This is a genomic window from Streptomyces tatrensis (assembly GCF_049310065.1).
Classification (GTDB): Bacteria; Actinomycetota; Actinomycetes; order Streptomycetales; family Streptomycetaceae; genus Streptomyces.
Genome location: NZ_JBMDLB010000011.1, coordinates 514,691 through 742,277, shown reverse-complemented (window position 1 = coordinate 742,277; position 227,587 = coordinate 514,691). Strand labels below are relative to the sequence as shown.

At 73.5% G+C, this 227,587-nt stretch carries 190 protein-coding genes, 1 tRNA gene, 4 pseudogenes and 1 riboswitch (2 of these 196 cut by a window edge); of the genes and pseudogenes, 96 read left to right on the top strand and 99 right to left on the bottom strand.

What is annotated here, in order from left to right; genetic code table 11:
• Positions 1-178, top strand: the 3' end of a protein-coding gene (locus ACODT5_RS18955) for a tyrosinase family protein (RefSeq protein WP_422520490.1). The gene continues 686 nt to the left of window position 1, outside the view; only the last 178 of its 864 coding nucleotides appear in the window; its start codon lies off the left edge, out of view; it ends in the stop codon at positions 176-178.
• Positions 179-263: 85 nt separating this feature from the next.
• Here ACODT5_RS18955 and ACODT5_RS18950 read toward each other — a convergent pair whose 3' ends face one another.
• Both ACODT5_RS18950 and ACODT5_RS18945 read right to left on the bottom strand, forming a co-directional pair.
• Complete coding sequence (locus tag ACODT5_RS18950) at positions 264-545, bottom strand: chaplin (protein WP_327256710.1); 282 nt, start codon at positions 543-545, stop codon at positions 264-266.
• Between the two features lie 147 nt (positions 546-692).
• Positions 693-1,091 carry a hypothetical protein gene (locus ACODT5_RS18945; RefSeq protein WP_422520489.1) on the bottom strand — a complete coding sequence of 133 codons (399 nt, stop codon included), beginning with the start codon at positions 1,089-1,091 and terminating at the stop codon, positions 693-695.
• A gap of 152 nt (positions 1,092-1,243) precedes the next feature.
• On the opposite strand from ACODT5_RS18945, the gene ACODT5_RS18940 reads away from it, so the two are divergent.
• On the top strand, positions 1,244-2,767 hold the full coding sequence (locus ACODT5_RS18940) for a carboxylesterase/lipase family protein (protein ID WP_422520488.1): 1,524 nt from the start codon (positions 1,244-1,246) through the stop codon (positions 2,765-2,767).
• Here ACODT5_RS18940 and ACODT5_RS18935 read toward each other — a convergent pair.
• Positions 2,745-3,983 carry an alpha/beta hydrolase gene (locus ACODT5_RS18935; RefSeq protein WP_422520487.1) on the bottom strand — a complete coding sequence of 413 codons (1,239 nt, stop codon included), beginning with the start codon at positions 3,981-3,983 and terminating at the stop codon, positions 2,745-2,747. The two genes, ACODT5_RS18940 and ACODT5_RS18935, sit on opposite strands and share 23 nt — an antisense overlap.
• Before the next feature lie 230 nt (positions 3,984-4,213).
• Here ACODT5_RS18935 and ACODT5_RS18930 point away from each other — a divergent pair, with 230 nt between their 5' ends.
• Positions 4,214-5,242, top strand: a complete 1,029-nt coding sequence (locus ACODT5_RS18930) for a TolB family protein (RefSeq protein ID WP_422524963.1) — start codon at positions 4,214-4,216, stop codon at positions 5,240-5,242.
• Between the two features lie 51 nt (positions 5,243-5,293).
• Here the strand turns inward: ACODT5_RS18930 and ACODT5_RS18925 are convergent, their stop codons facing one another.
• Positions 5,294-5,980 carry a GNAT family N-acetyltransferase gene (locus tag ACODT5_RS18925; protein ID WP_422520486.1) on the bottom strand — a complete coding sequence of 229 codons (687 nt, stop codon included), beginning with the start codon at positions 5,978-5,980 and terminating at the stop codon, positions 5,294-5,296.
• Positions 5,981-6,120: 140 nt separating this feature from the next.
• On the opposite strand from ACODT5_RS18925, the gene ACODT5_RS18920 reads away from it, so the two are divergent.
• Positions 6,121-6,927, top strand: coding sequence for an alpha/beta fold hydrolase (locus ACODT5_RS18920; RefSeq protein ID WP_422520485.1), 807 nt, complete (start codon positions 6,121-6,123; stop codon positions 6,925-6,927).
• Between the two features lie 112 nt (positions 6,928-7,039).
• On the opposite strand, the gene ACODT5_RS18915 is transcribed toward ACODT5_RS18920, so the two are convergent.
• Positions 7,040-7,807, bottom strand: coding sequence for a GntR family transcriptional regulator (locus ACODT5_RS18915; RefSeq protein WP_422520484.1), 768 nt, complete (start codon positions 7,805-7,807; stop codon positions 7,040-7,042).
• Between the two features lie 208 nt (positions 7,808-8,015).
• Between ACODT5_RS18915 and ACODT5_RS18910 the strand changes: the two genes are divergently transcribed.
• From ACODT5_RS18910 to ACODT5_RS18895, 4 genes are all read left to right on the top strand, one after another.
• Entirely contained in the window at positions 8,016-9,269 is a 1,254-nt protein-coding gene (locus ACODT5_RS18910) for a PTS transporter subunit EIIC (protein ID WP_422520483.1), read from the top strand.
• Positions 9,270-9,405: 136 nt separating this feature from the next.
• Entirely contained in the window at positions 9,406-10,458 is a 1,053-nt protein-coding gene (locus ACODT5_RS18905) for an SIS domain-containing protein (RefSeq protein ID WP_422520482.1), read from the top strand.
• A gap of 122 nt (positions 10,459-10,580) precedes the next feature.
• Positions 10,581-11,153, top strand: a complete 573-nt coding sequence (locus ACODT5_RS18900; protein WP_422520481.1) for a hypothetical protein — start codon at positions 10,581-10,583, stop codon at positions 11,151-11,153.
• 1 nt (position 11,154) lies between these two features.
• Complete coding sequence (locus ACODT5_RS18895) at positions 11,155-11,847, top strand: (2Fe-2S)-binding protein (RefSeq protein ID WP_422520480.1); 693 nt, start codon at positions 11,155-11,157, stop codon at positions 11,845-11,847.
• Positions 11,848-11,933: 86 nt separating this feature from the next.
• Here ACODT5_RS18895 and ACODT5_RS18890 read toward each other — a convergent pair whose 3' ends face one another.
• Positions 11,934-13,742: a S8 family serine peptidase gene (locus tag ACODT5_RS18890; protein WP_422520479.1), complete on the bottom strand. Its 1,809-nt coding sequence runs from the start codon at positions 13,740-13,742 to the stop codon at positions 11,934-11,936.
• A gap of 228 nt (positions 13,743-13,970) precedes the next feature.
• Positions 13,971-15,323, bottom strand: a complete 1,353-nt coding sequence (locus ACODT5_RS18885) for a cation:dicarboxylate symporter family transporter (protein WP_422520478.1) — start codon at positions 15,321-15,323, stop codon at positions 13,971-13,973.
• A gap of 126 nt (positions 15,324-15,449) precedes the next feature.
• Between ACODT5_RS18885 and ACODT5_RS18880 the strand changes: the two genes are divergently transcribed.
• Together ACODT5_RS18880 and ACODT5_RS18875 are read left to right on the top strand one after the other, a co-directional pair.
• Positions 15,450-17,090: a sensor histidine kinase gene (locus ACODT5_RS18880; RefSeq protein ID WP_422520477.1), complete on the top strand. Its 1,641-nt coding sequence runs from the start codon at positions 15,450-15,452 to the stop codon at positions 17,088-17,090.
• Positions 17,087-17,809 carry a response regulator gene (locus ACODT5_RS18875; RefSeq protein ID WP_422520476.1) on the top strand — a complete coding sequence of 241 codons (723 nt, stop codon included), beginning with the start codon at positions 17,087-17,089 and terminating at the stop codon, positions 17,807-17,809. Before ACODT5_RS18880 ends, ACODT5_RS18875 begins: the two co-directional genes overlap by 4 nt.
• On the opposite strand, the gene melC2 is transcribed toward ACODT5_RS18875, so the two are convergent.
• The 5 genes from melC2 to ACODT5_RS18850 form a co-directional block, all read right to left on the bottom strand.
• Positions 17,749-18,612, bottom strand: a complete 864-nt coding sequence (gene melC2 / locus ACODT5_RS18870) for a tyrosinase MelC2 (RefSeq protein ID WP_422520475.1) — start codon at positions 18,610-18,612, stop codon at positions 17,749-17,751. The genes ACODT5_RS18875 and melC2 overlap by 61 nt on opposite strands.
• Positions 18,609-19,028: an apotyrosinase chaperone MelC1 gene (melC1, locus tag ACODT5_RS18865; RefSeq protein ID WP_422520474.1), complete on the bottom strand. Its 420-nt coding sequence runs from the start codon at positions 19,026-19,028 to the stop codon at positions 18,609-18,611. The genes melC2 and melC1 overlap by 4 nt, the downstream gene beginning before the upstream one ends.
• Positions 19,029-19,218: 190 nt before the next feature.
• On the bottom strand, positions 19,219-20,646 hold the full coding sequence (locus ACODT5_RS18860) for a sensor histidine kinase (protein ID WP_422520473.1): 1,428 nt from the start codon (positions 20,644-20,646) through the stop codon (positions 19,219-19,221).
• Between the two features lie 38 nt (positions 20,647-20,684).
• Positions 20,685-21,383 carry a response regulator transcription factor gene (locus ACODT5_RS18855; protein ID WP_422520472.1) on the bottom strand — a complete coding sequence of 233 codons (699 nt, stop codon included), beginning with the start codon at positions 21,381-21,383 and terminating at the stop codon, positions 20,685-20,687.
• A gap of 33 nt (positions 21,384-21,416) precedes the next feature.
• Positions 21,417-22,262: a PepSY domain-containing protein gene (locus ACODT5_RS18850; RefSeq protein ID WP_422520471.1), complete on the bottom strand. Its 846-nt coding sequence runs from the start codon at positions 22,260-22,262 to the stop codon at positions 21,417-21,419.
• A gap of 145 nt (positions 22,263-22,407) precedes the next feature.
• Here ACODT5_RS18850 and gad point away from each other — a divergent pair, with 145 nt between their 5' ends.
• Positions 22,408-23,799, top strand: coding sequence for a glutamate decarboxylase (gene gad, locus ACODT5_RS18845; RefSeq protein ID WP_422520470.1), 1,392 nt, complete (start codon positions 22,408-22,410; stop codon positions 23,797-23,799).
• Between the two features lie 131 nt (positions 23,800-23,930).
• On the opposite strand, the gene ACODT5_RS18840 is transcribed toward gad, so the two are convergent.
• The 4 genes from ACODT5_RS18840 to ACODT5_RS18825 all read right to left on the bottom strand — a co-directional run bounded on the left by ACODT5_RS18840 (position 23,931) and on the right by ACODT5_RS18825 (position 29,349).
• Positions 23,931-26,465: a DEAD/DEAH box helicase gene (locus tag ACODT5_RS18840; protein WP_422520469.1), complete on the bottom strand. Its 2,535-nt coding sequence runs from the start codon at positions 26,463-26,465 to the stop codon at positions 23,931-23,933.
• A 155-nt stretch (positions 26,466-26,620) separates the two neighbouring features.
• Entirely contained in the window at positions 26,621-28,294 is a 1,674-nt protein-coding gene (locus tag ACODT5_RS18835; protein WP_422520468.1) for a sigma-70 family RNA polymerase sigma factor, read from the bottom strand.
• A 76-nt stretch (positions 28,295-28,370) separates the two neighbouring features.
• The gene (locus ACODT5_RS18830; protein WP_422520467.1) at positions 28,371-28,841 is read right to left on the bottom strand and encodes a DUF4180 domain-containing protein; all 471 of its coding nucleotides are present in this window, start codon (positions 28,839-28,841) and stop codon (positions 28,371-28,373) included.
• Complete coding sequence (locus ACODT5_RS18825; protein ID WP_422520466.1) at positions 28,834-29,349, bottom strand: helix-turn-helix domain-containing protein; 516 nt, start codon at positions 29,347-29,349, stop codon at positions 28,834-28,836. Before ACODT5_RS18825 ends, ACODT5_RS18830 begins: the two co-directional genes overlap by 8 nt.
• Positions 29,350-29,647: 298 nt before the next feature.
• Here ACODT5_RS18825 and ACODT5_RS18820 point away from each other — a divergent pair, with 298 nt between their 5' ends.
• Positions 29,648-30,691: a S66 family peptidase gene (locus ACODT5_RS18820; protein ID WP_422520465.1), complete on the top strand. Its 1,044-nt coding sequence runs from the start codon at positions 29,648-29,650 to the stop codon at positions 30,689-30,691.
• A 92-nt stretch (positions 30,692-30,783) separates the two neighbouring features.
• Positions 30,784-32,946, top strand: coding sequence for a tetratricopeptide repeat protein (locus tag ACODT5_RS18815; protein ID WP_422520464.1), 2,163 nt, complete (start codon positions 30,784-30,786; stop codon positions 32,944-32,946).
• Between the two features lie 196 nt (positions 32,947-33,142).
• On the opposite strand, the gene ACODT5_RS18810 is transcribed toward ACODT5_RS18815, so the two are convergent.
• Complete coding sequence (locus ACODT5_RS18810) at positions 33,143-33,946, bottom strand: IclR family transcriptional regulator (RefSeq protein ID WP_422520463.1); 804 nt, start codon at positions 33,944-33,946, stop codon at positions 33,143-33,145.
• Positions 33,947-34,013: 67 nt separating this feature from the next.
• Between ACODT5_RS18810 and ACODT5_RS18805 the strand changes: the two genes are divergently transcribed.
• On the top strand, positions 34,014-34,679 hold the full coding sequence (locus tag ACODT5_RS18805) for a bifunctional 4-hydroxy-2-oxoglutarate aldolase/2-dehydro-3-deoxy-phosphogluconate aldolase (RefSeq protein WP_422520462.1): 666 nt from the start codon (positions 34,014-34,016) through the stop codon (positions 34,677-34,679).
• A complete protein-coding gene (locus ACODT5_RS18800; protein ID WP_422520461.1) occupies positions 34,676-35,701 on the top strand; it encodes a PfkB family carbohydrate kinase in 1,026 nt (341 codons plus the stop codon). Before ACODT5_RS18805 ends, ACODT5_RS18800 begins: the two co-directional genes overlap by 4 nt.
• A 51-nt stretch (positions 35,702-35,752) precedes the next feature.
• On the opposite strand, the gene ACODT5_RS18795 is transcribed toward ACODT5_RS18800, so the two are convergent.
• The 4 genes from ACODT5_RS18795 to ACODT5_RS18780 all read right to left on the bottom strand — a co-directional run bounded on the left by ACODT5_RS18795 (position 35,753) and on the right by ACODT5_RS18780 (position 40,543).
• Complete coding sequence (locus tag ACODT5_RS18795) at positions 35,753-36,637, bottom strand: aldo/keto reductase (RefSeq protein WP_422520460.1); 885 nt, start codon at positions 36,635-36,637, stop codon at positions 35,753-35,755.
• Positions 36,634-37,833, bottom strand: a complete 1,200-nt coding sequence (locus ACODT5_RS18790) for a serpin family protein (protein WP_422520459.1) — start codon at positions 37,831-37,833, stop codon at positions 36,634-36,636. The genes ACODT5_RS18795 and ACODT5_RS18790 overlap by 4 nt, the downstream gene beginning before the upstream one ends.
• Before the next feature lie 43 nt (positions 37,834-37,876).
• Complete coding sequence (locus ACODT5_RS18785; protein WP_422520458.1) at positions 37,877-39,130, bottom strand: serpin family protein; 1,254 nt, start codon at positions 39,128-39,130, stop codon at positions 37,877-37,879.
• An 81-nt stretch (positions 39,131-39,211) separates the two neighbouring features.
• Entirely contained in the window at positions 39,212-40,543 is a 1,332-nt protein-coding gene (locus ACODT5_RS18780) for a glycoside hydrolase family 18 protein (RefSeq protein WP_422520457.1), read from the bottom strand.
• Between the two features lie 392 nt (positions 40,544-40,935).
• Between ACODT5_RS18780 and ACODT5_RS18775 the strand changes: the two genes are divergently transcribed.
• Positions 40,936-41,008: transfer RNA gene (locus ACODT5_RS18775), tRNA-Trp, on the top strand.
• 364 nt (positions 41,009-41,372) lie between these two features.
• Here the strand turns inward: ACODT5_RS18775 and ACODT5_RS18770 are convergent.
• Positions 41,373-41,600, bottom strand: a complete 228-nt coding sequence (locus ACODT5_RS18770) for a hypothetical protein (RefSeq protein WP_422520456.1) — start codon at positions 41,598-41,600, stop codon at positions 41,373-41,375.
• Between the two features lie 344 nt (positions 41,601-41,944).
• Here ACODT5_RS18770 and ACODT5_RS18765 point away from each other — a divergent pair, with 344 nt between their 5' ends.
• Positions 41,945-42,223 (top strand): hypothetical protein, encoded by a 279-nt coding sequence (locus tag ACODT5_RS18765; RefSeq protein WP_422520455.1) that lies wholly within the window; start codon positions 41,945-41,947, stop codon positions 42,221-42,223.
• Positions 42,224-42,280: 57 nt separating this feature from the next.
• On the opposite strand, the gene ACODT5_RS18760 is transcribed toward ACODT5_RS18765, so the two are convergent.
• On the bottom strand, positions 42,281-42,499 hold the full coding sequence (locus ACODT5_RS18760) for a hypothetical protein (RefSeq protein WP_422520454.1): 219 nt from the start codon (positions 42,497-42,499) through the stop codon (positions 42,281-42,283).
• 107 nt (positions 42,500-42,606) lie between these two features.
• Here ACODT5_RS18760 and ACODT5_RS18755 point away from each other — a divergent pair, with 107 nt between their 5' ends.
• The 5 genes and pseudogenes from ACODT5_RS18755 (at position 42,607) to ACODT5_RS18735 (ending at position 47,739) form a co-directional block, all read left to right on the top strand.
• The gene (locus tag ACODT5_RS18755; RefSeq protein WP_422520453.1) at positions 42,607-43,527 is read left to right on the top strand and encodes an aldo/keto reductase; all 921 of its coding nucleotides are present in this window, start codon (positions 42,607-42,609) and stop codon (positions 43,525-43,527) included.
• Positions 43,528-43,628: 101 nt separating this feature from the next.
• The gene (locus tag ACODT5_RS18750) at positions 43,629-44,675 is read left to right on the top strand and encodes a helix-turn-helix domain-containing protein (protein WP_422520452.1); all 1,047 of its coding nucleotides are present in this window, start codon (positions 43,629-43,631) and stop codon (positions 44,673-44,675) included.
• Positions 44,676-44,688: 13 nt separating this feature from the next.
• Positions 44,689-44,825, top strand: a riboswitch (cobalamin riboswitch).
• Between the two features lie 37 nt (positions 44,826-44,862).
• On the top strand, positions 44,863-45,855 hold the full coding sequence (locus ACODT5_RS18745) for an ABC transporter substrate-binding protein (protein ID WP_422520451.1): 993 nt from the start codon (positions 44,863-44,865) through the stop codon (positions 45,853-45,855).
• Positions 45,852-46,906 (top strand): annotated as a pseudogene (locus tag ACODT5_RS18740) (FecCD family ABC transporter permease). The gene ACODT5_RS18745 and the pseudogene ACODT5_RS18740 overlap by 4 nt, the downstream one beginning before the upstream one ends.
• Positions 46,903-47,739, top strand: a complete 837-nt coding sequence (locus ACODT5_RS18735; protein WP_422520450.1) for an ABC transporter ATP-binding protein — start codon at positions 46,903-46,905, stop codon at positions 47,737-47,739. Before ACODT5_RS18740 ends, ACODT5_RS18735 begins: the two are co-directional and overlap by 4 nt.
• Positions 47,740-47,813: 74 nt before the next feature.
• Here the strand turns inward: ACODT5_RS18735 and ACODT5_RS18730 are convergent, their stop codons facing one another.
• The 6 genes from ACODT5_RS18730 to ACODT5_RS18705 all read right to left on the bottom strand — a co-directional run bounded on the left by ACODT5_RS18730 (position 47,814) and on the right by ACODT5_RS18705 (position 55,639).
• On the bottom strand, positions 47,814-48,203 hold the full coding sequence (locus ACODT5_RS18730; RefSeq protein WP_422520449.1) for a VOC family protein: 390 nt from the start codon (positions 48,201-48,203) through the stop codon (positions 47,814-47,816).
• A 128-nt stretch (positions 48,204-48,331) separates the two neighbouring features.
• Positions 48,332-49,948 (bottom strand): N,N-dimethylformamidase beta subunit family domain-containing protein, encoded by a 1,617-nt coding sequence (locus tag ACODT5_RS18725; protein ID WP_422524962.1) that lies wholly within the window; start codon positions 49,946-49,948, stop codon positions 48,332-48,334.
• A 94-nt stretch (positions 49,949-50,042) separates the two neighbouring features.
• A complete protein-coding gene (locus ACODT5_RS18720) occupies positions 50,043-52,436 on the bottom strand; it encodes a polysaccharide lyase 8 family protein (RefSeq protein WP_422520448.1) in 2,394 nt (797 codons plus the stop codon).
• Between the two features lie 82 nt (positions 52,437-52,518).
• Positions 52,519-53,364, bottom strand: a complete 846-nt coding sequence (locus ACODT5_RS18715; RefSeq protein ID WP_422520447.1) for a sugar phosphate isomerase/epimerase family protein — start codon at positions 53,362-53,364, stop codon at positions 52,519-52,521.
• Complete coding sequence (locus ACODT5_RS18710; protein WP_422520446.1) at positions 53,361-54,518, bottom strand: dihydrodipicolinate synthase family protein; 1,158 nt, start codon at positions 54,516-54,518, stop codon at positions 53,361-53,363. The genes ACODT5_RS18715 and ACODT5_RS18710 overlap by 4 nt, the downstream gene beginning before the upstream one ends.
• Complete coding sequence (locus ACODT5_RS18705; RefSeq protein ID WP_422524961.1) at positions 54,515-55,639, bottom strand: Gfo/Idh/MocA family protein; 1,125 nt, start codon at positions 55,637-55,639, stop codon at positions 54,515-54,517. Before ACODT5_RS18705 ends, ACODT5_RS18710 begins: the two co-directional genes overlap by 4 nt.
• Before the next feature lie 239 nt (positions 55,640-55,878).
• On the opposite strand from ACODT5_RS18705, the gene ACODT5_RS18700 reads away from it, so the two are divergent.
• Together ACODT5_RS18700 and ACODT5_RS18695 are read left to right on the top strand one after the other, a co-directional pair.
• Positions 55,879-56,976 carry a LacI family DNA-binding transcriptional regulator gene (locus ACODT5_RS18700; protein WP_422520445.1) on the top strand — a complete coding sequence of 366 codons (1,098 nt, stop codon included), beginning with the start codon at positions 55,879-55,881 and terminating at the stop codon, positions 56,974-56,976.
• On the top strand, positions 56,973-57,773 hold the full coding sequence (locus ACODT5_RS18695) for a sugar phosphate isomerase/epimerase family protein (protein WP_422520444.1): 801 nt from the start codon (positions 56,973-56,975) through the stop codon (positions 57,771-57,773). Before ACODT5_RS18700 ends, ACODT5_RS18695 begins: the two co-directional genes overlap by 4 nt.
• Here the strand turns inward: ACODT5_RS18695 and ACODT5_RS18690 are convergent.
• Together ACODT5_RS18690 and ACODT5_RS18685 are read right to left on the bottom strand one after the other, a co-directional pair.
• A complete protein-coding gene (locus tag ACODT5_RS18690) occupies positions 57,761-58,753 on the bottom strand; it encodes a hydroxyacid dehydrogenase (RefSeq protein WP_422524960.1) in 993 nt (330 codons plus the stop codon). The genes ACODT5_RS18695 and ACODT5_RS18690 overlap by 13 nt on opposite strands.
• Positions 58,754-59,099: 346 nt before the next feature.
• On the bottom strand, positions 59,100-60,230 hold the full coding sequence (locus ACODT5_RS18685; RefSeq protein ID WP_422520443.1) for a substrate-binding domain-containing protein: 1,131 nt from the start codon (positions 60,228-60,230) through the stop codon (positions 59,100-59,102).
• Between the two features lie 276 nt (positions 60,231-60,506).
• Here ACODT5_RS18685 and ACODT5_RS18680 point away from each other — a divergent pair, with 276 nt between their 5' ends.
• Positions 60,507-61,454, top strand: coding sequence for an aldo/keto reductase (locus ACODT5_RS18680; RefSeq protein WP_422520442.1), 948 nt, complete (start codon positions 60,507-60,509; stop codon positions 61,452-61,454).
• A 14-nt stretch (positions 61,455-61,468) separates the two neighbouring features.
• On the opposite strand, the gene ACODT5_RS18675 is transcribed toward ACODT5_RS18680, so the two are convergent.
• The 3 genes from ACODT5_RS18675 to ACODT5_RS18665 form a co-directional block, all read right to left on the bottom strand.
• Positions 61,469-62,356 carry a carbonic anhydrase gene (locus tag ACODT5_RS18675; protein WP_422520441.1) on the bottom strand — a complete coding sequence of 296 codons (888 nt, stop codon included), beginning with the start codon at positions 62,354-62,356 and terminating at the stop codon, positions 61,469-61,471.
• A 193-nt stretch (positions 62,357-62,549) separates the two neighbouring features.
• Complete coding sequence (locus tag ACODT5_RS18670; protein ID WP_422520440.1) at positions 62,550-63,482, bottom strand: ABC transporter permease; 933 nt, start codon at positions 63,480-63,482, stop codon at positions 62,550-62,552.
• The gene (locus tag ACODT5_RS18665) at positions 63,479-66,196 is read right to left on the bottom strand and encodes an alpha/beta fold hydrolase (RefSeq protein WP_422520439.1); all 2,718 of its coding nucleotides are present in this window, start codon (positions 66,194-66,196) and stop codon (positions 63,479-63,481) included. The genes ACODT5_RS18670 and ACODT5_RS18665 overlap by 4 nt, the downstream gene beginning before the upstream one ends.
• Before the next feature lie 358 nt (positions 66,197-66,554).
• Here ACODT5_RS18665 and ACODT5_RS18660 point away from each other — a divergent pair, with 358 nt between their 5' ends.
• From ACODT5_RS18660 to ACODT5_RS18640, 5 genes are all read left to right on the top strand, one after another.
• The gene (locus ACODT5_RS18660; protein ID WP_422520438.1) at positions 66,555-68,105 is read left to right on the top strand and encodes an ATP-dependent DNA ligase; all 1,551 of its coding nucleotides are present in this window, start codon (positions 66,555-66,557) and stop codon (positions 68,103-68,105) included.
• A gap of 61 nt (positions 68,106-68,166) precedes the next feature.
• Positions 68,167-68,862, top strand: coding sequence for a helix-turn-helix domain-containing protein (locus tag ACODT5_RS18655; protein WP_422520437.1), 696 nt, complete (start codon positions 68,167-68,169; stop codon positions 68,860-68,862).
• A 17-nt stretch (positions 68,863-68,879) separates the two neighbouring features.
• The gene (locus ACODT5_RS18650) at positions 68,880-69,035 is read left to right on the top strand and encodes a DUF6126 family protein (protein WP_422520436.1); all 156 of its coding nucleotides are present in this window, start codon (positions 68,880-68,882) and stop codon (positions 69,033-69,035) included.
• 64 nt (positions 69,036-69,099) lie between these two features.
• On the top strand, positions 69,100-70,182 hold the full coding sequence (locus ACODT5_RS18645) for an NAD(P)H-dependent amine dehydrogenase family protein (protein ID WP_422520435.1): 1,083 nt from the start codon (positions 69,100-69,102) through the stop codon (positions 70,180-70,182).
• On the top strand, positions 70,179-70,658 hold the full coding sequence (locus tag ACODT5_RS18640; protein ID WP_422520434.1) for a carboxymuconolactone decarboxylase family protein: 480 nt from the start codon (positions 70,179-70,181) through the stop codon (positions 70,656-70,658). The genes ACODT5_RS18645 and ACODT5_RS18640 overlap by 4 nt, the downstream gene beginning before the upstream one ends.
• 88 nt (positions 70,659-70,746) lie before the next feature.
• Here ACODT5_RS18640 and ACODT5_RS18635 read toward each other — a convergent pair whose 3' ends face one another.
• Both ACODT5_RS18635 and ACODT5_RS18630 read right to left on the bottom strand, forming a co-directional pair.
• Positions 70,747-72,402 (bottom strand): GMC oxidoreductase, encoded by a 1,656-nt coding sequence (locus ACODT5_RS18635; protein WP_422520433.1) that lies wholly within the window; start codon positions 72,400-72,402, stop codon positions 70,747-70,749.
• Between the two features lie 449 nt (positions 72,403-72,851).
• Positions 72,852-73,508, bottom strand: a complete 657-nt coding sequence (locus ACODT5_RS18630) for a DUF6629 family protein (protein ID WP_422520432.1) — start codon at positions 73,506-73,508, stop codon at positions 72,852-72,854.
• 137 nt (positions 73,509-73,645) lie between these two features.
• Here ACODT5_RS18630 and ACODT5_RS18625 point away from each other — a divergent pair, with 137 nt between their 5' ends.
• Positions 73,646-75,766, top strand: coding sequence for a glycosyl hydrolase family 28-related protein (locus tag ACODT5_RS18625; protein ID WP_422520431.1), 2,121 nt, complete (start codon positions 73,646-73,648; stop codon positions 75,764-75,766).
• Positions 75,767-75,793: 27 nt separating this feature from the next.
• Here the strand turns inward: ACODT5_RS18625 and ACODT5_RS18620 are convergent, their stop codons facing one another.
• On the bottom strand, positions 75,794-77,278 hold the full coding sequence (locus tag ACODT5_RS18620; protein WP_422520430.1) for an MFS transporter: 1,485 nt from the start codon (positions 77,276-77,278) through the stop codon (positions 75,794-75,796).
• Positions 77,279-77,453: 175 nt separating this feature from the next.
• Here ACODT5_RS18620 and ACODT5_RS18615 point away from each other — a divergent pair, with 175 nt between their 5' ends.
• Complete coding sequence (locus ACODT5_RS18615) at positions 77,454-81,038, top strand: S8 family serine peptidase (protein WP_422520429.1); 3,585 nt, start codon at positions 77,454-77,456, stop codon at positions 81,036-81,038.
• Positions 81,039-81,086: 48 nt separating this feature from the next.
• Here ACODT5_RS18615 and ACODT5_RS18610 read toward each other — a convergent pair whose 3' ends face one another.
• On the bottom strand, positions 81,087-82,814 hold the full coding sequence (locus ACODT5_RS18610) for a serine/threonine-protein kinase (RefSeq protein ID WP_422520428.1): 1,728 nt from the start codon (positions 82,812-82,814) through the stop codon (positions 81,087-81,089).
• Positions 82,815-83,080: 266 nt separating this feature from the next.
• On the opposite strand from ACODT5_RS18610, the gene ACODT5_RS18605 reads away from it, so the two are divergent.
• The 7 genes from ACODT5_RS18605 to ACODT5_RS18575 all read left to right on the top strand — a co-directional run bounded on the left by ACODT5_RS18605 (position 83,081) and on the right by ACODT5_RS18575 (position 89,815).
• Positions 83,081-84,244: an agmatine deiminase family protein gene (locus ACODT5_RS18605; RefSeq protein WP_422520427.1), complete on the top strand. Its 1,164-nt coding sequence runs from the start codon at positions 83,081-83,083 to the stop codon at positions 84,242-84,244.
• Positions 84,241-85,122: a DUF4436 family protein gene (locus ACODT5_RS18600; protein ID WP_422520426.1), complete on the top strand. Its 882-nt coding sequence runs from the start codon at positions 84,241-84,243 to the stop codon at positions 85,120-85,122. Before ACODT5_RS18605 ends, ACODT5_RS18600 begins: the two co-directional genes overlap by 4 nt.
• Before the next feature lie 200 nt (positions 85,123-85,322).
• Entirely contained in the window at positions 85,323-86,168 is an 846-nt protein-coding gene (locus tag ACODT5_RS18595) for a serine hydrolase domain-containing protein (RefSeq protein ID WP_422520425.1), read from the top strand.
• A gap of 40 nt (positions 86,169-86,208) precedes the next feature.
• The gene (locus ACODT5_RS18590; protein ID WP_422520424.1) at positions 86,209-86,784 is read left to right on the top strand and encodes a protein-tyrosine phosphatase family protein; all 576 of its coding nucleotides are present in this window, start codon (positions 86,209-86,211) and stop codon (positions 86,782-86,784) included.
• Between the two features lie 186 nt (positions 86,785-86,970).
• Positions 86,971-88,221 carry a cytochrome P450 gene (locus ACODT5_RS18585; RefSeq protein ID WP_422520423.1) on the top strand — a complete coding sequence of 417 codons (1,251 nt, stop codon included), beginning with the start codon at positions 86,971-86,973 and terminating at the stop codon, positions 88,219-88,221.
• Positions 88,222-88,376: 155 nt separating this feature from the next.
• Positions 88,377-89,534, top strand: coding sequence for a hypothetical protein (locus tag ACODT5_RS18580; protein ID WP_422520422.1), 1,158 nt, complete (start codon positions 88,377-88,379; stop codon positions 89,532-89,534).
• Entirely contained in the window at positions 89,531-89,815 is a 285-nt protein-coding gene (locus ACODT5_RS18575; RefSeq protein ID WP_422520421.1) for a hypothetical protein, read from the top strand. Before ACODT5_RS18580 ends, ACODT5_RS18575 begins: the two co-directional genes overlap by 4 nt.
• 86 nt (positions 89,816-89,901) lie before the next feature.
• Here ACODT5_RS18575 and ACODT5_RS18570 read toward each other — a convergent pair whose 3' ends face one another.
• On the bottom strand, positions 89,902-91,299 hold the full coding sequence (locus ACODT5_RS18570) for a GntT/GntP/DsdX family permease (protein WP_422520420.1): 1,398 nt from the start codon (positions 91,297-91,299) through the stop codon (positions 89,902-89,904).
• A 107-nt stretch (positions 91,300-91,406) separates the two neighbouring features.
• The gene (locus tag ACODT5_RS18565) at positions 91,407-91,922 is read right to left on the bottom strand and encodes a gluconokinase (protein WP_422520419.1); all 516 of its coding nucleotides are present in this window, start codon (positions 91,920-91,922) and stop codon (positions 91,407-91,409) included.
• A 143-nt stretch (positions 91,923-92,065) separates the two neighbouring features.
• Between ACODT5_RS18565 and ACODT5_RS18560 the strand changes: the two genes are divergently transcribed.
• The gene (locus ACODT5_RS18560; protein WP_422520418.1) at positions 92,066-92,803 is read left to right on the top strand and encodes a FadR/GntR family transcriptional regulator; all 738 of its coding nucleotides are present in this window, start codon (positions 92,066-92,068) and stop codon (positions 92,801-92,803) included.
• Positions 92,804-92,852: 49 nt separating this feature from the next.
• Here ACODT5_RS18560 and ACODT5_RS18555 read toward each other — a convergent pair whose 3' ends face one another.
• Together ACODT5_RS18555 and ACODT5_RS18550 are read right to left on the bottom strand one after the other, a co-directional pair.
• The gene (locus ACODT5_RS18555; protein WP_422520417.1) at positions 92,853-93,347 is read right to left on the bottom strand and encodes a hypothetical protein; all 495 of its coding nucleotides are present in this window, start codon (positions 93,345-93,347) and stop codon (positions 92,853-92,855) included.
• Between the two features lie 24 nt (positions 93,348-93,371).
• Positions 93,372-94,223 (bottom strand): helix-turn-helix transcriptional regulator, encoded by an 852-nt coding sequence (locus ACODT5_RS18550; protein WP_422520416.1) that lies wholly within the window; start codon positions 94,221-94,223, stop codon positions 93,372-93,374.
• Positions 94,224-94,360: 137 nt separating this feature from the next.
• On the opposite strand from ACODT5_RS18550, the gene ACODT5_RS18545 reads away from it, so the two are divergent.
• The 3 genes from ACODT5_RS18545 (at position 94,361) to ACODT5_RS18535 (ending at position 99,761) form a co-directional block, all read left to right on the top strand.
• On the top strand, positions 94,361-95,137 hold the full coding sequence (locus tag ACODT5_RS18545) for an NAD(P)H-dependent oxidoreductase (RefSeq protein WP_422520415.1): 777 nt from the start codon (positions 94,361-94,363) through the stop codon (positions 95,135-95,137).
• Positions 95,138-95,683: 546 nt separating this feature from the next.
• Positions 95,684-97,363 carry a collagen-like domain-containing protein gene (locus ACODT5_RS18540; RefSeq protein ID WP_422520414.1) on the top strand — a complete coding sequence of 560 codons (1,680 nt, stop codon included), beginning with the start codon at positions 95,684-95,686 and terminating at the stop codon, positions 97,361-97,363.
• 40 nt (positions 97,364-97,403) lie between these two features.
• A complete protein-coding gene (locus ACODT5_RS18535) occupies positions 97,404-99,761 on the top strand; it encodes an ATP-binding protein (protein WP_422520413.1) in 2,358 nt (785 codons plus the stop codon).
• Between the two features lie 28 nt (positions 99,762-99,789).
• On the opposite strand, the gene ACODT5_RS18530 is transcribed toward ACODT5_RS18535, so the two are convergent.
• The 4 genes from ACODT5_RS18530 to ACODT5_RS18515 form a co-directional block, all read right to left on the bottom strand.
• Positions 99,790-100,650: an NAD(P)-dependent oxidoreductase gene (locus ACODT5_RS18530; RefSeq protein ID WP_422520412.1), complete on the bottom strand. Its 861-nt coding sequence runs from the start codon at positions 100,648-100,650 to the stop codon at positions 99,790-99,792.
• Between the two features lie 192 nt (positions 100,651-100,842).
• On the bottom strand, positions 100,843-101,223 hold the full coding sequence (locus tag ACODT5_RS18525) for a VOC family protein (RefSeq protein WP_422520411.1): 381 nt from the start codon (positions 101,221-101,223) through the stop codon (positions 100,843-100,845).
• A 65-nt stretch (positions 101,224-101,288) separates the two neighbouring features.
• Positions 101,289-103,217: an ABC transporter ATP-binding protein gene (locus tag ACODT5_RS18520; protein WP_422520410.1), complete on the bottom strand. Its 1,929-nt coding sequence runs from the start codon at positions 103,215-103,217 to the stop codon at positions 101,289-101,291.
• A gap of 161 nt (positions 103,218-103,378) precedes the next feature.
• Positions 103,379-103,765 carry a VOC family protein gene (locus tag ACODT5_RS18515; protein ID WP_422520409.1) on the bottom strand — a complete coding sequence of 129 codons (387 nt, stop codon included), beginning with the start codon at positions 103,763-103,765 and terminating at the stop codon, positions 103,379-103,381.
• Between ACODT5_RS18515 and ACODT5_RS18510 the strand changes: the two are divergent.
• Positions 103,764-104,987: pseudogene (locus tag ACODT5_RS18510) on the top strand (AMP-binding protein); the annotation flags it as partial. The gene ACODT5_RS18515 and the pseudogene ACODT5_RS18510 overlap by 2 nt on opposite strands.
• 938 nt (positions 104,988-105,925) lie before the next feature.
• On the opposite strand, the gene ACODT5_RS18505 reads toward ACODT5_RS18510, so the two are convergent.
• Positions 105,926-108,037 carry a GNAT family N-acetyltransferase gene (locus ACODT5_RS18505; RefSeq protein WP_422520408.1) on the bottom strand — a complete coding sequence of 704 codons (2,112 nt, stop codon included), beginning with the start codon at positions 108,035-108,037 and terminating at the stop codon, positions 105,926-105,928.
• Positions 108,038-108,142: 105 nt separating this feature from the next.
• On the opposite strand from ACODT5_RS18505, the gene ACODT5_RS18500 reads away from it, so the two are divergent.
• On the top strand, positions 108,143-108,565 hold the full coding sequence (locus ACODT5_RS18500) for a DUF350 domain-containing protein (RefSeq protein ID WP_422520407.1): 423 nt from the start codon (positions 108,143-108,145) through the stop codon (positions 108,563-108,565).
• A gap of 77 nt (positions 108,566-108,642) precedes the next feature.
• Here the strand turns inward: ACODT5_RS18500 and ACODT5_RS18495 are convergent, their stop codons facing one another.
• The 7 genes from ACODT5_RS18495 to ACODT5_RS18465 all read right to left on the bottom strand — a co-directional run bounded on the left by ACODT5_RS18495 (position 108,643) and on the right by ACODT5_RS18465 (position 116,273).
• Positions 108,643-109,485, bottom strand: coding sequence for a hypothetical protein (locus ACODT5_RS18495; RefSeq protein ID WP_422520406.1), 843 nt, complete (start codon positions 109,483-109,485; stop codon positions 108,643-108,645).
• Positions 109,486-109,573: 88 nt separating this feature from the next.
• A complete protein-coding gene (locus tag ACODT5_RS18490; protein WP_422520405.1) occupies positions 109,574-110,914 on the bottom strand; it encodes an acyltransferase family protein in 1,341 nt (446 codons plus the stop codon).
• Positions 110,911-111,954 (bottom strand): alpha/beta hydrolase, encoded by a 1,044-nt coding sequence (locus ACODT5_RS18485; RefSeq protein WP_422520404.1) that lies wholly within the window; start codon positions 111,952-111,954, stop codon positions 110,911-110,913. The genes ACODT5_RS18490 and ACODT5_RS18485 overlap by 4 nt, the downstream gene beginning before the upstream one ends.
• 175 nt (positions 111,955-112,129) lie before the next feature.
• On the bottom strand, positions 112,130-112,813 hold the full coding sequence (locus ACODT5_RS18480; protein ID WP_243332099.1) for a response regulator: 684 nt from the start codon (positions 112,811-112,813) through the stop codon (positions 112,130-112,132).
• A complete protein-coding gene (locus tag ACODT5_RS18475) occupies positions 112,810-114,096 on the bottom strand; it encodes a sensor histidine kinase (RefSeq protein WP_422520403.1) in 1,287 nt (428 codons plus the stop codon). The genes ACODT5_RS18480 and ACODT5_RS18475 overlap by 4 nt, the downstream gene beginning before the upstream one ends.
• A 572-nt stretch (positions 114,097-114,668) precedes the next feature.
• Positions 114,669-115,199 (bottom strand): MerR family transcriptional regulator, encoded by a 531-nt coding sequence (locus ACODT5_RS18470; RefSeq protein WP_422520402.1) that lies wholly within the window; start codon positions 115,197-115,199, stop codon positions 114,669-114,671.
• A gap of 36 nt (positions 115,200-115,235) precedes the next feature.
• Positions 115,236-116,273: an MDR family NADP-dependent oxidoreductase gene (locus ACODT5_RS18465; protein ID WP_422520401.1), complete on the bottom strand. Its 1,038-nt coding sequence runs from the start codon at positions 116,271-116,273 to the stop codon at positions 115,236-115,238.
• A gap of 266 nt (positions 116,274-116,539) precedes the next feature.
• Between ACODT5_RS18465 and ACODT5_RS18460 the strand changes: the two genes are divergently transcribed.
• Positions 116,540-117,490 carry an AEC family transporter gene (locus ACODT5_RS18460; RefSeq protein WP_422520400.1) on the top strand — a complete coding sequence of 317 codons (951 nt, stop codon included), beginning with the start codon at positions 116,540-116,542 and terminating at the stop codon, positions 117,488-117,490.
• A 76-nt stretch (positions 117,491-117,566) separates the two neighbouring features.
• Positions 117,567-117,959 (top strand): hypothetical protein, encoded by a 393-nt coding sequence (locus ACODT5_RS18455; RefSeq protein WP_422520399.1) that lies wholly within the window; start codon positions 117,567-117,569, stop codon positions 117,957-117,959.
• On the opposite strand, the gene ACODT5_RS18450 is transcribed toward ACODT5_RS18455, so the two are convergent.
• The 4 genes from ACODT5_RS18450 to ACODT5_RS18435 form a co-directional block, all read right to left on the bottom strand.
• Entirely contained in the window at positions 117,913-118,851 is a 939-nt protein-coding gene (locus ACODT5_RS18450; RefSeq protein ID WP_422520398.1) for a S1 family serine peptidase, read from the bottom strand. The two genes, ACODT5_RS18455 and ACODT5_RS18450, sit on opposite strands and share 47 nt — an antisense overlap.
• 67 nt (positions 118,852-118,918) lie before the next feature.
• Entirely contained in the window at positions 118,919-120,547 is a 1,629-nt protein-coding gene (locus tag ACODT5_RS18445; RefSeq protein WP_422520397.1) for an FAD-binding oxidoreductase, read from the bottom strand.
• Positions 120,548-120,873: 326 nt separating this feature from the next.
• On the bottom strand, positions 120,874-121,530 hold the full coding sequence (locus ACODT5_RS18440; protein ID WP_422520396.1) for a class I SAM-dependent DNA methyltransferase: 657 nt from the start codon (positions 121,528-121,530) through the stop codon (positions 120,874-120,876).
• 57 nt (positions 121,531-121,587) lie between these two features.
• The gene (locus ACODT5_RS18435; RefSeq protein ID WP_422520395.1) at positions 121,588-123,243 is read right to left on the bottom strand and encodes an IucA/IucC family protein; all 1,656 of its coding nucleotides are present in this window, start codon (positions 123,241-123,243) and stop codon (positions 121,588-121,590) included.
• A gap of 119 nt (positions 123,244-123,362) precedes the next feature.
• Between ACODT5_RS18435 and ACODT5_RS18430 the strand changes: the two genes are divergently transcribed.
• The 3 genes from ACODT5_RS18430 to ACODT5_RS18420 all read left to right on the top strand — a co-directional run bounded on the left by ACODT5_RS18430 (position 123,363) and on the right by ACODT5_RS18420 (position 127,718).
• A complete protein-coding gene (locus ACODT5_RS18430) occupies positions 123,363-125,039 on the top strand; it encodes an IucA/IucC family protein (protein ID WP_422520394.1) in 1,677 nt (558 codons plus the stop codon).
• A gap of 124 nt (positions 125,040-125,163) precedes the next feature.
• On the top strand, positions 125,164-126,015 hold the full coding sequence (locus ACODT5_RS18425) for a winged helix-turn-helix domain-containing protein (protein ID WP_422520393.1): 852 nt from the start codon (positions 125,164-125,166) through the stop codon (positions 126,013-126,015).
• A gap of 470 nt (positions 126,016-126,485) precedes the next feature.
• Positions 126,486-127,718 (top strand): M12 family metallo-peptidase, encoded by a 1,233-nt coding sequence (locus tag ACODT5_RS18420; protein WP_422520392.1) that lies wholly within the window; start codon positions 126,486-126,488, stop codon positions 127,716-127,718.
• Between the two features lie 63 nt (positions 127,719-127,781).
• Here the strand turns inward: ACODT5_RS18420 and ACODT5_RS18415 are convergent, their stop codons facing one another.
• A complete protein-coding gene (locus ACODT5_RS18415; RefSeq protein ID WP_422520391.1) occupies positions 127,782-128,627 on the bottom strand; it encodes a GntR family transcriptional regulator in 846 nt (281 codons plus the stop codon).
• A gap of 292 nt (positions 128,628-128,919) precedes the next feature.
• Between ACODT5_RS18415 and ACODT5_RS18410 the strand changes: the two genes are divergently transcribed.
• Together ACODT5_RS18410 and ACODT5_RS18405 are read left to right on the top strand one after the other, a co-directional pair.
• The gene (locus ACODT5_RS18410) at positions 128,920-130,518 is read left to right on the top strand and encodes a beta-N-acetylhexosaminidase (RefSeq protein ID WP_422524959.1); all 1,599 of its coding nucleotides are present in this window, start codon (positions 128,920-128,922) and stop codon (positions 130,516-130,518) included.
• A complete protein-coding gene (locus tag ACODT5_RS18405) occupies positions 130,515-131,993 on the top strand; it encodes a cellulose binding domain-containing protein (RefSeq protein WP_422520390.1) in 1,479 nt (492 codons plus the stop codon). Before ACODT5_RS18410 ends, ACODT5_RS18405 begins: the two co-directional genes overlap by 4 nt.
• A 67-nt stretch (positions 131,994-132,060) precedes the next feature.
• On the opposite strand, the gene ACODT5_RS18400 is transcribed toward ACODT5_RS18405, so the two are convergent.
• Positions 132,061-133,623, bottom strand: a complete 1,563-nt coding sequence (locus ACODT5_RS18400) for a S8 family peptidase (protein ID WP_422520389.1) — start codon at positions 133,621-133,623, stop codon at positions 132,061-132,063.
• A 221-nt stretch (positions 133,624-133,844) separates the two neighbouring features.
• Here ACODT5_RS18400 and malX point away from each other — a divergent pair, with 221 nt between their 5' ends.
• From malX to ACODT5_RS18375, 5 genes are all read left to right on the top strand, one after another.
• Positions 133,845-135,440 carry a maltose/glucose-specific PTS transporter subunit IIBC gene (gene malX, locus ACODT5_RS18395; protein ID WP_422520388.1) on the top strand — a complete coding sequence of 532 codons (1,596 nt, stop codon included), beginning with the start codon at positions 133,845-133,847 and terminating at the stop codon, positions 135,438-135,440.
• A 4-nt stretch (positions 135,441-135,444) separates the two neighbouring features.
• Positions 135,445-136,686, top strand: coding sequence for a MalY/PatB family protein (locus ACODT5_RS18390; protein WP_422520387.1), 1,242 nt, complete (start codon positions 135,445-135,447; stop codon positions 136,684-136,686).
• 371 nt (positions 136,687-137,057) lie between these two features.
• Positions 137,058-137,957 carry a SigB/SigF/SigG family RNA polymerase sigma factor gene (locus tag ACODT5_RS18385; RefSeq protein WP_422520386.1) on the top strand — a complete coding sequence of 300 codons (900 nt, stop codon included), beginning with the start codon at positions 137,058-137,060 and terminating at the stop codon, positions 137,955-137,957.
• 181 nt (positions 137,958-138,138) lie between these two features.
• Complete coding sequence (locus tag ACODT5_RS18380; protein ID WP_422520385.1) at positions 138,139-139,212, top strand: quaternary amine ABC transporter ATP-binding protein; 1,074 nt, start codon at positions 138,139-138,141, stop codon at positions 139,210-139,212.
• Complete coding sequence (locus tag ACODT5_RS18375; protein WP_422520384.1) at positions 139,212-141,017, top strand: ABC transporter permease/substrate binding protein; 1,806 nt, start codon at positions 139,212-139,214, stop codon at positions 141,015-141,017. The genes ACODT5_RS18380 and ACODT5_RS18375 overlap by 1 nt, the downstream gene beginning before the upstream one ends.
• A 401-nt stretch (positions 141,018-141,418) precedes the next feature.
• Here the strand turns inward: ACODT5_RS18375 and ACODT5_RS18370 are convergent, their stop codons facing one another.
• Positions 141,419-143,806: an MMPL family transporter gene (locus ACODT5_RS18370; protein WP_422520383.1), complete on the bottom strand. Its 2,388-nt coding sequence runs from the start codon at positions 143,804-143,806 to the stop codon at positions 141,419-141,421.
• Between the two features lie 208 nt (positions 143,807-144,014).
• Between ACODT5_RS18370 and ACODT5_RS18365 the strand changes: the two genes are divergently transcribed.
• From ACODT5_RS18365 to ACODT5_RS18355, 3 genes and pseudogenes are all read left to right on the top strand, one after another.
• Positions 144,015-145,238 (top strand): sensor histidine kinase, encoded by a 1,224-nt coding sequence (locus tag ACODT5_RS18365; protein WP_422520382.1) that lies wholly within the window; start codon positions 144,015-144,017, stop codon positions 145,236-145,238.
• Positions 145,235-145,899, top strand: a pseudogene (locus ACODT5_RS18360) (response regulator). The gene ACODT5_RS18365 and the pseudogene ACODT5_RS18360 overlap by 4 nt, the downstream one beginning before the upstream one ends.
• Positions 145,900-146,051: 152 nt before the next feature.
• Positions 146,052-146,360, top strand: a complete 309-nt coding sequence (locus ACODT5_RS18355) for a hypothetical protein (RefSeq protein WP_422520381.1) — start codon at positions 146,052-146,054, stop codon at positions 146,358-146,360.
• 164 nt (positions 146,361-146,524) lie between these two features.
• Here the strand turns inward: ACODT5_RS18355 and ACODT5_RS18350 are convergent, their stop codons facing one another.
• Both ACODT5_RS18350 and ACODT5_RS18345 read right to left on the bottom strand, forming a co-directional pair.
• On the bottom strand, positions 146,525-147,688 hold the full coding sequence (locus tag ACODT5_RS18350) for an RNA-guided endonuclease InsQ/TnpB family protein (RefSeq protein WP_422524958.1): 1,164 nt from the start codon (positions 147,686-147,688) through the stop codon (positions 146,525-146,527).
• 157 nt (positions 147,689-147,845) lie between these two features.
• Entirely contained in the window at positions 147,846-149,177 is a 1,332-nt protein-coding gene (locus ACODT5_RS18345) for a chloride channel protein (RefSeq protein WP_422520380.1), read from the bottom strand.
• Between the two features lie 247 nt (positions 149,178-149,424).
• Between ACODT5_RS18345 and ACODT5_RS18340 the strand changes: the two genes are divergently transcribed.
• From ACODT5_RS18340 to ACODT5_RS18325, 4 genes are all read left to right on the top strand, one after another.
• Positions 149,425-152,625 (top strand): TIM-barrel domain-containing protein, encoded by a 3,201-nt coding sequence (locus ACODT5_RS18340; protein ID WP_422520379.1) that lies wholly within the window; start codon positions 149,425-149,427, stop codon positions 152,623-152,625.
• Between the two features lie 186 nt (positions 152,626-152,811).
• Positions 152,812-153,723 (top strand): aminoglycoside phosphotransferase family protein, encoded by a 912-nt coding sequence (locus ACODT5_RS18335; RefSeq protein WP_422520378.1) that lies wholly within the window; start codon positions 152,812-152,814, stop codon positions 153,721-153,723.
• A gap of 108 nt (positions 153,724-153,831) precedes the next feature.
• Positions 153,832-154,233: a YunG family protein gene (locus tag ACODT5_RS18330; protein ID WP_422520377.1), complete on the top strand. Its 402-nt coding sequence runs from the start codon at positions 153,832-153,834 to the stop codon at positions 154,231-154,233.
• 140 nt (positions 154,234-154,373) lie between these two features.
• A complete protein-coding gene (locus ACODT5_RS18325) occupies positions 154,374-155,288 on the top strand; it encodes a LysR family transcriptional regulator (protein WP_422520376.1) in 915 nt (304 codons plus the stop codon).
• Between the two features lie 24 nt (positions 155,289-155,312).
• Here the strand turns inward: ACODT5_RS18325 and ACODT5_RS18320 are convergent.
• Positions 155,313-156,542: pseudogene (locus ACODT5_RS18320) on the bottom strand (MFS transporter); the annotation flags it as partial.
• Between the two features lie 38 nt (positions 156,543-156,580).
• On the bottom strand, positions 156,581-157,186 hold the full coding sequence (locus ACODT5_RS18315; protein ID WP_422520375.1) for a TetR/AcrR family transcriptional regulator: 606 nt from the start codon (positions 157,184-157,186) through the stop codon (positions 156,581-156,583).
• A gap of 113 nt (positions 157,187-157,299) precedes the next feature.
• On the opposite strand from ACODT5_RS18315, the gene ACODT5_RS18310 reads away from it, so the two are divergent.
• Positions 157,300-157,560, top strand: a complete 261-nt coding sequence (locus ACODT5_RS18310; protein ID WP_422520374.1) for a DUF6158 family protein — start codon at positions 157,300-157,302, stop codon at positions 157,558-157,560.
• A gap of 30 nt (positions 157,561-157,590) precedes the next feature.
• Here ACODT5_RS18310 and ACODT5_RS18305 read toward each other — a convergent pair whose 3' ends face one another.
• Positions 157,591-157,761: a DUF6126 family protein gene (locus tag ACODT5_RS18305; RefSeq protein WP_385374550.1), complete on the bottom strand. Its 171-nt coding sequence runs from the start codon at positions 157,759-157,761 to the stop codon at positions 157,591-157,593.
• 34 nt (positions 157,762-157,795) lie between these two features.
• On the bottom strand, positions 157,796-158,200 hold the full coding sequence (locus ACODT5_RS18300; RefSeq protein WP_422520373.1) for a hypothetical protein: 405 nt from the start codon (positions 158,198-158,200) through the stop codon (positions 157,796-157,798).
• Positions 158,201-158,297: 97 nt separating this feature from the next.
• On the opposite strand from ACODT5_RS18300, the gene ACODT5_RS18295 reads away from it, so the two are divergent.
• Together ACODT5_RS18295 and ACODT5_RS18290 are read left to right on the top strand one after the other, a co-directional pair.
• Entirely contained in the window at positions 158,298-158,858 is a 561-nt protein-coding gene (locus tag ACODT5_RS18295; RefSeq protein WP_422520372.1) for a TetR/AcrR family transcriptional regulator, read from the top strand.
• Positions 158,859-158,908: 50 nt separating this feature from the next.
• On the top strand, positions 158,909-160,432 hold the full coding sequence (locus ACODT5_RS18290) for an MFS transporter (protein ID WP_422520371.1): 1,524 nt from the start codon (positions 158,909-158,911) through the stop codon (positions 160,430-160,432).
• A gap of 25 nt (positions 160,433-160,457) precedes the next feature.
• Here the strand turns inward: ACODT5_RS18290 and ACODT5_RS18285 are convergent, their stop codons facing one another.
• The 3 genes from ACODT5_RS18285 to ACODT5_RS18275 are packed head-to-tail and all read right to left on the bottom strand — an operon-like array spanning position 160,458 to position 164,013.
• Positions 160,458-161,612 (bottom strand): serine hydrolase domain-containing protein, encoded by a 1,155-nt coding sequence (locus ACODT5_RS18285; protein ID WP_422520370.1) that lies wholly within the window; start codon positions 161,610-161,612, stop codon positions 160,458-160,460.
• Positions 161,609-163,501: a carboxylesterase/lipase family protein gene (locus tag ACODT5_RS18280; protein WP_422520369.1), complete on the bottom strand. Its 1,893-nt coding sequence runs from the start codon at positions 163,499-163,501 to the stop codon at positions 161,609-161,611. The genes ACODT5_RS18285 and ACODT5_RS18280 overlap by 4 nt, the downstream gene beginning before the upstream one ends.
• Positions 163,501-164,013, bottom strand: coding sequence for a mycothiol transferase (locus ACODT5_RS18275; protein WP_422520368.1), 513 nt, complete (start codon positions 164,011-164,013; stop codon positions 163,501-163,503). The genes ACODT5_RS18280 and ACODT5_RS18275 overlap by 1 nt, the downstream gene beginning before the upstream one ends.
• Before the next feature lie 184 nt (positions 164,014-164,197).
• Between ACODT5_RS18275 and ACODT5_RS18270 the strand changes: the two genes are divergently transcribed.
• The gene (locus ACODT5_RS18270; protein WP_422520367.1) at positions 164,198-165,280 is read left to right on the top strand and encodes a hypothetical protein; all 1,083 of its coding nucleotides are present in this window, start codon (positions 164,198-164,200) and stop codon (positions 165,278-165,280) included.
• 78 nt (positions 165,281-165,358) lie between these two features.
• Positions 165,359-166,402: a PHP domain-containing protein gene (locus tag ACODT5_RS18265; protein WP_422520366.1), complete on the top strand. Its 1,044-nt coding sequence runs from the start codon at positions 165,359-165,361 to the stop codon at positions 166,400-166,402.
• 47 nt (positions 166,403-166,449) lie between these two features.
• Here ACODT5_RS18265 and ACODT5_RS18260 read toward each other — a convergent pair whose 3' ends face one another.
• Complete coding sequence (locus ACODT5_RS18260) at positions 166,450-167,265, bottom strand: VOC family protein (protein WP_422524957.1); 816 nt, start codon at positions 167,263-167,265, stop codon at positions 166,450-166,452.
• A 215-nt stretch (positions 167,266-167,480) separates the two neighbouring features.
• Between ACODT5_RS18260 and ACODT5_RS18255 the strand changes: the two genes are divergently transcribed.
• From ACODT5_RS18255 to ACODT5_RS18240, 4 genes are all read left to right on the top strand, one after another.
• Positions 167,481-168,557: a GNAT family N-acetyltransferase gene (locus tag ACODT5_RS18255; protein ID WP_422520365.1), complete on the top strand. Its 1,077-nt coding sequence runs from the start codon at positions 167,481-167,483 to the stop codon at positions 168,555-168,557.
• Between the two features lie 37 nt (positions 168,558-168,594).
• Positions 168,595-169,566, top strand: a complete 972-nt coding sequence (locus ACODT5_RS18250; RefSeq protein ID WP_422520364.1) for an isopenicillin N synthase family dioxygenase — start codon at positions 168,595-168,597, stop codon at positions 169,564-169,566.
• A 71-nt stretch (positions 169,567-169,637) separates the two neighbouring features.
• Complete coding sequence (locus ACODT5_RS18245; RefSeq protein ID WP_327256827.1) at positions 169,638-170,171, top strand: GNAT family N-acetyltransferase; 534 nt, start codon at positions 169,638-169,640, stop codon at positions 170,169-170,171.
• Between the two features lie 192 nt (positions 170,172-170,363).
• Positions 170,364-171,521, top strand: coding sequence for a YncE family protein (locus tag ACODT5_RS18240; protein ID WP_422520363.1), 1,158 nt, complete (start codon positions 170,364-170,366; stop codon positions 171,519-171,521).
• Between the two features lie 66 nt (positions 171,522-171,587).
• Here ACODT5_RS18240 and ACODT5_RS18235 read toward each other — a convergent pair whose 3' ends face one another.
• Entirely contained in the window at positions 171,588-172,337 is a 750-nt protein-coding gene (locus tag ACODT5_RS18235) for an HNH endonuclease family protein (RefSeq protein ID WP_422520362.1), read from the bottom strand.
• A 109-nt stretch (positions 172,338-172,446) separates the two neighbouring features.
• On the bottom strand, positions 172,447-172,983 hold the full coding sequence (locus tag ACODT5_RS18230) for an HAD domain-containing protein (RefSeq protein WP_422520361.1): 537 nt from the start codon (positions 172,981-172,983) through the stop codon (positions 172,447-172,449).
• A 239-nt stretch (positions 172,984-173,222) separates the two neighbouring features.
• Here ACODT5_RS18230 and ACODT5_RS18225 point away from each other — a divergent pair, with 239 nt between their 5' ends.
• From ACODT5_RS18225 to ACODT5_RS18215, 3 genes are all read left to right on the top strand, one after another.
• Positions 173,223-174,584, top strand: a complete 1,362-nt coding sequence (locus tag ACODT5_RS18225) for an FAD-dependent oxidoreductase (protein WP_422520360.1) — start codon at positions 173,223-173,225, stop codon at positions 174,582-174,584.
• A gap of 150 nt (positions 174,585-174,734) precedes the next feature.
• Positions 174,735-175,526, top strand: a complete 792-nt coding sequence (locus ACODT5_RS18220) for a molybdopterin-dependent oxidoreductase (RefSeq protein WP_422520359.1) — start codon at positions 174,735-174,737, stop codon at positions 175,524-175,526.
• The gene (locus ACODT5_RS18215) at positions 175,510-176,253 is read left to right on the top strand and encodes a cytochrome b/b6 domain-containing protein (RefSeq protein WP_422520358.1); all 744 of its coding nucleotides are present in this window, start codon (positions 175,510-175,512) and stop codon (positions 176,251-176,253) included. Before ACODT5_RS18220 ends, ACODT5_RS18215 begins: the two co-directional genes overlap by 17 nt.
• On the opposite strand, the gene ACODT5_RS18210 is transcribed toward ACODT5_RS18215, so the two are convergent.
• A complete protein-coding gene (locus tag ACODT5_RS18210) occupies positions 176,216-176,689 on the bottom strand; it encodes a MarR family winged helix-turn-helix transcriptional regulator (protein WP_422520357.1) in 474 nt (157 codons plus the stop codon). The genes ACODT5_RS18215 and ACODT5_RS18210 overlap by 38 nt on opposite strands.
• Positions 176,690-176,816: 127 nt before the next feature.
• Between ACODT5_RS18210 and ACODT5_RS18205 the strand changes: the two genes are divergently transcribed.
• Entirely contained in the window at positions 176,817-177,227 is a 411-nt protein-coding gene (locus ACODT5_RS18205; protein WP_250741571.1) for an organic hydroperoxide resistance protein, read from the top strand.
• Between the two features lie 61 nt (positions 177,228-177,288).
• Here ACODT5_RS18205 and alc read toward each other — a convergent pair whose 3' ends face one another.
• Positions 177,289-178,425, bottom strand: a complete 1,137-nt coding sequence (gene alc / locus ACODT5_RS18200; protein ID WP_422520356.1) for an allantoicase — start codon at positions 178,423-178,425, stop codon at positions 177,289-177,291.
• A gap of 259 nt (positions 178,426-178,684) precedes the next feature.
• Here alc and ACODT5_RS18195 point away from each other — a divergent pair, with 259 nt between their 5' ends.
• Both ACODT5_RS18195 and ACODT5_RS18190 read left to right on the top strand, forming a co-directional pair.
• Positions 178,685-179,764, top strand: coding sequence for a hypothetical protein (locus tag ACODT5_RS18195; RefSeq protein WP_422520355.1), 1,080 nt, complete (start codon positions 178,685-178,687; stop codon positions 179,762-179,764).
• Between the two features lie 50 nt (positions 179,765-179,814).
• A complete protein-coding gene (locus ACODT5_RS18190) occupies positions 179,815-181,554 on the top strand; it encodes an Ig-like domain-containing protein (protein WP_422520354.1) in 1,740 nt (579 codons plus the stop codon).
• A gap of 82 nt (positions 181,555-181,636) precedes the next feature.
• Here the strand turns inward: ACODT5_RS18190 and ACODT5_RS18185 are convergent, their stop codons facing one another.
• Entirely contained in the window at positions 181,637-182,401 is a 765-nt protein-coding gene (locus ACODT5_RS18185; protein WP_422520353.1) for a dienelactone hydrolase family protein, read from the bottom strand.
• A gap of 113 nt (positions 182,402-182,514) precedes the next feature.
• On the opposite strand from ACODT5_RS18185, the gene ACODT5_RS18180 reads away from it, so the two are divergent.
• Entirely contained in the window at positions 182,515-183,708 is a 1,194-nt protein-coding gene (locus tag ACODT5_RS18180) for a cytochrome P450 family protein (protein ID WP_422520352.1), read from the top strand.
• Positions 183,709-183,726: 18 nt separating this feature from the next.
• Here the strand turns inward: ACODT5_RS18180 and ACODT5_RS18175 are convergent, their stop codons facing one another.
• Complete coding sequence (locus ACODT5_RS18175; protein ID WP_422520351.1) at positions 183,727-184,311, bottom strand: YdeI/OmpD-associated family protein; 585 nt, start codon at positions 184,309-184,311, stop codon at positions 183,727-183,729.
• Positions 184,312-184,429: 118 nt separating this feature from the next.
• Here ACODT5_RS18175 and ACODT5_RS18170 point away from each other — a divergent pair, with 118 nt between their 5' ends.
• Complete coding sequence (locus tag ACODT5_RS18170; RefSeq protein WP_383940913.1) at positions 184,430-184,780, top strand: hypothetical protein; 351 nt, start codon at positions 184,430-184,432, stop codon at positions 184,778-184,780.
• Between the two features lie 52 nt (positions 184,781-184,832).
• On the opposite strand, the gene ACODT5_RS18165 is transcribed toward ACODT5_RS18170, so the two are convergent.
• The 6 genes from ACODT5_RS18165 to ACODT5_RS18140 form a co-directional block, all read right to left on the bottom strand.
• Entirely contained in the window at positions 184,833-185,018 is a 186-nt protein-coding gene (locus ACODT5_RS18165; RefSeq protein ID WP_385374486.1) for a DUF6381 family protein, read from the bottom strand.
• A 185-nt stretch (positions 185,019-185,203) separates the two neighbouring features.
• Positions 185,204-186,004, bottom strand: a complete 801-nt coding sequence (locus ACODT5_RS18160) for an NPP1 family protein (protein ID WP_422520350.1) — start codon at positions 186,002-186,004, stop codon at positions 185,204-185,206.
• Positions 186,005-186,120: 116 nt separating this feature from the next.
• Positions 186,121-187,368 (bottom strand): serine hydrolase domain-containing protein, encoded by a 1,248-nt coding sequence (locus tag ACODT5_RS18155; protein ID WP_479685672.1) that lies wholly within the window; start codon positions 187,366-187,368, stop codon positions 186,121-186,123.
• A gap of 168 nt (positions 187,369-187,536) precedes the next feature.
• Positions 187,537-188,385, bottom strand: coding sequence for a C40 family peptidase (locus tag ACODT5_RS18150; RefSeq protein ID WP_422520349.1), 849 nt, complete (start codon positions 188,383-188,385; stop codon positions 187,537-187,539).
• 230 nt (positions 188,386-188,615) lie between these two features.
• Complete coding sequence (locus ACODT5_RS18145; RefSeq protein ID WP_422520348.1) at positions 188,616-192,809, bottom strand: nSTAND1 domain-containing NTPase; 4,194 nt, start codon at positions 192,807-192,809, stop codon at positions 188,616-188,618.
• A gap of 214 nt (positions 192,810-193,023) precedes the next feature.
• Positions 193,024-193,395, bottom strand: coding sequence for a hypothetical protein (locus ACODT5_RS18140; RefSeq protein WP_422520347.1), 372 nt, complete (start codon positions 193,393-193,395; stop codon positions 193,024-193,026).
• A 271-nt stretch (positions 193,396-193,666) separates the two neighbouring features.
• On the opposite strand from ACODT5_RS18140, the gene ACODT5_RS18135 reads away from it, so the two are divergent.
• Positions 193,667-194,830 carry an AI-2E family transporter gene (locus ACODT5_RS18135; RefSeq protein WP_422520346.1) on the top strand — a complete coding sequence of 388 codons (1,164 nt, stop codon included), beginning with the start codon at positions 193,667-193,669 and terminating at the stop codon, positions 194,828-194,830.
• A 137-nt stretch (positions 194,831-194,967) separates the two neighbouring features.
• Here ACODT5_RS18135 and ACODT5_RS18130 read toward each other — a convergent pair whose 3' ends face one another.
• Positions 194,968-195,591 carry a helix-turn-helix domain-containing protein gene (locus ACODT5_RS18130; RefSeq protein ID WP_422520345.1) on the bottom strand — a complete coding sequence of 208 codons (624 nt, stop codon included), beginning with the start codon at positions 195,589-195,591 and terminating at the stop codon, positions 194,968-194,970.
• A 146-nt stretch (positions 195,592-195,737) separates the two neighbouring features.
• Here ACODT5_RS18130 and ACODT5_RS18125 point away from each other — a divergent pair, with 146 nt between their 5' ends.
• The 4 genes from ACODT5_RS18125 (at position 195,738) to ACODT5_RS18110 (ending at position 199,547) form a co-directional block, all read left to right on the top strand.
• On the top strand, positions 195,738-196,868 hold the full coding sequence (locus ACODT5_RS18125; protein WP_422520344.1) for an aryl-sulfate sulfotransferase: 1,131 nt from the start codon (positions 195,738-195,740) through the stop codon (positions 196,866-196,868).
• The gene (locus ACODT5_RS18120) at positions 196,865-198,247 is read left to right on the top strand and encodes a uracil-xanthine permease family protein (RefSeq protein ID WP_422520343.1); all 1,383 of its coding nucleotides are present in this window, start codon (positions 196,865-196,867) and stop codon (positions 198,245-198,247) included. The genes ACODT5_RS18125 and ACODT5_RS18120 overlap by 4 nt, the downstream gene beginning before the upstream one ends.
• 76 nt (positions 198,248-198,323) lie before the next feature.
• Positions 198,324-199,205 carry a hypothetical protein gene (locus ACODT5_RS18115; RefSeq protein WP_422520342.1) on the top strand — a complete coding sequence of 294 codons (882 nt, stop codon included), beginning with the start codon at positions 198,324-198,326 and terminating at the stop codon, positions 199,203-199,205.
• Positions 199,206-199,295: 90 nt separating this feature from the next.
• Positions 199,296-199,547, top strand: a complete 252-nt coding sequence (locus tag ACODT5_RS18110) for a hypothetical protein (RefSeq protein ID WP_422520341.1) — start codon at positions 199,296-199,298, stop codon at positions 199,545-199,547.
• A gap of 97 nt (positions 199,548-199,644) precedes the next feature.
• Here ACODT5_RS18110 and ACODT5_RS18105 read toward each other — a convergent pair whose 3' ends face one another.
• Positions 199,645-200,265 (bottom strand): L-threonylcarbamoyladenylate synthase, encoded by a 621-nt coding sequence (locus ACODT5_RS18105; protein ID WP_422520340.1) that lies wholly within the window; start codon positions 200,263-200,265, stop codon positions 199,645-199,647.
• Between the two features lie 400 nt (positions 200,266-200,665).
• Between ACODT5_RS18105 and ACODT5_RS18100 the strand changes: the two genes are divergently transcribed.
• Positions 200,666-203,137, top strand: a complete 2,472-nt coding sequence (locus tag ACODT5_RS18100; protein WP_422520339.1) for a YfhO family protein — start codon at positions 200,666-200,668, stop codon at positions 203,135-203,137.
• A 382-nt stretch (positions 203,138-203,519) separates the two neighbouring features.
• Here ACODT5_RS18100 and ACODT5_RS18095 read toward each other — a convergent pair whose 3' ends face one another.
• Complete coding sequence (locus ACODT5_RS18095) at positions 203,520-204,845, bottom strand: cytochrome P450 (RefSeq protein WP_422520338.1); 1,326 nt, start codon at positions 204,843-204,845, stop codon at positions 203,520-203,522.
• A 391-nt stretch (positions 204,846-205,236) separates the two neighbouring features.
• Between ACODT5_RS18095 and ACODT5_RS18090 the strand changes: the two genes are divergently transcribed.
• A complete protein-coding gene (locus ACODT5_RS18090; protein ID WP_422520337.1) occupies positions 205,237-206,961 on the top strand; it encodes a chloride channel protein in 1,725 nt (574 codons plus the stop codon).
• 38 nt (positions 206,962-206,999) lie between these two features.
• On the opposite strand, the gene ACODT5_RS18085 is transcribed toward ACODT5_RS18090, so the two are convergent.
• The 4 genes from ACODT5_RS18085 to ACODT5_RS18070 form a co-directional block, all read right to left on the bottom strand.
• Positions 207,000-207,842 (bottom strand): hypothetical protein, encoded by an 843-nt coding sequence (locus ACODT5_RS18085; RefSeq protein WP_422520336.1) that lies wholly within the window; start codon positions 207,840-207,842, stop codon positions 207,000-207,002.
• 95 nt (positions 207,843-207,937) lie between these two features.
• Entirely contained in the window at positions 207,938-208,552 is a 615-nt protein-coding gene (locus ACODT5_RS18080) for an NIPSNAP family protein (protein WP_422520335.1), read from the bottom strand.
• Between the two features lie 70 nt (positions 208,553-208,622).
• A complete protein-coding gene (locus ACODT5_RS18075; RefSeq protein ID WP_422520334.1) occupies positions 208,623-209,315 on the bottom strand; it encodes a peptidoglycan recognition protein family protein in 693 nt (230 codons plus the stop codon).
• 95 nt (positions 209,316-209,410) lie between these two features.
• Positions 209,411-210,412 carry a hypothetical protein gene (locus ACODT5_RS18070; RefSeq protein WP_422520333.1) on the bottom strand — a complete coding sequence of 334 codons (1,002 nt, stop codon included), beginning with the start codon at positions 210,410-210,412 and terminating at the stop codon, positions 209,411-209,413.
• Between the two features lie 319 nt (positions 210,413-210,731).
• Between ACODT5_RS18070 and ACODT5_RS18065 the strand changes: the two genes are divergently transcribed.
• On the top strand, positions 210,732-212,072 hold the full coding sequence (locus ACODT5_RS18065; protein WP_422520332.1) for a D-alanyl-D-alanine carboxypeptidase family protein: 1,341 nt from the start codon (positions 210,732-210,734) through the stop codon (positions 212,070-212,072).
• A gap of 22 nt (positions 212,073-212,094) precedes the next feature.
• Here the strand turns inward: ACODT5_RS18065 and ACODT5_RS18060 are convergent, their stop codons facing one another.
• From ACODT5_RS18060 to ACODT5_RS18025, 8 genes are all read right to left on the bottom strand, one after another.
• Entirely contained in the window at positions 212,095-213,174 is a 1,080-nt protein-coding gene (locus tag ACODT5_RS18060) for a sensor histidine kinase (protein ID WP_422520331.1), read from the bottom strand.
• Positions 213,175-213,184: 10 nt separating this feature from the next.
• Entirely contained in the window at positions 213,185-213,892 is a 708-nt protein-coding gene (locus ACODT5_RS18055) for a response regulator transcription factor (RefSeq protein WP_422520330.1), read from the bottom strand.
• 63 nt (positions 213,893-213,955) lie between these two features.
• Entirely contained in the window at positions 213,956-214,672 is a 717-nt protein-coding gene (locus ACODT5_RS18050) for a VanZ family protein (protein ID WP_422520329.1), read from the bottom strand.
• Positions 214,673-214,778: 106 nt separating this feature from the next.
• Positions 214,779-215,558 carry a class I SAM-dependent methyltransferase gene (locus tag ACODT5_RS18045; RefSeq protein ID WP_422520328.1) on the bottom strand — a complete coding sequence of 260 codons (780 nt, stop codon included), beginning with the start codon at positions 215,556-215,558 and terminating at the stop codon, positions 214,779-214,781.
• Positions 215,559-215,597: 39 nt separating this feature from the next.
• A complete protein-coding gene (locus tag ACODT5_RS18040; protein WP_422520327.1) occupies positions 215,598-216,530 on the bottom strand; it encodes an ADP-ribosylglycohydrolase family protein in 933 nt (310 codons plus the stop codon).
• 130 nt (positions 216,531-216,660) lie between these two features.
• The gene (locus ACODT5_RS18035) at positions 216,661-217,080 is read right to left on the bottom strand and encodes an MmpS family transport accessory protein (RefSeq protein WP_422520326.1); all 420 of its coding nucleotides are present in this window, start codon (positions 217,078-217,080) and stop codon (positions 216,661-216,663) included.
• Between the two features lie 117 nt (positions 217,081-217,197).
• Positions 217,198-217,938: an LmeA family phospholipid-binding protein gene (locus tag ACODT5_RS18030; protein ID WP_422520325.1), complete on the bottom strand. Its 741-nt coding sequence runs from the start codon at positions 217,936-217,938 to the stop codon at positions 217,198-217,200.
• Positions 217,935-218,609, bottom strand: coding sequence for a TetR/AcrR family transcriptional regulator (locus ACODT5_RS18025; protein ID WP_422520324.1), 675 nt, complete (start codon positions 218,607-218,609; stop codon positions 217,935-217,937). Before ACODT5_RS18025 ends, ACODT5_RS18030 begins: the two co-directional genes overlap by 4 nt.
• A gap of 114 nt (positions 218,610-218,723) precedes the next feature.
• On the opposite strand from ACODT5_RS18025, the gene ACODT5_RS18020 reads away from it, so the two are divergent.
• Entirely contained in the window at positions 218,724-221,021 is a 2,298-nt protein-coding gene (locus tag ACODT5_RS18020; protein ID WP_422520323.1) for an MMPL family transporter, read from the top strand.
• A 7-nt stretch (positions 221,022-221,028) separates the two neighbouring features.
• The gene (locus tag ACODT5_RS18015) at positions 221,029-221,778 is read left to right on the top strand and encodes a ribonuclease H family protein (protein ID WP_422520322.1); all 750 of its coding nucleotides are present in this window, start codon (positions 221,029-221,031) and stop codon (positions 221,776-221,778) included.
• Between the two features lie 31 nt (positions 221,779-221,809).
• Here ACODT5_RS18015 and ACODT5_RS18010 read toward each other — a convergent pair whose 3' ends face one another.
• Entirely contained in the window at positions 221,810-222,631 is an 822-nt protein-coding gene (locus ACODT5_RS18010; protein WP_422520321.1) for an SCO4651 family lipoprotein, read from the bottom strand.
• Positions 222,632-222,868: 237 nt separating this feature from the next.
• Between ACODT5_RS18010 and ACODT5_RS18005 the strand changes: the two genes are divergently transcribed.
• The 5 genes from ACODT5_RS18005 to ACODT5_RS17985 all read left to right on the top strand — a co-directional run.
• Complete coding sequence (locus tag ACODT5_RS18005; protein ID WP_422520320.1) at positions 222,869-223,987, top strand: substrate-binding domain-containing protein; 1,119 nt, start codon at positions 222,869-222,871, stop codon at positions 223,985-223,987.
• A 115-nt stretch (positions 223,988-224,102) separates the two neighbouring features.
• Positions 224,103-225,413 carry an ABC transporter substrate-binding protein gene (locus ACODT5_RS18000; RefSeq protein WP_422520319.1) on the top strand — a complete coding sequence of 437 codons (1,311 nt, stop codon included), beginning with the start codon at positions 224,103-224,105 and terminating at the stop codon, positions 225,411-225,413.
• A gap of 123 nt (positions 225,414-225,536) precedes the next feature.
• On the top strand, positions 225,537-226,466 hold the full coding sequence (locus tag ACODT5_RS17995; RefSeq protein ID WP_422520318.1) for a carbohydrate ABC transporter permease: 930 nt from the start codon (positions 225,537-225,539) through the stop codon (positions 226,464-226,466).
• Positions 226,463-227,422: a carbohydrate ABC transporter permease gene (locus tag ACODT5_RS17990; protein ID WP_422520317.1), complete on the top strand. Its 960-nt coding sequence runs from the start codon at positions 226,463-226,465 to the stop codon at positions 227,420-227,422. Before ACODT5_RS17995 ends, ACODT5_RS17990 begins: the two co-directional genes overlap by 4 nt.
• A gap of 77 nt (positions 227,423-227,499) precedes the next feature.
• Positions 227,500-227,587 carry the 5' portion of a hydroxyacid dehydrogenase gene (locus ACODT5_RS17985; RefSeq protein ID WP_422524955.1) on the top strand. Its footprint extends 890 nt past the window's final position, so the window shows 88 of its 978 coding nt (coding positions 1-88); it begins with the start codon at positions 227,500-227,502; the stop codon falls past the right edge of the window.

Here is a 227,587-nt window from a genome sequence, read left to right as displayed (position 1 = left end):
CCTGCTCTGGGACCGCTGGCAGCAGCGCCACCCGGCCTCCGGCTACCTGCCCGCCGCCCCGCTCGCGCTCGGCGACCTCCAGCGCGGCCGGGTGATCGCCCTCGACGAGCCCATGCCGCCGTGGGACGTCACCCCGCGCGAGATGCTCGGCCACCAGGGGCTCTACCGCTACGAGTGAGCCCCGGCGGGGAGCGGGTCGCGGCCCGACGGCACGAGGAAGGGCCCCCGCCGGACGGCGGGGGCCCTTCGGGTCACCAGGCGATTCAGCCGCCGTAGTTGCCCTCGGTGTGGTGGTCGCCGCCGCCCGAGGCGTTGATGCAGGTGTTGCCGAACGCCGGGTTCAGCAGGCCGATCACGTTGACGGTGTTGCCGCAGACGTTGACCGGGACGTGCACCGGAACCTGGAGCAGGTTGCCCGACAGGACACCGGGGGAGCCGACCGCCGCACCGTGCGCTCCGGCATCGGCAGCAGCCAGACCCGCACCGGCGGCAAGGGCGCTACCGGCGGCAGCGGTGATGACGAATGCCTTCGCGATACGCGACATCAAGATCTCCTAGAGAGGAATGGGGGTGCCGCAGGAAACAAATGCTGCGGCGTTTGACATGGCATACAACGCGGAGAGCGCCCAAGGGTCACGGTCGCTGAGCCGCCGGTGATCTCGGACCGCCCGGGAACCACGAGGACGGGGGAGCTACGAGCCGGCCGAGAAGCGGGCGGAGGAGAAGTACCGGGCGACCGGCTTGACCGCGCCCGGCGCCAGCACCTCCACCGGGGTGCCCACGCAGCCCGGCTCCCGGTACAGGGCCACCGAGCTCGTGGTCTTGTTCGTCACGGCCCGCCCGCCGCCGCCCAGAGCGGCCACGCAGCCCTTGGGGGAGTCGATGCCGTGCGGGCGGTCGTCCGTGCCGAGGTACTGGAAGGCGGGCCCGACGGCCGTCGGGGTCCCGAGGGCTGCGGTGGGGCCGTCGGCCGCGTACGCGCTGCCGCCGGCCGCCGCTCCGGCCGTGGCCGTGGCCGCCAGCAGCAGGACGGGGACCGATCCGGCCCGGACGAGGCTCCGAATGGTGTGGGGGAGAGACAGGGATCGCATGCCCCGCCCAACCCGGCGCGCCCCCGGCGGGGTCACGCCTTGTCACCCCGCGCATGCCTGTGCGACGGTGCGACCGGCGCTGAGCCCGACCCCCTCGGGAGCCCCGGCACCAGGAGCCCCGACCCCAAGAGCCCCGACCCCAGGAGGACGTGATGGCCGCATCGGCGAGCGGGACCCCGGACCGGGCCCGTCCCCGGGTCCGGACCACCCACGGCGAGGTCGAGGGCAGGACCGGGCCGGGCGGCATCGTCGTCTTCCGGGGCATTCCCTACGCCGCCCCGCCCGTCGGGCCCCTCCGGTTCGCCGCGCCCGAGCCCCCCGAAGCCTGGGACGGCGTCCGCGACGCGGGAGCGTACGGGCCCACCGCGCCCAAGGTGCCCTACCCCGAGGCGTTCGCCGCGCTGCTGCCGGACCCCGACGTCCCCGGGGACGACTGCCTGAACCTCAACGTGTGGACCCCGGAACCGGCGCCCTCGGCCCGGCTGCCCGTCATGGTGTGGATCCACGGCGGCGCCCTCACCCGCGGCTCCTCGGCCGTGCCCGTCTACGAGGGCTCCGCCTTCGCCCGCGACGGGGTGGTGCTCGTCTCCGTCAACTACCGCCTGGGCGTCCTCGGCTACGGCCTCTTCCCCGACGCCCCCGCCAACCGCGGGCTGCTCGACCAGATCGCCGCCCTGGCCTGGGTACGGGAGAACATCGCGGCCTTCGGCGGAGACCCCGCCCGGGTCACCGTCTTCGGCGAATCCGCCGGAGCCATCAGCATCGGCGCCCTCCTCGCCGCGCCCCGCGCCGCCGGCCTCTTCCACCAGGCCGTCCTGCAGAGCGGCGCCCCCGAGGCGCTGCCGCGGGACAAGGTGCGCGCCATGGTCCGGCGGATGGCCGCGCTGCTCAAGGTGCCCGCCACCGCCGAGGCCTTCACCCGGACGGCCCTGCCCGATCTGCTCGCCGCCCAGGCGGCCGTACTGCGCCGCTCCTCACCCCTGCTCGGCGGGCCCGCCTTCGGCCTGGTCGCGGACCCCGAGACGCTGCCGCCCGATCCGCTCGAAGCGGCGGCCGCGCGGGGCGACGTACCGCTGCTGCTGGGCTGGACCGCCGAGGAGTACCGGCTCTGGCTGGCCCCGACCGGCACGATGCGGCTGCTGGACCGGCTGGGGCCGCTGTCCGTGGCCCTGGGCCGGATCCGCTCGGGCAAGGACCGGGCCGCCGTACGGGCGCTGCGCGCGGAGCGGCCCGGCGCGGGACCGGCCGACCTCCTCGGGCACCTGCTCACCGACCGGCTGCTGCGCGATCCGCTGCGCGCGCTGGCGGGCGCGGCCGGGCGGAGCGCGCCGAGCTTCGTGTACGAGTTCGCGTGGCCGTCCGGGGTCGCGGGGCTCGGGTCCTGCCACGCCCTGGAGCTGGGCTTCGTCTTCGACACCCTGGACGTCCCCGAGGCGTCCTGGCTGGCCGGGCCGGACGCCCCGCAGGAACTGGCCGGGGAGATGCACGGGGCCTGGGTGCGCTTCGCCGTCGACGGGGACCCGGGCTGGGCGCCCTGGAAGGGCGACGGCCCGCCGAAGCTGTTCGGCGGGCCGGTGCGCGGGGAGCCGGTGCGCGGGGAGCCGGCGAGTGCGGCGCCGGGGCGCGCGGCGCCGGTGCGCGTGGCCGCGGAGGCTACTCGACCGGTCCTTCCATGACCTTGCTGATGAACTGGATCGGGCCCTCGCCCATGTTGGGCACGTAGGTCTTGGCGTTGTGCTGGCCGCCCTGGATGATCCTCAGGTTGGTGTGGATCGGCCCCTTGCCGTAGTCGGCGATGAACTTCTGCACGTTCGGCAGGGTGCTCTTGTTGCTCTCGTTCGTGCCGACCTGGAAGGCCAGGTAGACGTCCGGGCCGCCCTTCTTGGCGATCAGCGCCTTGGCGAGCAGCTGGGGGTTGTTCTCCGCCTTCTCCTTGTCGTGGCCCTTCCACAGGGAGGAGTCGGGGACGATGTCGGGGCCGGAGCAGATCGCGGCCTTGAACTTCTCCGGGTGCTTCAGCACGGCCTTCAGGCTGGCGAAGCCGCCGGTGGACGAGCCCATGTAGGCCCAGCCGTCCCGGGACTTGACCGTGCGGAAGTTCTGCCGCATCAGGTCCGGGACGTCATCGGTGAGCCAGGTGCCCATCTTGGGCTGGCCCGGGATGTCGGAGCCGTCCCAGTAGACGCCCTTGTCGTCCGGGCCCGGGTTCAGCACCGGCATGGCCAGGATGAAGGGCTTGCTCTTCCCCTCGGAGTACCACTTGCTGATGCTGGTCTGGAGGCCCAGGTCGGTGCCCATCCAGTAGTTGTTCGGATAACCGGCGCCGCCGGGCAGCGCGATCATGACCGGGAAGCCGCTCTTGGCGAACTTCGGGTCGTTGTACTCCTTGGGCGCCCACACCCAGACCTTGCCCTTGAAGCCGGACTTCTTGCCGGTGATCGTGGTGACGGCGACGTGCGTGCCGTCGGGCAGGGTCATCGAGTTCTTGAAGTCGGCCGCCGGGCCGGTGGGCATCGACATCTTCGAGTTCGGCGGCGGCGTGGGAACCGCTGCCCCACCGGTGTCGCCCCCGGCGGAGCCGGACGGCGGCAGCTGCCCGAAGGAGACCGAGTCGCCCTTGTCGGTGAAGGGCGGTATCTCGTAGTGGCTCATCACGAGCGAGGCGACGGCCGCGAGCGCGAGGACGGAGGCACCCGCGATCACCCACCGCCGGACCCGGGACGGCCGACGCGGCTCGCCGGGGGGCGGCGGAAGCGGCTGGCCGTACTGCTGCCCGTACTGCTGGCCGTACTGGTGCCCGTACTGCTGGTCGTACGGCTCGCCGTATGGCTGCTGCTGGTAGGGCCCTTCCGAGCGGTACGGCTGCTGCTGTCCGTCGGGTGCGTGCGACATGTGCGGTTGCTCTCCGGCTGGTGCTGCCCCGTGGGGGCGGGGTGGGACTGCTTTCGATCGAAAGATGCGCGTACGTGCCCGGAGGTTCCCGATTTTTACCTCTCTTGGGGTTCCGGCCTGTTCGCCGGACATCCGTGACCATCCCTGGCTTCCGCACATGCCGGTCGGTACGGTACCTCCGCGCCGCCCAGCCCCCTGTCCCCTGCCCGGAGGTAACGCCCGTGTTCGGTATGCCCCTCCAGCGCCGGATCCTGATCCTGGTCTCCGGCGTCGTCCTGCTCGCCGCCATCGGTGCGCTCGCCGTCGTACGGGCCTCCTCGCACGCCGAGCAGAGGAACCGGGTCCGGGCCGGCGGGCCGCCGATCACCCCCGGCCCGGTGTCCCTCGCCGCAGGTGAGGGCGGCCGGCGGATCGTGTTCCGGAACATGGCCTGGGGCCCGCACCGCGACGAGCTCGCCACCGCGCCGGCCGGCGCGCCCGAAGGTCCGCGTACCGCCTCCGGGGTCAGCTGCCTGCGCTTCCACGCGGCGGCCGGTACCGGGGTCTGCCTCCAGGCCGACAAGGCCGGGGTGCAGGACGGCTACAAGGCGGTGGTCCTCGACGCCCGGCTGAAGGAGGTCGCCTCCCGCCCGCTGGCCGGCATCCCGACCCGGGCCCGGGTCTCGCCCGGCGGCCACCTCGTCGCCTGGACGGTCTTCGTCGGCGGGGACTCGTACGCCGGTACGAACTTCTCGACCCGGACCTCCCTGCTGGACCTGCGCAGCGGGACGTACGCCGCCTCGCTGGAGGACTTCACCATCCACAAGGACGGCAGGACGTACCGCACCGCGGACGTCAACTTCTGGGGGGTCACCTTCGCCGCCGACGAGCGGACCTTCTACGCGACGCTCGGCACCGCCGGCCGGACCCACCTGGTCCGCGGCGACCTCGCGGCGCGCACGGTGACCACACTGCGCGAGAACCTGGAATGCCCGTCGCTGTCGCCCGACGGGACCCGGCTGGTGTTCAAGAAGAGGGTGCCGGGCCTGCCGGCGGACGCGCCGTGGCGGCTGTACGTCCTGGACCTCGCCACCCTGGCCGAGGTCCCGCTCGCCGAGCAGCGCAGCGTCGACGACCAGGTGGTGTGGACCGACGACCGGACCGTCGTCTACTCGCTCCCCGGGGACTTCGGCGCCGACCTGTACTCCCTGCCCGCCGACGGCGGCGGGACCCCGGCCCGGCTGATGACCTCGGCCCTCGCCCCCGCCTTCCTCGGCTGACACCGGGAAGAGGGGGCGGGGCAGGGCGTCCGGGACTTCGGAGAAGGACCGTTACGCCGGGATGAGCGTCTTGCGGCGCCGTTTGCGCTGCGCCGCGGCCGACATCCGCAGCTCGATCACCGACCGCACGGTCGGCCACTCCTCGTCGAGGATCGAGTAGAAGGCCGTACTGCGCACGGCTCCGTCCAGGCCCCGCGAATGGGCCCGGCGGACCCCCTCGCTGGTGAAGCCGAGCCGCTCCATCGCGGCGCGCGAGCGTCCGTTGCGGGCGTCCGCGCGCAGCGAGATCCGCCGGACGCCCCAGGTCTCGAAGGCGTGGCGGAGCATGAGCAGCTTCGCCTCGGTGTTGATGCCGGTGCCCTGGGCCGCCGGGGACAGCCAGGTATTGCCGATCTCGGCGGCATCGGGGATCGCCGTCGCCGGATCGCCGAACGGGACGCCCGGCACGGCGGGCCACACCAGGGGCCCCTGCCAGTAGTCGAGTTCCAGGAACCGGGTCGAACCGACCACCCGACCGTCGGTGGCTCTGACCACCGCGAACGGGAGCGATCGACCCGCCGCCTGATCGGCGAGGGCACGGTCGATGTACTCGTGTGACGCCTGCAGCCCGTGCGGTACGGGGGTGAAGGCGTAAGTCGTACGATCCTCGGCCCCGGCCAGGGCCAAGGCCTCGGTGTGGTGGGGGGCGAGGGGCTCAAGCCGCACGGAGCGGCCGGCGAGGAGTACGGGTACGGGCACGGAGCCTTCGGTCCTTCTAGGCGGTGGGGTGGTTGCACAGTCTGCGTCCCTGACGTCGCCCCCCGTGCAAAACACGAGTGAAAGGCAACGGGCTGTCAGGTGAACGCGAGTGGCTCAATGTAGCTCCTTAGACTCCTTTCATGAACCCCCAAATTGGCAATGGCGTGACACTCTTTTTTGAGGACTTGGGTCCCCGCCACGGAGCCCCCGTAATCCTGATCCACGGACATCCGCATCGCCACTCGATGTGGGCTCCCCAGGTGGCGGCGCTGACCACGGCCGGTTACCGAGTGATCACCCCTGACCTGCGGGGATACGGGAAAAGTCCGGTGCTGCCGGGCAAAACGCTGCTCGCGGACTTCGCCGATGATCTGGTTGATCTGCTCGACCGTCTGGGCGTCGAACAGGCGGTCGTCGGCGGTGTGTCCATGGGCGGCCAGATCGCCATGGAGATGCGACTCGGCCACCCGGGCCGGGTGCGGGCCCTCGTTCTCTCCGACACCTCCTCTCCGCCGGAAACGCAGGAGGGCAAAACCTTCCGCCGGAACCTTGCCGAACGGCTCCTCGCGGAGGGAATGAAGCCCTATGCCGACGAGGTCATCGACAAGATGCTCGCGCCGTACAACGTGACCGGGATGCCGGAGGCGGCGGCCGAGGTCACCCGGATGATGTGCGCGACCGCCCCCGAGGGCGCGGCGGCCGCCCTGCGCGGGCGCGCCGAACGGCCCGACTACGCCCCGGTGCTCGCGGCGCTGCCGGCCGAGGTGCCCTGCCTGATCGTGGTCGGCCGGGACGACGTCTACACCCCGGTCGCCGAGGCCGAGTCCCTGCACGCGCTGGTCCCGCACTCGGTGCTCGCCGTGGTGGAGCGGGCCGGGCACCTGCCGGGCGTGGAACAGCCGGAGGCCTTCAACCGGGCGCTGCTGGAGTTCCTCGAGGGAATCTGACCGGCGTCGCGCGCGGCCACCTGGCCCCGGACGGGCGTACGACCACCCCGGCCGGGGCTTTCGGCTGTCCGGAGGGTGACGAACGGGGCTACCGGGCGCCGGACGCCCGGTGTCAGTCTGTCTGCAGGGTGGTGCGCAGCCGGTAGCGGTCCCCGCTGTACTCCACCGTGGACAGCAGCAGCGGCCGCTGGTCCTTGGTGTACACCGTCTGGTCGAGTACGAGCACCGGCGCGCCCTCGGCGATGCCCAGGTGCCCGGCGAGCTCCCCGTCGGCGTTGCGCGCCTCGATGGTCGCCTCGGCACGGTCGGGTTCCACGCCCCAGCGGCGCAGTTCCTCGAAGAGGGAGGTCTCGCGGAAGTCCGTACGGGCGAGGTCGGGCGCGAGGTCGGAGACGACCAGGGTGCGGTCGACGGCGATCCGCACGTCGTTGAGCAGCCGGACCCGCTCCAGGCGCAGCAGCGGGGTGCCGGCGGGCACGTCGAGGCGGTCGGCGTCGTCCAGGGACGCGGTGACGGTGTCGTGGCGCAGGACCACCGAGCTGGCACGCATGTGCTTGCGCCGCGCGGTGGCGGTGAAGGACTCCAGGTCCTTGGGCCACTCGCGGGCGGGCGTGGGCGCCACCGGTGCCGCGACGAACCAGCCGCGCCCGTGGGACGCGGTGACCAGGCCCTGATCGACGAGGTGGGCGAGTGCGCGGCGCAGGGTGACGCGGGAGACGTCCAGCCGGGTGCACAGCTCGCGCTCGGGCGGCAGCTTGCTGCCCTCGGACAGTCCGCGACGGGCGATCTCCTCGCGGATCCGGTCCGCGGCCTGGGTCCACAGGGGATCGGCCGCACGGGCGGTCGAGGCGGTGGCGGCGATGGCAGCGTCGTCGGTCATGGATCACACCATACCACTTGCTACCACTTTGCCTCGGCTGCCGATCGCGGGGTGGGGGGAGTCGTCGCGAGCCCGTCGGGACTCTGCCGGGACTTAGGGCCCGACCTTGATATTTCCTTAAAGACCACAAGAGACCACTGTTGACCAATCCAAAACCACTGGTTACCTTCGAGTCGTCCCCACCACCCCGCTCGACGAGGAGCACCAGATGAGTACGGCCACCGCCGCGGTCACACCGGCCGCCGGAAAGAAGCCGGGCCGGATCATGCCGGTCATGCAGCGCATCGGCCGCAGCCTGATGCTGCCCGTGGCCACGCTGCCGGCGGCCGCCCTGCTGACCCGCCTCGGCGGCGCCGACCTGCTGGGCCGCGAGAACTTCCCGATGATCATCCAGAAGCTCGCGATGGTCCTGGCCGCCGCCGGAACCACGGTCTTCGAGAACCTGCCGCTGCTCTTCGCGGTCGGCGTGGCCGTCGGCTTCGCCAAGAAGTCCGACGGCTCCACCGGCCTGGCCGCCGTGGTCGGCTACCTCGTCTTCAAGGCCGTACTGGCCAGCAAGGCCTTCCCGGAAGGCGCGGACGGCGAGCGGCTGGACGCCAAGGTGCTCGGCGGCATCGTCATGGGCCTCGTCGTGGCACTGCTCTACCAGCGCTACAGCCGCAAGAAGCTGCCCGACTGGCTGGGCTTCTTCGGCGGCCGCCGGCTCGTGCCGATCCTGAGCGCCTTCGCCGGCGTCGGCATGGGCGTGGTATTCGGAGTGGTCTGGCCGACCGTCGGCAACTGGTTCTTCCACTTCGGCGAGTGGCTCGTCGGCACCGGCGCCTGGGGCGCGGGCCTCTTCGGCGTCGTCGTCCGGGCCCTCATCCCGATCGGGATGCACCACTTCTTCTCGTTCTTCCCCTGGTTCGAGGCGGGCTCCTTCGTCAACCCGGCCACCGGCGACCTGGTCCACGGCGACATCTTCCGCTTCCAGGCCGGCGACCCGACCGCGGGTCAGTTCATGACCGGCGGCTTCCCGATCTACATGTTCGCCCTGCCGGCCGCCGCCATGGCCATCGCCCACACCGCGCGCCCCGAGAACCGGGCCATGGTCAAGGGCATGATGATCTCCGTCGCGCTGACCTCCTTCGTCACCGGCGTGACCGAGCCCATCGAGTTCGCCTTCATGTTCGTGGCCCCGCTCCTCTACGCGATCCACGCCTTCCTCTTCGGCGTCTCGATGGCCGTCTGCTACGCCCTCGGCATCCGCGACGGCTTCGGCTTCTCCTCCGGCGCCATCGACTACATCGTGAACTTCGGCATCGCGACCAAGCCCTGGCTGCTCATCCCGATCGGCCTGGCCTTCGCCGCCATCTACTACGTGCTCTTCCGCTGGGCGATCGTGAAGTTCGACCTCCCGACCCCGGGCCGTGAACGCGACGAGGACGGCAACCCGCTCTCCAAGGCCGACGCCTCCGTCTGAGCCCGAGCGGGTAACCCCGCCCGGCCCGGCCTCACCCGGCCCCGTTCCGGCCGACCACCCCGCACGATCGCCCGCCCCCGCCCGCCCGAAACGGCGGGGGCGGGCGACCCCCAGACTTCTCTAAGGACCCCCCACCATGTCCGGATCCCGCATCACGTTCCTCGAAGGCCAGACCGACCAGGGCGCAGCCCTCGCCCGGATCGCCGACCGTGTCCGCACCCAGCTCGCCTCCCCGGAGCTCGCCGGGCTGCGCGCCGCCGAGCGCCCCCTGTTCACCGGCATCGGAGCCTCGTACGCCGCCCTCGCCGTCCCCGTACAGCAGCTCCGCGAGGCCGGGATCGTCACCCAGCGCGTGCTGTCCAGCGAGATCGAGAACGGCACCGACGGCTTCGACACCGACTGCCTGATCGCCGTCTCCCAGGGCGGCCGCAGCTCCGAGACCATCGCCGCCTTCGAGTGCGCGGCCCCCGGCATCACGAAGACCGCGCTGCTCAACGTGGTCCCCTCGCCGCTCGGCGACCTCGCCGACCTCACCGTGGACCTCGGCAACGAGCCCGACTCGTACGCCTCGACCATCGGCTACACCGGCACCATCGTGGCCCTCGACCTGATCGCCGGTGCCGTCGCGGGCCGCGACGGCGACCCGTGGGGCGAGATCGCCGAGCAGACCACTGCGATCCACACGCAGGCCACTGAGATCGTGGCGGGCCTGCGGGAGCGCGGCGCCCGCTGCATCGCCTCCGACGGCGTGGCGGCCGGGGCCTCCCGGGCCTCCGCCGAGGAGGGCTCGCTGCTGCTGCGCGAGGTCGTGCGGATGACCGCGGCGCACTCGGCGACCCGCAACTACCTGCACGGCGAGATGGAGTCGGCGGGCAACACCCTCCACCTCGTCTACGGCGACGGCCGCGAGATCGAGCTGGCCCGCTCGCTGGCGGGCGCGGGCCACCTCACGCTGCTCATGACCACGGCCGAGGTGGAGCCGGCGGACAGCCTGTCGGTCGTCCGCCTGCCCGAGGTCGCGGACGCGGTCCGGGTGGTCCTGGAGACGGTGGTCCTGCAGGAGCTGGTCGCCCAGCTCAGCGCCGAGCGGGACGTCCCGATCGAGTCCTTCGTCTTCGCCAACGACGACACCAAGCAGGGCGGCCTCGACATGTCCGACTTCGAGGTCGCGGCCTTCACCCAGGCCTGAGCCCCGGCCCCGGCCCGGACCCAGCCCCACCCCCATCCCCACGGCCCGCGGATCCTCCGGATCCTCCGGATCCTCCGGATCCCGCGGGCCGTGGGGTTCGGCGTACCTGAGATCATCCGGGGATGGACTTCGTGACGGAACTGACCCGCTTCGCGGCCACCGGCCGCCTCGGCGACTTCCATGTGGGCGCGCACCTCTACGACCTGGTGGCGGCGAAGGGCGAGCCCGAATGGTCGGACCGGGTGGACGAGGAGAGTCCCTGGCCGCACTGGTACTGCTACGGCGACCTCCAGATCGTCTTCTGCGAATGCCGGCTGCTGGAGCGGATGTACGTCCCCGCATGGCATGCGGAGCTGGAGGTGCAGGGGACCGGCCGGGACGCGGCGTACACCGTGCGCACCAGGGTCACCGAGCCGGAGCTCACCGCCGCGTTCACCCGGGCCGGTCTGGTGTGGCAAACGCTGACGTACGCGAACCTGCCGGACCAGCGGACCCTGGTCACCGAGCCCACGCCCGGGGCCATGACCGGTTTCCTCTTCGCCCCGCCAGCCGGGGACGACGACGGGCGCCCGGAGGGGCCGCAGGCGGCGAAGGGGGCGGACTGGGTGCTCTACAAGGCCTCGACGGCCGTCCTGTGCGACCACGCCTGCCCGGATCCCGCCGGCTTCCGCCCCGACGACGGCTACGGGGCCTGAGGTGGAGGGCGTACTGCGCCAGTTGGGCTCCGTCGGCCCCTTCTTCACCGTGGCGTACGGGAAGGAGCCGCCCGGCCCCGGCTTCCGGCCGCTCGACGAGCTGTACGGGGAGCAGCTCGGGGCCTACGTGGGCGAGGTCGGCCGGCGGATCGGGAGCGGGCCAGGGCGGGTGGCGGCTTCGACCGCGCAGTTCGGGATCGCCTCGCGGCTCTGGTCGCTCGGGCTCGGCTGCGCCGTGCTCTCCGGACGGGTCCCGGACCTCGGACCCGGCGGCCTGTGGTGGCGGCTGCCCGGCGCGGGCTCGCTGGAGCTGTGGCTGCCCGAGCCCGCCGAACTCCCCGCCGAACTCCCCGGGGAAACCCAGGCGCGGGCCCTCGCGGACACCGTGCTCGGCAACCTCGCGGTGCTCGACACCGCGCTGCGCGAGCGCTTCGGCGTCTCGCCGCGGGTGCTGCGCGGCAACGCGGCCTCCGGGCTGGTCGGGGCCGTCCGGGTGCTCACGGACCGGGTGCCGGGGGAGGCGGCGGCGCTGCTGGCCGCGGAGCTCCTGGCCGACGGCGGGCCGCTCGGCGGGACCGGCACCTATGTCCACGAACCCGGCCTCGGGGTTGCCTTCGTGCGCCGCAGCTGCTGCCTGTACTACAAGGTGCCGGGCGGCGGGCTCTGCGGGGACTGCGTCCTGCGGACCAGGTGAACGGCGAGGGGCCACCGGGGAGCGGTCGTGCCGCTCCCCGGTGGCCCCCCTGGTGCCACTGATCGGAAGGCCGGAGGGCCCGGGGATCAGAAGGTCAGGTTCCAGGCGTCGATCTTGCCCGTGTCCTGGCTGGCGTTGTCGTTCACGCGCAGCGTCCAGACGCCGTTGGCCACCTCGGAGGAGGCGTTGACGGTGAAGGTCTGGACGATGTTGTCCGCGCTGCCGCCGGTCCGGTTGTGCAGGACGTAGACCGAACCGTCCGGGGCCACGAGGTCGACCTTGAGGTCACCGATGTAGGTGTGCTTGATGTCCACGCCCACCTTGAGGGTGGTCGGCGCGTTGCCGGTCACCCCGCTCACGGTGATGGCGCTGTTCACGGTCGTGTTGTCCGGGACGGTGACATCGGTGAGGTTCTCGAAGTACTTGCCGGTGGGCGGCGGGGTCGAGCCGCCGACCGCCTTCAGCGCGTCGACCTGGCCCTCGCCGAAGAACCCGTTGTTGGCCGTGGTCCCCTTGCAGCGGCTGTCCGACGGGCAGGCGACGTCGTTGGCCTGGGTGCCCAGCGCGGTGCGGATCTGCGCCGGGGTGAAGGTCGGGTTGGCGCTGGCGATGAGCGCCGCGACGCCCGCGACGTGCGGGGAGGCCATCGACGTACCGCTCATGGAGCTGTAGCCGCCGCCCGGCACGGTGGAGTAGACGCTGCTGCCCGGCGCCGCGACGTCGATGACGCCCTGGCCGAAGTTGGAGAACGAGGCCTTGGTGGTTCCGGTGCCGTTGGCCGCGACCGTGACCACGCCCGGGAGCTCGGTCGGGATGTCGAGGCAGGCGTTGGTGATGGTCCGGGTGGTCGGCGTCGAGTCGTTGGGGCTCGCCGAGTCCGTGGTCTTGTTGGCGAGGTCGTAGTTCTCGTTGCCCGCCGCGGCGACCTGGAGCGAGCCCTTGCTCTCCGCGTACTCCTGGGCGCGCTTGACGCCCTCGATGATCGCGGCCTGGTCGACGTTGTCCGGGCAGTTGAACTGCCACGGGTCCGTGTAATAGCTGTTGTTGGTGACCTTGAACCCGTGGTCGCCGGACCACACGAAGGCGCAGATGGTGTTCTCCGCGAAGAACAGCGAGGTGCCCGGCTCGGCCACGCGGACCGAGGAGATCTTCACGCCCGGGGCCACGCCGATGACGCCCTTGCCGTTCTTGGCGGCTGCCACGGAGCCGGCCACGTGCGTGCCGTGGGTGCCCACGTCACGCCAGGCACCGACCCGGGTGTCCGGCTTGCCGTAGGCGCAGGAGGCGGAGTCGGCGGCGTTGAAGTTCGGCGCCAGGTCCTGGTGCTGGTCGTCGACGCCGGTGTCCAGGATGCCGACCTTGACGGAGGCGGAGCCGGTGTTCACGGCCCAGGCCTGGTCGGCCTTGATCTGGGTCATGTCGGCGCGTGCGGGCTCGCCCGCGGGAGTCGTCGACTGGGACGGGTTCGCGGGCAGCGCCGGGTTGTAGGCGTCGGCCGGTACGTCCGAGGTGCGCGTCGCGCCGACCTTCTGGACCCCGCTGACCCCGCGCAGGGTGGCGGCGAAGGTCGAGGAGGTCGAGTGGGCGACGATCACGCCGATCTGGTCGTAGTACGAGAAGACCGTGCCGCCGTTCGCCGTGACGGCGGAACGGACCGCGGAGCTGTCACCGGCGGCGGTGATCACTACGTAGGCACGGGTGCCGGCAGCCCAGGTCGCACTCTGGGAAGTCGGCGCCGGGGCCTGGGCCTTGGCGGGTGCGGAGGCCTCGGGAATGCCGGCCGGGGAGACGGGCGCCGTGCCGGCGAGCGCGGTCGGTGCTCCGAGGGCCAGGGCGCCCAGGGCGGCCGCCAGTACGAGGGTGCGTCGAGGTCGGCTGGATATGTGGGGTATCAATGCGTCCTCCGAAGACGGTCCTGCGGTGCGGGTGGCACCTACCGGTCCGTACGAAACGAGTGGTGGACGCAAGATGTCAGAAGCGTGCCCCGATATGGAAGTACCTTTTGCAGCTAGACGGTTCAACTGATCTTGGCTGGAAATCGACTCTCGCCCGAGGTGTTGGGGCCGGCCGGGCTGGGCACCGTGGGGGCGAGCCCTGCCCGGCCGGTTCGCGGGGCGTTCCCGTCAGACGGGTACGCCGTCCTTGGCGCCGCCCGGCTGTGCGGGTACGGCCGCTTCCTGGTCGTGCCCGTCGTCGGTGAGCGTGCTCTCGTCGAACGGCAGTCGTCCCGCGAGGACTTCGGTCGCCCGGACCCGGTCGAACTCCTTGGTCCAGGTGCCGATCAGTACGGTGGCGATCGCGTTGCCCGCGAAGTTCGTCAGGGCCCTCGCCTCGCTCATGAACCGGTCGATGCCCACGATCAGGCCGACGCCGTCGACGAGTTCCGGCCGGTGCGACTGGAGTCCTCCGGCCAGCGTGGCCAGACCCGCGCCCGTCACCCCGGCCGCACCCTTCGAAGCGATGATCATGAACAGCAGCAGGGAGACCTGCTCGCCCAGCGCCAGGGGCGTGCCCATCGCCTCCGCGACGAAGAGCGAGGACATCGTCAGATAGATCGCGGTCCCGTCCAGGTTGAACGAATAGCCCGTCGGCACCGTGATGCCCACCACCGGCCGCGAGACGCCCACGTGTTCCATCTTCGCGATCAGCCGGGGCAGCGCCGACTCCGAGGAGGAGGTGGACAGGATCAGCAGGAACTCCCGGCCCAGGTAGCGCAGCAGGGCGAAGACGCTGATCCCCGTACACAGCCGCAACAGCGTGCCCAGGACCACGAAGACGAAGAGGAGGCAGGTGGTGTAGAAGCCGATCATGATGACCGCGAGGGACTTCAGCGCGTCCATTCCGGTCGCCCCGACCACCGCCGCGATCGCGCCGAACGCACCCACCGGCGCCGCCCACATGATCATCGCGAGCACCCGGAAGACCAGCTTCTGCACGTGCCCGATCCCGCGCAGCACCGGTTCGCCCGCCGCGCCCATGGCCTGGAGCGCGAACCCGCAGAGCAGCGCCACCAGCAGCGTCTGCAGCACCTCGCCCCCGGTGAAGGCCGACACCAGCGTGGTCGGGATGATCCCCAGCAGGAACTCGGGCGTGCTCTCGCCGCCGCCCGCCTTGGCCTGGGCCTCGCCGGCGCTCCGGGCCGCCTCGGTCAGGTGCAGCCCGCTGCCCGGCTCCAGCAGGTTGCCCACGAGCAGCCCGATGGCCAGCGCCACCGTGGACATCACCATGAAGTAGCCGAGTGCCAGTCCGCCGACCGCGCCGACCTTGGCGGCCTTGCGCACCGAACCGATGCCCAGCACGATCGTGCAGAAGATGACCGGCGAGATCATCATCTTGATGAGGTTGACGAACCCGGTGCCCAGCGGCTTGAGCTCCACGGCGGTGCCGGGGGCGGCGAACCCGACGGCGATGCCGAGCAGCACCGCGCCGATCACCGCGATGTACAGATAATGCGTCTTGTCGCGCCTGGCGGCCACGATGCCTCCTGGTAGTGCCCTTCGCCTCCCTGATGGCGAAGGCGTCCGGAGAGACCATGGCCCGCCGCTGTGACACCGGTCACCCTTGCGTTCATAGAGTTCACGCCCCGGTGCACACTGATCGCCATGTTCCGCTTCCCCCGGCCGCCGCGCAGCCTCGCAGGTCAGCTCTTCGCCATGCAGGTGGTGCTGGTCGCCGTGGTCGTCGCCGGTTGCACCGTCTTCGCGTACGCGGCCGCCCGGGACCAGGCGGAGGAAGCCGCCCGGCGCCAGACCGGGGCGGTGGCCCGTGCGGTCGCCGCCTCCCCGTCGGTGCGGGACGCGGCGCAGCAGGCCCTGCGGGAAACCGGGCGCGGGGCCGGTGACCCCGGCGGACCCACCGCGGCCCTGCAGCCCTACGCGGAGCGGGTCCGGGTCGAGGCGGGCGTGGACTTCGTGACGATCATGGCTCCGGACGGGCGGCGCTGGACCCACCCCGACCCGATGCGCATCGGCGAACCCTTCCTCGGCAACACCGCCCCCGCGCTGCGGGGCGAGACCTTCAGCGAGACCTACACCGGCACCCTCGGCCCCTCCATCCGCGTGGTCACCCCGATCACCGGCGACGGCCGGGTCATCGGCATGGTCTCCGCCGGCATCACCGTCCGCGCGGTCAGCGCCCGCCTGGCCGAGCGGCTCTCCGCCGTCGCCTGGGTGGCCGGCGGGGCCCTCGCCCTCGGCGGGGCGGGCACCTACGTCATCAACGCCCGGCTGCGCCGCCACACCCACGGGATGAACGCGGCCGAGCTGAGCCGGATGTACGACTACCACCAGGCGGCCCTGCACGGGGTCCGCGAAGGCCTGCTGATGCTCGACGGCCGGCGCAGGATCACCCTCGTCAACGACGCGGGCCGCGAACTCCTCGGCCTGCGCGGGAAGATCAAGGGGACCGCGGTCGCCGACCTCGGGCTGCCCGCCCCGCTCACCGGGGCACTGCTCTCCGACCGGCCCCGGGTGGACGAGGTCCACCTGACCGTGGACCGGGTGCTCGTGCTCAACAGCGCGCCCGTCGCCGGCGGCGGCCGCCGGGGCACCGTCGTCACCTTGCGCGACCACACCGAACTGCTCTCGCTGACCGGGGAACTGGACCAGGAGCGCGGATTCACCCGGGCACTGCGGGCGCAGGCCCACGAGGCGGCCAACCGGCTGCACACCGTGGTCTCGCTCATCGAACTCGGCCGCAGCCCGGAGGCGGTGGACTTCGCCACCGCCGAACTGTCCCTGGCCCAGGCCCTGACCGACGAGGTGATCGCCGCCGTCGGCGAGCCCGTGCTCGTCGCCCTGCTGCTCGGCAAGGCCGCCCAGGCCCACGAACGGGGGGTCGAGCTGGTCGTCACCCCGGACAGCGAAGCCATCGGCTCCGGGTCCGGCGGCCCGCCCGCCCGGGACCTCGTCACCGTCCTCGGGAACCTCGTCGACAACGCCGTCGACGCCCTCACCGGCGTACCCGGCGGCCGGATCTCCGTCACCGTCCGCCCCGACGGCCCGGCCGGCCCCCACGGGCAGGGCCTGCTGCTCAGCGTCGCCGACAACGGCCCCGGACTTCCCGAGGGGGCGGACGTGTTCCGGCGCGGCTGGTCGGGCAAGGGTGAGGGGCGGGGTCTGGGCCTCGCGCTGGTGCGGCAGGTGGCGCACCGGCACGGCGGCAGCGCGGACGCGGACCAACTGCCGGACGGTGGCGCGCGGTTCACCGTACGGCTGCCGGCGCGCAGGGAGGTGGACGCATGAGCACACCCGAGGTGCGGGTCCTCGTCGTCGAGGACGACCCGGTGGCCGCCGACGCGCACGCGCTGTACGTCGGGCGGGTGCCCGGCTTCACCGCCGTCGCGGCGGTCCACTCGCTCGCCGAGGCCACCCGCGTCCTGGAACGGACCCGGATCGACTTGCTGCTGCTCGACCTGACCCTGCCCGACGGCCACGGGCTGCGCTTCGCGCGCGGCCTGCGGGCCGCGGGCCACCCCGCCGACGTGATCGTGGTGACCTCGGCACGGGACCTGGGGGTCGTCCGCGAGAGCGTTTCGCTCGGGGTGGTGCAGTACGTACTGAAGCCCTTCGCCTTCCCCACCCTGCGCGAACGGCTCCTGCGCTACGCGGAGTTCCGCGACACCGCGGCGGGCGAGGCGGCCGGCCAGGACGACGTGGACCGCGCGATGGCGGCCCTGCGCTCACCCCGGCCGGCCGAACTCCCCAAGGGGATCGGCGGCCCGACCCTGGACCGGGTCGCCGCGCTGCTGCGGGCTGCCCCCGAGGGGCTGACCGCGGGCGGGACGGCCGAGGCGGCCGGAATCTCCCGGATCACCGCCCGCCGGTACCTGGAGCACCTGGTGGACACCGGCCGCGCGGACCGCACCCCCCGGTACGGCCAGGTCGGCCGCCCCGAACTGCACTACCGCTGGCTGGCGGCGGCCCCGGCCGGGGCGGGGACCGGCTCGGTGTCGAACGTGTAGAACTTCCGGTGGTCCAGCATGTCGGCCGGGGTCACGTCGTTCCACGGCCGCATGGTGTCGTTCAGGTCCACGACGTTCGGGGTGCCGGCGGCGGGCAGGTACGGCGACTGCGGGTGCAGCGCCTGCCAGTCGGCCCACAGCTTGTCGATGAAGGCGTGGTGCATCCAGAACACCGGGTCGTTGGGGGAGACCCCGGTGGCCATCTGGCCGCCCACCCACACGTGCACCCGGTTGTGCAGGTTGGCCCCGCGCCAGCCCTCGAGGTGGTTGCGGAAACCGCCGGAGGAGCTGTTCCAGGGAGCCGCGTCGTAGACCGGCATCGCGAGGACGGAGTCCACCTCGGCCCTGGTGGGCAGCTGGGCCACGCCGGTGCCGAGCGCGCGCCGCAGGTAGGAGCGGCCGTCCACCCGTACGGCTATCTCCCACTTGCCCGTCGCGAACGCGAAGGGTCCGTCGAGGACCTGCCCGTCGCGCGCCCGCCCGGTGCCGCCGAGGAAGTCGGCGGCCCAGAGGGAGGAGCGGGCGGTCCGGTCGGCCGTCCAGTCCCAGTACGGAAGGGCCACCGCCGGATCGACCGCTTGTAGTGCCGCCTCGAACTCCAGCAGAAACCGGCGGTGCCAGGGCAGGAAGGAGGGGGAGCGGTGGCCCACCCGGTCGCCCGAGTCGGTGTCGCCCATGATGAAGCCGTTGTGCGTGGTGACGAAGCGGTCGTAGCGGCCGGTCCGCTTCAGCTCGAGGAGCGCCGCGACGAACGCCCGCTTCTCCTCGGGGGTGAGCGAGGCCTGGTTCTTGCGGATGGTCATCGCATGCCGCCCATCGGGACGAGGGAGGCGCCCTGGAGTTCGCGCACGGCGGCGCGGGCGAGCGGGAGCGGGCCGGAGAAGGTCTCGTAGTGGTTGACGACGCTGATCCAACTGCCGTCGGCGTTGCGCATCACGTGCAGTTCGCGGCCGTCTATGAGGACGGTCGGCTGGCCGGGGGACTGGTGGCCGCCGTGGTGGCCGCCGTGGTGGCCGCCGTGGTCGTCCCCGCCGCCCGAGGCGGGGAGTATCCGTATGCGGCGGCCCTGGTAGACCTCGTCGACGGTGCCCGCGGGGGTGGCGGGTGCGGCGGGACGGGATCGGGTGACGGCCGCATGCGCGGTGGCGCCGGCGAGGCCGATGGCGGTGAGTGCGCCGGCAGTGGTGCCTAAGGCCTGTCGGCGGGTGATCTTGTTCATGGCCCGAAGAGGTATCAGGGCGCGGAGAACAGGGGGCCGCTATCCGGACATGCGCGGATAAGTTGCCGGTCGAACCAGTTGGATGATCTTCCCGTCCGGACTGGCTCCAGCGGCCCGGACGGGAAGACCTGTGTGAAAAAGCTTAACTGACGGGAAATCCTGCGGCGCTGCGGGGTGGGTATGGGAGGGATCACACCGCAGAGTCGGCCGGAAGCCGCAGCTGGAACCGCCCTCCGGGGCCCGGTCCGGCGCTCAGCGTGCCGCCGTGCGCCGAGGCGATGTCCCGCGCGATGGCCAGCCCGAGCCCGGTCCCGCCCGCGTCCCGGCTGCGCGAGGCGTCGAGCCGGGTGAAGCGGGTGAAGATCCGCTCCCGGTCGGCCTCGGGGACCCCGGCGCCGTCGTCGCGGACCTCCAGGAGGACCCCGGCGGGTCCGCCGGACTCGCCGGGCCTGCAGGGCCTGCCGGACTCGCTGGACCTGCCGGACCCGCCGGGCTCGGCGGTGACGGTCACCGTGACGGCCTCGCGGGCGTGCCGCTGGGCGTTGTCCAGGAGGTTGTCCAGCACCCGGGCCAACTGCCCCCGGTTGCCGCGGACCTGGGCCGGTCCGGCCGTCTCCGCCGACACCGACACCGACACCGGCACCCGCCCTTCGGGGCGCCGGGCCGCGGTGTCCCGTACGAGCTCGCGGAGATCGAGGGGGGTCCGCTCGGGCGACTGGCCCGCGTCGAGGCGGGCCAGCACCAGCAGGTCGTCCGCGAGCTGCTGTACCCGGATCACGTCGTCCAGCAGCTCTCCGCCGTGCAGGAGCCGCGGATGGGCGATCCCCACCTCCACGTGGGCGCGCAGCGCGGCGATGGGATTGCGCAGCTCGTGCGAGGCGTCGGCGACGAACCGGCGCTGACGGTCCATGGACTCCTCCAGCCGGTCCAGGGTGGAGTTCACCGTCCGGGAGAGCCGGGCGACCTCGTCGCGCGAGGCCGGGACCGGCACCCGGCGGCCCAGGTCCCGCTCGGTGATCTCCGCGACCTCGGTGCGGATCGCCTCCACCGGACGCAGTGCCCGGCCGGTGGAGCGCCAGGTGACGGCGGCCACGAGGAGGAGCAGCAGCGGGATGCCGGGGACCATGGAGCGCAGGATCAGGTCCTGGGTGTACCGGGCGGTCTCCAGGCTGGTGCCGGCGTACACGGTGGCTCCCGCCCCGTCGGCGGTCGCCGCCCGGACGGCGACGAGCCGGAAGGGGTGGGGCCGGGGATCGGGGCGCAGTGCCAGGTCCAGGCTGCGCGCGGCCGAGTCGCGGCCGTCGGCGGGCTCGAGGGAGGCCACGGGGCCGCGTCCGGCCAGGTTGTGGCTCGCGGCGAGGATCCGGCCGTCGTCGGTGACCACTTGGAGCAGGCTGTCCTCGCCCTCGGGTACGGCGAGGCGGTCGATGAGCCGCCCCGATCCGGTCACCCCGGCGACGGCCTCGGCACGGGTCAGCGCGGTGCGCTCGGCGGAGCCGACCAGTCCGTGGCGGATCACGCCCAGCAGGCCCGCGCAGGCGGCGAGCAGTGCGACGGTGACGATGGCGACGGCGCCGAGGGTGGTCCTGACGCGGACCGGGCCGAGCGGGAGCCGCACCCCGGGGAGCCGGGGCCGCGATCGCGGCGGGAGGCGCTTCACGGGGTCGCGGCGGGCTGCGGAACGAGCCGGTAGCCGATCCCGCGGGCGGTGTGCAGCAGCGGTTGGGCGGTGTCCCCGAAGGGGCCCTGGAGCTTGCGGCGCAACGCGCTCACGTGCACCTCCACCACGTTCGGATCGCTGTCGGCCGGCAGGTCCCAGACCTCCTCCAGCAGCGCGCCCTTGGAGACGGCGACCCCCGGCCGCCGCGCGAGCACCGCGAGGAGGTCGAATTCCTTGGCGGTGAGCGGGATCTCGGCCCCGGCCCGCGTGCACCGCTTGCTCCCGGGCTCCAGTACGAGGTCGCCCGCCTCCACGACGGCCGGCCGGGCGGCGCCCCCGCGGCGCAGCAGGGCGCGCAGGCGGGCCTGGAGCACCAGATAGGAAAAGGGCTTCGTGAGGTAGTCGTCGGCGCCGGTGTCGAGGCCCTCGGCCTCGTCGTACTCGCTGTCCCTGGCGGTCAGCATCAGGATCGGGGTCCAGAGCCCGGCGGCCCGTACGGTCCGGCACACCCGGTGTCCGTCGAGGCCCGGCAGCATCACGTCGAGGACGATCGCGTCGTAGGCGTCGGTGAGGGCGAGCCGCAGGCCCTCGTGCCCGTCGTGGGCCACGTCGACCCGGAGCCCCTCGGCCTCGAATCCGCGGCGCAGGACGGAGGTCAGGGAGACCTCGTCCTCGACGATCAATATGCTGCTCATTGTCCGGATCCTACCCATTGGTGGTGGATGCTCTCAGCGGCGGGCGTGCTGCGACCAGTCGTAGTGGTCCTGACCGAGGTTGCCGGAGCGGTCGCGGATCTCCTGCTCGGAGGCCCTGCCGTCACGGCTGTTGCTGTCGCCGGCGCTGCCGTCCTCGCGGTCCCCTTCCTCCTGTTCCTCCTGGTGGCGGGTCACCTCGCCCGTCTTCGCGTCGACGTCGATCTCGTGCCGGACCGGGCCGTCGCTGACCTCGATCCGCCACAGCGGCCCGGCCTCGGTGCCCTGGATGGACAGCTCGGAGACGAAGCCCGCGCCCGCCTTCGCCACGGCGCTGCGGACTGCGTCCTCGCGGTCCACGCTCGCGGCGGCCGGCTTGGCGAGCGGGATCTCCAGGTGCTGGCGGGCGCGTTCGGGCATCCGGTCGGCCCGGTTGGCCAGCAGCGCGCCGGTGGCCGCGTCCACCGTGAGGTTGTGCACGCGCGGCCCGGCGGTCACGGCGTCGATCTCCCAGACCTGGGTGCCGTCCTCGGTCTCCAGCTCCACGTCCGTGATCCGGCCGCCGGGCACCGACTTCTCGGCGGTCGCCATGGCCTGGATGCGGGAGGTCTTCGGGCCGCCCTGTTCCGCCGGGGCCCGCTCCGGGGCCGCCGCGGGGGACTCGGAGTCGGTGTGGGAGCCGGTGGAGGAGCCGGCGGCCGCGGCCGGGGCCGCGTTGCCGGCGGCGCGGGCCTTGTCCACGCCGGGGTCGGAGCCCGAGCCGCCGCACGCGGTGAGCGAGAGGGTGAGGGTGAGCGCCCCGGCCGCGAGGGTGGCGGCCGGCAGGCGGCGCCGGCGGGCGGAGGCCGGGGTCTTCGCGGTGGCGGTCGTGCGGACGTTCATGGGGCCCTCCCGAGCGGCTGTCTCACTGCCTGTGTCACCGGCTGGCGACGACTCCACTCTCGGGGCCCCTCCTGAACCCTCCCTGAAGCATCCTGAAGTCGACTTCAGGATGATCTGTCCGGTTCTATCCCGTTATAGTCCCGATATGGCTCTCCATGAGACGAAGGACCTGCGTGCCCGCGACGCCGAGACGGACGTGTTCGCGTCCACCCTCAGCGGCGAGATCCTCCCCAAGTACCGGATGCCCGAAGACCACTCGCCCTCCGAGGTGGTCTACCAGCTCCTCCACAACGAGCTGCTCCTCGACGGCAACGCCGCCCAGAACCTGGCCACCTTCTGCACCACCTGGTCGGACGACGGGGTCCACCGGCTGATGAACGAGTGCCTCGACAAGAACATGATCGACAAGGACGAGTACCCGCAGACGGCCGAGATCGAGGCCCGCTGCGTCAACATCCTGGCCGACCTGTGGAACGCCCCCGCCGGCTCCACCGGCACCGGCTGCTCCACCACCGGCTCCAGCGAGGCCGCCATGCTCGGCGGCCTCGCCCTCAAGTGGCGCTGGCGCGAGCGCCGCCGCGCCGCCGGACTGCCCACCGACAGGCCGAACCTGGTGTGCGGGCCGGTGCAGGTCTGCTGGGAGAAGTTCGCCCGCTACTTCGACGTCGAGCTCCGCCAGCTCCCCCTGCTGCCCGGAGCCACCGGCCTGCGCCCCGAACAGCTCGCCGCGAACGTCGACGAGAACACCATCGGCGTCGTCGCCATCCTCGGCGTCACCTACACCTGCGTCTACGAGCCCGTCGCCGAGATCTCCGCCGAACTCGACCGGATCCAGACCGAGCACGGCTGGGACGTGCCGATCCACGTGGACGCCGCCAGCGGCGGCTTCGTGGCCCCCTTCCTCCACCCCGACGTGGTCTGGGACTTCCGGCTGCCGCGCGTGGCCTCCGTCAACACCTCCGGGCACAAGTACGGCCTCGCCCCGCTGGGCGTCGGCTGGATCGTCTGGCGCACGGCCGATCTGCTCCCGGCCGACCTCGTCTTCTCCGTGGACTACCTCGGCGGGGACATGCCCACCTTCGCCCTCAACTTCTCCCGGCCGGGCGGCGAGATCATCGCCCAGTACTACCTGTTCCTGCGCCTGGGCCGGGGCGGCTACCGCCGGGTCCAGCAGGCCTGCGCCGACACCGCCCAGTACCTGGCCCGCGAGATCGAGACCATCGGCCCCTTCACCCTCCTCTACGACGGCCAGGGCGCACTGCCCGCCGTCTCCTACCGGCTCACCGACCCGGAGGGCGCGGGATTCACCCTCTACGACCTCTCCGACCGGCTCCGGATGCGCGGCTGGCAGGTGCCCTCGTACCCGCTGCCCGCCGAGCGCGACGACACGGTCATCCAACGGGTCCTGATCCGGCACGGGGTGACCCGGGACCAGATCGCGCTGCTCGTCTCCGACCTGCGCCTCGCCGTGGAACACCTCGTCGCGCACCCGCAGCCCGTGCCCGCGGCCCCGCCCCGGTCCGGCTTCCACCACTGACACCCGCAGGGAAGGGCCCGGCCTGGCGCCCGCCGAGAAGGGCCCGGCCCCCTGGCACCCGCCGGGAGGGGCCCGGCCCCCTGGCACGGGAGGGGCCCGGCCCCCCGGCACCCGCCGGGAGGGCCCGGCCCTCAGGGCGCCGGCCAGCGCATCCCCAGCTCCGTCAGCGCGGCCGTCCGCTCCGGGGTGAGGGTCGCGGCGCGGGAGCGCTGGTTGGCGATCCAGGAGCCGAGGCGCAGGTCCCGGTCGCCGACCCGCTCCACGTGCGTACGGGGCACCCGCAGGTGCCGCTCGCGGTCGTGGAAGCGCCGGGCCGCCTCCAAGTGCGCCGCCCACGCGTCCGCGTGGGCGACCCGGGGCCTCGGCCGGTCCGCGCCCTCGGCCGGGGTCACCCCGAGGGTGTGCTCCAGCAGCCAGCGCTGGGCCCAGGCGAGGCGCTCCCAGGAGGTGCGCTGGCCGCGCAGCCACACCCCGAGGTCCTCGCCCTGGACGACGGCCTCCCCGGGACGCGCCGGGAGCCGGCCGCCCGCGTCCAGGTGGACCCGGGTCAGGTGGAAGCACCGCTGCCAGGAGATGTCCCAGGCCGGACACCAGGACGCGTCGATGGCCTCCAGGGCCTCCCGGCGCTCCTCGGACAGGGCTCCGGGGCCCTCCCGGCGGGCCGCCGCGCGTTGGTTCTTGACCCAGACCCCGACCGGGGCGCCGCGCCAGGTGGCGTCCACCGGAGGCAGCAGGTGGCCGTTCTCGGCGGCCCAGCCGCTCGCCGCGGCGAGTCCCTCCTCGAAGGCCACGTCGAAGTGGCTCCACACCATGCCCAGTTCGTCGAGCTGCTCCACCCGCCGCCGGCCGAGCGCCCCGCGGCGGTACGTGCGCCGGGCATCGGCGATCCACTGGCCGAGCGGGAACCGGGCCAGCCCCGGCGGCCACGGGGCCCCGGGACCGGGGGCCTCGCCGTCCGCCGCGCCCGCCTCCTGGGCGCCACCGGCCGAGGGCACCTTGAACGCGAACGGCACCTTGAGGTCCCCGGCGATCCCGGCGTAGATCCGGGCGGCCTCCACCCCGCGCCGCCAGTGCTCGTGCTCCGGGTGCAGGACGCGCAGCCGGACGAAGGCCGCCAGCAGCGCCGGGTCGCGGGGCGTGGAGAAGCTCAGCAGGGCCTGCGCGCCTCCCCGCAGCCCGGAGCCGCCCACGGACTCCGCGCCGCCCGCGCCCGGTGCCCCGCGCCGGCTCGGGGCCTGGGGCTGCGCCAGGGACTCGACGAGCCGGGTGTCGTGGGCCCGTAGCGCCTCCAGCAGCCGCGCGAGGTCCCCGTACGCCCGTGAGGTCAGCATCGTCTCGGGGGACTCGCCGGGCCCCAGCAGCACCGGCACCACGAGGGAGGCGACCTTGCCCTCCCCGGGCCGGATGCGCAGCGCCCGGCCGACGGCCTGCACCAGGTCGGGCATGGAACCCCGTACGTCGGCCCAGAAGACCGAGTCGCACTCCTTGGTGTCCACGCCCTCGCCCAGCACCCGGACGCTGCCCAGGAAGGCCTTGTCCGCGACCCGGTCGTCCGCGAAGGCGCCCAGTACCCGCCGTCGGTGCGCCACCGTGTGCTGTCCGCACAGCCAGTCCGCCCAGACCGTACGGGGGTACACCGGCCGGGGGGCCCAGCTCGTGGCGCGCAGCCGGGCGGCGACCGCGGGCAGCCCGGCCGCGAAGGCCTCGGCCTCCTTGGTCAGGTGGTGGAAGACGAGGGTGCGCCGGAACCCCTGCCGCACGGCGGCCGTCACCAGCGCCGTCTGGAGCGCCGCGAGCCGCACCCCGCGCACGGCGTCGGAGCGTCCGTCCGGCCCGAGGAGCACGGCCGCCTGGAACTCCGGATCGCTGACGTCCACGCAGACCACCCGGTAGGGCGCGCAGATGCCCCGGTCGACGGCCTCCGAGAGGGTGAGGGTGTAGCAGCGCGCGCCGAACGGGCCGTCCGGATCGTCCTCCATGGAGGCCACCAGGTCGCCCCGGCCGCGTCCGCCTTCCGGCAGCCGGCGGGGGCCTTCAGTGCCTTCGGCGGGCTCGGAATCCTCGGCGGATCCGGAATCCTCGGCGGACTGCCAGACCCGGGGCGTGGCCGTCATGTAGAGCCGGCGGACCGAGGGGATCCGCAGGTTGTCGTGCACCACCGCCCAGGGCTTGCCGATCCGCCCCGAGGTCCGGTGCGCCTCGTCGACCACGATCAGGTCCCAGCCGGGCAGCCCCTCGCGGTGCGCGCGTTCGATGGTGCCGAGACCCAGCGAGGCGTACGTGGCGTAGACCGTGACCCGGTCGACGGGCGGGCCCGCCCAGTCGGCCAGTTCGGCCGGGTCGGTGGTGGTGGGCATCCCCGCGTCCTCGCCGCGCAGCGAGCAGACGGCGAAGGCGCGGCCGGTCCGGCCGCCCTCCCGCCAGGCCGTCGCGGTCTGCACGAGCAGGTCCAGGGAGGGCACCAGGACCAGGACCCGGCCGGCCCGCAGTTCCGCGGCCGTGTGCACGGCGACCAGCGACTTGCCGGAGCCCGTTGCCATGATCACCTGCGTACGGAGCCCGGTCCGTGGGACCCTGCGCCCGGCGGGCAGTTCCAGCGCCCGCACGGCGGCGTCGACGGCCTCGCGCTGGTGCGGACGGAGTTTCTGCCTGCTGATGCGCCCCACCTCCACCGTGATCTGCCGGTTTGCTTCCAGCCCCTATCTTGCCCCCATTTTGAATCAATGAGGGGAGATCGTACCGATGGGCGCGGCGGAGCGGGCGGGGGCAGGGGGCCGGGGAGGATACGGGCGGACCGGGCTCGGGGGCCGGGCCTCGGGGGTCACATCCGGGCACCGAAGTTCTGCGTCCACCACGGGCCGCCGGCGCCCTGGTGGATGCCCACGCCGATGTCCTTGAAGGAGCAGTTGAGGATGTTCTCGCGGTGGCCCTGGCTCTTCATCCAGGAATCCATGACGGAAGCCGCCGTCCGCTGTCCCTTCGCGATGTTCTCCCCGTAGGTGGACCAGCGGTACCCGGCGGCCGTGGTCCGCTTGCCCGGGTCCGCGCCGTCCGGGTTGGTGTGCGAGAAGAAGTCCCGCCGCGCCATGTCGTCGGAGTGGCCCTGGGCGGCCGTACGCAGCTGCGCGTCGTCCCTGAGTGGCCCGCAGCCGGCCTTCGCGCGCTCGGAGTTGACCAGGGCTATCACCTGGGCGGCGGTGCTCCCGCCCGGCGGGGCGGGAGCGGGGCTCTTCGGAGGGGTGGACTTCGGGCTCGGCTTCGGGGTGGGCGTGGGGGTCGGCGTCGGGCTCGGCGTCGGGCTGGGGCTCGGCGAGGCGTTCGGCGAGGCGGACACCGAGGGGCTCGGGGTGGGGGAGGCCGGCTCCGGGGGCAGTGCGCTCTGCGACTCCGGGGCCACGAGCGCCGCCGCGGGCGCCTCGGGGGAGGCCGTGCCGGGCCGGGTGCCGAGGTAGGTCAGCCCGCCTCCCACGACACAGGCGGCGAGCACCGCGCCACCGATCATCCGGCGCCGGCCGCGGGTGCGCCGCTGCTTGCGGAGCGAGGCACGGCCGTCCCCGGGGCCGCCCACCGCGGCGAACTGCGCCAGGCCGTCGCCGCCGTCGACGGGGCCGGCGCCCGGGGTGGGGGAGCCGCCCGGAGTGGGGGAGCCGCCGACGGCGTGCGCCGAAGCGGTGGTGGACAGGCCCGCGGCGGTGAAGCCGGAGGCCGTGGCCGCCCGTACGCCCGCGAGCAGCGCCGCCGAGACCGGCACCAGCGCCAGCCCGGCCAGGAGCCCTTCGGCCGGGAGCAGGCCGTTCCACAGGCCGCCGCACCGCAGGCACGCGCGGGCGTGCCGGGCTATTCGCTTGCGCCACAGCGCCGAGGGCAGACCGTCCCAGCTCGCCACCACCGCCCGCAGGTCCTCGCAGGGCGGCTGGGCATCCAGCGCCCGCTCCACCACCCGGGCCGCCTCCAGCTGCGCCTTCATCCGCTGGACCCGTACCGCCGTGTGCTGCGCGGACAGCTCGAGCGCGTTCGCCATCTCGGTGCGCGTCAGCTCCCCGGCGCACTCCAGCCACCACAGGGACAGCAGTGCCCGGTCGTCGGGCTCCAGCCAGCGCGTGGCACGGGCCGTCTCGCGGCGCTGGCCCTCCAGCTGGAGCCGTACGACGGTCAGGTCCGCGAAGTCGGCGCCGGGATCGGCGAGCTCCCAGGCGGCTTCCAGGCCGCTCTCGCCGGGGGCGCTCCGACGGGCCTGCCAGTGGGCGCGCACCCGGTTCATGGCGATCGCGACCAGCCAGGACCGGAAGCTGTGGTCGTCGCGCAGGCCGCCCAGCCCGTCGAGCGCCCGCAGCATCGTGTCCTGGACGACGTCGTCCACGTCGACGGACCCGTTCAGGGCCCGCCCGACGATGTTGTAGACCAGCGGCAGATAGGCGCTGACCAGGTCGTCCTGTGCGCGGGGATCGCCCGCGCGGGCCGCGGCGACCAGCGCTGCCGTGTGCGATGTGCTCATAGAAAAGTCCCTGTCCGTACCGGCGCTCGATGATGCCCAATACCTGGGAGACCGTCGAGGGGGACTTTGATAACGCTTATCCGCCGAACGGTTTCGCGGATGCGGAATCCGGAGTACCCGGCCCCGCTCCCCGACCTGGTTCGGGCCCGGCTTCCGGCCCCGTTTCCGGCCCCGTTTCCCCGGCCGGGGCGAGCCGGGCGGCCAGGGCGCCGAGATCGGGCAGGAACCAGATGTGGCGGCCCTCGTTCGATTCCCGTACGAGATCGCGCAGGGCCGAACTCGCCCCCAGGTGGTGCGCAAGGTCACCCACGACCACCAGGCGGACCCGGTAGTTCACGAACTTCTGCATGATCGCCCCGGCGAGCCCGCTGCGCAGGTCGAAGAAGCCGGCGTCCAGGCGCTCGACCGGGACGGCGACGATGTCGGTCCGGTAGAAGGCGCCGCCGATCAGCTGGTCGAGCGCGTCCTGCTCGGTGGCGACGGGCGGACCGTCGGCGCCGCAGACCAGGACCGGTACGCCGTGGTGTTCCTGGATGAGGTCAGCCACGGTGCACCGCTCCCGCGTCGTGGTCGGGGTCGTGGTCCAGGTCGTTCCCCATGCCGTTGCCCGGGCCGAGCACCCCGTCGATCAACTGCAGCAGATCGGCGGTGGTGGCGGCGTCGCCGAGGATCACGATCTTCATGCGGGCCCGCTCCTTGTCGTAGACCGTCTGGACGCGCAGCGCGGCCGGGGTGGCCCGCGGGGACTGGGCGCTCGCCGTGACGAGGTTCGCGAGCCGGCTCGCCGCGTCGGGGCCGATCGCGTCGACCTGCACGATGCTCGACACCTCCAGGTGCCGCCGCGGTGTCTCCCCGGCGGCGGAGGGATCCCCGGCGGCCGGGGCGGGACGGCTGGTCAGGGCCTCGAAGTCGGCCCGGCTGATCCGGTACTGCTTGCCGATGCGGACGGCTTTCAGCCGGCCTTCGCGCACGTAGTTCCGGACGGTGCGCACGTGCAGCCCGAGCAGTTCGGCGACCTCGCCGACCGAGTACAGCTCGCGTCCTTCGTCACTCATGCTTCCGGATCCTACCCTAAGAGGGGTGAATACGTTCTGATAGAGAATGTTAGGGAAGATTCGATGCCGCGAGGTCGGCAGCCGAGGAGGAGTTCGGCTGCGGCCGTCTCCCGGCCCGCCGCCCCGATGCCCTCGCAACCCGGAGCCTGGTGACCCGGGCTCGCTCAGGGCGACCCGGCGGGGATCAACTCGGCTGTCGCACCCGCGACTCGATCACCCCGCCGCATCCGCCGAGAGGGTGCGGGGGGCCCACGGAAACCGCTTCGACTGCGGCCGGGTCCGCTCCTAGGATCATCGGATGACGGATCCTCGCTACCCCGCCAAGCCCCGCCCCGGAGACCGCGTCGCGGTGCTCTCCCCTTCGGCCGGTCTGCCCGCGCTCTTCCCGCAGCCCTACGAGTTGGGGCTGCGCCGGCTCCGGGAGGAGTTCGGGCTGGTGCCGGTGGAGTACCCGACCACCCGGAAGATGGGCGCGACGCCGCAGGAGCGGGCCGCCGACCTCCACGCCGCCTTCGCCGATCCCGAGATCAAGGCCGTGATCGCCAGCATCGGCGGCGACGACCAGATCACGCTGCTCCCGCACCTCGACGCCGATCTCCTGCGCGCCCACCCCAAGCCGTTCTTCGGCTACAGCGACAACACCAACCTCCTCCTGCACCTCAGGAACCTGGGGCTGGTCGCCTATCACGGGAGCTCGGTGATGGTCGAGCTCGGACGGCCCGGCGCCATGCACCCGCTGACGGCCGAGTCCCTGCGGGCGGCACTGTTCACCTCCGGCGAGTACGAGCTGACCGCCGCCGGCGCCAGCGGGGACGTCAACGGCCCCTGGGACGACCCCCGCACCTTCGACGGCGAACCGGAACTCGACCCGGCCAAGGGCTGGACCTGGCACAACGCCGACCGCGTGGTCGAAGGCAACAGCTGGGGCGGCAACCTGGAGATCATCTCCTGGCTCCTGATGGCCGACCGTGCCGTGCGGCCCGTGGAGGAGTACGCCGGCGGGGTGCTCTTCCTGGAGACCTCGGAGGACATGCCGCGCTCCCAGGACGTCTACTGGATCCTGCGCAACATGGGTGAGCGCGGACTGCTGCGGCAGTTCCCCGCCCTCCTGATGGGCCGGGCGAAGAGCTGGTCCTTCGAGAAGCGCTTCGACGCCGAGGAGCGGGAGCGCTACCGCCACGAGCAGCGCGAGGCCGTCCTGCGGGCCCTCGGCGAGTACGCCCCCGACACCATGGCCGTCTTCGACGTGGATCTCGGACACACCGACCCGCAGATCGTGATCCCCGTCGGGGGCCGCATCCGGGTGGACGGGCCCGCCCGCCGCCTCCACGTCACGTACTGACGGCGAACATCCCTTACCCGTAGCTCCGTTGGGGTTCCCACGGCCGGGTACGGGGTGACAATGGGGCTCCCACGGGACGTGTTGGGGGCGGCATGTCGACGTTGCTCTTCAGGGGATCCGGCCGGGCACGGGGCTGGGCCGGATACCTCGGTTCGGTAGGGCTCGGAGCGGGTGCGGTGGCGCTGGCGGCGGTGTGGACCTCGGGGCCCTGGGCCGCCGGGATCGGCGCGGCCGTCACCACGCTGTCCGGACTGGCCGCCGAGCTGATGCGGCCTTCCGGGGAGGGCGCCGACCCCCGGGCCGCCGGGGAGCTCCTGCGTACCGCCGGGGGCCGGATCCCGCTGCTGCGCCAGGTGGACCGCCCCGAACTGGCCGGAGCCCACCCGGCCGAGGCCCCGGCCGCCCCGCCCGCGTACATCCGGCGCGACGCCGAACCGGGGCTGCGGGCCGCCCTGGAGCGGAGCCGCTTCGTCCTCGTGGTGGGGGAGTCCACGGCGGGCAAGACCCGGCTCGCCTACGAGGTGGCCCGCACCCGCTACCCCCGGCACGCCTTCGTCCGCCCGCTGTCCCGCGCCGCGCTGCCCGAAGCGGTACGGATCGCCGGGCGGCGGCGCCGCGCCGTGCTCTGGCTGGACGACCTGGAGGACCACCTCGGCGCGGGCGGCCTCGGCGCCGCACAACTGGCCTCCCTGCGCACGACGGTGGTCATCGCGACGATGCGGGTCGAGGAGTACCGGCGCTACGACGCCCGTGAGGAGAGCCGGCTCACCGGCTCCGACCGGGACGCCTGGCGGGCCCAGCGCGACCTGCTCCACCAGGCGGCCGTCATCAGGCTGCCCCGGCACTGGTCCAGGGCGGAGCGCGGCCGGGCCGCCGCCCACCAGGGCGATCCGCGCATCGGGGCCGCGCTGCGCGCGGGCGAGCGGTTCGGGGTGGCCGAGGTGCTGGCGGCCGGTCCTGAGCTCCTGGCGGCCTGGGAGAACGCCTGGGCCCCGGGCGCCAATCCGCGCGGCGCCGCCGTGGTCGCCGCGGCGGTGGACTGCCGCCGGGCCGGACTGCGCCGCCCGGTGAGCCGCGCCTGGCTGCGCGAGCTGCACGCCCCCTACCTGGCGGCCCGCGGCGGCGGGGACCTCCAGCCCGAGCCGTTCGCGGAGGCGATGGACTGGGCCTGCGCCGCCGCCTACGCCACGAGCGGGCTGCTCATCGGCAACTTCGGGGCCGGATTCACCGCGTTCGACTACCTGTTGAACGCTCCGGGCAACGGTCCCGTGCCCGACCACCTGTGGCGCGGACTGCTGCCCCTGGTGGAGCCCGCCGACGCCTACGACATGGGGCTCGTCGCCCATCAGGAGGGGCGCCTCGCGCGGGCCGTCGAAGCCCTGGGCCTCGCCTCCCGCGGCGGGGTCCCCGGCGCCGAACTGCCGCTGGCCATCGCCATCGGGGACTCCGGGAAACCGCGCCGGGCCGCCGCCGATCTCGCCGGGATCGCCCGCAGGCGCGCCGGCCGGCTCGGGCCGAGGCACCCCGACACCCTGGCGGCGCGGCATCAACTGGCCTTCTTCGTAGGGGAGGCCGGGAACCATCTGGCCGCCGCGGCCCAGTTCGCGGAGCTGCTCGCGGACGTGGCGCAGGTGCTGGGGCCCGATCACCCGGACGCTCTGGCGGCCCGCCACCAGCTGGCCTACTTCACCGGAGAGGGCGGTGATCCCCGCGCGGCGGCAGGTCAGTTGGAGGCGCTGCTGACCGACCGCTTACGGGTCCACGGCGCCGGCCATCCGCAGGTACTGGCGACCCGGCGCAGCCTGATCTGGTTCCGCCCGTGCGAACCGGCTCATGCGGAGGCGGAGTTCCGCAGGCTGCTGGCCGAGGCCGAAGCCGCCGAGGGGATCGGGCCCGACGATCCGCACACGCTCGCCATCCGGGGAAGCCTGGCCGCGCTGGCGGCCCGCGCCGGGCGCACCGCCGAGGCGGCCGGGGCCTGGGCGGAACTCACCGCCGACCGGACCCGGGTGCTCGGCGAGGACCACCCCCACGTGTTCTACTCCCGCCTGGAATGGGCCCGCGCCCTGCTCGCCCAGGGGCGGGCCCCCGAGGCGGCCGCGGTGCTGACCGGCGCCCTGGCGCGGGCCGAGTCCGTGCTGGAACCGGGCCACCGCCACCTGCGAGCGGCCCGGGAACTGCTGGCCCGGTCCGCGGGCCGGGATCCCGCCGCCGACCGGCCCGAGGACGCACGGCGCGCGCACCGCCCCGACTGACCTGCTCGCGCCCCCTAGGGCCTGTCGTCAAACTCCCGTCTGCCTCGCGACGTCTGGCACGCGCTCTCGCCGCACCGGGCGCAAGCCAAGTACGTCCAGTACGCGGGCTTCCGCCCGGCACGCCGAGACCACGCACCAGACGCCGCGCGGCCGCCCTCCGGGCGACGACGGGACTTTGACGACAGGCCCTGGTGGGCTACAGCAGCGGGGCCAGTGCCCGGGTGGCCGCGAGCAGGGCGGGCGCGTAGGCCTCGATCTCCGTGCGGGAGACCAGGAAGGTCACGGTCGTGATGCTGACGCCGCCGATCGGGCGGCCCTCGGTGTCGAGGATCGCGGCGCCGACGCAGCGGATCGTCGCCTCGTTCTCCTCGTCGTCCACGGCGAACCCCCGCGCCCGTACGGCCTCCAGCTCCGCTTCCAGGGCCTGTGGCGTCGTGAGCGTGTTCGGCGTGCGGCGCGGCAGACCGGCCGCGGCGACCAGCTCGCGGGCCTCGTCCCCGGGCAGCCCGGCCAGGATGCTCTTGCCGATCGCCGTCGTGTGCAGCGGCATCCGCATGCCGACCCGCGAGGCGGTCCGGAAGGGCTGCGTGCTCTCCAGCTTCCGGATGTAGGTGATGGTCTCCCCGCTGTGCAGGGCGAGATGGACCGCCTGCCCGGTGGCCTCCTGCAGCTCCCGCAGGATCTGCTCGATGCCGGCCGGCTCCCCGCTGCCGACCAGGGCGGACAGCGTGCGCAGCCGCGGGCCGACGCCGTAGCGGCTCTCGCCCTCGGAGCGTACGAAGCCCTGCTCGATCAGCGAGGCCAGGATGCGGAAGGTGCTCGACTTCGGCACGGCCGCCGCGGCCATGACGTCGGTGAGCCGGTGCGGGCCGCCGGGCGCGGCCACGGCCTCCAGGATCCGCATCGACTTCTCCAGCGCCGTACCCGCGGCGGAGGTCCGGCCGCCGCGGGCAGCGCTTTCGGCCTCCGCGCTCGGGGTCCTGCTGCCGTCCGTGGACAAGGGATCTCCAGAGGTGGGTATGGTCTGCACCAGAAGTGTTCCGGTACACGATACTAAGTTCCATTACATGGAACAAATGGAGGACCCTTTGTCCTGTCACCCGTATGCGGCCATCACCGCGCAGCGCCTGCTGCCGGTCCTGCGCAACGCCGACGCGGACGAGGCCGTCCGCCACACCGCCGCCCTGCTCGCCGCCGGCTGCCGGGCCGTCGAACTCACCACCTCCACCCCCGGCTGGGCCGGGGCGGTGGCCCGCACCGCCCCGCTCACCGACGCGCGGGGGCGGCCCGCCCTCATCGGAGTCGGCACGGTCACCACCGCCCGGGCCGCACGCACCGCACTCGACGCGGGCGCCGCCTTCCTCATCTCCCCGTACCCGGCCCCCGAGGTCCGCGAGGTCGCCCGGGAGCGCGGGGCAGCCTTCATCGAAGGCGGCTTCACCCCCGGCGAGATCGCCTCCGCCGTCCGGTCCGGCGGCGCGGCGAAGGTGTTCCCCGCCCACGTGGGCGGCCTGCGCTTCATCCGCTCCCTCAAGGCCGTCCTCCCCGACGCCCTGATCATCCCGACCGGCGGGATCGAGCCCGGCGAGGTCCGCGACTGGCTCGCCGCCGGGGCCGCCGCCGTCGGGATAGGCAGCGGCCTGCCGGCCGACCCGGGCGAACTGGCCGCCCTCTTCGCCGACCTCGCCCGGCCCTGCTGCGGCGACTGCGCGGGCCCGGAGCGGCGTCCGTGACCGGGGCCGGGAACACGGGCCGGAGCGCGCCCGCCTCCCAGGGGTACGACGTCCTCGTCCTCGGTGAGGTCCTCGTCGAGATCCACGCCGGGACCGCCCTGCGGGACGCCGCCGACGGCACCCCCGCCCGCGTCTCCTTCTCCGGGGACGCGCTGAACGCGGCGGCCGCCGCCGTCGCCGCCGGAGCCCGCACCGCCCTCCTCGCCGTCGTCGGCGAGGACGAGCTGAGCGTCCCGCTGCTGGCCCGCGCCGCGGAACTCGGCGTGGACGTCTCCCACGTACGCCGCTCCCCGCGCCCGAACGGCGCCTACCTGCTCTGCGCCGACACCGAGGGCGACCGCGAGTTCGTGTACTGGCGCACCGGCAGCGCCGGCTCCACCCTCTCGGTGGAACACGTCGAGTCCTGGCGGGAGTTGCTGACCGACTCCAAGGCCCTCATCACCAGCGGCATCGCCGGCGCCCTGTCGCCGAGCAGCCGCGAAGCCGTCCTGCTCGCCGCCCGCACCGTGCACGAAGCCGGCGGGCACCTCTCCTACGACCCCAACTTCCGCTCCCGGCTGACCAGTCGGGGTGAGGCACGGACACTCCTGGCCCGCATCGCCCCGCTGACCGGGTTGCTGAAGACCTCCTGCCCGGCCGACGCGCTGGCCCTGGTCGACACCCACGACCCGGCAGAGGCCGCCGCCCGCTACCGCGCCCTGGGCGCCCGCAGCGTCGCGGTCACCGCGGGCGCCGACCGGCTGCTGCTGGACGACGGCACGGCAGCGGCGTACCTCCCCGTCCCCGTCAACCCGGACCCGGTCGACGCGACCGGCGCCGGGGACTGCTTCACCGGCACCGCCACCGCCCGGCTCGCACTGGGCGACAGCCTCGCGGACTCCGTGGCGTACGCGGCGGCGGCCGCCTCCCTCTCCGTGTCCGGCCGCGGCGGCACCGGACGCATCCCCGACTTCACCGAGACGACGGCCCTGGCGGCCGCCCACCGCGAAGACATCCACAGGACCGGGCGGGCGACGGCATGAGCGTGGTGGACGGTGAGGGCGCTTCCGCCTCGGCGGGGGCGCCCGGTGCTGCTACGCGGCCTCGAGCAGGGCCGTCTCCTCGGGCGGCAGCCGCAGCGCGCCGGCGGCGACGTTCTCGGCCAGGTGTTCCGGGTTGCCGGTGCCGGGGATGGCCAGGACGTGCGCGCCCCGGCTCAGGGTCCACGCCAGGCGGAGCTGGGCCGGGGACACCCCGTGGGCCCGCGCGAGATCGCGTACCGCCGGGCCCTCCTCGGTGACCCCTCCGGCCTCCTTGCCCGCGCCCGCGATCGCGAAGAAGGGGACGAAGGCGATGCCCTGCTCGCCGCACGCGTCGAGGAAGGCGTGCTCCTCGGCCGGCGAACCGATCCCGTAGGCGTTCTGCACGCAGACCACGGGCGCGATGGCCCGCGCCTCGGCGAGGTGGTCCGGCCGTACGTTGGACACGCCCAGGTGCCGGATCAGTCCGGCGGTGCGCAGTTCGGAGAGGGCACCGAAGTGCTCGGCGATCGAACCGGTCTCCGCCTGGCGCGGGACGCGCAGGTTGACCACGTCCAGGTGGTCGCGGCCGAGCTGGCGCAGGTTCTCCTCGACCTGCCCGCGCAGCTGCGCGGGCGTGGCCCACCACCAGTCGCCGGCGGCGTCGCGGCCCGGCCCGACCTTGGTGGTGATGACCAGCTCGTCGGCGTACGGGGCGAGGGCCCGGTTGATGAGCTCGTTCGCCGAGCGGGTCGGAGAGAAGTAGAAGGCGGCCGTGTCGATGTGGTTGACCCCCAGGTCGACGGCCCGCCTCAGCACGCCGGTCACCCGGTCCCGGTCGCTGGGGGAGCCGTCGGCGAGGTGGGTGAGCCGCATCGCGCCGAAGCCGATGCGGCGGACCGGGAGGTCGCCGAGGAGCCAGGTGCCGGAGTCGGCCGCGTTGATCTTGTCGGAAGTCATCGGGTGAGGGTATCCGGGTCGGTGACCCACCCCGCGAACAGCACGAGACCGGACTCCCGGTCGACGGCGAGGAAGCCGAAGGGCCGGTCCACCTCGAACTCGGCCTGCCGCACCCGGTGCGACCGGGTCCTCGCGGCCCCGCGGAACATCCCTACGGCGGTGACGGCCGCCGCCTCGAAGCCCTCCGCGTGGAAGCGGGCCACGGCCGACTGGCGGGCCGAGCCGACGGCCAGCGGGACGGAGGAGATGCCGGGGAAGTGGCCGGGGCGGGCGGCCGCGGAGGTGAGCCCGAACAGCTCGGAGTGGAGCAGCAGGTCGTGCTCGGCGCGGAGCTCGAAGGCCACCGTCCCGATCCGGGCCACGGGGTCGGGGCTGGTCGAATCCACCGTGCGCAGCGACAGCCCGGGTCCCGCGGCGCCGTCGGGAAGTTCCCTCGCGGTCGAGGAGGCCAGCGCGCCCGTGACCTCGGAGATCCCGGTGGTCAGCACCTCGCCCGGCGCGGCCCCGGGCTCGCCGAGCACCAGGTGCACGTCCACGCCGTGGGCGCCGGGCGCGCCGGGTACGCGGAGCAGGGTGACCGGGCCGGAGGATCCCCGGGCCACCCGGATCCGCTCGGGGAAGGCGTGGGTGACGGACAGCCCGCGCAGCCGGCGCCCGCTCCACGGGCCGTGGGACGGCTGAACCGGCCGCTCGGAGAAGGGCTTCTCCCAGGTCAGGTTCAGCGCGAGCGCGGAGGCGAGGACCAGGTCGACGTGCGGGCCCGCCTCCACCGGCATCTGCTCGACCAGGCCGCCCGTGCGCTCGGCGGCCCAGGCGTCCAGGGCCTTGCGGTCGGTGTCCTCGTCTCCCGTCAGCGTGGACCGGGTCCCGGCCGGGAGCCGGGCCGACCACGCCGCCTCCAGCGGGAGGTCCCGCCGCGCCCACACACCGGTGGCCGCGCGCAGGCCCCGTACGCCGTCCAGGGCGGCCAACAGCTCGCGGGCGGCCTCTGCCGCCGTCTCGGCGGGTATGCCGAGTGCCTGCTCCAGTTCGGTGCGGGCCGGGTCGTCGGCGCCGTCCGCGAGGAGGGCCAGCAGCGGCCAGAGCCCGGCGGCCGTGAACACCGTGCCTTCGGCCGCGTCCGCGGGCTGCGCCGGCCAACGCGCCGCCCACCGTGCCGTCAGGCGGTTGACCGCCTCCACCGTCGAGTTGTCCATGGAACGGAGCCTACGGGCCGGGTCCGGGCGGAGCGGGACCGGCTCAACCCCGTTCCTCGGCATCCAGCTTCGCCCAGGCCTCGGCTTCCTCCGCCGCGTGGCTCTTCTGCTGGTACGGGAGGGGCTCCGCCACCCAGCCCGCCGCGAGCACCAGGCGGGAGGTCCGGTGGACGGCGAGGAAGCCGAAGGGGCGGTGGAAGGCGACTTGGGCCCGGCGGACGCGGTACTTCAGGCTGGGTATGCCGCCCCCGGGGCGGAGGGCCATCGCGGTCACGGCCGCCGCCTCGAAGCCCTCCGCGTGGAAGCGCGCCACGGCCGACTGCCGGGCCGAACCGACGGCCAGCGGCTCGCTGCTGATGCCCGGGAAGTGCCCCGTCCGCGTGTCCGAGGCGCTCACCAGCCCGAACAGCCCGGCGGCGGCGAGGAGATCATGCTCCGCCTGCACCTCAAAGGCCACCGTCCGGATGTTCAGCCAGGGTTGGTGGTCGGCGGAGGGCACCTGGTCGATGTGCAGGCCGGGCCCCGGGTTCCCTTCGGGGAGCATGCTCGCGCCCGTGGACGGGATCGCCCGGGTGGCTGCCGCGATACCGGCCTGGAGGGTCCGGCCCGGCGCGGCTTGCGGCTCGCCCAGCACGAGGTGGACGTCCACGCCGCCCTCGCCCACCACCTCCAGCAGGGTCACCGGCCCCGTCGCAGCATGCGCCACGCTGACCCGGTCGAGGACAGCCGTACTGCGGCTGAGACCCTGCACGGCCCCCATGGCCCCTTCGGCCCAGGGGCCTTCGTCGATCCAGGTCCGCCTGGGCATGAAGGGCCGGACCCACCGCAGGCGCAGTGCCAGCGCCGAGGCGAGCACGAGGAGGGAGTCGCGGTCGGTCTGGACCGGCATCTTCTCGATGAGGCCCCCGGTGCGGTCGGCGGCCCAGGCGTCCAAGGCTTTGCGGTCGGTGTGCTCGTCGCCGGTCAGGACCGACCGGGTCCCGGCGGGGAGGCGGGCCGACCATGCCTCCTCCAAGGGGAGGTTCCGCCCGGTCCACAGGCCGGTGGCCGCGCGCAGGTCCCGTACGCCGTCCAGGGCGGTCAGCAGCTCGCGGGCGGCGCTTGCCGCCGTGTCGGCGGGTATGCCGAGCGCCTGCTCCAGTTCGGTGCGGGCCGGGCCGTCGGCGCCGTCCGCGAGGAGGGCCAGCAGCGGCGAGACCCCGGCGGCCGTGAACACCGTGCCCGTGCCGTCCGCCGCCGCGTGTCCGGCCCAGCGGGAGGTGAGCGCGTTGACCGCCCGTACCGTCTTCGTCTTCATGCGGGGGAGCGTAAGGGTTGGGGCGCCGCCGGGCCGCGTCGTTTTTCCACGGCCCGGCGGCGCTGTTCGGGGGTGGGGCCGTCAGTGGCCGCGCAGGCCCTCGTCGACCGCGGTCATCAGCTCACCGTCGGCGGTGTCCGCGTCCAGCGACCAGAACATCGCACCGCCGAGGCCCTCTTCGCGGATGTACCGGGTCTTGGTGCGCAGCACCTGCGGGTCGTCGTACGTCCACAGGGTGGTGCCGTCGAAGAGCCAGGCGCTGCCGTTGCGGCGGTCCCGGTGGAGCTTGTAAGTGCCGGACGCGGCAAGCTGCTTGAGCTCCTTGTAGTCCGCGTACCCGTTCGCCCAGGCGGCCGGCGCGGGGCCCGTCGCGGGCTGCCCCATGCCGTCCCCGCCGCCGCTGACGCCGGTCCAGCCCTGCCCGTAGAACGGCATGCCCATCACGAGCTTGTGCGCGGGTGCGCCGCGCCGCTCCCAGGCGTCCACGGTGCCGTCGACGCTGAAGTCGTTCCTCGCGTACAGCGCGGACTGCTGGGCGGTGGTCGCCTCGCCGGAGACGTGGAAGTCGTAGCCCTGGAGGGTCACGAAGTCGAGGTCGCGCATGATCCGGCGGACGTCGAAGCCCGCGTCGATCTTGGCGGGGGCGGTCGGGACGAAGGCGGACAGCTCGTACTTCGACTTCCGCTTCTGGCTGCGGGCGTAGTCGTCGAGCTGGGTGCGGAACTCGCTCACCAGCGCGGTGAAGTTCTTCTTGTCCTCGGGGCGGTAGGTGGTGTCGGCGTCGCCCGAGGAGCCGGGCCACTCCCAGTCGAGGTCGATCCCGTCGAAGAGGCCGGCGGCCGAACCGGCGCCACCGCGGCTGCCGTCCTGCGGGAGGTTGCCCTTGATGTAGAGGTCGATGCAGGAGGACACGAGGGCCTTGCGCGAGGCCGGCGTGAGCGCGGCGTCCGAGAAGTGCGTGGACCAGCTCCAACCGCCCAGGGAGATGAGGACCTTGAGGTTCGGGTGCTTGGCCTTGAGCTCGCGGAGCTGGTTGAAGTTGCCGGCGAGCGGCTGCACCCAGTCGTCGGCGACGCCGTCCACCGAGTTCTCGGCGTCCAGCGGACGGACGTAGTCGGCCCAGGCATCGGCCTCACCGGGGACGTTGCCGGTGAAGCACTTGCCTTCCGCGCTGATGTTGCCGAAGGCGTAGTTGATGTGCGTGAGCTTGCTCGCGCTGCCGTTCTTCTCCAGGTCCTGGACCTGGAAGTCCCGTCCGTAGACACCCCATTGGGTGAAGTAGCCGACCTTCTTGTACGAGCGGCCGTGCCCGGAGTCGCCGTGGCCGGCGCCGTCGTGGGCGGGGGCGAAGGCGGTCAGCAGGGAGAGGGAGCAGGCGGCGACGGCCAGCCTGCCGAGCGTGCTGCGGCGCATGGGCTTCCTTTGCGGATGCGGTGAGTGGTGCCGGGGCGCGTGCGCTGTGCATGCGGAAACTATTGGTCTGGACCACAGCGGGTCAAGGGGGCGGGGTGAAACGTGGTGGGCGAACACGGGCGGGAACGGCGAGCTGGGCGTCCATGACGGTGAACATCCCCGCAGGGGGCAACTGTCCACGGCGCGATACCAGTTGTCTCGGACTGTGGACATCGATTGGATGGTCTGGGGCGGGTCACCCCTCTGTCGGCATCGCCCTGACCAGCGAAGACGGTCCGCTCGGCGGCCGGCTCGGATGCGCCGGCGCGCGGACCCGGGACGAAATTCCTCGTGTTTGATCACCGAATTGAGTGGATCTTCGGCGTGCGCCGTGACATGGTTGGTCTCGCCGAAGGGGTGTAGCTCAGTTGGTAGAGCACCGGTCTCCAAAACCGGTTGTCGTAGGTTCGAGCCCTGCCACCCCTGCGTTGCCTATGAGGTACGTTCCAGTCAAAGGCCCAGGTCAGAGCAATCTGACCTGGGCCTTTCTGTGTCTGGGTGTGCTCTGGCTGTTGGGTGCTGCACTCTCTCTACGGGCGCGAACAGTCTGACTGCAGTGCCCAACCCCCAAGAAACCCCATCCGATCTTGCTGTCGATGCAGGTCAGGGTCATGCGACGGCCCCCTTCGGCGTCGCGGAGGGGGCCACCTTGCCGCTGAATGCCCGGCGCTCCCCGACCACGCTGGTGGTGGGGCCCGCGTCGGCGCACTGCGCTAATCCAACTTCGCTCGGGCCCCGACCCCACCACCATGGACTAGGCCGAACCGCTCCTGCCCCACATGGATCAGCCTTACCGGGCCACGAGCTTCGCGCCACGCGGATCGACACTCGCTCTCAGCTCGCCGTCTGGATCGTCCCTGATGGCGATCTGGTAGCGGTTCGCCCAGTACATGGCACCCGTGATCTCACTCATCGCCTTGCCCACCTCGGCGCTGAAGAGCGTCAGCCGAACCTGGGTGGCCTCCCGGCGGACCATCCTCATCTTTTCCGTCGCACGTTCGTCCAGGAAGTCGTCCACGGCCTTCATGAAGTCCGTCGCCGCCTGGAGCCGCTGAGAGGTGAACGCCGCCCGTCACGCCGTCGCCGTGGCCGCCCGCGCCACCCGGGACGGGACTATGATCGCCACGACAGCCGCGATCGGCGCTGCCCCCATCGCCGCCACCGGCACCCACTGCGACGGCCCGAGATGGATCACACGCCCATTTACACCCGGATACAAACAAGCCCGCACCGCGGTGGCGGCACGGGCGAACATTCGCATGGCATCTTATCGTGGCCCAACCATTCTCGAGAGAGCCGCCGTTGAGTGGTGACGCACTGAGGGTGGCACCTGCCGCCGATCTTCGGGTGCACACTGACGGCATGCCGAGACAACTCGAGAGCGACGCAGTACTGGTGATCGACGGGACCGAACGGGCCGTCTACGCCCGGGTCTCCATCTTCGACGACGGCGCTCAGGCGAAGACGTGGTTCGGCTCAATCCGCTCCGGCGAACCCGGGCTCGAGCGGGAGCTGCTGAACGCACGCGCGGCAATCCTGCGCATGCCGGACGGTAAGGAGGGATCCATCAGGGCCAGCGACGGGCCGAGTAGCAGCCGGGGCGAGGTCGCCTTCACGGGTAGTGGGCAGCCGCCCACCTGACCCCGGGCACAGTGAAACCCTCACCCGCAAGGGGTGGGGGCAGGTGCTGGCGCAGGGCTACTCGCCGGCGGGCGCGCGCTCGACAGAGTCGATGATCCCGGTGGCGCCTTCCGCGAAGCTGGCGTTGACTGCGGCCTCCAGCACCTCGAAGGCCGGACCGTAGGCGTGGCCCTGCCCGTCTACGCTCGCGATCCGGCAGGGCTGGCAACTCGTACCGGGCGTGCGCCGGGTATGGCTGCACACGTCGTCGGCGGACCACTCGAATGCGCTGCCCAACTACCATCGCCGTGGGTTTCAGACCTTCAAGACCGAAGAGGATCCGTTGGATTCGGGCATGTCTTAATCAATGGCGGGCCGGCCGGGCGCGCGGACATGATCGCGCCATGACCTCACAGACGATCACAGCGGCGGCATCCGGCACGTGGACGCTCGGCGACCTCACGGTCAACCGGATCGGCTTCGGCACGATGCGCCTGACCCAGCACGGTGAGGCATTCGCGGCCGAGGCCGTTCCACGGGACCGCGACCAGGCGATCGGCGTACTGCGCCGCGCGGTCGAACTGGGTGTGAACCACGTCGACACCGCCGCGTTCTACTTCTCCTCGCTGCGCTCGGCCAATGAGCTGATCAACCGGGCGCTGGCCCCCTACCCGGACGAACTCGTCATCACCACCAAGGTCGGACCGGGCCGCGGTCCCTCGGGCCAGTGGCTGCCGCACGCCACCCCCGAGCAGTTGCGCGGCCAGGTCGAGGAGAACCTGCGCCAGCTCGGCCGCGACCACCTGGACGTGGTGAACCTGCGCATCGTCGGCAGCGATTCGATCGCCGAGCGCTTCGGCGCGCTGGCCGACCTGCGTACGGCCGGACTCATCCGGCACCTGGGCCTGTCCAACGTACGTACCCACCACCTCGCCGAGGCGCAGGCCATCGCGCCGGTGGTCTGCGTCCAGAACATGTACGGCATCGGCGCGACCCCCGAGCAGCAGGAGCTGCTGGAGATCTGTGGCGAGCAGGGCATCGCCTTCGTGCCGTTCTACTCGATCGCCGGTACCGGACGCACCGCCGGAGTGACCGCGGACGAGGCCACCGACCACAGCGCTGCGGTCCACTCGGTCGCCCGCTCCCACGGTGTCAGCACGGCCCAGATCCGGCTGGCCTGGACCCTGCACCAGGGCTCCCACGTCCTGGCCATCCCCGGCACCGGCGACCTCGGCCACCTCGCCGAGAACGTCGCCGCCGGCCGTCTGCGCCTGTCCGAGAGCGACCTCGCGATCCTGGGCGCCGCCCAGGACGGGACGGCATGAGCCTGTGGCCGGATGGCCGGATGGCCGGATGGCCGGCCGGCCGGACGCGGGCGGCCGGTGACCGGTCTGTGGCACCGGCCCCCACGGCCTAGCCTGGGGGAATGACCGCCAACGCCGGCCGCGAGCCCCAGTCCGACCTGCGGGACTTCCTGCGTTCCCGCCGTGCCCGGATCGGTCCCGAGGAGGTGGGCGTCGCCGCTCACCCGGGGAGGCGGCGCGTGCCCGGGCTGCGGCGCGAGGAGGTCGCGCAGCTCGCGGGGGTCAGCGTGGACTACTACACCCGGCTGGAACAGGGCCGCACCCTGCACGCATCCGCCGAGGTGCTCGACGCCGTGGCCCGCGCGTTGCGGCTCGACGCCACCGAGCGGTCCCACCTCTTCGACCTGGCCCGTCCGCAGCGGGCCCCCGGGCCCGGGCGGCGCGCCGCCGACCCGGCGGCGGCCGGTGCCCCCGGCACCGCGGAAACCACCGGCCCGCAGCGGGTCCGGGCGGGCCTCTACCAGGTGCTGGACGCCCTGGAGGTCGGCACCCCGGCGATGATCATGGGGCGCCGGCTCGACGTCCTGGCCGCGAACCGGCTCGCGGAGTCCCTGTACGCCGACTTCGGCGCGCCCGAGGCAGACCTCCCCGAGGCGGACCTCCCCGAGGCAGACCTGCCCGATTCGGACGCGGTGGAGCCGGGCGCCGCGGAGCCGGGCACAGTAGCGTTGGGCACACCGGGCCGACGCGGCCGCAATCTGGCCCGGTTCCTCTTCCTCGACCCCGCCGCCCGCACGCTCTTCGCCGACTGGGAGAGCGCCGCGCGCGGAGCCGTCGCCGCGCTGCGGTTCTACGCCGGCAGGCACCCGTACGATCCGGAGCTGAGCCCCCTCGTCGATGAACTAGCGTCGTTCGACCGGGACTTCCGGCGCTGGTGGGCCGGGCACGACGTGCTCGAGCACACCCACGGCACCAAGCGCTTCCGGCATCCCGACATCGGCGAACTGGCCCTGGAGTACGAGTCCCTCACCTTCCCGGACGACCCCGACCAGACCCTCTACCTCTACACGGCAGAGCCGGGATCCCCCTCCGACGAGGCGCTGCGGACCCTCGCCTCCCGGGCGGCGCGGACGGCGCGGCCGGCCGGCGCGGTGCGCCCGAGGCGCTGACGCCCCGCCCTTCTGGCACACTGGGCCGGGTTATCCAGGGCGGTGCAGGACAGGAAACCGGTGCGAATCCGGTGCGGTCCCGCCACTGTGACCGGCCACCCCCTCGCGGGGACCCGGGAGTCAGACACTGACGCACCGCCTCATTCGGTTCGACCAGGGGACGCGGATCCCCCGGAGAGGCTTCACCATGTCTTCGTACCCCCGTGCGCTGCTGCGCGCGCTCCTGCCCCTCCCCCTCCTGATACCGCTGGCCGCGTGCGGGGGATCACCCGCGGCGCAGGACGCGAAGGCGGCGGCGGGCGCCGCGCCCGGTTTCCCGTACACGGTCACCAACTGCGGTGTCACCAGCACCTATCAGGCACCGCCGCAGCGTGCGGTCGCCATGAACCAGCACGCCACCGAGATCCTCCTGGCCCTCGGGCTGGAGGGGAAGACCGTCGGGACGGCCTACCTGGACGACGCCGTACTGCCCGCCTACCGGCCCGCGTACGACAAGATCAAGGTGCTGGCGAAGGAGTACCCCTCCAAGGAGATCCTTCTCGGCGCCAACCCCGACTTCGTGTACGGCGGTTACTCCAGCGCCTTCGACAAGCCGCAGGGCCGTGACCGCGAGGCACTCGCGAAGTCCGGCATCAACTCCCGCCTCAGCGTGGAGTACTGCACCGACGGCAAGGTCGGCCTCGACCAGCTCAGGACCGAAATCGCCGAGGTGGCACGGACCTTCGGCGTGCCCGAGCGCGGCGAGCGGCTCCTCGCCGACGAACAGCGCCGCATCGAAGCCGTCAGCGCACGCGTGAAGGACAAGGCCAAGCCCGCCGTCTTCGTCTACGACTCGGGCGAGGCCTCCGCCTTCACCTCGGGCGGCAAGGGCATCGGCAACGAGATCGTCGCGCTGGCGGGCGGCACGAACGTGTTCGCCGACCTCGACGACACCTTCGGCGACGTGTCGTGGGAGAAGGTCATCGAGCGGGGGCCCGAGGTCGTCCTCATCTACGACTACGGCGGCACCACCGTCGAAGCCAAGAAGCAGCGCCTGTTGAAGGATCCGGCGCTGGCGCAGGTACCCGCGATCAAGAACCAGCGGTTCGTCGTGCTGCCGCTGTCCTCCGCCGTGCTCGGCGTCCGCGTCGCCGACGCCGTCGAATCGCTGGGCGGCCAGCTCCACCCCGACGCCGCGTGAGTCTCCGCGTCGCCCGCGCGTTCACCCGTACGCCGGCCGTACTGGCCCTGCTGGCCGCCGCGCTGGCCGCGTCGGCCCTGGCGGGGCTGGCCCTGGGACCGGTGCGGATCCCCCCGGGCCAGGTGCTCGACATCGTGCTCGCCGGGCCGGGACCCGGCGGGGGAGCAGGCGCCTTCGGGGCGATCGTGTGGGACGTCCGGATGCCGCGCGTCCTGCTCGGGGCCGTCGTCGGTGCGGGACTCGCCGTCGCGGGAACCGTGCTCCAGGCCCTCGTGCGCAATCCGCTCGCCGACCCGTTCCTGCTCGGGGCCTCCTCGGGGGCCTCGGCCGGAGCCGTGCTGGTGATCGTCTTCGGCGCCGGATTCCTCGGCTTCGCGGGCGGCGCCGCCGTACCGCTCGCCGCGTTCGCCGGGTCGATGGGCGCGCTCGTCGCCGTCTACGCGATGGCCCGGCGCGGCGGCGCCATGACCACCGGCCGGCTGATCCTCGCCGGAGTCGCCGTCCAGTACGTGCTGTCCGCCCTGACCAGCCTGATCCTGGTGCTCGCCGCCCATCCCGACCAGATCCGCAGCGTGCTGTTCTGGACCCTCGGCGGACTCGGCGGGGCCCGCTGGGGCGAACTGGCCCTGCCCGCCGGGGCCCTGCTCCTGGGCACCGGGCTGCTCGTCGCCCTGGCCCGGCCGCTCGACCTGCTGCTCGCGGGGGAGGAGGGCGCCCAGACGCTCGGCCTGGACACGAGCCGGTTCCGGGCCGCCGTGTTCGTCCTGACCTCGCTCGTCATCGGCGTACTGGTGGCCTACAGCGGGGCGATCGGCTTCGTCGGGCTGATGGTGCCGCACGCCGCCCGGATGGTCGTCGGCGCCGGGCACCGGGCGCTGCTGCCCGTGGCCGCGCTGGGCGGGGCGGTGTTCCTGACCCGGCCGACCTGATCGCCCGTACCGCCGCCGCGCCGGAGGAGATTCCGGTGGGCGTGGTCACGGCGCTCGTCGGAGGGCCGTTCTTCCTGTGGATGCTGCGCAGGTCCACCCGTACCGAAGGGGTCGTGGGATGACGGCGCGACGACAGACGGGTCCGGTGGCCGACCTGGTGGCGGGGCCGGCGGAACTCGCCGTAGAGGCCGTGCGTTACGAGATCGACGGGCAGCCGCTGCTGCACGGGATCGACCTCACCGCCCGCCCCGGCGAGACGGTCGGAGTCGTCGGCCCCAACGGCAGCGGCAAGACGACACTGCTGCGCTGCGTCTACGGCACCCTGCGCCCCACGGGCGGGCGCGTGCTGCTGGACGGCGTGGACGCGGCCTCGCTGGGCGTCAAGGACCGCGCGCGGCGGGTGGCGGTGGTGCCCCAGGACGCGGTCGGCACCTTCGGGCTGACCGTGCGCGAGGTGGTGGCCATGGGGCGCAGCCCGCACAAACGGTTCTGGGAGCAGGACGGACCCGACGACGTACGCCGCGTCGTGCGGGCCCTGGACACCGTCGGCGCGGGCGCCCTCGCGGACCGCCGCTTCGACGGGCTCTCGGGCGGCGAGCGACAGCGCGCCCTGGTGGCCCGCGCCCTCGTCCAGGACCCGGGCCTGCTCGCCCTGGACGAACCGACCAACCACCTGGACATCCGCTACCAACTGGAGATCCTCGGACTGGTCCGCGCCCTGCCCGCCACCGCCCTGCTGGTCCTGCACGACCTCAACCTGGCGGCGGCGTACTGCGACCGCCTCTACGTCCTGGCGGGCGGCCGCGTGGCCGCCTCGGGCACCCCGGCCGAGGTCCTGACGGAGTCCCTGCTGGCGGAGGTCTACGGGGTCCGCACCCGCGTCGGCCCCCACCCGACGACGGGCGCGCCGAACATCGTCTACCTTCCGGAGGACGGGAACCGGGCGGGGTACTGAGACGGACGTGACGGCGGGCGACATGCACGGGATCCGGCGGCGGGCGCGCGCGAGCCCCCGCCGCCGGGCCGGTCCTACTCCTTGAAGCCGCCGTACGGGACCGTGATCAGTTCCATGCCGTGGCCCGAGGGGTCCGCGAAGTAGACACCGCGGCCGCCGTCGTTGTGGTTGATCTCTCCGGGGCGCTGCCCGTGCGGATCGGCGAAGTAGGTGATCTTCGCCCGCTTGATCTTCTCGAAGGCCTCGTCGAACTCGGCCTCGGAGACGAGGAACGCGTAGTGCTGTGCGGTGATGGACTCGGCGGGGATGGTCGCGAAGTCCAGGGTGACGCCATTGGCGACCTCGATGGGGATGAAGGGGCCCCAGGGGGCTCCGACTTCCAGACCGAGGAAGTACGCCAGGAACTCGGCCGACTCCCGGCGGTCACGGCAGTGGACGATCGTGTGGTTGAGCTGAACGGTCATGAGTGGATGCCTCCGAAAGGCACGTCCCGGCACCTCCATGCCTCACCCAGCCGGTGACCGACACGCGATGCCGCGACATGATCCTAAACACCCCTTACGGGTGGAGTCCAGTGCGTTCGGGGTGGGGACTAACCCCCGTACACCGCCTTGACGTTGTCCTGCGCCGGATGCGTCCGTCCCGCCGGTCCGGCCGCGAAGGCGTGGAGCAGGTTCTCCGTCACCCGGGTGGTCAGGGCGCCCGCGCGTGCGTCCAGGCCGTGGTTGGCTCCGCTGCGGCCGTCGCCCTTCGCGTCGAGGGCCTCCACCCAGCGCATCGTCCCCGTCGCGAAGACGGCGGCGCCGCTCGGCGTCGTGTAGTACGCCGTGTCCTGGTGGCTCGGGCGGCCCTCGCAGACCACGGGGGAGTGCGCCAGGATCTCGATCGGGCGCGGGGTCGTGAAACCGGTGTCGACCTTGTCGTACTCCACGCCGACCAGGTGCGGGAAGCTGTCGCCCGCCTTCGCTCCGGTGCCCTCGAAGAGCCAGTGGCCCGGGTGCGTCACCACGTACGGGGCGTCCACCGGGTAGCCGTCGTAGATCACGCCGAGCAGCGTGCTCTCCGGGTCGGCGGCGGGCGGGGACCGGAAGTCGACCGTGGCCGGGTGGCCGCGCTTGAAGCCGGGATCCTGCTCGTAGGAGGACTTGTAGCAGACCACCGTACGGTCCGGTCCGAGCTCGGATGCCTCCAGCCGGATCCGGCGGTAGCAGCAGTTCGCTCCCAGGATCGCGATGTTGGTGCCCGCGTCCCGGGCCGCCGTGACGTGCGCGCGCTGCTCGGGCGACCAGTACTCGTCGTGTCCGAGGGAGAGGACCGCCGAGGCGCCCTCCAGCAGCCGCTTCTCCCGGGCCACGTCGGTGGTCGTCGCATAGGCCAGGGGGATGCCGAGCCGCTCGGCGAGCGCGAGCAGCGGAGCCTCGTACACGAGGAAGAGGCCCGCGCCGTCGTCGTACTCGTAGGGCCGGTCGAAGGTCACGGCGAGCGAGCGCGAGGCGTATCCGCCACTGGGGCCGTCGTAACTGCCGTAGCCGCCCCAGCGGTTGTACGCCTGCCAGGTCGCCACCGCGTTGACCACGACGGTACGTCCCGACGCGCCGGCGGACCGCACCGTGACGGGGACGAACCGCTGGCCCTCGCCGCCCTGCGCGTCGAGGCGCAGCAGGTAGCAGCCCTCGGGCCAGTCCTTGGTCTCGACGGTGGTGCTACGGGCCCACCGGGTGCGCACGGTACGGGTCGCGGTGTCCACCGTGCGGTCGGGCTGGCGCACCCCGGGCAGGGCCTCGGAGCGCCAGACCAGACGGGCCCGGGCGCCGCCGTACCAGCCCATGCGGTAGGCGGAGACGGTGAACCGGGGCGCGGTGGTGGAGACGTGCAGGCCGAAGGACTCGCCGGGCAGGACGCTGACCCGGTCGGCGAAGCCCTCGATGGCGCGGGCCGGGCCTGCCTTGGCGACCTGCCAGTCGGCGTTCCCCGGGCGGGCGTTCTCGGCCCGGACGTCGAAGCCGCGCGGCCCCTCCTGCTTCTCCGGGGGACCGGACGGATCCCGGCTCTCGCCGGGCCCCGCCCCGTCCGCCTCCGTGGCGTCCCCGTTCGCGCAGCCGGCCACAGCCCCCAGCCCGGCGGCGGTGGCGGCCGCCCCCGTCGCCAGGGCGAGGAACCGCCGCCTGCCCGCGCCTTCGCCGTCCCCGGATATGTGCTCCTGATCCATACGGGTCACGCTATGTCACCCTGTGGGCTTCGTTTTTATCGCCCCGCGGGGTGTCCGGAGATCGTCCGGAGACGGTCGGGGCAACCTCCGGAGATCACCCCAGCTTCACCTTCACCACCTGGCTCGCTCCCTCCCGGGCCGTGAGGCTGCCGAAGCCGAGCTGGAGGGTGCTCCCGGTGCTCGCCGAGACCAGGCTCGCCGGCTGGGACAGCACCTGGGCGACGGGCCGGTTCCACACCAGGGTCAGTCCCGACAGGGTGCGGGTCGGGTCCGAGACGCAGACCACGGCCGTGCCGTCGCCGGACTCCCGCACCGTCACCGAACACGGCGCGCTCGCCTGCAGGGCGCCGATCGTCGCGGGCTGCCAGAAGTTGACCCCGGTGAAGCCGAGCGAGCCCACCGTCACCCCCTGGGCGGTCGGGTTGTTGGCGAGCACCGTGAGCCAGCCGGTGGCGGCGGACCGAGCCGAGGTCTGGGCTGCCGAGGCTCCCGGCATCAGCTGGTAGACGTAACTGCCCGCGGCCGGGTCCGTCCCGTGGTCGTACCAGAGGGTCAGATAGCGCCGGGTCAGGACCGTGGTGGAAGCACTCCGGTTGATATCGCTCCACCGGCCGCTGCGGGCCTCGCGCAGCGCCCGGAAGGTGCCCGAACCCGACATCACATAGCCGCCGAAGCCCGCCAGGTGGGCCCAGCCGGGCCCGGGGAAGGAGGCGGTCCAGCCCAGCGTGGCCGGCTGGACCGTGCCGCCCACGGTCAGGGCGTGGGTGCCGGTCGCGCCCAGGTTCCGGTTGTCGATGACCGTGTCGACCGCGGCGCCGTCCGTGGAGCTGATCCCGGCGCCCAGACAGACCACCGTGTCGTCGAGGAAGAACCAGGACTTGCGGGCCGTGAGGGTGCTGCCCAGTCCCTTCAGGTGCTGGCCCACCGAGGCGAACTCCCCGTCGGTCGTGCCGCCCACCCAGGTGACGTCCGGCCGGGAAGCGCCCCAGTCGCCCCCGGCTCCGTCGGCCAGCGCCTTGCGGGAGGCGGTGGTGCCGGGCAGCCGGTACGGATTGACCGTGGGCCAGAACGCGTCCGAATACTGGCCGTTGCCCGAGGTGGAGCCCCACCAGGAGAGCATGCCGCTGCCCGTGTGCCAGCCGCGCAGGTTCTCGCCGTTGCCCGTCTCGTAGTGCGTGATCCGCTTCGAGGCCATGGACAGGGACGCCGCCCAGGCCGGTCTGCGGTGCGTGGCCCGGTCCATCGAGGAGAACAGCCGGTGCGCCACGGGCTCGGGCAAGGCCGTGACCGCGGCGTCCGCCGAGACCTCGGAGAGCCGGGCCAGGGCCGACAGGCTCTGGGTGGCGTCCGCCAGCGGCGGGCTGTAGTAGTCCCGCGCCGTCCAACCCTTCACCAGGCCGCGCCAGCGCGTCCGCTCGGCGGCGGACGCCCCCTCGGCGAGGAGCAGGATCGCGGCGAGGACGGAGTGCCCGCGGGTGTGGTCGTCCAGCTGCGCCTGGAGGGGATCGGCGACCTGGACCCCCCGGCTGGGGGCCCGCCCCGAGACGGCGTCCATCATCAGCCCGTTGTAGAGGAACGGCGCCCACGCGTGCTCCACCGCGTCGAAGACGATCTGCGCGCCGGGGGCGGTCACCTCCCACGCCGTGCCCTTCAACAGCCCGAACAGCATGCCCAGTCCGCCGAGCATGACCGAGCCGTACGAGCCGGTGTAAGCGACATAGGTGTGCTGGATGAAGGAGCCGTCCCGGTAGAGCCCGTCGCCGGAGGTCACGTACGGGAACACCGGCGTGAGCGCGTCCCGGGCCAGGGCGATCTTCGCGTCGTCGCCACCGACCACGCCGCGCAGCGCGAGGACCCGGCACAGGTCCACCCGGTTCGCCCCGGTGCTGGTCCCGCTGTACGAGCCGACCGAGGAATCCGGTACGAAGTGGTCCACGGCGGCGCAGTAGCCGGCGAGCTGCGCCGCCGACAAGTGGCCGTACATCAGGACGACGGTGTCGAGCAGCGCCTGGGGCGCGCCGATCTGCCAGCACCACCAGTTTCCGTACCGCGCCTGGCCGGCGTTGTAGACCTGGGTGTGGAGGTGGTCCAGCCCGGTCAGCACCGCCGTGCGCAGCGCGGCGTCGCCGGTGAGCCCCGTCCCCGGTCTGACGTAGGCCTCCGCCATGCCGCGCAGCCGGTAGTAGCTCTGCGCCATCCACTCGGGGTCGTTGGTGAAGACCTGGTCGGGCCAGAGCGAACCGGTCGCCGGGGCCATCGAGGAGCGCCACTGGCCGGCCTGTGCGCCCAGCGCGGTCAGCCGGGTGCGGAAGGGCTCCACCGTGGGGGAGGACACGGTCCCCAGGACGAGGCCCTGCCACACCGCGCGCATGGCGGCGTGCACCGAGGTCACCGTCCCGGCGGTCGCCGGGAAGACGGGCGTGCCGAGCAGGACCACGCTGCCACCGACCGCCGTGAGGAAGGCACGGCGGCTCCACACATCTGTCATCACAGTCTCCTTTGACTGAAACGCTGCTTCGCCTGAAACGCTGCGGCCCCCGTGTACTTCGGCTCATGCACCCCCCTTCACCTCACGCGACGTGCTCGCGGTAGCGGTCGATCACCTCCCGCAGCACCTCTTCGCCGTCGCGGGCCCACAGCCCGGGGTGGAAGATCTCCACCTCGACCGGCCCCAGGTACCCCGCGGAGTCGGTCAGCTCCCGGAAGGCCCGCAGGTCGATCGAGCCGTCGCCCAGCTGTCCGCGCCCCAGCAGTACGCCCTCGGGGAGCGGTGTCACCCAGTCGGCGACCTGGACGGACACGATCCGCCCGGCCTCGCCCGCCCGCCGCACCTCGGAAGGCAGCCGCTCGTCCCACCACAGGTGATAGGAGTCGACGACCACCCCCACCCGTGACGCCGGGAACTCCTCGGCGATCTCCAGGGCCTGACCGAGGGTGGAGACCACACAGCGGTCCGCCGCGTACATCGGGTGCAGCGGCTCGATCCCCAGGCGCACCCCGTGGCCCGCGGCGTACGGGACCAGGTCGCCCAGGATGTCGACGATCCGCCGCCGGGCTCCCGCCAGATCCCGGTCCCCGTCCGGCAGGCCGCCCGAGACCAGGACCAGGGTGTCGGCGCCCAGCTCGGCGGCCTCCTCCACGGCACGGCGGTTGTCCTCGAGGGCGCTCGCACGCCCCACCGGATCGGCGGCGGTGAAGAAGCCGCCCCGGCACAGCGAGCTGACCCGGAGGCCGGCATCGGCGACCAGCTTCGCGGCCTCCCGCACCCCGAAGCGCTGTACGGGATCGCGCCACAGACCGACCGCACCGACCCCGGCGGCGGTGCATCCGGCCACCAGCTCGGGGAGCGACCACTGGCGGATGGTCTCCTGGTTCAGGCTGAACCGGGCCGGCGCCGGCGCCGTTGCCGGGCTCATGACGCCACCCCGTGCAGCGCGAGCAGCTGTCGCATCCGGGCCTCGGCGAGCTCCGGGTCCGGGAACAGGCCCAGATTGTCCGCCAGTTCGTACGCGGTGGCCAGATGGGGGAGCGAGCGCGCCGAGTGCAGTCCGCCCACCATCGCGAAGTGCTCCTGGTGCCCCGCCAGCCAGGCCAGCAGCACGACACCCGTCTTGTAGTAGCGGGTGGGCGGTGCGAACAGGTGCCGGGACAGCGCCACCGTTGGATCCAGCAGCTCCCGGAATCCGGCCGTGTCGTCCTGGTCGAGGGCGAGCGCCGCCCGCGCGGCGATCGGGGCGATCGGATCGAAGATGCCCAGAAGGGCGTCGCTGGCCAGCTCGCCGTCACCGGCGATCAGCTCCGGATAGTGGTAGTCGTCGCCCGTGTAGCAGCGCACGCCCGCGGGCAGCCGCCGCCGGATGTCCACCTCGCGCCCCGCGTCGAGCAGCGAGACCTTGATGCCGTCGACCTTCTCCGGATACTCGGAAATGATCTTCAGGAAGACGTCCGTGGCCCCGTCTAGGTCCGAGTGCCCCCAGTACCCCTCCAGGGCCGGGTCGAACATCGGCCCCAGCCAGTGCAGGACCACCGGCCGGGAGCTCTGCCGCAGCAGCCTCCCGTACACCTCCGAAAAGTCCTCCGGGCCGCGCGCCGTCGAGGCCAGGGCGCGCGAGGCCATCAGCACGGCCGTCGCCCCGCACTCCTCGACCAGCGCGAGCTGCTCCTCGTACGCCGCGGTGACGGCGGCCAGGGAGTGCACGGTGTCCGGAGCCAGCTGGTCGGTGCCCGCCCCGCAGACGATCCGGCCGCCCACCGACCGGGCTTCGGCGGTCGAACGGCGGATCAGCTCCGCCGCGCCCGGCCAGTCCAGGCCCATCCCGCGCTGCGCGGTGTCCATGGCCTCCGCGACCCCGAGGCCCTGCGCCCACAGCGTGTGCCGGAAGGCCAGCGTGCTCTCCCAGTCGATGACCGGGCCGGATTCGGCCGAGGCGGCGAGGGGGTCGGCCACCACGTGCGCGGCCGAGTAGAAGGTGCGGCTGCGGGCCGGGTCGCAGGCGAGCGGCGCCAGCGGAGCGGTGACCGGCGCGTGGAGGCGCAGCCCGCCGTCCGCCGAGGGGAGCCGGATGCTCACAGCGCCACCTCCGGGACCACGAGCCGCCGGCCCTCCGCCGAGGAACGCAGTCCGAGGTCGGCGAGCTGTACCCCGCGGGCGCCGGCCAACAGGTCCCACTGCCAGGGCTCGTCCCGGACGACATGGCGCAGGAACAGCTCCCACTGGGCCTTGAAGCCGTTGTCGGCGGGGTTGTTGTCCGGGACCTCCTGCCACTGGTCGCGGAACGTCTCCGTCAGGGGCAGGTCCGGATTCCACACCGGCTTCGGCGTCGTCGCACGGTGCTGGATCCGGCAGCCGCGCAGCCCGGCGACCGCCGAGCCGTGCGTCCCGTCGACCTGGAACTCCACGAGCTCGTCGCGGTTGACCCGCACCGCCCAGGAGGAGTTGATCTGGGCGACGGCGCCACCCTCCAGCTCGAAAATCCCGTACGCCGCGTCGTCAGCGGTGGCCTCGTAGGGCTTGCCGTCCTCGTCCCAGCGGCGGCCGATGTGGGTGCGCGTCAGCGCCTGCACCGTGCGGACCCGGCCGAACAGCTCGTGCAGCAGGTACTCCCAGTGCGGGAACATGTCGGCGACGATGCCTCCGCCGTCCTGGGAGCGGTAGTTCCACGACGGGCGCTGGGCGGACTGCCAGTCGCCCTCGAAGACCCAGTATCCGAACTCCCCGCGCACGGACAGGATCTCGCCGAAGAACCCGCCGTCGATGAGCCGCTTGAGCTTCAGCAGGCCCGGCAGGAACAGCTTGTCCTGCACCACCCCGTGCTTGACCCCGGCCGCGTCGGCCAGGCGTGCGATCTCCAGCGAGGACTCGAAGGTGAGGGCGGTGGGCTTCTCGCAGTACACGTGCTTGCCGGCCGCCACGGCCTGCCGGACGGCCGCCTCGCGGGCACTGGTGACCTGGGCGTCGAAGTAGATCTCCACCTCGGGATCGGCCAGCACCGCCGCCAGGTCCGTGCTCACGTGCTCCAGGCCGTGGCGCTCCGCGATGGCCCGCAGGGCCTCCTCGCGGCGCCCGACCAGTACCGGCTCCGGCCACAGCACCGTGCCGTCGCCGAGGTCGAGCCCGCCCTGCTCGCGCAGTGCGAGCAGGGAGCGGACCAGGTGCTGGCGGTAACCCATCCGCCCGGTGACGCCGTTCATGGCGATCTTGATCGTCCTGCGCTGCACGATGTCCCCTCCTTCGTCTTGTTGCGTGTTCCTTGTGTCGAGCTGTCGAGAAAGCTGTATAGAAAGCGCTTTCTCTCCGATCAGGCTAGGGCCGCGCACTGTCGCGATGCAAGACTCTTCCGGGTGATAGAAAGCGCTTTCTTCTTCGGCGAGTATGGAGATCCACACACCGGGTGAGACGATGACCCGGGACGGATCGGAAGGAGGGGAAGATGGCGGTCACACTCGCCGAAGTGGCGGCGCACGCGGGCGTATCGCCCGCCACGGTCTCGCGCGTACTGAACGGCGGATACCCGGTGGCGGGCGGCACCAGGACCCGCGTGGAGCGAGCGGTCGAGGACCTCGGCTACATCGCGAACGGCCCCGCGCGGGCCCTCGCCGCCGCGACCTCGGACCTGATCGGCGTCCTCGTGCACGACGTCGCGGACAGCTTCTTCGGGATCCTCGCCGGATCCCTGCAGAGCGCCCTCGCCCCCGGCGGACAGGGCGGCGCGCGCCGGCTCGCCGTCGTCTGCAACACCGAGGGGTCCCCGGCCGCCGAGCTGGACTACCTCGCCCTGCTGGAGGGCCAGCGGGCCGGCGGAGTCGTCCTGACCGGCGGCGCCGTCGAGGAGCCGGAGCACACCCGGGCGCTCGCAGCCCGCCTCGCCCGCATCGCGGCCACCGGCGCCCCGGTGGTGCTGTGCGGGCGGCCCCCGCTGCCGATGCCCGCAGGGCTCCCCGTCGCCACGGTCATGTTCGACGACCGGGGCGGCGCCTTCCGGCTCACCGAGCACCTGCTGACGCTCGGCCACCGGCACATCGCCTACGTGGCGGGCCCGCCCGGACTGAGCACGACCCGGGAGCGCCTCGCCGGACACCAGGACGCCCTGCGCGACCACGACCCCGCACTGCCCGCGCACTGCGCCGGCCTCACCGTGCACGCGGGGTTCGAGCGCTCCGCCGGATACGACGCCACCCGCGAGCTGCTCCGCCGCGGAGCGCCCTTCACCGCCGTGGCCGCCGCCAACGACACCGTCGCCACCGGGGTCGCCGCGGCCCTGCGCGAAGCCGGCCTGCGGATACCCGAGGACGTCTCCGTCGCCGGCTTCGACGACCTGCCCGTCTGCGTCGACACCGCCCCCGCCCTCACCACCGTCCGGGTACCGCTGCGCGAGGCCGGGGTGCTCGCGGCCCAGCTCGTCACGGGCCGCAGAGCACTGCCCCCCGGCGGCATCACCACGCTGCCCGCCGAGCTGACGGTGCGCGGCTCCACCGCGCCTCCGCCCGCCGCCGGACCCTCCGCCGCCACCCAAGGGGGCCGACCGTGAGGTACGCCTTCTCCACCCTCGGCCTGCCCGGCTCCCCGCTGGAGCGCAGCGCGGACCTCGCCGCCGAGCACGGCTACGAGGGCCTCGAGCTGCGCGCCCACCCCGAGGAACCCGTGCACCCCGGCAGTCCCGCCGGCGACCGTGCGGCCGGACTGCGCACCCTGACCTCCGCGGGCGTCGCCGTCCTCGGAGTCGCCGGCTACGCCAGGGTGGCCGCGCCCGGCCCCGACGAGCCGGTCCTCGCCGAGATCCAGGCCTTGGTCCGGCTCGCCGTCGACCTCGAGGCGCCCTACGTCCGGGTCTTCCCCGGCGGCGGTGAACTGCCCCCGGCCGAAGCCGACGGGCACGCGGTCCGCAGGCTCCTGGCCGCGGCGCCCTTCGCCGAGCGGCACGGGGTGCGGATCCTGCTGGAGACCCACGACTCGCACCGCACCGCGACCGCCACGGCCCGGGTCCTCGACCGGGTCGCGCATCCGGGCGCGGGCGCGCTGTGGGACGTACTGCACACCTGGCTCGGGGGCGAGTCCCCGGCCGAGTCGAACCGGGCCCTCGCCGGGCACCTGGGCTACACACAGGTCAAGGACGTGGCGTCCGCGCAGGAGCTGACCCCGATCGGGCTCGGCGGGGGAGCGCTGCCCCTCGCCGAGGCGGTGGCCCTCCTGCCGCCGCGGGGCTGGCTCTGCTGGGAGTACGAGAAGCGCTGGTATCCCGGAGCCGGCGAACTGCCGGAGCGGCTCGGGCCGGGCCGGGAGCACCTGGAGCGGCTGGTCCGCGCGGCGGACGGTCAGGCCGAGTAGCCGAGCCGGTCCCGGTCGACGGCGTGGCGGAAGCCGAGGCCCGCGGCGTAGCGCTCCAGTTCCTCGACGGCCGAGGCCGCCAGCCGGTCCAGCTCCCCGCCGAGGGAGCCGGCCACGTGCGGGGTGAGCAGCACGTTGGGCAGGTCGTACAGCGGGGAGTCGGCGGGCAGCACCTCCGGCTCGGTGTGGTCGAGCACGGCGTGCAGACGCCCCGATACCAGCTCCTCGGTCAGCGCCGCGGTGTCGACGAGCGAGCCGCGCGCGGTGTTCACGAGGGTGGCCCCGTCCGGCATCAGGGCCAGCCGGGAGGCGTCCAGCAGCCGCCGGGTCTCGGGCAGTTCGGGAGCGTGCAGGCTCACCACGTCGCTGCGGGAGAGCAGTTCGTCCAGGGTGACGGCCTCGCCGCCGAGGGCGGCGAGCTCGGCCGGATCGGCGTACGGATCGTGCACGAGCACCCGCAGGTCGAAGGGGCGCAGCAGCTCCAGTACGCGGCGGCCGATGAGGGAGGCGCCGACCAGGCCGACGGTACGGCGGTAGTTGCCGACGGCGGGAAAGTGCCGCAGCGGGTCGACGTGGCCGCGGGCGGCCCGGTAGGCGTGCGCGGAGTCCAGTACCCGCTTGTTGGCGAACAGGATGGCGGCGAGCGTGTACTCCGCGACCGGCAGCGCGTTCACGGCCGCGGAGCTGGAGACCAGCAGACCCCGCTCCCAACAGGCCGGGGTCACATGGTTTTTGACGCTGCCGGCGGCATGCACGACCGCGCGGAGCTCGGGCATCAGCTCCAGCGCCCGCGCGTCCAGCGGAGGGCAGCCCCACCCGGTGAACAGGACCTCGGCCACGGCCAGCCGCTGCCGCAGGGCCTCCTGCGAGAAGGCGGCGCCGAAGTCGGTGACGAGCAGCCCGGGGTCCACATCGGCGACCCGGAGCAGCTCCGGAAGGATCCGGTCACCGAGGACGGCGGCCCGGGTCCCGGAGCTCATGGCGAGCACGGTGACCGGTCGGCGGGGCGCGGTGAGCGGGGAGGAGTCGGGGGCGGGGTGGGTCACTTGACGGCTCCAGCGGTGAGATCCGAAGTCCCGATGGTCACAAACCCCGGCCGCGGCGCCGGGACGACACGACGCCGGGAACGACACGGCGCCGGGAACGGTGCGTGGGCGGGAGCGAGTCGATCCCCATGGGGCGGATGGGCCCCGGGGCCGCCACTCCCCAAAGAGGCGGCCCCGGAGCTGTTCGCAAGCGTCATCCTTGTGCGGACGATCATGTCGTCAAGAGCGAATCCGCAATTCAATCGAAACGCACATGTGAAGCGGGCGCTCGGGGCTCGGGCTACGGCCGGACGGTCAGCCGGGGAAGCAGATCCAGATGCTGACGCGGCCCCTCCCGCCCCGCCCCGCGGTCCTCCAGCCGGTCCAGCAGCATTCCGGCCGCCCGCGCCCCCACCTCGCGCTTGGCCGGCGCCACCGCCGTCAGGGGGACGTCGGCCAGTTCGGCCACCTCGTCGTCGTACGTGATCACCGCCAGGTCCTCCGGTACCCGCACCCCGCGCGCCTGGAGCCGCGGGATCAGCATGATCGCGTCCGTATCGCTGTGGATCAGGGCGGCGGTCACGCCCCCCTCGGCCACCGCCGCGCACAAGTAGTCCAGGGTCCGCGCGAAGGCCTCCGCCTCCGCGAGCGGCGCATCCCCGGCCGCAGGCCACGCCGGTGCCGGTCCCAGCCCGAGCGTGGCCACGGCCGCGGCGAAGCCGGTCCGCAGCCGCCCCGACGTGGGGGTTTCCCGGCTGGCCAGCGCGATCCGCTTGTGCCCCAGTTCCGCCAGGTGCCGCACGGCCCGTGCCGCGCCGTCCGCATGGTCGGAGGCCACCCGGTCCAGGGAGGCGGCCGGGTGCCCCGGCGGGGCCCACCGTTCCACCAGGACGGTCGGCACGGGCAGTTCGGCCGTCCACGCCCCTTCGCCGGGCCCGGGTGTTCCGGCCTCCCAGTTCGGGGTCAGCAGCAGGCCGTCGGCCCCCGTGGACAGCAGCCGGGCCGCCTGGGTGCGGTCCTCGCCCGGCAGGTACCGGGTCAGCCCCACGGTGAGCCGTGCGCCCCGCGCCTCGACCACCTCGCGGGCCCCCCGCACGACGTCGGCGTAGTAGTACTCGGTGGTCGGCACGACCATCCCGATCACCAGCCCGCCGCCGCCCCGGACCGGGCCCGTGCCCGTGTCCGGGGCCGTGCCCGACCCCGCCTCCGAGCCCGCAGCGCCGGGCTCCGCGCCCGCCGGATCGGACTCCAGCCGACTGATCACCCCGTGCGTCCGCTGGATCTCGCCCCGCTCCGCCATCGCCTCGACGTCCCGCCGCAGGGTCACCGGGGAGATCCCCAGTTCCTTGGCGAGGTCCGCGACACGGGCGCTGCCCCGGGCCCGGACGAGAGCGAGCACCCGGGCCTGGCGCTGGTCGACATGTGGTCTCAAGGATCCCCCTGCGGTCTGCGTGGTCCGTGGTGTGTCCGCGTGCGCGTGGAGCTCGATTGCACCACAGAAAACCGAAACGATCGATTCGATCGAATCCGGTCAACCGGTCATCGGCGGTGTGGACCGCGCGTACGTCTTCGCCGACGGCGTGCCCCCGGCACCCTGGACCGCGACGCCCCCGACGAGGGGCTGGCCTGCCCGCCCCAGGGCGTCGGCGCCGACCTAGACTGCCGTTCGGACGATCATGTGCCGGACGAGTGCGGAGGAACGAAAACCATGCGCCATCTCCCCCTGGGCAGTTCAGGTCTTCAGGTGTCGGCGATCGGGCTCGGCTGCAACAACTTCGGCGGCCGCCTCGACGCCCGGGCCACCCGCGCCGTCGTCGACGCCGCCCTCGACGCGGGCATCACCCTCCTCGACACCGCCGACATCTACGGGGGCGCCGGAGGCTCCGAAACCCACCTCGGCGAGGCCCTCAAGGGCCGCCGGGACCAGGTCGTCCTCGCCACCAAGTTCGGCTACGACGGCGTGGACATGGGCTACGGACCCGCCGCCGGCTCCCGCGCCGGCCGCGCCTACATCCGGCGCGCCGTCGAAGCGTCCCTGACCCGCCTGCAGGCCGACCACATCGACCTCTACCAACTCCACAGCCCCGACCCGGCCGTTCCCGTGGCGGAGACCCTCGCCGCGCTCACCGAACTCGTCGCCGAAGGCAAGATCCGCTACATCGGCCACTCCAACTTCAGCGGCTGGCAGCTCGCCGAAGCCGCCCACGTGGCCCGCGAGACCGGCGCGGCACCCTTCGTATCGGCCCAGAACGAATGGTCGCTGCTCCAGCGGTCGGCGGAGCGCGAGCTCGTCCCGGCCGCTCTCCACTACGGGGTCGGCGTGCTGCCGTACTTCCCGCTGGCGAACGGGCTGCTGACCGGCAAGATCCGCCGGGGCGCCCCCGTCCCCGCGGGCTCCCGCCTCGAAGGGCGCGACTCCTACCTCACCGACGAGCGCCTCGACACCGTGGAAGCCCTGGCGGCGCTCGCCGACAAGCACGGGCGCACCGTCCTGGAACTCGCCATCGGCTGGCTCTCCGCCCAGCCCGGCTGCGCCTCCGTCATCGCGGGCGCCACCTCCGCCGAACAGGTACGGGCCAACGCGGCCGTCGCCGACCAGCCGCTCGACGCCGAACTCCTGGCGGAGGTCGACGCCGTCGCGGGGGCCGTCGGCTGATCCGGTCGCGGCCCTCAGGAGGCGTCGGGCGACGGACTGACGGAAGCGGACTCCGACGGTGAGGCAGAGGCAGAGGCAGAGGCAGAGGCAGAAGCGGATGCCGACGCCGACGCCGACGGGCTAGGCGAAGCGCTCCCGGAGGCACTGGCCGACGGGCTGGCGGAAGCGCTGCCCGCCGGCGCCCCCGTCAGCACCTCCACCTGACCGGTGTCCAGCGAGTAGTAGGCGCCGACCACGGCCAGCGAGCCCTTCTCCACCAGGGGCGCCAGATCCGCGTTGGCCCGCAGCTCGTCGGCCGTCACCTTGATCTGATTGCGGATCATCGTGTCGACCGGGTCGGAGCCGGGGTCCTTGACCGTCAGCTCGTACGCCGGCACCAGCGCCTTCTCGATCGCCCGCAGGTTGCCGGGCAGCGGCTTGCCGTCCCGCAGCGCCTTGTACGAGGCGTCGATGGCCCCGCAGCGCTGGTGCCCGAGAACCATGATCAGCGGGGTACCCGCCGTCATCGGCCCGAACTCCACCGATCCGGTCACCACAGGGCCGACCGCCTGCCCGCCGGTGCGCAGCACGAACAGGTCGCCGAGCCCGGTGTCGAAGAGCAGCTCCGGCGGCACCCGGGAGTCGATGCACGCCAGGATCACGCCGTACGGATCCTGCGCCTGCGCCACCAGTTCACGGCGGTCCGGGTCCCGGTCGGGGTGGTTCAGACTGCCGCTCACCCAGCGCTTGTTGCCCTCCACCAGACGGCTGTACGCGCCCTCGGGGGTGCTGGGCCGAGGCTCCGGCGCGGCCGTCGTCCGCTTCGGGGCGCTCTTCGCCGCGCACCCCGTGAGCAGGGCCGCGGCGGCCGTGAGGCCGCCCGTCAGCACGAACCTGCGAGGCGGAAGTCCTGCTCTGTCCATCGGTCGTACCCCTCGGTGCCGTTCGGACGCGTCCGTACGTCCTGACCGAGGCGATTCTTGGGGGGTACGGGCCGCCGCGGCGGCAGGCACACGCGGGTCCGCCCGGGTTGGCCCCCGACGGCCGAACGGGGCCGTGCGTCGTCGCACGGCCCCGCAGGCCTTATCCCGGATCCCCGGCTTCGGCCACCGAGCCTCAGGACACGATGTCCTTGCGGGCGAACCCGCGGAACGCGAGCGCGAACAGCACGACCGCGTACGACACCGACACCACCGTGCCCTTGATCATTCCGCCCCACTCCAGCTGCGGCTGCAAGGCGTCGGCCCATGCGAACTGCCAGTGCGCCGGCAGGAACTCCCGCCAGGACCCCAGCGCCGTCACCGCGTCCAGCACGTTGCCGACGATCGTCAGTCCGACCGCCCCGCCCACCGCGCCCAGCGGTGCGTCCGTCCGCGTCGACAGCCAGAACGCCAGTCCGGCCGTGACCAGCTGCGACACGAACACGAACGCCACGGCGATCGCGAGCCGCCCGAGCGTGTCACCGGCCGGCAGCGAGCCGCCCGCGGGGAGCTCCAGCGGCCCCCACCCGTAGGCCGCCGTACCCGCGGCGAGCGCCACGAGCGGCAGCAGGACCATCGCGGCCAGGCTGAACCCGAGCGCCACCACGAGCTTGCTCCACAGCAGCCGGGCCCGGGGCACGGGCGAGGCCAGCAGGTAGCGCAGCGAGGACCAGCTGGCCTCCGAGGCCACCGTGTCCCCGCAGAACAGCGCCACCGGCACCACCAGCAGGAACCCCGCCGACACGAACAGGCAGGTGGCCGCGAAGTTCGCGCCCGAGGCCGTCGCCGTGTCGATGAGGGTGATCCGGCCGTCGTCGCCGCCGCGGCTGCCCGGGCCGCCGCCGACCGCGAAGGCGATCATCAGGATGAACGGCAGGGCGGCCAGGATCCCGCCCATCACCAGCGTCCGGCGCCGCCGCCACTGCCGCAGCGCCTCCACGCGCAGCGGCAGCGTCCGGTTCGCCCGGTAGCCGTGGGCGACCTCGCGGCCGATGCCGTCCGGCGTCACGTCGCCGTTCGAGGTCGGGTCCGCGTTCGGCTTGGCACTCGCATCCGTCACGGTGTTCATGCCGCGCCTCCGATCAGGGTGAGGAACGCGTCTTCCAGCCGCCGGTGCGGTCCCACTCCCGACACCGGCACCTCCAGCCGTACGAGTTCGGCGATCAGCTCGGCGGCGCTCGCGCCGTCCAGCCGTACGAGCAGACCGTCCTCGGCGCTCGCCACGGACTCCACTCCCTCCAGTGCGGCGATCTTCCCGACGACCGCCTCGTCCACCGGCTCGGCCAGCGACACCAGCAGGACGTCCCCGCCGCCGGTGATCTCGGCGACCTCGCCCGCCTGGACGAGCCGGCCGCGGTCCATGACCACCAGGTGCGTGCAGGACTGCTCGACCTCCGACAGCAGGTGGCTGGAGACGATGACCGTCCGCCCGCCGGCCGCGTACCGGATCATCACGTCGCGCATCTCGCGGATCTGCGGCGGGTCCAGACCGTTGGTCGGTTCGTCGAGGATCAGCAGGTCCGGCATGCCGAGCATGGCCTGGGCGATCGCGAGGCGCTGGCGCATGCCCTGCGAGTACGTGCGCACCGCCCGCTCCAGCGCGTCGCCGAGCCCGGCGATCTCCAGGGCCTCCTCCATGTGGGAGTCCCCGGCGGGGCGGCCCGTGGCCTGCCAGTACAGCTCCAGGTTGGCGCGCCCGGTCAGGTGCGGCAGGAAGCCGGCCCCCTCCACGAACGCCCCGACCCGCGACAGCACGGGCGCGCCGGCCCGTACCTGGTGCCCGAAGACCCGGATCTCCCCGGCATCCGGACTGATCAGGCCCATGAGCATCCGCAGGGTCGTGGTCTTGCCCGCACCGTTGGGCCCGAGCAGGCCGAGCACCTGGCCCTTCTCCACCCGGAAGGACAGGTCCCGTACGGCATAGCGGTCCTGCGCCTTGGCATAGCGCTTGGTCAGCCCCGTGATCTCCAGTGGTACGTCGGCCAGCGCGGGGTCGGGCTGCGGTGCGCCCGCCCGGATCCCGCCCGGCCCCCGGCCGGTCCTCCGGATCCCCACGAGCCCCGCGGCCAGCAGTGCGGCCCCGAGCGGCATCCACCAGGTCCAGGCGGGCAGACCGGAGGACGCCGTGCGCACCCCGCCCGCGACGGGCACGGCCAGCGGGCCCTGCGCCGAGACGGTGTAGGAGGCCGGCGCGGCCGGGGAGGCGTAGCCGAGGTCGGTGGCGGCGACGACGAGCCGCAGCCGGTGCCCGGCCTCGACCGCGTGGTCGATCGCGGGGAGCCGCAGCTCGACGGTCTTGTCCTGCTGCGCGCCCTCCACCCGTACCGGGGCCACCAGCTGACTGGGCAGTACCTGCTGGCGCCCGTCGGGGCTGACGTCGTACACCTTGCCGAACAGGACGGCCGAACCGTCCGCAGCTGTAGACCTCACCTTTAGGGTGATGGTCGGGGTCCCGGTGATCCGGGTCTCCCCGGTCAGCGGCTCCGAGTCGAACCGGGCGTTCTGCCCGGGGAAGTCCAGCGAGAGGCCGCCTCCGAGGGCGGCGAGCTGCCCGCCGATGCCCGGCAGCGCGGACAGCGCGGGCGGCGCCCCGCCCGCCGGGTTGGCGAAGGTCTGCTCCCGGCCGGCCAGGGCGAACTCGCGCGGCCCGGACAGCAGCCCGGGATAGGTGGAGCCGCTCGCTCCGCGCAGCGTGACCTGTCCGTCGGTGGAGTCGATGCCGCCGGAGCGCGAGACGCGGAAGGCGGGGCCGGTGTCCACGGACGCGTCGTCCTTGAGGTAGCGGTCGAACCAGGTCTTCACCCGGTCCTCGACGCGGTCCGCCTCGCGCATGCCGCCGTCGTGACCGCCGGCCGCCCAGTCCACGGAGACGGGCGCGCCGTTGGCGGCGATCGCCCGGGCCATGGCATCGGCCTGGTCCAGCGGGAAGAGGGAGTCGTCCTGGCCCTGCGTGATCAGCGTCGGCACCTTGATGGCGCCGCCGACCGCCGAGGGGCTGCGCCGCTCCAGCAGCGCGCGGGCCTCCGGGTCGGGTTTGCCGGCCACCGCGACCCGTTCGTACATGGCGCACAGTTCCGGCTGGAAGCGTCCGCAGCCGGGCGCGGCCGGGGCCGCCTGCGGGGCGGCGCCCTGGGCGGAGGCGCCCGGCTGCAGCCCGCCCGCGGAGCCGGTGGTGAAGAAGAGGCCCGCCCACAGCTTCTTGAAGACGCCGCCGGGGAACAGGGAGTCCGCGAGGTTCCAGTAGGTGATCGAGGGGGCGATGGCGTCCACGCGCGGGTCGTTCCCGGCCGCGAGCAGCGAGATCGCGCCGCCGTAGGAGCCGCCCGCGACTCCGACGCGCGGATCTCCGGCCGCGTCGAGGCGCACCCCGGGCCGGGCGGCGATCCAGTCGATCAGCCGGGAGACGTCCTTGACCTCGTACTCGGGGTCGTTCAGCCCGATCTTTCCGCCGGAGCGGCCGAAGCCGCGGGCCGACCAGGTGAGCACGGCGTAGCCGTCGCGGGCGAGGCGCTCGGCCTGCGGCCGCACGTCCTCCTTGCTTCCGCCGAAACCGTGGGCGAGGAGCACGGCGGGCCGGCTGCGCCCGCCGTCGTCTCCGGCCGTGAAGTACGAGATGTCGATCCCGGCGCCGGGCATGTCGAGGACCTTGTCCTCGCGGCGCACGGACGGGGCGTCGCCGGCCGCGGCGGCGGCCGTGAGGGTGCCCGCCCCCGCGACGACGGCTAGCGCGGCGGCGCCCGCGAGCAGGCGGCTTCGGCGGCGCCGGGGCAGTCGGAGCTTCATACGGGAACCCTAAGCGCCAGTCCGCCCGTGGCCGCGCTCCCGCAGACTGAACTCCAGCCGTTCTCAAGGACTACGCCCACCGGTCGGCATACCGCGCCTGCGGTACGCGGGGCGCGGTGGGTGGTGCGCGGGGGGTGGTGTGCGGCGGGCCGGGCCCGGGCCGGGGGCCCGGAGTCGGAGAGCCCGGCGGGGCCGGCCGGGGGGCGGTTGTTTCCCCACCACACCCCGCCCCTTCCCGGCTGTGCAGCGTTCTGCGGCTCCGCCGCGTGGGGCTCCGCCCCGGACCCAGCGCCTCAAACGCCGGCGAGGCTGGATGCGCCGGGCTGCGCGGGTGGGCGTCCGGCGGGAGGATGGCCGCATGCTGCTCGCCGAGGTCGCGCGCGTGTCCCGGGAGGTCGCCGAAACCTCCGCCCGGTCGGGGAAGACGGCCCTGCTCGCGGAGCTGTTCGCCGCCGCGCCCGCGGGGGAAGCGGCCCTGGTCGTCTCCTACCTGGCCGGGCGGCTCCCGCAGGGCCGCCCGGGGATCGGCTGGCGCGCGCTCGCCGGGGAGACCGAACCGGCCGCCGAGCCGACCCTGACCGTGACCGCCGTAGACGAGGCCGTGACCCGGTTCGCCGCCGTGGCCGGGGCCGGCGCCCAGGCCGAGCGCCGCCGGATCCTGGACGGTCTGCTCGGCGCCGCCACCGCGGCCGAACAGCGGTTCCTGCGCAGCCTGCTCGGCGGGGAAGTGCGCCAGGGCGCGCTCGACGCCGTGGCCCTGGAGGGGGTGGCCGCCGCGGCCGGGGTGCCCGCGGCCGACCTGCGCCGGGCCGCCATGCTCGACGGGTCCCTGCCCCGGGTGGCGGCGGCCGTGCTCGCCGACGGGGCGCAGGCCCTGCGCGGGGTCGCCCTGCGCGTGGGGCAGCCCGTACAGCCGATGCTGGCGAACACCGCCAAGTCGGTGGCCGAGGCGCTGGCCGCGCTCGGGCCGTGCGCCGTGGAGGAGAAGCTCGACGGGATCCGGGTGCAGGTCCACCGCGAGGGGGACGAGGTACGGGTGTACACGCGCTCCCTCGACGAGATCACCGACCGGCTGCCGGAGGTGGCCGAGCTGGCGCGGTCCTTTCCGGGAGACCGGTTCATCCTCGACGGGGAGGTCATCGGACGGTCCCCGGCGGACGGGCGGCCGGTGCCGTTCCAGGAGGTGGCGAGCCGGGTCGGCTCCCGCACCGACGTCGGGGCCGCCCGGCGCACCCTCCCGGTCGTCCCCTACTTCTTCGACGTGCTGGCGGCGGGCGACCGCGTGCTCCTCGACCTGCCGGTGCGCGAACGGTACGCGGAGCTCACCGCCCTGGTGCCGCAGGAGTGGCGGGTCGGCCGGCTCGTGGTCGAGGACCCGGCGGGGCAGGCGGCCGAGGCGGAGGAGTTCTGGACGCGGACCCTGGGCCGGGGGCACGAGGGCGTGATGGTCAAGGCCCTCGACTCCACCTACGCGGCCGGCCGGCGCGGCAAACACTGGCTCAAGGTGAAACCGGTGCACACCCTGGACCTGGTGGTGCTCGCCGTGGAGCGGGGCCACGGCCGGCGCACCGGCCTCCTGTCCAATCTGCACCTGGGCGCCCGGACCGCCGACGGCGGCTACGCGATGCTCGGCAAGACCTTCAAGGGACTCACCGACGAGATGCTGCGCTGGCAGACCGAGCGCCTCGGCGAACTTGCGGTCGAGGACGACGGCCACACGGTCAGGGTGCGCCCCGAGCTGGTGGTGGAGATCGCCTACGACGGCCTGCAGCGCTCCCCGCGCTACCCGGCCGGGGTCGCCCTGCGCTTCGCGCGCGTCCTGCGGCACCGCCCCGACAAGCGGGCGCAGGACGCGGACACGGTGGAGACGGTGCTCGGCGGCCCGCCCGGTCCGGGCGACGCCGCATGAGGGTTTTGCCTCAGAGGCAACGCGGATTGCCAGAGAGGTAAGGATCTGGCTCAATCGGGGCATGACAACCGGTCCTGCCCCCGGCCCCGGCGAAGCGGTCGACCCGGAACCCGGCGCCGACGGCGCCCCCGGCGACACCGCCCCCGAAGCCGAGCTGCCCACCGTGGCCCCGCAGCTGCGCGATCTGCGCCGCCGGGCCGGGCTCACCCTGGAAGCCGCCGCCGCCCGGGCCCGGCTCTCGCCGGCGCACCTGTCGCGACTGGAGACCGGCCGCCGCCAGCCCTCGCTGCCGCTGCTGCTCGGGCTCGCCCGTACGTACGGCACGACCGTCTCGGAGCTGCTCGGGGAGACCCCGGCCGTCGCCGATCCCATCGTACGGGCCGGCGGCCCCGGCGCCCGCGAGGCGGACGGCTGGACCTACTGGCAGGCCGGCGGCTCCGGCCGCGGGATGCAGGCGCTGCGCGTGCACGTCCCTCACGGCCGCAGCCAGGGCGAGCTGGTCCGCGTACATCCCGGGGAGGAGTGGCTGTACGTACTGCAGGGGCGGCTGCGGCTGCACCTGGGGGAGACCGAGTACGTGCTGGAGCCCGGGGACAGCGCCCACTTCGACTCGCTCACCGCGCACCGGATCGCAGCGGCCTCGGCCGCCGGGGCGGAGCTGTTGTTCGTCCACACCCTGCTGCAGAGCAGCCTCGCCGGCCTGTGCCTCGGCGGCGGCACCGGCACCGGCTCCGGCACGACCACACACCACCGCTAGGCGAGGAGCCGTACGCCATGTCCGACACGCAGGGCACGCAGGGCACGCAGCAGGCACAGCAGTCGAAGTTCCCGCGCGGTCTCATCATCCGACTCATCGCCTACTTGTTTGTAGGCCATTTGTTCGCATTCTTCGTGTACTTGCTCTTTGTCCTCGGTGCGCAAAACCAGTGACAGCGGGCCGGAATTTCCGTACACGGCTCTAGGAACCTACAGGTCCTGAAGCTACCCTCCGCGCATGATTTCCACGGTTGTCTGGGGTACCGGCAACGTCGGCCGTTTGGCCATCCGTGCCGTAGAGGCCCATCCGGCGCTGAAGTTGGCCGCCGTCATCGTCCACAATCCAGAAAAGGTCGGCCGCGACGCCGGTGAGCTCGGCGAACTCGACTACGAGACGGGCGTCGTGGCCACCGACGACATCGAGGCGGTCCTCGCGGCCCGTCCGCAGGCGGTCGTCTACGCGGCGTCCGGCGACATCCGCCCCGACGACGCGCTCGCCGACATCACCCGGGCGATCCGCTCCGGGGCCGTCGTCGTGAGCCCCGCCCTCTATCCGCTCTACGACTACCGCAGCGCACCACCGGAGTTCCTCGATCCGGTGACCGCCGCGGTCGCGGAGGGCGGCGGTTCGCTCTTCGCCTCCGGCGTCGACCCCGGCTGGGGCAACGACGTGCTCCCGCTGCTGCTCAGTGGGCTCGGCACCCGCATCGACGTCATCCGCTGCCAGGAGATCTTCGACTACTCCACCTACGACCAGCCGGACTCCGTCCGCTACCTCATCGGCATGGGCCAGCCCATGGACTACGAGCCGATGATGCTCATGCCGTCCATCCCGACCATGGTCTGGGGCGGCCAGATACGGATGATGGCCCGGGCGCTGGGCGTCGAACTCGACGACATCCGCGAGACCGTGGAGCGCCGCGCCCTCGACACCACCGTCACCACGCGCACGATGGGGGAGTTCGGGGGAGGCACCCAGGGCGCCATCCGCTTCGAGGTGCAGGGGATCGTCGAGGGCGAACCCCGCATCGTCATCGAGCACGTCACCCGCATCCACGCCTCCTGCGCCCCCGACTGGCCGACCCCGCCCGACGGAGGCGACGGCGCCCACCGGGTGATCATCGAGGGCCGTCCGCACATCGAGGTCACCATCGAGGCCACCGACGAGGGCGAGAACCGCTCCGCCGGCGGCAACGCCACCGCCGTCGGACGCCTCGTAGGAGCCATCGACTGGCTGGTGGAAGCCGAACCGGGGCTCTACGACGCCCTGGACGTCCCCCTGCGCCCCGCCGTCGGCAAACTCGGAAGGAAACTGTCATGAGGATCGACGTACCCGAAGGCCAGCACCCCATCGCGTACGTGTGGGGCGATCTGGTACCCGGCATCGGGATGGCAGCCGCCAACTTCTCGCTGTCGGTCTATGCCCACACCACCCTGGGGCTGCGGGAGTTCGAAGCGGCACGGCTGCGCGTCGCGCAGATCAACGGCTGCATCTTCTGCCTGGACTGGCGCACCGACCGGGACGGGGAGAAGGTCGAGGACGAGTTCCCCGAGGCCGTCACCGACTGGCGCACCACGCGGGCCTTCGACGAGCGCACCCGGCTCGCGGCGGAGTACGCGGAGCGGTACTGCCTGGACCACCACGGCCTGGACGAGGAGTTCTGGGAGCGGATGACGGCCCGCTACAGCCAGGTGGAGATCGTGGAACTGACGATGAGCATCGGCTCCTGGCTGGCCTTCGGCCGGCTCAACCACGTGCTCGGCCTCGACAGCGTCTGCGTGCTGCCGGGCCACTGAGCACGGAGCACGGAGCGCGTGCCGCGGGCACACGGGTCCGGGGCCGTCGGAGAATCCGACGGCCCCGGACTTCGCGTGCTCCGCCGCCCTACAGGTCGGTGGCGATGATCTTCTCGATGTTGCGCTCCGCGAGCGCCGTGATGGTGACGAACGGGTTGACGCTGGTGTTGCCGGGGATCAGCGCGCCGTCGATGACGTACAGGCCGGTGTAGCCGTGCAGACGGCCGTAGTTGTCGGTGGCCTTGTCCAGGACCGCGCCGCCGAGCGGGTGGTAGGTGAGGTGGTCGCCCCAGATCTTGTTGGTGCCGAAGAGGTCGGTCCGGTAGATCGTCCCCTCCTTCGAGTTGATCTTGTCGAAGATGGTCTTCGCCATGGCGATGGACGGCGCCTTCCACGCCGTCTGCCAGTTCAGCTGGACCCCGCCGGTGGAGGGGTTGTACGTGAACTCCGCGCGGTTCGGGTTCTTCGTGATCGACAGGTAGAACGAGGCGTACGTCTCGATGCCGGTCGGCAGCGGCGCCACCTCGGCGAACGCGCCGCCCGCGTCCCAGTTGTCGATGCCGCCGCAGGGGATGGAGGCCTGCACCTTGCCGGTGGCGTCCCACATGTGGTTCGCCCGGCCGCACATGACGTTGCCGTTGTCGCCCCAGCCCTTGCCGACCTCGTTGTTCAGGTTGGGCAGGGCGCCCGTCGCCTTGAGCCGGACGAGCAGCTTGCTGGTGCCGACGCTGCCGGCCGCGAAGAACACCTTGTCCGCGACGACGGTCTTCGTGCCGACGGTGTCACCCGTGGTGTTGATCTGGTCGATGACGACCGTGTACCCGCCGCCGGAGGCCGGGGAGACCGAAGTCACCTTGTGCAGGGGCGAGATGGTGACCTTGCCGGTGGCCTTCGCCTGGGCGATGTAGGTCTGCTGGAGGGACTTCTTGCCGGCGTTGTTGCCGTAGAGGATCTCGCCCGCGACGGCGGACTTGGGGACGGTCCCGGCCGCCTCCTGCTCCATGTAGTCCCAGTCGTACACGTCGGGGACGAAGACGAAGGGGAACCCGGCGCGCTGGGCGTGCTTGCGGCCGACGCGGGAGAACTGGTAGCAGTCGACGCTCTCGAACCAGGCCGGGTCGATCATGCTGACGCAGAGGCCCGCGTTGGCGCGCGGGTAGTAGGTGTCGTACATCTCGTCCGCGTTCACGGTCGGCAGGACGGCGCCGAAGTTCGCGCGCTTCGGGGTGACCGCCATGCCGCCGTTGACCAGCGAACCGCCACCGACGCCGCGGCCCTGGTAGACGATGATCCCGCCCATCTCCTCGGCGTCCAGGATGCCGGTGTAGCGCGGGACCGCCTTGTCGATGGGGAAGCCCAGGAAGTTGCTCAGCGGCGCCTTGGTCTTGGTGCGGAGCCAGTAGGCGCGGTAGTCCGGGGTGGTCGTGTTGCAGAAGATCTTGCCGTCCGAGCCGGGGGTGTCCCAGGCCATGCCCATTTCGATCATGTGGACGTCGACGCCGGCCTGGGCGAGCCGCAGGGCGGCGACGGAACCGCCATACCCGGTACCGATCACGAGGGCCGGTACGTGCGCTCCGTTGTCGATGGGGCCGGCGGCGGCCGCGCCGGCCGTGGCGGCCTGGGCCTGAGACGGGGCGATCTGACCGGCAAGGGCCATTGCGCCCAGGATGGAACCCGTTCTACCGAGAAATCCTCGACGCGAGACGCCGTTCTGGTTGGTTTTGTGCAGGCCTTTGTCGCTCATGTGAGCTTCCTCACTCTAGGCGGAATGAGAACGAGTTCTACTGCCGAGTGCTTGCGAAGTCACTAGATACGTCAAGGCATCTTTCGCCGGAGGCGGCCGTGGGGCGTGCCGATTCGGGTCCTGCGGAAGGGAGTTGAAGGTCCCATCGGACGCTGGGAACGACGACCCGCTGTGGATGGCCGGTGCTCCCGGAGTGACGGAAGCGCCCCGTGGCGGGCGCCCTCGGGCGGGGCGCGTCCGGTCGAATCCACCACGTCAGAAGTCGAACGCGTTACGGGAGGCCTCGCCGCCCCGGGGTGGCGGGGATCTCGGCCTACCCAGCCACTCCGCCGTGGCTGCATCCGGCGGGCGCCGAGGCCGAAAAGCGACAAACCGCAAGGTGGGCCCGTGGGCGGCGCCCGAATCTTTTTACCTTCGCCGGGTGATCCTGTTCGGCGTCCGGGCCGGTGTTACAGGTTCGGCGCACCCCGCCGGGCGTCCTCGCGTACAGAAGGGGAACGCGCGCGGTCGCCGGTCCAGACCAGGATCAGCGTCGAGGCGGCCGCGGCGAAGGCGCACCAGGTCGAAGCGAACTCCAGCCTCCACAGCGCGGCGCAGGCGAGGGCCCCGGCCGTCATGAGGAGGCCGAGCAGGTGCAGCCGGCGGTCCCCCGACAGGAGCAGGGCGCCGAGGGTGGCGAAGAGATAGCCCGCCAGGGCCAGGGGCATCCAGGGGACGTCCACCCCGTATCCGAGGGTGTGGCCGCGGACCTCGGCGCTCACCGGACGGGTCGCCAGGCAGTACGAGAGGTACGCGCCGGTGGCGAGTCCGGCGGCGGCCGGCCAGTGCAGCCGGTGCCTGAGCTCGGGTGGGGCGGCGAGCAGCACCCCGAGCGGCACCCACACGGGCAGCAGCGGCAGGGCGATCACCGCCCAGGCGGTGGTGGCCGGCCCGCAGCCGCCGCCGGATTTCCAGACGGCGGCTTCGATCAGCTGGTGCGCTCCCAGGATCAGCGGGAGCGCGGCGACGGGAAGGTCGCGGGCGCGCCGGGTCCGCACCAGGCAGGCGATCCCGACGGCGGTGATGACCGTGCCCGCCGTCAGATCGGCCGTCGCGCTCCAGCACATGAGGCCCTCCCGATCTCACGGTAGGCCGAGGTGTGAGTGTCTGCCACACCACGGATCGATGGAAGAATCCGACAAGATGCAGAAGGATCCTGCACGACTCTTGCTGTGTTTGCGCGTGTGGTCCTACTGTCCGGGCCATGCCCCCAAGAAGAGCCGCAAGCCCCGCCGCAAGAGCGCCCGAAGCCGTGGCCGAAGCCGTCGCCGAAGTCGTAGCCGATGCCGAAGTCGTGGTCGCAGTCGCAGTCGCAGGCGGCGTCGCCAGGAGAAGAGCCGCCCCCACGCGGGCCGCCGCCTTCCTGGCGGCGCTCACCGTGTCCGCCCTCGGCCTCGGCGCCCTGGGCGCGGGCCCGGCCGCGGCCCGCCCCGCCGCCTCGGACCCCGCGGCGCCCACGGCCGTCACCCGGGCCGCCCTCGACCCCGCACTGGCCGAGGGCCGCGGCGCCCGGGTGGACTTCGCCGAGCAGGAGGCGGAGAACGCCGTCACCACCGGCACGCTCATCGGCCCCGACCGCACCGCTTACTCGCTGCCCGCCGAAGCCTCCGGCCGCAAGGCGGTCCGGCTGGTGCCGGGCCAGTACGTGGAGTTCACCCTGCCCGCGGCGGCCGACGCGATCACCGTGCGCTACAGCCTCCCCGACGCCCCGGCCGGCGGCGGCATCACCGCCCCGCTCGACGTCACCGTGAACGGCAAGAACCGCCGCTCCATGACGCTGACCTCGCAGTACTCCTGGCTGTACAACCAGTACCCCTTCAGCAACGACCCGCAGGCCGACCTCCTGCACCCCGACTGGTGGATCACCGAGTGCGCCTGCGTCCCGGCGGCCACCACCCCGGCCCCGGTCATCGCCAAGCCGTTCCGCCCCACCCACATGTACGACGAGCAGCGCCTGCTCCTGGGCCGCACCTACCGGGCGGGCGACACGATCAGGCTCACGGTCCCGGCCGGGAGCCCCGCCGCCTGGACGGTCATCGACCTGCTCGACTCGCAGCGCGTCGGCGCCCCGCACGTGGAGGCGGCCGCCGCCAACGCCCTTCTCTTCGGCGCCGACCCGACGGGCCGCAGGGACTCCGCGGACGCCATCGACCGGGCCATCGCCTTCGCCAAGCGCCACCGGCTCCCGGTCTACCTGCCGCCGGGCACCTATCAGGTCAACCGTCACATCATCGTGGACGGGGTCACCATCACCGGCGCCGGCAGCTGGTACACCACCGTCAAGGGCAAGGGCGTCGGCTTCTACGGCAAGGAGGCCGCCGACGGCGGCAGCCGGGGTGTCCACCTCTCCCGCTTCGCCATCGAGGGCGACGTCCGCGAACGCGTGGACACCGACCAGGTCAACGGGGTCGGCGGCGCGATGAGCGACTCCACCATCGACTCCCTCCACATCCACCACACCAAGGTCGGCCTCTGGTTCGACGGCCCGATGAGCAACGTGAAGGTCACCCGCAACGTCATCACCGACCAGATCGCCGACGGCCTGAACTTCCACACCGGGGTCACCGACTCCCTCGTCCAGGACAACTTCGTCCGCAACACGGGCGACGACGGCCTCGCGATGTGGGCCGAGAAGACCACGAACGCCCGCAACACCTTCGACCACAACACGGTGCAGAGCCCCACCCTGGCCAACGGCATCGCGATCTACGGCGGGGCCGACACCACCGTCTCCGCCAACCTCGTGGCCGACCCGGTCCGCGAGGGCAGCGCCCTGCACGTCGGCTCCCGCTTCGGCGCCGAACCCTTCACCGGCAGCCTGCGCGTCGAAGGCAACACCACCGTCCGCTCCGGTACCTACGAACTGAACTGGAACATCGGGCTCGGCGCGATCTGGTTCTACGCCCTGGACCGCAACATCGACCAGGCCGACATCCAGGTCACCGGCAACTCCTTCCTCGACAACACCTACAACGCGATCATGCTGGTCAGCGACTGGCCGGTGAAGGACAAGGTCCGCATCGAGAACGTCCACTTCAAGGACATCCGGGTCGACGGCACCGGCACCTCGGTGGTCAGCGCCCGGGTGGCCGGCTCGGCGAGCTTCGAGAACGTCGACGCACGCGGCGTCGGGGCCGTCGGCGTCAACAACTGCGGCTCCTTCAACTTCCCCGCCACCGGCTCGGAGTTCAGCCTCGCCGACCGCGGCGGCAACGACGGCGGCGGCACGACCGGCCCGTGGTTCGCCGGCTGGGAACTGCCCAACACCATCACCTGCGACGACCGCCCGCCGGTCGTCGCCCCGCCGGCGCCGAGCCCCTGGTGAGCGCCCGGCCCGGTGACCTCTGAGAGGCTACCGCTCCGCCGCTCCCGGGGGTTCGAGCGGCGGAGCGGTCACCGCGCAGTTGGTACGGCACTGCGGGTGACAGGCCCCGGGCGCGGGGGAGCGTACGGTCGCCCAGGCCACGGCGGCTCCGACCGCCAGGATCCCCGCGCACCAGAGCATCGCCCGCCCGAAGGCCGCGTCGAAGGCGCCGGGCGAGAGGTACGCGTCCGGCCCCATCCCGGCCAGCAGCGGCAGCGCGGCCACCGCGAGGAGCCCGGCGGCGCGCGCGGCGGCGTTGTTGATGCCGCTGGCCAGGCCCGCCCGGCCGGGGTCCACGGAGGACAGGACGGTCGCCGTCAGCGGAGCCACCAGGGCCGCCATGCCCAGGCCCATCACGAGCAGCGCCGGCAGCACGTCCCGTACGTACGGGGCCCCCGGACCCACCCGCAGCATCAGCAGCATCCCCGCCGCGCACAGCAGCGGACCCACGGTCAGCGGGATCCGCGGGCCGATCCGCTCCCCGAGCTGCGCGGAGCGGGCCGACAGCAGCAGCATCAGGGCCGTGGTGGGCAGCAGGGCGGCCCCGGCGCCGAGGGCGGAGTAACCGGACACCACCTGGAGCTGGAGCACCACGAGGAAGAAGAAGCCGCCGAAGGCCGCGTACACGCACAGGGTGACCAGGTTGACGGCGGTGAACAGGCGCGAGGAGAAGATGTCCGGGGGCACCATCGGGTCGGCCCGCCGCCGCTCGACCACCACGAAGACCCCGGCCAGCAGCACGCCGCCCACGGCGGCGCCCACCACGAGCGCGGCGCCCGACCGGGCCTCGATGAGCGCGTAGGTCAACAGTGCGAGCGAGGCCGCGCCGAGGACGGCCCCGGCCACGTCGAACCGCCCGTGCGCCACCGGATCCCGCGATTCCGGTACGTGCCGCAGTGCGACCGGGACGCAGAGCGCGGCCACCGGCACGTTCAGCAGGAACACCCAGCGCCAGCCCGGCCCGTCCACCAGCCAGCCGCCCAGGAACGGCCCCACGGCGGCGCCCACCCCGCCGAACCCCGACCACAGGCCCACCGCGCGCGCCCGGTCGTCGGGATGGATCGAACCCTGGATCAGCGCGAGGGAACCGGGCGTCAGCAGCGCCCCGCCGATGCCCTGCAGGGCGCGGGCGGCGATGAGCACCCCGGCGTTCGGCGCGATCCCGCACAGCAGGGAGCCGACCGCGAACCACACCACCCCGAGCACGAAGATCCGGCGCCGCCCGAACCGGTCCCCGAGGGCCCCGCCGACCAGGATCAGGCCCGCGAGGGTCAGCAGGTAGGCGTTGACCGTCCACTGGAGCACCGCCAGATCGGCGCCGAGATCCCGCCCGATGGCGGGCAGGGCCACATTGACCACGGTGGAGTCGAGCAGCGCCATGGCGGAGCCGAGCACGGTGGTCAGTACGATCCACCGGCCCTGCGCGGTACCGAGCCGCACGCCGGGGGAGGGCGACGGGACGGGATCGGTCATTCCCCCAGGCTGGCCCGCGCGGCCCGGAACGGCCACCCGGCCGGTGGCGGCCCGCCTGGCGCTACGGCTCAATAGGCACCCTTGTACGGGTCATGACATCTCCCGCACCATGGCCCGCGCACGTCACGCACACCCTTTCCGCACGACCTGCACACGGCGTACGAGGAGACCACACGTGGCACGAAGCGACACCCGACGAACCCCCCGCTCGCGATTACGACCCCTGCGCACCGGGCTCGCCGCCCTCACCGCGGCCCTGCTCCTGCCGCTCGGCGCGGGCGTGGCCGCGGCCGCCCCCGATCCGGCCCCCACCCCGGGCGCGGCCGAGCGCAAGATCGAGCCGGGTCTCCGGGCCCAGCTCGACGGTTCCGCCAAGGCGGTCTTCTGGGTCTACCTCGACAGCGCGGCCGACCTCACCGCCGCGCGCGATCAGCAGACCCGCACCGCGAAAGCGGAAACGGTTCTGCGCCTGAAGAAGGACCACGCCGCGCGCAGCCAAGTCGAAGTGATCAAGGCCCTGGACGGCGTGAAGGCCGAGTACACCTCGTACTGGATCGTCAACGCGCTGCGCGTCGTCGGCACCGAGAAGCTCGCCGGCGCCCTGGCCCAGCGCCCCGAGGTGTCCCGGATCGACGCGGACGACCAGGTCGCCCTCCCCGAGCCCGCGGAAGGCACCCGGGAGAAGACGGCGGCCGACGCCGTCGAGTGGAACATCGACCGGATCAAGGCACCGCAGGTCTGGGACCAGCTCGGCGTGCGCGGCGAGGGCATCGTCGTCGCCAACATCGACAGCGGCGTCGACCACACCCACCCGGCCGTGGCGGGCCAGTACCGCGGCCGGGCCGCGGACGGGTCCTACGACCACAACTACAACTGGTTCGACCCGGCGGGCGTCTGCGCCACGGCCGCCCCCTGCGACAACAACGACCACGGCACCCACACCATGGGCACGATGGTCGGCGACGACGGCGGCGCCAACAAGATCGGCGTCGCCCCGGGAGCCAAGTGGATCGCGGCCAAGGGCTGCGAGAGCAACTCCTGCTCCGAGGCCTCGCTCCTCGCCGCGGGCCAGTGGATCGTCGCCCCGACGGATCTGAACGGCCAGAACCCGCGCCCCGACCTGGCCCCGCACGTCGTCAACAACTCCTGGGGCGGCCCCGGCGGCGACACCTGGTACCAGGAGATCGTCGACACCTGGCGGGCCGCCGGCATCTTCCCGGCCTTCTCCAACGGCAACTCCGGACCCGGCTGCGCCACCAGCGGGTCGCCCGGCGACTACCAGAGCTCCTACAGCTCCGGTGCCTTCGACATCAACGGCGCCATCGCCTCCTTCTCCTCGCGCGGCGCCGGCCCCGGCGGGATCGTCAAGCCGAACATCGCGGCCCCCGGCGTGAACGTGCGCTCCTCCGTGCCCGGCGGCGCGTACGAGTCCTTCTCCGGCACCTCCATGGCCTCCCCGCACACCGCGGCGGCCGTGGCCTTGCTCTGGTCGGCCGCGCCCGCCCTCGAAGGCGACATCGCGCAGACCGAGGCACTGCTGGACGGCACCGCCCTGGACACCGACAGCGCCCAGTGCGGCGGCACCGCCGCCGACAACAACGTCTTCGGCGAGGGCAAGCTCGACGCGCTCGCCGCCGTCACCTCCGCGCCGCGCGGAGCCCTCGGCGCGCTCGCCGGCACCGTCCGCTCCGGCGGGCAGCCCGTCGCCGGGGTGAAGGTCGCCGCCGACGGCCCCATCGACCGTACGACGACCACCGCGGCCGACGGCACGTACCGCTTCGCCACCCTGTCCGTGGGCTCGTACGCGCTCACCGCCTCGAAGTTCGGCTACGGGCAGCAGGGCGCGACCGTGGCGGTGACCGAGGACGCCACCGCCACCGGCGACATCGACCTCGTCCAGGCGGCCTCCGGGAAGCTCACCGGCACCGTGGCCTCGGTCGCGGGCCCGGTCGCCGGCGCCGCGGTGACCGTCGCGGACACCCCGGTGACCGCGACCACCGACGCCCAGGGCCGCTTCGAGGCCACCCTGCCGCACGGCACCTACACCGTGAACGCCACCCACTCCTCCCGCTGCCTCACCGCCGGCGCGGCCGCGGTCACCGTCGCCGGGGACACCAGCGTCGCGGTGAACCTGCCCGAACGCACCGACGGCTACGGCTACGCCTGCGCCGCCTCGACCGGCAGCCCGTACCAGCCGGGCGACCGGCGGCTCGCGCTGACCGGCGACAACACCACCGAGCGCGTCGACCTGCCCTTCCCGCTGCCGCTGTACGGCAAGACGTACGGGCAGGCCTGGATCGGCACCAACGGCACCGTCAGCCTCGGCGGCAACAACACCGGTGACGTCAACGGGGACATCCCGAGCACGGCCACGCCCAACGCGGCGCTGTACCCCTTCTGGGACGACCTGGTCGTCGGCGCCGCCGGCAGCGGCTCCGGAGTCTTCACGTCGGTCACCGGCACCGCGCCGCACCGCAGGTACGTCATCGAGTGGCGCGAGGTGTCCCACTGGTCGGCGCAGTCCGAGAAGTTCTCCTTCTCGGCGGCCATCGGCGAGGACGGCACCGTCCGGTACTCCTACCAGGGGACCGGCGGCAGCGGCATCAAGGGCGGCTCCACCGCCACGGTCGGCGTGGAGAACGCCACCGGCACCGACGCCTACCGGTACTCCTTCAACACGCCCGTGATCACGGACGGCCTGTCCGTCTCCTTCCGCACCACCAAGAGCGGCGTGGTGGCGGGCCGGGTGCTCGACGCGAACGACGGCAACGGGATCGCCGGAGCCACCGTGACCGTCGGCACGGGCGCCGCCGCGGTCTCCGCCACCACGGCGGCGGACGGCGGGTACGTGGTCCAGAGCCCGTCGGGAGCGCGGGAACTCGCGCTGACCGCCGCCCAGTACGAGCCGGCGGCCGCCACCGTGGACGTCAAGGCGGCCGACGTCACCCAGGTGACCCGGTCCCTGCGCACCGGCAGGGTGACCCCGGCGAAGCCGGCGGTGGAGATCGTCCTGCCGCCCGGCCAGAAGCGGACGCGGACCCTCGACCTCACCAACCCCGGTCTCGGCACGGCCTTCACGGCCACCGAGGACGCGGCCTGGCTGACGGCGACCCCGGCCTCGGGGGACCTCCCGACGGGCGGGAAGGCCCCGCTCACCCTGTCCGTGGACACCACGGGCCTGACCCCCGGCACCGTCCTCACGGCCGACCTGAAGATCACCTCGGCCAGCGGCCGGACCCCGGTGCTCACCGTCCCCGTCACGCTCGTCGTCCCGCGCTACCAGGTCGCCCTGGACGCCGGCGCCACGGGCGCGAGCACGGACTCGCTGGGCGACGGCTGGTCCCCGGACCGCAAGTACACGACGGGCTCGTACGGTTACCAGGGCAACGGCTCGGCCCAGTCCACCAGCCGCACGATCGCGGGCACGGCCGACCAGAAGCTCTTCCGCAACGCCCGTGAGGGCATGTACGAATACCGCTTCGACGCCGTCCCCAACGGCACCTACACCGTGGAACTGGGCTTCGCGGAGCTCTCCTCCACGAAGCCGAACAAGCGCGTCTTCGACGTCCTGGCGGAGGGCACGCAGGTACTGCCCTCCCTGGACATCTCCCTGGAGGCGGGCACGTACACGGCCCTGACCCGCACCTACACGGTCACGGTCACCGACGGCACCCTGAACGTCCGCTTCGTCACCCACACCGGCTTCGGCAAACCCCTGCTGAACTCCCTGCGCGTGACGGACCGCCCGGACAAGAGCTGACCCGGGCGGCAGCGCGAACGGGCGGGGCGTCTGCGGGCGCCCCGCCCTTCAGTTCCGGCGGTACTGGTCCACCAGGATCGTCGTGGAGTCGTCGTCCGGGGCCTCGACCAGCCTCACGATCGCGATCTCGGTCCGGTCAGGGCTGCGCACGCAGAACGGCCGGGCCTGCGCGAGCGCGGCGAAGGGCAGCACGGCGGCCGGCCGGGTCTCGATGCCGTGCAGGCAGGCGGCCACCGTCAGCTCCCCGGAGTCGGACACGAAGGAGTCCGACTCCTCGGAGGGGACCAGGGACCGGCCGTCGCGCGCCAGGTACCAGGCGGCCGTCTCCGCGGGCACCACCTTCCCGGCCTGCAGGTCGAACTCGTAAGCGGAGTCGGGGGCGGTGAGCTCGGCCTTCGTATAGCCGGGCACGTACGCGGCGGCCGGGTCGGCCGGGGTGGGACCGGGCGCGCTACTGGCTCTGGGGGATGCGGATGCGGATGCGGATGCCGTGGGGCCGGTGGCGGGGTTGCCGCCGGTGCTCGGGGCCTCGCCCGTGGGGACGTCCAGGTAGTACACGGCTCCGGCGACGGCCAGCAGAGTGCCGGTCACCATGAGGGTCGGCAGGAGCGGGAACCGCCGCCCGCGGTCCGGCCCGCGGCCCGGCCTGCGGCGGCCCTGCCCGGGGACGGGGACGGGGGCCGGTGCCGGGACGAGGGCCGGCGCCGGTGCGTCGGGCCAGGCTCCGGAACCCGTACCCAGTCCGGGGAACGCCGGTCCCGGGGCGCCCGGTCCGGGACCGGCCGGGGCGACGCCCGCCGGGCCCGGAAGTGCCGTGGCCGTCCGAGTGGCCTGGAACGGCGCCGGGGCGGGCGGCCGAGCGGTGTCGCCTCCGCCCCCGAACTCCTCCCGGACCGGTCTGGGCAACCAGCCGTCGGTGAACTCCGGCCGCCCGCACACCAGGGGGTGCGCCCGCACGGAGGCGATCACGTCGGCCGGCTGAGGACGGTCCTCGGGCTGCTTCGCGAGGCACCACGAGACGAGGTCGTACAGCTCGTGCGGCACCCTGCGGAGGTCGGGATGCTCGTGGACGACCCGGTACAGGGCGCTGGACTCCGGCCCGTCCCCGAAGGGCGCGGTCCCGCCCGCCACGTACGCGGCCAGCGTCCCGAGCGCGAAGACGTCGGTCGCCGGCGTCGAGGTACGGCCGAGCGCCTGCTCGGGCGCCATGAACGCCGCGGTGCCGATCCGCAGACCCGTACCGGTGAGCGCGGCGGCGTCCGCCGCGCGCGCGATCCCGAAGTCGATCACCCGGGGGCCGTCCGCCGCGAGCAGCACGTTGGCCGGCTTCAGGTCGCGGTGGACCACGCCCGCCCCGTGGATGGCCTGGAGCGCCTCGGCTATGCCCGCGAGGAGCAGCAGGACCGTGTGGACCGGCAGCGGCCCGTGGCGCCGTACGACCTCGTGCAGCGAGGGACCGGGCACGTACGCGGTGGCGAGCCACGGCGTGGGGTCCTCGACCCCGGAGTCGATCACCTGGGCGGTGAACAGGCCGTGGATCCGGCGGGCGCTGGCCACCTCCTGGGCGAACCGCCGGCGGAACTCGGGATCGGCGGCGAGCTCCCTGCGGACGGCCTTGAGGGCGATGGGGCGGCCGCCGGGCGTGTGGGCCAGGTAGACCACGCCCATGCCGCCGGAGCCGAGCCGGGCGTGCAGGCGGTAGCCGCCGATCTCCTGGGGATCGTCCGCGGACAGTGCCGTACGGGCCGGCTGTGGGCCGGAGTGCTGTTCGGACATGCGGTGGCTCTTTCAACGATGCGGGGCGAGATGCCCCGCGATGCGGCAGGGGCCTGCACGCATCGTGCCATGAATTGACTGAATTTTCAGTCAGTGCCAGAGTGGGCGACACGTGCCCGCACCACCCGCCCCGCGTCACGGCCCTTCGCGGACGGAGGGCGCACCCTTGTCTCAGGGGCCCGGGACCGTAGGCCCGTGCCGTACCTCCCGCGCCCGTCCTGGCCGGACACAGTCGTCCCGCCAGTCCTCGATCGGAGTTCCCCCCCGTGTCCCACCTGCCGCCCACGCGCCGGACCGCCCTCCGTACCTTCGCCGGGCTCGGCGCCCTCGCCTTCGGGGCCGCCGCCTGCGGCCCCTCGCAGAGCGCCCCGCGCTCCAACGCCGCCCCCGGCACCGCCCAGCCCTCCCCGGCCGGCCCCGAGCGCCGGCTCGGCGCCGAATGGGAGAGCCACACCCGCACCTTCATGGCCTGGCCCGCGCTGGACGCGGTCTGGATGGAAGACCTGCGCTACGTGCGCGAGGACATCGCGCGGATCGCCCGGGCCGTCGGGGAGTACGAGGCCGTCGTCATGATGGCCCGGCCCGAGCAGGTGGCCGTGGCGCAGCGGGCCTGCGGCTCCGAGGTGGAGGTGATCCCGCTGGCCGTGGACGACCTGTGGGCCCGTGACACCGTCCCCGTCTTCGTCGAGGAGGAGGGCAAGGTCATCGGCGTCGACTTCAACTTCAACGGCTGGGGCAACAAGCAGGAGCACAAGAACGACGGCCAGGTCGGACGCCTGCTGCTCCAGAAGTACGGGATCCCCCGGGTGAAGGCCCCGCTGGTGGCCGAGGGCGGCTCCTTCGAGGCCGACGGCGAGGGCACCCTGCTGATCACCGAGAGCTCGATCGTCAACGACAACCGCAACCGCGGCAAGAGCCGGGACACCATCGAGGCCGAGCTCAAGCAGACCCTGGGCGTCGAGACGGTGGTCTGGCTGGCCGGCGTACGCGGCGAGGACATCACCGACGCCCACGTGGACAGCCTCGTACGGTTCGCCGCGCCCGGTGTCGTCCTGCTGGACCGCGCCCACCCGAACACCCCGAAGGACTCCTGGTCCCGCTCCGCCGACCAGGCGAAGTCGGTCCTCTCGAAGGCGACGGACGCCCGGGGCCGGAAGTTCGAGATCATCGACCTGCCGCAGCCCGACCTGGACAAGATCACGGGGGAGGGAGACGACTTCGTGTCGACCTACGCCAACTTCTACATCGCCAACGACTCCGTGTTCATGCCGAAGTTCGGGGACCGCCAGGCCGACGACCGGGCCCGCGGCATCCTGCAGGAGCACTTCCCCAAGCGGGACATCGTCCCCGTCGCGATCGACACGATCGCCTCGGGCGGCGGCGGCATCCACTGCTCGACCCACGACCAGCCCGGCAAGCCCGCCGCGTGAGCGCATTGCGGCGTCGCCCGTCCGGGCGGCGCTTCCCGCTGCTGCCGGCGCTGCTCCTGCTCGCGATCGTGGCGGCGGTCGGCGTGGGGGCCTGGCTCCAGTTCGGCGAACGCCAGGCCCAGGACACCGTCCACACCGCGGGCCGGGCCGACGCCGACCGGGTGGACATCGAGGCGACGATCCAGCGGGTCGACGCCGCCGGGCGCGAACTGGTGCTTCGGGTCATGGTCACGCCCAAGGGGGCACTGGCCGAGGCCGGCGGGGTCGCACCTGTCGGCGACCTCACCCTCCAGACGTCGGCGGCCACCCGCGACGACCTGACCTTCAAGGCCCACCAGCGCATCGCCGGCCGGGACGTGGCGGTGGCCCTGACGGGCGGCTCCATCACGGACTACCCGTTCGACGGCTACGAGGCGGACATCGGATTCGCGGCCGTGGTGGGCCAGGAGGAGGTCCCGGTGCGGGTCCTGTTCTCCAACAACGACGTGCTCTTCTCGTCCACCGTGGAGGACTCGACGGCGAGTGACGGCGAGGCCGTCCTCGACGTCGGGCTGGCCCGTTCCAACAGCGTGCTCGTGTTCGCGGTGTTCATGATGATCGCGATGTGGGCGCTCGCCGTGTCCGTCCTGATCGGCGGGTGGTACCTCGTCACCCGCCGCAAGGGCCTCACCTGGCCCGCCCTCGGCTGGATGGCCGCCACGCTGTTCGCCCTGGCGGCCTTCCGCGGCACCGCTCCGGGCACACCGCCGATCGGCTGCCTCCTCGACTACCTCGCCTTCCTGTGGGCGGAGATCCTCATCGCGTTCTGCCTGATCACCGTCGTGGTCATGGGGATCAGAGCCGAGTCCCGCGCGGAGCCCGCGGCGGACGGGGCCTGAAGCGGAGTCGGGCCCGCTGCCGGCGGGGCCGGGCGCCGTACGGGCCGTACGGGCCATACGGGTCGTACGGGCTGTGCGGGCCTAGTCCCAGCGCCCCGGCCGGCGGAACCGGACGGGGCGCGGGGCATTCGGGTGGCCCGCCGCGACCGGACCGCGCGACGCGCGGGGCGGGTGCCGCGGGCGCCGTACCGTGGCTGACCATGACGCTCCAGAGCGACCGGGACGACCGGGACGACCGGGACGACCGGGCCGACGAGACCGGGCCCGCCGACCGGTGCGGGCCGTGCGAGCCGGTCACGGACCCCGATCCGGCCCGGCGCACCGCCCGGATCGAGGCGCTCGTACGGGACGCGGACCCCGGGGCCGGCTGGGCCGTCGGTGGCGCGGACGGTCCGGACGCGGTGGTGGAGGCCGGGGCCGGTGTCCGGGAGGGGCCCGCAGCCGGAGCCGTCGCCGGAGGGTCGGCCGTCGCCGCCGATGTCGGCGGGCTGGTGGGCGTGCTGGCCGTCTGGCCCGTCATCGGGATGCTCGTGGACGCGGGGGAGCTGGCCCTGCACACCCCGCTCACCGCCTACGGGGCGGGCGACGGCCTGCCCGCCGGAACCACCGCGCACCACCTGCTCACCCACGGCTCCGGGGTCTCGCCCGCCCTCTTCGGGCTCGCCGAGCGGCTGTGCGGCAGCCCCCTCGCCGGGTTCGCCGCCGAACGGGTCTGGGGCCCGCTCGGCATGACCCGGACGGTCTTCACCGCCGACGGGACCCTGCGTGCGCCCGTCGCCGACCTCGGGCGCTTCCTGAGCCACCTCCTCGCCCCAGCGGGCGGCCCCGTCAGCCGGGCCTGGACGGCGCAGTCGCTCCGCATCCGCACCGGCGAACTGCTACCCGCCCGAGGCCTCCTCTGGCACCCCGCCGCGTACGGATCCTGGTCCCACGGCGAAGGACCGGCCCTGTGGATCTCCCCGCGCGGGCGGCGCTGGGCCGTACTCCTCCCCAGCACCCCGTCGGCCCCGCTCCGTACGGCCTTCCGTGCGGCCGCCTTCACCTGAACTCCTTTACGTGGCACGGTGGTTGTATATTCCGAGTCCGATGAAGAAGACCCGCCAGAAGGACCGTGACGTGCCCGGTCCACAGAGTCCCTGGGACGAGATCGCCCCCGGTCTGTGGATGGGCGGCCACTACTGGACCGACCCCGCCGGAGAACTGCGGCCGGTCGTCGTCGGAGCCGAGTTCGACCTCGTCATCAGCCTCTTCACCCGCCCGGGCCACGGCCCCGATCCGCGCGTGGAACACCTGGTCGACGAGATGCCGGACGCCCCGCTCACGGGCGCGCAGCTGCGTACCGTCCTCAGGCTCGCCCGCGCCGCCCGCACGGCCCTCGATTCCGGACGGCGGATCCTGGTGCGCTGCCATTCCGGTTACAACCGTTCCGGCCTGGTCGTCGCCCAGTGCCTCGTCGACGGCGGCCTCGCGCCGGCCGCCGCCATCGGCCTGGTCCGCCTCGGACGTTCCCCCTGGGCGCTGCACAACGAGACCTTCACGGACTACCTCGCCGCCGGTCCGGAGGTCGCCGCACTGCTCGTCGACCTCGAACCCGGCCCCGGTCCCGGCCCCGGTCCCGGTCCCGATCCTTGTCTCGAACCGGGATCCCCGCCCCGCCCGTAGCCCGCCCGCGGCCCTCCGTACCCCCGTCGTGGTCCTCGGGGCGCGGAGCCGGGACGGTCGACGTACGGTGAGCGCGAGATCACCGAACGTCGAGTCCAGGCTGCGCGGAGGTACACGGATGCGTACGGCCCACGAGACCGCCCGCGGTGCGCACACGCCACCGGCCCCGGCCGCGGAGGCCCCCGCATGACGGGCAGGGCGGGGCGCGGCGAGAGCGCCCGGTTCGCCGCCGCCCATACGCTGCCCGCCCTGGTACGGGGCTTCGTGAGCGCCCGGCCCCGTGCGGTGCGCGGGCACGCGGGGCCCGGCCGGCCGCGCTGGTCCGCCACCACCCTGCGGGCCCTGCGCGAGCGGCACGGCGGAGCGCCCGTGCTCGTACGGGGACTGACCGGCACCGTCCTGCTCATCCTCGATCCGCAGGACATCCGGCAGTTCTACGCCGAACCCGTCGGCTCCCCCGGCCGGCCCGCCGCAGCGGCGGACGGCAGCTGCGCCCACGCCGGGTTCCACGCCGGGCGGCGGGCGGTCGACGACTCCGTGCTCGCCGCGGGACTGGCGGTGCACCCCTCCTGCGGGGCGTTCCTCTCGGTCCTCGCCGACGAGGCCCGGCGCCTGACGGCCGGGGGCTCCCTCGAACTCGCCCGCGTCCGGCACTCCGTGGCCCGCGCGGCCCGGCGCATCGTCCTCGGCGACGCGGCCGCCGAGGACGCGGAACTCGGCCGCAGGCTCGGGCGTTCCCCCGACAGGGCCGCCGCGCGGATCGCCGCGTACGCCGACCTCGCGGAGCCGCACACCCTCATCGGGCGGGCCCGCCGCCACGCGGACCCCCTCGGGCCGGACCGGCCACGGGCGGACCCGGTCGGGCAGGTCCGCCAGTGGCTGGCCGCCTTCGACCTCGTCCCCGGCGTCCTGCTGCGCACCCTGCTGCTCCTGGGCGCGCACCCGGCCGAGCAGGACGCCGTCGCCGCCGAGGCCCGCGCCGCCGGATCGGCCCGGGGCTCGGCCCAGGGCGCGCTGCCCCGGCTGCGTGCCTGCGTCCGGGAGTCGCTGCGGCTGTACCCGGCCGTCCCCGACCTGATACGGATCACCCGGGCCGAGACCGAATGGCGCGGCGTACGGCATCCCGCCGGGACCTGTGTGGTGCTGCCCGTGCTGTTCCACCAGCGCGACCCCGAACACGTGCCCGCCGCGCACGTCTTCGTACCGGGCCGGTGGGCTTCCCGCGAAGCGGACCGGGACGTCCGGATGGCCCCGTTCAGCCATGCCGGCGGCCGCTGCCCCGGCGAACAGCTGGGTCTGCTGGTCACCGCGGCGCTCTGCGCGGAGGTGCTGCGCGGACACCGGGTCCGGCCCGTTCGGCCCGTGCTCGACCCCCTCGGCCCGCTCCCCGCGGCCCTGGACCCGCAGGGCATCCGCCTGCGCCTGACCCGCCGCTGAACCGGCACCGGCCTCGCCCGCACCCCGGAGGCCCCGCGGCATAAGGCCACCCGGCCATCCGGCCGTCCCGCCATGCGGCGGCCGGCTGGCCTGCCGACCGATCTGTTCGTCCCGCCCCGTCCTGCCCGACGCTCATCCGACCCGACGAGGAATCCATGTCCGACGCCGCGACCCCCGGGACCTCCGCGACTTCCGCGCCCACAGACCCGGACGCCGATCAACTGGCCGCCCTGTGCCGGGAACTGGCCGAGGCGGCCGACGCCGTCGGCGAAGCCTCCCGCTACGCCTCCCGGCTGGCCCTCGGCTCCCGGCTGCCGGTCACCGCGCTGAGTCTCGGCAGCCGCCGCCGCGCGGCCTGGCGTACGCTGCTGCGCGCCCTCACCGACCCCGACGGACTCGGCTGGGCCGCCCGGGGCCGGGGCGTGGCGCGGGCCGGGTGGCTCGCCGGGGTCTTCACCGGCCGGGAGAGCCTCGCCGTCAGCCTCGCGGTGTGCGGCCTCAAGGGCCGGATCCGGGCCGAGGCCGCCCGTAACCCGGCGAGGTTCGCGGACCCGGCCGCCGCGGAGGTGTTCCTTGCGGTGGAGGAGGGCCGGCAGGGGGACGCCGTCCGGGCGTTCCGCGAACTCGTGCGCCGACGCGGCGAGGGTCCCGCCTTCGCCCTGCTGAACCCCTCCTTCGCCGACCTCCTGGCCTGGAACGCGCTGACCGACGACAACCCGTTCAACGACCACGCCGGCTGGCAGGTCGCCACCGGCAGGGCCGTCGCCGCCGAGCCGCTCCTCGGGATCGGCGCCGCCCTGCGGGCCTTCTTCGACCGGGGCCCCGCCTGCTCCGAACCGGGCAACCGCCTCCTCGCCGAGCTGGACACCACCGGCACCCCGGCCGGTTACCGGGGAAATGCCGACCGGATCGGCCCGGCCGCGGGCGCGGTGCTGCTCCAGCAGGTCGTCGGGCAGGACGGGGTCGAGCGGTGCGTGCTCCAACTCGCCGGTCCGCCAACGCGGTCCGGCCGCGCCGACGGCCCGTACGAGGAGCCGGCCGCGCACGTCCGGGACGTGGCCGCGACCGTACGCCGCCTCGTGCCCTCCGGGACCGAACTGGCCCTGCTCGGCCACGGTCCGGGCGCCCGGACGGCCGGACGGCTCGCCGCGAGCCGGGAGTTCACCACCGTCTACCGGGTCACCTGGGTGGGTTCCGGCCCCGAGCCGGGTCCGGCGGCGGCCCTCGCGGGCTTCGGGGGCCGGGTCACCGGAAGCCACCTCGTGCGGCTGCCGGGACACCCCGACGTCTACGTCCCGGGGCGGACCCAGTGACGGACACCGCCGGGCCCGCACCCCGGGCCGAGACCCGTCCGGCCCCGGCCGAGGGACTGCGCGCGCACTCGGCCGCCCTGCGCTCGCACGCCGAACGGCTCCGCGCCGCGGCCGGAGACCTGCGCTGGCAGGGCCCGGGGGGCGAGGCCTTCCGCGCCGAGGTGGCCTCCCTGGCCGACCGCTGCGCCACCGCGGCGGGCGGCTTCGAACTGGCGGCGGCCCAACTGGCCCGCCCCGGGTCCCGGGAGGGGACGCGGGGCAGGCACCGGCGCACCGGCTGAGCGGCGGACCGGAGGCCGGCCGGCCGGAGGCCGGCGGGGCAGCGGGTGGCAGGGCAGTGGGCGGCAGGGGAGCGGGCGGCAGGGGTTCAGAGGACCAGTGACAGCAGCAGGACGAAGCCCAGGCCGACCACCGAGATGATGGTCTCCATCACCGACCAGGTCTTGAGGGTCTGGCCGACCGTCATGCCGAAGTACTCCTTCACGAGCCAGAACCCGGCGTCGTTGACGTGGCTGAAGAACAGCGACCCCGCTCCGATGGCGAGGACCAGCAGGGCGGTCTCCGTGGCCGGCATGCCCGCCGCGAGCGGGGCCACCAGTCCGGCCGCGGAGATGGTGGCGACCGTCGCCGAGCCCGTGGCCAGGCGGATGGCCACGGCGATGAGCCAGGCCAGCAGGAGGGTCGGTATCGCCCAGTCCTCGGACATGTCCATGATCATCTGGCCGACGCCCACGTCGATCAGCGTCGTCTTGAAACCGCCGCCCGCACCCACGATCAGCAGGATGCCCGCGATCGGGGCCAGCGACTTCTCCACCGTCACGGACAGCCGCGCCTTGGTGAAGCCGGCCGCCCGGCCGAGGGTGAACATGCCCACCAGCACCGCCGCGAGCAGCGCGATCAGGGGTGAGCCGGCCACGTCGGTGACCCGCTGGACCGCGTTGGCCGGGTCGTTGACCACGATGTCGACCAGGGCCTTCATCAGCATCAGGACCACCGGCAGCAGCACGGTGAAGACCGTCGCCCCGAAGCGGGGGCGGTGTTCCAGCTCGGCCGAGGGCCGCTGCGGGATCATGTGCTCGGGCGCCGGGACGTCCACCCACCGGGCCGCGTACCGGGAGAACACCGGGCCCGCGATGACGACGGTGGGGATGGCGACGAGCACGCCGAGCGCGAGGGTGAGACCCAGGTTGGCGTCGAGCGCGTCGATGGCGACCAGCGGACCGGGGTGCGGCGGTATCAGCCCGTGCATCACGGACAGCCCGGCCAGCGCGGGGATGCCGATCCGCATGAGCGAGTAGTTGCCCCGTTTGGCCACCAGCAGGACCACCGGGATCAGCAGCACGATGCCGACCTCGAAGAAGAGCGGGAGCCCGATCACCGAGGCGATCAGCACCATCGCCCACGGCATGGCCCGGCCCTTGGCGCGCGCCAGGATGGTGTCCACGATCTCGTCCGCGCCGCCCGAGTCGGCGAGCAGCTTCCCGAGGATGGCGCCGAGCGCGATGAGTACGCCGACCCCCGCGACGGTCGAGCCGAGCCCGGCGGTGAAGCTGGAGATGGTCTTGGCCAGGGGAGCGCCGGCGAACACCCCGAGGGCGAGCGAGCCGAGCGTCAGCGCCAGGAACGCGTGCAGCTTGAGGCGGGTGATGAGCAGGACGATGACGGCGATGCCCCCGAGGACGGCTATCCCCAACTGGGTGTTGCCGGCCGAGGTGATCGGCTCGGTTGCGGCCGCTGCGAGAGTCTCGACGCTGAGACTGGTCACGGTGACGGTTCCTTCGTTCTGGTTCCAGGGCAGGCCGGAGCAGGGCGGGGTGGGGTGGGGCGGGACGCGGTGGGAGAAGTGAGGAATGAGGAGCGGGGCCCGGGCGGTTACGCGACCGGTGCCGGGAGGCGGCGCAGGGCGGACAGTGCCCGCGCGGTGATCTCCTCCGGTTCTCCGGACACGTCGACGAGGACGCCGAGTTCGTCCGGCTGGAGCGGCTCCAGCGCGGCGAACTGCGAATCCAGCAGCGTGGTGGGCATGAAGTGCCCCTTGCGCGCGGCCATGCGCTCCTCGATCAGCGGCCGGTCGCCGGTGAGGTGGACGAAGACGGTGTCCGGCGCGACGGCCCGCAGCCGGTCGCGGTAGACCCGCTTGAGGGAGGAGGCGGAGACGACTCCGCCGCCGATCCCGGCCCGGTTGCGCATCCACTCGCCGATCGAGTCCAGCCAGGGCCGGCGGTCCGCGTCGTCCAGGGGGATGCCGGCGGACATCTTGGCGACGTTGGCCGCCGGGTGGAAGGCGTCGCCCTCGGCGTAGGGGAGGGCGAGCGCGTCGGCGAGCAGCCGGCCCACGGTCGTCTTTCCCGTCCCGGCCACGCCCATCACCACAATGACGCGCGTCATCGCGCACCTCGTTTCGCTGTCCTCGTCGACATCGGCCTGGAGGGCCTGGGACCACTGAAGCCCATTACGTAGTACTTATTCAAGGTGTCACCGCTAAAACATCACATCTTTTGTCCATTCGGTGGTCACCGTACGCTTACGCCATGACCACTGAAGGGCCGGGCGGACCGGGCGGGGCAAGCGGGCCGGGCGGCCAAGGGCTCCACTCCCACGTACTGGACACGATCGGCCTGGCGATCACGGCGGGGGAGCACCCGCCCGGCAGCGTGCTGCGCACCGACGAGATCGCCGAACGCTTCGACGCCTCCCGGACCGTGGTCCGCGAGGTGGTCCGCGTACTGGAGTCGATGCAGCTGGTCGAATCCCGCCGCCGGGTCGGCGTCACCGTCCGCCCCACCGAGGAGTGGAACGTCTACGACCCGCGCGTCATCCGCTGGCGCCTCGCCGGCGCGGACCGCCCCCGCCAGCTGCGCTCCCTCACCGTGCTGCGCTCGGCCATCGAACCGGTCGCGGCCGGACTCGCGGCGCTGCGGGCCACCCCGGAGCAGTGCGCCGAGCTCACCGAGGCGGCCCTGGGCATGGTCCGCACCTCACGCGGCCACCAGCTCGACGGGTACCTCCACCACGACATCGCCTTCCACCGGACCGTGCTCAACGCCTCCGGCAACGAGATGTTCGCGCGGCTCGGCGATGTCGTCGCCGAGGTCCTGACCGGGCGCACCCAGCACGCGGTCATGTTCCACGACCCCGACCCGGCCGCCGTCACCCTGCACGTGCGGGTGGCCGAGGCCGTACGGGAAGGCGACGCGGCCGCCGCGGAGGCGCTGACGCGGCAGATCGCGGTGGGCGCACTGGAGGAACTGGACGTACTGGCGCCCTAGGCAGTCCTGCTCGGCCCCCGCCGAGGGGGCTCGCCCGCCGTGTGGACCATCACATGAAGCCGAAGAACCGGGTCCACCAAGTGGGCCGCGCCGCGAAGAAGTCGAGCGCGCTGGGGCCCTCGTAGTCGCTCTCCAGCAACTCCTCGGGAACGCTCACGTAGCCGAGTTCGGCCAGGGCCCGCTCCACGGTGGCGAGGTCGGCGGGGTCCAGTGCGCCCTCCTCCCGGGCATCGTCCGTGCCGAAGAAGGCCCCCGGATTGTCGGCGCAGACCTCGGCGAGGGAGCCGAACTTGCTCACGCAGACCACGATCCTCGTCCCACAGACCGTCGCCTCCGCGGGCACGCGGACGCGCCCGTACTCGCTGGAGTCCTGGGTATCCCGCTCGGATTCGCACGGGGTCCCGAAGTCCGCTTCGAGCCTGCGCACCAGCCCGCCGAACGCGAGGCCGGTCGCGGCGCGGTCGTAGTGCAGCGGTCGTTCCAGCCGTTCGGGGTCGTCGAGTTCCCGCAGGAGGGCGAGCAGCTCCGTGTCGGTCATCGGCATCCGTCCATGCTGTCGCCAGTGCGGTCAGTCGCGTGTGCGGGCGGGCGCCGGGGGGCGGGTGGCGTCGGTGCTGGGTGCGCCCAGGCCCGCCAGGAGTCGGAGTCCGTCCTCGGTGGGGCTGCCGGGGGCCGCGGACAGGATCAGCAGCTCCATGCCCGATTCGCCCGGCAGCGCGAAGTTCTCCTGGTGCAGTTCGAGCAGTCCGACCAGCGGGTGGCGGAACGCCTTGCGGCCGTGGGTGCGGGCGCGCACGTCCGCGCGGGCCCACAGGCGGCGGAACCGCTCGCTGCCCATCGCCAGTTCGCCTATCAGCGAGGCCAGTTTGGGGTCCTCGGGGTACTGGCCGGCGGCCAGGCGCAGGTGCCCGACCACGTCGAGCGTGCACTGCTCCCAGTCCGCGTAGAGGCCGCGCTCGGCCTCCTCCAGGAAGATGTGCCGGGCGGTGTTCAGCCCCGGCATCGGCCGGCCGAAGAGGAGCTCGGCGAGGCGGTTCCCGGCGAGGGCGTCCAGCCGGTGGTCCATGATCAGCGCGGGTGCGCCGGCGACGAGGTCGAGGACGCGCAGCACCTCCGGACGGATCCGCCCGCCCGGAGCCTTCGCACGGCGGCGGCGCTGCCGGGACAGCCGGTAGAGGTGCTCGCGCTCGGTCTCGTCGAGGCCGAGGACCCGGGCGAGCGCGTCGAGGACCTGCTCGGAGGGCTGGGTCGCACGGCCCTGCTCCAGGCGCACGTAGTAGTCGACGCTCACACCGGACAGGTGCGCGACCTCTTCGCGGCGCAGCCCTTCGACCCGGCGGCGGCTGTCGGTGGGGATGCCGACGGCGGCCGGGTCGACCCGTGCCCGCCGGGTCCGCAGGAAGCCCGCAAGATCGTCCATGGGCCCAGTATGGCCGCGCCGGCGCCCGCGAAGGTGGCCCTGCCGGTACCAGGAAGTCCGGTCCGACGGAAGACGCGCCCCTGAACACCGGGCGCCGCGGGGCCCAGGATCGGGGCATCCGATCCTGAGGAGTACCCGTGAAGACGCTGATCGTCTACGCCCACCCCGAACCGAAGTCGCTCAACGGCTCGCTGAAGGACCTGGCGGTCTCCACCTTGGAGGGTGCCGGGCACGAGGTACGGGTGAGCGATCTGTACGCGATGAACTGGAAGGCGGCCGTGGACGCCGAGGACTACGGCCCTCACGCGTCGAGCCCGCTGAAGGTCACCCTGGACTCGGGCCGGGCCTTCGGGGCCGGGGCGCTCACCCCGGACGTGCGCGCCGAGCAGGAGAAGCTGCTGTGGGCCGACACGATCGTCTTCCAGTTCCCGCTGTGGTGGTACACGATGCCCGCGATCCTCAAGGGCTGGGTGGACCGGGTGTTCAGTTACCGCTTCGCGTACGGAGTCGGTGAACACAGCGCCACCAAGTACGGGGAGCGCTTCGGCGAAGGCACCCTCGCGGGCCGCAGGGCCCTGCTGTCGGTGACCGTCGGCGGGCCGGAGTCGCATTACGCCGACCGCGGGATCAACGGCCCCATCGACGACCTGCTGTTCCCGATCCACCACGGGATCCTCTACTACCCGGGCATCGAGGCGCTGCCGCCGTTCGTGCTGTACGGCGCCGACCGGATGACCGGCGCGGACTACGCGGACGTGGCCAAGGCGTGGGTGGAGCGGCTGCTCACCCTGGAGTCGACCGAGCCCATCGCCTTCCGGCGGCAGAACTTCGGCGACTACGAGATCCCCTCACTGCGCCTGAAGGAGGGTCTGGAGCCCGCGGGCCGTGCGGGGTTCGGGCTGCACGTTCGCTGACTGCTGCCGCTTGCCGCTGGCCGCGGATTGGACTGGCCGGGGTGGCCGGGGGCCCGGTTCTGCCGGGTAGGCCGGGTAGGCCGGGTAGGCCGGACAGGCCGGACAGGCCGGTGGGGCCGTCGGGCCCGTGGGGCCGGTGGGGACGTGGGCCCGTGAGGCCCGCGGGAACGTTGGGCCGTCGGGCTCGTCGGGGCGTCAGGCCGTGGGGCCGTCGGGCTCGTCGGGCTCGTCGGGCTCGTCGGGACGTGGGGGCGTCGTGCCCGTGGGGACGTCGGGACGTGGGGCCGGTGGGCTCGTCGGGGCGTCAGGCCGTGGGGCCGGTGGGGTGGTCGGGTCGGTCCGTCGGGCCGGCCTGCCGGGCAGCCGGGGCGGCGGCGCGGGTGCCCCCGCCGTCCGGCGTACCGGTACCGCGTGTCGTTGGACCAACTCGTTGACGCTGCGGCGGCATGAGCGTTTTTGATCTTCGTCGGACCCCTCTCCGGGAGATGCTCCCCCTCGCTTCGGCCGGAGCAGACGACCATTTCCGTGCGGCGAAGGGGTACTCGCATGTCTTCCACAGCAAGAACCGGACGAAGGGCACGGCTGGCCGGCGGCCTCGTACTGCCGGTGGCCGTGGCACTGGGCGGATTCACGGTCCCGGCGGTGGCCTCCGGCGGTGGTGCGGGTGCCTCCGGCGGTGGTGCGGTGTCGGCCGTCGAGGGTGGTGCGCCGGCTTCGGGCAGTGACGCGGGGGCGGAGTCCGGGCGGGGCGTGGTGCCGGAGTCCGGGCGAGGTGCGGCGCCGAAGTCCGGGAGGGGCACTGTGCACGAGTCCGGGAGGGGCGTGGTGCCGGAGTCCGGGCGGGGCGTGGTGCCGGAGTCCGAGAAGGGCACGGTGCCGGACTCCAGCAGGGGGGCCGTGCCGGAGTCCGGGAGGGGTGTCGTGGCGGGGTCCGGGAGGGCCCCCCTGCTGGAGTCCGGGAGGGGCGCCGTGTACGAGTCCGGGAGGGGTGTGGCGTACGAGCCCGGTGGGGGCGGGGTGTCGGAGCCCCTGACGGGTGTGGTGGGCGTGCCGGACTTCGGGGGGCGTCCGGCTGAAGACGTTGGTATGGCTGTGGGGGAGCTCGCCGGTGGGGGCGGCTCCCGCGAACGGACCGCCCTGCAACCGGCGTACGCGCCCCCGGGGGCCGGCGCTCCGCAGCCGCTGCGGGACGTCCGCGCGGCGGAGCCGGGCAGCGGCGGGTCCGCGGTCAACTGTGCGCGGCCGCGCGCCGAGGCGGTACCGGCGAACGGGCACGCGTGCCCCGGGGCCCAGGGCCCCAAGGGGCCGAAGGGGCCGGCCGGCCCGCCGGGCGCGAAGGGTGAGAAGGGCGAGAAGGGCGGCGTCGGTCCCAAGGGCGACGCGGGCCCGCCGGGTCCCAGGGGTGAGGCGGGGAAGGGAAGCGCCGGGCCGAAGGGGGATGCCGGGCCTCCGGGGCTCAAGGGGGAGCCGGGCGAGAAGGGGAGCGCCGGGCCCAAGGGTGATGCCGGGCCGCCCGGGGCCAAGGGAGAGACGGGGGAGAAGGGGGAGAAGGGGATCGTCGGGCCCAAGGGGGACCGGGGTGCCGTGGGGCGCAAGGGGGACCCGGGGCCCAAGGGGGACCTCGGGCGGACCGGAGACATCGGGGCGGCCGGGCCGCAGGGGCAGCAGGGGCCCGCGGGTCCGGCCGGGCCGGCGGGCGGACAGGGGCTGCCCGGGCTTCCCGGCACCGCGGGCCCGCAGGGCTTCGCGGGGCCGCCCGGGCGGCAGGGCGCCCCGGGCCCGACCGGTGCCACCGGGGCGCTCGGTCCGCTGGGCCCGGTGGGGCCGCAGGGGGTGCCCGGCCCGACGGGCCCCTGCGCCTCGGTGGACAACCAGATGCCCAACAACTCCGAGGAGTTCGCGCTCGTCCTCAAGGACGGCAAGACCTACCTCGGCCGCCGCACCCGCGATATGGCGGGCCAGTGGGGCGACTTCGACTGGACCGACCTCACCGTCGCACCGGTCACCGGATACCCCGCCGATGTCTGCACGGTTGCCCTGGCCATCCAGGGCAACGACGTGAAGATCAAGGCCATCACCAAGACGGGGACGCTCTACCACACCCACTGCGGGACCAACGGGCGCGCCGTCACCTGCGACGCACCCTGGGCGCCCGTGCATCCGCAGCCCGGAGCGGTGACACCCCGCGCCGCCGGCACCCCGCCCCGGGACCCCGTCCGGGAGTGACCGGGCCTACGGCACCCGCCCCGTACGCCACACTGGGCGGGTGCTGGGACATGGCGACGGGTACGAGGCCGGGGACGCCGCCTCCTTCGTGGGGCGGACCACGGAACTGGCCCTGCTCGAACGGGCTTTGCGTGAGCGGCGGCTGATCACCCTGACCGGACCGGGCGGCGTCGGCAAGACCCGCCTGGCCCGCCGCGCGGCTGACCTCGCAGGGGCCGCGGGGGTGGGCGAGGGCGCCGGCATGCCGGCGCCCGGTGGCCCGGCCGGGACGGCCGGTCCGACGGACGGCACCCGTCCGGTGGACGGCAGGGGCCTGGTGGACGGTACCCGTCCGGTGGACGGCAGAGGCCTGGCGGACGCCACCTATCTGACGGACGCCAGGAGCCCGGTGGACGCCACCCGTCCGACGGACGCCACCCCTCCGGCGGGCGCCACCCCTCCGGCGGGCGCCGTCGGATCCGTGAGTGCCGTCGGCCCGGCGGCGGGTCCCTTTCCCGACGGGGTCCACTGGGCCGACCTCTCCCCGCTGCCCGACGAGCGGCTGCTCGTGGCCACCGTGGCCGACGCGCTGGACCTCGCCGACCACACCGCCCGGACCCCGGCCGCAGCGGTGCGGCAATGGATCGGCGGGCGCCGGCTGCTCCTCGTACTGGACTGCTGCGAGCACCTGGTGTCGGCCGTACGGGGCCTCGTACGGGAGCTGCTCGACGCGACCCCGCACCTCGTCCTGCTGCTCACCAGCAGGCAGCCGCTCGGACTCGCGGACGAACACGTCCTGGACATCGGCCCGTTGCCGCACGCCGTGGACCCGTTCGGAGCCGAAGAGGCCCTCGCCCTGTTCACCCGGCGGGCCGCCACGGCCGCCCCCGGGCAGGCGCCGCCCTGGACCGAGGCCCGGCTCGCCGCCGCCCGCTCCGTGTGCGCCCGCCTCGAAGGGGTGCCCCTCGCGCTGGAGCTGGCCGCCGCGCAGTTGACCGATCACACCATCGAGGAGCTGGCCGAGCGCCTCGCCCGCAGGATCGGCCCCCTGTCCGCACCCGCACCCGCACCCGCGCCCGCCCACGGCCGGCCGCCGCGCCACCGCGCGCTGCGCACCGCCATCGGCTGGAGCCACGAGTGGTGCGCACCGCGCGAACGGCTGTTGTGGCTACGGCTGTCCGTCTTCCGCGGCTCCTTCGACCTGGCGGCCGCACGCGCCGTCTGCTCCGCACGCCCGCTCACCGAGTCGGACGTCCCGCCGCTGCTCGACGCGCTGGTCGCCAAGTCCGTCGTACGCCGGGGCGCGGACGGCTCGTACCGGATGCTGGACACGATCCGGGAGTACGGGGCCATGTGGCGCGACGAGGCCGGGGAGCGCGGGGCGCTGCGGGAGGCGCACGCCGCGTACTTCACCGAGCTCGTGCGCACCGCCGAGCGGGACTGGCTCGGCCCCGCCCAGCGGATCGGGTACCGGAGGGTCGAGGCGGTGCACGGAGACCTGTGCGCGGCACTCGACCACCACCTGGCCACCGCCCCCGAGCGGGCCCTGGACCTGGCCGCCCGGGCCGGCTTCTACTGGGCCTGCTGCGGCCACCTGCACGCCGCCCGCGGCTACCTGGAGCGGGCGCTGTCCGCCGCGCGGCCCGAGGAGGTGCCCCCGCGGATCCGGGTGCGCGCCCTGTGGGCCCTCGGGGTGACCCTGCTGCTCCAGGGCGAACAGGAGCAGGCCCACCGGATCGCCGTCGGCTGCGAGGCCCTGGCCGCGGGGCTCGACGGGGACCCCGGACCGGCGCTGGACGCCGCGTACCTGCTGGGCCTGAGCCACCTGCTGGCCGGGCGCCCGCTGGCCGCACGGATCGTCTCCGACAACGCCCTGGAGGCCTTCCCCGGCACGCCCTTCGACTCGGGGCCCCGGATCCGCTGCCACCTCGTACGGGTCTTCGCGCTCACCGGAACGGGCCTGTTCACCGACGCCCGGGAAGAGGCGGAACTGCTGCGCGCCGGCTGCGTGGAGCGGGGCGAACACTGGACCAGGGCCTACGCCGACTACCAACTGGCCCTGATCTGCCTCTTCGAGGGCCGCCCCGCCGAGTCCGCCGTACACGCCCGCGCCATGCTGGAGAGCAAGCGGGAGCTGGGCGACAGCTTCGGCACGGCCCTGGGCCTCGACCTGCTCGCGGCGGCCCGCGCGGCGACCGGAGACGGGGCCGGCGCGGCCCGCGCGTACGGCACGGGCCACGCCTACTGGCAGGCCGTCGGCCACCCGCAGCGCGGCACACCCGAACTGGCCTCGGTACGCGCGGAGTTCGAGCGTACGGCGCGCGGAGCCCTCGGCGACCAGGCGTACGAGGCGGCCTTCCGCGAGGGCCTGCGGCACGGCCACACCCTGCGCACCCGCCCGCACCCGTACGAGGGTTGAGCCGCGCCCACCGCGGCGCGGCCGGCCCTCAGGGCTGGTCGGGGAAGCCCGCGAAGTAGCCGGCCGCCATGTCCTCGGCGCCGTGTCCCAGGGCGTCGGCACGGTGGAAACGGGCCCGCGCGGCGACGGCCAGGTCCACCGACACCCCGGCCGACTCCGCGGCCTCGGCGATCAGACCGGTGTCCTTCTCGGCGCCGCGCACCGTGAAGCTCGGCGTGAAGTCCCGGTCCAGCACGGCCCGCATCTTGGTCTGGAGGTACGGGCTGTCCATCGGCCCGCCGGTCACGACCCGCGCGAACAGCTCCGGGTCCACACCCAGCCCCTCGGCCAGCGCCAGGGCCTCGCCGACCGCGGCCGTCACGGTGATCGCGTACCCGACGGTGGCCAGCTTCAGCCGGGTCGCGGCCCCCGGCTCCTCCCCGACCCGCAGCACCTCGCTCCCGACGGCGGCGAAGACCGGGTCCAGCCGTGGGTCGGCCGGGCCGCCGACCAGCACCACCAGGGTCCCGTCCTCGGCGGGCTGGCGGGTGCCCTGCACCGGGGCGTCCACGAAGACCAGCCCGTGTTCCCCCGCGAAGGCGGCCAGTTCCCCGAGGGAGGCCAGGCCCACCGTGCCCATCTGCGCCCACACCTGACCGGCGCTCAGCCCCTCCACGGCGGCGGCCATGGCCCGGGCCACCGCCGCACCGTCGGCCAGCATGGTGATCACCACGTCCGCCCCGGCCACCGCCTCGGCCGGGCTGTCGGCGACCACCGCACCGTCGGCGGCCAGCGCGGCCGCCTTCTCCCGGGTCCGGTTCCAGACCCGGACCTCCTGCCCGGACCGCAGCAGATTCCGTGCCATTCCCGTCCCCATGATTCCGGTCCCCAGCAGCGCGACGGTGCTCATGGCGTTACTCCCTCTCCGACGATCCCTCAGGTGTCCCCCGGGGCCAGTCTCCACCGGTCCGGGAGCGGATCCCGCCCACCGGGCTCCAAGTGGCCACCGGAGGAGTCGTCGAGAGGCCGCGCTTCTTGGGCCTGTCGTCACACTCCCGTCTGCCTCGCCCTTCGGGCGACGACGGGAGTGTGACGACAGGCCCTAGCCCGCCGAGCCCGTGCGCGGGGTGGTCTGCTGGACCGCCCAGCCGTTGCCGTCGGGGTCGGAGAAGTAGACGAAGGAGCCCCAGGGCATGTCCTCGATCTCCGTCACCTCGATGCCCCGGCCCTTGAGATCGGCGAAGGCCTCCTCGATGTCCGCGACCACGACCTGCATGTTGTCCAGCGAACCCGGTGTCATCCGGGTCAGTCCCTTGCCGATGGCGATCGAACAGGCCGAGCCCGGCGGGGTCAGCTGGACGAAGCGGATCTCGTCGCTGACCGTGATGTCGTGGTCGGCGTGGAACCCGATGCGTTCGTAGAAGGCCTTGGCCCGGTCGATGTCGGTGACCGGTACGGCGACCAGTTCCAGTTTGATGTCCATCCGCTGCTCCTGACTCCGGTGTCCCAGTGCTTCCGGGGGGCCGGTCCCGGCCGCCCCGTTGGCCATCATCCGCCGGAGACCGCCGCGGCGCCGCCCGGAACGGCGTTCACCGCCGGCGTGTCCCCGCCCGGGCCGGCCGTCGCGAACTGGGTGCGGTACAGCTCCTCGTACCGGCCGCCCACCGCCAGCAGCTCGGCGTGGGTGCCGCGTTCCACGATCCGGCCGTCCTCCACCACGAGGATCAGGTCGGCCGCCTGCACCGTCGACAGCCGGTGCGCGATCACCACGGCCGTCCGGCCCGCCAGGGCCTCCGCCAGGGCCTCCTGGACCGCGGCCTCCGAGGTGGAGTCCAGATGGGCCGTGGCCTCGTCCAGGATCACCACCCGCTGCCCGGCCAGCAGCAGCCGGGCGATGGTCAGCCGCTGGCGCTCCCCGCCCGAGAGCCGGTAGCCGCGCTCGCCGACGACCGTGTCCAGGCCGTCCGGGAGCGAGGCCACGAGCCCGTCCAGGCGGGAGCGGCGCAGGGCCGCCCAGATCTCGTCCTCGCCCGCCTCCGGGCGGGCCAGCAGCAGGTTGGCCCGTACCGACTCGTGGAAGAGGTGGCCGTCCTGCGTGACCATGCCCAGCGTCTCGCGGATCGAGTCCGCCGTGAGGTCCCGTACGTCGATCCCGCCGATGCGGACCGCGCCCGCGTCGGTGTCGTACAGCCGGGGCAGCAACTGCGCGATGGTCGACTTCCCGGCGCCGGAGGATCCGACCAGGGCGATCATCTGCCCGGGCTCGGCACGGAAGGACACCTCGTGCAGCACCTCGGTGCCGCCCCGCGCGTCGAGGGTCGCGACCTCCTCCAGGGAGGCGAGGGACACCTTGTCGGGGGAGGGGTAGCCGAAGGAGACCTTGTCGAACTCCACCGCCACCGGCCCCTCCGGCACCCGGCGGGCGTCCGGCTTCTGGGAGATCAGCGGCTTCAGGTCGAGGATCTCGAAGACCCGCTCGAAGCTGACCATCGCGCTCATCACCTCGACCCGCGCCCCGGCGAGCGCGGTCAGCGGCGCGTACAGCCGGGTCAGGAGGAGGGCCAGGGCCACCACCGAGCCCGCGTCCAGGGTGCCGGCGAGCGCGTAGTGGCCGCCGAGACCGTACACGAGCGCCAGGGCCAGAGCGGAGACCAGGGTGAGGGCGGTGATGAAGGCCGACTGGGCCATCGCCGTGCGGATCCCGATGTCACGCACCCGGGCGGCGCGCGCCGCGAACTCGGCGGACTCCTCGTCGGGCCGCCCGAACAGCTTGACGAGGGTGGCGCCCGGCGCGGAGAAGCGCTCGGTCATCTGCGTGCCCATCGAGGCGTTGAGCGCGGACGCCTCCCGCTGCATGGCCGCCATCCGCACGCCCATCCGGCGGGCGGGCAGCACGAACACCGGCAGGAGCACGAGGGCCAGCAGCGTGATCTGCCAGGAGATGCCCAGCATCACGGTCAGGGTCAGCAGCAGCGTCACGGTATTGGACACCACCCCTGACAGGGTGTTGCTGAAGGCCCGCTGCGCGCCGATCACGTCGTTGTTGAGCCGGCTGACCAGCGCCCCGGTGCGGGTCCGGGTGAAGAACGCCACCGGCATCCGCTGCACGTGGTCGAAGACCGCCGTCCGCAGATCCAGGATGAGTCCCTCGCCGAGGGTGGACGACAGCCGGCGCAGGACCAGCCCCAGTCCCGCCTCCGCGACCGCGATCAGCGCGATCAGCAGGGCGAGGCGGGTGACCGTACCGCCCTCCCGGCCCTCGACGATCGTGGTGACCACGCGGCTCGCGAGCACCGGGGTGGCCACCGCGAGCAGCGCGGTCACCACACTGAGCAGCAGGAAGAAGGTCAGCCCGCGCCGGTGCGGGCGGGCGAAGGCGGCGATCCGGCGCAGGCCGGCCCGCGAGAGCGGGCGCCGGTCCTGCTGGGCGTTGATCGCGCTGTGGAGCGAGGTCCAGGCGGTGACTTCCATATCCATGGACCGAACGGTAGGACCTCGACCAAACTTGAGGTCAAGGGGAAGATGGCCCCGGGATGACCAGGAACCCTGTTCGACAGGCCGATCGGGAGGTCAACCGAGAGATCAGCCGAGAGGCCAGTCGAGCAGTCGAGAGGTCAGCCGAGAGGCCAGCCGAGAGGTCAGTCGAGGCAGAAGATGTTCTCCTCGGGGTCGGTCATCACGATGATCCCCTCGTTCTCCTCATCGGACTCCAGGCGGTACAGCCGCTTCGCGCCCAGCTCCTCCAGCCTGGCGGCCTCCACCTCCAGCGAGGCCATCCGCTCGTCCCCCTTCAGGCCGGGCGCCGAGCGCACGTCCAGGTGCAGACGGTTCTTCGCCGCCGTCCTGCCCTCCGGGACCCTCTGGAAGTAGAGCCGAGGCCCCTTGCCGTCCGGATCCGAGATGGCCGCCCAGTCGGCGGAGCCGTCCTTCGGCGACTGGACGCGATAGCCCAGAGCCTGCGCCCAGAACTCCGCCTGTGCGCCCGGATCGGCACAGTCGTACGCCACCTGGATTTCCTTGGCCATGCTGCCTCCGAGCACTCGAAATCTGTTCATCGGTGCCCGGCCGGTGCAGGCCGGGTACCAGCGCAGGAGAATAGTGGATCAACCCTCGCTCGTACGAGGGAATTCCGGGGACCTCGTGCCTGTCGGTGCCCGGTGCCAGAATCGGTCCATGACGCAGGGATCAGAGTCCTTCACGCACTCCGGCCGGCGCGCCGACGACACCGTTCTCTCCCGCTTCGAACGCTGGGTGCGCGACACCCCGGGGGCCCAGGCCCTCGCCGCGGGCACCGGCAGTCTCACCTACGGACAACTCGACGTACGAGCCAACCAGTTGGCCCACCACCTGATCAGCTCCGGACTCCCCGAGCGGGCCCTCGTGGCCGTGGGCTCCACCCCTCGGGCCGAGCTCCTCGTCCTCCTCCTCGGCATCCTCAAGGCCGGCGCCGCCTACACCGTCATCGACGTGGAGAACCCGCGCACCGGACAGCGCCAGCTCGCCGCCGCCCGGCCCTCCGTCCTGCTCGCCGACTCCGCGGACCAGGCCCGCCTCGACGACGGCGGCGAACTGCGGGTGATCCGCCCCGGCTCGCTGCAGGAGGCCGCCGCGGGCGGGCTGCCCACCGACCCGCCGGACCGGACCCTCCGGGGGGACACGGCCGCCGTGCTCTTCACCGGCGGCGCGGACCGCAGGGCCGTCCCCCTCTCCCACGACAGGCTCCTCGCCGCCCACGAGGGGTGGGCCCGGGTGGTGGGACCCGTCCCCGAGGACCGGCACCTGATCACCGCCGCCCCCGGCCTCACCGGCTTCGCCGCCGGATGGACGCGCGCCCTGTGCGAGGGCGGCGCACTCGTCCTGCCCGAAGGCCCGCGCTGGACACCCGAGTCGCTGCGCCGCGCCGTCGACGCCGAGCGGGTCACCGTCCTGCACACCGACCCGGGCACCGCCACCCAACTCCTCGTGCGCGACCGGGAGGCGTCCCTGTCACGGACCCTGCACCGACCCGACGAGGGGCTCCGGTCGCTGCGCATGGTCACGGTCACCGGCGACCGCCTCTACCTCGACGAGCAGGCCGCCCTGCTCGCCCGGCTGCGGCCCGGGGCCCGACTCCTCAACGTCTACGGTCCCACCGAAGCCGCGGGCGTCGGCGCCCGCTTCGAACTCCCGCAGCTCGCCGGCCCCTTGGACGGCGCCGAGGAGCTCTCGCTGATCGGAGCCGCCTTCCCCGGCTGCGAACTCGACGTGCGCGAGGGGCAGATCCACCTCACGGTGCCCGGCGGCGGCGAACCGGTCCCGACCGGCGACCTCGGAGTGCTGCGCCCCGACGGCCTGCTGGAGTTCCGGGGCCGGATCCGCGACCGGCTCACCGCGGACGGCAAAGCCCTCGACCCGCACCCCGTCGAGTCCGCCATCCGCAGCCACGAAGCGGTCGGCGCAGCACTCCTGGCCGAGGTCGAGGGCGCGGGTACGGGCGTGAACGCGCGGCCGATGCTCGTCGCCTTCCTCGCCCCGGCCGCGGAGAACGACGCCTGGCCCCCGGGCTCCGACCTCCCCGACGGCGGGGAACTCCGCCGCCACCTGGCGGGCAGGCTGCCGGGGAGCGTGATGCCGAGCGCCGTGGTGCGGCTGCCCAGGATCCCCCGGGACAGGGCCGGCCGCGAACAGCGGGCCGCGCTCCCGATGCCGCCGGGACGGGGAGAGGATGAGGGCGGTGGCGGGAGCAGTGGCGGCGGGAGCAAGTACGGCGGCGCTTACACGCGCGGGTTCGAGGGGTCCGACATCGCCGGATGGGCCGGCGTCATCTTCTTCATCGCGGTCGGGCTGACCCTGGTGGCGGGCTTCACCATGATCCTGACCCTGATCCTCTGGCCCGGCTCCACGGACCTCTCCGGCGTCCCGAACCCGTACGCGACGCTCTTCTTCGTCCTCTACCTGTTCGAGTGCTGGGCGTTCGCGGCCGGTGTGTGGTTCCTGTTCGCCGGCCGGTCCCGGATGCGCCGCCACGGGCGGCGCGGCCCCCGGATCACCGCGGCCGCCCATCTGGCGATCGTCTACCTGCTGGCGGCGTGGTGGCCGCAGGACAACTTCTACCGGCTCGCGGCCAAGCAGGACTGGCCCCAACAGGCCGCGCTCGTCTACGCCTTCAACATCCCGCTGATGATCGCCGCCGGGATCGTGGCGGTCTATGCCTCCCGTCCGCCGCTCAGTGCCTTCGACGTGGAACCGGACCCGGCGTCGGATTCGGTGTCGGATTCGGTGTCGGTCTCGGGACCGGCGTCGGTTCCGGCGCAGGCACCGGTCCGGGACGGGGCCCGGACCGCCGATCCGGCCGGCTGAGGTCCGGGCGGCCCGGCCCCGTCCACCTGCTCGAACTGCGCGAACATCGACCCGGCGGACAGCGCCTCCGCCCGCACCAGGCGTTCGGCCGCGTCCAGCAGCTCCCTGCCGGTCGCGGCCACCAGGGCGCCCATCCAGGGCGCCGCTTCGAAGGCGCCCGTGGGGATCGCGGGGAGGAACACCGCACCGATATCGGCGCAGCGGCGGGACAGCCGCTCGCACAGCTCGTCGAAGGCCGCCTCCGGCAGGCGGGCGCCCAGCTCCACCCGGTCGGCGATCCGTACGAAGTGCCCCGCGCCCCGCAGTTCGTCGAGCCGGGCCGCCACCACGAAGGCGACGGACGGGCCGGTCAGGCGCAGGTTCGCCTCGGTCGGGGCGAGGCGTCCCGCGCCGTCGGCGACGAAGTCCACGTCGAACCAGCCCCGGTAGCCCGCGGCCGACAGCTCCCGGCCCACCGCGCGGCCGAAGGCGAGCAGCGGTTCCTCCGCCCACCCGGGGAGCACCCCCGGACCCACCGTCGCCCCGCGGTACCCGCCGTCCGCCACGTCCATCACCGCCCCGCCGACCTCGTGCACGCGGCCCCGGGCGTCCACGAACCCGTCGTACGTGAGGTCGCGCGGCTCGGCCGGATCCGCCGGACCGCGTACGTACTCCTCCACCAGCAGCGGTCCGCGCGGCAGCGCCCGTACCACCGCCCGGGCGCCGCCCGCCGAGCGGACCCGCTCGGGGGTCATCACCGTGGTGCCCGAACCTCCGACGCCGTGCTCCGATTTGAGAACGGTGCTCTCGCCCGCCCTGGTCCGGGACGCCAGCAGCCGGACCGCCGCCCGCCGGGTGTCCGCCCGCCACTGCGCGGGCAGGGTGATCGCGGGGTGCCCGCCCTCGGCGAGGATCCGGCCGAACAGCCCGTGCGCCGCCGACTTCGACTCGTACCGCAGCTCGTCCGGACGCCAGGGCCGCCGCGCCAGCCGGGCGAAGGGGGCGGTCAGGCCCCACGGCACGAGGGGCGCCCCGGCCCCGGGTCCGAGATCGGGCCCGACGCCGGCCCCGACGCCGGCCCCGACGCCGGCCCCGACGCCGGCCCCGACGCCGGCCCCGGCCCCGGCCCCGGCCCCGGCCCCGGTCAGCCGTGCGGCCAGCGCCGGCCGGGACCGTACGGCGTCCGACAGGCCCGGATCCCGCTCCGCGAGCCCGTCGTACACCTCCACCCCGGCGGGGCAGTCCAGTTGGCGCCCGAGCAGGGAGATCCAGCCCGGCGGCACCGGGCGCGGCAGCACCAGCGCGGCCGGCCGCGGGCTGTAGAAGGCGGCCAGACAGGCGTAGTGGTGGGCGGCCCGCTGTTCCCGGTCGAGGGAGGCGTCCGCGAACTGCGCGTTGTACTCGGCGACATTGCCCACGTGCACGGCCGCCGCGCCGCCCGTCCAGGCCCGGGCCCAGTCGGCCAGGGGCACGGGCGCCACCTCGAACCGCTCCAGCCCGCCGGGAGCCTCCGGCCCCGCCCCAGGCCCCGTGCCCGGCCCCGGTTCCGGCCCCGAGGCCACCGCGCCCATCGCCCGGTAGAACCCGGTGGCGTGCGGATCGGCGTCGATCAGCAGCCGGCGGAAGCCGAGCCCGGCGGCGCGCCGCAGCACGTCCCGGTACAGCAGGCGGCCCACGCCCCCGCCGATGGCGGCCGGTTCGACGAAGAGCAGCCCGAGCCGCCCGTGGGGCGGCTCCCCGTCCAGGGAGGCGAGCCCGAGCACGGCGCGCGGGCCGCCGCCGGACCGGGCCCCGGCGGCCCCGGCCGCGCCCTCGGCGACCACGATCCGCCGCCGCACCTCGTCCCCGGCCCCGATCCGCAACTCCGGAGCGCACGCCGCCAGGAACTCCGCGCCGTACCCCCAGTGCGCCTTGGAGCGCATGACCAGCCCCGTCAGCGCATCGGCCTCGCCGGGCCGCGCCGCCCTGAGCTCTGCCATTTCCTGACCTCCCCATGGTCGGGTGCGGTGCCGTGCGATAGATTCGGCCACCGCGACGACAGGCACGCGACGTACTTCCTACCCCACCCCGGAGACGGCTTCCCAATGAGCGACATCATCAACGGACTTGGCCGCACCACCGCATTCGGCGGCGTCGGCCTGGTGCTGCTCATCCTCGGCATCGTCCTGGTGGACGTGCTGACCCCCGGCAAGCTGCCGAAGCAGATCTGGGAAGAGCGCAACCGGAACGCCTCCGTGATGCTCTCCTCGGCGCTGCTCGGCATCGGCGGCATCGTCTTCACCTCGATCTGGACCACGTACGACGACTTCGGCAAGGGCCTGCTGTCCACGGCGGCGTTCGGCATCCTCGGCCTGATCCTGATGGCCGTGGCCTTCCTGCTGCTGGACCTGGTGACCCCGGGCAAGCTCGGCGCCATCGTGGTCGACCCCGAGCCGCACCCCGCGGTGTGGGTGACGGCCTCCTGCAACCTCGCGGTCGCCGCGATCGTCGCAGCCTCCATCGCCTGACGGCTCGCGCACGCATACGCGCCACGTACGAGAGCGCCGCTCCCCGAAGGGAGCGGCGCTCTCGTTTCGTAGGACGGTCAGTCGCGGTCGGCCGAGACGATGCGCAGGACGTCCTGGGCGAGCTGCTGCGGGTGAGCGGTCTCCAGGGTCGAACTCAGGCTCTCCCAGCGGTCGAAGACCTTGGAGCCGTCCGGCTGCTCGATGCCGTCCGATTCCTTGTGGAGCGACCATTCCGAGTCGCCCCGGCCGAAGTGGTACGCGTCGCCGTTGGCGAGGAGCGTGACATTGCAGCCGCACCCGAACCCGCCGTCGTCGTCCGGGTCGTACGCGCCGTCCTCGTGCAAAGTGGCCAGTGTCACCGTCCCGTCGTGCTGGTCGGCGAGCAGGGCCGCCACGGCCACCACGGTCTCGTGCGCGTCGGCGGGCAGCGGGGCCGAGCCCGGGGCGGCGTGCAGGGCGCGCACGGTGGTCGAGGCGTGCCGGGCGACCAGATCCTGGACCGTGTCGGACACCGACCGCAGCGTCTTCAACGCGTCGCTCAGGTCGGCCGACTGCCCGGCACCGGCCGGGACGTCGAGTTCGGCCTCACCCCGCTCGACGATCCGTTCCACGGCGCGCTCGAGTTCCCGGAGCGCCCCGGCGCCGTGCCGGAGCTGAACGAACAGGGCCGAGGCGACCGACGCGGCGTCCTGCGGTGTGTAGAGGGACCACGGTTTCGACAGGGTCTGAACCGTGGCCCCGGCAGCCCCGGCCGCAGCACAGGCCATCTCCAGCGAGCCCTCGGGATCGCACGTGCCGAACTCGACCGCGGTAAGCACGTCCGAGAGGAGGTTGTTCGGTCCCTCGGCAGCCTGCTCGTACAGGTCGTCCCAAGGAGTTGCGTCATCGAAGCGGGCCGCCGCGGCCTGGTTGAGGAGCATGTCGCGGATCCTTCCAGACCCGACACCCCGGACGGGCCCGCGCTGCTCGGCATCCCCCGTTCGGGTGGCAAAGGGGGCCGGCCGTCCCCTACGCGAGCCCCAGTGCGAACACCGCGAACCCGGCCGCCAGCAGGCCCACCGCGGTCCGGCGGATCGCCGTGGCCCGCGTCCAGGGCTGCTCGAACCGGCGCGCGTACCGGGCGATGCCCACCAGCAGCAACGCGAACACCGGCATCCATGCCAGCCGCGCCACGATCCACCCCACGCTGTCCGGCGCCGTCGTCAGCCCGGCCAGCCCGCCCGCGAACGACCCCGGTACGGCGGCCGCCAGCATCGCCGTCTGGTGCCAGCACAGGATCGTCATCGCGCACAGGTTGATCACGACCACCGGCGCCCACAGCGCCGGCCGGGCCAGCAGCCGCGCCAGCCGGTCCCGCAGCAGGATCGCCGCCCCCGACTGGGCCGCGGCCAGGGCCACCACCAGCAGCGACGGCGGATGGGAGTTGGTCCGGGCCTCGCCCGGCACCCCGACCATCGACGCCGGGTAGTGGAAGACCATCAGCAGGGCCGCGAACAGCAGGCCCCCGCCCGCCAGCAGCAGCCACCCTCCGCGGCGCCCGATCCGGCCCTCGCCCCAGTCCACGCCGAGCTGGTACGCGAACAGCCAGCCCGGCAGGATGTTCACCAGCGCCACCCACCCGGGCACCGAGTCCGCGAAGGGCCCGTAGCGCAGGAAGTCCACGACGGCGACCGAGGCGAGCAGCGGGGCCGCCGCCCAGCCGCCGAGCCGGTGCGCGGCGCGCACGCAGTACGGGGTCAGCGCGGTGACCACCACGTACACCCCGACGAACCACAGCGGCTGGATCACCAGCTTCGCCCCGGTCCGCAGGGTGGCCTCGGGCACCCCGGCCGCGTACAGCAGGGGCACGGCCAGCGCCCACACCGCCGTGACCCCGAGTACCGGCCGCCCCAGCCGGGCGATCCGGCCCTTCAGCCAGGCCCCGGCCGAGCCGGTGTGCCGCCGGAAGGAGAGCGCCGAGGCATAGCCGCCGACGAGGAAGAAGACCCCGAGCATCTGCAGCACCCAACTGGCCGGGGCCAGGCCGCCGAAGGCGGAGAGGGGACTGGCGTTGTGCAGGGCCCCGTCGGGGTCGAGGGTGAACCCGCCGAGCAGCCAGTGCCCGGTCGGTACGGCCAGCAGCGCCAGCGCCCGCAGTCCGTCGATCGCCCGGTCCCGGTGGGCCGGGGTCTTCGCGTCGATCCGGCCGGCGGCCGCCCGCGCCTTGGCGAGGACGCCCGGGGCGCCCACGGGGATACCCGCCGGGGTACTCGCAGGGGTGCTCCCCAGCTTGCTCGCCGACGTGCTGTCCGACGTGCTGTCCATCGTGCTTGCCGGCCGGCTCGCCGGCCTCGTCTCCAGCATGCTCATCGTGCCGCTCCCGTCGCGATCGTGGCGAAGGCCTTCAGGGACCCGGTGCCGGGGGTGAAGTAGCCGGTGTGGCCCGCCACGTCGGCGGCCGGGACCGGGCGGGCGCCGAAGGCCGCCGAGGTGGGATCGGCGCCGTGGCCGAGCCCGGCGAACTCCACGTTCGGCACGTCGGCGATCCAGTCGGAGGGTCCGCGCGCCGCCCACACGCGGGCTCCGGTGTGCAGGTCGGCGACGCTGTCGGCGCGCATCCCGGGGGAGCCGAAGGCGACGATGTCGGTGGCGTCCGTGTGCCGGGCCGCCAGCCCGCAGACCACCGAGCCGTAGCTGTGGCAGAAGAGCACCGGGTCGGGTGCGCCGACCGCTTCGAGCCCGTCGGTGAACCGGGCGAGACGGACCGCGCCCGCCTGCGCCAGCCGCCCCCGGGCCGTGTCCAGCCCCACCCCGACGGGCGTGGTGTAGCCGGTCCAGGCGATGACGGCGACGCTCTCGCCGGCCGCGGACCGCAGGGCGCGGGCCATGCCCGCCGGGCCGGTGTGGGCGGCCCGCGGGCGGTCGTGGGTGGTGGCGTCGTTGTCGGAGCCCGGCACGATCACCGACACGTGCGCGGTCCGCTCCAGGTCCCCGAACACCTCGGCGACGGTGCCCCGTCCGCGCGGGTCGAAGGCCAGGATCTGCCGGCCGGGGGCGGCCAGCGGGGCGAAGCGGGCCTCGCCCGTCGCGAGCACGGCCAGCCGGTTGGCCTCGTACCTGAGAGGGAGCGGAGCCCCGTCCAGATTTCCCACCACCAGCGGGTGGGAGCGTACGAGGCCCTGCGCCCGGGTGTCGTCCAGCCCGGCGAAGAACCGCGCGACCTGCGACGGCGTCGCCCGCGCCGGGTCCGGCAGCGGCCGCCCGGACACCGTGTCGGCCCACCAGGCGGCGGTGCCCGGCAGCGGCCCGGTGACCGCCGTCTGCGCGTCGGCGGAGGCCCATCCCGCGGTTCCCGCGACGACGGCTCCCGCCAGCGCGGCGGCGACCAGTGTCCTTGCGAAGCGGCGCATGCCCCTTCTCCTCTCCTCGTGACGAGGAGGAAGGTAAGAAGAAGGTGTCGCACCGGGCGTCGCACCGTGGTGCCAAACCGGATGTCATACCCGGGTAGGGGGTGGAGGAGAAGGTCCTCCCCGGCGGCCCGGCGACCGGGGCCGGGCCGGGCCGGCCCCGGCAGTTCAGTTCAGTTCAGGCCGTCGAGTCGCCCGGCCGCACCAGCCCCGCCTCGTAGGCGAAGATCACGGCCTGGGCCCGGTCCCGCAGGTCCAGCTTGCCCAGCACCCGGCCGATGTGCGTCTTGACCGTCTGCTCGGCGACCACCAGATGACCGGCGATCTCCTGGTTCGACAGCCCGCGCGCGATCAGCTCCAGCACCTCGGTCTCCCGCGGGGTCAGCCCGTTCAGCCGCAGGGCCGGATCGCGGCGCGGTACGGGCCGGCGCTCGACGAAGTCCGCGATCAGCCGCCGGGTCACCGACGGAGCCAGCAGCGCCTCGCCCGAGGCGACCACCCGGACCGCCGCGATCAGGTCCGCCGGCGGGGCGTCCTTCAGCAGGAAGCCGGAGGCCCCCGCGCGCAGGGCCTCGTACACGTAGTCGTCGATGTCGAAGGTGGTCAGCATCAGCACCTTCGGCCGGTGCACCACCCCCGGCGGGGGATCGAGGAGCTCGCGGGCGGCGCTGAGCCCGTCCATCTCCGGCATCCGGACGTCCATCAGCACCACGTCGGGGTGGACGGTGCGGGAGACCTGGATCCCCTGGCGTCCGTCGGGCGCCTCACCCACCACGTCGATGTCGGCCTGCGCCGACAACAGCGCGGCGAAACCCGCCCGCACCATGGCCTGGTCGTCGACGATGATCACGCGGATGGTCAACTTGGTTCCTCGGGAGCGGTGTTGATGGGCATGCGGGCGGCGACCCGGAAGCCGCCGTCGGGCAGCGGACCGGTGTCCAGCGTCCCGCCCGTCAACCGTACGCGCTCCCGCATCCCCACCAGCCCGTGCCCGGTGCCCGAAGTCTCCACCGCCACCACCGCGTCCCGGGCCGGGCCGTTGACCACCAGCACGAGGAGCTCCTCCTCGTCGAAGGTCACCGAGACCCGCGTCGAGGCACCCGGCGCGTGCCGCACCACATTGGCCAGCGCCTCCTGGACGATCCGGTACGCCGACAGGTCCACGGCGGGCGGCGCCGCCCCGGCCGCGCCCGCGGCCAGCGCCAACTCCACCGGCTGCCCGGCCCGTACGGTCGCCTCCACCAGCTGCTGCAACCGCGCGAGCCCCGGCTGCGGGGTCCGGTCGGCGCCGTTCGCCTCGTCCCCGCGCAGCACCGTCAGCAGCCGCCGCATCTCGCCCAGCGATTCCCGCGCGCTCGACGCGATCGCCGCGAACTCCTCGCGCACCGGCTCCGCCATGCCGGGCAGGCGGTACGGCGCCGAATCCGCCTGCACGGTGATCACCGACATGTGGTGGGCCACGACGTCGTGCAACTCCCTTGCGATCCGGGCCCGTTCCTCCAGCAAGGTGCGCCGGGACCGCTCGGCCTCGCTGATGCTCTCCTGCTCGGCGATCTTCTGGCGCGCGTCGCCGAGCCCGCGCAGCGCTCCCGTCAGCGCGAGCACCACCCCGGCCAGGACGAACAGCAGGGCGACCGTGTTGGTCGACCCGTCCGGGCGGAAGCCCCACAGCACCGCCCCCGCCACCCCGGTCACGAGCCACACCCCGACCAGGGTCCGGATGGACTCGCGCAGTCCCAGGCAGGCCATCAGCACCAGATAGCCGATGATCACCATCGGGGTCCAGGGCCAGGCGTGCCCGGCCACCCGGTCGGCCTGGGTCAGCACGGCGGCCCCGATCACGTCCGCGAGCAGCACCATCCCCCACGCGGGCAGCGGCCGGGTCACGGCGAGCAGCAACGGCAGGGTCTGGGCCACGCCCAGAGCCCCGGCCCACCCGCCGCCCGCCTCGTAGTCGTTGGTCAGCACCACGATCGTCACCGGCAGCAGCGTCAGCACGCACACGGCGGCCACGGCGTACGGCAGCATCCGCTGCCAGGCCCTGGGCGCCTGCGCGAGCAGCGGCTCGGCGGCCCGCGCGGGGGTACGCAGCGCCACCGCGAACTGCCCTGGCCGGGCGCGGGAGCCCTCCGGGCCCACCGGCACGGACGGGGCCGGCGTGCCGGGCCGGGACCCGGAGGCGGACCCCTGCGGCGATCCGGTCCGTGACGCGGAGGGGGATCCGGACGCGGACCCGTACGGCGTGCCGGGCCGGGCGCCGGAGGCGGACCCGGTCGCGGATCCGTGCGGCGGTCCGGCCGGGGACCGGGATCCTGGCCGGGATCCGGGCCGGGCTCGGAAGAGGGATCGGAATCGGGATCGGGCGCGCTCGCTCATGATCGGCCCAGCGTATGCGTCCGAGCCCCGCCGGGACCCCGGACGACTCTCCCCGACCTGCCCCGACAGCCAGGGGCGGACACGGCCTCGGGCTCGGGCGCCGCCCCTTTTGCCCCGGCCCTGGCCCTGGCTCGGGCTAGGGCCCTGGCTCCGACCCCGACCCCGACCCCGACTCCGGCCCTGGCCCTGGCTCCGGCCCCGCCTTGGTTCCGACTCTGGCCCCCGCCCGACCGCGAACCCGCCCCGGCCCTGGCGTCGGCTCGGGACCCGGCCGCGGCTCCGGTTCCGGTTCCGGCACTCGGGCCCCGGGGCCGGCTTCGGCTCGGGCTCTGGTTCCCGTTTCAGATCCGGCTACGGCTCCGGCCTTGGTCCCGGCTCGGGACCCGCCCTGTCTCGGACTCCGACCTCGACTTGGACTGCGGCCCTGGCTCCGGGGTCCGCTCCGGCTCCGGCTCCGGCCCCCGCCCCGACCGGGAGCCCGCCCCCGTGGCCGGGCCCGGCTTCAGATCCGGTTCCGCGGCGTCGGCGAGGCCCGCACGGTGGGCCAGGGACTTGCGGAGGCGGGTGAGGCGGTCGATCTCCGCGTCGAGCACGGCGAGGCGGTGCCCGACGACCCCGCCGCCGGAGCCGCAGTTCGGCGGTGGATCCGCCGCGAGCAGGTGGAGGCGGTCGGCCACGCCGCGCAGGTCCTCGACGGTGAACCCGTGGGCCAGGAGGTCGCGGATGATCCGGATCCGGGCCACGTCCCCCGGCCCGTACTCCCGCTGGCCGGAGGGGCTGCGGCCCTGCGGGGCGAGGAGTCCGCGCTGTTCGTAGAACCGCAGTGCCCGGGGTGTGGTCCCCGCTGCCGCCGCCGCGTCACCGATCCGCATTCCGCGCCCACCCCCGTCATCCCCGAACTGCCCGCGCTAACGCGGCAATTCCACCACCACGGCGCCGAAGTGCCGGCCCTGCGTCAACTCCCGCAACGCCTCCGGGGCGCGATCGATGCCCGGGATCCGCACGTGCGGGAAGCGGATCTCCCCGGAGCGCAGCCAGGCACCGAAGCGGCCGGTCCACTCCTCCTCCACGTCCGGATGCTCCGTACCGAGGTACCCGCGCACCGAGACACCCCTGACGACCAGGCGGAACGAGTCGACCTCCACCGGGGCGCCGCCCCCGGACCGGCCCGGCGCCAACTGGCCCGAGAGCGCGCCGACCAGCGCGAAGCGGGCGCCCTGCCGGGCGGCTCCGAGGGCGGCGGACAGCTGCTCGCCGCCCACCGTGTCCACGAGTACGTCGATCCCCTCGGGCGCCGCCCCGGCGAGCTGCTCCGCGAAGGGGGGCCGCCCGGCACCCCGCAGCAGGACCGCGTCGTAGCCCAGCTCCGCCACCAGACGCTCGGCCTTCTCCGGGGAGCCGGTGGTGCCGATCACCCGGCCCGCGCCCAGCAGCCGCGCCGTCTGGCCGGCCAGGGTCCCGACCGCGCCGGCCGCTCCGGTGACCAGGACGGTGTCCCCGGCCCGGACCCCGGCGAGCCGGGTCAGCGCGCCGTACGGCGCCGAGCCCTGGGCGAGGTACGCCACCGGGTCGGGCAGGGTGTCGTCCAGCGGAGTGCAGTCGGCGGCGTCCACCAGGGCGTACTCCCGCCAGCCGAGCAGGTGCGAGACGAGCGTGCCCGGCCGCAGCGGGCTGCCGGCCGGGGCGGCCACCACCTCGCCGACGGCCGGTCCGAACAGCGTGTCACCGGGGTGCAGCGGGGGCAGCGGCAGCCCCTCGACCGCCCCGCCGATCAGGGTGAGCAGCCCGGGGAACACCAGGAAGTGGCGGTTGCGGACGAGCACCCGGCCCGGCCCCGGCTCCGGCACCGGTGCCTCGACGACGGCGAAGGCCGCCCGTTCGGGCAGTCCTGCGGCGCGGGCGGCGAGCCGGATCTCGCGTGCGGTACGGGGCAGTTCGGTGACCATCGGGGCTCCTGGGAACGGCGCGGCCGGCGACGGCGCGGACGGCCGCCGCCGGTCCGGGGCGGGTGGGTGCGCCGACGCTAAACCCTGACCCGCACGTCAGGGTCAAGCCCGCCCCCGCCCCGCCCCCGCCCCACCCCCGGCCACCGCAGCCGCTCGGCATAGACTGCGCCCCGGCCTGGACGATCACTGAACGGCCATCACCGAGCGGTCAGCACCGAACGGTCAGCACCGAACGGCGATCACCGAACGGCGGGGAGCGGGTACGCATGGGCGGGGCGGCGGCGCTGGAGAAACTGATCCCGGTGGCGCTGGCCTTCGGCGTCGGGGTGTTCCTCGCACGCCGCAAGGTGGTTCCCGCCGAGGCCTCCAAGGCCTTCGCCGACTACGCCTTCCTCTTCGCGGTCCCGTGCTACCTGTTCGGCAACATCTACGCCGCGGACCTCTCCGCCCTCTTCGACTGGCGGGCCATCGGCGGCTACGCGGCGGCCGCCGCCCTCGCGGTCGCGGCCGTCGCAGCCGCCTCGGCGGCCGCCGGACTGTGCGACCCCCGGGACGTGGCGCTGCGCGTGATGGCCGGGGTCCAGGTGAACACCGCCTACTTCGCCGTCCCCGTCTTCATCACCTTCTTCGGCACGGCGGCGCCGATCTTCCCGGTGCTGCTCTTCCAGGTCTGCGTGCTGTCGCTCGTCGTCATCGCCATCATGGAACTGGGCCGCACCGGCCCCGGCTCGGGCGGCGGCCCCGGCCGGCGCCTCGGCCGCGCCGTCAGCGCCTCCCTCGTCACCCCGCTGGTCCTCGCCTGCAACGCGGGGATCCTGCTCAACCTGCTCTCCGTGCACGTCCCGGAAGTGGTCCTCGACGGCGCCGCCTTCGTCGGAGACAGCGCCTCCCCGGTGGCCCTCTTCGCCCTCGGACTGCACCTCGGCGGCATCGGTCTCGACGTCCGGGGCACCACGGCCGAGGAGCTGGCGCTCATCGGCTTCAAGTGCGTGGCCTTCCCGCTGCTGGCGTGGGCGGTGTGCGGGGCGCTGTTCGGGGTCCGGGGCGAGTGGCTCACGTACCTCGTGCTGATCGCCGCGATGCCGACGCCCCAGAACCTGTTCATCTTCGCCCAGCGCTACGACGTGGGAGTGGACCTCTCCGCTGCCGTCGTGATCAAGAGTTCCCTGGTCTCCCTCCTGCTGCTGCCGCTCTGGCTGCAGGCGGTGTCCGCGTGACCTGGGCCGTCCCGCCGTGACCCGGGCCGTCTCGCCGGCCTTCGTTCCCCGGGCGGGTTCCGCTCGTTGAGCGGGTATGGAGCTCCCGACGATCGCGGCGCCCGGCGTCGGTGAACAGGCCGACGCCGTGGCCGATGCCGCCTGCCACCTCTACGACATCCTCGCGCCCTGGGGGCGGACCGCCCCCGGAGGGTGGAGCCGGGGCGCCGCCGAGGACGCCGCCGAGGCCATCGAGACGGCCGCGCACGCCCTCGCGTACGCCCATCCGCGCGCCGAGGTCATTCTCGGCCCCGTGCACTCCGCCCTCGCGGACCTGCGCCGGCAGCTCGGCCTCGCGCCCGCCGAACCGCTGAGCGCGGAGGGGCTGCCGGCGACCCCGCGTACGGTGGGCAACCCGCGCCGCACCCGCCGGGCGCGGGTGCTCACGCCACCGGCGCCCCGGCGAGAGCCTTCTCGTACAACTTCCTGATGTCGGCGCCGAAGTAGGAGCTGTAGGAGGTGTCGGCGGTGTCCCCGCCGGTCTTCCAGCCGCCGATCACCCCGACCACGCTGCCGGTCTCGGTCCGCTGGTCGAAGCCGATCAGGAACGGGCCGCCGCTGGTGCCGCCCGGGTAGCCGGTGCAGTTGATGCGCAGGAACGAGCCGGGGATCTTCGCATCGGTGCTGGTGAACTTGGTCGTCCGGTTCACGCACAGCCGGGGCCGGGCCGCGGAGGCCGGATAGCCGATCAGCGAGACCTTCTTGTGCGCGTACGCGGCGCCGGTGACCAGGCGGTTGCCGCCCACCACGTCCTCCACGGGGAAGCCGTCGGCGTCCGGGCCGACCTGGGCGAAGGCCACGTCGAGGGCGGCGCCCTTGTCCACGCCGAGCTTGCGGTAGCGCGGGTCGATCCAGACCTTGGAGCGGCCGGCCTTGTCGCGCAGGACCGGGAACATCCCGTACGGCTGGGGGTTCTGGGCCGTGTACTGCGGTACGAAGGCCACCTGCCGGGCGTCCGTCCCGAGCAGGCAGTGCGCCGCGCTGAGCACCAGGTCGCGGCCGGGGGAGGCGACCACGCTCGCGGTGCAGAAGTACGCGCCGCCGCCCTTCATGACGAACATCCGGCCGACGACCGGGATGCCGTCGAAGTTCCGGCCGGTCCCGTCCACCGCCGCCTGGGCGCCGCCGCGGCTGACGGGGACCGCGGACGCCATCCGGTCGGGCGTCCAGAACGACTCCGCCTCCCGGGCCGACCACCGGTCGGTGCCGGGTGCCCGGGCCGGGGCCTGCGCCGGGGCGGTGCCGGCCTCGGCCTCGGGCAGGGGTCCGGCGGGAAGCAGCAGGGCGGCCGTGGCCGCCGCCACCGTCAACGTACGTCGCATGTCCGTCTCCTTCTTCGGGGAATGGGAGGGAGGGCACGGGCCTGTCGCGGGACAGGGCCCGGGCCGTCTAGACGGCTTGGGGGAAGCGCAGCAGCCGGTCCGGGTCGTAGCGGCGCCGGACCTCTTCGAGGCGGGCCAGGTTCGGTCCGTAGTAGGCCTCGCGCCAGCCGGTCAGCTTCGGATCGGCGTAGTTCTGGTACGCGGCTCCGCCCGCCCAGGGCCGCAGGTCCTGCCAGAGCCCGTCGAGCCAGCCCTGGTGGCGGCCGATGTCGGCGGCCGTGGCCGGGCCGGGCCAGTAGACGAGGTACTGGGCGAGGAACCCGGCCGAGCGGTGCGCGAAGGCGGTGTCCCGCACCGGGACCCGGTTGAGGGCTCCGCCGCAGACCCCGTCGAACTGCACCACGCCGGACCCGCCGCGCGGCACGCTCCCGGCGTAGCGCCGCAGGCCGGCCAGTACCGCCGAGGCGGCCGGTTCGGTCAGCCCGTCCGGGGCCCAGAAGTCGGACCGGGCGGCGTAGGAGTCGCGGCCGAGCCGGCCCAGGGGGTCGTGTCCCGGCAGGGTGCCCGGCAGCCGGCACGCGGCGGGGCTCCGGTCCGGGCAGCCGGCCATCGCCCGGACGGTGTCCGCGTAGCCGCGCACGACCGTCCACGAATCCCGGGGCGGTCCGCCGACCAGGTCGGACAGCCGGGTCAGCTGCCGCTCCAGCTCCGCGCGCCCGCCGTCCAGGCAGAGCACCCGCAGGGCCGGGGCGCCCACCGGGCCGCCGTCGACGGTGAACTCGACCTGGCTCCAGAACGGATCGGGCAGCGCCTCCAGCCAGCGCTGCCAGCCGCGCAGCACCGCGGGGGAGTCGGCGGCGGACCAGCGCAGTTCCGCGAAGGCGCAGTCGGAGACCGGGTGGGTGCGGAAGCGGAAGCCGGTGACCACGCCGAAGTTGCCGCCCCCACCGCCGCGCAGGGCCCAGAACAGGTCGGGCTCGTGGTCGGCGCCGACCTCGCGGACCGTCCCGTCGGGGGTCACGAGGGTCACCCCCGTGAGCCGGTCGCAGGTGGCGCCCCAGGCGCGGGAGGAGAGGCCCAGCCCGCCGCCGAGGGTGAGACCGGCGATGCCGACGGAGGGGCACAGCCCCGTCGGGATGGCCAGGCCCCGCGCGGCGAGGACGGAGTTCACCTCCCCGAGCCGGGCGCCCGCACCGATCCGGACGCCGCTCCCGGACTCCACGGCCACCTCCGCCATGACGCCCGTGTCGATGACGAGTCCGGCCTCGCGGGTGGACCAGCCCGCGTAGCCGTGGCCGCCGCCGCGCGGCACCACGGGGACGGCCGAGCGCCGGGCGAAGTCCAGGCAGGCGGCCACGTCCCCCGGGTGCGCGGGGTAGGCCACCGCGCCCGGCCGGACCGTGTCGTAGCGGGGCTGGAACAGCTGCCGGGCCTCGTCGTAGTCTGCGTCGCCCGCCGTCACCACCCGGCCGTCGAGGGCCCGGGCCAGCGCCCCGTAGTCCGGGTCCGCGGGGCGGGGCGCGGTACGGGGCGCAGTGCCGGCCGCCGTACGGGGAGCCGTACCGCCCGTGGTGCGAGGCGCGGTACCGGCCGGCGTACGAGGCGCAGTGCCGGCCGTCGCAGGGGCCGTCGCGCCGATCGAGGCGAGGACGCCCGTGGCGGCTCCCGCGAGGACCTGGCGGCGGTGGAGGGTCATCCCTCCTTCCTGCCACCGCCCTGCCCGTTCGGGGCGAAGGCGGGCCCACGGGGGCGGGCTTGCCCCCCGAACGGCCCACGCCGGGGCACTCGGCGGCGGCGCGGGCCGGGTCCCTGCCGGGCCCCGGCCGCGCTGCGCCCGGTTTCCCGGCATGTGCTGCGCCCGGGCAGCCGTCCGGGTCGCGCGCAGGGTCACCGTCCCGGCCCGGCCAGGGTCACGAACCGGGTCACCGTCCCGGCCCGGCCGGCGTCACGAGCCGGGCCAGTGTCCGGACTCGCCGGGGCGAGCCGGGCCGCCGTCCGGCGCGGCCGGGCCGCCGGTCGTGGTCAGCTCGCGCGGCGGGCCAGGAGGAAGCCCTGCGGGGACTTCTCCGTGGCGTCCGGCTCCCGGATCAGGCGGGCGGTCTCGGTCAGGCCCGCCCCGGCCAGCAGTTCGCCGATCAGGTCGGGCGGGGTCCAGTACACGTCGAGGTCGACCGGATGCCCGTACGCGTGGTCCAGCCGGAGCTGCCGGTCGCCCGCCTTGAACGCGATCAGCAGGTACCCGCCCGGGGCCAGCACCCGGGCGAACTCGGCGAACAGCGCGGGCAGCCCGGCGGGCGGGGTGTGGACGGTGGAGTACCAGGCCAGCACCCCGCCGAGGACCCCGTCCGCGATGTCCAGCGCGGCCATCGAGCCGACCTCGAACCGCAGCCCCGGATACGTCCGGCGGGCCACCGCCACCATCGCGGGGGACAGGTCGACCCCGAAGGCCCGTACGCCCAGCCCGTCGAGGTGGGCCGTCACCCGGCCCGGTCCGCAGCCCAGGTCCGCGACCGCCCGGCCGGGGCCGGGCCCCTCCCCGCGCACGCACTCCGCGAAGGCGGCCAGCATGGCCCGGTCCAGCGGTTTGCCCTCCAGCTTTCCGGTCAGCAGCGCGGCGTAGTCGGCGGCGACGGTGTCGTAGGACGACCGGACGGAGTTCAAGCGCGAAGTCGATGCCATGCCCCCGGACAGTAGCCCGCCGGAGCCCCGAACTAGGCCGTCTCTTTCGGATCTTGCCTAGCCCCCGGTCAGCGGATTGTCCAGCTCGGCCCACTGATCGCCCGGCACGCCCGGGCTCAGCCGCATCAGGGTCAGCGCCTTGGTCGGCAGCGGCCCCGTCAGCAGCGCCCTGGTGTCGGCGGTGGAGGGCAGGCCGGGCGCGGCCGCCGCCAGGTCCGCCGCGAGCGCGGGAGCCGAACCGGCCGTGGAGCCGAGCGCCCCCGCCACCAGCGATCCGAAGAGCTTGCGGCGCAGCAGGGTCACGTCGTCGGTGATGAGCCTCCCCGACAGCGGTGGCGCCGGCAGGCCGTGGCGGGCGAGACGGGCCGGGCTGATCCGGATGTCGGCGAGGTCGCGGTACACGAGCCGCAGCGGTGCGCCGTCGGCGGCCAGTACGACCAGCAGGTTCTGGCCGTGGGCCTCCAGCGCCACCCCGAGGTCCAGGACCCGCAGGCACACCGACAGCGCGAGGCGCGCGAAACCGGCCCGCCAGGCGTCCGAGCGCGCGTACGGGGTCAGCGCCAGGGCGGCCACGGGCAGGACGCGCTCGCCCGCGCCCCGGTCCGCGTACGCCTCGGGCGCCTCGCGGAGCACGGCGGCCAGGTCCGGGGTGCCGGCGGTGACGGCGCCCAGGGTGCGGGTGATGTGCAGGCGGCCGTCGAGCCGTTCGGACAGGCTCTGCGCGAAGGCGGAGACCGCGGCGGCCGTCTCGATGGAGTAGACGGAGATGTCCCGCACGGAGGAGGTGAGGCGGGTGCTGAGCGCGGTCTTGACGTGCGGGCCGCCGTCCGCTTGGGACAGGGTGCGCAGGGCCATCAACGGGTGCGCGGCGGGCCCGGGCCGCAGCTCGTGTCCGTGTCCGTGTTCATGGCCGTACGCGTCCGCCTTCCCTCCCCCCTGTTTCACCACGTGCTCGGACTGCCAGGGGTGGACCGGTACGAGGATCCGCCCGGCCTCCCGCCACCGGTCCGGCCACTCGCCGGTCACCCGGCACTCGGCGTCCCGTACGACGGCCAGCCCGAGGGTGACCACCGGCCGGTGCTCGGGTCCGTACGCGAGCTGCTCGGCCACCGTGAAACCGGGGCGGGAGCGGCAGTTGGGGTGGTACGGATGGCCGTCCACCACCCGCTGCTCCCACTCCCAGGCGGCGAGGTCCGCGGTATCGGGGCCGGTCGGCTGGCCGGCGCGGGACAGGGCGAGGGAGGCCGTGCTCTCGTCGAGCTCGGCGGCGAACTCCTCCCCGTACGGCAGCCCGAGCGCCGTCACCAGCGGGGCGGCCCGCCGGTAGGGGCGGCCGTCGAGCAGCAGCTCGGTCACGGGCGGTGCGGACGCGCGGGCCGCCGAGAAGGTCGTCGCGTACGGGTCGGGGAGCGGGCCCTCCAGCCGGGAGCCGGAGGCGAGCCGGAGCGCGAGCGAGCCGGAACCCCGCTCCCGGTGGGTGATCCACGGCAGCGGCTCGAAGGCGAACGCCCGCCACAGCCGGGTCAGTACGGCGGCGCGCGCGCCGGGGAGCGCGGCGCCGTACGCGGACCCGAGGCGGCCGGGGCGCGTGCCGGCCGGTCCGGCGGTTCCGGCGGGTGCGGCCGGTCCCGCCTCTCCGGCGTGTCCGGTTTCGGACAGGCGGGCCAGTTCGGCGGCGACGGCCTCTTCGGCCGCGGTGGCGGGGAGGTGCATGCTGGGATCCAGGGCCCCGGTCCTCTCGGATGACGTGATGATCACTTCATCATCGCGGATACTGAAGATCACGGCCGGTGGTACGCCCCCGCGCACCTCCGGCGCTCTGGACGTACCGAATGGAATCCGTGGACCTCAACGCCACCGACAGCGCCGCCGCCGACACCTATGCGGCCACCCCGCTCCTGAACTGCCTCCTGCGGGAGGCCGCCGAACCGGTCCCGCTCGCCGGGGCCGCCGGGACAGGGGGGTCATCTGGTACGGGGAGGGCCGCAGGTTCCGGGGAGGACGGCTGGTGCGCGTACCGGCTGTCGGGCAGCGGGCGGTTGCTGAGGGTGCGTGCGGGGCGCAGGCCCGAGCGGCCCGAGCTGGGGACCGGGGCCGGGTGGCATCCGCTCGCCCATACCGAGCTGGTCAAACTCGTCTCCGACGAACTGCGCCAGTACACCGGGGTGTCCAACGACGAGCTCCCGGTCGAGATCGCCGACAGCCGCGAGACCATCGCCGCGCTGCTGGCCGCCCGCGCCGCCACGCCGCCGCCGGCGGATCCGTACGTCCGGTCCGAGCAGTCGCTGGTCATGGGGCACCCCCACCACCCGGCCCCCAAGGCCCGGGGCGGCGGGCCGGCCAACGGCTGGCTGCCGTACGCCCCCGAGGCGTACGCCCGTTTCCCGCTGGCCTTCCTCGGGGTGCGGGAGGACCAGGTGGCCGAGGAGGGCGGGCCGGCCGCGGCCGCCGCGGTCGATTCGCTCGCGGAGGCGCTGGGCGGGCCGCGAGCGCCGGCCGGCTACCGGCTGCTGCCCGCCCACCCCTGGCAGCTCGACCTGGTCGCGGGCAGGCCCGCCGTCCGCGAGGCCCTCGCGGACGGGAGGCTGCTCGCGCTGGGAACCGGGCGGGTGCCGGTCTGGCCGACCGCCTCGATCCGGACCCTGTACGTCCCCGGCGCCGGCCGTGGCGCAGATGCCTCGGACGCGGCAGACGCCTCGGACGCCGCAGGCGCCGGGGCCGCCGCCGGCGATCTGTTCATGAAGTTCAGCCTCGACGTGCGGATCACCAACGACGTGCGCCGGCTGTGGCGGCACGACCTGCTGAAGCTGCGCCGTACGGACGCGGCGGTCGAGGCGGGCTTCGCGGAACTGCGCCGGTCCGGGTCGGGCGCCGCCTGGCTGTCGGACCGGGGGTACCGGACGGCCTCCTTCGCCTTCGAGGAGCTCGCCGTCCTGGTCCGCGACGGCCTGGCGGCGCACGCGGAGCCCGGCGTCACGCCCCTGCTGGCGGCCGCGCTCGCGGAGGGGTACCCGGGCAGCCCGCTGGCGGCGACCGCCGACCCGGCCGGGTGGTGGCGGGCGTACCTGCGCCAGGTCGTGCCGCCCGTGCTGCACCTCTTCGCCCGGCACGGCGTGGTCCTGGAAGCGCACCTGCAGAACACCCTGGTCGCCGTCGACGCCCGGGGCGTGCCCGCGCAGGCCCTCTTCCGGGACGCGGAGGGCGTGAAGCTCCTCCCGGACCTGGACCGGGAGGCCGCCTGGCAGCGCCTCGTGTACTGCCTGGTGGTCAACCACCTGACCGAGGTGTCGGGCGCGCTCGCGCAGAGCCACCCGCAGACGGCCGGGGAGCTGTGGCCCGCCGCCCGTGCGGAGTTCCGGCGCTTCGGCGCCGCCCACGACCTTCCCGAGATCGCCGCCCTGCTGGCCGCCCCGAGTCTCCCGGCCAAGACCAACCTGCTGCTGCGCTGGACCCGCGCCGACGGCGCCGACTCTCGCTACCTGCCGCTTCCCAATCCGCTCCGGCCCTGAGGGAGCGTGCGGTTCCGGCCAAGAGGGTCCGGATACCGGATCCCCCCTCACTGACAGGTATAGACCAATGCTACGTTGGTCGAGCAGACCGCGCAGTCCTTGACCTCCCGTCAGAGGAGAAGCCATGCCCTCCCCTTCGCGGGGCGGCGGCCCGGCCGCCATGCCCAAGTACCAGCGGATCGCCGCAGCGTTGCGGCGCGAGCTCGACCTCACCGCACTCACTCCCGGCGCCCGGCTGCCCTCCGAGCGCAGCCTCGCCGCACGCTACGAGGTCAACCGGCAGACCATCCGGGCCGCCCTCCAGCACCTGAGGGAGGACGGCCTCGTCGTCACCGGCCGCCGCGGCACCCGCCCGGCGTTCCCGGTCCCCGCGGGGCGGCCCCCGGCGGCGTCCCCGGCCGGCCACCCGGCCCCGGTTCCGGCCCCGGTTCCGGATCCGACCCCGCCCCAGGCCCTCGCGCAGGCCCCGGCGGCCGGGGCTGCGCCCACGCCGACGCCGGCGCCCGTCGGGGATCCCGCCCAGGCCTGGCTCACCCTCGTCACCCTGGCTCCGGCGCTCGCCGAGCAGCTCGGCATGCGCGGCGGTGAGCAGACCCTGGTCCACCACCACCGCGAGAGCGGCCCGACCGGCCAGACCCGGCGGCACGCGGTGACGTACCTCTGCCCCCGCACCGTCGTCCGGACCCCCGAACTGGCCCGCTACCGGGACCGCCTGGTGGCGGGCGTCCGGGACGAGGACCTGGGTCCCCTGCACCACTGGCTGGAAGGGGCCGCGCGGGCCGGCCGGGTCGCCGAGACCATCACCATGACCCGGACCAACTCGCCGCAGGCCGCGACCCCGGGCGGGCTCTCCGTACGCCGCACCCTGCACGACGCCGCCGGCCGGCTGCTCGCCGTCACCGATCTCGCCTTTCCCAGCTGGGACCGGCTGACCTTCGACCGGTCCCCGGCCGCCATCGGCTTCCGGGTGACGTAGGCCGTCCCGGCCCGGGCCGTACCGGACCCGGCAGGGTGAGGCGGGGCGGGGTGGCCGGGTGACGCGGTCGCGGGAGCGGGTGTCGGCGTGGACCGGGCCGGTGTGGACGTGCGTTCGTACGCACATGATCATCTCCCGTACCGGCCTGGCCACCGGGCTGCTCGCCGCGCTCTCCGCCACCGCCCTCGGCCTGCCGTCCGCCCTGGCCGCCGCGCCCGCGCAACCGGCGGCCGAGCCCCCGCCGCCCGGCCACGTCCTGCGCAGCCGCACCATCGACCTCGACCTGGCCGACTACCGCTGGCTGTGCACGGACCAGCCCTTCGGGACCCCGCGCAGACACACCTTCAGGCCGTTCTCCGACACCTCCCTCGAGGTGGTGGAGTCCGGCGTCGAGCGGGACCCGGCGGGGAGCGCCGTCAAGTGGAGCGGCGAGGTCGTCAAGGTCGACGGGCACCCGGTCGGATCCGGGGGTGCACCGCCGGGTGGTGCTGTCGACCACCGGAGTCTGCGACCCCGGGGCCGCACCGGACACCGTGGGCGTGGACGCACTCTTCGACCTGGGCGAGAGGGCGTACCGCATCGCGCAGCCCCGCAACGAACCGGGCCGGCTGCTGATCACCGAGGAGGACCCCGACCTCCACGTCAAGCCCCCGCAGGACGACGCGGACCCGCAGTACGAGAACCCCGACCCCGCGGTCATCGCGGAGGCGCGCCGGCAGCTGATGACCCGCGCCGCGTCCGCCGCGCCGGTCGTCATCGACATGGTGGTCGGCTACACCCCGCGCGCCGAATGGGGCATGGGCGGGGAGGAGGCGATGCTCGCGCGGATCGCCTTCGCCGAGACGAGCATCAACCACGCCTTCGCCGACAGCAACATCAAGGCGAGCGTGGACATCGTGGCCACCTACAAGGCCAACTACTACGCCCCGGCGGACCAGGAGACCGCGCCGGTCGTCCACGGCCTGCTCTCCAACCCCAGGGAGCCCCGCCTGGGCGCCCCGGCCGCCGCCCTGCGCGAGAAGTACGGCGCCGACCTGGTCTCCCTGATGATCGAGGTCCCGAACGGCACGAGCAGCGGGCAGGGCAACCTCCCGCAGCCGCCGAGCGAGAAGACCGACGACCAGGCGTACTCGGTGGTCGACTACCGGACCGTGGCGCTCTGGTACAACTTCGGCCACGAGGTGGGTCACAACCTCGGCCTGTGGCACGACCGCACCACGCTGGACGAGCAGGCGGGCGGCGCCGACTACCGCCCCTACCTGACGACCCCCTACAGCACCGGCTACATCACGCCCGACCGCCGCTTCCACACGCTGATGGCGTACTCCTCGGCCTGCGGCGGACCCTGCACGGCCGTCAACCAGTACTCGAACACCGAGAACACCTGGGACGGCCAGCCCCTCGGCGACGCCTACAACAACAACGCGGCCGTCGCCCGGATCACCACCCCGGTCATCGCCGGCTACCGCGCCCCCGCCGAACTCCGCCTGCGCTACGCCCTGACCCTGGGCGAGGGGCTGCGCCCCGACACCTGGGGCCCGTACCGGCCGGGGACCTCGATCAAGGTGACCGCCACCCCGCCGCGGGGCTACCGGATCGCCGCGTGGGAGCTGGACGGGCAGCGGTACGCGATCACCGCGAACCAGGTCAACGTCACGATGGACGGGGCCCACGACCTCAAGGCGGTCTTCGTCCGCGTCTGACCGGGCCGTTCGGGCCGTTCGGGGCGTTGGGGGTGTTCGGGCCGGTCGGTGCGTTCGGTGCGGTCACGTGCTGGTGTGGACGTCCCCGGTGGTGGTGGAGGTGATGACCGCCCGGCGGCCGAGGTCGCCCGGCGGGATCCCCGGGTGGTGGCCGCCCGGCCGGCCGGCTCCCGGGGACACCCCGAGGGCGAGGCGCGAGACGATCCGGTAGCGGTCGCCCCGGTACACGGAGTGCACGTACTCCACGGGCCGGCCGGTGGAGTCGGTGGTGAGCCGCTCGATGAGCAGGGCGGGGGAGAGCAGCGGGACGTCCAGCAGCCCCGCCTCCCCCTCGTTCACCACCGTCGGCTCGATGGACTGCTGCGCCTCGTGCACGTACACGCCGTGGTGGTCGCGCAGGTGCTCGTAGAGGTCCCCGGCCTCCAGCTCCGCCGGGGTCAGGGCCGGTACCAGATCGGCCGGGATGTGCAGGTGCTCGATGGCCATCGGGGCCCCGTCCACCAGGCGCAGCCGGGCGATGTAGAGCAGGCTCGCACCGGGGGAGATGCGCAGGCGGCGGCCGATCCGGGCGCCCGCCTGAACGGTGGAGTACTCCAGGATCCGGCTGGACCAGTGGCCGGACGCCTGCCGCATCGCGAAGGCCGCCTCGTCGGCGGCCAGTTCCTGGGTGATCTTGGCGGGGGCGACGAACATCCCGCGCCCGTGCTCGCGCACGAGCAGTCCCGTGGCCACGAGCTCGTCCACGGCCGCGCGCAGGGTGGGACGGGAGACCTCCAGGGTGGCGCACAGGGTGCGTTCGGAGGGGATCGCGTCGCCGGGCCGCCGGATGTCTATGAGCCCCAGCAGGTGCTCGCGGACCCGTTCGCGCTTGAGTACGGATCCTGACGGGTCGGTTGCGTCCTTCGTCATGGCCCGCCCCCATTTCTCTCTGCTCACCTGTCCAACTGGTCATGTGCATCTAACCACTCGGGGAGGTGGGTGGGCGAGGGGTCCGTCGAAATCATTCGAGCCGTACGGGGTTGACGGCGCACTCGGGCCGTGTCACCTTCTAGCCACTCAGCTAACCAATTGGTCAGTTGGTCAACTCCCCGTCTCGCCCCGGTGAGTTGACGGAACAGCCAGGTGAGGAATCCCCGAGACCGTGACCGACGCCCTGACCGACGCCGTGACCGACCCCGCGACCGCCTCCGCGACCGATGCCGTGGCCGGTGCGGCCGCCGCTTCCCTCCGCCCCGACCTCGCGCTCGTCCCGCGCCCCGACTCGGTCACCGCCCTGCCCGGCCGCTTCACCCTGGACCACCGCACCGGACTGCGCGCCGGACCCGGCGCCGAGGCGGCGGCCGACCTGCTGCGCGAACTGCTCGCCCCCGCCACCGGGTTGCCGCTGGCCCCGGACCCCGACGGGCGGATCGCCTTCCTCCTGACCCCCGGGGACACGGCCCCCGGCGAGGAGCCCCTCGGCCCCGAGGGGTACGCCCTCACCGTCCGCCCCGACTCCGTCCTGCTGCGCGCCGCCCTCCCCGAGGGGCTGCTCCGCGGGGTGCAGACCCTGCGCCAGCTGCTGCCGCCCGAGGCGCTGGCCGCCGGGGCACCGGCCGCCGGGGGCGCGCAGCCCCGTACGCCCGCCGCCGGCTGGTGGATGCCCTGCGTACGGATCACCGACCGGCCGCGGTTCGCCTGGCGGGGAGCCCTGCTGGACGTGGCCCGCCACTTCCAGCCCGTGGCCTACGTACGCCGCTTCGTGGACCTGCTCGCCCTGCACAAGCTCAACGTCCTGCACCTCCACCTCACCGACGACCAGGGCTGGCGGATGCCGGTCGAGGCCTACCCCCGGCTCACCGAGATCGGCGGCCGGCGCGCCGGGACCGCGGGCGACGGGATCCCGCACGAGGGCGCCTACACCCGCGCGGAGCTCGCCGGGCTCGTCGCCTACGCGGCCCGGCGCGGGGTGAGCGTCGTACCCGAGATCGAGATGCCCGGCCACGCCCGCGCCGCCCTCGCCGCCTACCCCGAACTCGGCAACCGGCCCGGCGTCCGGCTGGACACCTGGACCCGCTGGGGGGTCTGCGAGAACGCCTTCGGGGTCCACGACGCCGTGCTCGACTTCTGCCGGGGCGTGCTCGACGAGGTCGCGGACGTGTTCCCCGGGCCCTACGTCCACCTCGGCGGGGACGAATGCCCCCGGGTGGAATGGGAACGCTCCCCGGCCGCCCGCGCCCGGGTCGCCGCCGAAGGCCTGCCCGGCCCCGGCGCGCTCCACGGCTGGTTCCTCGGCGAGGTCGCGGCGCACCTGGCCCGGCTCGGCCGCCGCCCGCTCGGCTGGACCGGGACCGGCACCGAACTGCCCGCCTCCTTCACGGCCCTGGCCTGGCTCGACGCGGAGCACGGGCGGGCCGCCGCCCTGCGCGGCCACGACGTGATCATGACCCCCTACCGCTCCACCTACCTCGACTACCCGCAGTCCGCCGACCCCGGCGAACCGCGCGGCCAGGACGGCGGCGTGCTCGACCTGCGCGGCGTCTACGACAACGACCCCGCCCCCGCGCACTGGGAGCCCGAGGCCGCGCGCCGGGTCCTCGGCACCCAGGCGCAGCTGTGGACCGAGTACGCGCGCACCCCGGCCGAGCTCGAGTACCTGGCCTTCCCGCGGCTGTGCGCCCTGGCCGACACCGCCTGGTCGGCGCACCGCGACTGGCCGGACTTCCTGCGCCGCCAAGGCCACCACCAGACCCGGCTCGCCGCCCTCGGCGTGCGCGGCCGATCCCTTCCCTCCCCCCACCCCGAGAGGAACGCAGCATGAGCACCCCGACCCGTGCCCCGAGCCACACCCCGAGCCGCAGCCCCCTCCGCAAGCGCCGTACGGCCCTGGCCCTGGCCATCGCCCTGACCGCCGGCCTCGGCTCGGCCGCCCTGACGGCCCTGCCCGCCAACGCCGCGGCCGACTCCGTCAAGGTCCAGTACCGCACCAGCGCGACCGGGGCCACCGCCGACCAGGCGGAGCCCTGGTTCAAGGTGGTCAACAACGGCTCCGCCGCCGTCGCCCTGAGCCAGGTCAGCTTCCGCTACTACTTCAAGGCGGACGGCGCCGGCACCCAGTACCGGTACGCCTGTTCCTGGGCCGTCAAGGGCTGCGCCAACATCACCGGCACCTTCCACACCATGGCCGCCCCGACGGCCACCGCCGACCGCTACCTGGAGATCACCTTCACAGCGGGCGCCGGCAGCCTCGCCCCGGGCGCCGACACCGGCGACATGCAGCTGCGCTTCCACCGCGCCGACTGGCAGACGCTGCGCCAGTCCGACGACTACTCCTTCGACGCGTCCCGCACCGCCTACGGCGACTGGGACAAGGTGACCGCCAAGCTGGGCACCGGCACCGTGTGGGGCACCGCACCCGGAGGCAACGTCCCCGACCCGACGCCGACTCCGACCGACCCGACCCCTACCCCGACCGACCCGGGACCGGCCGGAGCCACGCTCTTCGACGACTTCAACTACGCCTCCCACACCGACCCGGCGATCGCCGCGCACGGTTGGAGCGTGCGCTCCAACGCGGGCGGCCCCGGCGTCCCGGGTGCCACCTGGGCCCCCGAGAACGTCACCTTCGGGCTGGAGGCGGGCAACTCCATCATGAACCTGGAGACCTCCACGGCCGGCACCGGCGCGAGCACCAAGCACACCGAGATCCTCACCCAGGCCATGAAGTTCAAGAACGGCACCTACGCCGCCCGCGTCAAGTTCAGCGACGCCCCGAGGTCCGGCCCCGACGGTGACCGCCTCGTGCAGACCTTCTTCCCCATCAACGACCTCAAGGCCCCGATGGCCGACGACTACTCGGAGTACGACTTCGAGTACCTCCCCAACGGCGGCTGGGGCGAGCCGGCCAACATCCTGTACACGACGTCCTGGGAGACGTACCAGGCCGACCCGTGGGTGGCCGTCAACCAGCACACCGAGTCGAGGCAGAGCTACGCCGGCTGGCACGACCTGGTGCTGACCATCGACAACTCCACGATCAAGTACTACGTCGACGGGCAGCTCTTCGGCACGCACGATGCCAAGTACCTGCCCGAGCGCGGCATGTCGATCAACTTCAACCAGTGGCTGATCGACCTCAACGGCCAGACCAGCACCACCCCGCGCTCGTACGACCAGAGTGTCGACTACGTCCTGCACGTCAAGGACCAGGTCCTCACCCCGGCCCAGGTCGCGGCCAAGGTCGGCGGCTACCGCACCGCGGGCACGGCCTTCGTGGACGAGGTCCCGGGCGGCTGACCCGCGGCCGGACGAGGGTGGTGCGCTCCGGTGACCGCTGCCCCGGGGCGCACCACCCGTCGGCCGTTCAGAACCGCAGCGCCCACGCGTTCAGGTATCCGGTGTGCCCGGCGAAGGCGTCGAACACGCGCAGTCGCCACACCCCGGCGGCCGTCTCCGAGGAGGCGTCGACCGTGTACAGCCCGACGAGGTCGCTCTCGCCCCAGTCGGTGTACTCGTCCTTGATCGGGTACACCGACCCGTCGGGTGCGATCAGGTCGATCCGCAGGGTTCCGGAGTCCGGGTGCTTGACGTACACCTCCACGTCGAGCTTGGAGGGCGCGCGGCCCGTCACCTCGCTGACCGTGATCGGGGACCTGATGGTCTTCAGGTCCCCGACCGCGTAGTTCTTGGTGTTGGAGAAGCGTTTGCCGAGCACCCGGTTCGGCGCGCTGCCCATGTAGAGGGAGCGGTCCGGGGAACCCGTACCGCGGTTGAGTACCGCCCCGGTGGTGGCCTTGGTCTTCAGGTAACTCGCCACCTGCGCCGGCGTGGCGGTGCGGTTGAGGGAGAGGTAGACCGCCGCCGCGCCCGCCACGTGCGGGGCCGCCATCGAGGTGCCCGACATCACGGTGCTCCAGTCGTCACTCCAGTAGGCCGCCGAGGTGATGGAGTCGCCGGGGGCGAACAGGTCCACCAGCGAACCGAAGTTGGAGTACCCGGAACGCGCATCGTGGGTGGTCACCGCCCCGACCGTCAGCGCCTGGGAGACCCGGGCCGGTGAATGCGTGGAGGCGTCCTTGGACTGGTTGCCGGCGGCCACCGCGTAGGTGATGCCGGAGGCGATGGAGCCCCGGACGGCCGCGTCCAGCACGGCGTCGGGGTCCCCGCCCAGGCTCATGTTCGCGACGGCCGGCTTCACGGCCTTGCGGGTGACCCAGTCGATTCCGGCGACCACCTGCTCCGTCGTGCCCTCGCCGTTCCAGTCGAGGACCCGGACGGCCACCACCTTCGCCTTCTTGGCCACTCCGAAGGTGGTGCCCGCGACCGTCCCGGCCACGTGCGTGCCGTGCCCGTGCAGGTCATCGGCCACGTAGTCGTCGTCGATCGCGTCGTAGCCGTACCGGGCACGCCCGCCGAAGTCCTGGTGGCCGATGTTGACCCCGGTGTCGATGACGTACGCGGTCACGCCGGTGCCGGCCGAAGTGGGGTAGGTGAAGGAGTCGTTCAGCGGCAGCCTGCGCTGGCCGATCCGGTCCAGGCCCCAGGACGGCGGGTCGGGCTGGACGGTGTCCAGACGCAGCTTCCGGTTCTGCGCGACCGTGGTCACGGCCGGATCGGCCGCGAGCCGCCGGGCCTGGCGCTCCGTCATCCGGACGGAGAAGCCGTTGACCGCCGAGTCGTACGTCCGGTCGACCGTGCCGCCGAACCGTTCGACCACGGCCCGGCCCCGGTCCGTACGGGAACCCGCGCGCGCCGGGTCCAGCATGACGAGGTAGCTGTCGCCGACGGCTCCGGGAGCTCCGGCGTACAGGACCACCCCCTCCGGCGGGGCCGCGGCCGAGGCCCCGGTGTCCACCCCGAGCGCGAGCGCCGAGGCGAGTGCGAGCGCGGCTCCGTACCGCCGCAATAAGCGTGATCGCTTGATCATGAAATCGGACCCCCCTGAGTCGTCCGCTCAGAGTGCTGCCTTCACAAGCTCCGCACAAGAGCCCCGCGCGGGGCCGGTGCTGGGCCCGCAGGGGCCCCCGCGGGCCCCGCGCGGGAGGAATCAGGCCTTAGGGATTGGGGTCCTTGTCCTCTTAGCGCCACCCGTTTACAGAACGGAATCTTTATGTGCGACCCCCTCCGAATCCGGACGAAAGATCCACCATGAAGAAGACGAAGGCAGCGCTCTGGGAATTCCTCCAGGGCCTGGGCAAGACCTTCATGCTGCCCGTGGCGCTCCTCGCCTTCTGCGGCATCATGCTCGGCGTCGGCTCCTCGCTCTCCAGCCCGGCCGTGCTGCAGAACCTCTCCTTCCTGGACAACGAACCCCTCCAGCTGGCCTTCACCTGGATGTCCAACACCGGACTGGTGGCCTTCAAGTTCCTGCCCGTCCTCTTCGCGATGGCGATTCCGCTGGGCCTGGCACGTGAGGACAAGGGCGTCGCCGCCTTCTCCGGTTTCGTCGGCTTCGCCTCCATGAACCTCGCCGTCAACTTCTTCCTCACCACCCGCGGCGTGGACTTCGAGGACAAGGGCGAGATCGCGCACTACGGCATCGCCGACGTGCTCGGCGTGAAGTCCATCGACACCGGCCTGCTCGGCGCGGTCGCCGTCGGTGTGATCGTGGCCCTGCTGCACAAGCGCTACCGCACCAAGCAGATGCCCGACGCACTCGCCTTCTTCGGCGGCCTGCGCTTCGTCCCGATCGTCTCCGCCCTGGCCATGAGCATCGTCGGACTCCTCGTCCCGCTCGTCTGGCCCACCCTCGGCAGCTGGATCGCCTCCGTCGGCACGGGCATCGCGCACGCCGGGGTCTTCGGCCCCTTCTTCTTCGGCATGGGCGAGGTACTGCTCCGCCCGATCGGCCTGCACCACATCCTGGTCGCCCTCTTCCGCTTCACCGACGCCGGCGGCGCCGGGGTCGTCTGCGGGGAGAACGTCAGCGGCGCCCTGAACCTCTTCTACGCGCAGCTGTCCTGCCCCACCCCCTCCGGCGCCGCGCACACCGCGACCCAGTTCCTGTCCCAGGGCAAGATGGCCGCGTACCTCGGTGGTCTGCCGGGCGCCGCGCTGGCCATGTACCACTGCGCGAAGCGGACGATGCGCCCGGAGATCAAGGCGCTGCTCATCTCCGGTGTCGTGGCCTGTGTGGTGGGCGGGGTCACCGAGCCCCTCGAATTCCTCTTCCTCTTCATCGCCCCGTGGCTGTACCTGATCCACGCGGTCCTGGTGGGCCTCGGCTTCCTGGTCTCCGCCGTCCTCGGCGTGTACATCGGCAACACCGACGGCAACATCATCGACCTGCTGGTCTTCGGAGTCCTCCAGGGCACGACCACCAAGTGGTACCTGGTCCCGGTGATCGCAGCGATCTGGTTCGCCGTCTACTACTTCCTCTTCCGCTGGGCGATCACCAAGTTCGACCTGAAGACCCCCGGACGCGACGACGAGCCCACCGGACCCGCCGCGGCGGACGACGCCGTCGACGCCGACGCCCCCAAGGCGGAGCTGGTCGCAGGCAAGTACGACCCGGTCGCCATCCTCGAAGCCCTCGGCGGCCCGGCCAACATCCACGCCCTCGACAACTGCATCACCCGCCTGAGGATGACCGTCGGGGACGCCGCCCTGCTGGACGACGCCCGGCTGAAGAAGCTCGGAGCCATCGCCGTGGTCCGGCTCGACGACCACAACGTGCAGGTCATCATCGGCCCCCAGGTCCAGTCCGTGAAGGACGCCATCGCCAAGCTCACCCCGGTCGGCTGAACCCATGACCCCCACCCATGACGCCGGCACCTACGACTTCGACGCGCCGGTCGACCGGCACGGCACCTGGTGCACCCAGTGGGACTACGTCGAGGACCGCTTCGGCGCCGCCGGCCTGCTCCCCTTCACGATCTCCGACATGGACTTCGAGTCCGCCCCCGAGGTCCTCGCCGCCCTGCGCGGCCGCCTGGAGCACGGGGTCCTCGGCTACTCCCGCTGGCGCCACGAGGACTTCCTCTCCGCCGTCCGGCACTGGTACGCCACCCGCTACGACACCCCCGTCGAGCAGGACCGCATCGCCTACGCCCCCGCCGTGCTCTACCAGGTCGGCCGGATCCTGGACCTCTGGTCCGCACCCGGCGACGGGGTCGTGGTCCACACCCCGGCCTACGACGCCTTCCCCCGCCTCCTCGCCGCCCGCGACCGGGACGTGCGCGGGGTCCCCCTCCACGACTGGGACGCCCTGGAACGGGAGTTGGCCCGCACCGACAGCACCGTGCTGCTGCTCTGCTCCCCGCACAATCCGACGGGCCACGTGTGGAGCGGGGCCGAGCTGGAGCGGATGGCGGAGCTGTGCGAGCGGCACGGGGTCGCGGTGATCAGCGACGAGATCCACTCCGACCTCGCACACACCCCGCACCGCCCCTGGGCGCTGCACGGCCGCCCCGGCAGCCGCTGGGCCATCGTGACCTCCGCCTCGAAGTCCTTCAACATCCCGGCACTGACAGGCAGTTACGGCATCTTCGGTGACACGGAGTCCTGCGAGCGCTACCTCACCCTCCTCAAGGACGCCGACGGACTGTCCTCCCCGGCCGTCCTCTCCGTCGCGGGACACATCGCCGCCTACCGCGAGGGAGGGCCCTGGCTCGACGCGCTCAACACCTACGTCCGGGACAACCTGCGCATGGTCGGCGACCGCCTGGCCGAGGCCTTTCCCGGGCTCGACTGGCATCCGCCGAAGGCCGGCTACCTCGCCTGGATCGATCTCCGGCCCCTCGGAGTTCCCGACGAGGCGCTCCAACGTGAGCTGATTCATACCGAGAAGGTGGCGATCATGCCCGGAACCGCCTACGGGCCCGAAGGCGCGGGCTTCGTGCGCCTCAACGTGGGCTGCCCGCGCTCCAAGGCCGAGGCCGGCGTCGAGGCCCTGATCCGGGCGCTCCGCACCACCTCGGGAGCCGCCTCCGCAGCGGCCTCGGGGGCCTGCGCCGCCAAGGCCACCGGGCCCGCCGCCGAAGGGAATTGACCGGACGGCCGAGGGAACAACGGCCGGACGGCCGATGTGCGACCGGAACGGAGCCCTGCCGTAAATGCGGCCGGGCTCCGGCCGGTTGATCTAGGAGGAAGGGAACTGGGGAACGGATCCGGAACCGGCTAGGGTGTATGCCCATCAAGGTCATGCGCCGCAAGCCGACCAGCCCAAGGAGCGACCCCGTGCCGATGCCCACCCCGTTCTCCCATACCGCCGGCCCCCTTCCCGGCCCCCGGACCGGCTCCCTTCCCGGTGCCGTTCCCGGCCCCCGCACCGGCCCCTGCGCCGGCCGGCCAGTCGGCCCCGGCACCGGTCCCGGTGCCGGCAGAGCCCCGAGCCCCGGCGACGGCAGAGAGTCCGCCACCGTGCTGCCACCCCGGATCGCGGAGCCCCGCGAGGTGGCCCCGGCGGACGCGCGCGAGCTGACGCGGCTCTTCTTCCGCCGGCTCCACGAGCTGGACGAGGGCACCCCCGAGTACCGGTACGTCCGCGAGACCCTCATCGAGATGAACATCTCGCTCGTTCGGTTCGCCATGCGCCCCTTCCGCGGCCGTGGCGAAGGAGGCGATCTCGAGGACCTCCTCCAGGTCGGCACCATAGGCCTGATCAAGGCCATCGACCGGTTCGACCCGGCCCGCGAAGTGGAGTTGGCCTCCCTCGCCATGCCGTACATCACCGGCGAGATCAAGCGGCACTTCCGCGACACCAGTTGGGCCGTACGCGTCCCGCGCCGGCTCCAGGAACTGCGCATCGACCTGGCCAAGGCGAAGGAGGAGCTGACCGCGCTCCTCGACCGGCCGCCGACGGTCGCCGACCTCGCCGCACACCTCTCGCTCACCGACGAAGAGGTCATCGAGGGACTCGTCGCCGCCAACGGCCACACCAGCGGCTCCCTCGACGCCCCGGGCTCCGAACACGCCGACGGCCGCACCGAGGGCCACAGCCTCGCGGAGACCATGGGGGCCGAGGAGCCCGCGCTGGAGCGCGTCGAGGACATCCAGACCCTGGCGCCGCTGCTGGAACGCCTCAGCGACCGCGAGCGCCGCATGCTGGCGATGCGCTTCGGCGAGGAGCTCACCCAGGCCCAGATCGGCGCCGCCCTCGGCATCTCGCAGATGCAGGTCTCGCGGCTCCTGACCCGGGTGCTCGCCCATCTGCGGGCCTCGATGCTCACCGACCCGGAGCTGTCGGCAGCCGGGTCCCCGCAGCAAGCGGAATCCGGTTGCGAGGGCGCAGCCGCGTACAAGGACGGCGACGCAGCGTAAGTGACATGACTCACTTAACCGTTTGCAGAGGTTAAGCAGGGGCATGAGCGCTGCTGGAGCGGACCCGTCCGCCGGCCGACAGCGGCCGGGCACGGGTGACGGGCGGATCCCGTCGCGCTCCACGGCTCGCCGGCCGTACGCACGCCGGTGGGCCGTTTCCGGTACGACCCTTGGGGTGTATGTGTCCACGCTCATAGCCGAGCACGTGTACAAGGTGTTCGGTAAAGGACCCGACAACGGCGCGGCCGTCGCGAAGGCGGTCCGCGCACTCGAAAGCGGCGCGACCGACCGCGACGAGCTGCGCGCCGAGGGAACGACGGCGGCGGTGATCGACGCCTCGTTCCGCGTCGAGCCCGGCCAGATCTTCGTCGTGATGGGTCTTTCGGGCTCGGGCAAGTCCACCTTGCTGCGCATGCTCAACGGCCTGCTGGAGCCCACCGCGGGCCGGATCCTCTTCGACGGGGAAGACCTCACCGCGCTCTCGCCGGCCGAGATGCGCCGCGTGCGCTCCACCAAGATCAGCATGGTCTTCCAGCACTTCGCCCTGTTCCCGCACCGCGACGTGCTGGAGAACGCCGGCTACGGCCTGGAGGTCCAGGGCGTCCCCCGGGCCGAGCGCGACCGGAGGGCCGCCGAAGCGCTGGCCCTCTGCGGGCTCGGCGGCTGGGAGAAGTCCTGGCCCGACGAGCTGTCCGGCGGCATGCAGCAGCGCGTCGGCCTGGCCCGCGCCCTGGCCACCGACGCCGACCTGCTGCTGATGGACGAGTCCTTCAGCGCGCTCGACCCGCTGATCCGCCGCGACATGCAGGACCAGTTGCTCGAACTCCAGAAGAGCCTGGGCAAGACCATCGTGTTCATCACCCACGACCTCAACGAGGCCATGCGGCTCGGCGACTCCATCGCCGTCATGCGCGACGGCCGCATCGTCCAGCAGGGCACGGCCGAGGACATCCTCACCCGCCCCGCCGACGACTACGTCGCCTCGTTCATCCAGGACGTGGACCGCTCGCGGGTGCTGACGGCCGACGCCGTCATGACCGGAGCCGCCGGTGGCCGGCCCGACTGCGGCTGCCCCACCGTCTCCGCCGGGACCCCGCTCGCCGACGTGTGCGCCGTCAGCGCCCGCGTCCCGCACCCCGTCGCGGTCACCGCCGAGGACGGCACCGTCGTCGGCTCCGTCCCGCAGGGCCGCCTCGTCGCCTTCATCGGCGACGAGCGACGCGGCGCGCTGGACTGCGTGGAGGTGGCTGCCTGATGCCCCGCCTCAATCTCGGATCCTGGGTCGACAGCGGTGTCGACTTCCTCCAGAGCCACCTGTCCTGGCTGTTCGACGCCATCGCCGCGCTCGTCACCGGGCTCTACGACGGCATCGAAGCCGTCCTGTCCGCGCCGAACCCCCTGCTGCTGGCCGGCGTCCTCGCCGTCGCCGCCTGGTGGCTGCGCGGTCTGCTCGCCGCCCTGCTGGCCTTCGCCGGCTTCGCCCTGGTCGACTCCGTCGCCCTGTGGCCCGAGGCCATGTCCACGCTCGCGCTGGTCCTGGTCGCCACCCTGGTCACGCTCGTCTTCGCGATCCCGCTGGGCATCTGGGCCTCGCGCTCCGACAAGGTCAGCGCCACCCTGAAGCCCGTCCTGGACTTCATGCAGACCATGCCGGCGATGGTCTACCTCATCCCCGGCATCATCTTCTTCGGGGTGGGCGTGGTGCCCGGCATCATCGCCACCATCATCTTCTCGCTGGCGCCCGGCGTGCGGATGACCGAGCTCGGCATCCGCCAGGTCGACGCCGAACTCGTCGAAGCCGCAGAGGCCTTCGGCACCACCCCGCGCAACACCCTCGTACGGGTCCAGCTCCCGCTGGCACTGCCCACCATCATGGCGGGCATCAACCAGGTGATCATGCTCGGCCTGTCCATGGTGGTCATCGCCGGCATGGTCGGCGGCGGCGGCCTCGGCGGCGCCGTCTACCGGGCCATCGGCAGCGTGGACATCGGGCTCGGCTTCGAGGCCGGCATCTCCATCGTCATCCTCGCCATGTACCTGGACCGGATGACCGGGGCGCTCGGCCGTCAGGTCTCCCCGCTCGGCCGGCGCGCCCTCGCCAAGGCCCGCTCCGCCGCCACCGGCACCGCCAAGGTGTGGAGCCACCGCCCGCAGCCCGTCTTCGCCGTGGCCTCGGCCGTGGTGCTGTCCCTGGTCGCAGGCGGCCTCGGAATCTTCGGAGACTCCGGGAAGTCCCAGGTCAACGCCGTCGGCGGGGCCGGGGTCGCGAACATCGGCAAGGGCCGCAAGCTCAGCATCGGCTACATCCCGTGGGACGAGGGCATCGCCTCGACCTTCCTCTGGAAGGAGCTCCTGGAGCGCCGCGGGTATCAGGTCGAGGCCAAGCAGCTGGAACTCGGCGCGCTCTTCACCGGGCTGGCCGGGGGGCAGGTCGACTTCCAGACCGACGCCTGGCTCCCGTCGACGCAGGCCGAGTACTGGAAGAAGTACGGGAACAAGCTCGACGACCTCGGCTCCTGGTACGGACCCACCTCGATCGAGCTGGCCGTTCCCTCCTACATGAAGGACGTCAAGACCCTCGCCGACCTGAAGGGCAAGGCGGGGGAGTTCAAGGGCCGGATCATCGGCATCGAGCCCAGCGCCGGCGCGATGGGCCTCCTCAAGGACAAGGTGCTGCCCCAGTACGGGCTCGACGGCGAGTACAAGGTCGTCGACGGATCGACCCCGGGCATGCTCGCCGAGCTCAAGCGGGCCTACGAGAAGAAGGAGCCCGTCGCGGTCGTCCTCTGGTCCCCGCACTGGGCGTACGCCTCCTACGAGCTGACGAAGCTCGCGGACCCGCAGGGCGCCTGGGGCAAGGGCGACGGCATCCACAACGTCGCCCGCAAGGACTTCGCGGCCGACGAGCCGAAGGTCGCCCAGTGGCTGAAGTCCTTCAAGCTGACGGAGGCCCAGCTCACCGGCCTGGAGGCCAAGATCCAGGAATCGGGCAAGGGCAAGGAACAGCAGGCCGTCCGCGCCTGGCTGGCCGAGCACCCCGAGGTCGACAAGCTGGCCTGAGCGAGCTAGGCCGTCTCTTTCGGATCTTGCCGGGCCCGCGCCGCCCGGCACCGCACCTCGCCGCACTGCCGCGGCTCCCGAGTACGTCCAGTACGCGGGAGCCCCGGCAGCGCGCCGAGGCACGGCACCGGACGACGCGGACCTGACCGGCAAGATCCGAAAGAGACGGCCTAGTGCTGTGACCGGAAAGGTTCACCGGGTCACGGCGCCCGGCACGGCACCTCGCCGCGTTGTCGGACCACAGAAGTACGTCCAGTACCAGCCGCGGTCCTCCGCCTTGCGATGCACCGCACCGGACACCGCGACCCGGCAAACCTTTCCGGCCGCAGCACTAGGGGGCCGGTGCGGCACAGACCCTACGGGGCTGCGCGCACCGGCCCCCTAGCCGTGCGGCCGGTGGTTCAGCCGGCCGTGGCCGGCTCGGGCGCCGGCTCCGGCACGGGCTCCGGCGCCGGCTCCCGGGCGTCGCGGCCGGGCCCGACCGGCCACCACAGGGACCGGCCCAGCATCGAGGCCAGCGCCGGCACCAGCACGATCGACAGCACGAACGCGGAGAGCAGGATCCCGAGGCCCGTGGCGAAGCCGATCTGCCGGGTCGCGGAGCCCGGACTCGCGGCCAGGCTCCCGAAGGAGAACGCCAGCACCAGGCCCGCGGTCGCGATGGCGGGCGCCGTGTGGCGGACCGCCCGGGCCACGGCCGCACGGGCCGCACCCGGCCGGTCCATCTCCTCCCTGATCCGGTCCGCGATCAGGATGTTGTAGTCGGTGCCCAGCGCGACCACGAACAGGAACAGCACCAGCGGCAGCGAGAAGTCCACGCCCGGACGGTCCCCGACGTGCTGGAACACCAGCGTCGAGGCACCCAGGGTGGCCGCGAAGCCCAGCCCCACCGCGATCATCAGGACCAGCGGCGCGAGCAGGCTGCGCAGCAGCAGGAACAGGATCAGCGCGATCAGCGCCGCCGCCACCGGGAAGACCACCTTCAGGTCCTTGTCCACGGCGGACGCGATGTCGGAGAAGACCGCCGCCGTACCGCCGACATGCGCCTCGGTACCGTCCGGCCGGTGCGCGGCCACCGCTTCCCGGACGGGACCGGAGACCAGGTCGCGGGCCTCCTGTCCGTGCGCGTCGGCGGTCGGGAACAGGTCGATGCGGGCCGCCCGGCGGTCCTCGCTCAGCACCGTCGGTGCCACCTGGCCCACCCCGCCGACCGAAGCGAGCGCGCGGGAGAGTCCGCCGAGGCGCTCGGCCGTCAGCGTGCCCCCGTCCGAGGCGGTCACGAACACGCCGGCCGGATCCGACACCCCGGCGGGCAGTGCGCGGGCGATCTCGGCCGCCGTGGCCGCCGAAGCCGTGCGCTCCCCGCCCGCGCCGCTCTGCCCGTAGTCCACCCGCATCCCGATCATCCCCGCGGCCAGCGCCCCCAGCAGGGCCACCAAAGCGAGCACCAGGGGCAGCGGCCGCCGCGCCACCAGGCCGCCCGTCCGCGCGGCCACGCCCTCGCGGGGCTCCCGCTCCAGCGCCCTAGGGCCTGTCGTCACACTCCCGTCGTCGCCCGAAGGGCGGCCTTGCGGCGTCTGGTGCGTGCTCTCGGCGTGCCGGGCGGAAGCCCGCGTACTGGACGTACTTGGCTTTCGCCCGGTGCGGCGAGAGCGCGTGCCAGGCGTCGCGAGGCAGACGGGAGTGTGGCGACAGGCCCTAGAGGGCCAGAACATCCTGCGGCCGGTGACCGCGAGGACGGCCGGCATCAGGGTCAGGCTGCCGAGCAGCATCACCAGTACGGACACGGCGATGGCCGGGCCCAGCACCCGGAACTGGCCGAAGGTGGCCACCGCGAGGGTGGAGAACGCGGCGACGATGGTCAGCGCCGCACAGGTGATCGCCGTACCGACCCGGCCGGCGACCTCGGCCGCCGCGGCCCGGCCCGACTGCTCCGGGTGCTTGCGCAGGTGCTCGCGGAAGCGGAAGAGCAGGAAGAGGAAGTAGTCGATGCCGATGCCCACCAGCACCACACTGATCAACTGGGGTGTGGACGCGTCGAGTTCTATGCCGGTCAGCAGCGCGGCGCCGACCACCACCCCGGCAGCCGCTCCACCGATGATGCTGACGGCGATCAGCGGCAGCAAGGCCGCCAGAACACTGCGGAACACCAGCACGTGCAGCAGTACGATCACCGCGACCATCACGGCGCCCACGATCTTCGACCGGGTCTCCTCCGCGTCGGCGGTGTCCACGGTGTCCGCGAGCCCGGCGGTGAAACCGGTCCGCAGGCCGGCCTCCGCGAACTCCGCCCGGGTGTGCTCCCGGAACGCCCGGTACAGGTCCTGCATTCCGGGATCCATGGGATGGCCGGTCAGCTCGACCGACAGCAGCCGGAAGCTCCGGTCCGGGGCCGTCATCGCCGGGCTGATCCGGGGCAGCTGGGACCGGTCCTGCACCAGGAAGGGCGGGACGTCCTCGGGCCGCGGCATGAGGATCCGCTGCCGGGTCAGCTTCTCCGCCCCGGCGTCGATCCGCCGCTCGTCGGCGGCGCTCAGCGGCGCACCGTCGGCGCGGGCCACCAGCACGGTCAGGGGGTTGGCATCGGGATCGGCCCCGAAGTGCTCTTCGGCGACCTTCAGCGCGGCCGCCGAATCGTAGGAGGCCGGAAGGAACGCGCCGGTGCTCGTCTGCGTGGCGCGGAAGACCAGGGCCTGGCCGAGGATCGTCAGGGCGATGCCCAGTACCGCCCAGAGGGCTATGACCTTCCACGGACTTCGGGTGGCGAAGGCGGTCAGGGCGCGGATCAAGGGAGTCCTCCGTAACGGGTGCGGCGGCCGGGAGTCCCCGGCCTGCTCACCAGCTCATCACCGGCCGCCTCACGAAACGTCAGGTCCCGGGAGGAGCTCGCGCCCGGGACCAGGGCCGGGTGCGGGCCCCCGACCAGGACTCAGGTCCTGGTCCGCACTCCTCCTGGGGGCCCGCGGTCGGCGGGCCGCGCGATGGGAGGATCGGAGTATGCCGATGATCAAAACGGGCGCCCGGATCCCGAGCGGGATCCGGGCCCTGAACTGGACCCGCAACGACGCGCTCGTGGCCATCGCCGCCGTTGTCGTCGACATGGTCGGCTATGCGTTCGGTGCGGCCGAGGGCGGCCGGCCCCTCACCGTGTCCGCCCTCGTCCTGGTGGTCCTGACCGCGCCCTGCCTACTGGCCCGGCGGGTCAGGCCGGTCGCCGTGCTCTGCGCCGTCCTCGCCCTCGGCGCGGCACTGAACCTGATCACCTCACAGGGCCCGCACTTCTCCGCGGGCGCGACCGTCGCGCTCTACTCCGTGGCCCGCGTGCGCGGCCCGGCGGTCACGGCGGCGGCCGCCCTGGCGGCCGTGCCGCTGACGGTGCTGGGCAGCGGCTACGGCGGGACGTCCGGGCTCATGGGCCTGCTCGGCAACACGGTCGCCGTCCTGCTCGTCGTCGCCGCCGCGCTGCTGACGCGCCGCTGGCATCAGGAGACCGAGGCCAAGCGCATCCTGCTGGCCGAGCGGGCGGTGGCCGAGGAGCGCCGCCGCATCGCCCGCGAACTGCACGACATCGTGGCGCACCACATCACCACCATGCAGCTGATGGCCGGCGGGGCGCGGGCCAACCTCGCGCACGACCCGGAGACGGCCCGCGAGGCCCTGGTCACCCTGGAGGGTTCCGGGCGGATGGCGCTGCGCGAGATGAGGCAGCTGCTCGACGTGCTCCGGGCGGGGGAGGAGCCGGAGCGCACCCCGCCGGCCCCGCAGCCCGGCACCGGCGACCTGGACCGGATCGTCTCCGAAGCCAGGCTCGGCGGCCTGGAGACCGGGTTCACCGTGGACGGGCCGGTCCGCCCGCTGCCGCCGGCCCTCGGCCTGACGGTGTTCCGCATCGTGCAGGAGTCGCTGACCAACACCCGCAAGCACGCCGGGCGGCAGGCCCGGGCCGACGTACGGCTGACGTACCGTCCGGACGAGGTGACGGTGGAGGTCAGCGACGACGGGGCGGGGAACCGGCACGGGGCGGGGAACCGGCCGGCGCCTTCGCGGGCGGCTCCGGTTTCCGGCTACGGTCTGATCGGAATGCGAGAACGGGTCGCCCTGCAGGGCGGCTCCCTGGAGGCGGCCGTCCTCGACGGCGGCGGATTCCGGGTGGCGGCGCGCCTGCCGGCGCCGTACGGTCCGGACGCGCCCGGGGGAGAGGGAGAGGAAGAACGCGGATGATCCGTGTGCTCATTGCGGACGACCAGCCGCTCGTCCGGCGCGGCCTGGCCCTGATCCTGGCCCCCGAGCCGGAGTTCGAGGTCGTCGGCGAGGCCGGGGACGGGGCCGAGGCGGTCGCCCTCGCGGAGCGGCTGCGACCCGACGTGGTCGTCATGGACATCCGGATGCCGGTCCTGGACGGGGTCGAGGCCACCGCGAAGCTGTCCGGGCTGCTGCCGGAGAGCCGGGTCCTGGCGCTGAGCACCTTCGACATGGACGAGTACGTGGTCGCCGCCCTGCGCGCCGGAGCGTACGGGTTCCTGCCCAAGGACGTCTCCCCGGAGGAGCTGACCGCGGCGATCCGCACCGTCCACACCGGTGAGGCCGCGGTGGCGCCGCGCCTGCTGACCCGGTTGATCTCCACGTACGGGTCCCCGTGCGGCCCGCCCGGCAGATCGCCGGAGTCCCGGCCGGACTCACACCGCGGGAGCGGGAGATCTGGCGGCTGCTCGCCACCGGACTCGACAACGCGGAGATCTCCGCGGAGCTGGACATCAGCGTTTCCACGGTCAAGAACCACATCACCGGCATCTTCGGCAAGCTGGGCGTCCGCGACCGGGCCCAGGCGGTCATCGCCGCGTACGAATCGGGCCTGGTGGAGGTCGCCGAGGGGCCGCGCTGAGCGCCAAGTCCGCGGGGAGGGGCGCCGGGAGCCCGGGCGCACACCTCTGACCTGCCGGAACATCGCCGGAACACTGGAGGATTCACCCGTGCGCAAAGGGGCACGTCCATGGCACAGTGCGATCAGTCCAACCGCACGACCAGGGAGTCTCCATGAGCGACCCGCACTCCACGCAGCTCGCGGCCGCCCCCGGGTACCGGCCGCAGCCGCACCCGTTGAGCCCGCTGAGCCCGGCGGGCGCGTCGGGCCCGATGGGCCGGCCGGGTCCGCTGCCGTGCTGCCCGGTGTGCGACGAAGTCCCGGAACGCATCTCCTGGCGTCAGCGTCCGGGGCAGCCGGTGGTCCTGGTCTTCGATCCCTGCGGGCACCGGCACGGCTCGCCGGCGGCGCCGGTGCTGGCCGTGAGCCCGCTGGCCGTGAGCCCGCTGCCCGTCACGGGCTGGGGACGGGCCCTCGCATGAGCTTGCTGACCCACTGGATGAGCTCTCTCTTGGAGATGCCCGGCCTCCAGCTTGGGTGTGAGAGGTCGCTCCCGCTCCATTGACATCCTCCGCCTCATGAATTGGGCGGAATCCCGTCCGAGTCACAGTGCGACCCGGTGGGTGGTTGACGCTTCGTTGCCCGCCTATTGGCGAGGGCTCAGCAGTCCTGACACCACATGACCTGCGGCGTGGTCGATGTTACGGCTTGCGTTGGTGTCCGCATTGCACTCGAACCCGCAGTCGGGGTTCTTGCACACGAAGCGGGCCTGGGTCTCCCGGCTGCCCTGGGTGATGAACCCGCACGCGGAACACCTGCGGGAGGTGTTGGGGGCTGGGACCTTGACCACTAGGCCGCCGTGCTGGGCGGTCTTGTACTCCAGCATGGTCACGGTGCGGCCCCACGCTTCCCCGGCTATCGCCCGGTTCAGCCCGGTCTTCTGACGGACGTTCCTGCCAGGGTTTTCCACGGTTCCCTTGGCGGACTTGACCATGTTGGTGACGGCCAGGTCTTCCACCCCGGCACGGGAAAACTCCCGGGCAAAGCCGGTGGTGGTCTTGTGCTGCCAGTCGATCGCCCTGCGCTTGGCTGTTGCGCGGAGCTGTGCGATCTGGTCGTACGTACGGTTCAGGCGCTTGCTGTTCTTCTCGCCGGCCTTTCGGGTGCGGCGCTTGCGGTCTTTGGACTTTTCCAGACGGCGCAGCCGTGTCGCCTCACCCTTGGTGAGCCAGGGGTCGTGGTAGCGGAACGTGCCGTCGGAGAGAGCCAGGGGCCGAGTGATACCCCGGTCGATACCCACGCTCGGCCCGGTGTGGGGCTGCGGTTCGGGCACTTCGGCCTGGACACGGAATACGACATGCCAGCCGTTCGCCTCATGGACCAATCGGGCCCCGGTGATTCGGTTGGCCGTATTCGAGTGCTTACCAACAGGGAGGTCCTTGGTCCAGCGGAACAGGACGTGACCGATCTTCGGCGCCCACATGCGGCCCCACCGCCGATTCAGCCGGACGACCTGAAGATCACGGCCCTGCGGGATGTCGATGGCCATGCGGGAGCGGAACCGGCCCTTGAACGCCGGTGCCTGAGCACGGCCGTCCCAGCAGTTCGTCCAGGCTTGGAAGTACGTCTTGAGTACCGCCTGCGCGGCCTGCGCAGGGAGCGCACCGAGCCAGGGGAGTTCTTTGCGTCCCTGACGGATCGCGGCGTCAGCGGCGGTGAGGTTGCGACGCTCCTTGGGGAGCATCGTCCACCAGTCGTGAATGAGGTTCCACATGGTGCGGGCCGCGTGCGCCTGGCCCTCGGCAGCCAGGGTCTGGACGGGGGTGAGGTGAAGCCGGGCCTTGTGGCCACGCTGACGCCTCAACTTCCCTCCCCACCCAGCCCGTTACTTTCTGTCGCTACGATACTGCACTTAGTGGCTGCCCTCGGTGGTTCCCTGGTCCTCGACCACCGGTCTGTCGCGTGGTTCAGTCGGCGGGGGCGGGCTGGAGGTGGGCCGGGTCCGCGGGGCGCTGGTGGTCGATGAGGGCCGAGGCCAGCAGGGCGGTCACCGCCGAGAGCACCAGCAGCGGCATCAGGGTGGGCGCCTCCTTGCCCAGCAGGGCGGCGGCCAGGACCACGCCGGTCACCGGGAGCCGGGTGCTGGCCACCCCGGCCGCGCAGATGCCGGCTGCCAGGGCCGGGCCCATGCCGAATCCGGGAAGGCCGCCGCAGGCGACGCCGATCGCCGCCCCGATCATGATGGACGGGAAGATGGGGCCACCTCGGAGGCTGCCCAGGGCGATGCTCCAGCCGATCAGTTTGAAGACCGAGAGGGCGATCAGCGCGCCCACCGCCCAGGACGAGGGCTCGGCGGCCAGCATGCCGACGGTGTTCTGGCCGGACAGCGCCACTTCCTCGGGGGAGCGTCCGGTGATCAGCGCGTAGCCGGTGACGCAGACGCCGACGGCCACCGCGCACAGGACGATCCGCTGCGCGGAGGTGCCCGTCCAGGCGTGCACGCGCAGGCCCCCGGACTTGCCCAGGGCGACGACGACGCCGATCAGGGCGGCCATGGGGATGCCCCACAGGAAGTCGCCCGCGTCCGGCAGGCCGGCGGCGGGTTCCTGGGGGAGGGTCAGCGCGCCGATGCCGAGGCCGGTCCAGTGCCCGAAGCCGGTGAAGACCAGGGCCCCGACCCCGCTGGCGACCAGGGCGGGCAGGATCAGTACGAGAATCCGGGCGCCCCCGGCCACGAGGGCGGCCCCCTCCAGCACCATCACCACCGGGATCAGCGGACTGCCGAAGATGGTGCTGATGGCGGCGGTGGATCCGGCCATGCCGAGCACCGTGGCCAGCTCGGGCTCGGCGGCGCGCTTGGCGGCGCGGATGCTGAGCAGGGCGAGGCCGCTGCCCATCGCCATCAGGGGTGCCTCGGGTCCCAGCATCACGCCGAGGGGCAGGCAGGCCAGCGCGGCCAGGATCACGCTCAGGGTCTCGCGGGGCATGGTCGGCGGACCGCCGAAGCCGTAGGCGGGGACGTGCCCGCCCGCGCCCGCCATCCGCGTGATGATCGGCGCGGCCAGGAGCCCGGCGAGGGCGAGCGTCGGCAGGCCCCACCACCACGGGGCGCGGGTGTAGCCGAGCAGGTCGGGCGCGGTGTGCCACACCCAGTGCTGGAGTTCGTGTTCGAGGCTGACGAAACCGAAGGCGAACAGCGAGACCGGGATGCCGATGAGTGCCGAGAGGACGAGCAAACGCAGGGTCCCGGGGGCGAGGAGGAGCTGACGGAGCGATGCGGGCTGTTGCGCCTGTGCCATGAGTGCCGGGCCCTCCAGAGACGTCCGTGGTTCGTACCAGGGTCGGGGTGGCGGGCGGGGCGCGCAGGGCGGGTGGGCCATACGGGTGAGGGGTCAAGGGGATCGGCATCCGCGTGGACGTGCTCAAAGATGCTCGTTGACCAGCCATTCCGAGCATCTTCCTTCAAATGAGGCGTCCGGGCCGCTATGTTGCCCGGTGCATGCCAAAAGGTGTGTCCGCAGTCCGGACCGCACGAGGAGCCGCCCCATGAGACTCATCAGCATCCGCAGAAGCCCACGGCGGCGGCGCGCCCCGGCGGCCGCGCTGCTCGCCGCGGTCCTCGCCGTGGCCGGTCTGGCCACCGCAGGCCCCATCTCCTCGCCGGCCTCGGCGGCCGCCGCCGCGCCGGCCCCGGCCACCGCGGGCAACGCCACCGGCGTCACCCAGTCCGGCAGCACCTTCACCATCGCAACCTCCGGCGGGGCCAAGGCCCGGGTGGTCGTCGCCCGCGCCGACATCTTCCGGCTCTGGCTCTCACCCGACGGCACCTTCACCAACGATCCGGCCGGCACCGACCTCGCCCCCACCACCGACTTCGGCCCCGTGAGCGCCGCCTGGACCGACGCGGGCACGTACTACAAGATCACCACCGGCTCCCTGTCCATCCGGGTCAACAAGACCCCGCTGCAGTTCTCCGTCTACCGGGCCGACAACTCCACCCTCGTCTGGCAGGAGACGCAGCCCACCTCCTGGACCAGCAGCCAGACCACCCAGTACCTCGCACGCGGAGCGGACGAGCAGTTCTACGGAACGGGCCTGCGCCTGGGCGAATGGGCGCTGCGCGGCAAGACCGTCCCGATCGCGGTCGACAACAAGTGGCGCGAGAACAACAACGCCAGCCCCGCGCCCTTCTACGTGTCGACCAACCACTACGGCGTGATGCGCAACACCTGGGCCCCGGGCTCGTACGGTTTCAACGCCCCCACCACGCTCGCCCACGACGAGAAGCGCTTCGACGCCTGGTACTTCACCGGCGATTCCCTCAAGACCGTCCTGGACGCCTACACCGACGTCAGCGGCAAACCCTTCATGGCTCCGGCGTGGGGCTTCGAACTCGGCAACGCCGACTGCTTCAACGCCTCCAACCCGACCTACCAGGGCGACCACGACCGGCTCCGCCACCAGACCACCCCGGACGTCGTCGGCTATGCCACGGACGCCCGCGCCGCCGACATGCCCTCGGGCTGGTTCCTGCCCAACGACGGCTACGGCTGCGGCTACACCACGCCCCTGAAGTCCACCGTGGACGCGCTGAAGGCCAAGGGCTTCCAGACCGGACTGTGGACCTCGACGGGCCTCGGCAACATCAACGAGGAAGTGGGCGTGGCCGGTTCGCGGGGCGTGAAGACCGACGTCGCCTGGATCGGCGGCGGTTACAAGACCGCCTTCGCGGGCGTCCAGCAGGCCGTCGACGGCATCGAGAAGAACTCCGACGCCCGGCGCTACGTCTGGACCGTCGACGGCTGGGCCGGCACCCAGCGCAACGCCGTCGTCTGGACCGGTGACACCAACGGCACCTGGGACGACATGCGCTGGCACGTCCCCGCCATCACCGGCGCGGGCCTCTCCGGCCTCAACTACGCCACCGGCGACGTCGACGGCATCTTCGCCGGCAGCCCCAAGACGTACGCCCGCGACCTCCAGTGGAAGGCCTTCACCCCGGCCTTCATGACCATGTCCGGATGGGGCGCGACCGGCCCGACCGCCGGCTACCAGGACAAGCAGCCCTGGCGGTTCGCGGAGCCGTACCTCTCGATCAACCGCAAATACCTCCAGCTGAAGATGCGGCTGATGCCGTACCTCTACACGATGAGCCGCACCGCGCACGAGACCGGCGTCCCCAGCACCCGCGCGATGGTCCTGGAGTACCCCGAGGACCCGGTGGCGCGCGGCAACCTGACCAGCGGCCAGTTCATGGCCGGCGACTCCTTCCTCGTCGCGCCCGTCGTCTCCGACACCTCCGTGCGCGACGGCATCTACCTCCCGGCCGGCACGTGGACGGACTACTGGACCGGCAAGACCTACGCCGGCCCCGGCTGGCTCAACGGCTACCAGGCGCCCCTCGACACCCTGCCCCTCTTCGTCAAGGGCGGCGCCATCGTCCCGATGTGGCCGCAGATGAACTACACGGGGGAGAAGCCCGTCTCCACCCTCACCTACGACATCCACCCGCGCGGCGCCACCTCCTTCAGCCTGTACGAGGACGACGGAATCACCCGCGCCCACCAGAGCGGAGCCTTCGCCCGCCAGCAGGTCGACGTCACCGCCCCCGCCTCGGGCTCCGGCACGGTCAACGTGTCCGTCTCCGCCCCGGTCGGCAGCTACACCGGCAAACCGGCCTCGCGCGGCTACGAGTTCACCCTCCACGTGGCCACCGCTCCCACGGCGCTCACCGTGGACGGCGCCGCCCTCACCCGGCTGACCAGCAAGGCCGCCTACGACGCGGCGGCGACCGGCTGGTTCTTCGACTCCGCCGACCGCGGCGGCATCCTGTGGACCAAGACGGGCACGAAGTCGGGCGCGTTCAGCGTCTCGGCCACCGGCACCTCCGTCCCGGCCGCCGACCCCATCCCGGTCACCTCCAACCCCGTTCCGCAGACGGCCTGGACCCTGGTCTCCGCCGACAGTCAGGAGACCAGCGGCGAGAACGGCGCCGCCCGCAACGCCTTCGACGGCAACACCGGGACGATCTGGCACACGGCCTGGTCCGGTTCCGCCGCCGCGCCGCTCCCGCACGAGATCCAGATCGACCTCGGCGCCCGCTACACGGCCGACGGCCTCGGCTACCTGCCCCGCCAGGACGGCGGGGTCAACGGCCGGATCGGCGCCTACGAGGTGTACGTCTCGGACACCACCACCAACTGGGGTTCCCCCGTGGCCACCGGCACCTTCGCCGACACGGCGGCCCTCAAGCCGGTCCCCCTGTCCGCCAAAGCGGGCCGCTACCTCCGCCTCAGGGCACTGACCGAGGCGGGCGGCCGGGGCCCCTGGACCAGCGCCGCCGAGATCACCCTCACCGGCCGCCCGACCCCGCTGCCCGCGGCCGCCACCCTGGTCAACGGGGCATCGGCCACCTGCATCGACCTCCCGGGCAGCGCCACCACCCCCGGCACCCAGCCCACCCTCTACAGCTGCCACGGCGGCCCCAACCAGCGCTGGACCCTCCAGGGCGACGGCCGGCTGACCGGCCTCGGCGGAGTCTGCCTGGACGCCGCCACCGCCAACGCCGTCGCGATCCAGACCTGCAACGGCAGCTCGGGCCAGAGCTGGCAGACCGGCCCGGACGGCAGCCTGCGCAACTCCGGCCAGTGCCTGACCCCGGCCGGCTCCGCCACGGCCAACGGCACCAGACTCACCCGGGTCGCGTGCGCGACGACCGCCGCCCAGCGCTGGACCTTCACTCCGTGATCCGGTGATCCGGTAATCCGTGAACCCGTGGACGTGTGCCCCCGAGAGGTTCCCGGCGTCCCGATGAGAGCCGCCTGACACCCCCCACCGAGCCCGGTCCGGCACCCAGCCGGGCCGGGCTCCGGCCTTCCGGGGCACGGAGGTTACCGTAGGGGCGCGATCCTCGGACCCTTCAGAAAGGTGCTCATGCCCGCCGGGAAAATGCACGCCGACGAACCCGACATCGACTCCGCGCTCGTGCGCAGGCTGATCGCCGGACAGTTCCCGCAGTGGGCGGAGCTTCCCGTCGAGCGGGTGGACTCCGCCGGGACGTCGAACGCCATGTACCGGCTGGGCGGGGACCTGGTAGTACGCCTGCCGCGCACGCCCGGCGCGGCCGGCGACGTGGGCATGGAGCACGTCTGGCTGCCGCGGCTCGCCCCGGACCTGCCGGCCCCCATCCCCGCGCCCATCGGCACGGGGCGGCCCGCCGAGGGCTATCCCTGGTCCTGGTCCGTCTTCGGCTGGGTCCCCGGGGACAACCCCGTGCCCGGCCGGATCGCGGAGCCGGACTTCCTGGCCGAGGACCTGGCGGAGTTCATCTCCGCGCTGCACCGGGCCGATCCGGCGGACGGTCCGGCCTCCTACCGCAGCGAGACCCTGGCGGACCGGGACGCCGAAACCCGTGCCACGATCGCGGAACTCGCCGCGAGCACCGGCGCCGACTTTCCGACCGCGGCGGTGACCGCCCTGTGGGAGGAGGCCCTGCGGGCCGAGCCCTGGTCCGGGCCGCCGGTCTGGATCCACGCCGACCTGCAACCCGGGAACCTCCTCCTCGCGGACGGAAGGCTCGCCGCCGTCATCGACTTCGGCTGCGCCGGGCTCGGCGAACCCGCCGTCGACCTGATCCCGGCCTGGTACGTCCTCCCGGCCGCCGCCCGCCCCGCCTTCCGGTCCGCCCTCGGCGCCGACGACGCGATGTGGACGCGCGCCCGCGGCTGGGCCCTGTCGATCGCCCTCATGGAACTGAACTACTACCAGGAGACGAACCCCGACATGGCGGCCATCGCCCGCCACGTCATCGGCGAACTCCTCGCGGCGGTCCCGGGTCCCGAATGACGGGAACGCGCACGAGACCGGGCGCCAATGACGGGAACGCGCACGATCCGACCGGACGGTCGGCCGGGCTATGGATCGTTGTCAGTGCCGGTTGCGAGCATGGGCGGCATGACGCCTTTCCTTCTGACCGACATCGACCGTGCCGTCCGCAGCAGCTGGAGCGCGATGACGTGCACGCCCGAGTACCGCGACCGGTGGACCCGGGAGAATCCCGCCCGTGACCAGTGCGGTGTGACCGCCCTCGTCCTCAACGACCTGCTGGGCGGCGAGCTGATCCGCGGCGAGGTCCTCGTCGACGGCGAGCGCGTGGACTACCACTGGTGGAACCGCCTGGGCCTCGGCATAGAGATCGACCTCACCCGCGAACAGTTCGCGCCGGAGGAGAAGATCACCGGGGGGATCGTCATCCCCCGTCCCCCGGACAGTGAACTGCGCCGCCTGCGCACGGAGTACGAGCTCCTGCGCGACGAGGTGATGGCCAAGCTCACCGGTGCACCCGCGGCCCGGTGAAAGCGGGTCGGCACCCGGTTCCGCCCTCGCGATGGCGGGACCGGGTTGCCGCCCTGGGCCGTGAACTGATCGTCGGACAGCCGGACATCCAAGTCAATCCACTGGATTTCTCTCAACCCCCAAGGGATACCTTGGAGGTTGTGACCCTCGATGATCTCCGCGTCTTCGTCGCCGTCTGCCGGGCCGGCAGCCTCAGCGCCGTCGCCCGCGACCTCGGCCGCACCCAGTCGGCCGTCAGCCAGCACATCCGCCGACTGGAGAAGGAGACCGGCACCGCGCTCCTGGAGCGCCACCCGCGCGGGGTCTCGCCCACTGGGGCCGGCCTGATCCTCCAGGCGGCCGCCGCCGACGGCATCGCCGGGCTCGACGGAGCCCTGCGCCGGCTCGACGACCTGGTACGGGGCGACGGCGGCTCGGTCCGCGTCACCACCGGGGCCACCACCGTGCGCCACTTCATGGCCGGGGCGATCGTCGCGTTCCGGAGCAGCCACCCCCGGGTCAGCCTGGAGTTCCAGACCGAGAACTCCAGCCGGAGCTGCTTCGAAGCCCTCGCCGCCGAAGACCTCGACCTCGCCTGGATCACCATCGGCGCCCCCGTCCGGGGCATCGAGCAACGCCCCGTCATGCGGCTGCCCTGGGTCCTCGCGGTCGGCGCCGACGACCCCCTCGCCGCCCGCTCCCGCCTGGAGCCGGCCGACCTGGGCGCCGTCCGGCACATCCGGCTGCCGGAGAACTCCACCTCCCGCGCCCAGCTCGACGCCGCCCTCGCCGAAGCCGGCGTCCGGGTCAGCTCCGACACCAGCGCCGCCGACTGGGACACCGCCCTCCTCCTTGCCGAACTGGGCCTCGGCCACGCCGTCGTACCGGCGCTGCCCGGCTGGCAGGTCCCCGGGTCAGACGGACCGCTGCGCCTGGTGCCGGTGCCCGCCCTGCCGCCGCTCGCCGTCGGCTGGGCCGTCCGGCGCTGGTCCGCTCTCTCCCCGCTCGCCCGCGCCTTCGCCGACGAGGTGGCCCGCAGCTGCGTGGCCCGCGCGACCGCCCCCGGGCAGCCGTGACGCGGGCAGTTGTGACACCGGCAGTCGTGACGACGGCAGCCGTGACGCGGGCAGCAGGCCTACGGCGGCCAGCGCGGTCAGCGCCGAGACCGAAGCCCCGGTCCCCGCGGCCACCGCGATGCCGAGGGCGGGGCCGACGTTCATCGCCGTCTGCTTGAGCCCGCCCACCACCCCCGCGTGCCCGGCCGGGGCGTCCCCGACCACCACCCCGGTGGCCGTCACCATCACCGCGGCGAAGCCCGCGCCGAGCACCCCGAACCCCCAGCCCGGCCCCAGTCCCGCGATCCCGAGCGCCACCAGCCCGGTCCCCGCCACCGCCGTTCCGCGGGCCCCGAACCGGCGCAGCAGGGCCCCCGCCACCGGTGCGCCGACGACCATGGCGGCCGTCATCGGCAGCACGCGCAGCCCGGTCGCGAGCGGATCGAGCCCCGCCGCGTCCTGGAGCGCGAAGCCGGCCCCGAACAGCGCCCCGAACAGTGCGGCGGAGACCACGGTCAGCAGCGCGACGGACGCCGTCACCGGGACGGAGCGGGCCACCGGGCGCGGCACCAGGGGCTGGGCGGAGCGGCGCTCGGACCGTACGAACAGGGCCCCCAGGGCGGCCGCCGCGGCGAACCCGGCCAGGGTCCGGGGCCCGGACCAGCCGTGTTCCGGTGCGCCGGCCAGCGCGTGGACCAGCGCCGCGAGGGCCGTCGCGAGGAGCACCGCACCGCCGGGCCGGATCCGGCCCGGCTCGGTGGGCGGGGGCGCGGGGACCCGTACGAACAGGGCCGCCGCCGCGATCGCGAGGGCGGCGGGGACGTTCGCCACGAACACCGCGCGCCAGCCGAAGTGTGCGATGAGCGCACCCCCGAGCAGCGGCCCGGCGGCCGCGGCCAGCCCGATCGCAGCGGTCCGCACCGCGACCGGCCCGCCGATCCGCCCGGGCGGGTACGCGAGCCGCAGCAGGGCGAGCGTCGCCGGCTGGAGCAGTGCCCCGAACAGCCCCTGGGCCGCGCGCAGGGCGATCACCCAGCCGACCCCGGGAGCGAGCGCGATGCCCGCCGAGGCCGCCGCGAAGCCGAGTACGCCGGCGAACAGCAGCCGGGTGTGCCCGTACCGGTCACCCAGCCGGCCCGCGAGGACCAGGAAGGCCGCCACACTCAGCAGGTACGCGCCGCTCGTCCACTGAACCTCGGCCAGACTCGCGCCGAGGTCCCGCCGCAGGGTGGGCTGCGCCATCAGCAGCACCGTCCCGTCGAGGGCGACGAGCATCGCGCCGCCCGCGCTGACGCAGAGCGCGAGCCGGGGCCTCACGGGCGGCGCTCCGGCAGATGGGCGTCGAGGGCGGCGTCGACCACCCGGTCGACGGAGCCCTCCGTCCCGCCGTCGAGCACGAGCGGGAGGCTGCCCCAGGCCCACAGTTGCGCCACGCCGTGCAGATTGGCCCAGAGCGCGGCGGCGGTGATGCGGGGGGCTCCGGCCGTCCCGCACCGGGTGACCAGCGAGACGAGCAGCTCGAACAGCGGCAGCGTGGAGTCCCGGAGCCGGGCCCCCGGCGGCCCCTCCTGCCCGCCGCCGTCCAGCAGGTCGTGGCGGAACATCAGCTCGAACATGCCGCGGTGCTCCAGCGCGTAGCCGACGTACGCGCGCCCCAGCGCCCGCACCTGCCCGCGCGGATCGTCCGCGCCCGGGCCCGCCAGCGCGGCGGGGATGCGGGAGCCGAGCTCCTCGAACCCGCGCCGGGCGATGGCGGACAGCAGTGCGTGGTGGGTGGCGAAGTACCGCCGGGGCGCCCCGTGGGACACCCCGGCGCGGCGGGCGATCTCGCGCAGCCCGAGCGCGGCGGTCCCCTCGCTCGTCACGAGCTCCACACCGACGTCGATCAGCCGCTCGCGCAGCCCGCTGTCCTGATCCATGGACCGTGTCTACCACCGAGCCGTAGACAGTGTCTATCTCTCCCCCTCGGAGATGATGGGATGAGCGCGGCCGGGCGAGGGGCCCGGCCCGGCCGAGGGAGAGGTGACCTGCCATGGCGGAGCGCGAAGCCCGCGAGGCCGGGCCGTCGGCGGGCGGGCTGGAAGAGGGCCGCCTGATGAAGGAGCTCGAAGCCATCCACCGCACGCGTCACGAGACCCTGCTGTACGGATCGGACGACGCGCTGGTCACGCACACCCGGCGGATGGAGGAACTGGAGCGCGAGTACGTGCGCCGCCACCCGGAACGCGCCCAGACCACCGGCCGCACGCGCTCGGGCGCCCGCGCCCGCACGGGAGCGGAAGAACAGGGCTGAGACCCCGGACGGGTCCGGGGGCCTGGGGGCCTACTTCTCGGCGTGCTCGCCCAGCACGAACAGCAGCCAGACGAACCCGGCGAAGAGGTGCGTCCCGGCGATGTAGAAGGACGCGCGCAGCAGCACGCCGTTCTCCTTCCACTTCTCGTACCTCGCCGCCGCGGCACGGGCCTGCTCGGAACCCTGCTTCTCGTCCGTCATCACCCGAACAGCGTACGGGCGCATCCGCTCCCGATCAGACGGCGTACGGGTAGAGCGCGATCCGCTCCCGATCGAAACACAGCCGTACCCAGCCCGGGATCACGCCGTCCGGCAGCGGCTCGGCGGCCTCCAGGAGGATGTGGCTGTCGCCGAGCCGGAACGAGAGGACGCCGTCCTCCTCGGCGTCCAGCTCTCCGCGCGGGAACGCCGAGGAGTGCCCTCCCTCCCGGATCCCCGGCCCGGCCGCCGGGTCCGCGGGCCCGGCGTTCCCGCCCCAGGCGACGTCCTCGTCGATCATCCACTCGACGTGGTACTCGCCGGGCTCCGCCGCCGGATCCCCGCACCAGGCCGCCGCGAGCTCCCCGTAGGGGGTCCGGACCCTGGCGAGGAGGGGGCATCCGGGTATCCGGGGTCCGATCTCGAGCAGTTCGATCAGCATGCGCCGATCATGCCGCAGGCTCCGGCGTGCGCGTGCCGCGCAACAGACTTGCTTCATGTGAGACAAATTTGTATCGTTTGATACGAAGGAGGATCGCATGATGAACGAAGAAGAGCTGCTGGACGGCGCCGCACGCGTGCTCGCCGGCGATCACAGTGCCTCCATGGCGCACATCGCCGCGGGCATCGGGACCAGCCGCGCCACGCTCAGCCGTCGCTACGCCACCCGCGAGGCGCTCCTCAAAGCCGTGGCCGTGCGGGCCATCGACGTGGTCGACGGGTGCCTCGCCCCCGCCGACCTCCCCGAGAGCGCCGACGGGGCGGAGTTCGACGCCGCGCTCGAGCTGCTCGTCACCGGGCTGCTGCCCGCCGCGCACCTGTACGGGTTCACCTCCCGCGACGCCACCGTGCTCGCCGACCCCGAGTTCCGGGCCGGGATCCAGCGCCAGGACCAGCGGGCCCTCGCCTTCCTCGCGCTCGGACAGCGCCTCGGCCGGCTCCGCGTGGACCTGCCCGCGTACTGGATCTGGTACTCGCTGTGGGGGCTCCTCGACGCCGCCGCCGAGGGCGTCCGCGACGGCCACCTCGCCCGCCGCGACATCGGCCGGCTCGTCCTCGCCTCCTTCCTCAGCGGAACCCGGCCGCCCTCCGCCGCCTGACCCCGCACCCCACCGCGTACGACCGTGAAACAACCGTGAACGGAAACCCCATGCACACCCCCACGCAGGACCCGCGCCGCTGGATCGTGCTCACGATCCTGTCCGGCAGTCTCCTGCTCATCTCGATGGACACCACGATCCTCAACGTGGCCTTCCCCTCGCTCGTCGGCGACCTCCAGCCGGGCGCCGTACAGCAGCTGTGGATCATCGACATCTACGCCCTCGCCCTCTCCGGGCTGCTGGTCACCGCCGGCGCCCTCGGTGACCGCTGGGGCCGCAAGCGACTGCTCATGGCGGGCTTCGGCATCTTCGCCCTCGCCTCGCTCATCGCCGTCTTCTCCACCGAGGCCTGGCACGTCATCGCGGCCCGCGCCCTCCTCGGCGTCGGCGGCGCCGCGATCATGCCCTCCACCCTGTCGATCCTGCGCAGCGTCTTCACCGACGCCAAGGAACGCGCCTTCGCCCTCGCCGTCTGGGCCGCCGTGTTCGGCGGCGGCATGGCCTTCGGCCCCGTCGTCGGCGGCCTGCTCGTCCAGGACTACGGCTGGCACTCCGCCTTCCTCCTCAACCTGCCCGTCACCGCGGTGATCGTCGCGGCCGGCCTGCGCTACCTCCCCGAATCCCGCTCCCCGCGCTCCACCGGCACGTGGGACTGGACCGGCGTCGGCCAGTCGATCGTCGGCATGCTCGCCCTCGCGGGCGGCATCAAGCAGCTCGGCAAGAGCGGTGTCGCCGACCCGCTGCCCTGGGCCCTGCTGGTCCTCGCCGTCGTCGCGCTGACCCTGTTCGTCCGCCGCCAGCTCCGCGTGCCCAACCCGCTGCTCCAGGTCCGGCTGTTCACCAAGCCCGCCTTCAGCGTGGCCGCCACCGCGATCTTCCTGCCCATGGTGGGCATGGGCGCGATCCTGTTCCTGGTCACCCAGTGGTTCCAGTACGGCCAGGGGTACACCCCGCTGGAGGCGGGCCTGCGCCTGCTTCCCGCCCCGCTCGCGCTGATCTGCGCCTCGATGGTCGCCCCGACCCTCATGCAGCGCTTCGCGATCCGCCACGTGCTCGGCGGCGGCCTGGTCGTCCTCGCGGCGGGCATGGCCCTGCCCTGGACGCTCCAGCAGTTCACCGGCCTCGGCTACCCCGCCTTCGCCGTGGCGCTGACCATCATGGGTCTCGGCGCGGGCATGGCCACCACCGTCGCCTCGGTGACCCTCATCTCCGCGGCCCCGGCCGACCAGGTCTCCAGCGCCGCCGCCATCGAGGAGACCTGCTACGAACTCGGCTCGGCCATGGGCGTCGCCATCCTCGGCTCCACCGCCGCCACGCTCTACCGTGGCAACCTCCCGGCCCTGGACCTGGATTCCGCCACCCTGGCCGCCGTACGGGACTCCGTGGGCGAGGCCGCCCACACCGCCGAACAGCTCGGCGGCGGCGTCGGCCGGGCCCTGCTCGACGCCGCCTCGCAGGCCTACACCCTCGCGATCACCCCGGCGTTCCTGATGGCCGGCGTCCTCGCGATCGCCGCCGCGGCGACCACCTGGACGCTGATCCCGCGCGACCTGAGGCCGACCGAGAACCACTGAGGGCAAGCAGGGGGAGAGCGAGGTCCTACGCGGCCTCCTGGCCGGCCGCGTACGCCCACACCGCGCGCATCGTCTCCGGCATCGGCGACGGGCCGGTCAGCTCCCGCTGGGTCAGCAGGATGGTGACGGCCCCCGTCGAGGGGACGATGTGGGCGGCGGTGCCGGTGCCGCCGATCCAGCCGTAGCGGCCGGGCACGTTCCACGGGTCGGCCGGCGTGACGTCGACCGACCCGCCGAACCCCCAGCCCTGGCCGTCCAGGAACAGTTCGGCCCCGGCCCGCTGGGCCGGGGTCAGCCAGTCGGTGGTCATCCGCCGCACCGAGTCGGCCGAGAGCAGCGGGCCGCCCCCGTCGAGCAGCATCCGGGCGAAGCGGTGCAGGTCGTCCGCCGTGGAGACCAGCCCGCCCGCACCGGACGGGAAGGCGGGCACGGTGCTCCACTGCCCGTCGGGGGCGTCCACGAGGTCGAGGCCCCCGTCGGAGCCGGGCCGGTACAAGTGGGTGAACCGGCCCGACTGCCCCGCCGGCACGCCGAAACCGGTGTCGGGCATGTCCAGCGGCTCGAAGATCCGCTCCGCCAGGAACTCCGGCAGCGAGCACCCCGCCACCCGGGCGATCAGCACCCCCAGAACATCCGAGCAGGTGTTGTACAGCCAGGCCTCGCCCGGCTGGTGCAGCATCGGGATCCGGCCCAGCGCGGCCATCCACTCGTCCGGCTCCGCGACCTCCTGAGGCCGCGGCGGGCCCTGGCGCAGCTCGCCGAAGAGCGGTGCGACCGCCGGGAGCGAGAAGTCGGAGGGAAAGCCCCACCCCGCGCGGAAGGTCATCAGATCGGCCACCGTCACCGGTCGCTTCGCCGGGACCACGTCGTCGACCGGGCTCGCGGGCGTCCGTACGACCACCGGTGCGGCGATCTCCGGCAGCCAGGGGGCGACGGCGTCGGTGAGCGCGAACCGGCCGTCCTCCACCAGCATCATGACCGCCGCCGCCGTGACCGGTTTGGTGAGCGAGGCGATCCGGAAGATCGAGTCGCGGACCATCGGGGCCCCGCCCCCGGCGTCCGCGCTGCCCACGGCGGCCACTTCGGGCCCTTCGCCGTCGCCCCGGTCCACCAGGGCCACCGCCCCCGGCAGGGTCTTGTCGTCCACGTACGGCCGGAGGACCTCGGTCAAACCGGTCATGGGCCCATCCTTTCGAGATCGAGGGTCTGTCCTGCGGAGTCCCACAGCCCGCAGTGGTGCCGGGCCGCCGCGTCCACGGGACGGATGCCGCCCGGGGACCCCGGCGCCAGGGACAGTACGGCGGGGGAGCGCGGCCACCACGGCCCCGTCCCGGGGGCGTTCGGATCGCCGGTCGCCGCGAAGCGGGTCCAGTAGCCGGTCATCCGCTCCGCGAGCGCCCGCTGCGGGGCGCTCATCGGGAGCCCGGTGTCGAAGAGGTACGGCAGCTCGGAGCCGTGCGAGGCCCCGTACGGGAAGCCGGGCACCGGCGGCAGCCCGGTGAAGTCCGGTGCGAGGCGGTCGTCGAACCCGTAGTCGTACGCCGGCACGTGCCGCGCCAGCGCACGGCTGTCCCGCAGCTGCGGGCAGACGAAGGAGGCGTCCGTCAGCACGGCGGCGAAGGCAAGCGCGGGCGTCGGATGGGCCGTCAGCGGATAGGCGGCCTCGACGAGTCCGGCCGCTCGCGCCCCGAACGCGGCGCGCAGCCGCGACCGGTAGGCCTGTGCGTCGGCGACGGGGTAGGCCGCCAGGGTCTGCCCGAGGAAGATCCGCATCTCGTCGCGGGTCGAGCCCTGCATCACCGGGACCCGGTGGAACTCCCCGCGTTCCAGGGCCCGTCGGGGCTCGGTGGGGAGCAGCGGGGTGCCGTAGGACACCGCGGAGAAGAGCGTCATGAGTTCGGGTGTCGCCAGGGCCTCGGGGGCGAGCCGGCGCAGGCACCCCAGTACCTCTTCGGCCTCGCTCCGGCCGCAGCCGAGCCGGGCCGCCGCGGCGGCCCCCTGGGCCACGGTGCGGGGCTCCGGCACGAAGGGCTCGTAGGCGGGCAGCGCGGGGAGCAGCGAGTGCGCCGGGACGGTGAGCGAGCAGGAGCCGCTCTGCACGATCGCCCGGTGGAACAGGCCGGCCGAGGCGGGGGAGGCGAGGTGCAGGCAGACGCTCAGGGCTCCGGCGGACTCGCCGAAGACGGTGACGTTGCCGGGATCGCCACCGAAGCGGGCGGCGTTGGCCCGCACCCAGCGCAGGGCCGCCTGCTGGTCGGCGAGCGCGAAGCCGGGGGCGCCGTGGAGCGCGGGATGCCCGAAGAGCCCGAAGATCCCGAGCCGGTAGTTGACCGTGACGACCACGGCCCCGCCCGCCGACGCCAGCCGGCCGGGCCGGTACAGGTCCCCGGCACCGTTCATGAACCCGCCGCCGTGGAACCAGACCATGACGGGCCGGCCGGAGGTGTGCGGGGCCGCCGGGTCCGGGGAGGCCGGATGCGGGGAGGCCGGCTTCGGGGCCGTGACGTTGAGGACCAGGCAGTCCTCCGAGCCGCTCGGGCCACCCGGTCCCACCGCGGGCAGCTGCACGCAACGGGCCCCGGGCGCACCCGCGTCCCGTACGCCCGTCCAGCGCGCGGCGGGCTCCGGGAGCCGCCAGCGCAGTGGCCCGGTCGGCGGGGCGGCGTACGGGATGCCCTCGAAGGTGCGGTACCCGGCGGCCTCCCGCCCGCGGACCGCTCCCCGGTCGGTGTCGACGACGGGCCGCTCGCCGGTGCCGGTGCCGGTGGCGGTGTGGGCGCCGGTGCGGGCGCCGACACCCGCGCCCGAACGGTCCGCGGTCCGGCCGAGCCCGGCTCCGCCGAACGGTGCGAACGCGGTCCCGGCCCCCGAGCCGCCGATGGCGCCGGCCTCGGCGGGCACCACCGATACGGCTCCGGCCGCCGATCCGGACTCGGCCCCGGTCCCGGTCCCGGTCCCGGACTCGGCCCCGGTCCCGGTCCCGGTCCCGGAGGGTGATGCGGCCGACGCCGTGGCTGCCGGGGCGGCCACGAGGAGGAGGGCCAGCAGCAGGGCTCCCGCGGACGCCATCAGCGGCCCCTCGTCAGCACGCCCCGGACGAAGGCCGCCTGCCCCGCGTGCTGGAGGTCGTCGCCGATCACGCTGACCAGCCGCACCCCGAGGGTCACCGGCGGGTCCCACCGCTCGTCGACCACCCGGTCCAGATCGGCGGCGGACAGCCCCTGGAGGAACCGCCCGGTCTGCTCGTGGACCGCGTCGACGTACCCCAGCAGCAGCTCCTGCGAGTCGACCCGGACGGAGCCGGCCTCGTCGGCGGTGTGCCCGTAGCCCGTGGACCCGGGTGGCAGCGGGAGAGCGAACCGCTCGTCCCAGCCCTGCGCGTGCCAGACCTGTTCCCAGCCGGCCGCGTCCGCCACGTGGTCGTCCTGGACCCGGGTCAGGTGCCAGACGAGCCAGGTGATCGAGTTCGCACCGGGATCGATCCGCGCGTTCAGCTGTCCGGGCTCCAGCCCCTCGACCGCCTCGTGCACCACGTCCCGGATCCGGCCGAACGCGTCGGCCAGCACCTCCGTACCCTTCATGCCCCCACCATGCCCACGGCGAGCCCCGACCGGGCCCGCGGCACCGCGGGGGACCCCCGTTTGCCCGCCCCGAATGGCGCAGCGCGGCCGGGTGCCGCTGAATGTAACAAAGCGTGCGCTTCCCATGACGCACGATGACCGGCGCGCGATGTGTAGACCCGCGCGTCGGCGAACGGAGCTTTCCATGAATGACCCGATCACGCTCGCCGCGACGGAGTACGAAGAACCGCGCCGGCTCCCCGACACCACGGACGTCCGGCCGCCGGCACCCGGCACGGACGACCTCGACTTCGGCCCCGAGCCCGACTCCGAGCCCGACTCCGAGCCCGACTCCGAGCCCGCCTCCGAGCCCGGGTACGGGACCGCTCCCGAGGCCCAGGCCGGTCCCGGGGCAGGGGCAGGGGCCGCACCCGGCCCGGACCCCGGACCCCGGTCCGCAGGAGCGACCGCCCGCACCCTCCTGGAGACCGCCGCCACCGGCCGCCCGGTCCGGGAGGTCACCGACCTGGTGAACCTCCTCAAGGAATCCGGACAGGTCCCCAACCCCGGACACGCGGCGCTGCGCGCTGCCGCCGTGGCCCGGCCCGTCCACGAGGTCCGCGAGATGGTGACCCTGCTGGGCGAGCCCCCGCACGAGCGGGTCGAAACCGACATCACGCTGCGGGCCGCCGCCCTCGGACGGCCCATCGAGGACGTGGCCCTGCTCGTCAGCATCCTCGGCAGCGGCGAACAGCCCCCGCAGCACCGCCCCGAGCCCGCGGACCGGGTACGGACCCCCGTCCACCCGCCCGCACCGCAGGCCCGGGCACAGGCGCAGGTCCCGGCCCGGGGTCCGTCCCCGGTCCCGGCCCGGGGCACGGCAGGGCCGGGCAAGGGCGCGCTGCGCCACATACTGCGCTGGCCGGTGGCGCTCGCCCTGCTCCTCTGTGGTGCGCTGCATGTCCCCGGTGACCTGGCGGCCCTCGCCTCCGGCGACCCCGGCGGGCTGCTCGCCCTGGCCGTCACCCTGCTCTGCCTGACCGCTGGCGCCCTGCTGGCGGTACGGGACACGGCCGGCGCGTGGCGGGCCGGCGCGGTGGTCGCGCTCGGCGTGGCCGGGCTCCACGTGGTCGGCGGAGTCGCGGGCTTCGACCCGCTCGGCGGCGCGGTCGGCGGCACCCTGGAGTGGGCCGGCATCACCGCGGTGCTGAGCGCGGCGGTCGGCGCCGTACTCGCCGGCCTGGCCCTGCAGTACCGTCCGGCGGCGGACCCGGCCGACGGCGCCTGACCCGGGCGGAGAGGGGGCCCGGGGCACAGACCCGGGCCCCCTCCCCGCCGCTCGTCGTTTCGCGGAGGGAGACACGCGATGGACCCGGTGGCCGCGCTGGACCGGATCGCCTTCCTGCTGGAACGCGCCCAGGAGCCGACCTACCGGGTCCAGGCCTTCCGTACGGCGGCCGCCGCCATCGGACGGATGGGCGAGGGCGAGCTGGCCGAACGGGTCGGTGCGGGCACCCTCGAAGCGGTCAAGGGCATCGGCCCGAAAACCGCCCAGGTCGTCCGCGAAGCCCTCGGCGGCACGATCCCCGCGTACTTGCAGGGGCTGGAGGAGAAGGCCGCCGCCCACCCCGTGGGCCCGCCGCCCAGCCCCGGGGCCCTCGCCCTGCGCGCCGCCCTGCGCGGCGACTGCCACCTGCACTCCGACTGGTCGGACGGCGGCAGCCCCATCGAGGCGATGGCCCGGGCCGCTGCCGCCCTCGGGCACGACTGGGCGGTGCTCACCGACCACTCGCCGCGCCTGACCGTGGCCCGGGGACTCTCCCCGGAACGGCTGCGCGAGCAGTTGCGCACCGTCGCCGAACTCAACGCGACCTGGGCCCCGTTCAGGCTGCTCACCGGCATCGAGTGCGACATCCTCGACGACGGCTCGCTGGACCAGGAGCCGGAACTCCTGGCCGAGGTGGACCTGGTGGTCGGCTCCGTCCACTCCAAGCTCCGGATGGACGCCCGCGCCATGACCCGGCGGATGGTCGCCGCCGTGCGCAACCCGCACCTCGACGTCCTCGGCCACTGCACCGGGCGGCTGGTCACGGGCAAGACCCGGCCGGAGTCGGAGTTCGACGCAGAGGCCGTCTTCGCGGCCTGCGCCGAGTCGGGCGCCGCCGTGGAGATCAACAGCCGGCCCGAACGGCTCGACCCGCCGCGCCGGCTGCTCCGGCTCGCCGTGGCCGCGGGCACCCTCTTCGCGATCGACACCGACGCGCACGCCCCGGGACAGCTCGACTGGCAGACCCTCGGCTGCGAACGTGCCCTGGAATGCGGGGTGACGGCCGACCGGGTCGTCAACACCTGGTCCGAGGCCGAGCTCGTCGACTGGACCCGGACCCGCCGGACGCCGCAGTCCCGGTAGATGGGGCAGGGCAGCCGCGACGGATCCGGCAGCCCCCGGCGGATCTGTCAGCCGCCGTCGGTCTCGCCGCCAGTCCGGCCGTCCGTTCCGCCGTCGGTCCCGCCGTCCGTTCCGTCGTCCATCCCGCCGTCCGTCCGCGACGAGGTGAGGGTGAAGAGCGCCCCGTCCGGATCGCGCAGCGCCACCCACCGTTCGGTCGCGCTCGACGAGGGCTCGGACACCGTGCGTCCGCCCAGCGCGACCGCCGCCTCCACCGCAGGCTCCAGCGCGGGCACCCGGAAGTGCACGTGCCAGCGCGGCCGGGTGTACGGACTGTAGGAACCCGGCTCCACGGGACCGCTGTCGAGGCGCGCCACCGGCTCCCCCTCCTGGCGGAGCACGACGCGGTCCTCCTCGTACGCGACCTCGCAGCACCCGGCGCGGCCGGTGGCCCACTCCAGCACCTCCCCGTAGAAGATCGCCGACTCGAAGGCGTCCCGGGTGCGCAGCTCCAGCCAGGCCGGTGCCTGTCCCGTACCGACCCGCCAGCCCGAGGAGACCTGGCCCTCCCAGATCCCGAACACCGCCCCGTCGCGGTCCGCCACCAGCGCCCCGCGGCCACCCGACTCGAAGGAGACCGGGCCGACCGCGATCGTGCCGCTGCGCTCCCGGATCCGGTCCACGGCCACGTCGGCGTCGTCGACCGCGAAGTACGGGGTCCAGGCCACGGCCACCGCGAGATCCCCGGCCAGGGCCCCGATACCGGCCACCGGCATCCCGTCGAGCTCGGCCACCTTGAAGGCCGCGCCGAGCCGCGCGGGCCGGAACCGCCAGCCCGCGACCTCACCGTAGAACCGCTGCGCCGCGCCGAGATCCCGGGCCATCAGGCTCACCCAGCACGGCGCCCCGAAGACGTCCCTCGTCGAAATCTCCACCGTTTTGCTCCGCCCTTCACCGGGGCGCGGTCAGCGCGCCGTCCCAGCACAAGCAGTAGCGCCCCGGCCCCGGCGGTGGCCCGCAGGCGCGCCACCGGGACCACCGGCCGTGGGGCACGGATATCCCCTTGGCGGCACCTGGACGGGCGCCTAGGGTGCCGCCTATGAGGATCATGGACTCCAAGGACGTCGACGCGGCCGTCTCGCTCACCACGCGGGCGCTGCGGGACGTCGCGCACCTGGACTGGGACGTTCCGGCCGCCGGCCTCGAGTGGAGCTGCCGAGACACCGCCGTCCACGTGGCCGAGGACTTCACGGCCTACGCCGCCCAGCTCACGGTGCGCGCGGCCGACGCGTACGTCCCTCTGGAGATACGGGCCGAGGAGGGGACCGGACCGGCCGGCCTGGTCGACATGATGGAGGCCTCCGGCGGGTTCCTGTCGGCCGCCGTGGCCCTCGCCGGGCCCAGTGCCCGCGCGTGGCACCCGTACGGCGCGGCGGGCGCGGACGGGTTCGCGGCGATGGGCGTCGTCGAGGCCCTGCTGCACACCCACGACATCCTCGGCGGACTCGGCGTCCACGACTGGGAGCCGGACCCCGCACTCGCCGAAGGCGTCCTGGACCGGCTCTTCCCGCACGTTCCGCGCGGCCACGAGGCCTGGCGGACCTTGCTCTGGGCGACGGGCCGGGGCGAACTCCCCGGCCTGGCCCGTCAGACGACCTGGCGCTGGTACGCCGAACCCGTCGAGGCCGAGCGCGTACTGCTCTGCCCCATGTCCCCGGCGGTCGCGGCCGACCTGCAAGCCGGCGGCAGCGGCGGCTTCGCCTGGGTCGAGGACGGCCCCGCCGACGACACCCGGGACGCCGGGGGGATCGTGACGAGGGCGCGCGAGGCGGGGACCTACCGGGCGGGCTGGGGACCGTACGTCATCGTCCGCACGAGCGACCGCAAGGCGATCGGCGGCATGGGCTTCCATGCCGCCCCGGACGCGGACGGGCGCTCCGAGGTCGGCTACGACCTCGTCCCCTCCGCGCGCGGAAACGGCTACGCCACCGAGGCGCTGAAGGCACTTTCGGCCTGGGCCTTCGCCCGGCCGGGCTTCACCCGGCTGGACGCCACGACGGACGAGGACAACGCACTCTCGCAGGCCCTGCTGCGGCGGGCCGGTTTCACCGAGGCCGGTACCGGGGAGGGCCTGGTCCGGTACGTCCTACGGGGCTCCGGGGCCGAGCGGCGCTAGGTCCCCGCCGGGCCCCCGGCCCGGAGAGCAGGTCCGCATGGTGAGTTCGCAGGTCCCCGTGATCGATCTCGGCCCGTGGCGCTCCGGCGGGCCCGAGGCCCGCCGGCAGGTCGCCTCCCGCGTCGACGAGGCGCTCCAGGCGGCCGGGTTCCTGCTGGTGACCGGGCACGGAGTGGACCCGGAGCTGCCGGGGCGGATCCGGGAGGCGGCGCGGACCTTCTTCCGGCTCCCGGCCGCCGCCAAGGCCCCGTACGCCGTGCCGGTCGGCGGACGCGGCTGGCTCGGCCCGGGCGCCGAGGCCAACAGCTACGCGGAGGGCGCGGCCTCCCCGCCCGACCTCAAGGAGTCCTGGTCCTTCGCGGCGGAGGAGCCGACCGGGATCGCCTCGGTGGACGCCGAGTGGTTCCGGCCGAACGCGTGGCCGGCCGAAGTGCCCGCGCTGCACGGGCCGGTGACGCAGTACCTGTCCGCGATGCGGGCCCTCTCCGACGAGCTGCTGGAGCTGCTGGCTGTCGCGCTCGGCCTGGAGGCGGACCACTTCACCCGGCACACCCACCACCCCACCTGGGGGTTCAACCTCAACTGGTACCCCGGCACCGAGATCCTCGGCCCGCCGCTGCCCGGCCAGTTCCGCATCGGCGCGCACACCGACTTCGGCACCGTCACCGTCCTCGACCGGCAGCAGGGCGCGGGCGGGCTCCAGATCCACACCGACGCCGAGGGCTGGCAGGACGCCCCGTACGATCCGGCCGCGCTCACCGTGAACATCGGAGACCTGATGGCGCGCTGGACGGGCGACCGCTGGAGGGCGGGCCGCCACCGGGTCCTGCCGCCGCCCGCCGACGTGCCCGCCGAGGAGCTGATCTCGCTGGTCTACTTCTACGAGTGCGATCCGCACACCCGCGTGGAATCGCTCCCGGCGCCGTTGGGCCGGATCGCGCACGAGCCCGTCGACTCGCACGTCCACCTGAGGGCGCAGCTCGACGCGATCACCGTCCCGGAGGGGTGAGCCGGAGGGGTGAGGGGGCCTCCGGGGGACCCGATTACCCGATGTCCGGCGCGTTCGGCAGGATGGGACTCATGACCGAGATCCGTACCCCCCGCCTCCTCCTCCGCCGCTGGTCCGAGGACGACCTCGTCCCCCTGTCGGAGATCAACGCCGACCCCGAGGTGATGCGCTGGATCGGCGACGGCGAGACCCTCGACCTGGAGGAGACCGCCGAGACCATCGAGCGGTGGGAGGACGAGTGGGACGAGGAGGGCTTCGGGATCTTCGCCGTGGAGCTGCTGGCCTCCGGTGAGCTGATCGGAGCCGTGGGGCTCTCCATGCCGTGGTGGCTGCCCGAGGTGCTGCCGGCGGCCGAGATCACCTGGCGGCTCGGCCGCTCCTACTGGGGACAGGGCTACGGCTCCGAGGCCGCGCACGCCACCCTGGAGTTCGCCCTCCAGGAGCGGGGCCTCGACCGGGTCGTCGCCATCAACCGGGCGGGCAACGACGAGTCCGAGAACGTGATCCGCAAGCTGGGGATGACCGCCGAGAAGGACATCAACCACCCGGAGACCCACGCGCTCCTCAACCTCCACGGCATCGACCTGACGGAGTACGAGGGCTGAGCCACCCCGGTCGGTCACCCCTGCCCGGCGCAGCCCCGCAGCCCCGCCTCCCCGCCTCCCCGCATCGACCGATCGGCCGACCCCGCTGTCGGCCGCCGGGGCGAACGGCCGGGCGGCCCGGCGGGGCGAGGATGGGTACGGGGGAGCGGGCGCACCACCGGCCCCGCCCCCGAACCGAGAGGGGCCACACCCATGCCGCAGCACGACCGCCCGCACCCGCGCCGCCGCGTACGGGGAACCCGTACCGCCCTGGCGGCCCTCGCCGGAGCCCTGCTGCTCGGGGCCTGCTCCACGCCCGCCGCACCGCGGGCCGCCGCCCCCGCGGCCTCCCCGCTCCCGACGGCCGCGACCACCCCGGGCGGCACCCTCCTGGTCGCCGACTTCGGGGCCGACACCGTCACCTTCGTGGATCCGGAGCGCGGCGCGGTCGGGTCGGCGGCGGTCGGCAGGGCGCCGTACGGCCTGGTGGTCGGCGCGGACGGCCGGGCCTGGGTGGCCACGGCCGAGGGGGTCGCCGTCGTGGACACGCGGACGCGGACCCGGCTGGCCCTGATCCCGTACCGCACCACCGGCACCGGTCCCGTGACCGACGGCGAGTACCGGGGAGGCGGCATGGGCATCGCGCTCTCGCCCGACGGCGCGCACGCGTACGTCGGGGTCAACGTGCCCGGGACCACCGGCGTCCTGGAGATCATCGACACGGCGAAGAGCGAGGTCACGGCGGTGGTCCCGGTGGGCCGACGGCCCTTCGACGTGGACGTCTCGCGCGACGGCTCGGAGGTGTACGTCACCGGCCACGACTCCTTCGACGTCACCGTGGTGCCCGTGCGGCAGGGGCTGCCCGAAGGATCGGTGCGGCCGCGCCGCATCGAGGTCGCCCCGTACGGGACGGAGGGCGGCCTCGCCTCCTGGCTGAAACCGCACTACGCGGTCGTACGGCCGGCGGACGGGATGCTGCTGCTCCCCTTCGAGGGCGAGCGGCTCGCGGTGGTGGATCCGAAGACGGGCCGCACCACGGTGGAGGAGATGACCGCCGACACCCATCAGCACGGGGCCGCGGTCACGGCGGACGGCCGGCTGCTGGTGGTCGGGACGGGGGCGGTGGAACCGGGCAAGGGCAAGGGGCCCTCCCTCACGGTCCGTTCCCCGGACGGCTCGGAGCGGGTGTACCCGCTGGACGGGCCGCACGAGGACGTGGCCGTCTCCCGGGACGGGCGGACGGCCTACGTGACCGGGGGCTACACCCGCGACGGCTACTGGAACGGCATCACGGTCGTGGACCTCGACAGCGGCAACAGCCGTCGGCTCGCGGCGGGATCGCGTCCCCTGGGCATCGCCGTCCTGGGGTGAGGGGCCACGGGGTGAACGGCCCTGGGGTGAACGGCCCCGGGGCGTACGGTCCCGGGGTGAGCGGCGTCAGGCCGCGCAGGTGTCCAGCATGGTGGCGAGCATCTTCTTCTCGGGCTCGGTGACGGTCAGGCCGTACACGGACTTGACGGTGGTCCAGGCCCGCCCGTACTGGCACCAGGACGCCTTCGACGGCGGCTGCCACTGGTCGGGACTCTGGTCGCCCTTCGAACGGTTCGAGGAGGCCGTCACCGCCAGGAGTTGAGGGCGGGTCAGATCGTTCGCGAAGGCCTTGCGCTTCGCGGCGTCCCAGCCGGCCGCGCCGGAACGCCAGCCTTCGGCGAGGGGCACCATGTGGTCGATGTCGATCTTCGAAGCCTCGGTGACGACCACCTCGTCGTACAGGCTCTTCCACGTCCCGGACACGGCCTTGCACTGGGAGTCCCGGGTGACGTTCGCGCCGTCCCGCTGGAGGACGACCTCGCGGGTGTCGCACTTCTCGCCCTGCTCCGCCCAGTGCGTGAACTTGTCCCGGCTGTAGCCGGACATGGTTCCCGGCGGCGCCACCTTCAGCGCGGCCAGCTGGGTGCGGGCCACGGAGGCGCCGACCATGCCGGGGAGCACGTCGCCGGAGGGGGGCTTCCCGTCGGCGGGAGCGGCGGGAGTCGGGGAGGCGGCGGGGGCGGACGTGGCGCCGCCCGGCTTCGGGTCGTCGCCGGGATCCGCCCCGGCACCGCCGCCCGCCCCGGAACAGCCGGCGGCGGTCAGCAGCAGCACGGCCGCCAGTACCGCACCGGGCACACGCATCTGACGTCCCATGACCCCACCCCGAACCCCGCCGCCCACTGTGTCCCGGGAAGAGTACCCATGCCGGACGGGGCCCGAAGCCGGGCTCGTTGGCCCGGCGGGCGGCGAACGCCCGCCGGACTCAGGCGCCGTGGGCGCGCAGCCACGCCTCCAGGGCGGCGAAGTCGGCGTTCCCGAGGCCGATTCGGGGGTCGACCCGGTGGAGGAGGGCCGGGCCGGGGTGGTGGGCGGACACCCACCGGCGGTCCGCGTCGCCGATCTCGTCGTCGACCCACACGAAAGCCCGGCCCGCCGCCCGCGCCACGAGGCCGGCGGTCTTCCAGTGCGTCCCGCCCGGGCCGTCCGCGTCGGCGGGCTCGGGCCACTCCACCACCGGCAGGTCCGCCAGCCCGAGCCGCGGGCCGAGACACAGGTTCGCGTCCTCGCCCCAGGTCGTGGCCCACACCAGCTCGCACGGCAGCGCGGCGAGCCGGGGGCCCAGCGCCGGATCGACCCGGGAGAGGAGGGGATGGCCGCCCGACGCGTCGGCCGCGCCCGGAGCCTCGTAGACCGGGTGCCCGTGCGGGGAGCCGAACGGGATCAGCGGGCCGTCGACATCGAGGAAGAGGAGGGGGCGGCGGGCGCGCGAGGTCTCGGGCCGGGCGGGGGTGGTGTCCATGCGGCCCATGGGTATCACGGGGTGCCGGCCGTTTCCCGCCGTCCCCCCGCGCCGTCCCCCCGCCCTCCCTCCGCCGCCTCCGGGGCGCCGACCGGGCGCCGTCGATGCCCCAAGCATGGCTTAGGGAGGCCATAAGCGAGGGTTATAGGGGCATAACCCAGGGGCGGGTGCCGGGTTAGGCTGCCCTTAGCTTAGGGTTCCCTTGATCGAGTCTTTCGTCGTTCGAAGGGAACCCAGCCATGCCTCGCCCCCTGCGGGTAGCAATCGTCGGTGCCGGCCCCGCCGGCATCTACGCCGCCGACGCCCTGCTGAAGTCCGAGGCGGCCGTCCAGCCGGGTGTGTCCATCGACATCTTCGAGCGGATGCCGGCCCCCTTCGGCCTGATCCGCTACGGCGTCGCTCCCGACCACCCCCGCATCAAGGGCATCATCACCGCCCTGCACCAGGTGCTCGACAAGCCGCAGGTCCGCCTCTTCGGCAACGTCGACTACCCGAACGACATCAGCCTGGACGAGCTGCGCTCCTTCTACGACGCCGTGATCTTCTCCACCGGCGCCACCGCGGACCGCACGCTCACCATCCCCGGCGTCGACCTCGACGGCTCCTACGGCGCCGCCGACTTCGTCTCCTGGTACGACGGCCACCCCGACGTGCCGCGCACCTGGCCGCTGGAGGCCGAGAAGGTCGCCGTCCTCGGCGTCGGCAACGTGGCCCTCGACGTGGCCCGGATCCTCGCCAAGACCGCCGACGAGCTGCTGCCGACGGAGATCCCGGCGAACGTCTACGACGGCCTCAAGGCCAACAAGGCCCTCGAGGTCCACGTCTTCGGACGCCGTGGCCCCGCGCAGGCCAAGTTCAGCCCGATGGAGCTGCGCGAGCTGGACCACTCGCCCAACATCGAGGTCATCGTCAACCCCGAGGACATCGACTACGACGAGGGTTCGATCACCACCCGCCGCTCCAACAAGCAGGCGGACATGGTCGCCAAGACCCTGGAGAACTGGGCGATCCGCGACATAGGCGAGCGCCCGCACAAGCTCTTCCTGCACTTCTTCGAGTCGCCCACCGAGATCCTCGGCGAGGACGGCCAGGTCGTCGGGCTGCGCACCGAGCGCACCGAGCTCGACGGCACCGGCAACGTCAAGGGCACCGGCACCTTCACCGACTGGGACGTCCAGTCCGTCTACCGCGCCGTCGGCTACCTCTCCGACGAGCTGCCCAAGCTGCCGTGGGACGTCGACTCCGGCACGGTTCCGGACGAGGGCGGCCGCGTCATCGAAGCCGGCGCGCACCTGGCGTCCACGTACGTCACCGGCTGGATCCGCCGCGGTCCCATCGGCCTGATCGGCCACACCAAGGGCGACGCGAACGAGACGGTCGCGAACCTGCTCGCCGACCACGCGGACGGCCGCCTGCTGACGCCGGCCGCTCCCGAGCCGGAGGCGGTGGAGACCTTCCTCGCGCAGAAGGAGGTCCGCTTCACGACGTGGGAGGGCTGGTACAAGCTCGACGCCGCCGAGAAGGCGCTGGGCGAGCCGCAGGGCCGCGAGCGCGTGAAGCTCGTCGAGCGCGAGGACATGCTCAAGGCGAGCGGGGCGTAGTCAGGTCCCCGTGGTACGGCCGGTCCCGCCCAGCGCGGGACCGGCCGTACGGCTGTGTGGGCTTGTCGGCTTGCGGGTGCGCCTTACGGAAGTCTGACGGGCGGGTGCGGACCCTGGCCGCCGGGGTGCCGCAGGTGGTCGAATCGGCACGTGAGCAGAGCAGATCAGCAACCCGGCCCTGACCCCGACCCCGGCCCCGACCCCGAACCCGACCCCGCTTACGACCCTGACCCCGACGGCCGCGGTGCCCCCGTGGGCCGGCGGCTGGTCCTCGGCACGGTGGGGCTCGGCGCCCTCGGCCTGGTCCTCGCGCCGAGGCTCCAGTCCGGGCTCGACGCCGTACTGGGCGCGGCCGCCGACAAGGACCCCACCGGGCTCACCGGACTGCTGCCGGGCGGCGGCGGGTTCCGGTACTACTCGGTCGCGTCCTCGGTGCCCCGACGCGGCCCGGCCGACTACCGGCTGACCGTCGACGGCCTGGTCGAGCGCCCGGCCACGTACACGCTCGACGCGCTGCGGGCCCTGCCGCAGACCCGGATCGTCCGCGACGTCCAGTGCGTGACGGGCTGGCGGGTCCCCGCGACCCCCTTCGAAGGCGTCCCGCTCTTCCGGCTCCTGGACGCCGCCGGGGTCCGCCCCGAGGCCCGAGCGATCCGCTTCACCTGCTTCGACGGCACCTACACCGAGAGCCTCACGCTCCCGCAGGCCCGCCGCGAGGACGTCATGGTCGCGCTGAACATGCAGGACAAGCCCCTCAGCCACGCCCACGGCGGTCCGGCCCGCCTCTACGCGGCTCCCATGTACTTCTACAAGTCGGCGAAATGGCTGTCGGGCATCACCCTCACCCGGGATGTGCAGCCCGGCTACTGGGAGGAACTCGGCTACGACGTCGACGCCTGGGTCGGCAAGTCGAACGGACGCGACGATGCCCCGACCGTCTGAACTCCCGGCCGGACCGCCGGCCTCCGGCGTTGACGGCGTGGACGACGCGGCCGGACGACCCGCCCGCGTGGGCCGCTTCAGCCGCGCCGAACGGCTGGTCCACCTGGCCACCGCCACCCTGACCGGGGTGTGCCTGGCGAGCGCCGCCTGCCTCTACCTGCCGCTCCTCGCCGAACTCGTAGGCCGCCGCCACCTCGTGGTCACCGTCCACGAGTGGTCCGGACTGCTGATCCCGGCCCCCGTCCTGCTGGGGCTCGGCTCCCGGGCCTTCCGCGGGGACCTGCGCCGGCTGAACCGCTTCGGGCCGCACGACCGCACCTGGCTGCGCTCCGCGCTGCGCCGCGGCCACCGGCCGGGCGCGCGCCCGGCGGGCAAGTTCAACGCCGGGCAGAAGCTCTACGCGAGCTGGAGCGCCGGGGCGGCCCTCGTGATGCTCGGCACCGGTCTGCTGATGTGGTTCACCGGGCTGGCGCCGCTGCCCTGGCGGACCGCGGCCACCTTCGTCCACGACTGGCTGGCCATCGCGCTGACCGTGGCCGTCGTGGGCCACGTCATGATGGCCGTCCGCGACCCGGAGGCCCGGCGCGGCATGCGCACGGGCTCGGTGGCCGCCGACTGGGCGCGGCGCGAACACCCGCTGTGGCGGCCCTACGGGACCTCGGCCGGGCGGTCGGAAAGCCCTGCTCCGGCTACTCCGGCGGAACGGCCGCGTCCAGGGCGGCGGTGAGCCGCCGCAGGCGGTCCTGCAGCTCCTTGATCTCGCCGAGCTCGAAGCCGGTCGCGACCGCGATGCGCCGGGGCACCTCGACGGCCCGGGCGCGCAGGGCCGTACCGGCCTCGGTGGGCCGTACGTGCACGGACCGTTCGTCGGCGGCGCTGCGCTCGCGCGCGAGCAGGCCGGCCGCTTCCAGCCGCTTGAGGAGGGGGGAGAGCGTGCCCGAGTCGAGGCGCAGGTGCTGCCCGAGCTGTTTGACCGGCATCTCTCCGTGCTCCCACAGCACCAGCATCACCAGGTACTGGGGGTAGGTCAGCCCGAGGTCCTTCAGGACGACGCGGTAGAGCCCGCCGAAGGCGCGGTTCGCCGCGCCGAGCGCGAAGCAGATCTGGCCGTCGAGGCGCAGGAAGTCCTGGTCGGGGAGGGCGTCGGTCGGTTGCTCGGTCATGGGGGAAAGTGTACCCGGGGCCCCGTGTCGGCAACTGAATTGTGCACAACTTAATTGTGTGCCATATTGATGGGGCGCGGTCGTCACTCGACGGCCCCGCCTCCGCCCCGTGAGAGGAACCCCCGAGATGGACGCGATCTACACCGCTGTCGCCACCGCCAACGGCCGCGAAGGCCGCGCCGTCAGCTCCGACGGTCAGATCGACCTGGCGCTGGCCATGCCGCCGGCCCTCGGTGGCAGCGGCCTGGGCACCAACCCCGAGCAGCTCTTCGCCGCCGGGTACGCCGCCTGCTTCGCCAGTGCGCTCGGGCTCGTCGGCCGCCAGGCCAAGGTCGACACCAGCGAGATCTCGGTGACCTCGGAGGTCTCCATCGGCAAGGACGGCGCGGGCTTCGGGCTGGCCGTCGTCCTGCGCGTGGAACTCCCCGAAGCCCTGATGGGCGAGACCGGCACGCTGCTGGTCAAGCAGGCGCACGAGGTCTGCCCCTACTCCCGCGCCACGCGCGGCAACATCCCCGTCGAGCTCGTCGTCGAGTAGTCCCGGGTCATGGCCCCGGGCCACAGTCCGGGGCGAGCCGCCGGGGCGGCCGTCCTCCCCGTCAGAGCGCCGCGTCCGCCGCACGCGCCGCGCGGGCGGTGAGGGCGGCCGCTCCGGCGTCGGTGAGCCGGCCGTGCAGGCGCAGGCGGGCGAATCCGCCGTCGGGGTACACGTCGATCCGGGCGTGCGTGGCCAGGACCGGCGCGGCGAGCGGCAGCCGGTGCGGGCTGTCGGGCTCCAGCCGGGTGCGCGGGAGGACCTGCGTCCACGCGCCGTCCGCACCGTCCTTGACGGACAGCGACACCCAACCGGCCGCGTTCCCCTTCAAGTTCGCGGTGTCCACCTCCACCGCGCGGATCTCGCACTGCCCGGCCAGCCGGTACGCGATCCAGTCGTTCCCCTTGTCGCGGCGCCGACGCGTCTCCCAGCCGTCGTCCTGCTTCTGCGACAGCCCCGGCATGATCGTGTTCCCGGGGGAGGAGTAGAAGCCGTCCGAGGCCTCCTCCACGACCCCGCCGTTGACCACGCAGGCCACGTCCACCGCGCCGAGCAGGGCCAGCCACCGCGGATCGGGCAGCACCTCGCCGTGCACCCGCAGACGCGCGATGCCGCCGTCGGGGTGCTGGTTGATCCGCAGGTGCGTCCAGCGGCGCCCGGAGCCGACCGCGAACCCGTTCGCGGCATGGCCGCGCACCGGAGTGCGGGGCACGATCTCCTCCCAGGCATCCGTCCGTTCGAGGAGTTCGGCGGTCGAGGGCGTCCCTTCGAAGGCGGCCGCCCACACGCTGACCTGCTGCGGATGGTTGCCGCGGAAGTGCGCGGTGTCGACGACGATCCCGCGGATGATGCCGGGGGAGCCCAGGCGGATCAGCGCCCAGTCGTGATCGGAGTCCGTCGGGAACGGCTCGTCCGCGCCCGCCCCGCGCCGCCGCCGGGTCTCCCAGCCATCCATCACCTTGCCCTTGTTGGCGTAGTGGTGCACGTCGAAGACGGCCGGGGTGCGCAGCAGGAGGTTCTCCCGCTCGGCGAAGAACTCGTCGTTGGCGGCGACGACCCCCGCGCCGAGCCGGCGGTCCGCGAGGTCCGTCAGGTGGGAGAACTCGAAGGTGGCGCCCCGGTAGTCGGCGTACGGGTCGCCCGACACGTAGGGGGCGGCGGCGAAGTCGTCGTTCGGGGAGGCGGTGGTCGGGAACTGCATGTGCGGAAGCCTGCTTTCCGTTGAGGAGAAGGGAGTTGGGGGTTTTGGTGATGACTCGACTCTCGCCCACCGGGATTGGTCAGGTCCATCGATTGTTTTTGACTATTCCTTTCAGGAGAGCTGAAAGATGCAGGCTGCGAGGCCTGGCCGGAGCTAAGCCCTTATCTGCTAGGTGAGACAGCTGGATCTCGCTGTAGATGAGCGCCAAAAGGACTGTTATAGTCCGCATGCGCGACTCTGGATGAGGGAGAAACCAAACATGCCAAAGACAGTTCTGCGACGCGCCGTCGCAGGAAAGTCACTGGTCATCGGCACCCTTCTGGCCCTTCTGGTGCCGGGATCGGCCTACGCCAACACCGTCGGTGTGACGGTGAAGACTCCGGGGGCCACCTCCGGACCCGCGGCGACCTTCGCGGAGATCTCCACCCACGCGGACTGCTCCTCCGGGCTCATATCCGGTGGCGGGATCAACCAGGCCATCGGCACCGGGACTTCGTCCAACGGCAACAAGGTCAACGGCACCTCGCCCAGCCCCGACGGCAGCACCGAGTACACCGGCTCCACCGGCGTGGTCGCCACCGACGTGACGCACTGGCTCGGCATCGGCGGCAGCGGGGGCGCGGTCAACGCCTCGTTCTCCAGCACCCCTTACGCCATGTGCTTCACCAGCAACCTGATCAACCACACCCAGGTGGTGATGAACAAGGTCGCCGGACCCACCGCGTCCTCCACGGTGGGCCTCGTCACCGCCACCTGCCCGGCCAACACCCGGCTGCTCGGCGGCGGCGCCCGGATCACCCCCGCCGATGTCGGCAGCCTCAAGCCGATCGCGTCCTTCCCCACCTTCAACGACGCCGGGCACGCCTACGGCCAGAAGGCGGCGGCCGACGGCGAGACGAACCCCGACTCCTGGACCGCCGTCGGCTGGAACGGCGGTGGCGGCGGCACGGGCAACACGACGTACGCCTACGCGATCTGCAGCGGCAACAACATCGATGTCAGCGGCGCCACGGTCAAGGTGCGCCACAGCGAGGTCAGCGGCCCGACCGCGGCCACGTCGGGCCAGACCGCGACGGTCGGCTGCGGCGGCAACGACGGCAAGCTGGTCAGCGGCGGCGCGGCCATCAGCGGCGGCAGCGTGACGACCACCGCCTTCACGGGACCCGGCTCCCCGGGCGACCACCTGAACGGCAGCTTCCCCAGCGACTCCGGCGGCACCCCGGTCGGTGACGGGGCCACCACGGCCTCCTACTGGACCGCCTACACCCACACCGGCGGCGGCAGCTCACCCAGCACCTACACCGACGCCTGGGCACTGTGCGCCGACGACGGCGTCTGAGCGTCATGAGGGACCCCCGCCCCGTCACCTCCACCACACCGATCAGGACCATGACCCGAATCAGACCCCGCTCCCTGCCCGCCTCCCGGACCGCGCTCGTCCTCGGAGCGGGCGCACTCCTCGCCGCCCTGGTGGCACCCCTCACCGCGGCCGCCGACCCGGCGGAGGCGTCGGCCTGCGGCCCGGCGGGCGTCTTCACCAGCTCGCCGCCCACCTGTACGTACGCCACCGCGGGCACGGACGTCTTTACCGTGCCCGCCGGGGTGAGCGTCCTCACCGTCGACCTCTACGGAGCCGAAGGCGGCAGCGCGGCCGGCTACGTCACCCCGAACCCCCCGAACGAGGGCGCACCCGGCGGCCTCGGCGGCCTGACCCGCGCGAACCTGGCCGTCACCCCCGGCCAGACCATCCAGCTCACCCGGGGCGGCGTCGGCAGCTCCGGCACCTCCCGGCGCGGCGAGTACGCCCGGCCCGGCGGCTTCGGCCACGGCACCGGCGGCGGCGGCGCCCACGGCGGGGGCGGCTCCGGCGGCGGCGCCTCCGACCTGCGCACCGGGGCCTTCGGCCCGGCCGACCGGATCCTGGTGGCCGGCGGCGGCGGCGGCGCCGGCAACGGCGGCCCGCTGCTGCGCGGCGGCCACGGCGGCGGGCCCGCCGGGGAGAACGGCGGCGAGGGCGGCGGCCCCGAGGGGTCCGGCGCCGGGGGCACCGGCGGAACCCAGACCCAGCACGGCACCGGCACCCGCACGAACCCGATCGGTGCAGGGGGAGGCAACGGGAGCGACATCGACCAGTACACCGGCTTGCCCAACCCCGGCTCCGGTGGCACCGGGGGCAACGGCGGCCGCGGCGGCAACGGCGGCGGAGGCGGTGGCGGCGGCTGGCGCGGCGGTGGTGGCGGCTCCGGCGGCGGCAACCCCGGCAACCTCTACGGAGCGGGCGGCGGTGGCGGCAGCGGTTACGCGGCTCCGGCCGAGGCCGGTGTCTCCGAGGCCCTCCTGGAGTCGGGTGTCCAGCACGGCGACGGCAAGGCCGTCGTCTCCTTCCGCTACGGCACCTCGACCACCCTCACCACGGACACCGCCACTCCGCTGTTCGGGCACGCCGTCGCCCTGACCGCGACCGTGACGGGCTCCGAACACCCGGCGGCCGTCCCGGGCGGCAGCGTCACCTTCTCCGAGGGGACCACCCCGCTCGCCACCGTCGCACTCGACGGGGGACGGGCGCACTTCACCACGAGCGCCCTGCGCCCCGGCACCCACCGGATCAGCGCCACGTACACCCCGGACGCCGACCACACGGGCAGCTCCACCGGTGAACCGACTGACATCACCGTCGGATTCAGCCGGCCCTGCATCACGACCGACCACCACGGGCCGCTGACCGTGGCGGCCGGGGAATCGGTCTGCATCGCCTCCGGCGGAAGCCAGAGCGGCCCGCTCACCGTCCGGCCCGGCGGCGCGCTCTCCGTATCGGACGGCCGCGTCACCGGTCCGTTCTCCGCCGACGGTGCGCTCGCCGTGTCCCTCTGCGGATCCACGCTGACCGGCCCGGTCGGCGTACGCGGCACCAGTGGTTCCGTGGTGATCGGATTCGCCGAGGAGGCGGGCGCGGCACCGGTCTGCGCCGGCAGCGCGTTCACCGGTCCGGTCACCCTGGAAGCCAACACCGGAGGCGTCGAGTTCGCGGGCGGCCGGGTCCTCGGACCGCTGCGGTGCGAGGCCAACGAACCGGCGCCGCACGTCACCGCGACCACCGTCGTAGGACCCCGGTCCGGCCAGTGCCGGTGACCGCGGGTCCCTAGCCCCGTAACCCCGTAACCCCGTAACCCCGTAGCACCGCGGGCCCGGCAGGACGCCGGGCCCGCGGCGCTCAGAACGTCCGGTCCAGCAGCGCGAACAGTGCGGACCAGTGCCGCTCGTCCGAGGCCGCGTCGTAGGAACTCGTGTCGGCCAGGGTGTAGCCGTGCGCCGCACCCTCGTAGACCTCGGCCCGGTGGCGGACGCCCGCCGACGAGAGGGCCTTCTCCAGCCGGTCGATCTCCTCGGCCGACAGCGTCGGGTCCTGGTCCGCGTGGCCGAAGTACAGCTCGGCGGTGACCCGGTCCGCCACCAGGTGCGGGCTGTCCGCCGCGTCCGTGGCCAGGAACCCGCCGTGGAAACCGGCCGCGGCAGCCACCCGCTGCGGGTACGTCCCCGCCGTGAGCAGGGCCAGCCGGGCGCCCAGGCAGTACCCCGTGATCGCCACCGGCCCGGCGGCGACCTCCGGGAGGCCCGTGAGCCGCTCCAGATAGGCCTCGGCGTCGCGCATCGACAGCTCGGCGGTCAGCGATTCGAGGACCGGGCCGACCCGTTCGAAGAGCTCCGGCTGCCTGCCGAAGTCCACGAACTCCGGAAGCTCGAACACCGGTGCGCGCCCGTGGCGGTAGAAGAGGTTGGGCATCAGGACGACGTAGCCGGCCGCCGCGATCCGGTCCGCCACCGACTTGATGTGCGGGCGGATCCCCAGGGCGTTCACGTACAGCAGCACCCCGGGGTACGTGCCCGCGCCGTCGGGCCGGGCCAGATAGGCATCGGCGGTGCCGTCCCGAGTGACCACGTCCACCGTCGTCCGGACTACCTCGCATGCGGTCGTCATGGCCGTCCCCCTCTTTCGTATGGAAGGCCGCAGACTACCGTGATCGGGCTCTTGCCCCGGAGTGTCCGGAAACCGCCCTCACCCGTCCCCAACTGGGGGCGTACCGTGGTCCGATGCCAGTAGTGGACATCAGTGCCAGCGCGGAAGAGTTCGATGCCGACCCGTACGCGTTCTACGAGAGGATGCGCGCGGCGGGGCCCGTCCACCGGATCCTCCTCACCGCGGACGAGGCCGAGCCGAGCTGGATGATCGTCGGGCACGAGGAAGCGCGCCGCGCCCTCAACCACCCGGCCCTGTCCAAGGACTGGCGCGCCTCGGGCCAGTTCCCGGACGCCCAGGGCGGCGCGATGAGCTCCAACATGCTGGAATCCGACCCTCCGCACCACACCCGGCTGCGGCGCCTGGTCGCACGGGAGTTCACCGCACGCCGGATGGAGGGCATGCGCACGCGCGTCCAGCAGATCACCGACGAGCTGCTCGACGCGATGGCCGCCCGGCCGGAGCGCGGCGGCGACCTGATCGACTCACTGGCCTTCCCGCTCCCGATGACCGTCATCTGCGAGCTGCTCGGCGTCCCCAACCTGGACCGGGCCCGGTTCCGGTACTGGTCCAACGAGATCGTCACCCCCACCTCGGCAGCCTCGAACGCCGACGCGTACCGGGAGCTGGGGATCTACCTCACCGAGCTCATCGAGGCCAAGGTCAAGGAGCCCGGCGAGGACCTGCTCAGCGCGCTGATCCGGACCAGCGACGAGGACGGCGACTCCCTGTCCCGCGACGAAGTCATCGGCATGGCCTTCCTCCTGCTGGTCGCGGGCCACGAGACCACCGTCAACCTCATCTCCAACGGCGTACGGGCCCTGCTCGCCCACCCGGAACAACTGGCCCCACTGCGCGGGGACTTCGACGGCCTCCTCGACGGGGCGGTCGAGGAGATGCTCCGCTACGACGGCCCCGTGCAGCACACCACGTTCCGCTACGCGCGCGAGTCCCTGGACGTGGGCGGCGCCACGATCCCGGCCGGGGCCACCGTGCTCGTCTCCCTGTCCGGCGCCGACCGCGACCCCGCCCGCTTCGCGGACCCCGCCGTGTTCGACATCGGCCGCGCCCCGCAGGGCCACCTGGCCTTCGGCCACGGGATCCACTTCTGCATCGGCGCCCCGCTGGCGCGCATGGAGGGCCGCATCGCGATCCGCTCCCTGCTCGAACGCTTCCCCGGCCTGGCCGAGGACCCGGAGGCGGGCCCGCGGGCCTGGCTGACGGGCAGCCTGATGCACGGCGTGAGCCGCCTCCCGCTCCGCTGGTAGCGCCGGCGGGCCGGGAACTCAGCCGGCGGCGCCCCGCGCCAGGAGGCGTACGGCCTGCTCCAGACGGGCCCGCCTGGTCTCCGGGGTGAGGGCCTGGAGGAGGGGCAGGGCGACGAGGTAGCGCCCGGTCCGGTCCAGGGCCTCGAAGGCCGCCCGCGCCGCCGGGTTCTCCGCCAGGGCCGCCGTGAGATCGGGCGGCACCTCCGCCGTCCGCTGGGAGGCGTAGGCCCCCGCCCAGCGGCCGTCCTCCTGCGCCTTGCGCACCTCGGCGAGGCCCGGCTCGCGCATCCGGCCCAGGGCCGTCAGCTCGGTCACCTTGTCGACATTGACCTGCGACCACAGGCTCCGGGGCCTGCGGGGCACGTACTTCTGCAGGTAGTGGCGCTCGTCCAGGGACCGGCGCTGCCCGGAGATCCAGCCGTAGCACAGCCCGATGTCGACCAGCTCGTCCGCGGTGACCGAAGCGATCCCGGAGGCCTTCTTCGCCAGCTTGACCCACACGCCCTCGTGCCGGGCGTGGTGCCCGGCCAGCCAGTCCTCGAAGGCCCGGCCATCGGCGAACGCGATGACCGCGACGCCGCCCAGCTCGTCCAGCTCGTCCATACGGGCCAGGCTAGTGCCCGCACCCCGGAGCGGAGCGGGTGCCCGGCTGCGGGATAATGATCGCCGGTGCGGGCCCGGTTCGCGCCGGACAGCGCAGCGACCCGAGATGGAGCCCCCGATGGACGTACGCCACTTCGAGCGGATCACCGCCTTCATCGAGGCGCGGCTCACCCCGCTCTTCGCCGAGGAGACGGGCAGCGAGAACGGCTTCGGGATGGACGACACCTCCCGCGCCCTGCGCGCGCTGCGCAACGCCGCCCTGGAGGCCTCGGTGGCCAAGGGGCTCATCGCGCAGCGGGAGACGGCCGAGCCGACCGTCCGCCGGGTCATCGACCAGGCGGTGGAGCACCACTGGGACGTGCTGCGCGGCATCGCCCGCCAGTGGGAGGACCACGCCGACTTCGTCCGCGAGTTCAAGCGCCACGCGTGGGAGCTCGACGAGGCCCCCGCGGCGGCCGTGGCCCCGTAGCCCGGGAGCCCAGTGGTCCCGTAGACCGGCCGCCGGACGCGGTCGGGCGGGGCTACCGCAGGTCCATGCCCGGGTCGTCGATGACGCGCTCCTGCTCGCTCTGCTCGCGCAGGCGGCGGGCCTTGTCCCGCAGCCGGCGGCTCTCGTCGGGGTCGGACGAGCGGGTGGCCGCATCGTCCAGCTCCTGCGCCTTGTCGCGCAGCTGCCGGGACCGGCCGTGGGATTCGCCTGCACTCATGATCACTCCTGGGCGCTGTGGGGGGACGCCGGGCGGCTTTCAGCGAACCAGCAGCACACCCGGAGCGCATCTCGAACCGCCGCCCCGGTGACGCACGGTCACCGAGGCGGCGGTGCGGACGGGTGAACGCGAGGTGCGCGCGGCCGTGACCGGCGCCGCCGTGACGCCGGCGGCCGCCCCTGCCGTCACGCGTTCGGGTCGAAGGGGATCCCGGCCGGTTTGGCCTTGGCCAGGTGGCCGTTGAACTGGCCGTCCTTGATCCCGAGCAGGGCGCTGCCGAAATCGGCCTGGCTCAGCTTGTCGCGCAGCCCCGCGGGGTAGCCGTTCCAGCCGACCAGCGTGGGGTACTGCCAGGTCCCCTTGTGGTTCTCCGGCGGCTCGTCGTTGGAGTTCGCGGCCCGGAAGCAGTGCGTGCTCCAGCCGTCCTTGTGGTAGACGATCTTCGGGTGGGTGCCGTCGAACCGGACCTGCGAGGCGGCGTGCACCTTGAAGTTCCCGTGCTCCGACGTGGAGACGTAGCCGACCTGGTTGTTCTGGACCCACACCACGACGTGCTCCCAGTCGTGCCGGTGCCCGGCGCTGCCGGGGCCGAGCGAGACCTGGTCCTTCTCGAAGTAGAGCGCGTACATGACGGCGCACCAGCCGTTGTTGCACTTGGCGCGGGAGTAGCCGTTGGTGTTGTTCAGGTCGGAGAGGTCGCGGCACTGGCCGTTGACGTCGCCCCCCATCTTCAGGCCCCCGTTGATGGTGCCGTCCGGACCGATGGCGGGGCTGGAGTAGCAGCCGTCGCGGTCGTAGTCGTAGGCCGGCTGGAACGTCTGCTCCAGCCCGTCCGCATTGGCGGGCAGGGCCGGGGGCGGAGCCGCGTACGCGACCCCCGGTACGGCGAGGACCAGTGTCACGGCCCCCGCCGTGGCGGCGAGCATCCTGCGGGCCCGGCGGCCCGGCCCCCTGCGGGAACGCTTCACGGACGGTGCGTCGGGCATCGAGTCCTCCTCATCGGTCACACGGACAACATCCGTGTGGGAATGCGGAGTTCAGCTTTCCCGGCTCCCGCCCCCAGGCCAAGGGGCGGGAGCCTCCCGGTGTCCGGGAATCGCCGTCAGCGGTTCTCGGGGAGGTCCGCCTCGGCCGCGGCCGGGGCGAATGCGAAACCGCGCGCGGTGGCCGGTCCGGCGACCGCGGCGGAGGCCGGCGCCTTGCCGCAGAAGGCGGCCTCCAGCGTGCCGCCGAGGGCGGTGTTGGCCTGGCCCCGGTTGGAGGTGTTCGCCATGGCGGAGAGGGAGCGCTTGCCGTCCCGGGTGGTGAACGCGTAGGTGTAGAAGCCCTGCACCGTGCCCGTGTGCCCGTAGACCTGCGCACCGCACGAGAGGTCATAGCGGCGCAGGCCCAGCCCGTAGAACCGGGTGTTCGTGGCGTCGGTCGGGGTCACGGTGAGCATGGCGTCCAGCGTGCCGGGGCGCAGCAGCTTCCCGCCGAGCAGGGAGGACATGAAGGTGCTGAGGTCGGCCGCGCTGGAGATCATCGCGCCCGCGGACTGGGCCCAGGAGACGGTCTGTTCGGTGGAGTCGACCAGCGGGGCGCCGGCCTCGTCCGGGTGCAGGTAGCCGTTGGCGTGCAGACCCTTGATGGCCGTGCCGGGGTGGACGTAGGAGGTGTTCTTCAGCTTGAGGGGCTTGATGATGCGCCGCTCGTACTCCTTGGCCGCCGGCTTTCCGGTGGCCTTCTCGATGAGCATCCCCACCACGACGAAGTTGGTGTTCGAGTACTTGTACGCCACCCCGGGCTCGGTGGTCCTCGGCTCGGCGAGCGAGAGGCCGACGAGCTCCTGGTAGGTGAACACCTTGTTCCGGACGGCCTCGAAGCCGGGCACGGTGTGCTCGAACATCGCGTTCGTGTAGTCCGCCAGGCCGCTCCGGTGGGTGAGCAGGTGGCGCACCGTGATCCGGTCGTCGGACAGCAGGCCCGGAAGGTAGGCGTTGACCGGCCGGTCCAGCTCGATCCGTCCCTCGTCGGCCAGTTGGAGGAGGACGACCGAGGAGAACGTCTTGGTGACGCTGCCGATGCGGAAGCGGGCCCGCGTGTCCATCGCCGCGCCCGTGCTCCGGTCCCGTACGCCCTCCACCCGGGAGCGGACACCGTCCGGACCGGTGAAGCGGGCCATCGCGCCGGGAGCTCCGGCCGCCGTCGTGTTGCGCAACGCCTGCGTCAGGGCCTCGAGGTCGGGCGCGGCGGCGGCCGGCTGGACGGGGGCCTGGGCGGCGGAGCCGGGCGCGGTCGCCGCGTGGGCGGCGGTGGCGGGCAGCGTGCCGCCGGCCACGACGGCGAGCAGGGCGGCGCCGACGGCCAGGCGCCGTGAGCGGGGGAGCGCCGGCAGGAAGGACCGGGAGGACGAGGACGGCAGGGACGACTGGGACGGCAGGGACGACTGGGACGTGGACGGGCGCACGTTTCTCCTCGGATGGGCCGGGTCGGCCGGCTTGGGGGGTTTGTAGATCGTTTCCGACCTTACGGATGATCAACGGCACATAGGGACGTTTTCCAGCCAAGCCGCCCCGCGGACGTAAATGTTCGTCATCCACGCCCGGTAGTCCGGAAGGTACGACCAGACGTCATTGGTGTAGCCGTCCGAGGTCACCGACTCCGCGTGCTTCTGGCATTCGACGCGGATGGTCGTGGGCCCGGGGAAGGCGTAGACGCGCGGGGCCGCCGTGGACGGCCGCTCCTTGGTCCAGACGCCGGTGCCCCAGGTCTGGAACACGTGCCCGGTGACCGGGCCGGTGTCCACGCGGACCGCCCCGTAATAGCCGTTCGACAGACGGGCGTCGGTGACCTCACTGACCATCAGCTTGGTGCCCGACTGCCGGGCCTCCGCCATCCTGCCCGCCCCGAGGTAGAGGGCGATGTGGTGCAGGTCCCGGGAGGTCCCCCACACCAGCAGGTCGCCGGGGAGCAGCGGAGCGAGCCCCTGGGCGGCGGTGAAGCGCGCGGCCGCGCGGTGCGTGTAGTACTGCGCACTGGCCACCCCGTCGAGCGGGTCCGAGCCGGTGGCCTGCGCATAGGCGTAGCGGACCAGTCCCGAACAGTCGAAGCCGAGCCGTTCGGGATCGTGTTCGCTCGCCGGATCGGTGGGATCCACCTGCCCGTACGTGGCACCGGGCACCGGGCCGTGACCACCGCCCCAGGTGTACCAGACCCCCTTTCCCACCTGTTCGCAGGCGGCGGCGACGGCGCGTTCGGCCGCCGCGGAGGCCCCGGGGGTCAGGACCCGGCAACCGCTGTCGGCGGCCGCCGGGTTGGCGGGGGTGCAGAGGAGTACGGCCAGGAGCGCGAGGAGCGTTCCGATCAGACCTGTTCGGCGCAGCACGGTGGGAGACCTCGATTCACGCGGCGGGATGGGATGAAGCACGGCGGCCCGTACGGCACTTGGCCGCCGGCGCCGCATCCGTGGACCAGCCTGTCGGCGCCGGCCGCGCCCCGTCGAGGGCCGAACGCGGCACCACCCGAACGGGCAACGGGAAACCCCGGAGGAAACCCCGGACGGCTCAGGGCCCGTCAGCCGCCGCCGGGCAGCCGCGCCGCCGGGCAGCCTCACGCTCAGCAGCCGCGCCGCGGAGCCCGTACGGGCAGACCGGGCACCAGGGCCTGCCGCTCCCGCGGTCCCAGGCGGCCCACCGTCCGGCAGATGTCCGCCAGCCGGGCGGCGGGATCCGGGTTCCACAGCCGTACGGTGCCGTCGTTGCTGCTGCTCGCCAGCGTCCGCCCGTCGGGGGAGAAGACGACCCCCCACACCGCGTTGGTGTGGCCCGACAGCACGGCCCGGAGCCGGCGTCCGGACACGTCCCACAGCCGCACCGTACGGTCGTTGCCACTGCTCGCCAGGGTCGTCCCGTCGGGGGAGAAGGCGATGCCGCGCGCCGAGCCGGTGTGCCCGGTCAGCACCGCGGTGACGCGCCGCTGCTCCGCGTCCCACAGCCGTACGGTGCCGTCGTTGCCGCTGCTCGCCAGGGTCCGCCCGTCCGGGCCGAACGCGACGGCCCGTACCGCTCCCGCGTGCCCGCTGAGCGCGGCGAGCGGACGGCGCCCGGCCACGTCCCAGAGCCGGACGGTCAGATCGTCCCCGGCGCTGGCCAAGGTCCGCCCGTCGGGGCTGAAGACGACGTCGTTGGCGAAGTCGGTGTGCCCGATGAGGGTGGCGAGCGGACTGCGCGCGGCGGTGTCCCACAGCCGTACGGTGCCGTCGGCTCCGGCCGAGGCGAGGGTGCGGCCGTCCGGGGCGAACGCCACCGAGAACACGGTCCCGGTGTGTCCCGTGAGGGTGGCGAGAGGGGCGCGCGTGGTGGTGCCCCCGAGGCGTGTGGTGTCCCAGAGACGTACGGTGCCGTCGGCTCCGGCCGAGGCGAGGGTGCGGCCGTCGGGGGCGAACGCCACCGAGAACACCGTCTCGGCGTGCCCCGCGAAAGTGGCCAGAACCCGCCGTCCGGCCACGTCCCACACCAGCACCGTGTGATCGGCGTCGGCCGTGGCGAGGAGCTTCCCGTCGGGGCTGTACGCGGCGTGCCACACCTCGGTGAACGGGCGCGCCGTCAGCACCGGCCCCCGCAGGTCCCAGAGCACGACGGACTGGTCGAACGCGGCGGTGGCGAGCACCGATCCCGCCGGATCCACGGAGACGGCGAGCACGTAGTCGGTGTGCCCGGCGAGCGTGGCCGTGAGCCGGGCGCCCCGGACGTCCCACAGACGGGTGGTGCCGTCGCCGCCCCCGCTGATGACGGTGGTGCCGTCCGGCGTGTAGGCCACGGAGTTGACGTCGTCGCTGTGCCCGGCCAGCGTCGCGGTCGCGCGCCGCCCGCCGACGTCCCACAGCCGCACCGTACGGTCGACCCCGCCGGTGGCGACCGTACGGCCGTCCGGCGCGAAGGCCGCGCCCAGCACTTCCCCGGTGTGCCCCTCCAGAACGGCTGCCGGCTCCGCCCGCCGCGTGTCCCACAGGCGTACGGTCCCGTCGGCGCCGGCCGATACGAGGCTCCGGCCGTCCGGGGCGTAGGCCAGGGTGTTGACCCGTGCGGTGTGCCCGGTCAGGACGCCACGCTCCCGGTGTTCCCCGGCCGGATCCAGCAACCGGATGGTCCCGTCGGCGGCTGCGACCGCGAGGGTGCCCCCGTCGGGGGCGAAGGCCACCGCCCGGGCGCCCGCCGTACTCGGGGGCAGCACGGACACGGCACCGCCGCTGCCCGCTCCGACCGGCCAGAGCCGGACCGGGCCGTCGGTGGAACCGGCCGCCAGGGTCCGCCCGTCGGGGCTGAAGGCGACCGTGCGCACCCGGCCGGGGGCCGTGAAGGCGGCGACCGTGCTCCGGTCGGCCACCCGCCGCAGCAGCACCTTCCCGTCGGAGCCGGCGGTCGCCAGGGTCCGGCCGCCGGGCGCGAAGGCCACCGCGTTGACCGGCCCGCCGTGCCCGCCGAGCCGCGCCAGGAAGGGCTGCGACTGGGTGCTGAGCAGGGCGCCGTGCGCCTCGGGCGTCGCTTCGGCCCGGTAGGCCTCCTCGGCGAGCAGCATGGAGGCCTCGGGCTGTCCGGCCGCCAGTGACAGGGACCGGGCGGCCAGCGCCTGGGACCGGGCGGTCCGCTCCTGCCCGAGCGCCCCCGCGCGCTGCTGGTAGGCCACCCCGCCGGCGGTCAGCGCCAGCAGGAGCAGGACGACGAGCGTGGCCAGCATCCGCTGGTGCAGCCGGACCCGGAGCCGGTCCTGACGCCGGCGGGCCTCCTCCGCGGCCCGGCTCGCGTCGAGGAAGGCCGCTTCCCCGGGGCCCAGCCGGCTGCGGCCGTCCAGCTCCTCGGCCCAGGCCCGGGCGGTGGCGAGGCGGCTGCCGCGGTAGAGCACGGAGGGGTCGCGGGCCTCGCGCGCCCATTCGTCGGCGGCCTGGGCGAGTTGCTGGTGGACGAGCAGTCCGGCCCGGTCGGCGTGGATCCAGCCGCGCAGCCGGGGCCAGGCGTGCAGCAGGGCCTCGTGGGTGATCTCCACGGTCTCGCTGTCCGCGCTGATCAGCCGGGCCCGGACGAAGGCGTCGAGGCCTGTCGTCAAACTCCCGTCGTCGCCCGGAGGGCGGCCCCGCGGCGTCTGGTGCGTGCTCTCGGCGTGCCGGGCGGAAGTCCGCGTACTGGACGTACGTGGGCTTCCGCCCGGTGCGGCGAGAGCACGTGCCAGGCGTCGCGGGGCAGACGGGAGTTTGACGACAGGCCTCAGGGCGGCGGCGGCCCGCACGGTGTCCGCCTGCCCCTCCAGCAGGGCGGTGCGGCTCATCCGGCGCCGGGTCGGCCCCGTACCGTCGGCGATGTGCACCAGCCGGACGAGGAGCCGGCGCACCATCCGCTGTTCGGCCGGGTACAGGCGGGCGTACACCTGCTCCGCGCTGCGCGCGACGGCGCCCTGGATGCCGCCGGCGTACTCGTACCCCGCGACGGTGAGGGTGGATCCCTCGCGCCGCTGCCAGGTGGCCATCAGGGCGTGGGACATCAGGGGCAGCGCGCTGGAGGGCGCCTCGCCCGGCCGGGCGTCCGGACCGCCGCCGGTGCGCGCCGCGGGGGCCCCGACGCCGGGGTCCTCCACACCGGGGTCCTCCACGCCGGGGTCCCCGGCGCCGGAGCCCCGTACGCCCGCGTCCCGCAGCAGCAGCGGCACCAGCCCCGGTTCCAGTACGAGCCCGGCGAGCTCCGCCGGGCGCGTGATCGACTCCCGCAGCTCCGCCACGGACATCGGGGGCAGGACGAACAGTCCGTCGCTGAACACGGCTGCCAGCTCCGGCAGTTCCAGGCACTGCCCGGAGAAGTCGGCGCGCACAGCGAGCACGACGACGGCCGGGTCGTACCCGGGGGCGCCGGCCGGCGCCCCCGGGGAAGTGGACAGGGCGAGGAGCACCCGTACGAAGGCGCGGCGCTCCTCCTCGTCGGAGCAGAGGGTGAACAGCTCCTCGAACTGGTCGACCAGCAGCACCGGCCGTACGGTCGGGAGCGGCCGCCCCTCGGCGTCAGGGAGGAGGCCGACGCCGGGCCGCAGCCGGTGGACGGATTCGAGCAGCAGTTCCGGGCGGGCGCCCAACTGCTCCGGACTGACGCCGAGATCGCCCCCCACCGCCTTGACGGTGGCTTCGAGCAGTTCCCGCAGCGGGTGCGCGGTGGGGGTGAACCTGACGACCGGCCAGCCGTCGGAGCCCGCCATCGGGAATCCGCCGCGCCGCAGGGCCGGCACCAGACCCGCGCTGAGCAGGGAGGACTTGCCCGCACCCGACCGGGCTACGAGGAGCAGCGGGCCGTGCCCGAGCCGGTCGTGGACCCGCTCGACGAGGGCGGCCGTGGCACGCTCCCGGCCGAAGAACCACCGGGCGTCCTGCGGGGTGAACGCCGACAGGCCGCGGTAGGGGCAGGCGCCGTCCGACTGCGGAGCACGCTGGTGGGGCGGACCGGGCGCGGCGGGAGCGGCGGGTGCAGCGGGAGTACCCGCAGGGCCGGGCCGATCGGCCCGCTCGGCGCGGGGCCCGGAATCCTCGCTCTCCGGTACCAGCCGCAGCAGTTCGCCCTCGGCCGCGAGGGCCCGGTCGCAGCTGCGCGCGACCTCGAGGGTGACCGGCTTCGCACCGGTCTCGATCTTGCTGAGATAGCCCTTGCTGTAGTGCGTCCGGCGGGCCAGGTCGCCCAGCGACAGGCCGCGCTGCACGCGCAGCCTTCGCAGTTGGGCGGGAAAGGCCGCCGCGGTCCCGCTCGCGCGGTCCGGATCCCCCAAGACGTCCCCCATGGCAATGTGCGCCCAGGCTGTGAGAGGCAGGTGCCCAGGCTAGCGCGGGGGTCGGAGGGCCGACCGGCCATTCGTGCGGTGTGGCGTGAAACAGCGGCGTTCCGGAGCCCGGTCGGGGCCCGGACTCCGGAACGTTCTCGCGAGTGGCGTAGGGGTGTATGGGCGTAGAGGTGGTCGGGCGTAGAGGTGTACGGGCGCAGTGGCCCGTGGACCGCTAGCGGTTGAGGGTGATCGAGTTGATCGGCCCGAGGTCGGCGTAGACCCCGGTGCCCTGGGCGATGGGGTTGCCGCAGTTGACCCCGTTGGAGCCGGCGCACAGGCGTGCGGTGGCACCGCCGTACTGGTTGTTGAGGACCCAGTGGTTGCCGAACTGGTTGGTCAGGTTGTGGGCCCCGTAGCTGTAGAAGACGTGGCTCGGACTGACGGCGGGATTCTGGTTCTGCGGGTAGATGCAGACCGCCCCGTCCGGGCAGCCGGCCCACGTGTCGGCCGGCTGGGCGCCGGACGCCCCGGCGGCTCCGCTCAGTGCGACGACGGCGGCAGCGGCGGTGGCGAACGCGGCGGCGCCGCGGATCATCTTGCGCATGGTGTCCCCTCGGGTCTTGCTCCGTGCTGACACCTGGAGCCTGTCCCCGCCGGGCACCGGGGTCGACGGGTTTCCCGTCGCCCGTCGGCGGCCCGCACCGGGAAACCCCCTGTGACCAGCGAACTCCCCGAACGAGGGGCAACGCCCGTGTCTGCTCCTTCGGCCCAGCGCGGATGAAGCCTTCGGGCGAACGCGCTGCGCGGCGCACGGAGAGGCCGCCGCCGGGGTGATAGCCCGAGGGGACCAACACACCCCGGAGGTGCGGCCGCACATGACCAGGCGACTCGTGACGCGGCCCGCCCGGAGGCTCCCGCCCGGAGCCCGCCCGCGCGGCGAAGGCGGGACCGGCCGGGCCCGTACCCCGGCGCGCGTGACGGCCGCGGCCGCACGGGCGGCGGCCCCGGTGGCCCCGGTCCTGCGGACCGCGGCCGGATACGCCTGGCGGATCCTGGTCGTCGGAGCGGCGGCCTACGCGGTCTTCGTCGTCCTGGGACGGTTCCACGAGATCTCCGTGGCGCTGTTCCTGGGCCTGGTGGCGGCGGCCATGCTGCGCCCGCCGGCCGGTCTGCTGGCCCGGGTGATGCCCCGCGGGCTCGCCGTGGCCTGCGCGCTGATCGGCAGCCTGATCGTGGTGCTCGGCGCCCTCGCGCTGGTCGGCGAGGCCGTCGCGGGGGAGTGGCCCACGCTGGTGCGGGAGTTCAGGGCCGGGCTGGCCCGGATCCAGAGCTGGCTCCAGGGTCCGCCGTTCCGGCTCGACTTGCACGCCCTGAGCGATGTCCAGTCGAAGATCGGAACCTACTTCGCCAGCCACCGCTCGACCCTGCTGAGCACGGCGCTGGACGGGGCCGGCCGGGTCGTGGCGGTGTTCACCGTGGTGGCCCTGGCACTGTTCTGCTCGGTCTTCTTCATCCACTCGGGCGACCGTCAGTGGAACTGGTTCTGCGGCCAGCTGCCGGAAGGCGTACGGGACCGGGTGGCCGCGGCCGGCCGGGCCGCGTGGCGGACCTTCACGGGCTACTCCCACGGCATCGTGATCGTGGCCGCCACGAATGCCGTCCTCGTCGGCATCGCGCTCTACCTCCTCGGCGTCCCGCTGGCCGTCCCGCTCGCCCTGCTGGAGTTCGTCGCCGCGTTCATCCCGCTCATCGGCTCGCCGGTGGCCCTCGGCGTGGCCGCCGTCGTCGCCCTCGCCGCCAAGGGGCCGCTCGTGGCGGGCCTCGTGGTCGCGCTCATCGTGGTCATCGGCCAGATCGAGGGGCACTTGCTGCACCCGCTCGTCATGAGCCGGGCGGTACGGCTGCACCCGATGGTGGTGGCCCTGTCGGTGGTCGCGGGAGCCATCGCCGCCGGGATCGTGGGAGCCGTGGTGGCCGTCCCGCTGGTCTCGGTGGCCTGGGCCGTCCACCAGTCCTTGCGCGGCACCCGCGCGAACTGACGTTCCGCGGTACCCACGAACCGACCTTCCGCGGCATCCGCACGAACCAACCTTGGGCGGCATCCGCACGAACCGACCTTCCCCAGCACCCGCGCGAACCGACCTTCCGAGGCACCCGTGCGTACGGCGGCCTCCGGTCAGCCCCGGGGGTCCACCACGGCCTCGACGTGGTCGGCCACGGCGACCAGCAGCACCCGCGTGCCCGCCTCCAGCGCCCGCCAGCGGTGCTCCACCCCGCCGGCCAGGTACAGCGTGTCGCCGCGGCCCAGGCGGTGGGTCCGCCCGTCCACCTCCACCTCGGCCGAGCCGTCGGCGACGTACATCAGCTCGTCGTTGCGGTGCCGGAACGCGCGATCGGCGTCGTGGTCCCCGGTGAACTCCAGCGCGTGCATCTGGTGCTGACCGCGTACGAGAGGCCGGACCCGGGCCGTCGGATCCGGCCCGGAGCCCGGCCCGGAGCCGAGCCCCGCGTCCAGCCCCGGATCGGCGTCGGCCCGCACGATGTCCACCCGGCGCGGGGTCTCCCCGGCGGCCAGCAGCTGCACGGCCGTGGTGTCCAGGGCGTCGGCCACCCGCTGGAGCGACCGCATGCTGGGCCGGGCCCGGTCGTTCTCGATCTGGCTGAGGAAGGGCGAGGACAGCCCGCTGCGCGCGGCCACCTCCGCGAGGGTGAGGTCCAGGGCCCTGCGCCGCCTGCGGATGCCCGCACCGATCCGCCGCTCGGAGGTCTCGTCTTCCACCTGGCCGCCCACCCCGCTCATCGTTCGCCGCCGCCTCTGACGATCATCTTCCCGCACCTCGCCGCGGGCTTCGCACTCCCTTCACAGTGCCGCAACAATGCGCCGCTAACTTCAAAGGAGATTGCTCGTATCAAACAAAGTTTCACGCTCTGCAGGAGGACACCCGCATGCCCCCGGTCGACCAGAACTTCCGCCGCCGCCGCGGCACCGGTCTCATCGCCCACGACCCCGCCGCCTCGGAAGGCGGGTACACCCTCTACGCCCCGCTCACCGGCACCGGCGAGGTCTACCTGATCGACATCCACGGCGAGGTGGTCCACGAGTGGCGCCTGCCCTACCGCCCCGGCCGGCACGCCCGGATCCTCGGCAACGGGAACCTGGCCTACAGCGGCGTGCTCCCCGGCGAGGAGGCCCTCTTCCCGATGTGGCACAAGTACCGCGGCGGCGTGATGCTCGAAGCCGCCCCCGACGGCACCGTCCTGCGCGAGCACCGCGATCCGCTCCAGCACCACGACGCCCACCACCTCGGCGGCGGCCGCGTCCTCTACGCCGCGCTCGAACCCCTGCGGGGTGCCGACGCGGCGGGCGTGCTCGGCGGAGTGCCCGGCTCGGAGGCGGCCGACGGCACGGTGTGGGCCGACACCATCACCGAGGTCGACGCCGACGGCTCCGTACGCTGGTCGTGGAGCGCGGCCGAACACCTCGACCGGGCCGAATACGCCCTGCACCCCGACTACGCGCGCGAACACTGGCCGCTCATCAACAGCGTCGTACCGCTCGCCGACGGGAACGTCCTCGCCAGCCTGCGCAGCGTCTCGGCCGTGGTCGTCATCAGCCGGGAGACCGGCGAGATCCTCTGGCGCACCGAGCCCGGAACCGTCTCGCAGCAGCACGCACCCACCGAACTCGCCGACGGCAGGGTGCTGGTGTTCGACAACGGCGTCTTCCGGCCCGGATCGGACGTCCCCTACTCCCGCGTCATCGAGATCGAGCGCTCCTCCGGCAAGGTCGTCTGGGAGTACCACGAACCCGCCCGCGAGGCCTTCTTCGCCCCGTTCATGGGCAGCGCCCAGCGCCTCGCCGGCGGCAACACCCTCGTCACCGACTCCCCGTCGGGCCGCCTCTTCGAGGTGACCCCCGAGGGCTACCTCTGCTGGGAGTACGTCGTCCCCCACTTCGGCGCCTACCAGGAGTCCGAGGTCCGGGGCCTGTTCCCGTCCGAACCCAACGCGGTCTTCCGCGCCTACCGGTACACCGCCGAAGAGCTGCCCTGGCTGGACAGAGAGGCCGCCCGATGAGCACCACACCCACGAAGCGCGCGGCGGCGGGTCCGGTGGGCCCGGTCAGTCCGGTGGACGAGCGGCTGCCGCTGCGCCGGCTGGCCCCGCTGTCCGCACAGCACGTCCTGGCCATGGTGGCGGCGCCGGTCTCCACCACGTTCCTGACCGGCCAGGCCCTCGGCCTCGGCGCCGCGCACACCGCCTCCCTGCTCAGCGCCACCCTCGTGCTCTGCGGCGCCGGCACCCTCCTCCAGTCCCTCGGGATCTGGCGGTTCGGGGCCCGGCTGCCGTTCGTCATGCTCCCCGGCGGGGCGGCCACCGCGCTCTTCCTCCAGATAGCCAAGGACCACGGCCCCGCGACCGCGACCGGCTCGGTGCTCCTCGCCGCCGCGCTGCTCTTCGCCGTGCTGCCCTTCTACGCCAAGGTCGTAGGGCTCTTCCCGCCCCTGGTCATGGGCGTCACCGTGCTGCTCATCGGGATCGCCATGATCCGGGTAGCCGCCCAGCTGGTCACCGGCCGCCCCGGGAGCCCCGGGTACGCCGCACCCTCGGCGGTCGTGCTGGCCGGCGCGACCATCGCCGTCACCGTGCTCTTCCTCATGGTGCTGCGCGGGATCTGGCGGCAGACCGCCGTGCTCCTCGGCATGGGCGCGGGCACCCTCATCGCGCTCACGACAGGCCTCGGCCACTTCGCGCCCGTGGGCGGAGCCGGCGGAGGCCTGACCCTCCCGCACCTCCTCCCGTACGGCGCACCGCACTTCGACGTGCTCGCCGCACTGCCCCTCCTCGTCTTCAGCCTCACCACCCTCGCGGAGATCACCGGGCAGACCGTGCTGAACAGCGAGACCGTGGGGCGCGAGAGCGACCCCGGACGCGACGTGCCCCGGGTGGCCAGGGCCGACGCCCTGATCTCCGTGTTCGGCGGGCTGTTCGGCACCTCGCTGATGGTCACGAGCGCCGAGAACATCGGCATCGGGCGGCTCACCGGGGTCCGCAGCCGCTTCGTGACCGCCGGGGCGGGAGTACTGCTCGTCGCCGTCGGCCTGCTGGCACCCGTCTCCCGGCTGCTGGCCGCGATCCCCGCGCCCGTCGTCGGCGGATCCGCCCTGGTGATCTACGGGATCATCGCGGTCATGGGCGTCGACATGCTCGGGCGGACCGCGCCCGGCGCCGGCGGCGGCTCCACCGTGATCGCGCTGGCCCTCACCGCCGGACTGCTGCCGGTGGTGGCCCCCGACCTCTACCAGGGGTTCCCCACCTGGGCCCGGACGGTCCTCGGCAGCGGGGTGGTGGCGGGTACGCTCGCCGCGGTCCTGCTCCACGCGCTCTTCCGCGCGTTCGGGAACGGCGAACCGCCCGGCAGGGAGTCCACGCGGAAGGCCGACCCCGGGGACTGACGCGGCGGTCCGCCGGGCCCGCGGCTATCCTCGCGCGGCGAAGGCGGGTACAACTGCTGTGCGAAGAGGGGGAGCGATGCTGCGCGATGTGCGCGAGTGGTTCGACGGCGCGGCCGACGAGGAGATACGGGCACTCGAAGAGGTGCCCGGCATCGATCCGGAACGGCTGCGGGAACTGTGGTGTGCCGAACCGGAGCTGATGCTCCGCCTCGACCGCCTGCACACGGCCGCGCAGCGGGCCTTCGAACGGCGTACGAGGGCGGCGGTCACCGAGGACCTGCTCCGGGCCCTGCGCGCCGTTGCCCAGGGGGCCGACGTGGCCCGGCTGGAGACGGCGGTCGCGCTGGCCGGAACGCGGCTGGGGGCCGATACGGCCACCGCCGCGGCGCGCGGCCTGAACACCGGCCTGACGTGCGGGATCGTGGTCAGCCCGGTGATCCTGGTCGTGGTCTTCGCGCTGGGGGCGTGGGTGCCCGGGGTCTTCGGAGTGGAGCTCGGCTGCCAGTCGCGACTGGCCCTGGCGGGAGCCCTGCTGTGCTTCGCGGGCGGCGCGATGGGCGCGGTCTTCAGCGTGATCGTCCGACTGCGCGATCCCCGGCAGCTCATCCGCGACAGCACGGGCGGGGCGGGCGGGGCGGGTGGGGAGGGCCCGGACACGGATCCGGTCCAGCTGTGCCGGTCCCTGCGCCAGGAGGGCTGGTACCGGGTGGTGGTGGGGTGGTTCCTGGCGACCGCGCTCTACCTCCTCGTCGCCGGCGGGATCCTCACCGTCCTCACCCCGCCGGCCACCGCGGCCGAGCTGTGCGAGACCGGCCCGTTCCCCGGCGCCGAGCACGGGGCCCTGGTCAAGACCTGGTTCTTCTGGGGAGCCATCGGCTTCCTCGCGGGCCTGAACGAACGGTGGGCTCGCGGCCTGCTGCGCCACCCGTCGGCACCAGACCCCGCGAGCCCGGCCTGATCGGCAAGACACCCCCTGGGCCGCCCCTTCCGGATCGTGCCCGGCCCGCCCCGGACGGCATGATCCGCGGGATCCGGTTAGCGTCGGGGAATGAGTACCGAACCGCAGACCTTCGAGATCCTGCTGGTGCCCGAGCACGTGGTGGAGGGGTCGCCCGACGACGCCATCCGCTCGGCCGTCGTCGCACCGACCGGCCAGAACGGCGCCTCCGGCTACCCCCGCTATTCGGGTGACGGGATGGTGGCCGACATCGATCCCCGCACCCGGACGGTGGAAGCCCTCCTCGTGGACGGCTCCGAGCTCGACTACGGCCTCAAGCCCGTCCTGTACCCGCCCACCTGACGCGCCGTACGCCCACCTGACGCGCCGTACGCCCGCCCGCCGACCGTACGGCGGGCGGGCGTACGCCGCCGCTGCTCGAAGCGAACGCCTGCGGCGGCTACTCGAAGCGGGCGGTGTCCCCCGCGCCCCGCCGGACGATCTCGGCCTCGCCGCTGGAGAAGTCGATGACCGTCGTCGGCAGCGTCCCGCACTCGCCGGAGTCGACGACCATGTCGACGACGTGGTCGAGCCGGTCCTTGATCTCCCAGCCCTGCGTCATCGGCTCCGCCTCGTCGGGCAGGAGCAGCGTGCTCGACAGCAGCGGCTCGCCGAGCTCGGCCAGCAGGGCCTGCACCACGGCGTGGTCGGGGATGCGCACGCCCACCGTCTTCTTCTTCGGGTGCTGGAGCTGGCGGGGCACCTCCTTCGTCGCCGGGAGGATGAAGGTGTAACTGCCGGGGGTGGACGCCTTGATCGCGCGGAAGACGTCGTTGTCGATGATGACGAACTGGCCGAGCTGCGCGAAGTTCTCGCACACCAGGGTGAAGTGGTGGCGGTCGTCGAGCTGCCGGATGGACCGGATGCGGTCCACGCCGTCACGGTTGCCCAGCTGGGCGCCCAGCGCGTAGCAGGAGTCCGTCGGGTAGGCGACGAGCCCTCCTGCGCGGATGCCGTCGGCGATGCCGCTGATGGCGCGGGGCTGGGGGTTTTCGGGGTGTACGTCGAAGTACTTTGCCATCCGCAGAGCCTACGGGATCCGGTGGTTCCGGCACCCGAGCCGGGCGGGCCCCGGGCACGCCCCGAGGGCTCCCGGAGCCCCCTCCGGGGAGGGGCGCCACGCGAGAAATGGCCGGTTGTCGATTTTCCATGCGGTTGAGACCGGACATTCTCGTCGTCGCGATCGAATTCGTTGCGCCGGGCGCGTTGTTCTTTCGAGGGTGTGCATAGGGTGCGTGAATCGGCGGCCTTCCCGTCGCCGATTGGCCGCGCACGAGGGTTTGCCACACATGACCGCCACTTCACTCACGCCTGCCGAAAAACCCCTCGCCACGGGGGGCCGCGGAGGGGTCGCGTCGCAGGTGGGCGGGGTCAAGCGGAATATCGCATTCATTTCTGCTCTCGTGGCCGCGCTCATATCCATGGCGGCTTACAGTTCCGGTCTCGCCGTGCGCGGTGTCTACCCTTTCGGATCCGTTCCGCGCGCCACCAACGACCTGCGCCACCAATATGTTCCGTTCCACACCCGTCTCTGGGACCTCCTGCACGGCAACGCCCAGGGAGATCTGCTCTTCAACTGGCAGAGCGGGTACGGTGTCGGATTTCTCGGTGACTTCTTCACCTATCTCACCAATCCGTTCTCCCTGCTGACCGGCCTCCTGCCCCGCCAGCAGGCGGAGCTCTCCGTCTACCTCGTCAGCCTCTGCAGCATGGGCCTCGCCGCCGCGCTGATGACCGTGTACCTGGGACGACTGCGCCCCGGCTCGCCCTGGTTGCGCGCCCTGCTCTCCGTCGGCTACGCCGTCTGCGGCTGGGGAGTCGCCGAGGGCACCGTGGTGCCGATGTGGACCTGGGGCCTGGTCGCGATACCCGTGCTGGGGATGGCCGCCGACTGGTGTCTGACCGGCCGCCGCTGGATCCCCGGCAGCCTCCTCGTCGCCCTGTGCTGGTTCGCCAACTTCTACACCGCCGCCATGGCCACCGCGGCCACCGCGCTCGTGTTCCTCGTACGGCTCCTGCTCGCCGACATGGACCGGCGCGCCCGCGGCCGGGCACTGTGGCGGGCCGCCACCATGACCGGCACCGGACTGCTCCTCGCCGCCCCCGCCGTTCTGGTGTGCACCTTCGCCAACCGGCGGGCCCAGCCCACCGAGCTGTACGTGGTCGGCGTGGACACCGATCCGCTGACCTTCCTCTCGATGCTCATACCGGGCACCCATCCCGTCCGCGTCGCCACGCCGAACGTCTACGCCGGGGTGCTCGTCCTCCTCCTCGTCCTGACCCTGCCCTTCCAGTCCAAGGTGCGCGGCCGCGAACGCCTGGCCTGGTTCTCGCTGATGCTGCTGACCGGCGTCTCCTTCGTCCTCACCCCCACCGCCGAGCTCTGGCAGGGCGGGGCCCTCCCGCACGGCGCCCCCTTCCGCGAGTCCTTCGTCCTGAGCGGCATGATGGCGATGGCCGCCTGGATCTGCCTGGCCCACATGCCCCGGCCCCGGGCCCTGCTCGGCGGGGCCGGCCTGCTGGCCCTCCTCGTCGCCGTCACCTACGACCTCCCGCCGGTCAACGAACAAGCCCTCACCGGCGTCCTGACCGGCGGCGCAGTCACCACCGCCCTGCTGCTCTTCTACGCGCGCGGGCTGCGCCGCCCCGCCCGCATCGGCGTCATGCTGCTGCTGGCCGTCTCGGTCTTCACCGGCACCGTGTACAGCGTCTACGGCGACTCCGTCGCCAACGACCCCCGCCGGCGCGGCCCCGTACGCGCCCAGACCATGACCGAGCGCGGCAAGAACGTGCACCAGGCCCTGGCCGCGCACGAGAACTGGCCCGCCACCCGCGCCGACGCCGGATCCGGCCTCTTCGTCACCAACAACGACGCGATGTTGGTCGGCGGCCAGGGCGGCGCCTACTACAGCAGTTACGTGAGCGTGGAGACCGCGCGCGGACTGCGCGGCCTCGGCCTCGGCCAGGCCATGGGCGGCCGACACCTGTGGCCCGCGGACGACCCGGTGCTGCGGGCCCTGCTCGGCATCGGCACCGTCCTCGAACCGGCCGGAGAGACCGGCGTCACCGTCCGCACCCTGCCCGCCCCGCCCCTGGTCACGCTCCGCGCACCCGGCAGCGACCAGGCCCACGGGGCTCCCGAGGGCTCCGTCTGGGCCCGCCGCCAGGCCGCCCTCGGCGCCAGGATCTACACGGTGCCCACGCTCGCCCACGCCGGCGGGCGGCCCGCACCCGAACCGGCGGCCGGGCCGGGCTTCGCCCTGACCAAGGCCAAGGGCGACGGCCCGGAGAGCTGGGCCGTGTTCACCGGGCGGTGCACCCCGGGGGCCCGCGCCTTCCTCCACGCGCCGGACCTGTACGCGACCGCCCGCGCCGAGGACACCGGCAGGCGGCTCACGGAACTCGTCGGCAGGCCGCCCGTGGTCAGTGCTCCGGTCAAAGAACTGGGCACGGCGGCGGCCGACGGCCGCTTCACCTTCTCCCTGCGCACTGAGAAGGACGGCCAGATCCTGCCGGCCGGGGCGCTCGGCTGCCTGGACCAGGCCGCCTTCGACGCGGCCGTGGCCGGGCTGAAGGCCGGCGCAGCCACCCACGTCACGGTCGGCGGACACCGCGTCGAGGCCCGGCTCCCCGAGGGCTCGACCGGCACGGCGGTGCTCGCCACCACGGCGTCCCCCGGCTGGAGCTGCTCGGTGGACGGAGGACCGGCCCGCGCCCCGGTCTCGTACCAGGGGCTGATCGGCGTTCCCCTGGGATCCGGCGGCGCCGGCCGGCTGGTGTGCTCGTACGTCCCCGAGGGCCTCCGCGCGGGCCTGGCCGGCACCGGCGCGGGTCTGCTGCTCATCGCGGCCGTCCTGGCCGGCACACGGTGGCGCGCCGCCCGCAGGGCTTGAGGTGTCGGGATCGGCACGGGTCCTGGGATCGGCACGGGTCCTGGGATCGGCACGGGCGTGGGCGGCCGGGTGCCGGACCGCAGAAGCGGTCCGGCACCCGGCCGCGGGGCCGGCACACCGCTCGTGCCCGGCCCACCCCGTCGCCGACCCGTCCGCCGGCGTGGGGCGCCTTCAAAAGGGTGGGCTCGGGCCGGACGGGCGGCCAGGGACTTTGGTCCCGAGGCGGGCGGCTGCAGGTACTCGGTCCCCGCGCAGGTCCACGGCCGACCGGGCCCGCCATCCCGCCAATCGATGATCGAAAAGCCCTGCTGCCATCAACTTCCGGCGATTCCCGGCCCGGAACCAGCCAAGGCGCGGAAGGGCCGACGAGCGGTGATCCCCGTCACGAACGGACGGCGAGCGTGACGGGCGTCGGGCCGTCCGGACGCACCGTGATGCTGTAGGCGGCCCCGTCCGGGACGGACCGGAAGGTAGGCGCATGGGCCGGCAGCAGGTGTTCCAGCAGCACCGTCGACTCGCGCAGCGCGAATTGCAGCCCGAGGCAGGCGCGGGGACCGATGCCGAAGGGCACGTACGCGCCCGGGACGGCCGGCCGGCCGCCCGGCGCGGTGAAGCGCGTCGGGTCGAAGCGCTCGGGATCGGGCCACAGCGCCGGGTCGCGGTGCGCGAGGTAGGGGCAGACGATCACGTCGGTGCCCGCCCCGACGGCGTAGCCCGCCAGGACGTCGTCCTCGACGGCGTGCCGGGGCAGGATCCAGGCGGACGGATACAGCCGCAACGTCTCGTTGACCAGGGCCTGGATCGCCTCCCGGCGCTCCGCCGAGCCCTCGCCGCCCGCCGCGAGGGCCCACGCGCGGGCCTCGGGATGGCGCTCGAGCAGCAGGTACAGCCAGGTCAGCGTGGTGGCCGTGGTCTCGTGCCCGGCGACCAGCAGCGTGACCAGCTCGTCGCGGATCAGCCGGTCGGTGTACTCGGGCCGCTCGGCGGACGCCTCCACCAGCAGGTGGAGCAGCCCCGGCCCGTCGGGACCCGCGGCGCCCCGGCGGGCGGCGGCGATCGCGTGATGGGCCACGGCGTCGATCCTGGCCAGATCCGCGGCCACCGCCTCCCCGGCGTCGGCGGAGTCGGCGGGCAGCGTCGGCAGGGCCGCCACCACGGCCGCGACGGAGCCCAGTTCGCGCTCGGTGTCCGCGTCCAGGGCGTGGCCGGTCAGGGAGCGCCAGATGGTGTCGAGGGCGAAGCGCCGCATCTCCTCGCCGACGTCGAAGACCTCGCCGGTACGGGCGTACGCGGCCCAGCGGCCGGCCGTGATCCGCGCGGCCTCGGCGATCCGCTGCTCGTAGCGGCGCATCCCGGTCCCCGTGAACTGGGACTGCAGGAGCCGCCGTTGCCGCTTCCACGCCTCGCCGGTCGCGGAGAGCACGCCCTCACCGACCAGCAGCCGGGCCCGGTGCGAGCGTTTGACGTAGCGCTGCGGATGCAGGGCCAGCACGTGCTGGATCGCCCCCGGACCGGTGACCAGCACGGTCGGCCGGTCCCCGGGGCCGTCGCCGAGCCGGAACGCGCCGACCCCGCCGAGCCGTCCGCACACCTCGGCCAGCAGCTCGACGAGCTGGCCTCCGCCCGCCCTCCACCGCTCCACGACGGAGGGGTCCAGCTCGGGGACCGGGGGAGTGAGGCGGTCCACGGGACCGGCTTCGATGGCCATCGGTGCTCCCCTGTTCGTCCGTTGGTCCGGTCGCCGGCCGGGTTGTTCCGCCGGGGTCCGCCGGGTTCCGCCCGCGCCGGGCCGGCGGCAGCACGGACTGTACGGGACCGGGAACGGACGGGGGTCGGCCTTCGGCCAGGCGGCACACCGTCCCGGACGGACCGGCGCCGGACGGGTTCTGACGGCTCGGCGACGGCCCGGCGACGGCCCCGCGACGGGCCCCGCGACAGGCCCTGCGCCGGCCTCCGCCCCGGGCCCTACGCCGGGCGGGTGTACCTCCGGCCCGCCTCCCGGCCGAGGCGCGAGGCGGCCCGTTGGATGGGGGTCCGGGGGATCGTGGTCAGGGGCCGGGGCGCGCGATCGGCAGTGGATCGGTTCCTGAGGAGTGGAGATGGGCCCGTTCTCGGCGGACGCGGCACGGGACGCGCTGAACCGCACCCAGGCCGCGATGCTGCTGCCCGCCGTCCTCGTGGGCGCCGGGTCGGGACTCGGCGCGGTGGGCTTCCGCTGGCTGATCGAGGTCTTCACCCGGGCGCTGTCCGGCCACGACGACTACTCCTCCGCCGGCCACGCCGACAACCCGTACGTGCCCTGGCTCGGACCGTACTTCGTGCTGCTCGCCCCCGTGGTCGCGGGCGCACTGTACGGACCGCTCGTCTACCGCTACGCCAAGGAGGCGCGCGGCCACGGCGTCCCCGAGGTGATGTACGCGGTCGCCCGCCAGGGTGGCCGGATCCCGCCCCGGGTCGCGGTGGTGAAGTCCCTGGCCTCCGCGCTGTGCATCGGCGGCGGCGGTTCCGTGGGCCGCGAGGGGCCCATCGTCCAGATCGGGGCCGCCCTCGGCTCCACCGCCGGAGCCCTCCTGCGCGTGCGCGAGGAACGGATGCGGCTGCTGGTCGCCTGCGGCGCGGCCGGCGGCATCGCCGCCACCTTCAACGCGCCCCTGGCCGGCGTCTTCTTCTCGATGGAACTGATCCTGCGCGATTTCACGGCCCGCGCCTTCGGCCTGGTGGCCGTCTCCGCGGTCACCGCCAGCGTGATCGGACGCGAAATCCTCGGCGACGAACGGTTCCTCGACTTGGCGCCGGTGAACGCCGGCCACCTGGCCGCGTACGCCCTGTACGTACTGCTCGGTGCGATGGCCGGGGTCGTCGGGGTGCTCTTCACCAAGGTGCTGTACGGGGTGGAGGACCTCTGCGACTCCGTCTGGCACGGCCCGGAATGGCTCCGTCCGGCCGCCGGCGGCATCGTGCTCGGTGCGATCCTGCTCGCACTGCCCGAGATGTACGGGGTCGGCTACCCGGTCCTCGGCAAGGCCGCGGTGGGCGGGTACGCGATCGGATTCCTGCTCGTGCTGCTCATCGGCAAGATCATCGCGTGCAGCGTGACCATCGGGATCGGCGGCTCGGGCGGCGTCTTCGCGCCCAGCCTCTTCGTCGGCGCCATGCTCGGCAGCGCCTTCGGGCAGACGATGGACCACCTCGCCCCCGGAGTGACCGGCTCGGCCACGACCTACGCCGTCATCGGGATGGGTGCGGTCTTCGCCGGTTCGGCCCGCGCACCGATCACCGCCGTCGTCATCATCTACGAACTGACCGGCGAGTACGGGATCATCCTGCCGCTGATGGCCGCCGTCGCCGTCGCCACCGGAGTCAGCCACGCCCTCAGCCGGGACACCGTCTACACGGCCAAACTCCGCCGCCGCGGGGTCGACCTGGACCTGACCGGCCCGGCGGCGATCGAGGTACGGACCGCCATGGGACCACCGCCGCCCGCGCTCGCGCCCGGCACCGGACTGCGTGAGGCGATCACGGCGATGATCGAGGCGGGCGCCGACCGTCTCCCGCTCGTCGACCGCCACGGCCACTACGCGGGTTCGGTGGGTGCGCCCGCCCTCTCCCAGGCCCTGCACGCAGGACTCTCCGAGAACACGCCCGTCGAGGAGCTACGGGACCACCCGCCCGCCCTGCTCGCCGGCCAGTCCCTGCAGGAAGTGCTGCCGCTCCTCGCCGCGAGCGAGGGCGACGGACTCCCGGTCCTCGACGAGGAACGGCTCCGCCTCCTGGGGTGGGTCTCCCACCGCACGGCCCTGCTGGCCCTGCACCCGCAGGCCTGATGCGGCGACAGGCCCGGGGCGCCTGCCGGGAGCCGGTGTCAGTACGCGCCGATGGACCAGAAGACCCCGACCTCGTCGTCGGACGCGGCGATGAGGCCCAGCTCTTCGAACAGGTAGAGGCCCCTGATGTACTCGCCCGTGAGGAACTTGTGGGACTTCGTCCCATCGAGGCCGGCCTGAACGAAGTCCCGGGCGGGGTCCGAGGCCGCGTCCAGAGCGTTCGTGAAGAATCGGGCGTCCGGGCCGTAGCGGTCCAGCAGGAACCGTGCGTCGGCCAGCAGGGCCTCGCGATCCGGCCGGCTGCGGACGGGCGTGCAGTGGCCCCACTCCTCCGCCATGACGGCGAGCGCGGTGACGGCCCCCGCCGGCTCCAGCTCGTGCAGGCGGTCCCGGAACCCGGCGGCGGGCGGCGGCTCGAAGGGGTACGCCGACCCGGCGTACCCGGCATCGTCGGTGCGCTCGCCGTCGATCCGAAGCCAGCCGCGCGGGTCCGGCACCTGGCGGTGCATCACGGCGAGCACGTCCTCGGCCCAGTCCTCGTGCCGGCGCGGACCGGTGGCGAGGAAGACGTTCGGGTCCTCCAGCAGGCGCAGGGCCGCCGCGTTCCAGGGGCTGCGGCGCCGCCACAGCTCCATGGTGGTGGTGCCGCAGCCGAGGGCGAACGCGTAGGCCGGTGAGCGCGGGATGCCGGCCAGCTCCCCGTACCCCCACCGCAGGAGCTCCGAGGCCGCACCGTCCGCGGCGGCCTCGACGAGCTCGCGCGGCGGCTCGGGGACGACGGCCGGGTTTCCCCGGTGGAGTTCGTCGGCTGCCTGGCGCAGGTCATAAAGGTGGGCGTCGAGGAGGTCGAGGGCCGTGCGGTCGTCATAGGGCGTGCTCACGGGCCAACCCTAGGCCGTCTCATCCCGATGTCGCTCCCCCCGGCGGTAGTTGAGGGAGACGCGGGATCGACCGGCAGGGTCCGGGGGGAATCGGCCTACGGTCGCAGCGCCCGGACGGGCTCCAGCCGGAGCTGCCGAGGAGCCGACTTCAGCCGGAGCGAGAGGTCCGGCAGGCGCGGTGCTTCCTGCCCCGCCGTGAACCACAGCAGGACGTCCTCACCGGTCCGGACCGGCAGTGCGGGGAAGGTGTTCTCCGCGTGCTCGGTGAGGTGTACCGCCTGCGCGGGCGTTCCGGCGGCGGCCAGGGCGGGGCGCAGGTGCCGGTCGAAGTGGTCGGCGAAGGCCGTGGGGTCCAGGGGGTGGCAGATGGTCGCCACGACGGGCCCCGTGGTGGCCGGGGCGGCGAAGCCCGGTCCGCGCAGCAGGAGCACATCGTCCGAGTCGATCATGGTCGCGTTGGCCGCCGCGCGATGGGCCTGCCAGACGGGGCCGCCGTAGAAGGCGTGCAGTGCCCGCGCCCGTGCCTCCATGTCCGGGAAGCTGCGCAGCCAGACGAAGCGGTCCGGGTCGTCGAGGTCCCGGAACCGGCCTCCCAGGGTGATGCCGGCCGCCTCCTGCCCGGTGACGAATTCCCGCTCGAAGAGGTCGACCAGGGTGTCCCGGGCGCCGGGGTGGAGGGTGTACTGCCGGAGTTCGACGATGACGTTCATGGTCCGGATGCTAGAGCCGGTCCACTGACACCTCCTGTCAGTGGACCGGCGGAACCATCCCCTGGGCGGCTCACTGCACGCCGGGCAGCCGCTCGCGCACCCGGCGCATGATCTCCGCGCGCTGCCCGGACCGTAGGGTGCCGGGGCATGCGTGCCCGCCCCAGGCGGCGCCGCCCATGGCGTGCACCCCCAGACCCGGCTGGTCCGGGCGGTCGCTGACGGCCGGCGGCCAGCCGTGCGAGCCGGCGCCCCAGGCGTAGATGCGGGCGACGGCGTCGACCTGCGCCTCGGTGAGCGACCGGGTCGCGAAACCGGAGGTCTCGACCGAGGCCCACGACCCGTTGCCCTCCACCTGGGCCCAGGCCCCGTCCAGGACGGACACGTACTGCTCCGTCTCCCCGTCCCGGGAGACCCAGAAGTGCGAGGAGGTCTTGATCCCGGGGGCGTTGAACCGCTCGTACAAGGAGCCCTCGCCCTCCTGGACGTGCAGCACGAGCCCGCGCTGCGCATCGCGCTCGCCGGGGACGAAGTTGCGCTCCAGGGGGACCTTCGACACCCCGGGCATCCATCCGGACGCGGGAGGGGCGGTGGGCGAGGCCCCGGGTGGTCCCGCCCCCGGGCCGCGGTGGTCGTCGGTCCGTCCGGAGCCGGCGGACCGGGCGGCCAACAGTGAGCAGGCGGCCGTCGTGAGGAACAGGGCGCCGCCGCCGGCGAGCAGACGTCGCCTCGACGGAGCCGGGGGGCCGGGGGTGGTGAGGCTCATAGGGGTGTCCGGTTCCTGGTGGTGCCTTGCGTGGGGGAGTGGGTGATTCTTCGGGCCGCTCATGATGGGGGCGTGATCGTTTGATGATCGTTTGACTACGGGTGCCGGTCCGGGCCGAGCCGGACGGATTGTGACCAACTGGTCATCCAGTGCGCATCACCTGCGCATATGAGGCACGGAGACTGGCTGGTGATCCAGAACGGCACGAGCAAGGCGGTGTACGGCATGACGGCGGTACCGGTGGAGGGCGAGGAGCCCGACGCGACGAAGGACGGGCACCCGGCGAGGACGCCCGGCGCGCCCGACGCGCACACACCGACCCCCGCCCAACGGCCCACACCCGACCCCGCACCCGCATCCCGGCCGGGCCCGGAGCCGCACACCGTGCCCGCTCCGAGGACGGTTCCCGGGACGCCGACCGCGCCCGACGCCGCGCCTGCGACCGCTTCCGAGCCGGATTCGGGGTCCGAGCCCACGTCCGAGCCGGAGCCCACGTCCGAGCCGACGCCAACGTCCGGGGCGGCCCCCATGTCCGGGGCGACGCCGACGGCTTCGTCCTCCACCGCATCTGCGGCCATGCCGGACCCCGCAGCCGAGGCTGGGCCCGCGCCTGCTTCCCGGGCCGGGGCGCGACCCGTGCCCTCGTCCGTGCCCGCGTCCCGGGAGACGCCCGAGCCCCCGGCCGGGGCCGGGGCCGCAGCTGAGGCCGCGTCCGCACCCGGGCTCCAGCCCATCCCGCCGACCGGGGCCGAGCCCACGCTTTCGTCGGCTTCCGAGCCCGCGTCCGGCGGCGAGCCTGAGGCCGCGTCCGACCCGGAGCCCGTGTCTGCGTCCGAGTCCGCGGCCGTGCCTGTCTCGGGTCGGGTGTCGTGGCCGGTGCGGGAGTCCGGATCGGATCCGAGAGTCGTTGCTGAGGGGGCTTTGCGGGGCTCGCCCGCGCCCGGCCCGCTGTCGCGGCCGGAGGCGGAGTCGGGTCCGGGTGTCGACCAGGCGCCGGACGCGTTGACGGCAGCCGGTACCGGTACCGGTACCGGTACCGGTACCGGGATCCCTCCTGAGTCGGACTCCGAGAGGACGAGCACGTTCATCGCGCTCAAGCCGCTGGACGAGGCCCCCTCGCCTTCGGTGCCGGCATGGGCGTCAGGGGCGGCCGCAACGCCAAGGCCCGCGGCGGCGCCCGTAGGACCCGCCCCGGCCGTGCCGAAGGCGGCGCATGCCCCGGCTCCGGGAACCGTGCCGACGCCGGGTGCCGTCCCGGTTCAGGGAACCGTGCCGACTCCGGGACCGGTACCCGCCCAGGCTCCGGGAACTCCGGCATCCGCCACGGCTCCGGCAGCGGCTCCCGCCTCGGGGAGGGCTTCCGGGCCAGGGGCCGCCCACACCCAGGTGCTCGCTCCCTTCCCCTCGCCTTCCCCCTTGCCCGCCCCCGAGGGGACCACCGAGCAGCCGTTGCCGGCGCTCGATCTGCTCGCGCAGCTCACCAACACCCCGCCGCCGCCCGCGACCCCCGGTCGGACCGTGGCCCGGCGGGTTCGGATCTGGGTGCCGCCGCTGCTCCTGCTGGTCGCCGTACTGGCCGTCGTACAGGCGCTGCGGCCGCTGCCCGACGCCGTCCTCACCAGTGGGGGCGCCGCGTCCTCCGTCACCCTCGACGGGCGTTTCGACGTGCCGTGGCCGGAGAAGGGGCAGGCCGCCGTACGGATCGGCGGCGCGGGCGACGTCGGCACGTTCGGGGAGCAGAAGCCCGTGCCGACGGCCAGCGTCGCCAAGGTCATGACGGCCTACGTGATCCTCAAGAACCACCCGCTGAAGAAGGGCGAGGACGGCCCGCAGATCGAGATCGACGCCAAGGCCGTCGCGGACGGCACCTCTGCGAGCGAATCGCGCATCACGGGTCTGACGGCCGGCACGCGCTTCTCCCAGCAGAACATGCTGAAGATGCTGATGATCCCCTCGGGCAACAACATCGCGCGTCTGCTGGCCCGTTGGGATACCGGAAGCGACTCCGAGGCCGCCTTCGTGGAGAAGATGAACGCCGAGGGCAAGGCGCTCGGCATGACCTCCACCACGTACACCGACCCGAGCGGGCTCGACGCCAAGACCGTGAGCACCGCCGTCGACCAGCTGAAACTGGCCGAGGAGGTCATGAAGTTCGACGCGTTCCGGGCGATCGTCCAGCTGCCCAACGCCACCATCCCGGGGCTGCCGGAGAAGCTCATCAACAACAACGACGACCTGCTCATCGCCGGACTCAGCGTCAAGGGCATCAAGACCGGCTCCAGTTCGGCGGCCGGCGGCGCGCTGATGTGGGCGGCGTACAAGACGGTGGGCGACAAGACCCCGATGATCCTCGGCACGATGCTCGACCAGCACGTCACGGGCGCAGACCCCGACGGCGCCAACAGCCTGAAGCTGGTCAAGCAGAACAGCAAGAAGGTCATCGAGGCCGTCCGCGCGGCACTGACCTCGGCCGGCGCGGTCAAGAAGGGCCAGGTCGTCGGCTACGTGGACGACGGGCTCGGCACCCGTACCCCGGTGGTGGCCACCCGGGACGCGGCCGTCGTCGCCGTACCGGGCCAGCAGCTCGAACTGCGTCTGGCCGTAGGCGAGAAGGGGCTCCCCGAAGAGGCGCCGGCCGGCACCGAGATCGGGGTCCTGACCATCGGCACCGGGCCGGGCGCACCGACGGTCCCCGTGGCACTCCAGACGGACCTGTCCGCCCCGTCCCTCGGCACGAAGCTCGTACGCCTGCGCTAGCGCGGCACCCGGGAGGCGTTGCCTACCGGATGCCGGGGAGGCGGACCGTGACGAGGAGGCCGCCGGCGGGTCCGGGGGCGAGGTCCAGGGTTCCGGCGTGGGCGCGGACGATGCTGTGCACGATCGCCAGGCCGAGGCCGACACCGGCGTGCTCGTCGGTGCGTACGCGGTCCGCCCCGCGCCGGAAGGGTTCGGTGAGCGTCGGGAGCAGTTCCGGTGAAAGCCGGGGGCCCGTGTTCTCCACCCGCAGCACGCTCGTGCCGCCGCGCTCCTCCGTGTGGACCGTCACGGTCCCGCTGGTGGGGAGGTTGTGGACGACGGCGTTCTGGACGAGGTTCGTCACCATCCGCAGCAGGAGCTCCGCGGAGCCGTCCGTCCGGGCCGGCCCGCCGGTGACGTCGAGGGTGATCCGGCGCTGCTCGGCGAGGGGGAGCAGGGTTTCGGCTGCTTCCTCGGCGAGGAGCGAGAGGTCGACGTCCTCGCGGGTGAAGTCCGCGCGGTCGCCGTGGCTGAGCAGCAGGAGCGCCTCGGTGAGGTCGATCGCCCGCGCGTTGACGGCGTGCAGGCGTTCGACGAGCTCGCCCCGGTCCCGCGTCGGGTCCTTGCGGGCGACGTCGAGGAGGGTCCGCGAGATGGCCAGGGGGGTGCGCAGCTCGTGGGAGGCGTTCGCGGCGAACCTCTGCTGTTCGGCCACGTGGGACTCCAGCTGTTCGAGCATGGAGTCGAACGCGTCGGAGAGTTCACGGAATTCGTCCTGGCGGCCCCGCATGTGGATCCGGTGGGACAGCGACCGGTTCCCGGCCGTCCGCGCCGCATCCGTGATCCGGTTGAGGGGTGCGAGCATCCGGCCGGCGAGGAACCAGCCTCCCACGAGGCCGAGCACCAGCAGGAACGCCAGTACCGCGGCCGCCCTCGGCGCGAAAACGCGCAGGAGGTTGGACCGGATCGGAAAGACATCGTGGATGGGCTTGTCGGCGGAGACGATGAGTGCCCGGTCGGGGACGTACCGCAGGAGGAACAGCCACACCGCGGCGAGCAGCAGGACGCCGGCGACCATGAGGAATCCGGCGTAGCTGAGGGTGAGTTTGGCGCGAACGCTCAACCCGGGCGCCCTATCCACGGCCTGCTCCCCGGTTCGCGCCCTTGCGCCCGGCCTCCGGCCGGGTGTCGATGCGGTAGCCGGCTCCGGGGACCGTGGCGATGATCCACGGTTCGCCGAGCCGCTTGCGCAGCGCGGAGACGGTGATGCGCACGGCGTTGGTGAAGGGGTCGGCGTTCTCGTCCCAGGCCCGTTCCAGCAGGTCTTCGGCGCTGACGACCCCGCCCTCCGCGGCGACGAGGACTTCCAGCACGGCGAACTGTTTGCGGGTCAGCGCCACGTAGCGGCCGTCCCGGAAGACCTCCCGGCGGAAGGGGTCGAGCCGCAGGCCCGCGATCTCGCGGACCGGCGGCCGGGCGTACGCGCGCCTGCGGTCGAGCGCCCGCAGCCGCAGGACGAGCTCCCGCAGCTCGAACGGTTTGGTGAGGTAGTCGTCGGCGCCGAGTCCGAACCCGGAAGCCTTGTCGTCGATCCGGTCGGCAGCGGTGAGCATGAGGATCGGGATGCCGCTGCCGGAGGCGACGATGCGGCGGGCGACCTCGTCGCCGGAGGGGCCGGGGATGTCGCGGTCGAGGATGGCGAGGTCGTAGGAGTTGACGCCGAGCAGTTCCAGGGCGGAGTCGCCGTCGCCGGCGATGTCGGCGGCGATCGCCTCCAGCCGTAGACCGTCACGGACGGCCTCGGCCAGGTAGGGCTCGTCCTCGACGATCAGTACGCGCATGCCCGAAGCCTAGACACCAGGACATATCGCCACCGTATGCAACGTGCGCGGCGGGTACGCGAGTCAGCCGGCCGCTACCAGCGCGGGGCCGGGCCGGTCCGACGGCTCCGGCGCCGCGGTGCGCCACCAGCGGCGCGAGGCCAGCGCGGCCAGGGCGGCGCCGGTCGCGTTGACCAGGACGTCGTCCACGGAGGACACCCGGTCCAGTTGCAGGACGTACTGCGCGGTTTCGACCAGGACCGAGCAGCCCGCCCCGAGGGCCAGGATCCGCGGCACGGAGGCGAGCGCCGCCCACCGCATGGGGGCGAAGAACCCCAGCGAGGCGAAGACGAGCAGGTTGCCGGCGATCCCGAGCGGCCCCATCGTGAGCAGGTCCCGTACCGGCACCAGGCTGAACCGGCCGGGGACGATCCCGGCTCCGGAGCCCGGCATCATCGTCATCCACACGAACGGCAGCGTCCCGTGCACCATGCCGACCTCGGCCAGCGACATCCGCCAGGCCAATCCGGTGCCGCCGCCGCCGGCTGTGCGCCGACGGCGGGCCAGGGCCCAGGCCACCAGCACGGCCAAGGGCAGGGTGACGAGGGTCATGAGCACCACGCCGTTGAACGTGTCGAAGCAGCCGTGCCACTGACCGGCCATGCACCGCGGGGCGGCCATCATGAGCATCCCGCGCAGGACGTGCAGGGCGTACGCCAGGCCGAGGGCCGCCAGGCCGGGGAGTACGGCCCTGCGCGTGCGGCGGCGCGGCGGCGGCGACGGGGATGCGTTGTGGTTCATGTTCCCAGGGGAGACGGTGGGCCGTTGCGGTGGCGTATGCGGTTTTCGATACGCCCGCAATACGCGAGCTGGACGAGCTGCATGAGCTGCACGCGATCCCCGTGCATCAGCGCACCACAGCCGGCAGGGGTACCTCGACGACGAAGAACAGGAAGCAGGTCTTGCTCGAAAGGTCGCGGAAGCCGTCGGGGAACAGCTCACGGGCAGCCGGGTCGGGCTGTGGTTCGCTGATGACGGAGAGCCGGAATCCGGCGGTGGTGAAGGCATCGGTCATCGCGTGCAGGGGCTTGCGCCAGAACTTCATCGGAACGGACTTCCCGCCGAACGTCCAGTCGAAGGCATAGCTGCTGCTCGCGAAGTAGTCGGGCCGGGGATCCTGGATCGTGTAGGCGACGAACGGGTGGTCCACCGACGCGATCAGCCGGCCGCCGGGCCTGAGCACGCGCCGCAACTCGGCCAGCGCCGGTCCCCAGTCCTCCAGGTAGTGCAGCACCAGCGACGCGACCACATCGTCGAACGCACCGTCGGCGAACGGCAGGCGGTCACGGAGGTCGGCCACGTGCAGGGCCGCGTCCTCACCCAGCCGCCGCCTTGCCAGCGCCAGCATCCCGGCGCTGGCGTCGACGCCGGTGACGACCGCACCGCGGTCGAGCAGGGCGGCGGTGAGGGGGCCCGAGCCGCAACCCGCGTCCAGGATCCGACGGCCGGCCACCTCTCCGGCCAGGGCCAGCATCGCGGGTCGCTCGTAGTAGGCGTTCACGAGGTTGTTCTCGTTCTCCGCCGAGTAGGCCTCGGCGAAGCCGTCGTAGTGGTTCGCCGGATCCAGGTCCTGGTCCGCGGACCAGGCGAAGCTTCCGGGTGCGTCGGCTGCGCGTTCAGGTTCCATCGCCGCAGCCTAGTAGTCACATGATCATCTGGACAGACCTCAGTGAGGCGGCGGCTCGGGGGTCCACCCGCTCCATGCCGGAAGGGCCTCGCGGGCGGCGATCCAGTCGGCCGGAACGCCGCCGGTGCCGGTACGGGCCGCGACGACCCCGCCCGCGATCGCGCACGTGGTGTCGCGGTCGCCCCAGCCGCCGACGGTCTGCCACAAGGCCTCCGGCAGGTCGTCCACGTGCCCCGCGGCGGACCACAGGGCGAACGGCACGGTGTCCGGAGCCGAGATCCGCCACCCCGAGCCCAGTTCGGACGCGGCACGGTGCACCGGCGTACCCGCGGGGAGGCCCGCGGCCACCCGCAGCCCGGACCCGACATCGCTCCCCGGTACGTACCCGGCGACCTCCCGGAGGAACTCGGCGCGGAGCGGGGCGTCCCGGCCCGCGCTCGCCGCCGCCAGCGCGGCGGCCACCGCCACGGCGACGGCGCCCGCGGCGGCCTCGGGGTGGGCGTGGGTGGCCTGTGCGGACAAGCGGGCCTGTGCGGCGGCTTCCTTCGGGTCGCCCCCGAACCAGGCGCCGAGCGGCGCGACCCGCATGGCGGCCCCGTTGCCGTAGGAACCCTGCCCGCCGAACTGCTCGGTGGTGACGCCCCGCCAGTCCTCGCCCGCGCCGATCCGCCCCAGCACCTCGTGCATGGACGCCCCGTACTTGCGCCCCGAATCCCGCTCGTACTCGGCGGCGAACTCCCGCGCCAGAAGGCCCGGCCGCACCTCACCGTGGGCCACCAGGTGGGCGAAGAGCACGAACGCCATGGCGGAGTCGTCCGTCCACCGCCACGGCGTGGGCCTGAGCCTGCGCGTCGCCCACTGCTCCTCGACGTTCTCGCCGGAGAGCGTGAACCAGCTGTCGCCGAAGGCATCGCCCATCACCAGCCCGTCCAGGGAGGCACGGGCGGATCGGGCGTACGGCGGGCTGCTCATCGGAGTTCCTTCGAACGGCGTACGGGTCGCGGTCGCGCCCATCCTCTCCGTCCGCGGTTCCCGCGCGCGAGCCGATTAGGTCTCGTCCACTGCAGGTTTGTCCACGCGGGGAGCGTCCACTCCGGGCTTGCTAGCCGGTGATCGGGGACACCGCGACGCAGCCGCCGGCCGTGGCCGCTTCGCCCTTGGCCTCCTTGATGACCTTGCCCTTGTAGATGACCTTGCAGGTGAGGTCGGCGGTGTTGTCGACCGAGCTGGGGGAGACGGCCGCGGGCATGATGCCGCGCAGCGTGACCGTCTTGGTCCAAGTGGTGCCCGGCTGCTCGGCGGTCGCGAGGTTCGGTGCGGTGGCCGTGCCGCCTCCGTCGTGGAAGGAGATCGAGTCGACGGTCTTGCCGGTGACCTCGTAAGTGACCTGGTAGGTCTCGTTCACGGCCTTGTCGACCTGCTCCACGGCCTTGTCGGTCGTACCGGCTGAGCAGCCGGCGGCGGCGAGGGCCAGGCCGGCCAGGGCGAGGGCGGAGCGGGTGACGGGGGAAGATTTGCGCATGACTGGAGGGTAAATTTAAAGAATATTTAAAGTCAATTCTGAGCGTGCAGACCCTGGCGATGTGGATGGATTGGGATCAATTCGGACGTTTGCGAACAGGAAAATGTGGAGGGTGGTCTATACCGCCCTGCAGTCCTTCTCGTCGGTGTCCGATGTGACGGACTTCGCGAGGGAGGCGTCCAGGGTGAGGCCCGCGCCGGTGGCACGGGCCCCGGTGAGGCTGACCCCTTCGGGGAGCTCGCCGACGTCGACGGTCCGGGGCGCGAGCCGCTCGGCCAGGCCGGCCGCGCCGGGCAGTCCGCTCACGGTGGCTATCGGCAGTTCGCGGCCCAGCACGGTGACCGTCGTCGGGGTGATCGTGAGGCCGGTCGCCGTGGCGCTGGTGCTCGCGTGCACGGTGACGGGGAGGCCGAGGCGTCCCACGGTCCCGGTGAGGGTGAGCCCCTTCGCGTCGCCGCCCACCGTCAGCCCCTCGGCGCCCGCCGCGGCTTCCCCCGAGTCGGCCAGGCGCTTCTGCAGGGCCTCGTAGGGGATGGTGGCCGTCGCCCGGCCGCCGCTGATGCCGCCGTCGCGCGTGACGTCGTACAGGTCGGCCTTGATGTCCATGTCGGTGTCGGCGCGGCGCACGCCCTCGGCCGCCAGGTGCACGGAGCCCAGTCGGCCGGTCAGCGCGCGGAGTCCGGCGAAGGTGCCGGAGAGCTTGGCGGTGACGGGTCCGTGGGCCTGGAGGCGGCAGCCCGCCGCCCGTGCGATGCGGTCCCGGGCGGTGTGTTCGACGGCTACGTCGGCCACGAAGACACCGGCGAGGGCGACGGCCGCCCCGGCGGTGGCGAGGACGGGGGTGCGTCGGAGCTTCATGGCGCGGTGGATCCGATCTGCTTCAGCATTCCGAAGGCCTCCAGCAGGAGCGCGGAGGGCGGGGTCGCGGTGAGGGTGCCGTTCGCGCGGCGCCGGCGCTGGGTGCGCAGGACGGCGCGGACGGCGGACAGGGCGGCGCCCGCGATCACCCCGGCGCGCAGGTCGGCCTCGGGGGTGTCGGCGGGGAGCCGGTCCAGCACGATGAGCGTGAGCCGGTTCTCGAAATCGGCGAAGAGCTGGACGAGTTGGGCGGCCACCACGCGCTCGTCGCCCACGATGGCCACGGAGTGGGTCAGGGCGGTGAGGCTGGACGCCGCGAACGGGGCCACCGCGGAGATCAGGGCGTTGCAGACCGCGTCGAGCGGCTCCTCCTGCGGCGGGCGCCGGGCCAGTTCGGCCTCGACGTACGCGAACAGGTCGACGCTGTCGGGCAGGAGCAGGGCTTCCTTGCTCTCGAAGTAGCGGAAGAAGGTCCGCTCGGACACGTTCGCGCAGGCGGCGATGTCCGCGACCGTGGTGCCCGCGAAGCCGTGCTCGGCGAACAGCGCGGCGGCGCCCTCGCGCAGCAGCTTGCGGGTCCGCTCCTTCTTCCGCTCGCGCAGACCGTGCTCCGCCTCCGGCTCGGTGCCGGGCGCGGGTGCGGAGGGGGCAGTGGCCGGATCTTGGTTCACGGCCGAAGCCTAGCAATGGCGTCACCCCTGTCAATTGTCGGGACTGACAATTGTCACCCCTGACATTTTCTGCCAAGGTGCTTCGTGTCAGTCCTGACATTTCTTGGAGGCGTCGTGCATTCCCCCCTCGGACGAACGGGCCGCAAGGGCCGTCCGGGCCGCCTGGGTAGCCCGGGCCGACTCGGAGCCTTCTGCGCCCGGCACCCCGTCTGGGTGATCGCGGCCTGGCTCCTGCTGCTGGCCGGCGCGATGGGCGGCAGCAGGCTCGCCGCCCCGGTCTACAGCGACCAGATCAGCCTCCCCAGCACGCAGTCCCGTACCGGCGCCGATCTGCTGGCCGCGTCCGCCCCCGGGGTCGGGGACCCCAACGGGCGCGTGGTCTTCCACGTGGACTCCGGCTCCCTGGCCGGACACCGCGAGGCCCTCGACGAGAGCGCGGCCCGCCTCGCGCGGATGCCCCACGTCACCGCCGCCTCCCCGGTCGTGACCAGCGCGGACGGCCGTACCGCCTACACCACGGTGTCCTTCGACCGGCAGGTCAAAACCCTGGGGCACGCCTACACCGGCACCCTCGACACGGCCACCGCCGCGGCCCGCGCCTCCGGCGTGGAGGTCGCGTACGGCGGGGACCTGAACCAGGTCGTCCGCCCGCCGGCCGACGACAGGGCCCGCGAGGCGGCGGGCGTCCTCGTGGCCCTGCTGATCCTCCTGCTCGCCTTCGGCAGCGTCGCCGCCGCCCTGCTGCCCCTGCTCACGGCGGTGGTCAGCGTCGGCGTGGGCCTCGGAATCGTCGGCATCGTCGCGGGCGTCGTCAGCTTCGCGACCGCCGCCCCCACCCTGGCCACCATGATCGGCCTCGGCGTGGGCATCGACTACGCCCTCTTCCTCACCACCCGCTTCCGCCAGGACCTCCTCGACGGCCACGATCCGGTCGACGCGGCCGGCCGTACCGCCGCCACCAGCGGGCGCGCCGTCGTGGTGGCCGCCGTCACCGTCGCGGTGGCCATGCTCAGCCTGTACACCTGCGGACTGACCTTCATCGGCCGGATGGGGCTGGCCGCCACCATCGTCGTGGTCGTCACCGGGGCGGCCGCCCTGACCCTCGTGCCGGCCGCCCTGGGCCTGGTGGGGCGCCGGATCGACCGGTTCGCGCTGCGCCGCCCGGTCGCCGAGACCTCCGGCGACCACGACGGCTGGCACCGCTACGCCGGCCTGGTGGCACGGCACCCGTGGAAGTTCCTGACCGCCGGCACCCTGCTGCTCGCGCTGTGCGCCGTACCGCTGTTCTCGATGCGCCTCGGCCACGTCGACGACGGCGCCGACCGGGCGGGGAGCACCACGCGCACGGCCTACGACTGGATCGCCGAGGGCGAGGGCCCCGGCTTCGGCCCCGGGGCCAACGGGCCCTTCGTCCTGGTGGCCGACCTCCACGACGCCACCGTCCCGGCGGACCGGATCGGCGCCGAACTCACCGCGGCGCTGCGGGACACCGCCGGCATAGCCGGGTTCACCCCGCTCGCGCCGAGCCCCGACGGCCGTCTGCTCGTCTCCACCGTCACCCCGGCCACCGGACCGCAGAGCGCCGGCACGGGCGGCCTGTTCACGACGCTGACCACCGCCACCCTGCCCGACGCGCTGAAGGGAACCGGTGCGGAGGGCTACCTCACCGGATCCACCGCCGGCCAGCTGGACTTCCGAGACACCGTCAAGGACCGGCTGCCGCTCATCATCGCCATCGTGCTGGCCGCCGCGCTCGTGCTGCTGACCTTGGTGTTCCGCAGCGTGGTGGTCCCGCTCAAGGCGGTCGCGCTGAACCTTTTCACCACCGCCGCGTCCTACGGGGTGCTCGTCGCGGTGTTCCAGTGGGGCTGGGGGAGCGGGCTGATCGGGGTGTCGGAGCCGGTGCCCATCGAGTCCTTCGTACCGATGATGATGTTCGCGATCGTCTTCGGACTGTCGATGGACTACGAGATCTTCCTGCTCTCCGCCATCGCGGGCGTCTGGCACCGCACCGGCGACAACACCCTCGCCGTCGGCACGGGCCTCGCGGCCACCGGCCGGGTCATCTCCAGTGCGGCGCTCATCATGACCGCCGTCTTCCTCTCCTTCGCGGCCTCGCCCACCGTCGTGGTCAAGATGCTCGCGGTGGGCCTGGCGGTGAGCGTGGTCCTGGACGCGACCGTGGTGCGGCTGGTGCTGGTCCCGTCGGCGATGTTCCTGATGGGCCGCGCCAACTGGTGGCTGCCGCCCTTCCTGGACCGGATCCTGCCGCGACCGCACGCCGAGGAGCGGCAGGATGCCGGGGAGGGGCAGGAGGCGCCGGCAGAGCCGGACCCGGCGGAGCCGGGCGCGGCCGTGGTCACGGCCGCGGGCAGCGGCCACGGCACGGGCAGCCGTCGGGGTGAGGCATGATCGGGGGATGTCTGATCGCATCATCGCCGCCTGCGACGGGGCGGCCAAGGGAAATCCCGGGCCTGCCGCATGGGCCTGGGTCATCGCCGACGTCCACGGGCACCCCGAGCGCTGGGAGGCCGGGCCGCTGGGCCGGGCCACCAACAACGTCGGTGAACTCACCGCTCTGCAGCGGCTGCTGGAGGCCGTGGCACCCGGCACGGCCGTGCAGGTGCGGATGGACTCCCAGTACGCCATGAAGGCCGTGACCCAGTGGCTTCCGAACTGGAAGCGCAACGGCTGGAAGAACGCCGCGGGCAAGCCGGTGGCCAACCGCGAGCTCGTCGAAAGCATCGACGCGCTGCTGGCCGACCGGGACGTGGAGTTCCGCTACGTCCCCGCGCACCGCGAGGACGGCGACCACCTGAACGCGATCGCCGACCAGGCGGCCAGCGACGCGGCCGTCAGCCAGGAGCCGGCCGGCACCGCGCTGGGCCACGCGTCCATGCCCGTCCCGGCGCCGGCCCGCAGCACCCCGGCCCGCAGCACCTCCGCCCGCCGCACGACCGGAGCGGCATCGGCCAAGAGCTCCTCGGCCCAGGGCACGGCGGGTGCCAAGGGCGCGAGCGCCGGCCGGGCCGGGGTGACGATCAAGGCCAAGTTCCCCGGCACCTGCCCCTGCGGGAAGCAGTACGCGGCGGGGGAGAAGATCAGCAAACTCGGTACGCGCTGGGGCCACCCCGGCTGCGGCGGCGGCGGCGACACGGACGCCGGATAGCGCCCGCCGCGGGGAAGCGGCCTGTCCGGGGTCAGCCGGCCAGGACCCCGGTGATCGTGGTGACGGGCACGGTGTCCCGGGCGGCGGGCACCTCGACCCGCACGGACTTGCCCAGCTCGCTGAACGCCACGGTCGTCACGGACTTGCTCGGACCGAGGGTGAGCGTCATCCGCGACTGGACGAGGCGGCCCCGACCGTCGACCCAGACCTCGGCGGACACGGGCACCTCGCCGCCGATCTTTGCGTGGAGCTCCTCGAAGAGGGCCCGCTTGTCCATCGCGAGTCGGGAGGCGGCGGCCTGGAAGGGCAGGGTTCCGCGGTAGTGGACGGTCGGCACGCCGCCCAGCTCCTCCTCCCCGGCCTTCGTCACCTTCGTCAGCGCCGAGACCTGCTCCAGCACGTACTCCGGGTCGTTGAGAGGCGCCCGCAGGGCGTAGTGGGCCTCGGCCTTGTCGCGCGCGATGCTCGCCCAGGTGTCCTTGTCCGTACCGCTCATCCCGCGGAGGTAGACCTTGCCGTCGGAGAACACCTCGTCCACGTGGCTGATGCCGCCGCCGGGGAAGTCCACGGACAGTGCGCCCTTGTCCCGGGCCATGTCGAAGTCGCCGGTGGCGGTGAGGGTGTAGCTCTTGGAGCCGTCGCCCAGTTCCATCGTCTGACTGGTCCGCGCCGAGGTCGCCCGTGTGGCCTCGGCGGCGGCCCGCACGGTGCCGGTGTGGTCGGGGGCAGGTTCGGCCGACGCCTTCGAGGCCGTACCCGAGGCGGGACGGGAGTCGGGTCCCGGGCCGCATCCGGCACACAGCAGGGCGGCCAGGGTGGCCAGGGCGGTGCATGGGACGTGGGAACGGCGCATCGTTTCTCCGAGAGTCGTGGTCGAGCACTCTGTCGGGCTGCGTCGCTGGGGTACGGGCTTGGCTCAACAAGATCGCAAAGATCGTACTGACCCTAATGGACCTCGTGCGTGGTCCGTACACGAGGTTTCCGGGGAGGATGCCTGGTACGCATTCCTTTCGTTCGAAAGGAAACGGAAGTTTCGGCTTTCGCGCGCTACGCTGACCTCGACCAGGGACGCAGTCGAGGGGAGCTCCACGTGCACGCAGAGGAACGACAGCAGGCGATCCTGCGCCGGGTCCGCGAAGCGGGATCGATGCGCGTCACGGACTTCGCGGCGGAGCTCGGCGTGTCCGTGGTGACGGTCCGCAAGGACGTCGAAGTCCTTGCGGAGCGCGGCCTGCTGGCCCGGGTGCACGGCGGCGCGATGCTGCCCGAGGACTGGGCGGAGACCGCTCCCGCGACCGCCGCCCCGACCGCCCCCGGCACTGGCATCGCAGCCGGCGCCGGTCCCGGAGCGGGCCCCGGTTCCGGCCGGCCGCTGGTCATCGGGCTGATCGTGCCGTCCTCCGCCTATTACTACCCCGAGGTGATCAAGGGCGCCCGGGAAGCTGCGGACGCCCTCGGGGTGCGGCTGACCCTCGCCGTGTCCACGTACGACGTGGAGACCGAGAAGACGCAGGCCGCGCGCATGGTCGCGGACGGCGTCGACGGGCTCCTGCTCGCGCCCTCCGCCGCCGACGGGAAGCCGGGCGGCCAGTGGTACGAAGAGCTGGGCGTGCCCGTCGTGCTCGTCGAGCGCCGCCCCGAACAGCAGGGCTCCGCCGCCGAGCACGTCGGCACGGACCACGGGTACGGAGCCAGGCTGGCGGTGCGCCACCTCCTGGACACGGGGCGCCGCAAGATCGCCCTGGTGATGCGCGGGGGGACCCCCACCGCACCCTGGATCAAGAAGGGCTACTACGCGGCGGTGGAGGAGGCCGGCCCCGAGGTCGCCGAGCACGCCCTCTTCCTCGACCTCGCGCAGTTCGGGGCGGGTGACGCCGTCTACGAAGAGGTGATGGACGCCTTCGTGGAGGCGGTGCGGGAGGGGCGCGTCGACGCCGCCCTGGTCCATCCCGACCACGAGGCCATGGTGCTGATGCAGCGGCTGCGCGGTGCCTCGCTGGCCGTGCCGGGCGATGTCGCCCTGGTCTCGTACGACGACGAGGTGGCCTCGCTGGCGGACCTGCCGCTGAGCGCGGTGGCGCCATCGAAGCACGAAGTCGGTGTCACAGGGGTGGAGTTGCTCGTACGACGGCTGCGCGAGCCGGGCCGGCCCAGACGGCGGATCGCCATCCTCCCCGAGCTGCGGGTGCGTGCCTCCAGCGAGGCCTAACTGTTACTTCGCTTTTCTTTCTCAAACTTTCCTTTTCTATTGACTCCCTTCTCCTCTGGCCGAATGATGTGCATCACCTCGCCGCATCGCCGGCTCGCATCTGAGGAGCAGAGCAGTGAAGCTCACTTCCCGTACCTCCCGCGCCGCCCTCGCCGCCTTCTCGCTGGCCCTGTTCGCCACTGCCTGCGGTGGCAGCGAGGGGGCCGCGACCAAGACCGACGCCGCCCCCAAAGAGCCGGTCAACCTGACCTACTGGGGCTGGACCGGCGGTGCCCAGCAGGTGGTCGACGCCTTCAACGCGTCCCACCCGAACATCAAGGTCACCTACTCGGCCATCACCGGCGGACCGGACGGGTACGCCAAGATCAGCAACGCGATCAAGGCCGGGAACGCTCCCGACGTCGCGGGCATCGAGTACCCGACCCTCCCGGAGTTCGTCAGCCAGGGGTACCTGGCGGACATCACCGCCCCGGCCGGCGCCACCGTGAAGGCGAAGTTCCCCCAGGGCATCCAGGACCGGGTGACCCTCGGCGGCAAGACCTGGGCCGTGCCCTACGACGCCACGCCCAACCTCCTCTACTACCGCAAGGACCTGTTCAAGGCCGCGGGCGTCGAAGTCCCCAAGACCTGGGACGAGTACAAGACGGCCGCCGAGAAGATCAAGGCCGCCGACAAGAACGTGCGCATAGGCGGCTGGGGCAACGACGACGCGCCCCTGCTGGCGGCGCTCTCCTGGCAGGCCGGTGCCAAGTGGTACGGCACCGAGGGTGACGGCTGGAAGGTCAACATCAACGACGCCCCCTCGCAGAAGGTGGCCTCGTACTGGCAGGGCCTGGTCAAGGACGACCTGGTGATGAACCTGAAGATCAACGGCCCGGAGTTCGCCAAGGCCAAGGCCGACGGAGTCATGGCCAGCTTCATCGGCGCCTCGTGGAGCGCGGGCGGCACGATGACGACCCTGGCCAAGGACTCGGGCAAGTGGGGCGTCGCCCCGCTGCCGCACTGGGGCACCCCGGCCACCGGCATGTTCGGCGGCACCAGCTACGCCGTCACCAAGGGCAGCAAGCACGTCAAGGAAGCGGCGGAGTTCGCCACCTGGGCGGCGACCAGCCCCGAAGGCGTCAAGGCCCGCCTCAGTAGCCTGAAGGCGCCGAGCAGCAGCCTGCCGGCCAGCCCCGAACTCCGTCCGATCGCCGCCGCGGCCTTCGACGACAAGGGCTTCTTCGGCGGCGACAAGGTCTACGAGATCTCCGGCGCGCAGGTCGACACCATCGTCCCGGGCTGGGTCTGGGGCCCGGTACAGACGGCCACCAACACCGCCATCCAGGACGCGGGCCTCAAGAGCACCCTGAACGACGGACTCGCGGCCGGCCAGAAGGCCGCCGAGGAGGCCATCAAGGGCCGGGGGCTCAACCTCGTGAAGTAGGCGCCGCGGCGGGGCCCGAAGCCTTCCCGGCGCCGGGCCCCGCCCGCCCCGCCTCCTTCCGAAAGCCTTACCGAAGCCCCGTCCCCGTCCGTTCCTCCGTAGCGCACCCACCAAGGAGATCCGGTGGCAGCACCACTCACTCGTTCAGCGCGCGGCACCGCGCCCGTGGGCCGGCCAGGCCAGGGCAGGGCGGTGCTGGTCTTCCTCGGCCCGTTCTTCCTGCTCTTCACCGCGGTCCTGATCCTGCCCGTCGCGTACGCGCTCTGGATGAGCTTCTTCACCGAGCAGTCCTCCGGTCTGGGATTCGGCGGCACCGAACGGGTCTTCAGCGGGCTCGGGAACTACACCAAGGCGCTCGGTGACCACGGCTTCACCTCCTCCTTCCTGCACGTGGCCGCGTACTGCGCCGTCTACATCCCCGTGATGATCGGCTCGGCGCTCGCCCTGGCCCTGCTCGTCGACTCGGCCGCGGCCAAGGCCAAGCGCCTCGTCCAGTTCGCCGTCTTCATGCCGCACGCGGTCCCCGGCCTGATCGCGGCGATCATCTGGACCTACCTCTACACCCCCGGCCTGAGCCCGGTCCTGGACTGGATCGAAGCGGCGGGCGGCCAGTGGGACTTCTTCGCGCCGGGCAGCGTCCTGCCCTCGCTGGTGAACGTTGCGGCCTGGCAGTGGATCGGCTACAACATGATCATCTTCTTTGCGGCGCTCCAGGCGGTGCCCCGCGAGGTCATCGAAGCGGGCGTCATGGACGGCGCCGGTGAACTGCGCATCGCCCTGCAGATCAAACTGCCGATGATCCGCTCCGCCGTGTTCCTCACGCTCCTGTTCACGTGTGTTGGTGTGGTCCAGATCTTCGGCGAGCCGATGCTCCTCTCGAAGAGGGCAGGCTCGATGGGGTCGGACTGGTCCCCGATGATGTTCATCTACAAGGCGGCCTTCGAGCGGCACGACTACGGCCTCGCCTCCTCCGCCTCGCTCATCGTGGCCCTCGTCGCCGGCACCCTCTCCTACGTCGTCACCCGGATCGGAAAGCGAGGTGACTCGGCATGAGCACCCAGACGGCCTCCTCGGCCCCGCCCGCGCCTGCACCCGGCGGCGAGCCGGCGCCCGCACCCGGAGCCCCGCCCGCCCGGAAGGCTGGGCGGAAGCCGGCCCGGAAGCGGCACCGCGGCGGCGCGATGGCCTCCAAGGCCGTGGTCAACGCAGTGCTCCTGGTGGCGGTCCTCTACACCCTGATGCCGCTGACCTGGCTGCTCATCGCCGCCACCAAGAACCACGCCGACCTCTTCGGGACGGCCGGCTTCGCCTTCGGCGAGTTCCGCTTCCTCGGCAACCTCCGTGCCGTGTTCAGTTACGGCGACGGCATCTTCGGCCGCTGGCTGCTCAACAGCCTCCTCTACTCCGTCGTCGGATCGCTGGCCTCCTCGCTGATCAGCGTCGCCGCCGGATACTGCTTCGACAAGTACGAGTTCCGCGGCAAGGGTGCGCTCTTCGGCCTCGTCCTGACCGGCACCCTGGTGCCCACGATCGTCATCACGCTCCCGCAGTACCTGCTCGCCTCCGAGGTCGGGATCGTCAACACCTACTGGTCGGTCCTCATCCCGGCGCTCGTGAACCCCTTCGGCGTCTACCTCGCCCGGGTCTTCTCCGAAGGCTACGTACCCGGAGAGGTCATCGAAGCCGCCCGCATCGACGGAGCGAGCGAGCTGCGCATCTTCCGGTCGATCTCGCTGCCGATGCTCATGCCCGGCTTCATGACCCTCTTCCTCTTCTCCTTCACCGCGAGCTGGAACAACTTCTTCGGCCCGCTGGTCATGCTCAACGACCAGAACCTGTACCCGGCGGTGCTCGGCATCTACGGGTGGAACCAAATGGTGCTGCAGTACCCGGAGTTCTACTCGCTGGTGATCACCGGATCCCTGATGGCCGTCATCCCGCTCGCCCTCGCCTTCGTCGGCCTGCAGCGGTTCTGGCGCGCCGGGCTCTCGGCAGGAGCGGTCAAGTGACGGCCTCCGACCCGACGCGCGCCCCCGACCCGGTGCACGAGCCCGCCCGGCCCCGCAAGCCCCGCACCCTCCTCGTCATGAGCCCGGAGACGAAGGCGGCCCTGCTCGACGAGCAGGCCCTCGCCCGGCTCGGCTCCACCGCGCTCCTGGACCCCGCGCACCTGG

Excerpts from the sequence above, each read along its gene's own strand:
- ACODT5_RS18335 (WP_422520378.1), top strand. The coding sequence starts at position 152,812 with ATGCCCGCCGGGAAAATGCACGCCGACGAACCCGACATCGACTCCGCG.
- ACODT5_RS18040 (WP_422520327.1), bottom strand. The coding sequence starts at position 216,530 with ATGAGCAGCCCGCCGTACGCCCGATCCGCCCGTGCCTCCCTGGACGGG.
- ACODT5_RS18665 (WP_422520439.1), bottom strand. The coding sequence starts at position 66,196 with ATGAAGCTCCGACTGCCCCGGCGCCGCCGAAGCCGCCTGCTCGCGGGC.
- ACODT5_RS18485 (WP_422520404.1), bottom strand. The coding sequence starts at position 111,954 with ATGCGCCGCTTCGCAAGGACACTGGTCGCCGCCGCGCTGGCGGGAGCC.
- ACODT5_RS18100 (WP_422520339.1), top strand. The coding sequence starts at position 200,666 with ATGGCGGCTTACAGTTCCGGTCTCGCCGTGCGCGGTGTCTACCCTTTC.
- ACODT5_RS18010 (WP_422520321.1), bottom strand. The coding sequence starts at position 222,631 with ATGCGCCGTTCCCACGTCCCATGCACCGCCCTGGCCACCCTGGCCGCC.
- ACODT5_RS18515 (WP_422520409.1), bottom strand. The coding sequence starts at position 103,765 with ATGGCCAAGGAAATCCAGGTGGCGTACGACTGTGCCGATCCGGGCGCA.
- ACODT5_RS18690 (WP_422524960.1), bottom strand. The coding sequence starts at position 58,753 with ATGAGCTCCGGGACCCGGGCCGCCGTCCTCGGTGACCGGATCCTTCCG.
- ACODT5_RS18260 (WP_422524957.1), bottom strand. The coding sequence starts at position 167,265 with ATGGCCCGGGATCTCGGCGCGGCGCAGCGGTTCTACGGTGAGGTCGCG.
- ACODT5_RS18170 (WP_383940913.1), top strand. The coding sequence starts at position 184,430 with ATGGACGTACGCCACTTCGAGCGGATCACCGCCTTCATCGAGGCGCGG.
- ACODT5_RS18525 (WP_422520411.1), bottom strand. The coding sequence starts at position 101,223 with ATGGACATCAAACTGGAACTGGTCGCCGTACCGGTCACCGACATCGAC.
- ACODT5_RS18075 (WP_422520334.1), bottom strand. The coding sequence starts at position 209,315 with ATGAGCCTCACCACCCCCGGCCCCCCGGCTCCGTCGAGGCGACGTCTG.
- ACODT5_RS18090 (WP_422520337.1), top strand. The coding sequence starts at position 205,237 with ATGGGCCCGTTCTCGGCGGACGCGGCACGGGACGCGCTGAACCGCACC.
- ACODT5_RS18540 (WP_422520414.1), top strand. The coding sequence starts at position 95,684 with ATGTCTTCCACAGCAAGAACCGGACGAAGGGCACGGCTGGCCGGCGGC.
- ACODT5_RS18795 (WP_422520460.1), bottom strand. The coding sequence starts at position 36,637 with ATGACTTCCGACAAGATCAACGCGGCCGACTCCGGCACCTGGCTCCTC.
- ACODT5_RS18250 (WP_422520364.1), top strand. The coding sequence starts at position 168,595 with ATGGTGAGTTCGCAGGTCCCCGTGATCGATCTCGGCCCGTGGCGCTCC.
- ACODT5_RS18205 (WP_250741571.1), top strand. The coding sequence starts at position 176,817 with ATGGACGCGATCTACACCGCTGTCGCCACCGCCAACGGCCGCGAAGGC.
- ACODT5_RS18245 (WP_327256827.1), top strand. The coding sequence starts at position 169,638 with ATGACCGAGATCCGTACCCCCCGCCTCCTCCTCCGCCGCTGGTCCGAG.
- gad (WP_422520470.1), top strand. The coding sequence starts at position 22,408 with ATGGCTCTCCATGAGACGAAGGACCTGCGTGCCCGCGACGCCGAGACG.
- ACODT5_RS18240 (WP_422520363.1), top strand. The coding sequence starts at position 170,364 with ATGCCGCAGCACGACCGCCCGCACCCGCGCCGCCGCGTACGGGGAACC.
- ACODT5_RS18015 (WP_422520322.1), top strand. The coding sequence starts at position 221,029 with ATGTCTGATCGCATCATCGCCGCCTGCGACGGGGCGGCCAAGGGAAAT.
- ACODT5_RS18375 (WP_422520384.1), top strand. The coding sequence starts at position 139,212 with ATGCCCCGCCTCAATCTCGGATCCTGGGTCGACAGCGGTGTCGACTTC.
- alc (WP_422520356.1), bottom strand. The coding sequence starts at position 178,425 with ATGCAGTTCCCGACCACCGCCTCCCCGAACGACGACTTCGCCGCCGCC.
- ACODT5_RS18755 (WP_422520453.1), top strand. The coding sequence starts at position 42,607 with ATGACCTCACAGACGATCACAGCGGCGGCATCCGGCACGTGGACGCTC.
- ACODT5_RS18645 (WP_422520435.1), top strand. The coding sequence starts at position 69,100 with ATGATTTCCACGGTTGTCTGGGGTACCGGCAACGTCGGCCGTTTGGCC.
- ACODT5_RS18820 (WP_422520465.1), top strand. The coding sequence starts at position 29,648 with ATGACGGATCCTCGCTACCCCGCCAAGCCCCGCCCCGGAGACCGCGTC.
- ACODT5_RS18550 (WP_422520416.1), bottom strand. The coding sequence starts at position 94,223 with ATGGACGATCTTGCGGGCTTCCTGCGGACCCGGCGGGCACGGGTCGAC.
- ACODT5_RS18745 (WP_422520451.1), top strand. The coding sequence starts at position 44,863 with ATGTCTTCGTACCCCCGTGCGCTGCTGCGCGCGCTCCTGCCCCTCCCC.
- ACODT5_RS18670 (WP_422520440.1), bottom strand. The coding sequence starts at position 63,482 with ATGAACACCGTGACGGATGCGAGTGCCAAGCCGAACGCGGACCCGACC.
- ACODT5_RS18675 (WP_422520441.1), bottom strand. The coding sequence starts at position 62,356 with ATGGACAGAGCAGGACTTCCGCCTCGCAGGTTCGTGCTGACGGGCGGC.
- ACODT5_RS18300 (WP_422520373.1), bottom strand. The coding sequence starts at position 158,200 with ATGCTGATCGAACTGCTCGAGATCGGACCCCGGATACCCGGATGCCCC.
- ACODT5_RS18715 (WP_422520447.1), bottom strand. The coding sequence starts at position 53,364 with ATGAGCCCGGCAACGGCGCCGGCGCCGGCCCGGTTCAGCCTGAACCAG.
- malX (WP_422520388.1), top strand. The coding sequence starts at position 133,845 with ATGAAGAAGACGAAGGCAGCGCTCTGGGAATTCCTCCAGGGCCTGGGC.
- ACODT5_RS18855 (WP_422520472.1), bottom strand. The coding sequence starts at position 21,383 with ATGAGCAGCATATTGATCGTCGAGGACGAGGTCTCCCTGACCTCCGTC.
- ACODT5_RS18265 (WP_422520366.1), top strand. The coding sequence starts at position 165,359 with ATGGACCCGGTGGCCGCGCTGGACCGGATCGCCTTCCTGCTGGAACGC.
- ACODT5_RS18215 (WP_422520358.1), top strand. The coding sequence starts at position 175,510 with ATGCCCCGACCGTCTGAACTCCCGGCCGGACCGCCGGCCTCCGGCGTT.
- ACODT5_RS18270 (WP_422520367.1), top strand. The coding sequence starts at position 164,198 with ATGAATGACCCGATCACGCTCGCCGCGACGGAGTACGAAGAACCGCGC.
- ACODT5_RS18470 (WP_422520402.1), bottom strand. The coding sequence starts at position 115,199 with ATGCGGATCGGTGACGCGGCGGCGGCAGCGGGGACCACACCCCGGGCA.
- ACODT5_RS18750 (WP_422520452.1), top strand. The coding sequence starts at position 43,629 with ATGACCGCCAACGCCGGCCGCGAGCCCCAGTCCGACCTGCGGGACTTC.
- ACODT5_RS18700 (WP_422520445.1), top strand. The coding sequence starts at position 55,879 with ATGGCGGTCACACTCGCCGAAGTGGCGGCGCACGCGGGCGTATCGCCC.
- ACODT5_RS18425 (WP_422520393.1), top strand. The coding sequence starts at position 125,164 with ATGCCCTCCCCTTCGCGGGGCGGCGGCCCGGCCGCCATGCCCAAGTAC.
- ACODT5_RS18765 (WP_422520455.1), top strand. The coding sequence starts at position 41,945 with ATGCCGAGACAACTCGAGAGCGACGCAGTACTGGTGATCGACGGGACC.
- ACODT5_RS18455 (WP_422520399.1), top strand. The coding sequence starts at position 117,567 with ATGGAGCTCCCGACGATCGCGGCGCCCGGCGTCGGTGAACAGGCCGAC.
- ACODT5_RS18880 (WP_422520477.1), top strand. The coding sequence starts at position 15,450 with ATGTTCCGCTTCCCCCGGCCGCCGCGCAGCCTCGCAGGTCAGCTCTTC.
- ACODT5_RS18405 (WP_422520390.1), top strand. The coding sequence starts at position 130,515 with ATGAGCACCCCGACCCGTGCCCCGAGCCACACCCCGAGCCGCAGCCCC.
- ACODT5_RS18275 (WP_422520368.1), bottom strand. The coding sequence starts at position 164,013 with ATGAAGGGTACGGAGGTGCTGGCCGACGCGTTCGGCCGGATCCGGGAC.
- ACODT5_RS18465 (WP_422520401.1), bottom strand. The coding sequence starts at position 116,273 with ATGGTCACCGAACTGCCCCGTACCGCACGCGAGATCCGGCTCGCCGCC.
- ACODT5_RS18450 (WP_422520398.1), bottom strand. The coding sequence starts at position 118,851 with ATGCGACGTACGTTGACGGTGGCGGCGGCCACGGCCGCCCTGCTGCTT.
- ACODT5_RS18635 (WP_422520433.1), bottom strand. The coding sequence starts at position 72,402 with ATGAGCGACAAAGGCCTGCACAAAACCAACCAGAACGGCGTCTCGCGT.
- ACODT5_RS18620 (WP_422520430.1), bottom strand. The coding sequence starts at position 77,278 with ATGACCGATCCCGTCCCGTCGCCCTCCCCCGGCGTGCGGCTCGGTACC.
- ACODT5_RS18175 (WP_422520351.1), bottom strand. The coding sequence starts at position 184,311 with ATGGACGAGCTGGACGAGCTGGGCGGCGTCGCGGTCATCGCGTTCGCC.
- ACODT5_RS18345 (WP_422520380.1), bottom strand. The coding sequence starts at position 149,177 with ATGGCACAGGCGCAACAGCCCGCATCGCTCCGTCAGCTCCTCCTCGCC.
- ACODT5_RS18720 (WP_422520448.1), bottom strand. The coding sequence starts at position 52,436 with ATGACAGATGTGTGGAGCCGCCGTGCCTTCCTCACGGCGGTCGGTGGC.
- ACODT5_RS18945 (WP_422520489.1), bottom strand. The coding sequence starts at position 1,091 with ATGCGATCCCTGTCTCTCCCCCACACCATTCGGAGCCTCGTCCGGGCC.
- ACODT5_RS18415 (WP_422520391.1), bottom strand. The coding sequence starts at position 128,627 with ATGACGAAGGACGCAACCGACCCGTCAGGATCCGTACTCAAGCGCGAA.
- ACODT5_RS18950 (WP_327256710.1), bottom strand. The coding sequence starts at position 545 with ATGTCGCGTATCGCGAAGGCATTCGTCATCACCGCTGCCGCCGGTAGC.
- ACODT5_RS18850 (WP_422520471.1), bottom strand. The coding sequence starts at position 22,262 with ATGAACGTCCGCACGACCGCCACCGCGAAGACCCCGGCCTCCGCCCGC.
- ACODT5_RS18140 (WP_422520347.1), bottom strand. The coding sequence starts at position 193,395 with ATGCGCAAGATGATCCGCGGCGCCGCCGCGTTCGCCACCGCCGCTGCC.
- ACODT5_RS18650 (WP_422520436.1), top strand. The coding sequence starts at position 68,880 with ATGTCCGACACGCAGGGCACGCAGGGCACGCAGCAGGCACAGCAGTCG.
- ACODT5_RS18225 (WP_422520360.1), top strand. The coding sequence starts at position 173,223 with ATGCCTCGCCCCCTGCGGGTAGCAATCGTCGGTGCCGGCCCCGCCGGC.
- ACODT5_RS18900 (WP_422520481.1), top strand. The coding sequence starts at position 10,581 with ATGGACTTCGTGACGGAACTGACCCGCTTCGCGGCCACCGGCCGCCTC.
- ACODT5_RS18655 (WP_422520437.1), top strand. The coding sequence starts at position 68,167 with ATGACAACCGGTCCTGCCCCCGGCCCCGGCGAAGCGGTCGACCCGGAA.
- ACODT5_RS18680 (WP_422520442.1), top strand. The coding sequence starts at position 60,507 with ATGCGCCATCTCCCCCTGGGCAGTTCAGGTCTTCAGGTGTCGGCGATC.
- melC1 (WP_422520474.1), bottom strand. The coding sequence starts at position 19,028 with ATGAACAAGATCACCCGCCGACAGGCCTTAGGCACCACTGCCGGCGCA.
- ACODT5_RS18315 (WP_422520375.1), bottom strand. The coding sequence starts at position 157,186 with ATGGATCAGGACAGCGGGCTGCGCGAGCGGCTGATCGACGTCGGTGTG.
- ACODT5_RS18500 (WP_422520407.1), top strand. The coding sequence starts at position 108,143 with ATGAGCGACATCATCAACGGACTTGGCCGCACCACCGCATTCGGCGGC.
- ACODT5_RS18255 (WP_422520365.1), top strand. The coding sequence starts at position 167,481 with ATGAGGATCATGGACTCCAAGGACGTCGACGCGGCCGTCTCGCTCACC.
- ACODT5_RS18120 (WP_422520343.1), top strand. The coding sequence starts at position 196,865 with ATGAGCACCACACCCACGAAGCGCGCGGCGGCGGGTCCGGTGGGCCCG.
- ACODT5_RS18145 (WP_422520348.1), bottom strand. The coding sequence starts at position 192,809 with ATGGGGGACGTCTTGGGGGATCCGGACCGCGCGAGCGGGACCGCGGCG.
- ACODT5_RS18660 (WP_422520438.1), top strand. The coding sequence starts at position 66,555 with ATGCTGCTCGCCGAGGTCGCGCGCGTGTCCCGGGAGGTCGCCGAAACC.
- ACODT5_RS18940 (WP_422520488.1), top strand. The coding sequence starts at position 1,244 with ATGGCCGCATCGGCGAGCGGGACCCCGGACCGGGCCCGTCCCCGGGTC.
- ACODT5_RS18490 (WP_422520405.1), bottom strand. The coding sequence starts at position 110,914 with ATGAGCATGCTGGAGACGAGGCCGGCGAGCCGGCCGGCAAGCACGATG.
- ACODT5_RS18815 (WP_422520464.1), top strand. The coding sequence starts at position 30,784 with ATGTCGACGTTGCTCTTCAGGGGATCCGGCCGGGCACGGGGCTGGGCC.
- ACODT5_RS18105 (WP_422520340.1), bottom strand. The coding sequence starts at position 200,265 with ATGGCAAAGTACTTCGACGTACACCCCGAAAACCCCCAGCCCCGCGCC.
- ACODT5_RS18030 (WP_422520325.1), bottom strand. The coding sequence starts at position 217,938 with ATGAAGCTCCGACGCACCCCCGTCCTCGCCACCGCCGGGGCGGCCGTC.
- ACODT5_RS18210 (WP_422520357.1), bottom strand. The coding sequence starts at position 176,689 with ATGACCGAGCAACCGACCGACGCCCTCCCCGACCAGGACTTCCTGCGC.
- ACODT5_RS18585 (WP_422520423.1), top strand. The coding sequence starts at position 86,971 with ATGACGGGCAGGGCGGGGCGCGGCGAGAGCGCCCGGTTCGCCGCCGCC.
- ACODT5_RS18035 (WP_422520326.1), bottom strand. The coding sequence starts at position 217,080 with ATGCGCAAATCTTCCCCCGTCACCCGCTCCGCCCTCGCCCTGGCCGGC.
- ACODT5_RS18530 (WP_422520412.1), bottom strand. The coding sequence starts at position 100,650 with ATGAGCACCGTCGCGCTGCTGGGGACCGGAATCATGGGGACGGGAATG.
- ACODT5_RS18290 (WP_422520371.1), top strand. The coding sequence starts at position 158,909 with ATGCACACCCCCACGCAGGACCCGCGCCGCTGGATCGTGCTCACGATC.
- ACODT5_RS18725 (WP_422524962.1), bottom strand. The coding sequence starts at position 49,948 with ATGGATCAGGAGCACATATCCGGGGACGGCGAAGGCGCGGGCAGGCGG.
- ACODT5_RS18330 (WP_422520377.1), top strand. The coding sequence starts at position 153,832 with ATGACGCCTTTCCTTCTGACCGACATCGACCGTGCCGTCCGCAGCAGC.
- ACODT5_RS18400 (WP_422520389.1), bottom strand. The coding sequence starts at position 133,623 with ATGATCAAGCGATCACGCTTATTGCGGCGGTACGGAGCCGCGCTCGCA.
- ACODT5_RS18920 (WP_422520485.1), top strand. The coding sequence starts at position 6,121 with ATGAACCCCCAAATTGGCAATGGCGTGACACTCTTTTTTGAGGACTTG.
- ACODT5_RS18460 (WP_422520400.1), top strand. The coding sequence starts at position 116,540 with ATGGGCGGGGCGGCGGCGCTGGAGAAACTGATCCCGGTGGCGCTGGCC.
- ACODT5_RS18355 (WP_422520381.1), top strand. The coding sequence starts at position 146,052 with ATGAGCGACCCGCACTCCACGCAGCTCGCGGCCGCCCCCGGGTACCGG.
- ACODT5_RS18825 (WP_422520466.1), bottom strand. The coding sequence starts at position 29,349 with ATGAGTGACGAAGGACGCGAGCTGTACTCGGTCGGCGAGGTCGCCGAA.
- ACODT5_RS18365 (WP_422520382.1), top strand. The coding sequence starts at position 144,015 with ATGCCGATGATCAAAACGGGCGCCCGGATCCCGAGCGGGATCCGGGCC.
- ACODT5_RS18130 (WP_422520345.1), bottom strand. The coding sequence starts at position 195,591 with ATGAGCGGGGTGGGCGGCCAGGTGGAAGACGAGACCTCCGAGCGGCGG.
- ACODT5_RS18440 (WP_422520396.1), bottom strand. The coding sequence starts at position 121,530 with ATGGCATCGACTTCGCGCTTGAACTCCGTCCGGTCGTCCTACGACACC.
- ACODT5_RS18390 (WP_422520387.1), top strand. The coding sequence starts at position 135,445 with ATGACCCCCACCCATGACGCCGGCACCTACGACTTCGACGCGCCGGTC.
- ACODT5_RS18495 (WP_422520406.1), bottom strand. The coding sequence starts at position 109,485 with ATGCTCCTCAACCAGGCCGCGGCGGCCCGCTTCGATGACGCAACTCCT.
- ACODT5_RS18555 (WP_422520417.1), bottom strand. The coding sequence starts at position 93,347 with ATGCCGATGACCGACACGGAGCTGCTCGCCCTCCTGCGGGAACTCGAC.
- ACODT5_RS18160 (WP_422520350.1), bottom strand. The coding sequence starts at position 186,004 with ATGCCCGACGCACCGTCCGTGAAGCGTTCCCGCAGGGGGCCGGGCCGC.
- ACODT5_RS18115 (WP_422520342.1), top strand. The coding sequence starts at position 198,324 with ATGCTGCGCGATGTGCGCGAGTGGTTCGACGGCGCGGCCGACGAGGAG.
- ACODT5_RS18080 (WP_422520335.1), bottom strand. The coding sequence starts at position 208,552 with ATGAACGTCATCGTCGAACTCCGGCAGTACACCCTCCACCCCGGCGCC.
- ACODT5_RS18295 (WP_422520372.1), top strand. The coding sequence starts at position 158,298 with ATGATGAACGAAGAAGAGCTGCTGGACGGCGCCGCACGCGTGCTCGCC.
- ACODT5_RS18520 (WP_422520410.1), bottom strand. The coding sequence starts at position 103,217 with ATGGATATGGAAGTCACCGCCTGGACCTCGCTCCACAGCGCGATCAAC.
- ACODT5_RS18875 (WP_422520476.1), top strand. The coding sequence starts at position 17,087 with ATGAGCACACCCGAGGTGCGGGTCCTCGTCGTCGAGGACGACCCGGTG.
- ACODT5_RS18285 (WP_422520370.1), bottom strand. The coding sequence starts at position 161,612 with ATGACCGGTTTGACCGAGGTCCTCCGGCCGTACGTGGACGACAAGACC.
- ACODT5_RS18280 (WP_422520369.1), bottom strand. The coding sequence starts at position 163,501 with ATGGCGTCCGCGGGAGCCCTGCTGCTGGCCCTCCTCCTCGTGGCCGCC.
- ACODT5_RS18445 (WP_422520397.1), bottom strand. The coding sequence starts at position 120,547 with ATGACCCTCCACCGCCGCCAGGTCCTCGCGGGAGCCGCCACGGGCGTC.
- ACODT5_RS18340 (WP_422520379.1), top strand. The coding sequence starts at position 149,425 with ATGAGACTCATCAGCATCCGCAGAAGCCCACGGCGGCGGCGCGCCCCG.
- ACODT5_RS18610 (WP_422520428.1), bottom strand. The coding sequence starts at position 82,814 with ATGTCCGAACAGCACTCCGGCCCACAGCCGGCCCGTACGGCACTGTCC.
- ACODT5_RS18580 (WP_422520422.1), top strand. The coding sequence starts at position 88,377 with ATGTCCGACGCCGCGACCCCCGGGACCTCCGCGACTTCCGCGCCCACA.
- ACODT5_RS18305 (WP_385374550.1), bottom strand. The coding sequence starts at position 157,761 with ATGACGGACGAGAAGCAGGGTTCCGAGCAGGCCCGTGCCGCGGCGGCG.
- ACODT5_RS18045 (WP_422520328.1), bottom strand. The coding sequence starts at position 215,558 with ATGGAACCTGAACGCGCAGCCGACGCACCCGGAAGCTTCGCCTGGTCC.
- ACODT5_RS18790 (WP_422520459.1), bottom strand. The coding sequence starts at position 37,833 with ATGGACAACTCGACGGTGGAGGCGGTCAACCGCCTGACGGCACGGTGG.
- ACODT5_RS18735 (WP_422520450.1), top strand. The coding sequence starts at position 46,903 with ATGACGGCGCGACGACAGACGGGTCCGGTGGCCGACCTGGTGGCGGGG.
- ACODT5_RS18930 (WP_422524963.1), top strand. The coding sequence starts at position 4,214 with ATGCCCCTCCAGCGCCGGATCCTGATCCTGGTCTCCGGCGTCGTCCTG.
- ACODT5_RS18705 (WP_422524961.1), bottom strand. The coding sequence starts at position 55,639 with ATGAACGGCGTCACCGGGCGGATGGGTTACCGCCAGCACCTGGTCCGC.
- ACODT5_RS18630 (WP_422520432.1), bottom strand. The coding sequence starts at position 73,508 with ATGTGCTGGAGCGCGACGGCCGATCTGACGGCGGGCACGGTCATCACC.
- ACODT5_RS18185 (WP_422520353.1), bottom strand. The coding sequence starts at position 182,401 with ATGACGACCGCATGCGAGGTAGTCCGGACGACGGTGGACGTGGTCACT.
- ACODT5_RS18835 (WP_422520468.1), bottom strand. The coding sequence starts at position 28,294 with ATGAGCACATCGCACACGGCAGCGCTGGTCGCCGCGGCCCGCGCGGGC.
- ACODT5_RS18125 (WP_422520344.1), top strand. The coding sequence starts at position 195,738 with ATGCCCCCGGTCGACCAGAACTTCCGCCGCCGCCGCGGCACCGGTCTC.
- ACODT5_RS18565 (WP_422520419.1), bottom strand. The coding sequence starts at position 91,922 with ATGACGCGCGTCATTGTGGTGATGGGCGTGGCCGGGACGGGAAAGACG.
- ACODT5_RS18505 (WP_422520408.1), bottom strand. The coding sequence starts at position 108,037 with ATGGCAGAGCTCAGGGCGGCGCGGCCCGGCGAGGCCGATGCGCTGACG.
- ACODT5_RS18195 (WP_422520355.1), top strand. The coding sequence starts at position 178,685 with ATGCCAAAGACAGTTCTGCGACGCGCCGTCGCAGGAAAGTCACTGGTC.
- ACODT5_RS18435 (WP_422520395.1), bottom strand. The coding sequence starts at position 123,243 with ATGCACCTCCCCGCCACCGCGGCCGAAGAGGCCGTCGCCGCCGAACTG.
- ACODT5_RS18640 (WP_422520434.1), top strand. The coding sequence starts at position 70,179 with ATGAGGATCGACGTACCCGAAGGCCAGCACCCCATCGCGTACGTGTGG.
- ACODT5_RS18730 (WP_422520449.1), bottom strand. The coding sequence starts at position 48,203 with ATGACCGTTCAGCTCAACCACACGATCGTCCACTGCCGTGACCGCCGG.
- ACODT5_RS18780 (WP_422520457.1), bottom strand. The coding sequence starts at position 40,543 with ATGCGCCGCAGCACGCTCGGCAGGCTGGCCGTCGCCGCCTGCTCCCTC.
- ACODT5_RS18165 (WP_385374486.1), bottom strand. The coding sequence starts at position 185,018 with ATGAGTGCAGGCGAATCCCACGGCCGGTCCCGGCAGCTGCGCGACAAG.
- ACODT5_RS18935 (WP_422520487.1), bottom strand. The coding sequence starts at position 3,983 with ATGTCGCACGCACCCGACGGACAGCAGCAGCCGTACCGCTCGGAAGGG.
- ACODT5_RS18050 (WP_422520329.1), bottom strand. The coding sequence starts at position 214,672 with ATGAACCACAACGCATCCCCGTCGCCGCCGCCGCGCCGCCGCACGCGC.
- ACODT5_RS18560 (WP_422520418.1), top strand. The coding sequence starts at position 92,066 with ATGACCACTGAAGGGCCGGGCGGACCGGGCGGGGCAAGCGGGCCGGGC.
- ACODT5_RS18230 (WP_422520361.1), bottom strand. The coding sequence starts at position 172,983 with ATGGACACCACCCCCGCCCGGCCCGAGACCTCGCGCGCCCGCCGCCCC.
- ACODT5_RS18625 (WP_422520431.1), top strand. The coding sequence starts at position 73,646 with ATGCCCCCAAGAAGAGCCGCAAGCCCCGCCGCAAGAGCGCCCGAAGCC.
- melC2 (WP_422520475.1), bottom strand. The coding sequence starts at position 18,612 with ATGACCATCCGCAAGAACCAGGCCTCGCTCACCCCCGAGGAGAAGCGG.
- ACODT5_RS18055 (WP_422520330.1), bottom strand. The coding sequence starts at position 213,892 with ATGCGCGTACTGATCGTCGAGGACGAGCCCTACCTGGCCGAGGCCGTC.
- ACODT5_RS18135 (WP_422520346.1), top strand. The coding sequence starts at position 193,667 with ATGACCAGGCGACTCGTGACGCGGCCCGCCCGGAGGCTCCCGCCCGGA.
- ACODT5_RS18190 (WP_422520354.1), top strand. The coding sequence starts at position 179,815 with ATGACCCGAATCAGACCCCGCTCCCTGCCCGCCTCCCGGACCGCGCTC.
- ACODT5_RS18235 (WP_422520362.1), bottom strand. The coding sequence starts at position 172,337 with ATGGGACGTCAGATGCGTGTGCCCGGTGCGGTACTGGCGGCCGTGCTG.
- ACODT5_RS17990 (WP_422520317.1), top strand. The coding sequence starts at position 226,463 with ATGAGCACCCAGACGGCCTCCTCGGCCCCGCCCGCGCCTGCACCCGGC.
- ACODT5_RS18180 (WP_422520352.1), top strand. The coding sequence starts at position 182,515 with ATGCCAGTAGTGGACATCAGTGCCAGCGCGGAAGAGTTCGATGCCGAC.
- ACODT5_RS18110 (WP_422520341.1), top strand. The coding sequence starts at position 199,296 with ATGAGTACCGAACCGCAGACCTTCGAGATCCTGCTGGTGCCCGAGCAC.
- ACODT5_RS18430 (WP_422520394.1), top strand. The coding sequence starts at position 123,363 with ATGGAATCCGTGGACCTCAACGCCACCGACAGCGCCGCCGCCGACACC.
- ACODT5_RS18805 (WP_422520462.1), top strand. The coding sequence starts at position 34,014 with ATGGAACAAATGGAGGACCCTTTGTCCTGTCACCCGTATGCGGCCATC.
- ACODT5_RS18915 (WP_422520484.1), bottom strand. The coding sequence starts at position 7,807 with ATGACCGACGACGCTGCCATCGCCGCCACCGCCTCGACCGCCCGTGCG.
- ACODT5_RS18785 (WP_422520458.1), bottom strand. The coding sequence starts at position 39,130 with ATGAAGACGAAGACGGTACGGGCGGTCAACGCGCTCACCTCCCGCTGG.
- ACODT5_RS18905 (WP_422520482.1), top strand. The coding sequence starts at position 9,406 with ATGTCCGGATCCCGCATCACGTTCCTCGAAGGCCAGACCGACCAGGGC.
- ACODT5_RS18595 (WP_422520425.1), top strand. The coding sequence starts at position 85,323 with ATGACGCTCCAGAGCGACCGGGACGACCGGGACGACCGGGACGACCGG.
- ACODT5_RS18590 (WP_422520424.1), top strand. The coding sequence starts at position 86,209 with ATGAAGAAGACCCGCCAGAAGGACCGTGACGTGCCCGGTCCACAGAGT.
- ACODT5_RS18310 (WP_422520374.1), top strand. The coding sequence starts at position 157,300 with ATGGCGGAGCGCGAAGCCCGCGAGGCCGGGCCGTCGGCGGGCGGGCTG.
- ACODT5_RS18095 (WP_422520338.1), bottom strand. The coding sequence starts at position 204,845 with ATGGCCATCGAAGCCGGTCCCGTGGACCGCCTCACTCCCCCGGTCCCC.
- ACODT5_RS18910 (WP_422520483.1), top strand. The coding sequence starts at position 8,016 with ATGAGTACGGCCACCGCCGCGGTCACACCGGCCGCCGGAAAGAAGCCG.